This window comes from Amphritea atlantica, from assembly GCA_024397875.1.
Lineage (GTDB): Bacteria > Pseudomonadota > Gammaproteobacteria > Pseudomonadales > Balneatricaceae > Amphritea > Amphritea atlantica_B.
In genome coordinates this window covers 2,616,519-2,847,204 of the sequence record CP073344.1, presented here as the reverse complement: position 1 = coordinate 2,847,204, position 230,686 = coordinate 2,616,519, and the positions used below count along the sequence as shown (strand labels likewise).

The 230,686-nt window shown below is 50.8% G+C and carries 209 protein-coding genes and 1 pseudogene (2 of these 210 only partly in view); 134 read left to right on the top strand and 76 right to left on the bottom strand.

Going from position 1 to position 230,686, the window contains the following annotated elements; translation table 11 throughout:
- From KDX31_13080 to KDX31_13070, 3 genes are all read left to right on the top strand, one after another.
- Nucleotides 1-200 carry the 3' end of an acyl-CoA dehydrogenase gene (locus KDX31_13080; GenBank protein UTW02288.1) on the top strand. The gene continues 1,576 nt to the left of window position 1, outside the view, so 200 of the gene's 1,776 nt are visible here — the last part of the coding sequence; the start codon falls outside the window, past its left edge; it ends in the stop codon at nucleotides 198-200.
- A gap of 53 nt (nucleotides 201-253) precedes the next feature.
- On the top strand, nucleotides 254-2,110 hold the full coding sequence (locus tag KDX31_13075) for a feruloyl-CoA synthase (protein ID UTW02287.1): 1,857 nt from the start codon (nucleotides 254-256) through the stop codon (nucleotides 2,108-2,110).
- A gap of 264 nt (nucleotides 2,111-2,374) precedes the next feature.
- Nucleotides 2,375-3,133 carry a helix-turn-helix transcriptional regulator gene (locus KDX31_13070; GenBank protein ID UTW02286.1) on the top strand — a complete coding sequence of 253 codons (759 nt, stop codon included), beginning with the start codon at nucleotides 2,375-2,377 and terminating at the stop codon, nucleotides 3,131-3,133.
- 200 nt (nucleotides 3,134-3,333) lie between these two features.
- Here the strand turns inward: KDX31_13070 and KDX31_13065 are convergent, their stop codons facing one another.
- Nucleotides 3,334-4,383, bottom strand: coding sequence for a hypothetical protein (locus tag KDX31_13065; protein UTW02285.1), 1,050 nt, complete (start codon nucleotides 4,381-4,383; stop codon nucleotides 3,334-3,336).
- Nucleotides 4,384-5,087: 704 nt separating this feature from the next.
- Between KDX31_13065 and KDX31_13060 the strand changes: the two genes are divergently transcribed.
- The 17 genes from KDX31_13060 (at nucleotide 5,088) to KDX31_12980 (ending at nucleotide 20,828) form a co-directional block, all read left to right on the top strand.
- A complete protein-coding gene (locus tag KDX31_13060; GenBank protein ID UTW02284.1) occupies nucleotides 5,088-5,906 on the top strand; it encodes an alpha/beta fold hydrolase in 819 nt (272 codons plus the stop codon).
- Between the two features lie 46 nt (nucleotides 5,907-5,952).
- On the top strand, nucleotides 5,953-6,237 hold the full coding sequence (locus tag KDX31_13055; GenBank protein ID UTW02283.1) for a hypothetical protein: 285 nt from the start codon (nucleotides 5,953-5,955) through the stop codon (nucleotides 6,235-6,237).
- A 5-nt stretch (nucleotides 6,238-6,242) separates the two neighbouring features.
- Complete coding sequence (locus KDX31_13050; GenBank protein UTW02282.1) at nucleotides 6,243-7,085, top strand: protocatechuate 3,4-dioxygenase; 843 nt, start codon at nucleotides 6,243-6,245, stop codon at nucleotides 7,083-7,085.
- Between the two features lie 5 nt (nucleotides 7,086-7,090).
- A complete protein-coding gene (locus KDX31_13045; GenBank protein ID UTW02281.1) occupies nucleotides 7,091-7,429 on the top strand; it encodes a non-heme iron oxygenase ferredoxin subunit in 339 nt (112 codons plus the stop codon).
- 11 nt (nucleotides 7,430-7,440) lie between these two features.
- Nucleotides 7,441-8,790, top strand: a complete 1,350-nt coding sequence (locus tag KDX31_13040; GenBank protein UTW02280.1) for a Rieske 2Fe-2S domain-containing protein — start codon at nucleotides 7,441-7,443, stop codon at nucleotides 8,788-8,790.
- The gene (locus KDX31_13035) at nucleotides 8,787-9,326 is read left to right on the top strand and encodes a 3-phenylpropionate/cinnamic acid dioxygenase subunit beta (GenBank protein ID UTW02279.1); all 540 of its coding nucleotides are present in this window, start codon (nucleotides 8,787-8,789) and stop codon (nucleotides 9,324-9,326) included. The genes KDX31_13040 and KDX31_13035 overlap by 4 nt, the downstream gene beginning before the upstream one ends.
- A 7-nt stretch (nucleotides 9,327-9,333) precedes the next feature.
- Complete coding sequence (gene hcaB, locus KDX31_13030; protein UTW02278.1) at nucleotides 9,334-10,116, top strand: 3-(cis-5,6-dihydroxycyclohexa-1,3-dien-1-yl)propanoate dehydrogenase; 783 nt, start codon at nucleotides 9,334-9,336, stop codon at nucleotides 10,114-10,116.
- Nucleotides 10,113-11,069, top strand: coding sequence for a nitronate monooxygenase (locus KDX31_13025; GenBank protein UTW02277.1), 957 nt, complete (start codon nucleotides 10,113-10,115; stop codon nucleotides 11,067-11,069). The genes hcaB and KDX31_13025 overlap by 4 nt, the downstream gene beginning before the upstream one ends.
- Entirely contained in the window at nucleotides 11,066-11,848 is a 783-nt protein-coding gene (locus tag KDX31_13020; protein UTW02276.1) for a 2-keto-4-pentenoate hydratase, read from the top strand. The genes KDX31_13025 and KDX31_13020 overlap by 4 nt, the downstream gene beginning before the upstream one ends.
- Nucleotides 11,849-11,903: 55 nt before the next feature.
- Nucleotides 11,904-13,733, top strand: coding sequence for a feruloyl-CoA synthase (locus KDX31_13015; protein UTW02275.1), 1,830 nt, complete (start codon nucleotides 11,904-11,906; stop codon nucleotides 13,731-13,733).
- A 15-nt stretch (nucleotides 13,734-13,748) separates the two neighbouring features.
- Nucleotides 13,749-14,660 carry an acetaldehyde dehydrogenase (acetylating) gene (locus KDX31_13010; protein ID UTW02274.1) on the top strand — a complete coding sequence of 304 codons (912 nt, stop codon included), beginning with the start codon at nucleotides 13,749-13,751 and terminating at the stop codon, nucleotides 14,658-14,660.
- A gap of 15 nt (nucleotides 14,661-14,675) precedes the next feature.
- On the top strand, nucleotides 14,676-15,719 hold the full coding sequence (gene dmpG / locus KDX31_13005) for a 4-hydroxy-2-oxovalerate aldolase (protein ID UTW02273.1): 1,044 nt from the start codon (nucleotides 14,676-14,678) through the stop codon (nucleotides 15,717-15,719).
- A complete protein-coding gene (locus KDX31_13000; protein ID UTW02272.1) occupies nucleotides 15,719-16,714 on the top strand; it encodes a 2Fe-2S iron-sulfur cluster binding domain-containing protein in 996 nt (331 codons plus the stop codon). The genes dmpG (KDX31_13005) and KDX31_13000 overlap by 1 nt, the downstream gene beginning before the upstream one ends.
- 180 nt (nucleotides 16,715-16,894) lie before the next feature.
- Nucleotides 16,895-17,926: a TRAP transporter substrate-binding protein gene (locus KDX31_12995; GenBank protein ID UTW02271.1), complete on the top strand. Its 1,032-nt coding sequence runs from the start codon at nucleotides 16,895-16,897 to the stop codon at nucleotides 17,924-17,926.
- Nucleotides 17,927-18,009: 83 nt separating this feature from the next.
- Complete coding sequence (locus KDX31_12990) at nucleotides 18,010-18,483, top strand: TRAP transporter small permease (protein UTW02270.1); 474 nt, start codon at nucleotides 18,010-18,012, stop codon at nucleotides 18,481-18,483.
- A gap of 18 nt (nucleotides 18,484-18,501) precedes the next feature.
- Nucleotides 18,502-19,773 carry a TRAP transporter large permease gene (locus tag KDX31_12985; protein ID UTW05391.1) on the top strand — a complete coding sequence of 424 codons (1,272 nt, stop codon included), beginning with the start codon at nucleotides 18,502-18,504 and terminating at the stop codon, nucleotides 19,771-19,773.
- Between the two features lie 113 nt (nucleotides 19,774-19,886).
- Nucleotides 19,887-20,828 carry an AraC family transcriptional regulator gene (locus KDX31_12980; protein ID UTW02269.1) on the top strand — a complete coding sequence of 314 codons (942 nt, stop codon included), beginning with the start codon at nucleotides 19,887-19,889 and terminating at the stop codon, nucleotides 20,826-20,828.
- A 34-nt stretch (nucleotides 20,829-20,862) separates the two neighbouring features.
- On the opposite strand, the gene KDX31_12975 is transcribed toward KDX31_12980, so the two are convergent.
- From KDX31_12975 to KDX31_12935, 9 genes are all read right to left on the bottom strand, one after another.
- Complete coding sequence (locus KDX31_12975) at nucleotides 20,863-21,465, bottom strand: TetR/AcrR family transcriptional regulator (protein UTW02268.1); 603 nt, start codon at nucleotides 21,463-21,465, stop codon at nucleotides 20,863-20,865.
- Between the two features lie 220 nt (nucleotides 21,466-21,685).
- Nucleotides 21,686-22,168 carry a universal stress protein gene (locus tag KDX31_12970; GenBank protein UTW02267.1) on the bottom strand — a complete coding sequence of 161 codons (483 nt, stop codon included), beginning with the start codon at nucleotides 22,166-22,168 and terminating at the stop codon, nucleotides 21,686-21,688.
- A 21-nt stretch (nucleotides 22,169-22,189) separates the two neighbouring features.
- Nucleotides 22,190-23,518, bottom strand: coding sequence for a TRAP transporter large permease (locus KDX31_12965; GenBank protein UTW02266.1), 1,329 nt, complete (start codon nucleotides 23,516-23,518; stop codon nucleotides 22,190-22,192).
- A gap of 30 nt (nucleotides 23,519-23,548) precedes the next feature.
- Nucleotides 23,549-24,064 carry a TRAP transporter small permease gene (locus tag KDX31_12960; GenBank protein ID UTW05390.1) on the bottom strand — a complete coding sequence of 172 codons (516 nt, stop codon included), beginning with the start codon at nucleotides 24,062-24,064 and terminating at the stop codon, nucleotides 23,549-23,551.
- Nucleotides 24,065-24,073: 9 nt separating this feature from the next.
- On the bottom strand, nucleotides 24,074-25,099 hold the full coding sequence (locus tag KDX31_12955; protein ID UTW02265.1) for a TRAP transporter substrate-binding protein: 1,026 nt from the start codon (nucleotides 25,097-25,099) through the stop codon (nucleotides 24,074-24,076).
- Nucleotides 25,100-25,216: 117 nt separating this feature from the next.
- Nucleotides 25,217-26,236 carry a 4-hydroxy-2-oxovalerate aldolase gene (gene dmpG / locus KDX31_12950; protein UTW02264.1) on the bottom strand — a complete coding sequence of 340 codons (1,020 nt, stop codon included), beginning with the start codon at nucleotides 26,234-26,236 and terminating at the stop codon, nucleotides 25,217-25,219.
- Nucleotides 26,237-26,251: 15 nt separating this feature from the next.
- Nucleotides 26,252-27,160: an acetaldehyde dehydrogenase (acetylating) gene (locus KDX31_12945; protein UTW02263.1), complete on the bottom strand. Its 909-nt coding sequence runs from the start codon at nucleotides 27,158-27,160 to the stop codon at nucleotides 26,252-26,254.
- Between the two features lie 73 nt (nucleotides 27,161-27,233).
- Nucleotides 27,234-28,019 carry a 2-keto-4-pentenoate hydratase gene (mhpD, locus tag KDX31_12940; GenBank protein UTW02262.1) on the bottom strand — a complete coding sequence of 262 codons (786 nt, stop codon included), beginning with the start codon at nucleotides 28,017-28,019 and terminating at the stop codon, nucleotides 27,234-27,236.
- A 14-nt stretch (nucleotides 28,020-28,033) separates the two neighbouring features.
- A complete protein-coding gene (locus KDX31_12935; protein UTW02261.1) occupies nucleotides 28,034-28,240 on the bottom strand; it encodes a hypothetical protein in 207 nt (68 codons plus the stop codon).
- A 150-nt stretch (nucleotides 28,241-28,390) separates the two neighbouring features.
- Between KDX31_12935 and mhpR the strand changes: the two genes are divergently transcribed.
- Nucleotides 28,391-29,173 carry a DNA-binding transcriptional activator MhpR gene (gene mhpR / locus KDX31_12930; GenBank protein UTW02260.1) on the top strand — a complete coding sequence of 261 codons (783 nt, stop codon included), beginning with the start codon at nucleotides 28,391-28,393 and terminating at the stop codon, nucleotides 29,171-29,173.
- A gap of 60 nt (nucleotides 29,174-29,233) precedes the next feature.
- Here mhpR and KDX31_12925 read toward each other — a convergent pair whose 3' ends face one another.
- The 4 genes from KDX31_12925 to KDX31_12910 all read right to left on the bottom strand — a co-directional run bounded on the left by KDX31_12925 (nucleotide 29,234) and on the right by KDX31_12910 (nucleotide 32,991).
- Entirely contained in the window at nucleotides 29,234-30,097 is an 864-nt protein-coding gene (locus KDX31_12925) for an alpha/beta fold hydrolase (protein ID UTW02259.1), read from the bottom strand.
- A gap of 80 nt (nucleotides 30,098-30,177) precedes the next feature.
- Entirely contained in the window at nucleotides 30,178-30,729 is a 552-nt protein-coding gene (locus KDX31_12920) for a flavin reductase (protein UTW02258.1), read from the bottom strand.
- 70 nt (nucleotides 30,730-30,799) lie between these two features.
- The gene (locus KDX31_12915) at nucleotides 30,800-31,999 is read right to left on the bottom strand and encodes an acyl-CoA dehydrogenase family protein (protein UTW02257.1); all 1,200 of its coding nucleotides are present in this window, start codon (nucleotides 31,997-31,999) and stop codon (nucleotides 30,800-30,802) included.
- A 53-nt stretch (nucleotides 32,000-32,052) separates the two neighbouring features.
- Nucleotides 32,053-32,991, bottom strand: a complete 939-nt coding sequence (locus KDX31_12910) for a 3-carboxyethylcatechol 2,3-dioxygenase (GenBank protein UTW02256.1) — start codon at nucleotides 32,989-32,991, stop codon at nucleotides 32,053-32,055.
- Between the two features lie 468 nt (nucleotides 32,992-33,459).
- On the opposite strand from KDX31_12910, the gene KDX31_12905 reads away from it, so the two are divergent.
- The 3 genes from KDX31_12905 (at nucleotide 33,460) to KDX31_12895 (ending at nucleotide 36,210) form a co-directional block, all read left to right on the top strand.
- Nucleotides 33,460-34,398 carry an AEC family transporter gene (locus tag KDX31_12905; GenBank protein UTW02255.1) on the top strand — a complete coding sequence of 313 codons (939 nt, stop codon included), beginning with the start codon at nucleotides 33,460-33,462 and terminating at the stop codon, nucleotides 34,396-34,398.
- A gap of 119 nt (nucleotides 34,399-34,517) precedes the next feature.
- Complete coding sequence (locus KDX31_12900; protein ID UTW02254.1) at nucleotides 34,518-35,447, top strand: ABC transporter ATP-binding protein; 930 nt, start codon at nucleotides 34,518-34,520, stop codon at nucleotides 35,445-35,447.
- Nucleotide 35,448: 1 nt separating this feature from the next.
- Nucleotides 35,449-36,210 (top strand): ABC transporter permease, encoded by a 762-nt coding sequence (locus KDX31_12895; GenBank protein ID UTW02253.1) that lies wholly within the window; start codon nucleotides 35,449-35,451, stop codon nucleotides 36,208-36,210.
- Nucleotides 36,211-36,397: 187 nt separating this feature from the next.
- Here the strand turns inward: KDX31_12895 and KDX31_12890 are convergent, their stop codons facing one another.
- A complete protein-coding gene (locus KDX31_12890; GenBank protein UTW02252.1) occupies nucleotides 36,398-36,616 on the bottom strand; it encodes a hypothetical protein in 219 nt (72 codons plus the stop codon).
- A gap of 658 nt (nucleotides 36,617-37,274) precedes the next feature.
- Here KDX31_12890 and KDX31_12885 point away from each other — a divergent pair.
- The 4 genes and pseudogenes from KDX31_12885 to KDX31_12870 all read left to right on the top strand — a co-directional run bounded on the left by KDX31_12885 (nucleotide 37,275) and on the right by KDX31_12870 (nucleotide 43,446).
- A pseudogene (locus tag KDX31_12885) lies at nucleotides 37,275-38,612 on the top strand (xanthine/uracil/vitamin C permease).
- 345 nt (nucleotides 38,613-38,957) lie between these two features.
- Nucleotides 38,958-40,322, top strand: a complete 1,365-nt coding sequence (locus KDX31_12880) for a sigma 54-interacting transcriptional regulator (GenBank protein ID UTW02251.1) — start codon at nucleotides 38,958-38,960, stop codon at nucleotides 40,320-40,322.
- A gap of 411 nt (nucleotides 40,323-40,733) precedes the next feature.
- Nucleotides 40,734-42,347, top strand: a complete 1,614-nt coding sequence (locus KDX31_12875; protein ID UTW02250.1) for a BCCT family transporter — start codon at nucleotides 40,734-40,736, stop codon at nucleotides 42,345-42,347.
- Nucleotides 42,331-43,446, top strand: a complete 1,116-nt coding sequence (locus KDX31_12870; GenBank protein ID UTW02249.1) for a hypothetical protein — start codon at nucleotides 42,331-42,333, stop codon at nucleotides 43,444-43,446. The genes KDX31_12875 and KDX31_12870 overlap by 17 nt, the downstream gene beginning before the upstream one ends.
- Nucleotides 43,447-43,525: 79 nt before the next feature.
- On the opposite strand, the gene KDX31_12865 is transcribed toward KDX31_12870, so the two are convergent.
- A complete protein-coding gene (locus tag KDX31_12865; GenBank protein UTW05389.1) occupies nucleotides 43,526-44,218 on the bottom strand; it encodes a response regulator transcription factor in 693 nt (230 codons plus the stop codon).
- A 66-nt stretch (nucleotides 44,219-44,284) separates the two neighbouring features.
- Nucleotides 44,285-47,113 carry a cache domain-containing protein gene (locus KDX31_12860; GenBank protein UTW05388.1) on the bottom strand — a complete coding sequence of 943 codons (2,829 nt, stop codon included), beginning with the start codon at nucleotides 47,111-47,113 and terminating at the stop codon, nucleotides 44,285-44,287.
- A gap of 482 nt (nucleotides 47,114-47,595) precedes the next feature.
- Here KDX31_12860 and KDX31_12855 point away from each other — a divergent pair, with 482 nt between their 5' ends.
- A complete protein-coding gene (locus KDX31_12855; protein ID UTW02248.1) occupies nucleotides 47,596-49,230 on the top strand; it encodes an acyl-CoA synthetase in 1,635 nt (544 codons plus the stop codon).
- A gap of 81 nt (nucleotides 49,231-49,311) precedes the next feature.
- A complete protein-coding gene (locus tag KDX31_12850) occupies nucleotides 49,312-49,851 on the top strand; it encodes a hypothetical protein (protein ID UTW02247.1) in 540 nt (179 codons plus the stop codon).
- A gap of 337 nt (nucleotides 49,852-50,188) precedes the next feature.
- On the opposite strand, the gene KDX31_12845 is transcribed toward KDX31_12850, so the two are convergent.
- Nucleotides 50,189-51,199 carry an AraC family transcriptional regulator gene (locus KDX31_12845; protein UTW02246.1) on the bottom strand — a complete coding sequence of 337 codons (1,011 nt, stop codon included), beginning with the start codon at nucleotides 51,197-51,199 and terminating at the stop codon, nucleotides 50,189-50,191.
- Nucleotides 51,200-51,393: 194 nt separating this feature from the next.
- On the opposite strand from KDX31_12845, the gene KDX31_12840 reads away from it, so the two are divergent.
- The 6 genes from KDX31_12840 to KDX31_12815 all read left to right on the top strand — a co-directional run bounded on the left by KDX31_12840 (nucleotide 51,394) and on the right by KDX31_12815 (nucleotide 59,378).
- Nucleotides 51,394-52,143: an electron transfer flavoprotein subunit beta/FixA family protein gene (locus KDX31_12840; GenBank protein UTW02245.1), complete on the top strand. Its 750-nt coding sequence runs from the start codon at nucleotides 51,394-51,396 to the stop codon at nucleotides 52,141-52,143.
- Nucleotides 52,144-52,154: 11 nt separating this feature from the next.
- On the top strand, nucleotides 52,155-53,084 hold the full coding sequence (locus tag KDX31_12835; protein ID UTW02244.1) for an FAD-binding protein: 930 nt from the start codon (nucleotides 52,155-52,157) through the stop codon (nucleotides 53,082-53,084).
- 23 nt (nucleotides 53,085-53,107) lie between these two features.
- Complete coding sequence (locus KDX31_12830) at nucleotides 53,108-54,853, top strand: acyl-CoA dehydrogenase (protein UTW02243.1); 1,746 nt, start codon at nucleotides 53,108-53,110, stop codon at nucleotides 54,851-54,853.
- A 24-nt stretch (nucleotides 54,854-54,877) separates the two neighbouring features.
- Nucleotides 54,878-56,527 carry an electron transfer flavoprotein-ubiquinone oxidoreductase gene (locus KDX31_12825; GenBank protein ID UTW02242.1) on the top strand — a complete coding sequence of 550 codons (1,650 nt, stop codon included), beginning with the start codon at nucleotides 54,878-54,880 and terminating at the stop codon, nucleotides 56,525-56,527.
- A gap of 621 nt (nucleotides 56,528-57,148) precedes the next feature.
- A complete protein-coding gene (locus KDX31_12820) occupies nucleotides 57,149-58,357 on the top strand; it encodes a transposase (protein UTW02241.1) in 1,209 nt (402 codons plus the stop codon).
- Nucleotides 58,358-58,424: 67 nt separating this feature from the next.
- Complete coding sequence (locus tag KDX31_12815; GenBank protein ID UTW02240.1) at nucleotides 58,425-59,378, top strand: hypothetical protein; 954 nt, start codon at nucleotides 58,425-58,427, stop codon at nucleotides 59,376-59,378.
- A gap of 523 nt (nucleotides 59,379-59,901) precedes the next feature.
- Here the strand turns inward: KDX31_12815 and KDX31_12810 are convergent.
- Entirely contained in the window at nucleotides 59,902-60,669 is a 768-nt protein-coding gene (locus KDX31_12810; GenBank protein ID UTW02239.1) for an EAL domain-containing protein, read from the bottom strand.
- Between the two features lie 491 nt (nucleotides 60,670-61,160).
- Between KDX31_12810 and KDX31_12805 the strand changes: the two genes are divergently transcribed.
- Entirely contained in the window at nucleotides 61,161-61,580 is a 420-nt protein-coding gene (locus KDX31_12805; protein ID UTW02238.1) for a hypothetical protein, read from the top strand.
- 121 nt (nucleotides 61,581-61,701) lie between these two features.
- Entirely contained in the window at nucleotides 61,702-62,286 is a 585-nt protein-coding gene (locus KDX31_12800) for a hypothetical protein (protein UTW02237.1), read from the top strand.
- Between the two features lie 226 nt (nucleotides 62,287-62,512).
- Here the strand turns inward: KDX31_12800 and KDX31_12795 are convergent, their stop codons facing one another.
- The 6 genes from KDX31_12795 to KDX31_12770 all read right to left on the bottom strand — a co-directional run bounded on the left by KDX31_12795 (nucleotide 62,513) and on the right by KDX31_12770 (nucleotide 69,484).
- Entirely contained in the window at nucleotides 62,513-63,520 is a 1,008-nt protein-coding gene (locus KDX31_12795) for an MsnO8 family LLM class oxidoreductase (protein UTW02236.1), read from the bottom strand.
- 91 nt (nucleotides 63,521-63,611) lie between these two features.
- Nucleotides 63,612-65,561 (bottom strand): bifunctional diguanylate cyclase/phosphodiesterase, encoded by a 1,950-nt coding sequence (locus tag KDX31_12790; GenBank protein ID UTW02235.1) that lies wholly within the window; start codon nucleotides 65,559-65,561, stop codon nucleotides 63,612-63,614.
- Complete coding sequence (locus KDX31_12785) at nucleotides 65,561-66,061, bottom strand: hypothetical protein (protein UTW02234.1); 501 nt, start codon at nucleotides 66,059-66,061, stop codon at nucleotides 65,561-65,563. Before KDX31_12785 ends, KDX31_12790 begins: the two co-directional genes overlap by 1 nt.
- A 423-nt stretch (nucleotides 66,062-66,484) precedes the next feature.
- Nucleotides 66,485-67,033, bottom strand: coding sequence for a DUF2937 family protein (locus tag KDX31_12780; protein ID UTW02233.1), 549 nt, complete (start codon nucleotides 67,031-67,033; stop codon nucleotides 66,485-66,487).
- 139 nt (nucleotides 67,034-67,172) lie between these two features.
- Nucleotides 67,173-67,862: a response regulator gene (locus tag KDX31_12775; protein UTW02232.1), complete on the bottom strand. Its 690-nt coding sequence runs from the start codon at nucleotides 67,860-67,862 to the stop codon at nucleotides 67,173-67,175.
- A 17-nt stretch (nucleotides 67,863-67,879) separates the two neighbouring features.
- Complete coding sequence (locus KDX31_12770) at nucleotides 67,880-69,484, bottom strand: sensor histidine kinase (protein UTW05387.1); 1,605 nt, start codon at nucleotides 69,482-69,484, stop codon at nucleotides 67,880-67,882.
- Nucleotides 69,485-69,716: 232 nt separating this feature from the next.
- Here KDX31_12770 and KDX31_12765 point away from each other — a divergent pair, with 232 nt between their 5' ends.
- From KDX31_12765 to KDX31_12750, 4 genes are all read left to right on the top strand, one after another.
- Nucleotides 69,717-70,700, top strand: coding sequence for a tripartite tricarboxylate transporter substrate binding protein (locus tag KDX31_12765; protein UTW02231.1), 984 nt, complete (start codon nucleotides 69,717-69,719; stop codon nucleotides 70,698-70,700).
- 163 nt (nucleotides 70,701-70,863) lie between these two features.
- Nucleotides 70,864-71,337 carry a tripartite tricarboxylate transporter TctB family protein gene (locus KDX31_12760; protein UTW02230.1) on the top strand — a complete coding sequence of 158 codons (474 nt, stop codon included), beginning with the start codon at nucleotides 70,864-70,866 and terminating at the stop codon, nucleotides 71,335-71,337.
- A gap of 4 nt (nucleotides 71,338-71,341) precedes the next feature.
- Nucleotides 71,342-72,883, top strand: a complete 1,542-nt coding sequence (locus tag KDX31_12755) for a tripartite tricarboxylate transporter permease (GenBank protein ID UTW02229.1) — start codon at nucleotides 71,342-71,344, stop codon at nucleotides 72,881-72,883.
- 282 nt (nucleotides 72,884-73,165) lie between these two features.
- Entirely contained in the window at nucleotides 73,166-74,107 is a 942-nt protein-coding gene (locus tag KDX31_12750) for a porin (protein UTW02228.1), read from the top strand.
- A 147-nt stretch (nucleotides 74,108-74,254) separates the two neighbouring features.
- Here the strand turns inward: KDX31_12750 and modF are convergent, their stop codons facing one another.
- Nucleotides 74,255-75,688, bottom strand: a complete 1,434-nt coding sequence (gene modF, locus KDX31_12745; protein UTW02227.1) for a molybdate ABC transporter ATP-binding protein ModF — start codon at nucleotides 75,686-75,688, stop codon at nucleotides 74,255-74,257.
- 106 nt (nucleotides 75,689-75,794) lie between these two features.
- Nucleotides 75,795-77,270, bottom strand: a complete 1,476-nt coding sequence (gene ilvC, locus KDX31_12740; protein ID UTW02226.1) for a ketol-acid reductoisomerase — start codon at nucleotides 77,268-77,270, stop codon at nucleotides 75,795-75,797.
- Nucleotides 77,271-77,755: 485 nt separating this feature from the next.
- On the opposite strand from ilvC, the gene KDX31_12735 reads away from it, so the two are divergent.
- The 8 genes from KDX31_12735 to KDX31_12700 all read left to right on the top strand — a co-directional run bounded on the left by KDX31_12735 (nucleotide 77,756) and on the right by KDX31_12700 (nucleotide 84,191).
- Nucleotides 77,756-78,355: a cytochrome b/b6 domain-containing protein gene (locus KDX31_12735; GenBank protein ID UTW02225.1), complete on the top strand. Its 600-nt coding sequence runs from the start codon at nucleotides 77,756-77,758 to the stop codon at nucleotides 78,353-78,355.
- Nucleotides 78,348-78,731: a DUF1924 domain-containing protein gene (locus tag KDX31_12730; protein ID UTW02224.1), complete on the top strand. Its 384-nt coding sequence runs from the start codon at nucleotides 78,348-78,350 to the stop codon at nucleotides 78,729-78,731. Before KDX31_12735 ends, KDX31_12730 begins: the two co-directional genes overlap by 8 nt.
- Nucleotide 78,732: 1 nt before the next feature.
- Nucleotides 78,733-79,284, top strand: a complete 552-nt coding sequence (locus KDX31_12725) for a diheme cytochrome c (GenBank protein UTW02223.1) — start codon at nucleotides 78,733-78,735, stop codon at nucleotides 79,282-79,284.
- Nucleotides 79,277-79,540 (top strand): PepSY domain-containing protein, encoded by a 264-nt coding sequence (locus tag KDX31_12720; GenBank protein ID UTW02222.1) that lies wholly within the window; start codon nucleotides 79,277-79,279, stop codon nucleotides 79,538-79,540. Before KDX31_12725 ends, KDX31_12720 begins: the two co-directional genes overlap by 8 nt.
- Nucleotides 79,537-80,196, top strand: a complete 660-nt coding sequence (locus tag KDX31_12715) for a response regulator transcription factor (protein UTW02221.1) — start codon at nucleotides 79,537-79,539, stop codon at nucleotides 80,194-80,196. Before KDX31_12720 ends, KDX31_12715 begins: the two co-directional genes overlap by 4 nt.
- Complete coding sequence (locus KDX31_12710) at nucleotides 80,193-81,548, top strand: sensor histidine kinase (protein ID UTW02220.1); 1,356 nt, start codon at nucleotides 80,193-80,195, stop codon at nucleotides 81,546-81,548. Before KDX31_12715 ends, KDX31_12710 begins: the two co-directional genes overlap by 4 nt.
- Before the next feature lie 100 nt (nucleotides 81,549-81,648).
- The gene (locus KDX31_12705) at nucleotides 81,649-82,260 is read left to right on the top strand and encodes a DNA-3-methyladenine glycosylase 2 family protein (GenBank protein ID UTW02219.1); all 612 of its coding nucleotides are present in this window, start codon (nucleotides 81,649-81,651) and stop codon (nucleotides 82,258-82,260) included.
- 326 nt (nucleotides 82,261-82,586) lie between these two features.
- The gene (locus tag KDX31_12700; protein ID UTW02218.1) at nucleotides 82,587-84,191 is read left to right on the top strand and encodes an ABC-F family ATPase; all 1,605 of its coding nucleotides are present in this window, start codon (nucleotides 82,587-82,589) and stop codon (nucleotides 84,189-84,191) included.
- A gap of 407 nt (nucleotides 84,192-84,598) precedes the next feature.
- On the opposite strand, the gene KDX31_12695 is transcribed toward KDX31_12700, so the two are convergent.
- From KDX31_12695 to KDX31_12685, 3 genes are all read right to left on the bottom strand, one after another.
- Complete coding sequence (locus KDX31_12695) at nucleotides 84,599-86,068, bottom strand: biotin carboxylase (protein ID UTW02217.1); 1,470 nt, start codon at nucleotides 86,066-86,068, stop codon at nucleotides 84,599-84,601.
- 176 nt (nucleotides 86,069-86,244) lie between these two features.
- On the bottom strand, nucleotides 86,245-87,216 hold the full coding sequence (locus KDX31_12690) for a hypothetical protein (GenBank protein UTW02216.1): 972 nt from the start codon (nucleotides 87,214-87,216) through the stop codon (nucleotides 86,245-86,247).
- A complete protein-coding gene (locus KDX31_12685; protein UTW02215.1) occupies nucleotides 87,213-88,733 on the bottom strand; it encodes an amidase in 1,521 nt (506 codons plus the stop codon). The genes KDX31_12690 and KDX31_12685 overlap by 4 nt, the downstream gene beginning before the upstream one ends.
- 153 nt (nucleotides 88,734-88,886) lie before the next feature.
- Between KDX31_12685 and KDX31_12680 the strand changes: the two genes are divergently transcribed.
- Nucleotides 88,887-89,351, top strand: a complete 465-nt coding sequence (locus KDX31_12680; GenBank protein UTW02214.1) for a hypothetical protein — start codon at nucleotides 88,887-88,889, stop codon at nucleotides 89,349-89,351.
- A gap of 103 nt (nucleotides 89,352-89,454) precedes the next feature.
- Here KDX31_12680 and KDX31_12675 read toward each other — a convergent pair whose 3' ends face one another.
- The gene (locus tag KDX31_12675; GenBank protein UTW02213.1) at nucleotides 89,455-89,943 is read right to left on the bottom strand and encodes a PACE efflux transporter; all 489 of its coding nucleotides are present in this window, start codon (nucleotides 89,941-89,943) and stop codon (nucleotides 89,455-89,457) included.
- Between the two features lie 123 nt (nucleotides 89,944-90,066).
- Between KDX31_12675 and KDX31_12670 the strand changes: the two genes are divergently transcribed.
- The 4 genes from KDX31_12670 (at nucleotide 90,067) to KDX31_12655 (ending at nucleotide 94,158) form a co-directional block, all read left to right on the top strand.
- A complete protein-coding gene (locus KDX31_12670) occupies nucleotides 90,067-90,954 on the top strand; it encodes a LysR family transcriptional regulator (GenBank protein UTW02212.1) in 888 nt (295 codons plus the stop codon).
- Between the two features lie 479 nt (nucleotides 90,955-91,433).
- Nucleotides 91,434-92,198, top strand: coding sequence for a hypothetical protein (locus KDX31_12665; protein UTW02211.1), 765 nt, complete (start codon nucleotides 91,434-91,436; stop codon nucleotides 92,196-92,198).
- Nucleotides 92,199-92,406: 208 nt separating this feature from the next.
- The gene (locus tag KDX31_12660; GenBank protein UTW02210.1) at nucleotides 92,407-93,447 is read left to right on the top strand and encodes a hypothetical protein; all 1,041 of its coding nucleotides are present in this window, start codon (nucleotides 92,407-92,409) and stop codon (nucleotides 93,445-93,447) included.
- A gap of 93 nt (nucleotides 93,448-93,540) precedes the next feature.
- Nucleotides 93,541-94,158, top strand: a complete 618-nt coding sequence (locus tag KDX31_12655; protein UTW02209.1) for a LysE family translocator — start codon at nucleotides 93,541-93,543, stop codon at nucleotides 94,156-94,158.
- Between the two features lie 514 nt (nucleotides 94,159-94,672).
- Here the strand turns inward: KDX31_12655 and KDX31_12650 are convergent.
- Nucleotides 94,673-95,443, bottom strand: coding sequence for an IclR family transcriptional regulator (locus KDX31_12650; protein UTW02208.1), 771 nt, complete (start codon nucleotides 95,441-95,443; stop codon nucleotides 94,673-94,675).
- A gap of 325 nt (nucleotides 95,444-95,768) precedes the next feature.
- On the opposite strand from KDX31_12650, the gene KDX31_12645 reads away from it, so the two are divergent.
- The 5 genes from KDX31_12645 (at nucleotide 95,769) to KDX31_12625 (ending at nucleotide 101,190) form a co-directional block, all read left to right on the top strand.
- Nucleotides 95,769-96,950, top strand: a complete 1,182-nt coding sequence (locus KDX31_12645; GenBank protein UTW02207.1) for an aminotransferase class V-fold PLP-dependent enzyme — start codon at nucleotides 95,769-95,771, stop codon at nucleotides 96,948-96,950.
- Between the two features lie 21 nt (nucleotides 96,951-96,971).
- Nucleotides 96,972-97,949: a pyridoxal-phosphate dependent enzyme gene (locus KDX31_12640; GenBank protein UTW02206.1), complete on the top strand. Its 978-nt coding sequence runs from the start codon at nucleotides 96,972-96,974 to the stop codon at nucleotides 97,947-97,949.
- Between the two features lie 22 nt (nucleotides 97,950-97,971).
- Nucleotides 97,972-99,129 (top strand): DSD1 family PLP-dependent enzyme, encoded by a 1,158-nt coding sequence (locus tag KDX31_12635; protein UTW02205.1) that lies wholly within the window; start codon nucleotides 97,972-97,974, stop codon nucleotides 99,127-99,129.
- 68 nt (nucleotides 99,130-99,197) lie between these two features.
- The gene (locus KDX31_12630) at nucleotides 99,198-100,220 is read left to right on the top strand and encodes an ornithine cyclodeaminase family protein (protein ID UTW02204.1); all 1,023 of its coding nucleotides are present in this window, start codon (nucleotides 99,198-99,200) and stop codon (nucleotides 100,218-100,220) included.
- 115 nt (nucleotides 100,221-100,335) lie between these two features.
- Nucleotides 100,336-101,190, top strand: coding sequence for an isocitrate lyase/phosphoenolpyruvate mutase family protein (locus KDX31_12625; GenBank protein UTW02203.1), 855 nt, complete (start codon nucleotides 100,336-100,338; stop codon nucleotides 101,188-101,190).
- Nucleotides 101,191-101,198: 8 nt separating this feature from the next.
- Here the strand turns inward: KDX31_12625 and KDX31_12620 are convergent, their stop codons facing one another.
- Entirely contained in the window at nucleotides 101,199-101,843 is a 645-nt protein-coding gene (locus KDX31_12620; GenBank protein ID UTW02202.1) for an HAD hydrolase-like protein, read from the bottom strand.
- A gap of 1,498 nt (nucleotides 101,844-103,341) precedes the next feature.
- On the opposite strand from KDX31_12620, the gene KDX31_12615 reads away from it, so the two are divergent.
- Nucleotides 103,342-103,779, top strand: coding sequence for a heme-binding protein (locus KDX31_12615; protein UTW02201.1), 438 nt, complete (start codon nucleotides 103,342-103,344; stop codon nucleotides 103,777-103,779).
- A 58-nt stretch (nucleotides 103,780-103,837) separates the two neighbouring features.
- On the opposite strand, the gene KDX31_12610 is transcribed toward KDX31_12615, so the two are convergent.
- From KDX31_12610 to puuE, 6 genes are all read right to left on the bottom strand, one after another.
- Nucleotides 103,838-104,464, bottom strand: coding sequence for a TetR/AcrR family transcriptional regulator (locus KDX31_12610; GenBank protein ID UTW02200.1), 627 nt, complete (start codon nucleotides 104,462-104,464; stop codon nucleotides 103,838-103,840).
- A gap of 201 nt (nucleotides 104,465-104,665) precedes the next feature.
- Complete coding sequence (locus KDX31_12605) at nucleotides 104,666-105,841, bottom strand: urate hydroxylase PuuD (protein ID UTW02199.1); 1,176 nt, start codon at nucleotides 105,839-105,841, stop codon at nucleotides 104,666-104,668.
- Between the two features lie 102 nt (nucleotides 105,842-105,943).
- A complete protein-coding gene (locus tag KDX31_12600) occupies nucleotides 105,944-106,462 on the bottom strand; it encodes an ureidoglycolate lyase (protein UTW02198.1) in 519 nt (172 codons plus the stop codon).
- Between the two features lie 38 nt (nucleotides 106,463-106,500).
- Nucleotides 106,501-107,487 carry an allantoicase gene (gene alc, locus KDX31_12595; GenBank protein ID UTW02197.1) on the bottom strand — a complete coding sequence of 329 codons (987 nt, stop codon included), beginning with the start codon at nucleotides 107,485-107,487 and terminating at the stop codon, nucleotides 106,501-106,503.
- Nucleotides 107,488-107,515: 28 nt separating this feature from the next.
- Nucleotides 107,516-108,037, bottom strand: a complete 522-nt coding sequence (uraD, locus tag KDX31_12590) for a 2-oxo-4-hydroxy-4-carboxy-5-ureidoimidazoline decarboxylase (protein ID UTW02196.1) — start codon at nucleotides 108,035-108,037, stop codon at nucleotides 107,516-107,518.
- The gene (gene puuE, locus KDX31_12585; protein UTW02195.1) at nucleotides 108,034-108,957 is read right to left on the bottom strand and encodes an allantoinase PuuE; all 924 of its coding nucleotides are present in this window, start codon (nucleotides 108,955-108,957) and stop codon (nucleotides 108,034-108,036) included. The genes uraD and puuE overlap by 4 nt, the downstream gene beginning before the upstream one ends.
- 360 nt (nucleotides 108,958-109,317) lie before the next feature.
- Between puuE and uraH the strand changes: the two genes are divergently transcribed.
- From uraH to KDX31_12560, 5 genes are all read left to right on the top strand, one after another.
- Nucleotides 109,318-109,671: a hydroxyisourate hydrolase gene (uraH, locus tag KDX31_12580; GenBank protein UTW02194.1), complete on the top strand. Its 354-nt coding sequence runs from the start codon at nucleotides 109,318-109,320 to the stop codon at nucleotides 109,669-109,671.
- Between the two features lie 747 nt (nucleotides 109,672-110,418).
- Entirely contained in the window at nucleotides 110,419-111,138 is a 720-nt protein-coding gene (locus KDX31_12575; protein ID UTW02193.1) for a DUF2971 domain-containing protein, read from the top strand.
- Nucleotides 111,139-111,235: 97 nt separating this feature from the next.
- Entirely contained in the window at nucleotides 111,236-111,637 is a 402-nt protein-coding gene (locus tag KDX31_12570; protein UTW02192.1) for a hypothetical protein, read from the top strand.
- Between the two features lie 343 nt (nucleotides 111,638-111,980).
- A complete protein-coding gene (arsB, locus tag KDX31_12565; GenBank protein ID UTW02191.1) occupies nucleotides 111,981-113,069 on the top strand; it encodes an ACR3 family arsenite efflux transporter in 1,089 nt (362 codons plus the stop codon).
- A gap of 99 nt (nucleotides 113,070-113,168) precedes the next feature.
- Nucleotides 113,169-113,888, top strand: coding sequence for an isoprenylcysteine carboxylmethyltransferase family protein (locus tag KDX31_12560; GenBank protein UTW02190.1), 720 nt, complete (start codon nucleotides 113,169-113,171; stop codon nucleotides 113,886-113,888).
- A gap of 107 nt (nucleotides 113,889-113,995) precedes the next feature.
- On the opposite strand, the gene KDX31_12555 is transcribed toward KDX31_12560, so the two are convergent.
- The 5 genes from KDX31_12555 to KDX31_12535 form a co-directional block, all read right to left on the bottom strand.
- Entirely contained in the window at nucleotides 113,996-114,259 is a 264-nt protein-coding gene (locus KDX31_12555; protein UTW02189.1) for a hypothetical protein, read from the bottom strand.
- Nucleotides 114,260-114,380: 121 nt separating this feature from the next.
- A complete protein-coding gene (locus tag KDX31_12550; GenBank protein ID UTW02188.1) occupies nucleotides 114,381-114,593 on the bottom strand; it encodes a cysteine-rich CWC family protein in 213 nt (70 codons plus the stop codon).
- An 86-nt stretch (nucleotides 114,594-114,679) separates the two neighbouring features.
- Nucleotides 114,680-115,189 carry a MerR family transcriptional regulator gene (locus tag KDX31_12545; GenBank protein UTW02187.1) on the bottom strand — a complete coding sequence of 170 codons (510 nt, stop codon included), beginning with the start codon at nucleotides 115,187-115,189 and terminating at the stop codon, nucleotides 114,680-114,682.
- Between the two features lie 224 nt (nucleotides 115,190-115,413).
- Nucleotides 115,414-115,632 (bottom strand): Nif11-like leader peptide family natural product precursor, encoded by a 219-nt coding sequence (locus KDX31_12540; protein ID UTW02186.1) that lies wholly within the window; start codon nucleotides 115,630-115,632, stop codon nucleotides 115,414-115,416.
- A 281-nt stretch (nucleotides 115,633-115,913) separates the two neighbouring features.
- Nucleotides 115,914-116,132 (bottom strand): Nif11-like leader peptide family natural product precursor, encoded by a 219-nt coding sequence (locus KDX31_12535; protein UTW02185.1) that lies wholly within the window; start codon nucleotides 116,130-116,132, stop codon nucleotides 115,914-115,916.
- A gap of 439 nt (nucleotides 116,133-116,571) precedes the next feature.
- Here KDX31_12535 and alaC point away from each other — a divergent pair, with 439 nt between their 5' ends.
- Together alaC and KDX31_12525 are read left to right on the top strand one after the other, a co-directional pair.
- The gene (gene alaC, locus KDX31_12530) at nucleotides 116,572-117,804 is read left to right on the top strand and encodes an alanine transaminase (GenBank protein UTW02184.1); all 1,233 of its coding nucleotides are present in this window, start codon (nucleotides 116,572-116,574) and stop codon (nucleotides 117,802-117,804) included.
- Nucleotides 117,805-118,154: 350 nt separating this feature from the next.
- Complete coding sequence (locus tag KDX31_12525) at nucleotides 118,155-118,877, top strand: spermidine synthase (protein ID UTW02183.1); 723 nt, start codon at nucleotides 118,155-118,157, stop codon at nucleotides 118,875-118,877.
- A 419-nt stretch (nucleotides 118,878-119,296) separates the two neighbouring features.
- Here KDX31_12525 and KDX31_12520 read toward each other — a convergent pair whose 3' ends face one another.
- The 3 genes from KDX31_12520 to KDX31_12510 all read right to left on the bottom strand — a co-directional run bounded on the left by KDX31_12520 (nucleotide 119,297) and on the right by KDX31_12510 (nucleotide 122,169).
- The gene (locus KDX31_12520; GenBank protein UTW02182.1) at nucleotides 119,297-119,641 is read right to left on the bottom strand and encodes a cupin domain-containing protein; all 345 of its coding nucleotides are present in this window, start codon (nucleotides 119,639-119,641) and stop codon (nucleotides 119,297-119,299) included.
- Between the two features lie 405 nt (nucleotides 119,642-120,046).
- Nucleotides 120,047-120,661, bottom strand: a complete 615-nt coding sequence (locus KDX31_12515; GenBank protein UTW02181.1) for a LysE family translocator — start codon at nucleotides 120,659-120,661, stop codon at nucleotides 120,047-120,049.
- An 89-nt stretch (nucleotides 120,662-120,750) separates the two neighbouring features.
- Nucleotides 120,751-122,169: an NCS2 family permease gene (locus KDX31_12510; GenBank protein ID UTW05386.1), complete on the bottom strand. Its 1,419-nt coding sequence runs from the start codon at nucleotides 122,167-122,169 to the stop codon at nucleotides 120,751-120,753.
- 463 nt (nucleotides 122,170-122,632) lie between these two features.
- On the opposite strand from KDX31_12510, the gene KDX31_12505 reads away from it, so the two are divergent.
- Nucleotides 122,633-123,361: a GntR family transcriptional regulator gene (locus tag KDX31_12505; GenBank protein ID UTW02180.1), complete on the top strand. Its 729-nt coding sequence runs from the start codon at nucleotides 122,633-122,635 to the stop codon at nucleotides 123,359-123,361.
- A gap of 205 nt (nucleotides 123,362-123,566) precedes the next feature.
- On the opposite strand, the gene guaD is transcribed toward KDX31_12505, so the two are convergent.
- The 4 genes from guaD to xdhA are packed head-to-tail and all read right to left on the bottom strand — an operon-like array spanning nucleotide 123,567 to nucleotide 129,636.
- Nucleotides 123,567-124,877 (bottom strand): guanine deaminase, encoded by a 1,311-nt coding sequence (gene guaD, locus KDX31_12500; GenBank protein ID UTW02179.1) that lies wholly within the window; start codon nucleotides 124,875-124,877, stop codon nucleotides 123,567-123,569.
- Nucleotides 124,878-124,919: 42 nt separating this feature from the next.
- Nucleotides 124,920-125,786, bottom strand: coding sequence for a xanthine dehydrogenase accessory protein XdhC (gene xdhC / locus KDX31_12495; protein ID UTW02178.1), 867 nt, complete (start codon nucleotides 125,784-125,786; stop codon nucleotides 124,920-124,922).
- Nucleotides 125,787-125,810: 24 nt separating this feature from the next.
- Entirely contained in the window at nucleotides 125,811-128,204 is a 2,394-nt protein-coding gene (xdhB, locus tag KDX31_12490; GenBank protein UTW02177.1) for a xanthine dehydrogenase molybdopterin binding subunit, read from the bottom strand.
- Nucleotides 128,197-129,636 (bottom strand): xanthine dehydrogenase small subunit, encoded by a 1,440-nt coding sequence (xdhA, locus tag KDX31_12485; protein UTW02176.1) that lies wholly within the window; start codon nucleotides 129,634-129,636, stop codon nucleotides 128,197-128,199. The genes xdhB and xdhA overlap by 8 nt, the downstream gene beginning before the upstream one ends.
- A gap of 603 nt (nucleotides 129,637-130,239) precedes the next feature.
- Between xdhA and KDX31_12480 the strand changes: the two genes are divergently transcribed.
- From KDX31_12480 to KDX31_12445, 8 genes are all read left to right on the top strand, one after another.
- A complete protein-coding gene (locus KDX31_12480; GenBank protein ID UTW02175.1) occupies nucleotides 130,240-131,667 on the top strand; it encodes a purine permease in 1,428 nt (475 codons plus the stop codon).
- A gap of 49 nt (nucleotides 131,668-131,716) precedes the next feature.
- Nucleotides 131,717-133,069 (top strand): 8-oxoguanine deaminase, encoded by a 1,353-nt coding sequence (locus tag KDX31_12475; protein ID UTW02174.1) that lies wholly within the window; start codon nucleotides 131,717-131,719, stop codon nucleotides 133,067-133,069.
- A 157-nt stretch (nucleotides 133,070-133,226) separates the two neighbouring features.
- A complete protein-coding gene (locus tag KDX31_12470) occupies nucleotides 133,227-133,952 on the top strand; it encodes a DUF5020 family protein (protein UTW02173.1) in 726 nt (241 codons plus the stop codon).
- A 196-nt stretch (nucleotides 133,953-134,148) separates the two neighbouring features.
- Nucleotides 134,149-135,114, top strand: a complete 966-nt coding sequence (locus KDX31_12465; protein ID UTW02172.1) for an urea transporter — start codon at nucleotides 134,149-134,151, stop codon at nucleotides 135,112-135,114.
- A 100-nt stretch (nucleotides 135,115-135,214) separates the two neighbouring features.
- Entirely contained in the window at nucleotides 135,215-135,784 is a 570-nt protein-coding gene (locus KDX31_12460; GenBank protein ID UTW05385.1) for a hypoxanthine phosphoribosyltransferase, read from the top strand.
- A 47-nt stretch (nucleotides 135,785-135,831) separates the two neighbouring features.
- A complete protein-coding gene (locus tag KDX31_12455) occupies nucleotides 135,832-136,407 on the top strand; it encodes a hypoxanthine phosphoribosyltransferase (protein ID UTW02171.1) in 576 nt (191 codons plus the stop codon).
- A gap of 107 nt (nucleotides 136,408-136,514) precedes the next feature.
- Entirely contained in the window at nucleotides 136,515-137,780 is a 1,266-nt protein-coding gene (locus KDX31_12450; GenBank protein UTW02170.1) for a DEAD/DEAH box helicase, read from the top strand.
- 757 nt (nucleotides 137,781-138,537) lie between these two features.
- Complete coding sequence (locus tag KDX31_12445) at nucleotides 138,538-138,774, top strand: hypothetical protein (protein ID UTW02169.1); 237 nt, start codon at nucleotides 138,538-138,540, stop codon at nucleotides 138,772-138,774.
- A 63-nt stretch (nucleotides 138,775-138,837) separates the two neighbouring features.
- On the opposite strand, the gene KDX31_12440 is transcribed toward KDX31_12445, so the two are convergent.
- Entirely contained in the window at nucleotides 138,838-139,704 is an 867-nt protein-coding gene (locus tag KDX31_12440) for a LysR family transcriptional regulator (GenBank protein UTW02168.1), read from the bottom strand.
- Between the two features lie 253 nt (nucleotides 139,705-139,957).
- Between KDX31_12440 and KDX31_12435 the strand changes: the two genes are divergently transcribed.
- The 3 genes from KDX31_12435 to KDX31_12425 all read left to right on the top strand — a co-directional run bounded on the left by KDX31_12435 (nucleotide 139,958) and on the right by KDX31_12425 (nucleotide 141,450).
- Complete coding sequence (locus KDX31_12435) at nucleotides 139,958-140,230, top strand: hypothetical protein (protein UTW02167.1); 273 nt, start codon at nucleotides 139,958-139,960, stop codon at nucleotides 140,228-140,230.
- 197 nt (nucleotides 140,231-140,427) lie between these two features.
- Complete coding sequence (locus KDX31_12430; protein UTW02166.1) at nucleotides 140,428-140,640, top strand: cold shock domain-containing protein; 213 nt, start codon at nucleotides 140,428-140,430, stop codon at nucleotides 140,638-140,640.
- Between the two features lie 132 nt (nucleotides 140,641-140,772).
- Nucleotides 140,773-141,450, top strand: coding sequence for a M15 family metallopeptidase (locus KDX31_12425; GenBank protein ID UTW02165.1), 678 nt, complete (start codon nucleotides 140,773-140,775; stop codon nucleotides 141,448-141,450).
- A 29-nt stretch (nucleotides 141,451-141,479) separates the two neighbouring features.
- Here the strand turns inward: KDX31_12425 and KDX31_12420 are convergent, their stop codons facing one another.
- On the bottom strand, nucleotides 141,480-141,956 hold the full coding sequence (locus KDX31_12420; protein ID UTW02164.1) for a cyclic nucleotide-binding domain-containing protein: 477 nt from the start codon (nucleotides 141,954-141,956) through the stop codon (nucleotides 141,480-141,482).
- A gap of 464 nt (nucleotides 141,957-142,420) precedes the next feature.
- On the opposite strand from KDX31_12420, the gene pcaF reads away from it, so the two are divergent.
- The 27 genes from pcaF (at nucleotide 142,421) to KDX31_12285 (ending at nucleotide 167,697) form a co-directional block, all read left to right on the top strand.
- Complete coding sequence (gene pcaF, locus KDX31_12415; protein UTW02163.1) at nucleotides 142,421-143,629, top strand: 3-oxoadipyl-CoA thiolase; 1,209 nt, start codon at nucleotides 142,421-142,423, stop codon at nucleotides 143,627-143,629.
- Nucleotides 143,630-143,735: 106 nt separating this feature from the next.
- The gene (paaF, locus tag KDX31_12410; GenBank protein ID UTW02162.1) at nucleotides 143,736-145,046 is read left to right on the top strand and encodes a phenylacetate--CoA ligase; all 1,311 of its coding nucleotides are present in this window, start codon (nucleotides 143,736-143,738) and stop codon (nucleotides 145,044-145,046) included.
- An 86-nt stretch (nucleotides 145,047-145,132) separates the two neighbouring features.
- Nucleotides 145,133-146,077 carry a 1,2-phenylacetyl-CoA epoxidase subunit A gene (gene paaA / locus KDX31_12405; GenBank protein UTW02161.1) on the top strand — a complete coding sequence of 315 codons (945 nt, stop codon included), beginning with the start codon at nucleotides 145,133-145,135 and terminating at the stop codon, nucleotides 146,075-146,077.
- Between the two features lie 12 nt (nucleotides 146,078-146,089).
- Nucleotides 146,090-146,383, top strand: a complete 294-nt coding sequence (gene paaB, locus KDX31_12400; GenBank protein ID UTW02160.1) for a 1,2-phenylacetyl-CoA epoxidase subunit B — start codon at nucleotides 146,090-146,092, stop codon at nucleotides 146,381-146,383.
- A gap of 16 nt (nucleotides 146,384-146,399) precedes the next feature.
- Nucleotides 146,400-147,164, top strand: coding sequence for a phenylacetate-CoA oxygenase subunit PaaC (gene paaC / locus KDX31_12395; protein UTW02159.1), 765 nt, complete (start codon nucleotides 146,400-146,402; stop codon nucleotides 147,162-147,164).
- Between the two features lie 6 nt (nucleotides 147,165-147,170).
- The gene (gene paaJ / locus KDX31_12390) at nucleotides 147,171-147,710 is read left to right on the top strand and encodes a phenylacetate-CoA oxygenase subunit PaaJ (GenBank protein ID UTW02158.1); all 540 of its coding nucleotides are present in this window, start codon (nucleotides 147,171-147,173) and stop codon (nucleotides 147,708-147,710) included.
- A gap of 45 nt (nucleotides 147,711-147,755) precedes the next feature.
- Nucleotides 147,756-148,853 carry a phenylacetate-CoA oxygenase/reductase subunit PaaK gene (gene paaK / locus KDX31_12385; GenBank protein ID UTW02157.1) on the top strand — a complete coding sequence of 366 codons (1,098 nt, stop codon included), beginning with the start codon at nucleotides 147,756-147,758 and terminating at the stop codon, nucleotides 148,851-148,853.
- 280 nt (nucleotides 148,854-149,133) lie between these two features.
- Nucleotides 149,134-149,613, top strand: a complete 480-nt coding sequence (locus KDX31_12380) for a MarR family transcriptional regulator (protein ID UTW02156.1) — start codon at nucleotides 149,134-149,136, stop codon at nucleotides 149,611-149,613.
- Nucleotides 149,614-149,973: 360 nt separating this feature from the next.
- Complete coding sequence (locus KDX31_12375; GenBank protein ID UTW02155.1) at nucleotides 149,974-151,110, top strand: amidase; 1,137 nt, start codon at nucleotides 149,974-149,976, stop codon at nucleotides 151,108-151,110.
- A gap of 3 nt (nucleotides 151,111-151,113) precedes the next feature.
- Entirely contained in the window at nucleotides 151,114-152,262 is a 1,149-nt protein-coding gene (locus KDX31_12370) for a flavin-dependent monooxygenase (protein ID UTW02154.1), read from the top strand.
- 50 nt (nucleotides 152,263-152,312) lie between these two features.
- Nucleotides 152,313-152,672, top strand: a complete 360-nt coding sequence (locus tag KDX31_12365) for an IacB protein (GenBank protein ID UTW02153.1) — start codon at nucleotides 152,313-152,315, stop codon at nucleotides 152,670-152,672.
- Nucleotides 152,673-152,694: 22 nt separating this feature from the next.
- A complete protein-coding gene (locus tag KDX31_12360; protein UTW02152.1) occupies nucleotides 152,695-153,216 on the top strand; it encodes a nuclear transport factor 2 family protein in 522 nt (173 codons plus the stop codon).
- A 55-nt stretch (nucleotides 153,217-153,271) separates the two neighbouring features.
- Nucleotides 153,272-154,549: an aromatic ring-hydroxylating dioxygenase subunit alpha gene (locus KDX31_12355; GenBank protein UTW02151.1), complete on the top strand. Its 1,278-nt coding sequence runs from the start codon at nucleotides 153,272-153,274 to the stop codon at nucleotides 154,547-154,549.
- Between the two features lie 27 nt (nucleotides 154,550-154,576).
- Nucleotides 154,577-155,056 (top strand): hypothetical protein, encoded by a 480-nt coding sequence (locus KDX31_12350; protein UTW02150.1) that lies wholly within the window; start codon nucleotides 154,577-154,579, stop codon nucleotides 155,054-155,056.
- A 10-nt stretch (nucleotides 155,057-155,066) separates the two neighbouring features.
- On the top strand, nucleotides 155,067-155,828 hold the full coding sequence (locus tag KDX31_12345; GenBank protein ID UTW02149.1) for an SDR family oxidoreductase: 762 nt from the start codon (nucleotides 155,067-155,069) through the stop codon (nucleotides 155,826-155,828).
- A 72-nt stretch (nucleotides 155,829-155,900) separates the two neighbouring features.
- Nucleotides 155,901-156,857: an oxidoreductase gene (locus KDX31_12340; protein UTW02148.1), complete on the top strand. Its 957-nt coding sequence runs from the start codon at nucleotides 155,901-155,903 to the stop codon at nucleotides 156,855-156,857.
- A gap of 248 nt (nucleotides 156,858-157,105) precedes the next feature.
- Nucleotides 157,106-158,092, top strand: a complete 987-nt coding sequence (locus KDX31_12335; protein ID UTW05384.1) for a TRAP transporter substrate-binding protein — start codon at nucleotides 157,106-157,108, stop codon at nucleotides 158,090-158,092.
- Between the two features lie 12 nt (nucleotides 158,093-158,104).
- On the top strand, nucleotides 158,105-158,659 hold the full coding sequence (locus tag KDX31_12330) for a TRAP transporter small permease (GenBank protein ID UTW02147.1): 555 nt from the start codon (nucleotides 158,105-158,107) through the stop codon (nucleotides 158,657-158,659).
- A gap of 4 nt (nucleotides 158,660-158,663) precedes the next feature.
- The gene (locus KDX31_12325) at nucleotides 158,664-159,980 is read left to right on the top strand and encodes a TRAP transporter large permease (protein UTW02146.1); all 1,317 of its coding nucleotides are present in this window, start codon (nucleotides 158,664-158,666) and stop codon (nucleotides 159,978-159,980) included.
- Between the two features lie 79 nt (nucleotides 159,981-160,059).
- Nucleotides 160,060-160,551, top strand: a complete 492-nt coding sequence (locus KDX31_12320; GenBank protein ID UTW02145.1) for a universal stress protein — start codon at nucleotides 160,060-160,062, stop codon at nucleotides 160,549-160,551.
- A gap of 113 nt (nucleotides 160,552-160,664) precedes the next feature.
- Complete coding sequence (locus KDX31_12315; GenBank protein UTW02144.1) at nucleotides 160,665-161,588, top strand: catechol 2,3-dioxygenase; 924 nt, start codon at nucleotides 160,665-160,667, stop codon at nucleotides 161,586-161,588.
- Between the two features lie 167 nt (nucleotides 161,589-161,755).
- Nucleotides 161,756-161,947, top strand: a complete 192-nt coding sequence (locus KDX31_12310; protein ID UTW02143.1) for a 2-hydroxymuconate tautomerase family protein — start codon at nucleotides 161,756-161,758, stop codon at nucleotides 161,945-161,947.
- Nucleotides 161,948-161,990: 43 nt separating this feature from the next.
- Nucleotides 161,991-162,920: a flavin reductase gene (locus KDX31_12305; protein UTW02142.1), complete on the top strand. Its 930-nt coding sequence runs from the start codon at nucleotides 161,991-161,993 to the stop codon at nucleotides 162,918-162,920.
- A gap of 86 nt (nucleotides 162,921-163,006) precedes the next feature.
- The gene (locus KDX31_12300) at nucleotides 163,007-164,236 is read left to right on the top strand and encodes a multidrug effflux MFS transporter (protein UTW02141.1); all 1,230 of its coding nucleotides are present in this window, start codon (nucleotides 163,007-163,009) and stop codon (nucleotides 164,234-164,236) included.
- 9 nt (nucleotides 164,237-164,245) lie between these two features.
- The gene (locus KDX31_12295; protein UTW02140.1) at nucleotides 164,246-164,623 is read left to right on the top strand and encodes a group II truncated hemoglobin; all 378 of its coding nucleotides are present in this window, start codon (nucleotides 164,246-164,248) and stop codon (nucleotides 164,621-164,623) included.
- A gap of 280 nt (nucleotides 164,624-164,903) precedes the next feature.
- Nucleotides 164,904-166,220: a hypothetical protein gene (locus tag KDX31_12290; protein ID UTW02139.1), complete on the top strand. Its 1,317-nt coding sequence runs from the start codon at nucleotides 164,904-164,906 to the stop codon at nucleotides 166,218-166,220.
- A 67-nt stretch (nucleotides 166,221-166,287) separates the two neighbouring features.
- A complete protein-coding gene (locus KDX31_12285; GenBank protein ID UTW02138.1) occupies nucleotides 166,288-167,697 on the top strand; it encodes an aldehyde dehydrogenase family protein in 1,410 nt (469 codons plus the stop codon).
- A 226-nt stretch (nucleotides 167,698-167,923) separates the two neighbouring features.
- On the opposite strand, the gene KDX31_12280 is transcribed toward KDX31_12285, so the two are convergent.
- Both KDX31_12280 and KDX31_12275 read right to left on the bottom strand, forming a co-directional pair.
- Nucleotides 167,924-174,286: an AAA family ATPase gene (locus KDX31_12280; protein ID UTW02137.1), complete on the bottom strand. Its 6,363-nt coding sequence runs from the start codon at nucleotides 174,284-174,286 to the stop codon at nucleotides 167,924-167,926.
- Nucleotides 174,287-174,289: 3 nt separating this feature from the next.
- The gene (locus KDX31_12275) at nucleotides 174,290-175,012 is read right to left on the bottom strand and encodes a response regulator (protein UTW02136.1); all 723 of its coding nucleotides are present in this window, start codon (nucleotides 175,010-175,012) and stop codon (nucleotides 174,290-174,292) included.
- Between the two features lie 344 nt (nucleotides 175,013-175,356).
- On the opposite strand from KDX31_12275, the gene peaA (KDX31_12270) reads away from it, so the two are divergent.
- The 7 genes from peaA (KDX31_12270) (at nucleotide 175,357) to KDX31_12240 (ending at nucleotide 183,841) form a co-directional block, all read left to right on the top strand.
- Nucleotides 175,357-176,952: a quinohemoprotein amine dehydrogenase subunit alpha gene (gene peaA, locus KDX31_12270; protein UTW02135.1), complete on the top strand. Its 1,596-nt coding sequence runs from the start codon at nucleotides 175,357-175,359 to the stop codon at nucleotides 176,950-176,952.
- Between the two features lie 56 nt (nucleotides 176,953-177,008).
- Nucleotides 177,009-178,442, top strand: coding sequence for a quinohemoprotein amine dehydrogenase maturation protein (peaB, locus tag KDX31_12265; protein UTW02134.1), 1,434 nt, complete (start codon nucleotides 177,009-177,011; stop codon nucleotides 178,440-178,442).
- Complete coding sequence (gene qhpC / locus KDX31_12260; GenBank protein ID UTW02133.1) at nucleotides 178,443-178,769, top strand: quinohemoprotein amine dehydrogenase subunit gamma; 327 nt, start codon at nucleotides 178,443-178,445, stop codon at nucleotides 178,767-178,769. It begins immediately after the preceding gene.
- Between the two features lie 11 nt (nucleotides 178,770-178,780).
- Nucleotides 178,781-179,920: a quinohemoprotein amine dehydrogenase subunit beta gene (peaD, locus tag KDX31_12255; GenBank protein UTW02132.1), complete on the top strand. Its 1,140-nt coding sequence runs from the start codon at nucleotides 178,781-178,783 to the stop codon at nucleotides 179,918-179,920.
- 102 nt (nucleotides 179,921-180,022) lie between these two features.
- Nucleotides 180,023-181,753 (top strand): ABC transporter ATP-binding protein, encoded by a 1,731-nt coding sequence (locus KDX31_12250; GenBank protein ID UTW02131.1) that lies wholly within the window; start codon nucleotides 180,023-180,025, stop codon nucleotides 181,751-181,753.
- A gap of 1 nt (nucleotide 181,754) precedes the next feature.
- Nucleotides 181,755-182,489, top strand: a complete 735-nt coding sequence (locus KDX31_12245; GenBank protein UTW02130.1) for a S8 family serine peptidase — start codon at nucleotides 181,755-181,757, stop codon at nucleotides 182,487-182,489.
- Nucleotides 182,486-183,841: a tryptophan 7-halogenase gene (locus KDX31_12240; GenBank protein ID UTW02129.1), complete on the top strand. Its 1,356-nt coding sequence runs from the start codon at nucleotides 182,486-182,488 to the stop codon at nucleotides 183,839-183,841. The genes KDX31_12245 and KDX31_12240 overlap by 4 nt, the downstream gene beginning before the upstream one ends.
- A gap of 24 nt (nucleotides 183,842-183,865) precedes the next feature.
- Here KDX31_12240 and KDX31_12235 read toward each other — a convergent pair whose 3' ends face one another.
- Both KDX31_12235 and KDX31_12230 read right to left on the bottom strand, forming a co-directional pair.
- Entirely contained in the window at nucleotides 183,866-184,342 is a 477-nt protein-coding gene (locus KDX31_12235) for an NADAR family protein (GenBank protein ID UTW02128.1), read from the bottom strand.
- 531 nt (nucleotides 184,343-184,873) lie between these two features.
- The gene (locus KDX31_12230) at nucleotides 184,874-186,373 is read right to left on the bottom strand and encodes an aldehyde dehydrogenase family protein (GenBank protein ID UTW02127.1); all 1,500 of its coding nucleotides are present in this window, start codon (nucleotides 186,371-186,373) and stop codon (nucleotides 184,874-184,876) included.
- A 503-nt stretch (nucleotides 186,374-186,876) separates the two neighbouring features.
- Here KDX31_12230 and peaA (KDX31_12225) point away from each other — a divergent pair.
- The 6 genes from peaA (KDX31_12225) (at nucleotide 186,877) to KDX31_12200 (ending at nucleotide 195,207) form a co-directional block, all read left to right on the top strand.
- Entirely contained in the window at nucleotides 186,877-188,475 is a 1,599-nt protein-coding gene (gene peaA, locus KDX31_12225; protein UTW02126.1) for a quinohemoprotein amine dehydrogenase subunit alpha, read from the top strand.
- Between the two features lie 79 nt (nucleotides 188,476-188,554).
- Complete coding sequence (gene peaB / locus KDX31_12220) at nucleotides 188,555-189,988, top strand: quinohemoprotein amine dehydrogenase maturation protein (protein UTW02125.1); 1,434 nt, start codon at nucleotides 188,555-188,557, stop codon at nucleotides 189,986-189,988.
- A gap of 1 nt (nucleotide 189,989) precedes the next feature.
- Nucleotides 189,990-190,316 carry a quinohemoprotein amine dehydrogenase subunit gamma gene (qhpC, locus tag KDX31_12215; GenBank protein UTW02124.1) on the top strand — a complete coding sequence of 109 codons (327 nt, stop codon included), beginning with the start codon at nucleotides 189,990-189,992 and terminating at the stop codon, nucleotides 190,314-190,316.
- Nucleotides 190,317-190,334: 18 nt separating this feature from the next.
- The gene (gene peaD, locus KDX31_12210) at nucleotides 190,335-191,477 is read left to right on the top strand and encodes a quinohemoprotein amine dehydrogenase subunit beta (protein UTW02123.1); all 1,143 of its coding nucleotides are present in this window, start codon (nucleotides 190,335-190,337) and stop codon (nucleotides 191,475-191,477) included.
- A gap of 141 nt (nucleotides 191,478-191,618) precedes the next feature.
- A complete protein-coding gene (locus KDX31_12205; protein ID UTW02122.1) occupies nucleotides 191,619-192,950 on the top strand; it encodes an alginate export family protein in 1,332 nt (443 codons plus the stop codon).
- A 292-nt stretch (nucleotides 192,951-193,242) separates the two neighbouring features.
- A complete protein-coding gene (locus tag KDX31_12200; protein UTW02121.1) occupies nucleotides 193,243-195,207 on the top strand; it encodes a sigma-54-dependent Fis family transcriptional regulator in 1,965 nt (654 codons plus the stop codon).
- A 12-nt stretch (nucleotides 195,208-195,219) separates the two neighbouring features.
- Here the strand turns inward: KDX31_12200 and KDX31_12195 are convergent, their stop codons facing one another.
- Nucleotides 195,220-195,852 carry an MOSC domain-containing protein gene (locus KDX31_12195; GenBank protein UTW02120.1) on the bottom strand — a complete coding sequence of 211 codons (633 nt, stop codon included), beginning with the start codon at nucleotides 195,850-195,852 and terminating at the stop codon, nucleotides 195,220-195,222.
- Between the two features lie 169 nt (nucleotides 195,853-196,021).
- Between KDX31_12195 and KDX31_12190 the strand changes: the two genes are divergently transcribed.
- Nucleotides 196,022-196,675 (top strand): DUF480 domain-containing protein, encoded by a 654-nt coding sequence (locus tag KDX31_12190; GenBank protein UTW02119.1) that lies wholly within the window; start codon nucleotides 196,022-196,024, stop codon nucleotides 196,673-196,675.
- Between the two features lie 84 nt (nucleotides 196,676-196,759).
- On the opposite strand, the gene KDX31_12185 is transcribed toward KDX31_12190, so the two are convergent.
- Complete coding sequence (locus KDX31_12185) at nucleotides 196,760-197,344, bottom strand: polyisoprenoid-binding protein (protein ID UTW02118.1); 585 nt, start codon at nucleotides 197,342-197,344, stop codon at nucleotides 196,760-196,762.
- A gap of 47 nt (nucleotides 197,345-197,391) precedes the next feature.
- Nucleotides 197,392-198,240, bottom strand: a complete 849-nt coding sequence (locus KDX31_12180; GenBank protein UTW02117.1) for a hypothetical protein — start codon at nucleotides 198,238-198,240, stop codon at nucleotides 197,392-197,394.
- 205 nt (nucleotides 198,241-198,445) lie between these two features.
- Here KDX31_12180 and KDX31_12175 point away from each other — a divergent pair, with 205 nt between their 5' ends.
- Nucleotides 198,446-199,162 carry a response regulator gene (locus tag KDX31_12175; protein ID UTW02116.1) on the top strand — a complete coding sequence of 239 codons (717 nt, stop codon included), beginning with the start codon at nucleotides 198,446-198,448 and terminating at the stop codon, nucleotides 199,160-199,162.
- Nucleotides 199,159-200,532: a HAMP domain-containing histidine kinase gene (locus tag KDX31_12170; protein ID UTW02115.1), complete on the top strand. Its 1,374-nt coding sequence runs from the start codon at nucleotides 199,159-199,161 to the stop codon at nucleotides 200,530-200,532. Before KDX31_12175 ends, KDX31_12170 begins: the two co-directional genes overlap by 4 nt.
- 29 nt (nucleotides 200,533-200,561) lie before the next feature.
- Here the strand turns inward: KDX31_12170 and KDX31_12165 are convergent, their stop codons facing one another.
- A complete protein-coding gene (locus KDX31_12165) occupies nucleotides 200,562-200,750 on the bottom strand; it encodes a hypothetical protein (GenBank protein ID UTW02114.1) in 189 nt (62 codons plus the stop codon).
- 246 nt (nucleotides 200,751-200,996) lie between these two features.
- Here KDX31_12165 and KDX31_12160 point away from each other — a divergent pair, with 246 nt between their 5' ends.
- Both KDX31_12160 and betI read left to right on the top strand, forming a co-directional pair.
- Nucleotides 200,997-201,395: a hypothetical protein gene (locus KDX31_12160; GenBank protein UTW02113.1), complete on the top strand. Its 399-nt coding sequence runs from the start codon at nucleotides 200,997-200,999 to the stop codon at nucleotides 201,393-201,395.
- A gap of 130 nt (nucleotides 201,396-201,525) precedes the next feature.
- A complete protein-coding gene (betI, locus tag KDX31_12155) occupies nucleotides 201,526-202,107 on the top strand; it encodes a transcriptional regulator BetI (GenBank protein UTW02112.1) in 582 nt (193 codons plus the stop codon).
- Nucleotides 202,108-202,260: 153 nt separating this feature from the next.
- Here the strand turns inward: betI and KDX31_12150 are convergent, their stop codons facing one another.
- The 15 genes from KDX31_12150 to KDX31_12080 form a co-directional block, all read right to left on the bottom strand.
- Nucleotides 202,261-202,983, bottom strand: a complete 723-nt coding sequence (locus KDX31_12150; protein ID UTW02111.1) for a TorF family putative porin — start codon at nucleotides 202,981-202,983, stop codon at nucleotides 202,261-202,263.
- A gap of 147 nt (nucleotides 202,984-203,130) precedes the next feature.
- Nucleotides 203,131-204,261, bottom strand: coding sequence for a BCCT family transporter (locus KDX31_12145; protein UTW02110.1), 1,131 nt, complete (start codon nucleotides 204,259-204,261; stop codon nucleotides 203,131-203,133).
- A gap of 82 nt (nucleotides 204,262-204,343) precedes the next feature.
- Complete coding sequence (gene choV, locus KDX31_12140) at nucleotides 204,344-205,552, bottom strand: choline ABC transporter ATP-binding protein (protein UTW02109.1); 1,209 nt, start codon at nucleotides 205,550-205,552, stop codon at nucleotides 204,344-204,346.
- Between the two features lie 2 nt (nucleotides 205,553-205,554).
- On the bottom strand, nucleotides 205,555-206,400 hold the full coding sequence (gene choW / locus KDX31_12135) for a choline ABC transporter permease subunit (protein ID UTW02108.1): 846 nt from the start codon (nucleotides 206,398-206,400) through the stop codon (nucleotides 205,555-205,557).
- A 162-nt stretch (nucleotides 206,401-206,562) separates the two neighbouring features.
- Nucleotides 206,563-207,540 carry a choline ABC transporter substrate-binding protein gene (locus tag KDX31_12130; protein ID UTW02107.1) on the bottom strand — a complete coding sequence of 326 codons (978 nt, stop codon included), beginning with the start codon at nucleotides 207,538-207,540 and terminating at the stop codon, nucleotides 206,563-206,565.
- Nucleotides 207,541-207,672: 132 nt separating this feature from the next.
- Nucleotides 207,673-209,370: a choline dehydrogenase gene (gene betA / locus KDX31_12125; protein ID UTW02106.1), complete on the bottom strand. Its 1,698-nt coding sequence runs from the start codon at nucleotides 209,368-209,370 to the stop codon at nucleotides 207,673-207,675.
- A gap of 82 nt (nucleotides 209,371-209,452) precedes the next feature.
- Nucleotides 209,453-210,910, bottom strand: a complete 1,458-nt coding sequence (gene betB, locus KDX31_12120) for a betaine-aldehyde dehydrogenase (GenBank protein ID UTW02105.1) — start codon at nucleotides 210,908-210,910, stop codon at nucleotides 209,453-209,455.
- 643 nt (nucleotides 210,911-211,553) lie between these two features.
- The gene (locus KDX31_12115) at nucleotides 211,554-212,546 is read right to left on the bottom strand and encodes an isopenicillin N synthase family oxygenase (GenBank protein ID UTW02104.1); all 993 of its coding nucleotides are present in this window, start codon (nucleotides 212,544-212,546) and stop codon (nucleotides 211,554-211,556) included.
- Nucleotides 212,547-212,649: 103 nt separating this feature from the next.
- Nucleotides 212,650-213,612: a GlxA family transcriptional regulator gene (locus tag KDX31_12110; protein UTW02103.1), complete on the bottom strand. Its 963-nt coding sequence runs from the start codon at nucleotides 213,610-213,612 to the stop codon at nucleotides 212,650-212,652.
- Entirely contained in the window at nucleotides 213,612-214,658 is a 1,047-nt protein-coding gene (locus KDX31_12105) for a GlxA family transcriptional regulator (protein ID UTW02102.1), read from the bottom strand. The genes KDX31_12110 and KDX31_12105 overlap by 1 nt, the downstream gene beginning before the upstream one ends.
- Nucleotides 214,659-214,800: 142 nt before the next feature.
- On the bottom strand, nucleotides 214,801-216,135 hold the full coding sequence (locus KDX31_12100; GenBank protein ID UTW02101.1) for an MmgE/PrpD family protein: 1,335 nt from the start codon (nucleotides 216,133-216,135) through the stop codon (nucleotides 214,801-214,803).
- A 65-nt stretch (nucleotides 216,136-216,200) separates the two neighbouring features.
- On the bottom strand, nucleotides 216,201-217,229 hold the full coding sequence (gene proX, locus KDX31_12095) for a glycine betaine/L-proline ABC transporter substrate-binding protein ProX (GenBank protein UTW02100.1): 1,029 nt from the start codon (nucleotides 217,227-217,229) through the stop codon (nucleotides 216,201-216,203).
- A gap of 53 nt (nucleotides 217,230-217,282) precedes the next feature.
- Nucleotides 217,283-218,218 (bottom strand): glycine betaine/L-proline ABC transporter permease ProW, encoded by a 936-nt coding sequence (proW, locus tag KDX31_12090; GenBank protein UTW02099.1) that lies wholly within the window; start codon nucleotides 218,216-218,218, stop codon nucleotides 217,283-217,285.
- Nucleotides 218,219-218,255: 37 nt separating this feature from the next.
- Nucleotides 218,256-219,431 carry a glycine betaine/L-proline ABC transporter ATP-binding protein ProV gene (proV, locus tag KDX31_12085; protein ID UTW02098.1) on the bottom strand — a complete coding sequence of 392 codons (1,176 nt, stop codon included), beginning with the start codon at nucleotides 219,429-219,431 and terminating at the stop codon, nucleotides 218,256-218,258.
- Between the two features lie 627 nt (nucleotides 219,432-220,058).
- Complete coding sequence (locus KDX31_12080) at nucleotides 220,059-221,267, bottom strand: aromatic ring-hydroxylating dioxygenase subunit alpha (protein UTW02097.1); 1,209 nt, start codon at nucleotides 221,265-221,267, stop codon at nucleotides 220,059-220,061.
- A 266-nt stretch (nucleotides 221,268-221,533) separates the two neighbouring features.
- Between KDX31_12080 and KDX31_12075 the strand changes: the two genes are divergently transcribed.
- The 9 genes from KDX31_12075 to KDX31_12035 all read left to right on the top strand — a co-directional run.
- Nucleotides 221,534-222,520, top strand: coding sequence for a LysR family transcriptional regulator (locus KDX31_12075; protein UTW02096.1), 987 nt, complete (start codon nucleotides 221,534-221,536; stop codon nucleotides 222,518-222,520).
- A 264-nt stretch (nucleotides 222,521-222,784) separates the two neighbouring features.
- The gene (locus KDX31_12070; GenBank protein ID UTW02095.1) at nucleotides 222,785-223,690 is read left to right on the top strand and encodes a dihydrodipicolinate synthase family protein; all 906 of its coding nucleotides are present in this window, start codon (nucleotides 222,785-222,787) and stop codon (nucleotides 223,688-223,690) included.
- A 3-nt stretch (nucleotides 223,691-223,693) separates the two neighbouring features.
- Nucleotides 223,694-225,184, top strand: coding sequence for an aldehyde dehydrogenase (locus KDX31_12065; GenBank protein ID UTW02094.1), 1,491 nt, complete (start codon nucleotides 223,694-223,696; stop codon nucleotides 225,182-225,184).
- Between the two features lie 140 nt (nucleotides 225,185-225,324).
- Nucleotides 225,325-226,680 carry an FAD-binding oxidoreductase gene (locus tag KDX31_12060; protein UTW02093.1) on the top strand — a complete coding sequence of 452 codons (1,356 nt, stop codon included), beginning with the start codon at nucleotides 225,325-225,327 and terminating at the stop codon, nucleotides 226,678-226,680.
- A gap of 61 nt (nucleotides 226,681-226,741) precedes the next feature.
- Complete coding sequence (locus tag KDX31_12055; GenBank protein UTW02092.1) at nucleotides 226,742-227,851, top strand: hybrid-cluster NAD(P)-dependent oxidoreductase; 1,110 nt, start codon at nucleotides 226,742-226,744, stop codon at nucleotides 227,849-227,851.
- A 78-nt stretch (nucleotides 227,852-227,929) separates the two neighbouring features.
- On the top strand, nucleotides 227,930-228,637 hold the full coding sequence (locus KDX31_12050) for an AzlC family ABC transporter permease (protein ID UTW02091.1): 708 nt from the start codon (nucleotides 227,930-227,932) through the stop codon (nucleotides 228,635-228,637).
- Nucleotides 228,630-228,962, top strand: coding sequence for an AzlD domain-containing protein (locus tag KDX31_12045; protein ID UTW02090.1), 333 nt, complete (start codon nucleotides 228,630-228,632; stop codon nucleotides 228,960-228,962). Before KDX31_12050 ends, KDX31_12045 begins: the two co-directional genes overlap by 8 nt.
- A 324-nt stretch (nucleotides 228,963-229,286) precedes the next feature.
- Nucleotides 229,287-230,549: a serine hydroxymethyltransferase gene (locus tag KDX31_12040; GenBank protein UTW02089.1), complete on the top strand. Its 1,263-nt coding sequence runs from the start codon at nucleotides 229,287-229,289 to the stop codon at nucleotides 230,547-230,549.
- 120 nt (nucleotides 230,550-230,669) lie between these two features.
- Nucleotides 230,670-230,686, top strand: partial view of a sarcosine oxidase subunit beta family protein gene (locus tag KDX31_12035; GenBank protein ID UTW02088.1) — the beginning only. The gene runs 1,237 nt beyond the window's last position; 17 of the gene's 1,254 nt are visible here — the first part of the coding sequence; it begins with the start codon at nucleotides 230,670-230,672; the stop codon falls past the right edge of the window.

The following is a 230,686-nucleotide window of genomic DNA, read 5'->3' as shown; positions in this document are numbered from 1 at the left end:
CCTGCTGTAGCTGGATGATGATGCGGATAGCCGTGGCGGCTCATGAACAGAAAGCGCAGAGCTCAGATACGGTATATCTGAATAACCTGATCGCGTTAAGCCGGTTCTATTTTGCGCATTTTACGCCAAAAGTGTTGGCGTTACATAAGACCGTGATCACCGCTGACGCTGGCATCCGGGACTACCTGATAGAAGATTGAGTCAGCAGTCTTTACTGACTGAAACAGAATAAAAATTGATAGCGAGAATAATAATGAACGCAGAAATTCTTCCTGTAAATGTAGTTACCTACGACATTAGCGTCGAAAAGCGGGACGATGGTTCTATGCTGGTCCGGTCTGCTGTCCAGTTGCCAGCCTACGCAACCAAAATGACCGATAAGCTGGAGCACTGGGCCGCCACAACTCCTGACAGAGTGATGGTGGCGCAGCGAACAGAAGATAAGCATCACTGGGAAACGGTGACTTACGCCGAGGCTCTGATTAAAGTAAAGCATCTGTCCCAGTATCTTCTGAACCAGAACCTGTCAGCTGAGCGTCCTGTTGTTATCCTGTCGGGTAACAGTATTTCTCACCTGTTGGTGGGTCTGGCGTCTATGTATGTGGGTATCCCGTTTTCGCCGATATCCACGGCATACTCATTGATCTCGACCGATTTTGGTAAGCTGCGTTACATTACCGAAAAGCTGACACCCGGACTGGTCTTTGTTGAAAACCTGGGACCGTTCCGGGACGCTATTGATGCGGTCATGCCATCTGATTGCAGTGTGCTGGCCTGCGAGGCTGATCATGGTGCCGATGATTTTGGTTTTGACCTGAGCCTTTGGGGCGACGCTGTTGCTACACCGGTAACCGATGATGTTGCTCAGGCGAACGCGGCTGTGAATGGCGATACGATCGCCAAGTTTCTGTTCACTTCCGGCTCAACAGGGATGCCGAAAGGGGTTATCAATACCCAGCGGATGATCTGTGCTAATCAGGAGATGATTGCCAGTTACCTTCAGTTTGTTCAAGAGCAGCCGCCGGTATTGTGCGACTGGCTTCCCTGGAACCATACTTTCGGGGGCAATAAAAATACCGGTCTGGTGATCTATAACGGCGGTTCTCTGTATATCGATGGCGGTAAACCGGTACCTAAAGGCATTGCCGAAACAGTGGCTAACCTGCGGGAAGTTGCCCCCACAATCTATTTCAACGTGCCTAAAGGGTATGAACTGCTGGTTAAAGAGTTGAAGCAGAATCAGGATATGGCTGAGGTATTCTTCTCTAATCTGCAGGTGCTGTTTTATGCCGGTGCGGGTCTGGCTCAGCATGTCTGGGATGATCTGGCCGAACTTTCAATCCGATATACCGGTAAGAAAGTGCCGATACTGACGGGGCTGGGTGCTACAGAGACGGCCCCGTCAGCTCTGTTTACCTCCATTGAAGAGGCCGCTTCCGGTGTTGTGGGAGTGCCGATTCCCGGTGTTGAACTGAAACTGATTCCTAATCAGGGCAAACTCGAAGTGCGCGTTAAAGGTGTCACTGTCATGCCTGGGTACTGGCGCGATGAGGAGCAAACCGCGAAAGCCTATGATGAAGAGGGCTACTACTGTCTTGGCGATGCGCTGAAGTTTATTGATGAGCAAAAGCCATCCCGCGGATTTCTTTTCGATGGCCGCGTGTCTGAAGACTTTAAGCTGGATACCGGTACCTGGGTGAGCGTTGGCACACTCAAGGCGCACATGATTCATGAGTTTGCACCCTATATTCAGGATGTGGTTATTGTCGGTCGTGACCGTGGCTTCATCAGTGCGCTGGTGTTCCCCGATGTTGAACACTGCCGTCACCTGATCGATAGTGAGGAGGGTGCCCTGAATCTGGAGCAGATCGTTAATCATGCAGCGGTTCGTAAGGTATTCAGCGATCATCTTGCCAGTATGGCAGAGAAAAGCACCGGAAGTTCTACATGCATCAAGAGTCTGGTGCTGCAAAGCCGACCCGCTGATATGGATGCCCACGAGATGACCGATAAGGGATCGCTCAACTCCAATGCCGTGATCGGTAATCGTGCTGATATTGTTGAAGATATATATAGCGCAGAGCCTTCAGCTCAGGTGATTACGCTTTAAAGCATTTAATAGAAATACTATATAGATATATTTTTTCAGTAAAACAGTTTTGAGTTGCTTTTTTGACTCTCCTCAGTGCCCCTTTTAAAGGGGCTTTTTTTATTCTTTAATCCGGTGTCTTTTTTTTAGATGGATCGATGCGGTTTTCTTATGACTTGATTTGTTAGTTGTCATGTTAGCATTTAAGGCGATCTGTGATGTTTTTTTAAGAATAATTATTGGTCGTATATAAATATAAAAATAAATACCTTGCGTGAGAATATTATGAAAGATAATTTCGATCTAAGGATGAAGGGTGTTGACAGGGATATTGTTTTTAATAAATCGACAGAGATTATTCATTCATTGTCAGGCAAGACTGATGAGATCGTTGTGCATATGTTGCCTGATCATCAGGACAGGGTTATCCGCATCAATGTTCATCAGCGAATCTTTGTAAACTACTTTATATTTGATAGTTGCTATGCAGATCAGCCAGAGCCGACGCTGCGTGTAGAGAAAGCAGCGGACAATATAATCAGTCTTGAATCGCGTCCTCTCAAAGCACTGATTCTTCATCTGCTCGAGCTCAAAGAGCAAGTTACACCAGAGCTGCAGCGCCACTACATCAATATTATTTTTCATTATATTGACCTGGAAGTTGGATCTGATAAACCGGTTGCAGAAGGTGGCAGCAGTAAGCAGCTGACGATGGAAAAACTACGGGACTACATTGACCGGAATATAAAGTGCAATCTGTCAGTGAAGAGTCTGACTGATGTCTGTCATATGAGTGAGCGATCGCTTTATTATCTGTTTCGGGAGAGCGAATCAACGACGCCGCTTTCCTATATTCAGCAGCGTAAAATTGCCTGTGTCCACAGCGAGATCAAAGGGGGGAGCCAGGGACGGAGTATCACCCAGATTGCGATGGATTATGGCTTCACCAATCTTGGACGTTTTTCTCAGCTGTATCGTAAACAGGTGGGTGAATTGCCATCAGTGACCCGTTCCAGGTCGGCTGATCAGGCGTTAAGAGCATAATCTGAGGGTATTTTTAAGCTTTAAATTCTAGATATCCGGTGTGGCTGGATAGCCTGTCTGGGATAGATTTTTCTGGTTTAGATCTGCCTGTATCAGTTGATACGCTAAAGCTTAATATCTGTAATTAAAGAAGGAAAGGGATACCGGTGAAGGGGTCCAGTATCTCTCTCCAGGTGTACCTGTTCTAAGTGTTGATGAGCTTAGAACTTGTACATTGCCATCACTTCAACCTGTTGTCCGGCTGGGCGCAGAGGGTGGTTTGCCTGATCCTGATCACGCCACTCGATACCAAAATCAAGACCTGGCAGGTAAGTATAGATCAGAGTTGCAGTGGTTTCGTAAGCCGAAGTATCCGCTGCATCGTCCACTTCTACCTTACCGTAACGCAACGTGCCGTTGAGGTTTTCGGTCAGGTTCTGAGTAACGCCCAGGTTGAAACCGGTCTGAGAAATCAGGTCGCCTGAAGCATCGATATCACAGGTCGCGGTTTTGGTAGGATTCCACATACCGCCAACACAAACGCCAGAGTATGGGCCGGCGCCTTTACCGGTGAATGCACCTGCAAACAGGGCGCCATTACCTACCGCCAGTTTACCCAGCAGAGAAATCGTTGCACCAATTTCAGAATCGTCGACAGAAGTTGTCTGAACTTCACGGGCAGTTACTGCAACATTGTAAGCACTGCCGGATTTAAAACGATTGGAATAGGAGGCTACCAGGTCAGGCATAGAGGCATTATCGTACAGCGGATCCTGCGCAGTGAAGCGGAAGCCGTTGGTGGTGTAGTGAACCACGGTAGAAGGACGAACAGTACCGCCGTTGCCGCCAATGGTACCAAATCCAGGTCCGAAGAAGTTGATCATCCGCGCATCGAAGGGGGCAGTGGCAAAGAACTGGCCGTTCCATGTCTGACCAATGGTCAGATTATCAATGCTGATGAAAGCATGGCGCAGACGCAGTGCTGCACTGGTGCTGTAGCTGGTTTGGTATTCCCAGAAATCGGACTCAATAAAGCCGGAGACTTTATGGCCTTCGATCTCTTTGCTGGCTTTGAGGTTGAAACGTGACTGACGGGTTGTGGTTTCAAGAGTATTCTCGCCGCTATCTGGCATGCCCCAGATAGCCTCAGCTTTTAAATATCCGCCAACACTGAAAGTAGTGCCTTTAAACTCGCCCAGTTCTACTGCGCTAACAAATGTGGATGCAGTTGCGGCAAGCACTGCAATACTTAGTTTATTAAGTTTATTCATCAAAAGTGAGCCTCTTTATTATTATATAAGTGAGGTTTTATGATCTCATAACGCTAGAAATGTAATATCTTAATACTGCAGATGTGTGTACATATACTGCAAAGATCCGTGTGCAGTTAGAGCAACTCAGATAATTAACTTTAGTTGTGTTTCTAACTCGTTATTACGAATGTTGAAAACGCAATCTGACTAGCCGCTTTCTGTGCTTCAATAACACCATCACTAATTTTTTGCTAGAAGTTACATCACCTGGATCTCTATCTGTAACTGTTTTGTTACTGGACGTTTGCTCACGTTCCTCTTAGTTACCTGGCCGCATCAGTTGAGTTGTAAGTTTGGTCATTAGTCAATCCTGGATTTCACCACTACTTGCATGACGCGCTCGATCTGATTGACGATCAGTTGTTACAAACAATTGTTCATTTTTTAGGCAGTAAGTTCTGATGGGGCAAGATTTGTCTTTAAAATAAAAAAGATACATGCATGTATCTTTTTATTTGTTTTTGTTGGTTTTATTTTATTTTATATCGCTCTGTAAATCATTGTGGATTTGTATATAGCATTTAAAATCAATAGGTTAGGTTTGTTTCTGCTGTGCGCTCTGTAGGGGTTTTTGTAAGATACAGAAGTGTATTTTTTGTTGACAAGTCAGAATATGTCGTTAGTATTCAGCATACAGTTATGTATGTTTGAGGTGCGGCATTGTGAAAGAGAACGATCGTAAGTTTATTCAGGCAGCGGATCATAAGACGGGTTACTACCGGGCAGGATCTGGTAACCCACTGGTTCTGTTGCATGGTTCGGGTCCGGGCGTTTCCGGATGGACTAACTGGGGAGGGCTGATTGATGAGCTGTCGGCTGATTACGATGTCATTGTTCCTGATATTGCCGGTTTTGGTTTTACAGAGTTTAAAGAGGGAACCGAATACGATATTAAGTTCTGGACCAACCACCTGGTTAAGTTCCTCGATGCCATCGGTGTCGACAGGGTATCGCTGGTGGGCAACTCTTTTGGTGGTGCCGTCGGTATCGGTCTGGCGCTGTTTAATCCCGAGCGTCTGGATAAGCTGGTGCTTCTGGGGACTCCTGCGGGAACCTTCGAGCAGACTAAAGGGTTGGCAGGGGCCTGGTTGTATGAGCCATCCCTTGACAATATGCGGGCGCTAATGGAGCTGTTTCCCTATAACAAATCACTTATTACAGACGAGTTAGTCCAGAGCCGCTATGAAGCCAGTGCCCGGCCTGGCGCTCAGGGGGCGTTGCGTACGCTTCTGCCAAAACCCGAAGAGGAGGGCATCACTATGGTGAAAGCGTTCCCGGTTAAGGCGATTCAGCATATTACTGCGCCGACACTGGTTCTGCATGGCAGAGAAGATCATGTGGTCCCTCTGCAGTGTGGTCATACCCTGGTTGAGAACATCCCTAATGCCGATCTGTTTGTCTTTGGGCAATGCGGCCACTGGGTTCAGACCGAGCAGCGCGAAAAATTCCTCGCCTGTGTCCGTAACTTTGTCAGCAACTAGAAATTAAGACGCAACATAAGAAGCAACAGCGAGGCTCAGAATAAAAATGAAAAGAGATGTGCTGGAACGCGTTCTCTGGAGTCTGTCGGTTGACAGGTTCTCAAAAGAGAAATTTAAAGAAAATCCCGAAAAGTACCTCAGCCGTTTTCCGCTGGATGCTGATGATGTCGAGATGATTCTCAGTTTTGATGTGAAGAAACTGCAGGAGGTCGGTGTCAGCTCGCTGCTGACCATGGGTTACTGGATTGAGATGTCGCCCGACAAAAGCATGGTGACTTACAACAAAAAGCTCGGGTCTGCGAGCAGCTATTCGGCATCGATAAAGGGGTAATAAAGATGGCAAAAATTGTAGGCGGTTTTTTAGTACCGCACGACCCTATCATGTTTGTTGCACCAAACGCCCCTGACAAAAGTGTCGCGGAAAAGGCCTGGGGAGCATATGAAACCTGCGCTCAGACACTTGCTGCGATGGATGTCTCAACAGTGATTATTGTGGGCAATGATCACTACATGCTGTTTGGCACGACCTGTCTGCCGAAATACTGTATTGGTACCGGCCATGTTGAAGGTCCGATTGACCGTCTGCCAGGGCTTAACAAAGCACTGGTCAATAACAACGAAGCGCTGGCCAGCTTTATTGCCACTGATGGCGCAGAACAGGGATTTGACTGGGCTGTGGCCCGTTCATTTACGACCGATCATGCGTTCTCCATTCCTTATCAGTTGATTGTTCAGCGCGCTGAAGCGATCAGCGGTCGTGAAATCAAAGCGATTCCAGTCTATCTGGGCAGTGCGGTGGATCCGTTTATCTCAATGAAACGTTCCCGTGAACTGGGCGAGCAGATTGCTGCGTCTGTTAGTCGTTTTGACAGTGATGAGAAAGTCGCGGTAATCGGGAGTGGCGGTATCAGTCACTGGGTGGGTGTTAAAGAGTCGGGCAAGGTAAACCCTGAGTTTGACCAGCAGATCATTAACCTCTGTTGTAACCGGGATCTGGATCAGATGATCGAACTCTCCGATGAGCAGATTCTGGAGCAGGGCGGTAATGGCGCGATGGAGCTGCGTAACTTTGTGTGTGCCATGGCAGCCGTTGGTGCCGGCACGGTATCACTGATTGAGTACCAGCCGGTGCCTGAATGGGTAACGGGTCTTGGATTTATGGAACTGAGAGCGAGTTGAGTCCCATGGAAAAAGTATATCTGTGTAAAGCCACTGACCTGGAAGCAAATCAGGTTAAGAAAATTGAAAATAATAAGTTTGGCGATATCGCTGTGTATAACCTGGGCGGCCAGTTCTATGCGACCGCTGACCTGTGCACCCATGCAACGGCTTCCCTGGCGGAAGGCGACATTGAGGATGACATGATTGTCTGTCCTGTGCACTGGGGAATGTTCCATATTCCGAGCGGTGAAGCGCAGGGCTTTCCCTGTGAAACTGATTTGCAAACATATCCTGTCGAAGTTGTGGGTGATGAGGTTTTTGCAGTCATTGAAGTCAATGAAAACATTATTGCTAAAGCTTAAAGGTACTTGATATGAGCAACTTGATAAAAACGATAGATACGACAGATTGTTTGGAAGGCCTTGAGTCTGTATGTGATATTGAAGGTGGCCGTATTTCCGGTGAAATTTTCTACGATCAGAAGATCTATGAACAGGAACTGGAAAAAGTCTTTGCCCGCTGCTGGCTGTTTGTCGGACACGAGTCTCAAATTAAAAAAACCGGCGACTATATCACCACCACCATGGGTGAAGATGAAGTTATCGTTATTCGTCAGAAAAGTGGCGGTGTTAAGGTACTGTTGAATGCCTGTCCACACCGGGGTAACAAAGTCTGCTTCTCTGAGTCTGGTTCCACCCGTGGCTTTATCTGTAACTACCATGGCTGGTCTTTCAATGTTGAGGGTAATCTGATTGGTCAGCATGAATCAGGTATCTATGAAGACAGTAACTTTGATAAGTCGAAGTGGGGTCTGAAAGAGGTAGCTAAAGTGTCTTCATACAAGGGGCTGATTTTCGCTACATTCGATCCGGAAAGTCCAACCCTTGAAGAGTATCTGGGGCCGATGACCTGGTACCTTGATTCACTGTTTGATAATCAGGAGGGTGGCACTGAGTTTGTGGGCGGTTGCATTCGCTCTACCTATGAGTGTAACTGGAAAATAGCAGCGGAAAACTTTGTCGGCGATATTCTTCACGCAGGCTGGACTCATGATTCTGCTGCACGGGCTATGCTGGGTGGTTCTGTTGCGAAGGTGAGTGATTTTGACGAATCCTACTCCGTTAACTGGAACGGCCACGGTTATGAATTTGCTCTGGATACCGTGGGTAATGTCGCCGTATTAGGGGATACTCAGTTAAATAAGTATCTGCATACCATTAAGCCATCAGTGGCTGAGCGACTGGGTGATTTCCGTTCCAATATGATCGGTTCGGTTTCCTCCTGCACCATCTTCCCTAACTTCTCATTCCTCGCGGGCCAGAACACGGTACGTATATGGCAGCCCCGTGGTCCTAACAAAATCGAGCTCTTTACCTGGGTGGTGGTGAATAAAAGTGCGCCTCAGGACATTAAAGACAGGTGGCGTAAAGGTGCAATGATGACCTTCTCTCCTACCGGTGTGTTTGAGATGGACGATGGTGAAAACTGGGAATACTGCACTAAGACGGCGAAAGGTAAAGTGACCGCCAAACAGGATCTCTTTATTGGTCTGGGGATGGATACCTATCTGGAAGACACCGATCTTCCCGCTAATGTCTATAAAGGTCAGCTGAATGAAGCCAACTCGCGGGCATTCTATCAGCGCTGGCAGGATCTGCTGCAATCAAAGAGTTGGGCTGAAGTACCGAATCGTAATAAAGGTAAAGCGGAGGTGGAGAAATGAACAGCAAAGAACAACAGCTGACTCCGGTTTCAATGGAGATGCATCACAAGGTTAGCGGTTTCCTGAATATGGAATACCGTTTACTGGATGAAGAACGCTTTACCGAATGGTTAGCACTGATGGCCGATGATATTCATTACTGGATGCCGGGTATTGAAAACCGTCGCAGAGAGAATCTGTTGAGCGAAGGTTTTTATGATCCTGACCACATGGCGTTTTTTGATGACAATATGACCGATCTGAGTCGCCGGGTTGCCCGCTTTGCTCAGCCATCAGCCTGGGCTGAAAATCCAGCCACCCGAAATGTTCATACCTTGTCAAATATTGAAGTGTTTGAGGGTGAGTCCGAATCAGAGTTGCTGGTCTATTCAGTATTCCAGAGTGTGCGTAGCCGTGGACATGATGAGGAGTACGTTATCTTTGGGCGTCGCCGTGACCTTTTGGTGAAAAGCGGAGACAGTTTCAAGATTCGTAAGCGTCTGATTCTGATGCCTAATGCGACGCTGAGTTGCAAGAATATCAATACTTTCCTGTGAGGGATTTATGACGATTCTGAAAGACAAAGTCGCGTTTATCTCTGGTGGTGCTGAGGGCATCGGCCGGGCCGTTGTAGAGCGGTTCATCAGGGAGGGCGCTAAAGTAGCGGTACTGGACCTGAATCAGGAAAAGCTTGGTCAGCTGCAGGCGCGCTATCCGGATGAAATCTGTTCAGTTTGCGGTGATGTCACCAACTACAGCGATAACCACAAACTGGTGGAGTTGGCGGTTGAACGTTTTGGTAAACTCGATATCTTTGTTGGTAATGCTGCGTTATTCGACTTTTTTGCGCCGCTTTCCCGTATTGCTCCAGAGAAGCTTGAGGCCAATTTCAACAAGCTATTTCAGGTCAATGTTCTGGGGTATATGAACGGTGTGAAAGCCGCGATGGATCAGCTTAAGCAGAACCATGGCTGCATCGTGTTGACTGTTTCTAATTCTGGTTTTTACCCCGGTGGCGGTGGTGTGTTGTACGTGGCATCCAAGCATGCGGTGGTTGGCCTGATTAAACAGCTTGCCTATGAGCTTGCACCAGAGATCCGTGTAAACGGTGTCTCTCCCGGTGCGACTGATACCGAGATGAAGTCGGTCGAAGGTATCTCAAGTAAGGCCCGGCCGCTGAATCATATCCCTGGTTTTAATGAAAATGCTGCTAATGCAGTACCGTTAAAAAAGATTGCAAGTCCTGAGGATCACGCCTCCCTTTATGTCCTCCTGGCTTCAAATGAACAGTCCCCGATGACCACAGGAACTGTTATTCACAGTGATGGAGGTTGGATAGCCCGATGAGTACACAACAAGAAAAAGAGCTGTTTAGTAGCCTGAAACTGCCGCTTATAGTGGCGCCGATGTTTCTGGTTTCATCACCTGAACTGGCAATAGCAAGCTCGAAGAGTGGCGTGATTGGCAGCTTACCTGCAGCCAATGCCCGGACAGTTGAAACCCTGAATGAATGGATGGCTCAGGTGCATGGTGAGCTGAATAGCCAGTCACTGCCCTGGTTATTCAATATGATTGTTCACTCCTCCTATGATCGTTTTGATGCTGAAATTGAACTGGTGCGAAAATATCAGCCAGCAATCGTGTCAACCGCGCTGGGATCGCCGAAGCGGGTGATGGAGGTGGTCAAATCCTACGGTGGTAAAGTCTATGCCGACGTTATTACACCGAGTATGGCAAAGAAATCAGTCGATGCCGGTGTTGATGGCCTGATTCTCGTTACTCAGGGGGCTGGGGGGCATACGGGGCGTTACAATCCACTCGCCTTTATCGCTGAAGTACGCCAGTTCTGGGATGGGCCGCTGGGGATTGCCGGCTGCATATCCCATGGTTCTGATGTCGCAGCTATGCTGGTGGCGGGTGCAGACTTTGTTGCCAGTGGTACCCGTTACATCGCAGCAACTGAAAGCTTTGCCAGTGATGAGTACAAGCAGATGCTGGTGGATACCGATATTGAAGGTGTTGTGGAAACCAAAGCGGTGAGCGGTGTTCTGGCAAACTGGATGCAGGCAAGCCTGGATAAAGCCGGTATCGATCCTAATGCCAGCAACGATGCCAAAATCGATTTCTCCGGCAATATTTCGACAGCCAATAAAGCCTGGAAGGATGTCTGGTCTGCGGGGCAGGGGGTTGGTAGTACCAGGGCTGTTGTGAGCGCCGCCGGGATTACTGAGACCTTTTACAGTGAGTTTACGGATGCGCTGAAGCGGTCTCAGGCGATTGCAGGCAGGTATCTGGCATGAGTAATGATCAGTGCAGGGCGGTTGCCGAATCCATTATTCAGGGGCGCAAAGCGGCAACAGCAATTGGCCCTATATCCACTGATTTTCCGCAGCTAACCATCGATGACGCCTATCAGATTCAGTCGGTTGTTAATCAGCACCGGCTCGATGAAGGCGGCCGAGTCGTCGGCTACAAGATCGGTCTCACCTCTGAAGCGGTGCAGCAACAGCTGGGCGTCGATCAGCCCGATTACGGTGTGCTGTTCTCTGATATGGAGGTGTTAAGTGGTCAGCCGGTTGATTGCAGTGGCCTGATCGCGCCCAAAGCCGAGGGTGAAATTGGCTTCTGCTTTAAAGAGGATCTGGATAAAGAAAATCTGACCTTTATGGAGTTGTTGTCCGCGATCGACTACTTTTTCCCGGTGATCGAGATTGTTGATTCGGTGGTTGCGGACTGGAAGATCGGTATCGTCGATACCATTGCTGACAATGCCTCTTCAGCTCTGTATATGCCAGGGAAACGTTTCTTTTCACCGAAGGGTGTGGACTTTGAAGCACTGGAGGTGGCGATTCATTCCAATAATGAATGCGTTGCCAGCGGACGGGGATCAGCTTGTCTGGGGAGCCCGCTGCTATCGGCTTATTGGCTGGCAAAAAAGCTGATAGAACTCAGAACACCCATACGCAAAGGTCAGATCGTTCTGTCGGGCGCTCTGGCGCCGATGGTTAATCTGATACCTGGAAAACAATATTCCTTCAGCTTTGAAGGGCTGGATGAGATTAATCTGATCGCGGAATGATAACTGGATAGTTAAGTAACTTAACAATTATAAAAAATATAAAAGAAGGTTTGTTATGGGTGCCGATATTTTTTCTCAGATGCCGAAAACATCTGTTGATATGCAGGTGAGTGAAGACGGCTCATTTATTATTCAGTCGAATACACCATTAGAAAATTATGAACGTTGTGTGGGGGACTGGCTGGAGACCTGGGCAGAAAAACGCCCGGATCAGGTTGTTCTCGCTGAGCGCCAGGGTGATGGTTGGCGAACACTGACTTACCGCCAGTTCCGCTATCAGGTTCATAGTATTGCACAGGGGATGATTAACCTTGGGCTGGTTGGCAAAGGGCCACTGGTTATTCTGTCTGGAAACTCAGTTGATCATGCACTGATGATGATGGCAGCGATGCATATCGGTATCCCTGTGACGTCGGTATCCGTTGCCTACTCGCTGGTGGCGAAAACCTATGAGCAGCTTCACAGCACGATTGAACGACTCAGACCCTGTGCGGTTTATGCCGAAAACGAGGCGGCGTTTGCACCGGCTATCCAGGGGTGTGAACAGATTAAACTGTTTATCTCCTCGCAAAAGTCGGATGCCGGTTCTGATGCGATTACGCTTCAGTCACTGATTGAAACGCCGGCAACGGAAGCGGTGTCAGCGCTGTTTCAGACACTGGATGGTGATACCCACGCCAAGTATATGCTGACATCGGGTTCGACCGGAAAGCCAAAAATTGCGGTCGTCACCCAGCGAATGATGTGTTCCAACCAGCAGATGATTGCGCAGTATTACCCGTTTATTGAACAGGAAGCTCCGCGAATTCTGGATTGGCTCCCCTGGAGTCACACCTTTGGTTCTAACCACAACTTTAATCTGGTGCTGCGCAACGGCGGTTCGCTGTATATCGATAATGGCAAACCGGTGCCAAACCTGATTGGAGAAACGCTGAAAAACATCAAAGAGATAAAGCCGAACCTCTACTTCAATGTGCCTAAAGGCTATGAAGTGTTGGTGGAGCATCTGCAGCAGGATGAAGAGCTTAAAAAGACCTTCTTCTCCAATATCAACATGCTGTTTTACGCGGCGGCAGCGCTGGCGCCTTCGGTTTGGGATGATCTTAAACGGATGGCGGAAGAGGTGGGGCATGATGTGTTCTTCACCACTGAGTGGGGCGCGACTGAAACGGCTCCCGCGATTACTAATGTTCATTGGCGACTGGATAAGCCGGGCAACATCGGTGTGCCTTTTCCCGGCGTACAGATTCGCTTTGTACCCAATGGCTCCAAGCTGGAGATGCGCATTAAAGGTCCGATTGTATTTGAACAGTACCTCAATGACCCTGAAGCCACCCATGCAGCCTTTGATGAGCTGGGCTTCTACTGCATCGGTGATGCCGGCAAGTTGAAAAACAGTGAAAACCCATCGGAAGGCATTCTGTTTGATGGGCGTGTTTCTGAAGACTTCAAACTCAGTACGGGTACCTGGGTGTGTGTGGCTTCAATCCGTTCGCGGATGTACCAGAACTTCGGCGACCTGGTTTCAGATGGTGTGGTGGCAGGGCATAACCAGGATTATCTGAGCCTGATGGTGATTCCCGGGCCGAAAATGCGTCAATTGGCGGGTGATACCGAAGGGCGGATGAGTGGTCATGAGCTGTTTGCCGTTGCCGAAGTTAGAGCGGCTTTACAAGCATCTCTTGAGCGGATGTCATCCTCTTCTAAAGGCTCTTCCCAGAAAGTGTGCAAGTTACTGGTGTTGGATGAGTTGCCTCATCTGGAGCTTGGGGAGATTACCGATAAGGGCAGTCTGAATCAGCGAAAAATGCTGGAAAACCGAAGTGACTCGGTTGATGAAATCTATAAAAGCAGTTCGTCTGAATTAGTTCTTAGCATTATTTAGTGGGTGGTGTGAGCGATGAGTAAGAAACTTAAAGCAGTGATTATCGGGCCGGGCAATATCGGCACCGATTTGCTGATGAAGATGCAACGGTCCGAATGGATCGAGCCGGTGTGGATGGTGGGGATCGATCCCGAATCCGATGGCCTCAAACGCGCCCGGGAGATGGGCATTAAAACCACCTCTGACGGTGTCGATGGTCTGCTGCCGCACGTGATCGAAGACGATATCCGTATCGCCTTCGATGCCACTTCTGCCTATGTGCATGCCGAGAACAGCCGCAAGCTGAATGAGCTGGGGGTGATCATGATCGATCTGACCCCGGCGGCGATCGGTCCCTTCTGTGTGCCCCCGGTGAATCTGCGGGCCCATGCGCAGAACCTGGAGATGAACGTCAATATGGTCACCTGCGGTGGTCAGGCCACCATCCCTATGGTGGCAGCCGTGTCTCAGGTGCAGCCGGTAGAGTACGGCGAGATTATCGCTACGGTGTCCTCAAAATCTGCCGGTCCCGGCACCCGTAAAAATATCGATGAGTTTACCCGCACCACCGCCGGTGCTGTTGAGAAAGTGGGCGGTGCGAAAAAAGGTAAAGCGATCATCATTATCAACCCGGCTGAGCCACCTTTGATGATGCGCGACACCGTGCACTGCCTGACTGAGGGCGAGCCTGATCAGGCGGCGATTACCGCCTCCGTTCACGCCATGGTCAAAGAGGTGCAGAAATATGTGCCCGGCTACCACCTGGTAAACGGCCCGGTATTTGATGGCAACCGGGTCTCCATGTTTATGGAGGTGGAAGGTCTGGGGGATTACCTGCCCAAATATGCCGGAAACCTGGACATTATGACCGCAGCCGGTCTGCGCACCGCCGAGATGTTTGCCGAAGAAGCAACCAACGGCACCATTACCCTGCCAGCACGCGGCTAAGTGGAGGAACGAGCGATGAATTTGAAAGGTAAAAAAGTAGTCCTCCACGACATGAGCCTGCGGGACGGTATGCACGCCAAACGTCACCAGATCTCACTGGAGCAGATGGTCGCTGTGGCGACAGGTCTGGATGAAGCGGGTATGCCGCTGATCGAGGTCACCCACGGTGACGGTCTGGGGGGCACCTCGGTGAACTACGGCTTCCCGGCCCACAGCGATGAAGAGTATCTCGGTGCGGTCATTCCGAAACTGAAAAACGCCAAAGTCTCCGCACTGCTGTTGCCCGGGATCGGCACGGTCGATCACCTGCGCATGGCGAAAGACTTAGGGGTCAACACGATTCGTGTGGCCAGCCACTGCACCGAAGCGGATGTCACCGAGCAGCATATCGGTCTGGCGGCCAAATTAGAGATGGATACCGTGGGCTTTCTGATGATGGCGCATATGGCCAGCCCGGAGAAGATTCTGGAGCAGGCACGGCTGATGGTCTCTTACGGCGCGAACTGCATCTACTGCACCGACTCGGCCGGTTACATGCTGCCGGATGAGGTGACTGAAAAGATCGGTCTGTTGCGGGCCGAGCTGGACCCGTCTATCGAGATCGGTTTTCACGGCCATCACAACATGGGGATGGCCGTGGCCAACTCCCTGGCGGCGATCGATGCCGGCGCCGGCCGTATCGATGGTTCGGTGGCGGGCTTAGGCGCCGGTGCCGGTAACACGCCACTGGAAGTGCTGGTGGCCACGCTGGTGCGGATGGAAGCGGATCACGGTATCGATCTGTACAAGATTATGGATGTCGCGGAAGACCTGGTCGTACCGATGATGGATCAGCCGATCCGGGTCGATCGCGATGCACTGACGCTGGGTTTTGCCGGGGTCTACTCCTCGTTCCTGCTGTTTGCCAAACGGGCGGAAGCGAAGTACGGCATTCAGGCACGTGATCTGTTAGTAGAGCTGGGCCGTCGTGGCACCGTCGGCGGACAGGAAGATATGATTGAAGACCTGGCACTGACTATGTTTAAAGAAAAGCAGGCGAAAGAGAAGGGGTTAATCTGATGGGTATTACAGTGCAGATTGAACCGGTGGATAAGTCATTCACGGCGGAGGCGTCTCAAACCGTACTTGAGGCTGCATTTAAAGCGGGTATAACGCTAAAACATAGCTGCCGGGATGGGCAGTGTGGCGAGTGTCGTACCCCTATACTATCGGGTGCAGTTAGCTATAAAAATCCCGAAGCTATAAAACTGGAACCGAGTGATTTTGAGGGCAGAACCGGGCTGATGTGTGTCGGGCATGCAACTGCAGACCTGGTTATTGAAGCGCCAGAGGTGACCGGGCTGGAAGGTATCAGTGTGCAGAAGTGTGCCGGTCGCACCCTGGTTAAAGAGCCTGTTTCTGATGATGTAGCCGTGCTGAAAATAGCGCCGGCACCCGGCATTAGCTTTGCGTTTAAGCCGGGCCAGTATCTGGATCTGACGATCAAAGGCTGCGATCCCCGAAGTTATTCAATGGCTAACCTGGATTCAGAGGGGGCCGTTGAACTACATGTCCGGAAGATGCCCGGCGGAGCTGTTAGTCGGATTATTGTTGATGAGCTCAAACCTAAAGCGATTGTCACTATCGAAGGCCCTTTCGGAACCTTCTATGTGAGGGATTCTGACAGGCCGATAGTGATGATTGCCAGCGGCACAGGTTTTGCGCCGGTTAAATCTATGATGCAGGGGCTGATTACCAGCGGTAACACCCGTCCGGTGGCTCTCTACTGGGGTGGACGCTGTAAGCAGGATCTTTACATGGATGAGCTTTGTCATCAGTGGGCTGAAGAGAATAGCTGGTTTTCCTACACGCCGGTTTTATCTGAAAGTACGGGTGAAGGCTGGGTCGGGCGAAGCGGTTTTGTCCATCAGGCGGTAGTCGATGATATGCCTGACCTGTCTGCTTATGAAGTTTATGTCTGTGGTGCACCGATTGTGGTTTCTTCTGCAAAACGTGATTGTGTTGAACGCTGTAGATTAAACCCGGATCACTTCTTTAGTGATGCTTTTGCTTGAGGTTAAAATCTTCAGGCATACATTAGTGAATCTTTATTAATATGAATCAATTTAATACAAATATCTGATTTATAGGTAATTTATCGTAAAATTTTATTTTATTACGATATAGACATACAGTTGTGTATTGTGAAATAATTTTTATGTTCCATTTAATCATAATAAAACCGAGGAACGGCTATGCTACTTAAGAAAACCTTTATCGGAGCCGCACTGATCTGTGCATCACTGAGTTCCGCCACGATTGCTCAGGCAGGTGAGACCCTTACTTTACGTTACAATCAGTGGTTTCCACCGACTCACTGGTCACAGGTTGACGGCCTGTTGAAATTCTTTAAGCAGGTTGAAGAGGCAACTGATGGACGGGTGAAAATCCGGCCTTCTGCAAAACCACTGGCACCACCTACCCGAAATTATCAGGCCGTCATCAATGGTGTGGCTGATGTGGCCTGGGGGCCGCATGGTTATACACCGGGTGCATTCCCATTGAGTGAAATGGTTGAATTTCCATTTGATAACCTTGACGCCGAGAAAAGTTCTAAGGCGTACTGGCGTACATTCAATAAATATTTTAAGCCAAGCGGGATGCACGATGATGTCGTTACGCTGGCCGTACATGTTACCTCCGGAGGCAATCTGCATACCAAAGATACAGCGATTAAGAGCGCTGAAGATATGAGCGGGTTGAAGATCCGGGTTCAGACCCCGGTTGTCTCCAGTGCGCTTAAAGAGATGAATGTTATTCCCATCTCCGGTTCTCTGGTTGAACTGCGTGAATTTCTTTCCCGTGGTGTTATCGATGGTACGGCGCTGTCCGATGAGCTGCTAACCGGCTTTAAAGTCGATAAGTACATCAACCATGTGACTCAGATCCCAGGTGGTCTCTATTCAAACTCTGCGTTCATTATTATGAATCAGGAAAAGTGGGACATGATCAGTGCAACGGATCAGGCCGCTATTATGGATCTGGCCGGTGAGAAACTCTCAGCCAGGATGGGTAAGCTCTGGGATGAGAACGATGTTAAAGGCAGGGCTACTTTGAAAGCGCGTCTGGGAGCTGAGTACCGGGTTGCGTCTCCAGAGTTGATTAGCTCTTTGAAGACGGTGTTTGCTCCCGCCCGTGACAGCTGGGTAAAAAGTGCTGCGAGCAAAGGTGTCGATGGACAGCAGGCGATGGCTTATTACAAGGCTGAACTTGAAGCGATGAAATGAAGTTACGTCGCCTCCCTCGCCAGAGCTGAGTCAAACTCATAAATCCGTTCTTGCTGGGAGGCGGCCTACAAGAGTATGCCGTTATGCCTTTATCCATTCTTAAAGTGCTGGAAGTTATCTGTTCAAAGATTGCTATTGTTGCAGCCTTATTGATGGCGTTGGTGATCTTTGTCGATGTCGTCGGTCGAACCCTTTTCGATAGCCCGCTTGGCTTCTCTTATGAAGTGGTCTCGATCTCATTAGCGATTATGTTTTATTCGGGTTTATATCATGTCCACAAAACCAAAGGACACATCACTATCGACTTGCTGGATAAGTTCTATGTCGGGACGGTTGGCAAAGTTGTGTTCTGGTTTGTCTACCTGATTGAGTGTGTTTTTTATACCACGCTGGTTATTACGCTGTTTATGCAGGTGGAGGAGTCCTACAAATTTGGTGATGTTTTCCTGTTTCTGGGTGTTATGAAATGGAAGGTGTTACTGGTGGTAAGTATCTTTGCCCTGATTGCCTGGGTAAGCCTGTTTGTGTCTGCACCTAAACGAAATTCCGATTTCTAGGACTCTGTTATGATTATTATGATCACATTTGTGGTGCTGTTTGCGCTGCTGTTTTTACGTGTGCCCATTGCGGTGGCTACCGGCTCTGTTGGGGTGTTAGGGCTGGCATATTATCAGGGTTGGGGGGCTGCATTGAGTCAGTTGGGCAGCATCGCGTCTGAAACCGTTATTTCTTATGAATTTGCGGTTATCCCGCTGTTTATTCTGATGGGTAATATTGTTGCGAAATCGGGGTTGGCAGAGGAGCTTTATGCCGCGACTTACGCTCTGATAGGCCATATGCGGGGCGGCCTTGCTATCACCACCATCGGTGCCTGTGGCGGTTTCAGTACATTCTGTGGATCAAGCTTTGCGACCGCTGCGACCATGTCAAAAATCGCTTATCCTTCAATGATTCGTTATGGCTACAATCAGGAGGTGGCAACCGGGGTTATCGCGGCAGGTGGAACCCTGGGTATATTAATCCCCCCGTCTATTGCACTGGTTTTCTACGGGATTATTACCGAAACAGATATTGGTCAGTTGTTTGTTGCAGGTGTTATTCCTGGTTTGATTGGCATTGTAATGTACTGTCTTGCGATCATCATTATCTCGTACCTGAAGCCGGGTAGTTGTCCTTCAGGGGAAAAGGCTACTTTTAAAGAGCGATTTGCAGCGATACGTCAATTGTGGGCGTTCACTATGCTGGTTGCGATTGTTTTAGGGGGGATCTATTTTGGTTTTTTCTCGCCGACCGAGTCAGCAGCTGTCGGCGTTGTCGGGGCGATCTTCCTGACATTTCTGCGTGGAAAATTTGATCTGAAGCGTATGCGGGATGCTCTGGAGGATAGTGCTGTTACCTCTGTTTCGCTTATCGCGATTCTGATCGGTTCGCTGATATTCGCTAATCTGGTCAACGTGTCTAATTTCCCTTATGACGTAGTGGACTGGATTGACAGTCTGGGCCTGGGGTTACTGGGAGTCTTGCTTGTCATTATTGCGATATATCTACTGTTAGGCGCGGTGCTTGAATCGATCTCTATGCTGCTGCTGACAGTGCCAGTGTTCTATCCGATAGTTGCGAGTATGGGGATGGATCTGATTTGGTTTGGCATCGTTGTGGTGGTGGCCACTGAGATCAGTCTGATAAGCCCACCGGTTGGCCTGAACTGTTTTGTGCTGAAGTCGGTGCTACCCAATGTAGAGTTGAAGACAATCTTTAAAGGGGTGTTCCCCTTTGTGATCGCGGATCTGTTCCGGCTGCTATTGATTGTACTGGTGCCCTCTATCTCCCTGATGTTAGTCCAGTAGACAGATATCAGAATGCCCTTGTTGTCGTTAGTTCAAGGGCTCTTTATCAACGATGAATTGCATCATTCAGTACCAAAAGACTCCGACTAAAAAAATAAATTGTGGAGGTAAGTATGGCTGTCATGAGCGGCTATTCCAACAATGATTTTTTGCAACAGGATCCGCTGTTCACTTTGGAAACAGTGACTAATATAAAGCGGTTAAAAACTCCCCGGGCCTTGTTACCGCCATCCCGGCGGCTAATGGAAACCTCACTGGGTGATATTCAGGTGTGTGTGGATCTCTATGATCATCATATTGATATCTCACAACCCGATAGTCCGGAATGTTTTCAGCTGATGCTTGTTCTGAAGGGGAGTGTGCGGTTGCGGTTAAAAGAAGCAGTGCTATCACTTGGTTGTGGGGATGTTTGCCTGATCAATACCGCGCAAACTATAAATACGGTTGTATCGGCTGATAGTCAGGTGGCAACCATCAGAATGCCTGTTAAAACGCTCATAGAGGATGCGGTGCACCTCGGGTATCATCTGCTAGTCTCGGGGCTGGTGTTTAAGCCGCAGGTGTTTAAGCTGGCGCAGCTGGCAGCTTTGAAACATCAGATTCTTTCATTGCTGGATGCCGGGTCTGACCGGACCCCTGATGAGTTAAAGATTCAGTATCGGCGTTTTTTTTCATGTCTGCTGCTACAGCGGTTCGAAAATAACGGTAATCAGTTTTATAAAGTGACCACTTGCGAAAACCCGAGGATCGAGAAGATTCGTCGCTGGGTGATCGCTGATCCCCGTAAAGAGTATAAGCCTTTAGATCTGGCGGCTTATATCAATGTTAGTGAACGATCTCTGTATCACCTTTTTAAAAAGGAATATGGGTTAAGTCCCCGAGTCTATATCTGCAATATAAAACTCGAATGTATCTACCGCGAGTTGATGGATCTGGGCAATTCAAAAAATATTACTCAGATAGCGCTCGAGTATGGTTTCAATAATCTTGGCCGATTTTCAAAGGTGTATCGTGACTATTTTGGCGAATCACCCTCGGAAACCAACAGAAAGTAGCGAACAAAATAGCCCTGTTCCTTCCCAGTGCTGATTACTCTGGCTGGTTCTTTCGCTTTGGACACTTCATTAAGGGGCAGTTGTCAGAGAGAAACTCTGCCAGACGACGGGACATCTCACGACGCTCTTCGAACTTGTTATCAAAGTGGATCAGTGACATCGCCACAATATATGAGTACACAAGGTTTGCCAGATCCTCAGCCCGGTCGGATGTGTGGCCAAGGTTTGTAAAAATACTGTTGATGAAAGATAGACGATATTTGTCAACTTCCTCGACCGCAGAGCGTGCCAGTTTGTCGCGGCGAGCCCAGGCCCGGATAGAGATCTCGACAGATGCACCCTCGAAGGATCTTTTGCCTGTGATGGGCAGGTTCATCAGGGTGGTTATCTGTTCAACGGGGTCGTTACTGCCACTTTGAATACGGGCAATAACGGCCTCTGTTGCCCTCAGGCGCCACTTGTCGAGAATCGAAACTAACAGGTCATTTCTACTGGTAAAATGATGATAAAAACTACCGCGGGTTATCTTAAGCTGTTTGGCCAATTTATCGACACGAACCTGATCAATACCACTGGTGGCTAACACCTGTGTTGCGGCATTAATCCATTCTTCGCGGGATAATTTTTGTGTAGTCATTTATTTACGGTAGCTCGCTTGCAGGATCAAAGTCACTGGTAAAGTAGCAACTGCAGTATGTGCGGTCAACATATTCCGGCGTAATTAACAGGGGTTTTCTTGCTCTCTTTTCTGTCGTTTATTTGATGCTGAAATAAAAATAAAATCAAGCAGTTATGCAGAATCGGATACGATAAAAGAACAGTGCTGTTCTGAACATAAAGTTAAGTCATTTAATCTTTTATATAGGCACGGTAAGTACCGGACGTTTTGAATGATGGATCACCTTATTGGCGGTCGATCCCAGAAAAAACTGTCCGACAGAACTGTGAGTTCTGCATCCCATGACGATAACATCGGCGTCAATTTCCTCTGCAACACTGAGAATTGTTTTCCAGGGCTGGCCCTCTTCTACACGGGCGGTGACCTGATCCGCTGAAAGCTGATCATGCTGTTCCAGCTCTGACGCATAAAACTGCTCCAGCCGCTGCTGCATTTTCTGCTTGAGATTGGCAATGCTCTGATCATGCAGTTCGTTAAGATCATGGTCGTTCATGAGTGTTCTGACCATGTTTTGGGCACTGGCGCTGAGCGGTTCAATAACATGCAGATAGGTGATCTCTGAATGGTAATGACCGCACAGGCTGACGGCTGACCGAAACGCCGGACGTGAACCTTTCTCGATATCCGACGCATAAAGAATTTTTTTAACCTGAGGTAACATCGATCTCTCCTTATACTCCGGTTAGCGATAGAGTAGCTGTGGCAGAATCAGTGAAATTGGCGCAATCAGTGTAATCAGGAGCAGCCGGACAATATCTGCACACCAGAAGGGGGTGACCCCTTTAAAGATGGTGCTGGCTTTAACATCCCTGAGTACGGCACTGAGTACGAATACATTCATTCCCACGGGGGGGGTGATCAGACTGATCTCGGTGACAACCACCACCACAATGCCGAACCAGACCAGGTCAAACCCGAGGCTCTGTACCAGCGGAAAGAAGATCGGTACGGTCAGCAGCATCATCGATAAACTTTCAAACACCATACCCAGCACAATATAGATCGCAAGAATCAGAAATATCACCGTCATCGGGGAGACATCGACGCTCTGTACCAATACCAGCAGGTCGCCTGGTAATCCTGCCCGGTTGATAAAGTTTGAAAAGATCAGTGCACCAATCAGGACCCCGAATAGCATCGCTGAAGTACGTGCGGTATCGGTCAGAATATCAAACAGGCTGGCCAGGGTCAGAGAGCGACGGTATAGCGCAATGATAAAAGCGCCGCCAGCTCCGATGCCTGCCGCTTCAGTCGGGGTGAATACACCGAGATAGATGCCGCCCATCACAACAGTGAACAGGATCAGCACGCCCCATACGCCGTGCAGTGCCTGAATACGTTCCGGCCAGCTGAGTCGTTCGCCACAGGGGCCATCTTCTGGATTGCGCCAAACGGCGAAACGTACCGCGCCAAGATAGAGCAGAATGCCGATAAGACCAGGAATAAAGCCTGCGGCAAACAGTTCCCTGATACTGGTTTCAGTGAGCAGACCATAGATAACCAGAATAACGCTGGGAGGGATCAGAATGCCCAGGGTGCCACCTGCAGCAATTGAGGCGGTTGCAAGTGAGTCGGCATAGCCATATTTACGCATCGGTGGCATGGCTACTTTAGCCATCGTGGCTGAGGTGGCCAGACTGGAACCACAGATAGCAGAAAAGCCACCGCACGCTACAACTGTGGCCATCGACAGGCCGCCCTGCATATGGCCGAGAAACGCATTTGAGGCACGGTATAGCTGATGGGACAGACCCGACTTAGTGACCAGGTTTCCCATCAGAATAAACAGGGGGATGACAGATAGACTGTATTCCTGTGAAGTATCTATAACCCGCTTGGAGGCCATTGAAAGGGCTCCGTTCCAGCGGAAGTCTGCAAACGTATCAAAACTCAGCCCCTGCAGATAGGCAAAACCGAAGAATCCAACGATACCCATCGCAAAGGCGATGGGTATCCGGGCGATAACAATCAAAGTCAGAAGAATGGCAAAGCCAGTGAGGGCTACAATCATGTTAAATATACCTGTCTGAGGTCTTGTCGGTTAATCACGGGCGATAAATAACAACCGATAGACCCCGTAAGTAATCATGGTTGCTGCCGTTATCCAGCTCATATAGGCGATGTACTCGACAATTAAGCCTGTGGGTAACCGAAGAAATTCAGTAACTTCATCGCGCCTGAAGGAGCGTTCAGCAAGGAAAAAAATCTGCACGGCTAAAAAATAGAGCGACGATGAGATAAGAAATGCAGACAGGAGTCCCAGCAGCTTAATCACCGTATTGCCCATTAGCCGATCAAGAATATCGACGACGACATGTCCTCCTCGCCAGGTAATCACCGGCATCTCTGCAAAAATCAGGATCGCCAGAGCGATCTCTGTCAGTTCAGTCGTACCATCGATCGAATTTGACAGAAAATAGCGGCCAAACACGTCAGAGCAGGTCAGCAGCATGAGCAAAAGAAGTGTTGTTGCAGCGATCATTTCAAGGGCAAAGGCCAGCCATTTAACCGGCCTCTGTTCCTCATAATGCGCTGTTATCCAGGCGCAAAGAGACATAGTCAACGCTTACTCTTTATAACTACGGGCGATAGAACGAAGTTCTGCCAGAGCCGATTCAGCATCGACACCGCGGTCAGCCACTGACTCCAGCCAGATCTGATCTATACCTTCGACCAGGTTATTGAAATCCTTGGCAAAGGCATCGTTTTCTGACACTTTAATGAGGTTAACACCGGCGTCTTCAGCTGTTTTGAGTCCAACAGAGTCGGCTGAGTCCCAGGCTTTACCGGCCATCGCTGAGAGCTTTTCACCGGATACACCGATGATTGCCTCACGGTCTTTATCACTCAGGCTATCGAGAAAGTCAGGGTTGATAAAGATGGAAAAACTACCCAGATACATACCACCAGGCAGCATGACAACATTACGTGCAACCTCATTCAGGCGCAGTGTTTTCTGTTCTGCTATCGGCAAAAAGACGCCGTCGACAATACCCTGCTGCAGCAGCTCATAGACTTTAGGTGCCGGTGCCCCAACAGGTGTTACGCCAAGCCGGTGGCCAATCTCAGATGGAACACCACCGCCGATACGAATCTTCTTACCCTTGAGGTCTGCCAATGAAGTGATAGGGTCGATGGTCTGGATCTGACCTGGACCATGAACAAATACGCCCGCGACGGTGAGTCCGTCGTGTTCATTGGCAGCAGCAAAGTATTTCTGATGAACACGCCAGTAGGCAACAGATGTTGCTTCGGCGGAAGCGCCCATCAATGGCTCTTCAACACCCAGAGCCAGTTTAAAGCGACCCGGTACATAGCCGTGGTAGCTGAAGCTGGCATCGGCAACACCGTCTTCCACCAGTTCAAACAGGGTTTTAGGGTGGCCTAAACCATACTCAATTTCGAGTTTAACCCGACCTTCAGTGGCTTCCCCGATCCATTTACCCCAGGTTGGCCATACCACTGCATTCTGCACATGGGTGGGTGGTAGCCAGCTGGCAACGCGCATAATGGTTTCTGCCGAAGCGATATGACTGAGACTCAATAGCACAGCGGTCAATGCCAGGTACTTTACTTTTCTTATTATAAACATCGGTTGTTTTCCTCAATTATTGGGTGACTGAGAGTGGTGATACAGTCATTGAAAGGTTTGAAACTGTGTTTCAAACTGGATCAGCTGCAGGTTGTTCTGCCGCTGATCCCCGGGTAGTTATTTCTGTTTGGACATGGTCAGTGCCAGGTCTTCAATCATATCTTCCTGTCCGCCGACGGTGCCGCGACGGCCCAGCTCGACTAACAGATCACGTGCCTGTATGCCGTACTTCGCTTCTGCCCGTTTGGCAAACAGCAGGAACGAGGAGTACACCCCGGCAAAGCCCAGCGTCAGGGCATCGCGATCCACCCGGATCGGCTGATCCATCATCGGCACGACCAGATCCTCGGCGACATCCATAATCTTGTACAGATCGATACCGTGATCCGCTTCCATCCGCACCAGCGTAGCCACCAGCACTTCCAGTGGCGTGTTGCCGGCACCGGCGCCTAAGCCCGCTACCGAACCATCGATGCGGCCGGCACCGGCATCGATCGCCGCCAGGGAGTTGGCGACCGCCATCCCCATGTTGTGATGTCCGTGGAAACCGATGTCGATGGACGGGTCCAGCTCGGCCCGCAACAGACCGATCTTTTCAGTCACCTCATCCGGCAGCATGTAACCGGCCGAATCGGTGCAGTAGATGCAGTTCGCGCCGTAAGAGACCATCAGCCGTGCCTGCTCGAGAATCTTCTCCGGGCTGGCCATATGCGCCATCATCAGGAACCCCACGGTATCCATCTCTAATTTGGCCGCCAGACCGATATGCTGTTCGGTGACATCCGCTTCCGTACAGTGCGACGCAACCCGGATGGTGTTGACCCCTAAGTCTTTCGCCATGCGCAGATGATCCACCGTGCCGATCCCGGGCAACAGCAGCGCGGAGACTTTGGCGTTTTTCAGTTTCGGTATCACTGCGCCGAGATACTCCTCATCGCTGTGGGCCGGAAAACCGTAGTTCACCGAGGTGCCCCCCAGACCATCACCGTGGGTCACCTCGATCAGCGGCATACCCGCTTCATCCAGACCTGTCGCCACAGCGACCATCTGTTCCAGGGAGATCTGGTGACGTTTGGCGTGCATACCGTCCCGCAGACTCATATCGTGGAGGACTACTTTTTTACCTTTCAGATTCATTGCTTTCTCCTCCACTTAGCCGCGTGCCGGCAGGGTAATGGTGCCGTTCGTTGCTTCTTCAGCAAACATTTCGGCGGTGCGCAGCCCGGCTGCGGTCATGATGTCCAGGTTGCCGGCATATTTGGGCAGGTAATCACCCAGACCCTCGACTTCCATAAACATGGAGACCCGGTTGCCATCAAACACCGGACCATTCACCAGGTGATAGCCGGGCACATACTTCTGCACCTCTTTGACCATCGCGTGAACGGAGGCGGTAATCGCCGCCTGATCAGGCTCGCCCTCAGTCAGGCAGTGCACGGTGTCGCGCATCATCAAAGGTGGCTCAGCCGGGTTGATAATGATGATCGCTTTACCTTTTTTCGCACCGCCCACTTTCTCAACAGCACCGGCGGTGGTGCGGGTAAACTCATCGATATTTTTACGGGTGCCGGGACCGGCAGATTTTGAGGACACCGTAGCGATAATCTCGCCGTACTCTACCGGCTGCACCTGAGACACGGCTGCCACCATAGGGATGGTGGCCTGACCACCGCAGGTGACCATATTGACGTTCATCTCCAGGTTCTGCGCATGGGCCCGCAGATTCACCGGCGGCACACAGAAGGGACCGATCGCCGCCGGGGTCAGATCAATCATGATCACCCCCAGTTCGTTCAGCTTGCGGCTGTTCTCGGCATGCACATAGGCGGAGGTGGCATCGAAGGCGATACGGATATCGTCTTCGATCACGTGCGGCAGCAGACCATCGACACCGTCAGCAGTGGTTTTAATGCCCATCTCCCGGGCGCGTTTGAGGCCATCGGATTCGGGATCGATCCCCACCATCCACACCGGCTCGATCCATTCGGACCGTTGCATCTTCATCAGCAAGTCGGTGCCGATATTGCCCGGCCCGATAATGACGGCTTTTAATTTATTCATATGGAAATTCCTTGAAACAAATAATGGTGTCGGTAGCAGCGCTCTGTGGAGCGCATTTCGACGAAGTCATCAATCAGGCCTGGCTGAATTGAGTGCTGACCCGGCCAATGCCGCTGATCTTTACTTCGAACTGATCGTCAGGTTCAACGGCAACCATCGGGCCCAGCGCCCCGGTCAGAACAATATCGCCTGCTTTGAGTGGCTGACCGAGTTTGCTCATGGTGCGGGCCAGCCACACAGCTGCATTAAACGGGTGTCCCAGGCATTCAATCCCGCTGCCCGCGGAGACTTCAGTACCGTTACGGGTCATGGTCATCTGGATCTTTGCCAGGTCGATACTGCCCTGCCAGCGGGTTGCATCGCCCAGCACAAAGGCACCACTGGATGCGTTGTCGGCGACGGTATCAACGAAACGGATATCCCAGTTACAAATACGGCTACCGACGACCTCGATGGCAGGCATCAACCAGCCGATTACATCGATCAGATCAGCAAAGGTGGTGTCTTGTTGTGGAAGATCTTTGACCAGCATCAGTGCCAGTTCGGCTTCGACTTTGGGTTGTAGTACTGCAGTAGCGGGAATCGTTTCATTATCGCCGTAGCACATATCGGCAAACAGAGTGCCAAAGTCGGGTTGATCGACCCTGAGTTGTTGCTGCACTTTGATGTTGGTCAGGCCTATCTTGCGACCAACAATTCGGCGTCCGGCCAGGCAGGCATGTTCAGTGTTTATTTTCTGGATCTGATAGGCCGCTTCGGCATTGTCTTCACCAATTACTTCCCGGATGGGGGGGATCATTTCATTGTGAAGCGCAGCTTCACGTAAGTTTTTTGCGATCAGGTCCAGATCAATCGACATCAGTGTAATCCTGTTTAGATTCGGGTGGTTGTGTGATATTCAGAAGCGGCTTTTTCGCTGCGCCATTCATGCTGTAAAGCCTGATTAATATTTGGAAGAGAACCGGCATGAGCGTGACAGGCGGTAATTAAACCGGAGTGATTATGTCTTTGAATTATTTTCGACGCAGTAAATGAATGTCGAGTAATAAAAAGAAGATGGTCAGCGACAGGAATATTCATTTTTCAGCACCCGTTGAATATCTATTATTATTTTTTAATACTTATAATTATTGTGTCAGTATAAAAAAATGGCTAAGCAGGCTACAATTAAAAACTGGTGATGTGTGCACTTAGTGCACATTCGTAGTGTAATCATATGAGTGCTGAATCATGGAAACCGAAGCGACGGGACAATACAAGAACGTGCGGGGTCTTACCCGGGGGCTTGAGTTACTGTATCTGTTAAACCGTGCGCATGGCGGGGCAAAAATCCGGGATCTGGCCGAGTGGAGTGGCATTCACCGCACAACTATTCGGCGATTACTCGAAACTCTGGTGGGAGAGGGGTACGTCCGGCGCAGTCCATCAGATGATAGCTATCAGCTGACGATTAAGGTGAGACAACTGAGTGACGGTTTTCAGGATGCTCAGTGGATTTCTCAGCTGGCTGCACCGCTATTAGGCAAGTTATTACAAGAGGTTATATGGCCCACCGATATCTGCACACGGGATGGCGATGCGATGGTTATCAGGGAAACAACCCACCGTTTCAGTAAGTTGTCGTTTCACCGGGATATGGTGGGCAGGCGGTTGCCACTGCTGATGACGGCCACCGGAAGAGCTTATATTGCTTACTGTCCTGAAGCGGAACGCAACGAAATACTTGAGCAGTTACGGCAGCATAATGACCGGCAGGCCGACCATGCCAATGATGAAGATTATGTCCGGCGGGTGATACGTCAGACCCGGGAGCAGGGGTATGGTGCTAATAATCAGGACTGGGGGGATGAGGGGAATATTGCCGCAATCGCCAGACCGATTATGCGTGAAAATGAAGTAGTAGGGTGTTTGAATCTGGTATATATCGCTAAAGCGATGCCGACAGAAAAGGCAGCGAAAAAATATCTGAAGAAAATGAATGATGTTATTCTGAAAATAGAAGAACAGTTGTAGCTGCAATAATATTTTTCGAAAAAACGGGCTGTTAAATAAAAAATAACAGCCCGTCAATATTTAATGCTTCAGGAAGTCTAAAACCATTCTGTTAAATGTATCTGCGTGTTCCCACTGTGCCCAGTGACCACAATTATTAAAGATATGCAGCTGTGCATTAGGGATTCCACGAATTAGCTTCAGGCCGATATCCATTGGCACAAAACGGTCATCACGGCCCCAGACAACCAGCGTCTCTGCCTTAATTTCTGCCAGACGCGGACCAAAATCAGGGAACTGCTTAGGATTCGCCTCAATACTTTTAACAAAGTTTTCCAGATGATCCTTACGGGACAGCATATTATCCAGACGCAGCTGGAACATCTCATCGGTCAGATGACTGCTGTCGTAAACAAACACCGACATCATCTTTTTCAGTGCTTCCAGATCGGGGTTGCGATAGAGCGCCTGAATCAGTTTGATTCCTTCGGTTGGCATCGGCACAAACTGGCTTGGCCCACCGGTACCGCCGCCCATAAGAATCAGTTTGTTAACCCGTTCGGGCCAACTGAGGGCAAAGGCCACCACGCTGTGTCCGCCCATGGAGTTGCCGATCAGGTGGGCGGTTTCGATATCCAGACCGTCCATCACGCCTTTGACACAGGCGGCATTGAGATCGGAGCGGGAACCGGTGCAGACAACCGGGTCACTTTTACCCCAGCCGGGGCAGTCCAGCAAAATAATACGATAACCCTGATTAACAAAAGGCTCGATATTGCGGTTAAAGTTAGCCCAACTGGTGGCGCCGGGGCCTGAACCATGGAGCATAATCACCACCTGCTCACCGGTCCCCAGTTCGTTGTAGTGGATCTTATAGGGATTACCTTCGGCAACAATATCGATAAATTTGCTGCTGGACGCCTCGCTGATTTCAATCGTAGTCATAGATTCTGCCTTTTAATTCGTTGTGTCCGAACGTCATAAGCCCTGTATGACAGGGCCTGGTTATCTCACTGTATGCGCCTTTATTGAGGAACGCTGCGGAATGCGCCATTCAGATAGATCAGGGCCTCGCCGTCATCCCGTTCGCAGGTGGCCATCACTTCACAGAGAAACGCGTGATGGGTGCTTTCATCAAAGACTTTGATAACGCGACAGTCGAAGTTAGCCAGTGTGCCATCCAGGCTGGGGGCACCGGTTACCAGTTCACGCCATTGGCCATATTCAAAACGTGCTTCACCGTGAACCTCTTTGTTCATACCGGCAAAGATCTTAGCGATCTCTTCCTGCTCACTGGCAAGAATGTTAACGCACAGAGCACCACTGTTGAGAATGATATCACTGGCGGCAACGTCTTTATTGACGAAGACTACCAGTCGGGGAGGATCAGCCGTAACCGAGCAGACCGCAGTTGCGGTCAGACCGGCTTTGTTCTCACCGTCTGATGCGCTGATGATGGTTACTCCCACTGCAAAGTGGCGCATACCATAACGGTGGTCATCCGAAGTAACCGTTGGCATAGCCGCTAATTTTGCGTTAGGCGTCCAGTCAAGAACCTGATTTATCTCTTTATTCATTTCAGCACCCTTTAAAATTGTTATACCGGGCAAGGGACGCGCCCCTGACCCAGATGTGGCTTTTTATTGTTTATTGGGCTTTGACGCCGAATGGATTGGGTTGTGGCAGAGGGTTACCCAGCATCTGGCCACCCAGGAGTTCGCCGATGTTATCCTGGTTCTGGGTGATGTGGTTCGCACCGACCAGAATGTCGCGCAACTGGCGCTGCATCGGGCTGGACAGCCAGACACCACGGGTTGAGGTCTTCTTGAAGATCATATGTGCCGCATCAAAGCAGTCACCACCGGTAAACTGGTTGGTGGCGAAGGTACGCACGCGGACATCGGTTGGCACCAGCTCACCTTTGGAAGCATATTTCCAGGCTTCCTCGGTATTCATCAGCACCCGTGCTTCAGCTCCGGTGATTTTAGCCTGAGCTTCCCCCAGCTTTCCTTTGATGAACGGATCATTTACTGCAGCGCCAACCGCCTGGTTGAGGTTCTGACGTGGCACCATATGTTCGATATAGAGGTCAGCCATACCTTTAGCCATACCGATGATGACTGAAGATACCGCAGAGTAGAACACACCGAAGAATGGCATCTTATAAAGATCGTTTACATGGCCGTGGGTCTCATCACAATAATCGCCAATCACGTGACTGCGATAAGCTGGGACGAACACTTCGTTAATAAGAAGCTTTTTACTACCGGTACCCGCCAGGCCGACAACATGCCAGTCATCTTCAATCTCAAAGTCAGAACGTTGTACCCAGAAAGAGCGAAACTCCATATTGCCTTCGGCATCGGCGACACGACCGCCGAGAAAGGCACCACCTGCCGCATGGTCGCAACCGCTGGATGTCAGCCACTCGCCGTTGAGTATGTAGCCACCTTCAACTGCTTTTACGGTACCGAAAGGGGCATAAGAGGAAGAGATCAGCGCAGAATCATCTTCGCCCCAGAGTTCATCCCCAACAACCTCATCCAGCAGACCCACTTCAAATGGGTGAACACCCAGGACCATGACATTCCAGGCGCTTGAAGGGCAGCCGCGCGCCAGTTCGATCAGTACTTTGTTAAGCACGTTTGGGTTCATCTCATAGCCGCCCCAGCGCTTTGGCTGCAGGATGCGGAAGAAGCCTGCGTCCTGAAACGCCTGAATGGTATCTTCCGGCACCATGCGGGCTTTTTCTACTGCATCGGCTTTCTCTCTGAGCCACGGAATCATCTTGGTTGCGCGGGCTACGATCTCTTCTTCGGTCGGAATCTGGATAGTCATATTGTTCATCGGTGTTCTCCTGAAATTCTATTTATTATTCGCTGGCATAACTCTGAGTCGGATCAGGCCGACTCGGCACTGACTACGCCATATCCGGCAATCCATTCATTAATTGCGCGGTAATAATCTTGTCTTGCGGTAACGGGGCCGGTTTCACCGATCGCAGCAAAGGCTGCAACCCAGGTGCGTACCTCGTGAGCTGAGCGCCCGGCTTGTTGCGAGATCTCCTCAATGGAGAGTTCATCAATCTCGGCAACCCGGCCATCAATCAGTGTCTGGATAAAGGTCTGATCCCAGTCTGCATTAAGGGGTGTTTGCAGACACTCAGATGTGCCATACACCTTACCTGCTGCGATAGTGCGTGCCTCACGGGCTGCGCGGAATTCCGGGGTTGGATTGCGACCCGCAATCAGGAACTCCGCTACCTCTTCAGGCGCATCTGCCAGCAGTGGAACAGGGGGTTCATGGGAGAGACCGCCAGTGCCCAGAATCAGAACCCGCTTGTCCAGACCTGCGATAAACTGACCGACCAGCTCGCCGAGTTTGCGGATGCGTGCGTAGGGGCAGAAGGGTGGCGCTACAGAGTTGATGATAATCGGTACGACCGGGTAACGGGTCAGACTGCCGGTCATCTCTTCCAGCGTCTGGGTGCAACCGTGATCAACCTGCAAGCGGTGTGACAGTGTCATATCGATGCCGTTGGCAAACAGGAACTTAACCAGCTCCATTGCCGCATCAGAGTCGACACTCAGGTGACCGGGCAGACTGCTGTAATCGCCAACAGACTCGGCGGCGGTGGCAACCACAAACGGCGGCATCAGATCATAAAACAGGCCGTTATAATGGTCCGGTGCAAACAAGACAATCAGTTCTGGGTCGAATGCTTCAACCTCGGTGCGGGCCTTGGCGATAACCTCATCAACCTCTTTGACGATGCTCGCGTCAGGATCGTTATAGTCTCGCAGAGGGGTGTGAGACAGGCACCTCAACATTACACTCATGGGTAAACTCCAAAATCTGGCCGGACAGGGGAGGCAATGCGCTTTGCTTTCCGCTTATGGGCTCATCATTTTTATTGTTGCCTCGCTCCGTCAGGGCTGTTTAAGCCAACGGGAGGGGCTGCTTTTTCTCCGGAATATGAGCTGTCACTTTTATTCAGTCACTGAATGAGGTGTTGAAATTCACCTATTAACAGCGGCCATAAAGTGGCTTCTCAGGATGGGCTCAGTGTAGAGATGAGGCCCGTTGTCGGGCAATGAAAAAGAGGTTGTCGGTGCACCTAGTGCACATTTTCGACCTTGTCTTGATACCGGACGCGGGTCATATTCAGCCTGAAACCGGGTGTTTTAGTGTAATCTGCTGTGGTTGTAGCGCTTGCGTCGGACAGACTTATAGCGGTATGTTAGCTGCCTTAATGTTCTTTGGATTGTCGCTTTTTACTTCCTCTCAATTTCGGTATCAAAATCGCTATGCTAACGATGATCGGTATTACCGCGCCCATTTTTCTGCTGATTCTGGTTGGCTATGTGGCCGCCCGGGGCGGCATTATTCCCCGGGAGTCGCTGCCGGGTATGAGCAGTTTTGTGCTCTATCTGGCACTGCCGGTGCTGATCTTCCATAAGCTGACGCAGATGGATATGGGGCAGATGGTGGATAGCGATTATCTGATTATCTATGCCGCCGGCGGAGTGTTGTCTTTTTTTACGGTTTTCTTTATTAGCCGGGTAATCAGCAAGGACAGTATTAGTTATGCCGGTCTGAAAGGGATGGGCGGGGCGATGCCGAACAGTGTTTTTATCGGCTTTCCTGTGGCGCTGCAATATTTCGACTCTCCGCCAACCGAGGCGCTGGTGATGTGTCTTATTGTTGAGAATATCGTGCTGTTTCCTCTGGCGCTGGCGTTCATGGAAAGCCGGGATGATCAGGGGGCCGATCTGAAGAAACTGATCACGAGCGTCGCGCAGAGGCTGATAAAAAATCCGGTCATCATCGCTGTTATCAGTGGTGTGGCTGTGTCTCTGGCAGGTGTACAGCTGCCGCAGTTTATCGACAGTGCGATGCAGATTCTGTCCGGCTCGGCGGCGCCGATGGCACTGATCATTATTGGTGCCTCTCTGGCAGGTGCTAAGGTGACTGCTGGCATAAAAGAGATCAGCCTGATCTCCTTCTGTAAGCTGCTACTGCAACCCTTTATCGCACTGCTGCTGGTTATCTTTGTCATGCCTGATATGGATGATACGCTGAAAAAAGCGGTGGTAATTTTCTCCGCTTCGCCGATGCTGAGTGTTTATCCGATTTTCGGTAGTAAGTATGGTCATCAGGTGTTTTGCTCCGGGGTGCTGCTGATCACCACGACACTGGCGTTTTTCAGTGTCACACTGATGCTGAGTTTGCTTGCGTGGGTATAGTTTTATTCAGCCCGAAGGGCTAAATATTAGCCCTATTGTTTAACTCTTTATGTAACTGACTACAGTCTGTCGTTGTCTCCGGTTACTATGTGGCTCTTATCTGTAGCAGAGGGATCAGCATGCCATCAATTATCCGTGTTAGCGGCCTGACTAAAACCTATGAATCCGGGTTTACTGCGCTGCAAAATGTCGATCTGGATATCCATCGGGGAGAGATCTTCGCCCTGCTGGGACCCAACGGGGCCGGCAAGACCACGCTGATCAGTATTATCTGTGGTATCAGCAGTCCGTCGGAAGGCTCTGTGCAGGCGGATGGTTTCGATATCGTCAGGGATTATCGTGCGGCGCGCAGTAAGATCGGCCTGGTGCCGCAGGAGCTGTGCAGTGATGCCTTTGAGAACGTCTGGTCAGCCGTCAACTTCAGTCGAGGCTTATTCGGTAAGCCCTCCAATCCGGAATTCATCGAGAAACTGCTGCGTCAGCTCTCCCTGTGGGATAAAAAGGATGCCCAGATGCGCGAGTTGTCAGGGGGGATGAAACGCCGGGTGATGATTGCCAAGGCGCTCTCCCATGAACCTGATATTCTGTTTCTGGATGAACCCACCGCGGGGGTCGATGTTGAACTGCGCAAGGATATGTGGGAGATGGTAAGGCAGTTACGGGAGCAGGGAGTGACCATTATCCTGACCACCCACTATATCGAGGAAGCCGAAGAGATGGCGGATCGTATTGGCGTTATCCGTAAGGGTAAGATTCTGCTGGTGGAGGAGAAACAGGCGCTGATGGATAAGCTTGGCAGTAAACTACTGAGTATCCGTCTGCAACAGCCGGTCAGCCAGATTCCGGCTGAGTTGGAGGAGTTTAATCTGCAGCTGGACGCGGAAGGCGATACCCTGTCGTATCGTTACGATAGCCGTCAGGAGAGTGACAGTATCGCCCGCTTACTGCGCAAGCTTACTGAGCAGGGGCTGGAGATCCGCGATCTGCACTCCAGTGAAAGCTCGCTGGAGCAGATCTTTGTCAGCCTGGTTCATGAGAAGGAGCAATAAGATGAATCTGTATGCAATCCGGGCAATCTATAAGTTTGAGATGGCACGTACCTTCCGTACCCTGATGCAGAGTATCGCATCCCCGGTGCTTTCAACCTCGCTTTACTTTATCGTTTTCGGTACTGCGATCGGTTCGCGCATGGGCAATATTGAAGGGATCAGCTACGGCGCCTTCATTATTCCGGGACTGGTGATGCTGTCACTGCTGAGTGAGAGTATCTCCAACGCCTCCTTCGGTATCTTCTTTCCTAAGTTTTCCGGCACGATATATGAGGTGTTATCGGCCCCGGTCTCCTCAATGGAGATCGTGATCGGTTATGTGGGTGCGGCCGCGACTAAGTCGGTAACCCTGGGGTTGCTGATATTGCTCACGGCTCAGCTCTTTGTGGACTACCATATTCAACATCCGCTGTGGATGCTGGCGTTTCTGATTCTGACCGCGGTGACCTTCAGCCTGTTCGGTTTCATTATCGGGATCTGGGCCGATGACTTTCAGAAACTGCAGGTGATACCACTGATGGTCATTACGCCATTAACCTTTCTTGGTGGTGCTTTCTATTCAATCAGTATGTTGCCGGAGCCCTGGCAGACACTGACTTTGTTTAATCCGGTGGTTTATCTGATCAGTGGTTTCCGCTGGGCGTTCTACGGGGTTGCGGATGTCAATGTTGCCGTGAGTCTGGGGATGACGCTGGTGTTCCTGCTGATCTGTCTGACGGTGGTCGGCTGGATCTTTCGTACAGGCTATCGTATCAGGACTTAAAAGGTTATTTCCGTACGTCGTTCAGGGGCGTGATAGGAGAGGGTAGTTGAAAAATTACGCTATCGATCCGGTTGAGATAAAGCGCTAAGTCCGGCGTTTCTATATCTGAGTTAACCGGGAGGTTGTATCTGCAGCGTAGCCGGATGTCGTAGATATCAGGCTAAGCTGCATAGTAACGGGCATCCGATCAATGTCCGTATTGTGAACCAGGCTTCGCGTATTGCATAGTGTTGAACAGGCTCAGCACTTTAGCGAAAATTTGTTTAACCTTCTTCACGCGGGCTGCACGCTTCGCGATTAAAAGCGCTTGTTCCTGTTCACTGGCCATACGCAGGAAGTATTCATGCTCGGTTTCAGGACGGTTCTGTTTGTTGTAAAGGTCGATGTAATAATAAGTTGTAAACATTATGTTGCTCCAATGTGTTGCTCTAATATGGTGCAATATTGAAATCTACTCTTTCTGATCGCATCAATTTAGGGCTATTTGTGTATGCGCGCAGATTATCTAGAAATAAGCAGTGTGACAAAGTATAGTTTTTCATCTGAATGGTGAGTATTTCTAATCAATTATGTGCGGCTTAGCGTTGTTAAGATTTGATCGATTGCAGCTATGGAGCCATTCTGTATAAAAACTGGTCGATTTTTATGCTGAGTATTCTTTGGTTGAAAAGAATTAATAGTTAGTTATTCGAAGCTATTTTGTTGCACTGTTTTGGTGCTGCGCCTGCTGTCGGTGGGGCTGTATCTGTGTAATCTGACGATTGGCATTATAAAAGTCCATGTTTACAAAGGGTTGTATCGGTTGGTGTAATGAGGGCTGGCGGATTGTATTGAAATCTGAACCTCAGTGTTTGCCAATTAAAGCATCGATTTACCATAGATTTCGGCGCTTCCCGTGCTTGATACATTTCGTTATTTCTGAGAAAGATTGCAGCAAAACTCCTGTTGTTAAATACCTGCTACGCAACTACATCCCGTCCGGCTGAGAGAACCGGTCCGGGGCTGGCTGCCTGGTTTGTCTCCATCAGACAAGCAGAGTGAAAATAATTTCAGGAATAAGAACAATGCCGTTAAAGACTCGAGAGTTCGGTGCTGAGCAGCCTTACTGGCCTGCTGGTCCTTTCAAAATCAGACTGCCTTTCATTCACTATCGCTGGGAAACCCCTGAAATGATTCAGGGCCTGATCATGTTTGTGGTGGGTCTGGCGATGATTCCCCTGTTAGAAAAATATCTGGGTATGCCCTACGAAGCAGCCCTGGCGTTTACCTTTATTGCCGGCGTGGGGTATATCCTGCCGGCATTACTGGGGGTGCCGCTGGTGCCTGGCTGGATAACGCCGGCAATACCGGTGGTGCTGCTCTACCTCAAAGGGTTTGAGCCGGGTCCGGAAGCGATCAAAGCGTTGTTCGCGTTGCAGCTGGAAGTGACCATCATCTTTCTGTTTCTCGGCGTTACCCGGCTGGGTTCAAAGCTGGTGGAGGTTATCCCTAACTCGCTGAAGTCGGGCATTATTATCGGTGCCGGTATTGCGGCCATGATGGGCGAGCTGAAAGTCGGCGGGCGGATCGATGCGACACCGGTATCGCTGATTATCGGTTCGCTGATCTCCGCGTATATACTGTTCTCCCTCTCCTTTAAAAACGTCGTTGATGCCAACCCACTGGCGAAAAGGATTGCTAACTTCGGTATGGTACCGGGAATGATTCTGGCGATGATCGTCGGCTGGAGTGTCGGCGAATATCCGCTCCCGGAGATTGAGTGGGGTATCACCAATCCCGACTTTGCCCTGATGTGGCAGTATCTTATCTTTTCTGTCGGCTTCCCTGGCTGGGATGTTTTCCTGCTGGCGATTCCGACCGCCATTATCGCCTACGTAATCGCCTTTGGTGACATCATCGTTGGCTTTACTCTGGTTAAGCGGGTCGATCACCTGCGCGCCGATGAAAGCATTGAAGACAGTGTCGACCGGGTACATCTGGTGACCGCGATTCGTAATGGTATGCATGCGTTTCTGGCACCCTGGCCGGGTCTGGCCGGTCCTCTCTGGACGGCTGCCCATGCTACCGTTGCCGAACGCTATGCAATGGGCCGTAAGGCGATGGATTCGATCTACAGTGGCGGTGGCACGTTCTGGATCACCGGTCTGGTAGCGCTGTTTGTTCTGCCGCTGGTAACCCTGTTTAAACCGGTACTGCCGATTGCGCTGTCGCTGACGCTGGTGTTGACCGCCTATATCTGCATTATGGTGGGAATGGAGCAGCTGAAAAACTCAGTTGAGCGGGGCGTGGCCGGTATTGTTGCGGTGACCCTGGCGATGCCTGACCCTCAGTCGACGGTGTATGCGGTGGCAATCGGTCTGATTCTCTACTTCCTGATCGAGCGGCCTAAGCTGTTGGGCAAGCACAACCCCGAGGATGAAGTGATCTTTGCCGATGGCGAAGAGGAGGTTCAGGCTGAAGCCGCCAAGGCCGCAGCCCAGTCAGATAAGTCGCGCTCAGAAACCGTTTAAGAACCCTCAGTAAGACCAACCCGGCATTTGCCGGGTTTTTTCGTTGTTATCGCCTGGAAAGTACGGAGCGGTGTTTGAAATCCCTGAAGAAAAAGCATCTGGTATATAGTGCTAGTCGGGCACTTCTATCTATTGGCGGTACTCCTGGCTGAATCGGGTTGCTGGTATTTGGTGAGTTAATCCAGCAGAATTGCAGACGGAATCAAAGCAGGGTCAGGTGTAAGAGAGGTGCATAGCATGGCGAAATCAGAGCAGTCCCGCTTGAGTTTTGATGAGTTCACCCGACTGATTGATCATATGCACGATGAGGTTATGATCTATGATCGCCAATACCGGATTGTCTATGTTAACAACGCCTGCCTCAGACATTATGGATATAGCCAGTCGGAGATGATTGGAAAAAACTTCCAACACTTTTCCCGGGAGCAAAATTGTTGGAATAATTCGGTCTTACCCAGCGTTTTTAAGCTTAAAAAGCCACTATCAACCATTCAGGAAACCTATCTGGGGACCCAAATATTCACGATTGCCACCCCTTTGCTTGACAGTAAGGGGGAGGTTGAATATGTACTGATGAATGTTCGGGATGTCGCTGATGATGGCTCAGTACAGCGGATGACGGACGTAGTTCATGAGTTTGAAGAATCGCCTGATCAGGTTGTTGGTGGAGTGATCTGCCGCAGCCCGGTGATGGAGAAGGTGATTGCACTGGCAAGACAGGTTTCTGATCTGATCTCACCCTGTTTGCTGCTTGGCGAAACCGGTTGTGGTAAGAGCATGCTGGCAAAATATATACACCATAACAGCCCCAGAAAGGACGCCCCTTTTGTTGTGGTTAACTGTGCCGGTATTCCTTCTGACCTTTTTGAATCAGAGTTGTTTGGGCATAAGCGCGGTGCTTTTAGCGGAGCAGTAACGGATAAAGCCGGGCTGTTTGCTGAAGCAGAGGGAGGGACGCTGTTTCTGGATGAGATCTCAGAGCTGCCATTAGCGATGCAGGCAAAGCTGTTGCATGCTCTGCAGGAGCGGGAGTACAGGCCCGTAGGGGAAACCCGGATCCGCAAGGCGGACGTTAAATTCCTGGCTGCAACCAACAGAGATCTCTTCAGCATGGTGCGCAGTGGTGCTTTCCGGGAGGATCTCTACTACCGGCTGAATGTGTTTGAGATCCAGATACCACCGCTACGTCACCGCAAGGAGGATCTGCTGCCTCTGATCTATTATTTTCTCAATCAGTTTAACCTCCAGTATCGCCAGCACCGTCAGTTGAGTGAAGAGGCCCTGGTGATTATGCAACGGTATGACTGGCGGGGGAACGTCCGGGAGTTATCCCATGTGGTGGAGCGGCTGGTGGTGACTGCAGGTGGTGATCAGGTTCAGGTAGGTGATCTTCCTGCCAGCCTCTATGAAACCAATCATTTTGATAACCGACCGGTTGCCGGGCAGGTGGATTTAAAGCAGGCATTGGCTGACCTGGAAGGAAAGATTGTCCGTGAAGTGGTCAGGAGAAATAGCAGCAGTCGCCAGGTGGCGGCTGCGCTCAATATCAGTCAGTCAAAAGCGGTGAGGTTAATGCAGAAGCATCTGGCTGGCTCTGATTAGTGCTAAAACACAGATGTAATGAGTCAATAATGAGTTGAGTCATAAGTGACTCGATGAGTCTTTTTTGACTCGGTACAGTTCAATAACCAAATGAGATACCTGCAGGTGCCATATTCCGGGCGCTCGGTTTTCCTGCCTGCTGTATTGCCTGCTATCGAAAGTCCCTTCTATTACTATTCTGAGTCAGAAAAGACTCAGTCGTATACTCTGTATTATCTGAAGATTATCTATTTAACTAATTGATAAATATAGTAAAAATAATTTTTTATATAATTGGTACGTAGATTGCTTTTGTAGAGGGGCAGGGCTTTTCTTCAGGTGAAACCTGAGTAAAGCACCCTGATCTTACACAGGCCCGGGCTCCGAATGCCCGGTTAAATAACCATCTGTCAGTAATCTGAGGAAATAAGGATGGAAATTAATAAAAATAAACCGAGAGTCGACCGGGGAATCTTTTACAGTTCTCTGATTTTGCTGTTACTTATCATCGTGCCCCTTTCCCTTTATCCGGAATCTGGCTCCGCAGTGTTAAGTAGCATATTGTCATATACAACCAACCAGCTGGGCTGGGTGTATTTGTTGTTTGCCGTCGTTGTGATGGGCTTGTTGGGCTATCTGGCCCTGGGTCCTTACGGTCGGATTCGCTTTGGCGATGAAGCACCAGAGTTCTCAACCTTCTCATGGATCGGGATGATCTTTACCGCGGGGATAGGTTCGAGCATTCTCTACTGGGCGCCTCAGGAGTGGGCTTTCTATTACAAGGCACCTCCATTTGGTGCTGAAGCGCTGTCGCCACAGGCGGCTGAGCTGGCTGTGGGCTATGGCTTCTTTCACTGGGGGCTGAGTGCCTGGGCTATCTTTTGCATCCCGTCACTGCCGATCGCTTATCAGTATTTTGTCAAGAAACGTCCTTTTTTGCGTCTGAGTCAGGCCTGCACCGAGACTCTGGGGGAATCCCATGCCAATGGTCTGGTGGGAAAAATCATCGATATTGCGGTCATCTTCGGTATTCTTGGTGGCCTGGGGACAACGATCGGTCTGGGTACGCCGATGGTTTCAACACTGATAGGTAGCATTTTTGATATCGAAGCTGGATTTAGTCTTAATCTGGTGGTTATGGGGATCTGGGTGCTGATGTTCTCCGCCAGTGTCAGCCTGGGTTTACAGAAGGGGATAAAGCGGCTGAGTGATGCCAATATGGTGCTGGCGCTGGTTTTTCTTGGCGCGATCCTGGTAGTGGGTCCGACGGCATTCATTATTAACAGTATGCTGTCAGGACTGGGCTTCATGTTCGATAACTTTATGCATATGAGCTTATGGACAGATTCGGTTGCCGGGGGTGGTTTCCCTCAGTCCTGGACTATTTTTTACTGGGCATGGTGGGTCTCCTGGGCGCCATTCGTTTCAATCTTTATTGCCCGTATCTCCCGTGGCAGAACTATCCGCGAAACTATCTTCACTGTTGTTGGTTTCGGCAGCCTTGGGTGTTGGATCTACTACGCTGTGCTGGGTAATTATGGACTGTACCAGCAGGTTAATGAGGGTCTTGAAGTGACCCGTATTCTGACAGAGGAGGGAGGGGCTGCCGCCGTGTTGGCGGTACTCAGCAGTCTGCCGTTTTCTACCCTGGCGGTCGTTGTCTATACCATTCTGGCATTTATCTGTCTTTCGACCTCACTTGATTCAGCTGCTTACACATTGTCGGCCATTGCAACCGATAATCTGGAGCAGCATCAGGATCCGGCATTGTGGCACCGTATCTTCTGGGCTTTTGCCCTGGCAGCCTTACCGTTGACGCTGATTTTGATCGGCGGGGGAAAGGAAGGCAGCCTGAAGGCGATTCAAACCTCCTCTATTGTGCTGGCGTTACCGCTGACATGTGTATTGTCGCTGGTGATCTATAATTTTTTCCGGGTGCTTAAACAATCGGAAAAGAGCGATCAGAGCGAAGATATTCTGCGTATCTCCGGGCTGGCGGATGCTGATGAGGAAATGCGGAGGGTTCACAGTGTCGTCAACAGTTAAGCAGATTGAGATCGGGCTCTATAATCCGGCAAAGGATCAGATCAGGCTGGGGCAGCACAGTGGTGAGGTGGTTGAAGGGCTACTGCTGTGCAAGATCACCACCAGTGACGGTATTGTCGGTTGTGGGGGGATAACCACCTACACCGAGCATGAGGTTGACCGTTCGCTGTATGCCAGTGCCTGTGGCGCTGCGCGAAATGTGATGGGGGCTGACATTTGTCAGCGCGAAAATCTCTACCAGACGCTAAACCGTCGCTATGATTTTCTGCGCGCCCAGACAACCTCGCTCTTTGATCTGGCGCTGTGGGATGCAGCAGCCAAAGCTGCAGACTTGCCGCTCTACCGCTACCTGGGTGCTGCCCGGGAGCGGGTGCCGGTTTATGCCAGCATTCCCAGCTTTCAGAGCATAGAGGCCTATTTGGAGCAGATCGCTGCCCTGGCGAATAAACCGTATCATGCGGTTAAGATACATCCTTTCTGTGACGTTGAACGGGATATAGAGCTGATACAGGCTGTCAGCCAGCGCTTCGGTCAGACGCAGCGCTTCTATTTTGATGCGGAAGGACAGTACAACCGGGAAGGGGCGCTGCGGATCGGGCGGGAGTTAAGCCGGCATTCATGTTTTGAGTTTTTTGAAGCGCCACTGTCGGATATGGATCTGGAGGGGTATGCCCGGTTAAGGTCCTCGATAGAGATTCCTGTAGTGATGAGTGGTATCGAGTTGTTTTCCCCGGTAATGCAGGCGCATGCTGTGAATATAGGGGCCTGTGACCGGCTGCGTTTTGATACGACTCTGACGGGTGGTGTCACGGCAGCCAAAAAACTGATCGCTATTGCTGAGGCGGCCGGGATCTCAACCGAGATTCAGAGTTGGGGTTTTTCGATAACTCAGGCTACCAATCTGCATATGATGCTGTCTACCGCTAGTTCAACTGGATTTGAACAGGCGGTTCCCTGTGAGCCCTATCGCTGGGGGTCGGACGACTATATCCATATTGATGAGCAGGGTTATGCCTGTCCCAGCGACAAGCCGGGCATAGGTATTGACTATATCGATGAGGTTATTAAGTCTGCTCAGGTAGCATCTTTTACTCTCTGATTATTCCCCTGTGGGAGTAGCTATGCTCCCTCAGGGGGAACACAGGACTCGGTTATGCCTTTTATTTGTAATGAATGCGTCAGGGGTTCCAGCTGACATCGGTGGTCAGGATATATCCCACCCCGTAGATGGTTTTGATGATCTCGGGGTTTTTCGGATCCTGCTCAATTTTCTTGCGCACCCGGGACATTCTGACATCGATGCTGCGATCGAACGGTCCGGTGCTTTCCCCCATCAACTGATCTCGTGAGAGGATGGTTTTTGGTGCTTTGAGCAACTTGATCAGCAGTACATGTTCTGCCGAACTGAGTTCTGACTGCTTGCCATCCGTGGTGATCAGGGTGAGTGTTTTGGGGTCATAGGTCAGATTAGCAAAGCTGGCGGTGCGGGTCTCTGTTTTGGGATCCGGTCCGCAGTTTTCCAGTCGCCGGACTAAACTGTTAACCCGGGCTACCAGCTCCCGTGGGATAAAGGGCTTAACGATATAGTCGTCGGCCCCCAGTTCCAGTCCCAGCACTTTGTCGGGTACGCTGTTGCGTCCCGAGAGGATCATGACGCCAACATTGTGCTTGTCGCACAGCTGTTTAACCAGTTCCATACCGTCCATATCGGGCAGGCCCAGATCAATAATACAGAGTGCCGGTGGACGGGTGCGAATCGCATGGCTGGCCTGGGTTCCGGTGGTAAAGCTGCGAACGCAGTAGCCGAACTGTTGCAACTCCTGGCTCACCAACTGACAGATATCCTGTTCATCATCAATTACGTAGATCATTTTATTATTATTCAAGGTTTGCCTCCGCAAAGAGAGAAGCGGCAATCGGCACCTGCTGTGCCTGGTTTATCGCTTCTCACTATCATGAAATGCCTTTTTCAATTCTGCTATCCCAAAGGGCTTGCTCAGCAGCAGAAAGGCCGGGTTGATCGGCTTGTCTCCGCTTTGTTGGTAGGAATATCCACTGATCAGGATGATCCTGCAACGGTTATCTCGCAGATGCTGCCAGTCTGCCAGCTCAATCCCGTTGATGCTGCCCGGCAGCATGACGTCGGATACCAGGGCATAGAGTTCCGGTAGCAACGGTATCAATCGCCGGGCTTCTTCGGCGTTATGGGTGTCGATCACATCAAAGCCCAGCTCGATCAGTTGCTGACGCACCACCGAGCGCACATCCGGATCATCCTCTACCAGGCAGACCAGTTTGCCCTCCTGCTTGAAGTCGCGCGCCTGTGCGTCAGGCGAATCTTTTGCAACACCTTGTTCGGCAGCCTTTGCCGGCAGCAGCAGGGTGATCGTCGCTCCCCGGTTCGGGGCGTTCTGAATGCTGATATAACCTTGTGACTGTTTAACGAAACCGTACACCATACTCAGTCCCAGACCTGAGCCAGCGCCATTACTCTTGCTGGTAAAAAAAGGCTCAAAACACTGCAGCAGGGCCTGGTCGCTGAAGCCGGAACCGGTATCACTGATACAGATCTCACAGTAGTCACCCGGCGCTACCGGTTCATCCATCACCAGGCGGTTTTTGACTTCAATGCTCTGGGTGGCGAAGCTGATCTCGCCACCCTCGGGCATCGCATCCCGGGCGTTGAACACGATATTCACCAGCGCATCCTCCAGCCTGCCCGGATCGGCAAAGGGCTGCAGGTCGGATGGAGTGTTGCTTATCCTGACCGTGATATTGTCCGGTAATGAACTCGACAGCAGTTCGACAGTGCCGCTGAGCATCTGGCCGATATTAATCAGGGTGGGGGAGAGCGGCTGTCGGCGGGAAAATGATAGCAGTCGGCTGGTGATATCGGCTCCACGCCGGGTGGCCCTGATCGCGGGTTCAAGATAGCGATGCAACTGATCATCTTCGGCATAGCGATCGCCTGCTGAATGCAGGTTGCCAAGAATAATGGTCAGCAGATTATTAAAATCATGGGCCAGTCCCCCCGCCATCTGACCGACAGCATTCATCCGTTGCGCTTCATTTAACTGCCGTTCGGCATCTTTTTCACTGGTGATATCAAAGGTCAGTATCAGAATGCCATTAACCTCTCTATCGGGGTTAAAGCAGGGGATCAGGGTGCGTTTGCAGATTACCTGCCGTTGCTGCTGGTGCTCTGTATATTCGCCAGTGGTTTGCTGTCCGTTCAGAGCGGATTGGATCTGACACTGGATGCGCCTGAAGCATTCCTCGCCGATAGCCTGCTGCAGGGATTTATTGATCATGCAGGCCTTATTCTGCTGAAAGGTATCGGCAAACACCCGGTTGACGAAGAGAATGTTAAGGCCGGTATCGACATAGGCGATCTGCGCGGGCAGGGCGTCGAGGATTTGCCGTTGGCGCTGCTCAGACAGTGCCAGCGCCTCTTTCGCGCTGGCCATCGATTCTGAGGCGATGATCAGTTGTTGATTTTTCTCCGCTAATGCATGGGTGCGTTGTTCAACCTTGCTGTCCAGGTTTTTGATCGAGTCCCGCAAACGTTCCACCATCGTATCGAAGGTGTGGGCCAGCAGCCCCACCTCATCATCACGACGGATGCCGCTTTTAGCCGATAGCTCTCCCTGGGATACTCTCACGGCGGTATCTGCCAGCCGTTTAATCGGCTGGGTAATCCACTGACTGAACAGCAGCATCAGCAGCAGAGCAACAACCAGTGCGATCACCGCGATGGTGATGATTCTTTCGGTCAGTAATTCGGCGCTGCTGCGCAGCTCATCGACATAGACCGAAGAGCAGATATACCAGTCAAATCCTGGCAGGTAGCGTACCAGCGAGAGCTTTTCATAACGGTAATTTCCAGGGTCGTCCGGCCGGTCCCATTTGTAATACAGCTCTTGACCGGTATCGGCGACCTGTATCAGGTCCTCTGCGATGGAATTGCCGGTGACCGGATTGGTCAGCGAAAGAAAGTTCTTGCCGGCAATATTGGTGTTCGGGTGGATCAGCATATTGGTGCTGGCATCAAACACAAACAGATAGCCGGTGGAGGCGATTTTAATCTCTTTTATCCCCTCCCGCAGTTCAATCAGCGCCTCATTGCGGATACGTTGGATATCAGCATCCAGGTCATCCAGATAGACCCCCGAGCCGATGACAAAACCCTTTTGCGGGAAGTTTTTAACGAAGGATACTTTATCCAGCGGCTTCTCAGAGTCGAGCCGGTTCCATTTGTACTGATAGAAACCCTCTCCCTGGCTGAGTGCCAAATCGATGACAGTCCTAACCTCTGAGTCACTATCGTTAATGCGAAAGGCCGCTGTATCTTTGCCCTGATAGCGCGGGTCGGGGTGGGACAGCAGGGTGCCGTGCTGGTCGGCGATCCAGATATAGTCATTATCGCCGTATTTAAAGCTTCTCAGCTGCTCAAAGGCTACCTGGCGTGCCTGGGCTTCGCTGAGACCGTTGCGGCGCGCTTCAGCGACGGCGCTGTCGAAAAAGGAGTCGGCCAGATCAACCACGGTACGCAGGCGCTTTTTGTGGGATTCAAGCGCCTGGCTGCGGTATTTCTTGGTATCGGCGTACATCTTGTTGGCGAGGGAGAATACGCTGTTGAGGGCGATAGCGCTGGAGTTTCGCTCAATCTCGAAAACCTTCTTCTTGATCACCGGCACCGAATAAAAGTACACCGTGATAAAAATCATCGAGATGATTATCAACAGGGTAACGAAGAAGCGTTGCATGAGTTTCGATCTGAAAAGCATAGTGCTGTCGTCTTGTGGCGTACTGTTTTTATTGTGCTGTCATTCTATAGCAAATGTGGGTTCGCCAAACCGGCTGTTACATTTCGTTAGATTTCAGACAGATTGAGGCAATGATTATGAGCTTTAATCTGTATTAAACACAGAATAAATACTGTGACACAGAACAATAAAAACTGACTATATAAAGTCAGAAGAGAGTAAAGATGCCTTCCCTTTATCCGCATGATTATATCACTGCCGAACTGAACCGTTATGGTTCAGCGACGGTACTCTGCTGCTGGTTACTCTTCCTGAGTTTTCGCACCGTGGACCCCTGCCGTTGTAATGGTAACGAATTAACTGCTGACAGCCAGGTTTAGCCGGAATGCCCCGTGAGGGGCGATTCATTTGAATACTCTTTCAGATTGACAGGCCGGGCTTGACTACTGAGCAACGGTCGAAAACAGGTACAGGAAAACACAATGTCCGAACATCATAATGTCTATAACCAGTCCCTCGATCAGAACCAGGCAAACTTTACTGCGCTCACACCGCTGAGTTTTCTTGAGCGCAGCGCTAAGGTTTACCCAAACCGTATTGCTACCGTACACGGTGCGGTTCGCAGAACCTGGGCTGAAACGTATCTGCGTTGTTGTCAGCTGGCTAGTGCCCTGGTGCAACGGGGGATCGGTAACGGTGATACCGTATCAATCATTGCACCTAACCTGCCTGAGCATTTCGAAGCGCATTTTGGTGTACCGATGAGTGGTGCCGTACTGAACTCCATCAATACCCGGCTGGATGCAGAAGCGATTGCGTTCGTCTTGCAGCATGCGGAAACAAAGGTACTGATTAGCGAGCGTGAATTTTCCTCAGTGGTGCGTAAAGCCCTGAAAATGATCGGTAAAAAGATTCTGGTAATCGATATTGATGATCCCTCTTATGCTGAAGGCGAGCTGATCGGTGATCTGACTTATGATGCTTTTCTGACTGAAGGTGATGATGCGTTTAGCGGTGTGAAGCCCGCAGATGAATGGGATGCGATTACCCTCAACTACACCTCGGGCACCACCGGAGATCCGAAAGGGGTGGTGTATCATCATCGCGGTGCCTACCTGAATGCCGTGAGTAATATTGTTTCCTGGGATATGGGGCAGCACCCGGTTTATCTCTGGACGCTGCCGATGTTCCACTGTAATGGCTGGTGTTTTCCCTGGTCGATTGCGGCGGCTGCGGGTACCAGTGTCAGCCTGCGACATGTCCGTGCCGATATGATCTTTGAACAGATAAAAGAGCAGAAAGTGAATCATTTCTGTGGTGCACCTATCGTACTGAATATGCTCAACTCAGCGCCCCAGGCGATGAAAGAGGGAATTGACCATCAGGTTAAAGTGATGACGGCAGGGGCTGCGCCACCGGCTTCTGTTATCCAGGGAATGGAAGAGCTTGGTTTCAGGGTTACCCATGTCTATGGCCTCACTGAAACCTACGGTCCGTCGGTGGTCTGTGCCTGGCATAGCGAGTGGGATGAATATGATGAAGCGAAAAAGTCCCGTCTGAAATCCCGTCAGGGGGTACGTGCCCCAATGCTCGATGGTCTGATGGTGGCCCATCCGGATACGCTGGAACCGGTGCCTCAGGATGGTGAAACCATTGGCGAGATCTTTATGCAGGGTAATCTGGTGATGAAAGGTTACCTGAAAAATCCATCGACCACCGATGACGCTTTTAAAGGCGGCTGGTTCCATTCCGGCGATCTGGCGGTGTGGCATGCCGATGGTTATATCGAAATTAAGGACCGCTCCAAGGATGTGATTATTTCCGGTGGCGAAAACATCTCCAGTATCGAGGTTGAAGATGTGCTTTACCGTCATCCAAAAATTCAGGATGCAGCGGTGGTCGCCCGGCCGGATGAAAAGTGGGGTGAAACCCCCTGTGCTTTTATCACCACCACCGAGGGTGAAACAGTGACCGAGCAGGAAATTATCGATTTCTGCCGGGCCAATATGGCGCACTTTAAAACCCCTAAACGGGTGGTTGTGGGCGACCTGCCGAAAACCTCAACCGGTAAGATTCAGAAGTTTATCCTGCGTCAGCAGGCTAAAGATCTGCAATGAGTCTGCGCGGGTAGCTCGTGCGGAGGGTCCTGCGGAGGAGCCTCGCTTCTCCGCAACTCAATGTCAGACGGAAAAATAATAATGAAGATCACCGTAATACTGACACCCGAAGCCTCAGAAGGAGATAAAGCTGTTCTGGGGAATCAGGCGCTGGAGAGTATCAGCGAAGCGTTAAAACTGAAACTGAGTGGCCGTGCGCAAGAGATTAAAGTTGTCGCAATCGGACAGCCTTTAAGCGAGACTCTGCGTGTCAGGCTGCTGCGGCAGGGCGTTGATTATACGTTGTTCCGGGCCTGTGATCGCTGTCCCGGTCTGATGGAACTGGCGGAACAGTTTATCGGCATAATTCATATGGAATCCCCCGATCTGATTTTTATCGGTCGGGGCGATAATGACCGTCAGAGTCAGCTGGGGAATATGCTGGCTGAGTTGCTGGAGTTTCGACTGTCGCAGTCGGTCCCGCTTCAGGGACAGCTTTATCGCACCCTGGTGATTCGTGAAATTGGCAATGGTATGCATACCGTCAGGGTGTCGTTGTTAAAGTCCGAGTCTGATGACACAGGATGTTCCGAGCGTGGCAAAGCGTCGGGCTTCGGTAAGTATCAGGTTCTTTCTGGATGAAAGCAGTTTATATACTGCTGCCGGATATCTATTTCAGGCGCTGAATCTGAGCGGCTTGAAAATGTAAGATTATGGAGTAGCACCATCTGATGTGATGCCCTGCTATGCAGATTAGCATCAGACTTTTATGGCTCTGAAAGGGGCCTTTTTTTTCTGAGAATTTTTTAACGGATAAAAAAGCCGGTCTCTGTAAGGCAGGACCGGCAACATCATATGGCTCTAAGGGCGTGAACCAATGAGTAAACAAGTAACTCAGGGACCACCATTGTGCGATTTTAGGGTGTTCTTGACGATAGCCTGAACAGTCAGTGTTTTGATTAAATCGGACAGGTGGGGCTCAGCCTTTTGATTTACGGTAGGTGCTTGGAGAGATGCCGGTCCAGTGTTTGAATGCCCGGGTAAAGGCCGCCGCTTCGGCAAAACCGAGTAGTCTGGCGATCTTGGAGATAGGCAGGTTGGGCTGGCTGAGCAGGTGGATCGCTTCATCCCGGCGAACACCATCTTTGAGCTCCTGAAAGCTGGTGCCCTCTTCATCGAGTTTGCGGCGCAGGGTCCGGGAGGTGGTATGCAGCTGGCTGGCGATATCTTCCATACTGGTATCGACCATCGATTCGGCATTTTCGAGGTAGTCCATCACCTTGCGGGTGTAAACCGGGTAATAGGATTGACGTTTAAACCAGTCCAGCGGTGCGCGCCTGAGATAGCTGCTAAGATTTTGCAGTGTCTGCACTACCGGCGCGTTCATGATGCTCCGGTCAAAAGTCAGGCTGTTATGCGGCTGATTGAAAACAGCCGGGCAGGGAAACATTAACCGGTACTCCTCGAAGTGCGCCGGTTTGGCATGGCGAAAGCCGACCTGTTTCAGCGGGATTCGCTGGCCAATCAGCCAGCTGGGAAAGCGGTGCCACAGCAGCATCAGAAAGTCGATCAGGGCGTGGTCCGGATCTTTTTCCGGATGCGTCAGGTCCAGAGTGAAAATCACCTGGTCGCCCGTTTCGGTGATGGTCATATGGGATGCCGGTACCAGCAGGTTATAAAAATGCACCGCCTGGGTGAAAACCTGCTGCAGGTCGGTGCAATGGATCACCATGCGGCACATCAGCGCGAATATGCCGAAACGGCAGGGGGGACTGGCGAGGCCGAGATAATCATCATCGCTATGGCGCAGGATCGATTGTACCAGCCGGCTCAGTTGCATCGGGGTGATACGGACTTCATGGTTTCTTAGCAGTTCACTGTTAAGCCCGGCCTCCCGCAACAGTTGCTGTTCATTAAGCCCGTTCAGGCGTGCGCCTTTGAGCATCGCATTGGCAAAGTGGATCGAGATGGAGTGATGGTTATAGCTCATAAACTGTGTACCAGAAACATTAACGTGTTGTCCTATAATGGAGCCGTTTGTCCGATACTATCAGAAATATCCGAAATTAAATGGTTAGTTGTGTCCGAAAATATCAAATATAAGGCTTTTTTCGTTATTGTTGTCCTGTCTGGCAACAGGCAAACTAGACGTTAATAAGAAACCGCAATCTAAAAGTGAGTGCTATGAAGATACTTGTTCCGGTAAAACGTGTTATCGACTACAACGTTAAAGTGCGGGTTAAGTCCGATAACAGTGATGTTGATCTGTCTAACGTGAAAATGGCAATGAATCCATTCTGTGAAATCGCTGTAGAAGAGGCGGTTCGTCTGAAGGAGGCGGGTATCGCAAGCGAAATTATCGCGGTATCTATCGGAGACAAAGCCTGCCAGGAACAGATTCGCACCGCACTGGCACTGGGGGCTGATCGCGGCATTCAGATTGAAACCGATTCTGCGCCTGATGCATTGTCTGCGGCTAAGTTGCTCAAAGCTGTGGTTCAGGAAGAGCAGCCTCAGCTGGTCATCATGGGTAAGCAGTCAATCGATTCCGATAACAACCAGACCGGTCAGATGCTGGCGGCGCTGCTGGATTATCCTCAGGCAACCTTCGCCTCTGAAGTTAAGGTTGAAGGGGATAAGGTACAGGTGACCCGTGAAATCGACGGCGGTTTGCAGACTCTGGAGCTGGATCTGCCGGCGGTTATTACTACTGATCTGCGTCTGAACGAGCCTCGTTACGCCTCCCTGCCCAACATCATGAAAGCCAAGCGTAAGCCTCTGGAGGTTAAAGCTCCGGCTGACCTGGGGGTTGAAGTTGGCAACAAAGTGACTCTGGTTGCGGTTAACCCACCGGCGGAGCGCCAGGCGGGTATCAAGGTGGCATCAGTCAGCGAGCTGGTGGATAAGCTGAAAAACGAAGCAAAAGTAGTTTGAGGAGCGGGCAGATGACAATTCTGGTAATAGCTGAACATGATAACCAGGCACTTAAGCCTGCAACCCTGAATACCCTGGCTGCTGCACAGCAGATCGGTGGTGATATTGAACTGCTGGTGGCGGGTCATAACTGTCAGGCGGTTGCCGACGCAGCGGCTGCGATTCCGTCTGTCGCTAAAGTTTTACTGGCCGATAATGCCGCTTATGAGCATCAACTGGCGGAAAACATGGCCAAGCTGATTGTTGCACTGGTCAGCGGTCACAGCCATATTCTGGCGCCTGCGACCACCAATGGTAAGAACTACCTGCCACGGGTTGCCGCACTGCTGGATGTCAATCAGCTGTCTGACGTGATCGCGGTTGAGTCTGCCGATACGTTCCAGCGTCCGATTTATGCGGGTAACGCTATCGCCACAGTGAAAACTGAAGATACCGTTAAACTGCTGACCATTCGTGGGACTGCGTTTGATGCAGTGGCAGCAGAGGGTGGCAGCGCAGCAATTGAGGCGGTTGCCGAAGTATGCGATGCCGGATCTTCCCGTTTTGTTGGCGAAGCGCTGGCGAAATCTGATCGTCCCGAGCTGACTGCTGCATCGGTTATCGTTTCCGGTGGCCGGGGTATGGGTAATGGCGAAAACTTCGACATGCTTTACGGCCTGGCCGATAAGCTGGGTGCGGCGGTTGGCGCTTCCCGGGCTGCGGTAGACGCAGGCTTTGTGCCGAATGATATGCAGGTGGGTCAGACCGGTAAGGTGGTTGCCCCGGATCTTTATATCGCGGTGGGTATCTCCGGTGCGATTCAGCATCTGGCCGGTATGAAAGATTCTAAAGTTATTGTGGCTATCAACAAGGATGAAGAAGCGCCAATCTTCTCCGTTGCTGATTATGGACTGGTTGCCGATCTGTTTGATGCCGTACCGGAACTGTCTGGCCAGATCTAAAAACTACATTACAGGTAAAGACCATGAGTGACTATAAGCACCCCCTTACAGATGCCGAGTTTGTTCTGAATGAACTGGTACAGTTCGACCAGCTGTGTGCTGACGCCGGACTGGAAGATATCAACAGCGAGCTGGCATCGGTTATTCTCACCGAAGCAGGCAAGCTGGGCTCTGGAATGCTGGCACCGCTGAACCGTACCGGTGATCTGAATCATCCGCGATTGGATGAACAGGGTGTACAGCAGACGGAAGGCTTTGCTGAGGCGTATAAGGAGTATGTTGAGGGGGGCTGGGCCACTCTGACCGCTGCCGAGGAGTTTGGCGGACAAAATCTGCCCAACGTCCTGGGCACTGCGGTTAACGAAGTCTGGCAGACTGCCAACCTGTCGTTTGCACTCTGCCCGTTACTGAGCCAAGGGGCGATTGAATCGATCAGTCACCATGGTAGTGATGAGCTGAAAGAGCATTACCTGACCAAACTGGTCAGTGGTGAGTGGACCGGTACCATGAACCTGACCGAGTCCGATGCGGGAACCGATCTGGCCGCGGTAAAGACCAAAGCGGTACCGAACGGCGATCACTATCTGATCACCGGCCAGAAGATTTTTATCACCTGGGGTGATCATCAGATGACCGATAATATCGTTCACCTGGTGCTGGCTCGTCTGCCGGATGCGCCAGCGGGCGTGAAAGGTATCTCACTGTTTATCGTGCCGAAATTCCTGCTGGATGAAAACGGTAACCCGGCTGAACGTAACGACGCCTATGCGGTGTCTCTGGAACATAAGCTGGGTATCCACGGCAGCCCGACCTGCGTCATGAGTTTTGGTGACAACGGCGGAGCTGTGGGCTATCTGGTGGGCGAAGAGAACAAAGGCCTGACGTATATGTTCACCATGATGAATCATGCACGTCAGGGCGTGGGCCTGCAGGGCCTGGCAGTCTCTGAAGCCGCCTATCAGCATGCGCTGCAGTATGCCAAAGACCGGATTCAGGGCAGCAATAAAGATGGCAGTCGCTATCCGATTATCCGTTTCCCCGATGTTCGCCGCATGCTGATGACGATGAAGTCGGGCACCGAAGCGATGCGGGCCCTCTGTCTGGTGGCCGCGGCAGAAGCTGACCGGGGCAACGCTGCCCGGGTTGAGCTGCTGACCCCGATCGTCAAAGGCTGGGTAACCGAGTTTGCCCAGGAACTTACCTATCTGGGGGTGCAGATTCACGGTGGAATGGGCTTTATCGAAGAGACCGGCGCGGCACAGTTCTACCGTGATGCCCGGATTCTGACGATCTATGAAGGCACCACCGGTATTCAGGCACTGGATCTGGTGGGTCGTAAGACACTGGTGAACGGCGGCGAATCCCTGCAGGCGCTGCTGGATGAGATGGCTGCCGATATCAGCCGGTTTGAATCACTCGGCGGGCAGTTCACCCTGGCGGCACAGCAGTGCCGTACATCACTCGATAATGGTATTGCCGCACGCCAGTGGTTGCTGGATAGTGCAGCGGATAAAAATGCACCGGGCAGTGCCAGCGTAAACTTTATGATGTTGTTTGGTTTCCTCTGTGGTGGCTGGCTGATGGCGAAGAGTGCCCTGCAGGCACAAGCCAGGCTTGAGGCTGGTGAAGGTAATCCGGAATTTTTGCAGTCCAAGCTGGCAACTGCCCGGTTCTTCTGTGAACATATGCTGCCACGCACCCAGTCCTGTCTCGCCTCCGTGATGGCGGGCAGTGAAAGCATTATGCAGCTGGACGAAGAGCAGTTTTAACACCGGTAACCGAGGATAAGAATAATGCAAAGAGAGTCGATGGAGTTTGATGTTGTCATAGTCGGTGCCGGACCGGCCGGATTATCAACTGCCTGCCGCCTGATGCAGCAGGCGAATGAAGCCGGGCAGGAACTGATGGTCTGTGTGGTCGAAAAAGGTGCCGAGGTGGGCGGACATATTCTCTCCGGCGCGGTGGTTGAACCCCGCGCCCTGGATGAGCTGTTCCCAGAGTGGCAAGCGCAGGGCGCACCGCTTAAAACCGAAGTCACCGAAGATCAGATCTACCTGCTGAAAAGTGATGAAAAGGCCACGAAGATTCCGAACGGTTTTGTGCCAAAAACCATGCACAACCACGGCAATTATATCGCCAGTGTAGGCAACCTGTGCCGCTGGCTGGCGGAACAGGCGGAACAACTGGGAGTCGAGATCTTCCCCGGCTTCCCTGCCTCGCACATTATCTACGGCGATGATGGCCGGGTCGCCGGTATCGGCACCGGTGATATGGGGCTGGATGAGAACGGCGAACAGAAAGACAGCTATATGCCGGGTATGGATCTGCTGGCTAAATACACCATCTTTACCGAAGGTTGCCGCGGCCACCTGGGTAAAGAGCTGCTTGCCAGGTTTGAACTGGATAAAGAGGCCGATGCCCAGCACTACGGCATCGGTATTAAAGAGCTGTGGGATATCCCCGCCGACAAGCACCAGCCCGGTCTGGTGCTGCACGGTGCTGGCTGGCCGCTGAGTGAAGCGAATGCCAGCGGTGGTTTCTTCCTCTACCACGCCGAAGACAACCAGGTGGTGGTGGGTCTGATCACCGATCTGAACTACGAAAACCCGCATCTGAGCCCGTTTGATGAGTTCCAGCGGATGAAACATCACCCGCTGATCTCCCAGTATCTGCAAGGCGGTAAGCGGGTCTCCTACGGTGCCCGTGCCATCACCAAGGGCGGCTTCAACGCACTGCCGAAGATGACCATGCCCGGCGCACTGCTGCTGGGTTGCGATGCCGGTACCCTGAACTTCGCCAAGATCAAGGGCACCCATACCGCGATGAAGTCCGGTATGGTCGCTGCAGAAACCATCTTTAGCGCACTGATTGGTGGCGATGAGGGCGGCAACGACCTGACTGCCTACGGCGAAAACTTCAAGAACTCCTGGGTCTATGACGAGCTGTACAGCAGCCGTAACTTCGGTCCGGCGCTGCACAAATACGGCACCATGATCGGTGGCGCCCTGAACTTTATCGATCAGAACATCTTCAGCCTGCCGTTTACCATCCGTGATAACCATCAGGACTACGCCCAGCTGAAGCCAGCGTCTGAATGTGCTGTAATCAGCTATCCGAAGCCGGATGGCGTGCTGAGTTTTGATAAACCCTCCTCGGTGTTCATTTCCAACACCAACCATGAGGAAAACCAGCCCTGTCACCTGAAGCTGAAAGACAATACTATCCCGCTGATGCAGAACCTGCCGAAGTTCAATGAACCGGCGCAGCGTTACTGTCCTGCCGGGGTGTATGAAGTGCTGGAAAACGATGCGGGGGATAAAGTCTTCCAGATCAACAGCCAGAACTGTGTGCACTGTAAAACCTGTGATATCAAAGACCCGGCCCAGAATATTACCTGGGTGGCGCCTGAAGGCGGCGGTGGGCCGAATTATCCAAATATGTAACTGAAACTATTGCGCTTGCCTCAGCGGCGTTAGAAATTCCCGAACAATGCTCATGTACAGTCGTACACTCCGCTTATTCGGGAATTTCTGCCTTGCTGAACCTGCGCTCATAACGTTTCAGACAGAAAACGGAGCCTACTGGCTCCGTTTTTTTATGTTTGGATAATCGAGAACGTAAAAAAGCAGAACGCAGCTGCGCCGCTCGCTAGATCGGTGCTGCGCACCTGGCTAGACGTTGCTTCGCAACTTGCGAGTGGCTAGGAAAAACTTAAAAGTAAGTCTGTCCCCTATATTTCTTCAATTCAGGGGACCCCCTTTCCCTTGAACACTGAAAATAGTGAACTAACTCTTTGATTCAACTGAATATGGGTATTATGATTGAGGCAAGTTTATGGCAGGGACGCGGCCTCTGGAAGCACTATAATTCTGTAAGATGCCTCTCTTAGCTAGTGCTAACCTGCTGATATATAATATAAAGATGGCTTTTGGTTTATCGGATTTCCAGAATTATAGTGCCTGGGAGTTATAGTGCCAAAGGGCACTATAACTAGCTGTTGGACATAACCGCTTCGCGGTGGAGTGGAATCACTCTTTAATCATTGAGCAATTGGAGACATGGATGTGTCCAATCGAACGATACAGAATATTTTCCAAGCCTATTCCAATGACTTATCGCGTACTCCACAGCCGCTAAAGAATAGGAAGGCTATCTATGCGATTCAGCATTGTCGCACGCGAGAGATGGGCGTTAGTTACTACAGCTGTAGAGCGCAACATAACCGTGTAGAGCAATACCATTCCTGTCGAAATCGAAGCTGTTTTATCTGCGCCAATAAGAGCCGTAAAGATTGGATTGACTCACAAACTTACCGTCTTTTTAATACCCCGCACTTCCACGTTGTCTTTACATTACCCCATGAGTATCTCGATCTATGGCGCTATAACGACGCTTTAATGATTAAACTGATTTTCAAAGCGAGTCAGGAAACTTTATTTGAGCTGATGTTGAGTGAAAAGCATCAAGGCGTCACGCCAGGGGTTTTAATGGCATTACATACTTGGGGGCGGCAGCTGAGCTTACACCCACATGTCCATTGCTTAGTGACGGCAGGTGGCCTTAAACGCACAGGTGAATGGAAAGAGATTGATGGTTACCTTCTGCCGGGTAAAGTTATGAAATCGCTCTATCGAGGTAAGTTTCAGTCATATTTGAAAGAGGCTTTTGATGAAAACCGCCTGATAATCCCGCCGGATAAAACCAAGTCATGGTTTTGGGACATTTATCGGCAGAGCTATCAAAAAAGCTGGAATGTGAGAGTTGAAGAACGATATGAGCATGGAAAAGGCGTCATGCTGTATTTAGCCAGGTACATAAAAGGAGGCCCGGTAAATCCCAGTCAAATTAATAGCTGCACGAGAGAGGGTATCGGTTTTAAATACTTAGATCATCGCACTAAACGTAAAAAGCAATTAGTCGTCTCGCCCAAGGAATTTCTTACTCGTTTACTAAGTCATGTGCCACCGATTGGTGTGCACACAATAAGGTATTATGGGTTATATGCCTCCAGTGCCAGGCGAAAGCGTGAGCAGTGTCAAAAAGAGCTAGGGAGCTTGAGTGGTGTTAAGGTCCCAGCTAGCATGCAGAAAACGGATATGCTACTTTCATGTCATACGTGTGGAGAACGGTTGCAGCTGACTTATAGGTTATGGAGAGCTGTACAAAAAGGAATTTCCATTAATAAGGGAGACCGTGGGAGCGGTTCAGTCCAACAAGACGATGATACGGACATTTCAAACTCATTACAGACAAAGCCCCCCGATACTTCATGATATTGGCTGCTTTTTTTTGTCTGTGAAATGCCGCATATCTAAGCGTTAGCTGCTACGGAGTCTCAATATGGATTGGAAGCAATTACTAGCATCGGTGATTGAAAATTTGGCTTGGCCTGTGACAGTAGCCATCATGTTTTTTCTCGTTCGAGAACGTGTGGGCCAGCTAATCGACAAACTAGGAAAGCTTAAATACAAAGATCTTGAGCTCGATTTCAGCAAAATTAAACAGCAGACACTAGCGGTCGAATCGATAGAAAATGACCAGAAAATCGAACGAAGCATTGCTATAGCTAATCCCGAATCGAAGCGAGTTTTTAGTGCACTTGAGGAACAAATATTCGAGGCTGTCGACAGCTCACCCGCTGTATCAGTACTGCTGGCGTGGTCGTACGTAGAAACATCGTTGTCCTCGGCTATTTCAAGAGTAAATTCAGAAATGGAGAAAGCTTCTGCTTCTCCTCTTCAAAACATCCAGTTCCTTGAGCGCACCGGGAAGCTGTCGCCGCAGCAACTGGAGTTGCTGCATGAAATGCGTACTCTGAGAAACAAGCTAGCCCACGAGGTATCAGGAGAGCTGAATATTTATCCTGAACAGGCTCTAGATTACGCAAATACAGCCGTTGAGCTGGCGAAGTTTTTGGATGGTCTTGACCGAAAGAGAAAGGTTTTCATGTTACCCCGAGGAGAATGGGTAACTTTACCAGATGGTTTTTCGGAAGTTAAAGAGCGCTCTGCAGGTTTTTGGAAATATAGTTGTATCGATATTCCAGGAACAGGACTTACTGCTGGCGTTGGTCCTTGGGGGGGCGGAGAAGAACAGTTTAAGTATTTTGGAATTGATATTGAGCAGCAGCGCAAAGACGGAAGCTCTATTGTGGCAGAGCTACTTATTGATCTTTGCTATGTGTCGGAAGAAAAACTGATGTTGAGCGCAAGAAAGATCGTGTCGTTTGATGACGTGACCCGAATTGTTCGCTTCGATCTTGGCAATGCTGTATTTGAATATCAATTGCAATGAGCGCAGCTAACAAGCAAATGATGTACGCGCGTTGCACGCGCCGGACGCCCTCCTACGTCGGGCGCCGTATATTTGGGCGTTAGAGCACCGAGTGCCCCACAACTTGTAGACACTTTCTATAGCTATAATTAGTTGAAAGTGGAGGTGCTCACATGGCACGTAAAAAGACCCAATCCTATAAGGAAGAGTTTCGCCGAGAGGCGGTCAAACGTTCTGAAAAACCTGGCGTCACTCCGATCAATGGGGTCAGAGTATTTGATTTTGCCATAACTTCTTAGTGCACAGAAACCATGTTCCATGATCCGTGCCGTTAAGAAGGCTTTCCGAGCGACGAGCAAGCCGGGAACCGGCGTTCGAGCCACGAGTTACGGCCCTTTCCGGGAACCGGCGTTCGAACAACGAGCCACGCCGATGCTTTTCCTAGCAAGCGACGCAGTCGCGTCTAACCACTAGCAAGTCACGCAGTGACGTTCTAGCGACTGGTTTTTAGCAGTGACGTCTGGCAGCTGCTTTTCTTACTGCTTTAAAAGCCACTGAAATCTACCTGCGGCAGACTTTTAAAACCGGGTTTGGCGAACAGGTAGCCCTGCATCAGATCAATGCCGGCATCGCGTAACCAGAGCATCTCCTCTTTTGTCTCAATACCCTCAGCCAGCGGGGTGATATTGAGATCACGAAACAGGTTCAGGCAGTTTCTGATGATATATTGCCGGGTTTTATCCCGGTCGATATTACGAATTAACTCCATATCGAGTTTAATGATGTTTGTCTGAAAATCAGCCAGTAGCCCAAGACCTGCGTAGCCCGATCCAAAGTCATCAATGGCGGTGATGAAGCCTGATTTTTTGTAATACTCGACGATACTCTTGACGAACTCACTGTCCTCAATTTTTTCAACTTCGGTGAATTCAAACATGATATTGGAGATAGGAAAACCAAACTTTTCAGCGGCTGCCAGGGTGGTTCGTATACAGCGCTCAGGTTTATAAATCGCTTTTGGGAGGAAGTTGATACTCAGTATCGAATCAAGTTTTAGTTCCGCAGCCAGAGCGATGGCTTTAACCCGACAGAGCTGGTCGAACAGGTAGCGATTATCATCGTTAACCCGGGATATGATGGAGTAAGCAGATTCGTTGTTTAAACCCCGAACCAATGCTTCATAGCCGAATATTGTCCGTGTATTACAGTTTATGATCGGTTGAAAGGCCATCGTGAAATCGAAATCAAGACTGCTGTTATCAGCGCAGCTGGCACACGAAAACCGATCAAAAACTATAGTCTTATCATCCATTCTTTGTCCTCACTGAATGTCACGATTTATTCATCAGCTCTACACAATCATAAATCTTTCTACTCAGTCTGCAGGCTATGGCATTTGTAGTACAGAGTGAAAAGCAGCAGTGAACTACACTCTTTTCATCCACTAAAAAAAGCAGACTCGCTGGTCGGTTGCGTGGCGTTGCCAGAGGTTTCCGTTACTACCGATACTGGCAAAAAACCAAAGTATGCACAATAGGAGGAAAGTCGTGATTCCCCAGTCTGGGATTGTCTTATCAGGGATAGAAACCAGCGGGCAGCAAAACCCACTTAAGAAGGCTTTTCGAACAACGAGCCACGAGCAAGCCGGGAACCGGTGATCGAGCTACGTTGAGAAAGCAGTAAATCTGGTTCCTGTTATTCCCTTAATCGCTTCTCACATACCCGACTATAATTGAGGATACTGAACCGTCGCCTTCATATCGCAGAGACTCCTCTGTTAAGGCTTTAGTGAGCGGGGTATTGATGATGAGATGGCTGTCCAAACCTTTAATATATGTAGTGCTTTCAGGGTTGTTTTGGGCCGGGATTTCGGTCTCCGGGGAGCTTTCCGGTCCTCTGGATGGGATGAGCTTCAGCGGTTATAACGGTGAGAAAGGTCGTCAGCTCGATCCCGACGAGCAGGAGGAGATTATCTTTCGTAACGGTCTGTTCCACTCGGTCTCCTGTGATCCCTATAATTTTGGCAGCAGTGTCTATTCGTCAACAGTGGAGGGTGGAGCGATTCGCTTTGAGGCGGTCACCGAAAGTCCGACACACGGAAAAATTACCTGGCGGGGCGTTGTCGAAGGGCCGTCCATTAAAGCCACGTTTGTGTGGACTAAAGAGCGTTGGTTTTGGGATATACGCAAGGAATACTGGTTTATGGGGACTCTGAATCCGTGAGCAGCGCAGTGGCAACAACCGCAAGCGTAACCGGCCAGTTGCGGGTGCCGTTATGAGCGATTCAGATGTTCCCTCCCGGTGGCTCCGGTATAGTAGACTCGGATTAATTATCGGCATTATTGTGAGCCTGTATTTTGGCGGTAGCTGGTTGGCTCACCAGCTGAATTTCCAGATTTTTCCGCGCCACGATTCGATGCTAACGGCTGTTGTGCTGGGGGTTGCGGTTGTTTACATCCTGTTAATGGCGACACCCTTCATGCCGGGTATCGAGCTGGGTCTGATGCTGCTGATGATGCTCGGAAGTAAAGGCGCGCTGTTGGTCTATCTCTGCACGCTGACGGCTTTAATGATCAGTTTTCTCGTGGGCAGAACCCTGTCTCCCCGATTGATATATCGGTTGCTTCGCTGGCTGCATCTGTCCCGGGCCAGTGCACTGGTACTCCAGCTGGAATCGCTAAATCCGCAGGAACGGTTGCAGTTGCTACGCCATAACGTGCCTGCTTATCTCGCCCCGGTGCTGGTCAACTATCGCTACCTGACGATCGCCGTGCTGTTAAACCTGCCGGGTAATGCACTGGTGGGCGGGGGGGGCGGAATCGGTCTGGTTGCCGGAATGAGCAGGATGATTAACTTACCGGGTTTTCTTTTGTTAGTGGCGGTGGCTGTGGCGCCAGTGCCTCTGTGGTTTTTCCTGTTTGGCGCTTGAATCGAGCAGTGATGTCTATGACAGCTTGTTACAACCGAGGCCACAGAGCGCACAGAGGAGAGCATACGGATCACTGCGAACGATTTGTCCCCGGTGACACCCACTATTTTAGGACAGGTTTACACAGCAAAAGATTATCGCTGCTGGTACCCAGAGGGCATGCTAAAGCAGCTCTTACAACAGCTTTTACAGCAGGGCCTACAGGGAACATCGACAGCCTTCGGCGTTAAAGCGCTTTTGCCAGTTGTGTGTAGCTGTCCAGCCGGTCGGCCTGGCTGTGGGTTACCGCAACGGTGGCGATCTCGTCACAGTCGAAGGCGGTCGCCAGCTGAGAGATCTCTTCGGCACACTGCTCGGGTGTGCCGACGGTGTAACCGTTAAGGATGCGATCATATTCGGCCTGGTGGGCGGTGGGGAAGGCACGGTAGCGGTCCTGCACTTCTGCCGGTGTGAGGAACGCCTCGCGGATTCCTAATTGTGCTGCGAGCTTGCGGTAGACTGCGGTGCCTGCCCGTAGTCTGGCTTCTTCCTCGGTTTCGGCACAGATGCAGGCGATGGCCAGAATCCGGTTGGGCGTGTTCTGGTGCCCGGCACGTTTCCACTGTTCCAGGTATTCACTGAAGATCGACGGGTGACAGTTATCCGGGTCGATAAACCGCGCCAGAGCGATATTATAGCCAAGATGACCCGCCAGTCCGGCGCTGCCGCCGCTGGAACCCAGCATCCACAGTTGCGGTTGCGGGCTGCTGTCGGGCAGGACCTTTATCTGGCTATAGGGGTTGTCCTGCGGCAGGTTCCCTTCGATAAACCCCTTGAGCAGCTGGGCCTGTTGCGCATAGAGATCGCTATGGTGGGGCTGATGGGGGTATGCCAGTGCCTGGGAGGTGAGGCCGGTTCCGCCGGGTGCACGGCCAATACCCAGATCGATGCGGTCCGGGAAGAGGGTGGCCAGCATTTTGAAGCATTCAGCGACTTTCAGCGGGCTGTAGTGGCTCAACATTACTCCGCCACTGCCGACCCGGATGTTTTTGGTCACACTGGCAATCGCGGTCGCCATGATTTCGGGGCAGGGGTTGGCAAAGTGGATACTGTCATGGTGTTCAGCCACCCAGTAGCGGTAATAACCCAGTTCGTCGCACAACTGTGCCAGCTCTATGCTCAGTTGAGGGGCTGCAATAGCGGGATGGGAACCGTGAACCGGCGACTGATCGACAACAGACAGTTTAATGCGCATTAGAATCTCCTGGAATTATTAATATGTTAATTAATTTTTCCGGTGAGATCAATGCGGTGATGGGGGCTGAGCATGGAAAGTATAGCGACGATCAGAAATCGTTGGCCGCGGCCTCTGCAGGCACCGTCTCTAACTGCCGGCAACAGTCGGGAATCAGGTGCGGGGCAAGCGGCTTACTGAACAGGTATCCCTGACCGTAATCACACTGATATGCGGTGAGCAGGGCCGCGGCGCTGTTGTCTTCTATACCTTCGGCAACCACCTTCATTCCCAGATCATGACCGATACCGATAATATTTTTGACCAGTCGTCTGCTGGTGTGGTCCGCGGAAATCTTGCTGATAAAGCTGCGGTCGATCTTGAGCGTCTGCACAGGCAACTGCTGCAGGTGACTTAGCGAAGACAGTCCGGTGCCGAAATCATCGAGGGCGATACTGATATTGTGTCGCCCAAGGCCCGGCAGCAAATCCTGAGTCTCTTTCAGAATCCGCATACTGGTGTCTTCAGTGACCTCTATCCGGATAAGCCCTTTAGGGAGGTTATTCAGCGCCAGAGACTCATTAATCATGCCCGCCAAATCCAGGTGGTGCATTGAGGGTGATATATTGATGGCCACCGGCAGTGGTTCAAGACCGCCTGAACGCCACTCCTGGAGTTGGCGACATGTTTCCGCGATGACCCATAGGCCCAGCTCGTTTGCCAGTGAGTATTTTTCGGCTATCTCTATGATCTCCAGAGGGGGGATCGGCCCCAGGGTTTCATGGTTCCAGCGCAACAGCGCTTCCAGACAGGCGACTCGCGGGTTCTTAAGATCGACAATGGGCTGATACACCAGTTGCAGTTTCTTGTATTTCAGCGCTTCACGCAGGTCTGCCTGCAGTCTTTGTCTGCGATGAATCTGAACATCCATATCAAAGTTGAAGAGCATCTGTCTTGAATCGACCGCCTGTTCTTTCGCTTTATACATGGCGATATCAGCCCGGGTCAGCAGACTGCCGACATTTAGTCCGTGCTCAGGGTAGATAACACTGCCAATACTGGCGCCGATGAAGCAGGTATGCTGATCGATTTTAAACTGTTTTTTAAACAGCTGGATAATCTTGTCTCCCAGAATGTTCAGACTATTGTTGTTGCGAATGATTGGCTGGATGATCGCGAATTCATCGCCACCCAGGCGACAAGTGAGACAGCCATTTTGTTCATCAATCCCCTGGGTAAGTCGTTCTGAAACCGATTGTAACAGCACATCGCCAATGTGATGGCCCAGCGTATCGTTGACATCCTTAAAGCCATTCAGATCAATCAGGTGCAGAGCAAAAGGCTTTTTCTGCTCGCAGTAGCGGGTAATCTCTCGTTTCAGAAACGCCCGGTTGGGAATTCCGGTGAGGCTGTCATGCTCTGCCTGATGACGATTTAGCCGGCTTTCCCTGATGGCCATAATTAACAGTACGATGCCGATGAAAATTACCCCGCTCATCAGCAAAATAAGTTGTTGTTGCAGTTCGAGTACCCGACTGTCATTACGATTAATAATTGCATTAGTGCTGTAGAAATTTTGTAGGGTCAGTCCGTCAATCGCTTCCATTTGTGGTAGTAGCGTTTGTTGTATCTCAGTGCTGTATTTCGGTTCAGTTGCCAGTCTTTGAGAAATGCCGGTATCCAGTGATTTAACCGTATCAAAGGCTTTCAATATGGTGCTTTCCGCGTTAGCGACGTTGCGGATCCGTATTCCGTCTTCGCCTTTAATTAAGACCGGAAAACGACTCCAGAGGATATCGTAGCGCTTATTTACCTCGTCAAGATGTTGAGGATCCGGGGCCGAGCGGTAGAGCGAAAGTGAATCATAAAAGCGCTGTAACTCCAGCTTTAGCTGGAACATAGAGAAGACACTGGTGCCGTAGTTCTGGTCGAGAATGCTGATTGACTGGCGCAGCTGGTAAAGGCTGACGGCACCGATGATAAAAAAAATCATAATGACAGATATCAGCAAGGCGAGTTTCTGGCGATAGAGTATGGTGATTTTTTTCAGTCCCTGATTCATCACTCAATCTCAATCTGAGATAGTTGCCAGATCATCCGGCCGGTGTGTTGTTCAGCATTGAGTTCAGGGAATTTGTGGTGCGGCAGTATTAACCACAGCGGGCCTTTTTCCCGAATAGAGAGAGGCTTTTCATCTTCACTCAAGGCCAGAATCGGTTCATATGTTTCCATATAGTGTCGTTCAAACTCAATGGAGTATTCATTCAGCGCGGTTAGCCGGAAATGATCTCCCTTTGCACCGACATAGTTGAGTATCGCTGAAAGCAGAGGCCCGTGATAGCTGTGAGTGCTGTCAGACCAGCGGGTCTGGAGGGTAAAGGTATTGCTCTTCAGTGCCTCAAGCTGCGCCAGATCCAACCGTGCGGTCTTACCGTCCTGTGTATTCTGAATGTTGCCGGTGATCGAAAGTATAACCGGGCCTTCGGGTTGCGGCAGGGGCGCAGCAGTCGCGTTGAGCGCAAGCATAAAGGACGTTATTAGCGCACTGGTCCACTTCGTCATGGAGGGTACCTTTTGTTCTGAATACGAGCTGAAAACTGATCATTGTGGTGCAGAAAGACAGACAGTCAGCCAGACGGGTTGGCCAGGGGCAATATATCTGCTTAATCAATGACTCAGTCAATGTCACTCCATGACAGTCATTCTGTGTAATTTACAGCCTATGCGTCGGTAAGTCAGTTGACGCAGGGTGCTGTATTACCCATTTTGTGTATCTGTATCTGTATCTGTATCTGTATCGGGCTGTTATCTGTTTCATGAAGTCAGCATTCTCCATCAGGTTGTTGTCCGGGGCTCTGACGTAAGCAGAAAGCATATTTCCGCTGGCTCCGGTGCGCTCTGCCGGAACGTCGATAACTCTGGCTTTACCTCCGTTAAGGTGTTCAATCGCTCTTCGCCAGAGGGTGTCTGATGATAAAACAGAGGTCAGCATCCGGTGGCCTGATCGTTCTGCCTGCATGCCGGCTCCTTTTTCGTGGCTCCCCTGCGTCTGAATCGCCGGGTCAGCAAAATGCAGGGCTGGGTCATCATAACGTTTAGCAAAAGGCCGAGAATAACGCCGAAGAGGGCCGCCTCGATGGTCAGCGGTATTCCCGGTTTAAAGTTATCCAGTGTCTTTTCGAGATAGTGGTACCGGGAGGGGGTAAACATATAAAGCGTTTTACTGAGCAGATTACCCTGTTCAAACACTACTACGCCCTGGTGTAAATCATCAAACAGGTCCAGAGTGACCAGCTTTTGTCCGGCATCGGCTCTGACGCTGGGTTCACTGTTTTGCTGATGTTGTCTGATCATTGACCGGGTATCGGTATAGCCAAAGGCTTTGGCGGTCGCGGCATATCCCTCAACCTGCCACTTAGTTGATTCGTACATGCCGGCCAGATACTGCTGATAATGGTCAGCCAGCTGCGGTACCTGCAGCGCAAGTAGCAGAGTAATCCCAAAAATCAGCTTATCTAATAGTCGGCCTATCATTACTTCACTCCTGCTAAGTGAACTTTCCTGCAAAATGAATCAAAACTGAGTATATCGGATTCACATTAGGTTTTATGGCTGCTTTTTCTGGTAAGCGCCGCCGTTGCGTCGGGTTACCGGCATGTCGAACCGCAACGTATTAGCGACTCTTTTGATAGCGTCTTTCAGGTCGACCGACAGTGCCATAGCTGACTTCAGCGGTGAGTTCGGAGCAACTCACCAGATATTCCAGATAGCGACGGGCGGTGGTCCGGCTGGCGCCGATGATTTCTCCGACCTCTTCAGCGTTGAGGGTAGTGCTGCGATCGGTAAATACTTTATTGATTTTTTCCAGAGTGATGGCATCAATCCCTTTTGGCAGCCGCACCACTTCACTGGCTGTGGTCTCATGGGATGACGTACTGCGAGGCAGTACTCTGTCCACATCACTCTGAGCGAGGGTTTCCAGGCTGCGAAATTTTTGCAGATGTTGCTGGTAGTTATGCAGTGTTTCCTGCAGCCGTTCGAATACCAGTGGTTTAAGAATGTAGTCGAAGACTCCGCCATGCAGCGCTTCGCGCAAAGTGTCCACCTCTTTAGCTGCGGTAATCATAATCACATCGATAGCGATATTACCCGCGCGGATCTTTCGCAGCAGGTCAAAACCGGTACCGCTGGGAAACTGAATATCCAACAGCAACAGATCGGGCTGCAGGATTTCAATCAGATCCTCCGCTTCTTCCAGCCGGTGGGCGATGCCTGCCAGCTCAAACCCGTCTATGCGTTCGAGAAAACGCCGTTGGATCTCTGCGATCTGTGGATCATCTTCAGCAATTACAACTTTTATCATCTGTGATTGAACCCATGTTATTTTTTATTTTTGGGGATATATACGGTAAAGCGACTGCCGCCTGCACTGCCGCTCTCTATAGTTATAGTGCCACAAAGCTTATCCAGCAGGTTTTTTACCAGATGCAGGCCATAGCCATGACCATCATTCGTTTTACTGCTGAAGCCTTTTTCAAATATCTTGTCCTGCTGTTGCAACGGAATACCGGGTCCCTGATCTTCGATTTCAAAGATCAGATCATTGCCCAGATCGGTCATCGCCAGGAGCACTCTGCCTTCATTACCGTGATGCTTAAGGGTTGCTTCAAGCGCGTTATCGATGAGATTGCCAATAATACTGACCAACTGCTCGCGGGGGAGCTTTTCCGGCAGAGAGGTCATCTCACTTTCCGGGTCGATGACCAGTGTCAGGCCCATTTCACGGGCGCGATTATATTTACCCAGTAAGCATCCGGCCAGCACCGGGTCGGGTACTGCTTTCATCAACAGTTTGATTAGCGCCTGATGGCTTTGGGTTTCCTGTCCGATCAGTTGCAGCGCCTTATCGGAGGCACCGATCTGAATCAGGCCGGCGATGGTATGGAGTTTGTTGGAATATTCGTGAGACTGGCTGCGCAGGGTGTCAGCGTACTGTTGAATCCGGGTGAGCTGCTGACTGACCATATCCAGTTCATCCTTGCGGCGAAAACTGGACACGGCTCCGGTGATGGTATCGCCCTGTTTCAGAGGCAGACGGTTGGCGATAATGCAGTGATCGCCACGCCACACTTCCTGATCAAACTGGGGTTCGCCGGTATTCAGCACGTCCAGCATGCAACTGTCAGGCAAAACTTCATCGATTTTACGGCCGATCAGGCTGCCATTTTTGGGCAGTCCCAGGGTTTCGATTGCCGTCTGGTTAATGGTGGTTATCTCACCGGCACTGTTAATGGCGATAATGCCTTCACGTACCGACTCCAGCGTCGCACGCTGCTCATCAAACAGGCGGGCGATCTGCTCAGGCTCCAGCCCGAAGATCGCTTTTTTAAAGTGGTTGGCAAACCAGACCGCTATCGCTGCACTGACAATAAATGAACCGAGGATGACCAGAATCAGCGTGAGTCGGTAGCGCTGGATTATCTCGCTTACCCGGTTCAGATCGTAACCGACAGAGATTAATCCGACAATATTGCCATCTGCGCTGATGACCGGTGCTTTACCGCGCATCGACCAGCCCAGTGAGCCCACAGCTTTAGCGATATAACCATGCCCTTCAATCAGTGCCGGGTAGCCGGTATCGCCATCATCGTCCGCCATCGAGTGACCGATCTTTTCCGGTCTTGGGTGCGCCAGGCGAATACCATCATTATCGCCAATGACAACAAAACGGGCCCGGGTTGTTTTCGCCAGGGAGATGCTCAGTGGCTGCAGATAGAGACTGTCTTTCTGTTCTACCGCCTGAATAACATCCGGCATCGCAGCGATGGTCTTGGCGACATCCAGCGCGCGCTGACCGATCTGTTCATCAAGCGAACGTTCGAGATAGTGCAAGGCAAACAGACCGATAAACCCTGTTTGTATCAGCGCCATTATCCCCAGAATCAGAATCATTCGCTGTTTAAGTTTTAGCTGACGAAGCTTCATTATTATTGTGGTACTCATTCTTAACGGGCGTTTTCGCCGACCCGGTGCAACATTTTTATTAAGCGTTGCTCAGATATTAATCACTCTGCCTGGCGTTGGCTCGTAAACATTATAAACAAAATGATTTTTACGTTTTAAAAAGTCTTTAAATTCATAAGCTTTATTAAAAAGCATCCGAAATCTATTGTGCATCTAACTATAAGAACGAGCGTTATAAAGCGAGGAGTTTCGAATGTTTTGTAAAACTAAGAATAACAAAACCCTGATGGCAGCGCTGCTGACAACCTGTCTGACTGCGGGTGCATCATTTCATGTAGCGGCCATGGAGAGTGTTCACTTTCTGATTCCTGGTGGCGCCGGTGGTGGCTGGGATGGTACTGCACGGGGTACCGGTGAAGCCCTGAGTAAAGCGGGACTGGTTGACAGTGTCTCTTATGAAAACATGTCCGGTGGCGGTGGCGGCAAAGCGATTGCTCACCTGATCGAAACCGCTGATCAGAAACATGACACCCTGATGGTCAACTCGACGCCGATTGTGATCCGTTCACTGTCTAAGGTGTTCCCACAGTCATTTCGCGATCTGACGCCTATTGCTGCGACTATCGGTGACTTTGGCGCCTTTGTTGTGAAGAAAGATTCCAAATACCAAAGCTTTAAAGAGGTTGTTGCTGAGTTTAAAGAGAACCCGCGTTCAATAAAGATTGGCGGCGGTTCAGCCCGTGGCAGCATGGATCATCTGGTCGCGGCGATGGCCTTCAAAGCGGCTGGCGGTGATGCCCGTCAGGTTCGCTATGTCGCCTATGATGCTGGCGGTAAAGCGATGGCGGGTCTGCTCTCGGGTGAGACATCGATCCTGTCTACCGGCTTCAGTGAAGCACTGGCGCTGGCTGAAGCAGGCGAGGTCCGGATTCTGGTGATGACCGGTGACGAGCGAAATGAGGCTGCACCCGAAGTACCAACGCTCCAAGAGCAGGGCTACGACGCTACCTTTGTTAACTGGCGTGGTTTCTTTGCCGCTCCTGGTATCAATGACAGTGAAAAGGCGGAGTTTGTAGCCACCCTGCAGAAGATGTATGACACCGATGAGTGGGAAGCAGTTCGTGCCCGTAATGGCTGGGTTGAGATCTTCAAACCGGATGACCAGTTCATTACGTTCCTCGAACAGCAGGAAAAAGAGGTGGGCGACCTGATGCGGGAGCTGGGTTTCCTTAAGTAAGGCTGTGCTTTGTCAGGCGGTTAGCACTGTTTCAGTCTGACCGTCTTCCATCTCTGTTTATTTGTTCTTCTCCGGGCCTCTATCAACAGCGCTTAGTATAGGTAAGCCTGCGGTCCGGAGCTTTTTGTTTTATCCGACAGTTTTCGATGTCCGGGGGTGCTTCATGATTATAACTAAAGATCACATTGGCGGACTGGTGTTTCTCTGCCTGTCGCTGCTGTATGGCTATTATGCCGGGGATATACAGATGCTGCCGGGGGATGAATTTGAACCCTTTACTGCGCGCACTGTACCAAAAACTCTGGCTATACTCGGCGGTATTTTGTCTATCGCCTTGCTGCTTACCGCAGAGCGGACTGAGAGTAAGCGTCTGAGTCTTAGCAACTATGACTTTGCGCTGGTGGCAAAGTTATTGGTACTGATCGTAGTGTTTGGTCTGGCACTGGAATGGACCGGTTTTATGTTGGCGACCATGTTGTTCCTGATCGGTGGATTCTGGCTACTCGGAGAGCGCAACATAAAAATACTGTTGATGGTTTCTGTCCCTTTTGCTGTGGGGATCTGGTTCGTGCTGGCTAAGTTGTTGGATATCTATCTGGCACCGGGCCAGCTTTTCATGCACTTTTTCGGGGGCTAAGGCGATGTTAGACGGAATTTTTACCGGGCTATCCACAGCGGTGATGCCCTTCAATCTATTGATGGTCGTGGCGGGCTGCTTTGCCGGGACCTTTATCGGTATGCTGCCAGGTTTGGGGCCGATCTCAGCGGTAGCGCTGATGATCCCGATTACCTATGGCCTTGACCCGTCTTCCGGCATCATTTTGATGGCGGGGGTTTATTATGGTGCTGTGTTTGGCGGCTCGACCTCCTCCATTCTGATCAACGCTCCGGGTTGTGCCAGTACGGTGGTGACTGCATTTGATGGTTATCCGCTGGCACAGAAGAATCAGGCAGGTAAGGCTCTGGCACTGGCTGCTTACTCCTCTTTTACCGGCGGCACTGTGGGGGCGCTGGCGCTGCTGTTTGCCGCACCGGCACTGGCGAAAGTCTCCCTCAGCTTTCAGTCGACTGATTACTTTGCCCTGATGATTCTGGGGCTGACAGCGGTGGCGGCCTTTTCGGGCAAAGGGCAGGTGCTTAAAGCACTGATTATGACCGTATTTGGTCTGATGATTGCCACGGTGGGTACGGATACAACCTCCGGAGCGACCCGCTTTACCTTTGGCAGTATCGATCTGATTGATGGCATCAGCTTCCTGTTGCTGGCGATGGCGACTTTCGCGCTGACTGAAGTGGTGATGACCGTACTCAAGGGTGAACACCGGGAAGAGGAAGAGCAGGTTGATATGAGTAAGCTGGGTAGTATGAAACTCAGCAGGGCGGAGATCATAGAGGTCGCGCCGACGGTAGCCCGTTCCTCTGTATTCGGTTTTCTGGTGGGCGTTCTGCCTGGCGCCGGTGCCACCATTGCGTCTTTCCTGGCCTACGGTCTGGAGCGTAATCTGGCTTCTGCAAAAGAGAAACTTAAGTTTGGTAAGGGGTCCCTGCGTGGACTGGCGGCACCGGAATCGGCGAACAATGCGGCGTCTACCGGTTCATTTGTTCCTTTGCTGACACTGGGTATTCCGGGCTCTGGTACCACGGCTATTATGCTGGGGGCACTGATCGCTTATGGCATTCAGCCGGGGCCGCGTCTGTTCGTGGATCATCCGGATGTGTTCTGGTCGGTGATTATCTCCATGTACTTTGGCAACCTGGTGTTACTGATTCTGAACCTGCCGCTGATCCCATACATTTCAAAGTTGCTGGTGATTCCGCGTCCGATTCTGATTCCGATGATTCTGTTCTTCTCGATCACCGGGGTTTATCTGGTCAGCTTCAATACCTTTGATATCCAGATGATGGTGGTGATTACGGTGATCGCGATCTTCCTTAAGCTGCTGGAGTTTCCGATGGCGCCGATGCTGCTGGGTTACATTCTCGGTGGCCTGATGGAGACCAATCTCAGTCGTGCGCTGGTGATCTCTGATGGCAGTCTGGCCTTCCTGTGGGAGCGTCCGCTGACACTGACGATTATCTCTATCGCCATCATCGTTCTGGTGGTGCCGCCTGTGCTGGATCTGTTCCGCAGTCGTAAGGGGGCGCGCGGACCGGAAGTGGCGGTTAACGAAGGCGAGGGTTGATGCGTTCGTAGAGGTGCTCATGCATAAAAAAACCTGGCTTCGGCCGGGTTTTTTTATGTCTGTCGGGCGCTGTGAACAGAAAGTTTTTAATGGTTTTAATGAATAATAAATCCTTTATTTTCAATAGCTTATAATGTTGGTCTTCACGGTTTAAAGTGTGTTTAAACCGCTTCGTTGCAGTCTTGTACTGAAGTGGATCGCAGGCACCGATGGGTTTCAGGTAACCCGAAAACCTGAGCGAAAAAAATATAAAAGCAATCCATCAATGAAGTGGAGAACACGATGAAGAGAGTAGCTCTGACTACTGCAATTGCAGCAGCGATACTGGCAGGTTCCGTTCAGGCGGCAACTATCTATGAAGGCAATGGCCTGAAGTATGACCTTAAAGGTGATCTGCAGGTTCAGCTGCGTCAGAAGATCGGCGATAACCAGGATCAGGATCTGGAGTTTGACGATCTGGAACTGAAAAACCGGTTGACCTATAGCATCAATGAAGGCATGAGCGCATTTGCACAGCTGGATTACAGTTTTGATAAACGTGCCAATGATCAGAGCGACGATTCTCAGGATGGTGGCAAGCTGGAAGAAGCCTACCTGGGTTTGAGCTTTAACGATATCGATCTGCGGGTGGGTAAGCAGAACTATTCCACCGATGAGTTCAGCGTTGAAAAGGCTTATGAAACGGTAGTTGAGGACGACATTTTCGACCTGAACGATGATGCCGGTGATGATGTTATCCGTGTCGATGCGCAGTTTGCTAATGTGTTTGTGTCGGTTTCCACCGATCTCAAAGCGGAAGGCAATGGGGATAGCGATGGCACTAAATCCACTGACCTGTTTGTCTCTACCGAGTTGGGTAATCTGGGGCTGATGGCTGCGTACCAGAACTATCAGGAAATGGGCTCCGACTCGGTTGATAGCTGGGGTGTGGGTGTGACCTTTGATGCCGGTTTCGCCAAGTTTGGCGCGGACTACGGGTCAATGGAAGATACCGCCGATGTCTATAACCTGGTGGCGTCTTTCCCGGTAGCAGCAACAACGACCGTAGCTGTTGGGGTTCAGAACCGTGATGAAGATGCCGGCGATGATGTCACTGGCTGGTACGCCAACGCTACCTATAAGTTCCCTGAGCAGAAAGCCGTAAGCGTCTTCGGAGAGATCGGCGATACTGATGCGGATGACACCGATCCGGGTTATCTGGTGGGTATGCGTATCGTCTTTTAAGATGCCTGACGCTGCGGAATTATCTGTCTCAGAGGCCACCCCCTTCAGGACTCTGACATACCTTTAAATCACGCGCTTCAGCCATAAAAAAGCCCGGCATTGCTGTCGGGCTTTGTTTTGTCTGTTGGTTAATAAAGTAGCGGATGATCAGCTATTTTCAGGTTCACGTTTTTCCAGCGCCAGATAGTGTTCGATCCCTTTGATCCGGTCTTCCGGGTGGTGGTTTACATAGAGCACCGAGGTTTCGCTGCCGGCGCAGATCTTTTCAATCAGCGCCAGCACCAGTTGCCGGTTCATATCATCCAGTCCCAGGCAGGGTTCGTCGAGAATCAGCAGCGGCGGGTGCTTGACCATTGCCCGGGCGATCAGCAGCAGGCGCTGGTCGCCATAAGAGAGTTTGTTGAACGGGGTATCCGCCCGGTCAGACATGCCCAGCAGCGCCAGCCATTTATCGGCGATTTTCTTCTGCCGGTCGGTGGCTTTGGTGTACAGGCCGATACTGTCGTAGAAGCCGGAGATAATCACATTGCGCAGCCCGGTACCCACTTTATATTCCCACTGCAGGGCGGTGGAAACGTAGCCGATGAACTGCTTAATCTGCCAGATGCTTTCGCCTTTGCCCCGCTGAAATCCAAACACAAAAATATCGTTGACATAACACTGCGGATGATCGCCGGTAATCAGTGACAGCAGACCGGTTTTACCACTGCCGTTGGGTCCGCTCAGCTGCCAGTGCTGATTGCGTTCGATAGTCCAGTCCAGCGAATCGATGATACGGTGACCGTCATAGGTGATGTTGATGCTGTTCAGCTTTACTAATGGCTGGCTCGGATCGAGTGTGGGAATTGCTGTTTCCGGGTCCGCTGCCGGTACCTGGAGGTCGCTGGTTTTAAGGTGCAACAGCTGGTAAAGCTCGTTGTACGCCTTACTGTCATTCCGGTCGATCTGGTGCTGCAGGCGACCATGATCCACATACGCGATATGAGTGACGAAGTCGGGAAACTCATCGAAGCGGTTCAGTACCAATACCATCGGCACCGTTGTTACCAGGCCTGCAAGGTATTGTTGCAGCATCTCCAGAGTGTGGCTATCCAGTCCGTCAAAGGGTTCGTCGAGCACCAGAAGATCCGGTTCGCTGGCTAAAGCCCGGATCAGCATCACCTTGCGGGATTCACCGGTGGAGAGTTTGCGGAAAGACCGGTTAACCAGTGATTCCAGCTTAAACATCTGTACCAGCTGAGCGATCAGTTCCGGATTGCGGCCGCCTTCGCTGAGAATCTCATGCACCGGGGTACCTTCTGAGATCACGTCCATAATATCGGCGTCATCTTTTTTGCGTTCCCGATCGATCAGCTCAGCCTGAGCCTCAAAAGAGACCAGCCCCACCTTCGCAGGCAGTCCTTCGATAGTGCCGCTCAGGTTATCGCCAGCACCCGCCAGAACCGCGGCTAATGCAGATTTACCTGCACCGTTGGTACCGGTAATGACCCAGTGCTGGGAGTCGTCCAGTTGCCAGTTGATCTCATCCAGTTGAAAGCGATCATCAAAGTTAACCGTCAGATTGTCGAGGCGAATATTCATAGGCATCCGGAATCAGCGTAAAAGTTGTTTATAAAATCAAAAAAAAGGCCAGGAGATCAGTCCCGGCCTTCAGTTACCTGTGCATAGCGCTCAGGTGAGATCGTAATTAAACGATCTTCTTCATGTCAGCCATGTGGCCACGCAGTTCAGCACCGATCGCTTCAACCGGGTGAGCGCGCAGTGCAGCGTTCACTTCGATCAGGCGAGCGTTGTCTACGCCGGTGTCGTCCAGTTCCAGACCCTTGCCGATGACGTCGGTCTTGATGTCCTTCATGAAATCAGCCAGCAGCGGCAGACACGCGTGGTTATACAGGTAGCAGCCGTATTCAGCAGTATCAGAGATAGTTGCGTTCATCTCGTACAGCTTCTTACGGGCGATGGTGTTGGCGATCAGCGGCGTCTCATGCAGTGACTCGTAGTAGGCAGAATCGGCGATGATACCGGCTGCAGTCATGGTTTCGAATGCCAGTTCAACACCCGCTTTAACCATAGCAACCATCAGGATACCGTTATCGAAGTATTCCTGCTCAGAGATCTCAACGTCACCAGCAGGCGTTTTTTCGAAGGCTGTTTCAGCCGTTTCGGCACGCCAGCCCAGCAGGTTCTTATCATCGTTCGCCCAGTCTTCCATCATAACGGTGGAGAAAGTGCCATCGATGATGTCGTCCTGGTGCTTGTTGTACAGCGGACGCATGATAACTTTCAGCTCTTCAGACAGATCGAATGCCTTGATCTTCGCCGGGTTAGACAGGCGATCCAGCATGTTGGTTACGCCGCCGTATTTCAGCGCTTCGGTGATCGTTTCCCAACCGTACTGAATCAGCTTAGATGCGTAACCTGCATCGATACCTTCTTCAATCATCTTGTCGAAGCACAGCAGAGAACCGGTCTGCAGCATACCGCACAGGATAGTCTGCTCGCCCATCAGGTCGGACTTAACTTCAGCGATGAAAGAGGACATCAGTACGCCCGCTTTGTGACCACCGGTACCGGCAGCGTATGCTTTAGCCAGTGCCAGACCTTCGCCCTTAGGATCGTTGTCTTCGTGAACAGCGATCAGCGTAGGTACACCGAAGCCACGAACATATTCGTTACGTACTTCAGAACCCGGGCACTTAGGAGCAACCATGATAACGGTCAGGTCGTCACGGATTTTCATGCCTTCCTCGACGATGTTGAAACCGTGAGAGTAGGACAGGCAGGCACCTTCCTTCATCAACGGCATAACCGCGTTAACAACTGGAGTGTGCTGCTTGTCTGGAGTCAGGTTCAGTACGACGTCTGCAGTCGGGATCAGCTCTTCGTATGTACCAACAACGAAACCATTTTCAGTTGCATTCTTCCAGGACTGACGTTTTTCAGCGATAGCCGCTTCACGCAGAGCGTAAGAAACATCACAACCGCTGTCACGCAGGTTCATGCCCTGAGCCAGGCCCTGTGCACCACAACCGATAACAACCATTTTCTTGCCTTTCAGGGCTTCTACGCCATCGCTGAACTCATCGATAGACATGAAGCGGCACTTACCCAGTTGTTCCAGTTGCTCACGCAGAGGCAGCGTGTTGAAGTAGTTGTTAGACATATCAGATAGTTCCGGTTAATTACGTCATAGCCTTGTCGGTATGACTGAAAATTGGATTTAGCGCCTGCAGTGCAGATGACCGGTCAGGCTTTTATTCAGGCAGGGGCGATATTATACAGGCGGCTCTGCTTAAATTTAATAGGGCTACTCTATATAAAAATTCATCTTGCGTATATTGATATATACACATCACAGTATTGTGAAATCTGAAACGTTGAGCTGAAGTATGTTTCATGAAGCATGAAAGAGAGTGCGACTCAGTTATCTCCGGATACTCCGGGCTAATCGGTGATTACTTACCTTTTTTTAACGACCGCTGAAACTCCTTTTAAATGACCGCTGAAATTCCTTTTAAAAGGCTGATGACGCTCCTTTTCAAAAACCACTAAGGCTTTATGGTTTTTTAAGCTTCTTTTAAGCACTGCTCATTAATATGGTCCCTATAGAGATCGGTCATGGATATGAACGGTATTAGGAGGCTAAAGATGTCCACTCATGATTCACAACAGGTAATAAAAGTTTGGGACCCCCTTGTCAGGGTTTTTCACTGGTCACTGGCGCTTTTTTTCACTATCGCTTACCTGACGGAAGACGATTTTGAAACGGTGCATTTTTATATGGGCTATGCCATCAGTGCATTGATCCTGTTCCGCCTGCTCTGGGGGATTGTCGGACCAGAATATGCGCGTTTCACTAATTTTGTCACCGGTAAGGACCGGGTGGTTCGCTACCTGAAATCCCTGTTAACCGGCAAAGCTGAACATTACGTCGGTCATAATCCGGCAGGCGGCATGATGGTGGTCGCACTGCTGCTGATGCTGGCGCTGACCTGCTTCTTCGGTATGACGCTGCTGGCGATGGATGATGCCGGACCGCTGGCGGGCTCATTTGTTATCTACCTGAATGAGGACCTGGTTGAAGGGCTGCACGAACTCTGTGCCAACGGTACGCTGATGTTGGTGTTTATTCATATTGCGGGGGTCATTGTCAGTAGTGTGCTGCACCGGGAAAACCTTATCCGGGCGATGATTACCGGGGTAAAAAAGTTAAATGCCGGGAAGGTTAAGGGGGATACTCATGTCTGACCACCGTTGGTTATTAGTCGGGTTGTTATCCAGTCTTGCCCTGTCGGTACAGGCCGGTGTGATCGATCAGAAACTGGATCAGTACCGCACTCAGGGGGGGGCGTCATTCAGTAACGAAGCGGGACAGGCGCTGTGGATCTCGGATAATAAGGGGCGTAGCTGTACTCAGTGTCACACTGAAAATCCTGCCAGTGCCGGAAAGCATGCGAAAACCGGTAAGGCGATCAGGCCGATGGCACCGTCGGTCAATCCGAAACGCTTTACCGATAGCGACAAGATCGATAAATGGTTTTTACGCAACTGCAAGTGGACCCTCAAAAGAGAGTGTACGGCGCAGGAAAAAGGTGATTTTTTAGTCTGGATCAGGGAGCTGTAAGATGTTGAAAGTCAGTGTGAAAAAGATTGCCGGGTATCTGCGTTGGGGCGTTGCCGGCAGTTTTATCGTGGCAGCATGGGGGCTGGGTCTCACGGGTGTGAGCAATGCGTCTGGCACCTATAGTGCCGGTCAAACGGCAACGGCAGAAGCGGCTGCGTACCGGGAAGAGTGTGGTGCATGTCATGTCGCCTATCCTTCGGGGTTGCTGCCAGCTGCAAGCTGGACCACTATAATGACGACTCTGGATGAACACTTTGGTGAAAATGCCGAAATGACAGCTGAATCAGCTGCAATGATCAGCGCTTATCTGACGGATAATGCGGGTAAAGCCGGCCGTGGAGTGTTAAAAAGAATTAAGGGTGACGCGCACTTGCGGATTACAGAGTTGCCATACTTTGTGCGTAAGCATGATGAAGTTCCCGGGCGTATGGTCAGTGGTAATAAAGAAGTCGGTAGTTTCAGTAACTGTAATGCGTGTCATCAACGCGCTGAACGTGGAGACTTTGATGAGGATTCGGTTCGCATTCCTGGTTATGGCCGTTGGGATGATTAACCAGACTTTTGCTGGTTCTGATATTAGTGATGCACAGGTGCGGGAGTGGGTTGCTGCGGGCAGAATTATGTCCTTCGTCGATATCTATGCCATCAATAAGTCCCGTCTAGAGGGCCGGCTGCTTGATCTTGAGGTCGAGCAGGAGGACGGTGAAATCGTCTATGAAATAGAGGTTCTCAGAGAAGACGGTGAGGTGCGCGAGTTTCATATTGATGCGGCTACCGGCGCCGTATTGAAAGAGGAGCGGGACGATTGAGAATCTTACTGGTTGAAGATGACCTGGAGCAGGCTGAAGGGCTTAAGCGCAGTTTGCAGAAGGCCGGCTATGTTGTCGAGATGGCGCATAACGGTACCGATGGACAGTTTCTCGGTGACGAGGAACAGTTCGATGCGGTCATACTCGATCTTGGCTTGCCCGAGATTCCGGGGCTGGAGGTGCTCAGGCACTGGCGCAAAAAGGGTAATCATGTGCCGGTCATTATTCTCACTGCCCGGGATGCCTGGCATGAACGGGTTGATGGTCTGAATGCCGGTGCTGACGATTATCTGGGGAAACCGTTTCATGCCGATGAGGTCATTGCCCGTCTGCAGGCTGTTGTCAGACGCACCGTGGGCAAAGCGGATAATGTTTTGGAGTGGCATGGGGTACGACTGCTGCTGGCTGAGCAGCAGGCGATTGCCCAGGATGGCCGGGTGATCTCTCTGACATCCACCGATTTTCGTTTGCTGAGGCACTTTATGATGTATCCCGATAAGGTGCATTCGAAAAGTTACCTGAGCGAGCAGGTTTATGAAGAGGACCAGATCAAGGACAGTAATGTGATAGAGGTTTATGTAAACCGGCTGCGCAACTATTTTGGTAAAGACTTCATTAAGACCCAATGGGGCAAAGGGTATCGGATAGGCGAGTGAACCGTGATTTGAAAAGTCAGTTAAAGACCCGTCCTATGGCGAGAATGTCGATCCGAAGAGAGCTGAGCCGCAGCCTGATTGTTGCGCTGTGCCTGACGATGGGGGCTCTGCTGATGGTCGTTAATTGGGGTGTCGGTCAGATCTCCCACGAATATATTCTCTCCCGTCTTAAACACGATGCCGAATCGATTATTGCAGCGTTGCAACTGCAGCCCGACAGTAATACATGGGAAGTGGGAGAGCGGGGTGCAAGCAGTGTTTATCAACGCGCGCTGTCCGGGCATTACTATCTGATATCGGGGCCAGAAATAGAGATCAGAAGTCGTTCTCTGTGGGATTATCCGGCTGATTTTGTCACGCTTTCCAGAGGCGCTGAAAACAGTTTTGAGATGCCGGGTGCGAACGACCAGAACTGGCTGGTCTGGCAGCTGGGTTTCAGTAAAAACGATACCCCTTTTACGCTCACCATCATCGAAGACAGTGCGCCACTGGATGCCCTGAAGTGGCGTTACTCGCTCTGGGCGCTGCTGGTGCTGACATGTGGTGCAATATCGCTGTTTTTTATGCAGCAATGGATTCTGACCCGCAACTTTCGTTACCTGGATTCGGTGCGGGAGAAAATACAGTCGTTCCGTTACGCTGATGAAAAACCGGATCTGAGCAGTGTGCCGCAGGAACTAGCGCCTCTGGCAGATGACATTGATCAGTTGTTGCAACAGTTAAAGCAGCGGGTCAGCCGCTCCCGCAACGCCCTGGGTAACCTGGCCCACGAGATCAAACGTCCTTTGCAACGGTTGCAACAGCTACAGGATGCATCGACAACCCGTTTTGGAGCGGATATCAAAGATCTGCTGAATGAGATCCAGTGGCTGATACAGCGGGAGTTGAAACGTGCCCGGATAGTCGGTGTTTCATCCCCGGGTCGGCAGACTAATCTGGCGGTCGATCTGCCCCCGTTGATCAATATACTCGGCAAGTTATACCCGGCGATCCGCATCGAGACCGATTTCTCAGGGAGGGATACGCTGCCGCAGGACCGTGATGATATGCTTGAACTGATCGGAAATCTGCTCGACAACGCCTGTAAATATGGCTTGAGTGAAGTGCGCTTAACGGTAACAACCTCCGGTGATTGGGCGGTTATCCGTGTCCAGGATGACGGTAAAGGGCTGCCCCAGGAGAGCATCGAATATCTGCTGCAACGGGGACAGCGTCTCGACGAACGGCAGGAGGGGGCAGGGTTAGGGCTATCGATCTGCAACGATATAATCGAAAGCTATCAGGGCAGGCTTACCCTGGAGAACCGCGAACCTCACGGGATCAGGGTTACCATAGAACTGCCGCTGTGCTGAACGCTGGCAGTCCGATGATGACGTCTGTGAGATCTGATTATCCTCAATGTTGCATTACTATTATTAAGGGTCTTGTTAAGGGTCTTGTTAAGGAGTATTGATGGATCAGCGACATATCGATCAGGCATTGATCGACCTGGCCAGCGTGGATACCGATATTGCCCGGGCATTGCCGCAGATCGGTACGCCTGCCCCCCGGCAAAGAGCGTCAGGGTTTGCGGCGTTGCTGGCGATTATTATCGGCCAGCAGGTCTCTACCGAGGCTGCGGCGGCGATTCGGGGGCGGGTCGAAACAGCGTTGGCCGGGGTCACTGCGGAACGGTTACTGGCGGCTGACGATCAGGTATTACGGGATGCAGGGATGTCCTGGCGAAAGATTGAGTATGCCAACGGGTTGGCCCGTGCCGTTTTAACGAACACCCTTGATCTTCATGCGCTGGCGCAAATGCCGGATGGTGATGCGATTAAAACGCTCTCATCCATGCGGGGCTTTGGCCGCTGGAGTGCCGAGATCTATCTGATGTTTTCCCTGCAGCGGCAGGATATTTTTCCCGCCGATGATCTGGCCCTGCTGGTGGCACTGGGGCGGTTGAAACGGTTGGAGCAAAAACCGACGCCCAAAGAGGCCCGGAACCTGGTAGAACACTGGTCGCCCTATCGCAGTGCCGGGTCGCTGTTTCTCTGGCACTATTACCGGGGCGCGCCAGCCTGAGTGCAGCGCTCACGCAGTCGCGGCGGAGTGTGTATAACTGATAGCCCACTGCACACAGTGTCAGGTGTTGGCTTACCGTCGTAAAAAGCTACCAGCGGCTTGCTTTTCGACCACTCAGTTTCACTATCCCGGGTTAATCCAGAGAAAACCCTGTTTTGTTCAATAAATGTACAGCTTCCTCTCGACATTGGGGCGTTAACTCTTTAAAGTTGCCGCTTCTTTAACAGTATCGTTTTGGTGCTGTTTAACCTGTACTTTTCAGGACTCTTTTTCAGAATTCTCTTTCAGTACATTCTTTCCAGAACACTCTTTTCAGGACCTATCCTTTGATCTCCTCTGCAAACATCACCATGCAGTTTGGCGCTGAGCCGCTGTTTGAAAATATCTCTGCGAAATTTGGCAACGGTAATCGTTACGGTCTGATCGGCGCGAATGGCTGTGGTAAATCCACTTTTATGAAGATCCTCAGCGGCGAACTGACGCCGACAGCCGGTAACGTCTCTATGACGCCGGGTGAAAAGCTGGGTATTCTCAGCCAGAACCAGTTTGCCTTTGAAGAGTACAGCGTCATTGACGCAGTGATTATGGGCGATGCCGAACTGTGGAAGGTCAAGCAGGAGCGTGAACGGATCTATTCCCTGCCGGAGATGTCTGAAGAGGACGGCATGAAGGTCGCCCATCTGGAGGTCGAATTTGCCGAGATGGATGGCTACAGTGCCGAGAGCCGTGCCGGGGATATCCTGCTGGAGGCGGGTATTGCAGAGGAGTATCACTTTGGCCTGATGAGCCAGGTGGCACCCGGCTGGAAGCTGAGGGTTTTGCTGGCCCAGGCGCTGTTTGCCAACCCTGATGTCCTGCTGCTGGACGAGCCTACCAACAACCTGGATATCCACACCATCAGCTGGCTTGAGAATGTGCTGAATCAGCGCAAGAGCACCATGATTATCATCTCCCACGACCGCCATTTCCTCAATGCGGTGTGCACCCATATGGCGGATATTGATTACGGTGAGCTGCGCATCTATCCGGGAAATTACGATTATTATCTGGAAGCCTCGGCGCTGATTCGCGAGCAACTACTGACGTCAAACGCTAAGAAAAGTGCTGAGATGGATGATTTGCAGGCGTTTGTTAACCGTTTCTCTGCCAACGCTTCGAAAGCTAAACAGGCTAGTTCCCGGGCTAAGAAACTGGAGAAGATAGAGCTGGATGAGGTGAAAAGCTCCAGCCGTCAGTTCCCCTCAATCACCTATAAACAGGATAAGAAACTGCACCGTCAGGCGCTGATTCTGGAAGAGATGGGGCATGGATTTGAGGATGAAATGCTGTTCTCCGAGGGTAACCTGATTCTGGAAGCGGGGGCTAAACTGGCGGTGATCGGTGAAAATGGTGCCGGTAAAACGACCTTTCTGCGCTGCCTGATGAATGAGCTGCAGGCGAAAGAGGGGACTGTGAAATGGTCTGAAAATGCCTCAATCGGCTACTGTCCTCAGGATAGCTCCGCTGATTTTAACTGCGACCTGACCCTGTTTGAGTGGATGTCACAGTGGCGTACCCCGAAACATGACGACCTCAAGGTTCGTGCGATGCTGGGGCGCCTGCTGTTTACGGCCGATGACTTCAACAAGAAAGCCCGGGTCTGCTCCGGTGGTGAAAAGAACCGTCTGCTGTTCGGTAAGCTGATGATGATGGATATCAACGTGCTGATCATGGATGAGCCCACCAACCATATGGATATGGAAGCGATTGAAGCGCTGAATATCGCCCTTGAAGGCTTCGATGGCACATTGATCTTCGTCAGCCATGACCGTGCCTTTATCTCCTCTCTGGCGAACAACATCATCGAGATCAAAGACCAGCAAGTGATCCACTTTCCGGGTACGTTTGATGAGTATCTGGATAACCAGACGAAGGCCGCACGGGTCGCCTGAATAGCATCGTGATCGGCTAATTTTGCGGAACTAAAAAAGCCCCCTCACTGGTTAACCGGAGAGGGGGCTTTTTTGTTTTGATGGGTTATACCAGACGCGTCACGTCTTCGTAGGAGCGGCATCTTGCCGCGATGGTATTATCGCCCCAGGCACCCAGAGGGCATACTAAAGGGGGCTCCTGCGGTGTGGAAAGTGTTGTAGGAGTGGCGTCTTGCCGCGATGGTTTTATCGCCCCTAGAAGGGGCTCCTACGAGGTAGAATGTATTGTAGGAGCGGCGTCTCGCCGCGATGGTTTTATCGCCCCTGGAAGGGGCTCCTACGGTGTGGAAGGTGTTGTAGGAGCGGCGTCCCGCCGCGATGGTTAATCGCCCTGAAAAGGGGCTCCTACAGAATAGAGGCTGCTCCGATCAGAGCATCTTACGCACGTTATCGGTAGGGATGTAGGGGACTTCCAGCTCTTCCAGTTCTTTGTATTCAAACTGAGCGTTAATCGCATTAACCCACTCCTTCGCACGAGGCAGCAGTTGCCGGTCATCGGATTGCATCCGTCCCCGGGCCACCAGAATTCCCATATCGGCACCCAGATAACTGTAATCGCCCTCACCGTAGACACGCAGATAGAAGGCGTCGTTGTTGTCAGCGACGTTACCCCAGTCGATACTGTGGCGCATGAATTCAATGCTGCCATCGTCCTGCATCCGCCAGATACCGGATTGCGGTGCTTTGGTGATCAGGCGAACTCTGTCTTCAGTGTGCTTGAGCACCAACTGGGTCCAGGTATCGAAATCAGCCCAGCGCTTCTGTATCTCATCAACGTCGATTTCGAAGTCAACATCCATGAACTCCAGCAGGTGAATCAGCATCAGCGGAATACCACCGTATTTTGATGTCACCAGGTTGGTTAACGGGCTGGCACCGCTGATCCGTGGATTGATCTCTCCCAGATAGACCTCGCCATCATCGGTATCTACCAGATAATCAAAGCAGAATGTGCCGCGGTAGCCGTTCTCGTAGAGCTTATCGCCCATCGCTTTTACCATGGCGATGATCTTATCCCGTTGTTCGCCCTGAAGCAGTTCCGGGAAGATATCGTTGCCACACCAGCCGCCTTTGTAAGGGGTCAGCTCTTCATAGCCGGTAATGTCGGTCTGCAGTGGTCCCACCATCGTGCCGCAGCGGGTGGCAACCGCCTCAACGGTACCCGGGATGTGATTGATATACTTCATCACTTTAAGCTTTTCACCAACGATATGCTTGGACCGCTTATCCCAGTCTTCCTGACTGTTGATGAAGAAAGTGGTTTTTCCGGAATCGCCGTAAGGGGTTTGTACCACCAGTTTGTTGCCCAGCTTTTTCTCCGCTGCTAAAGCCAGTAACTCTTCATAGCTGGACGCTTCCACATCGACCAGATTGGGTGCACTGGGTACGCCCGCTTCATTCGCCAGCTGGGTGGTGACAATTTTTGAATCGATGTGAGCACGCAGCTCAGCTGATGGCAGGGCAAGCTTCATGCCCAGGCTTTCAGCGATCTTTTCCGCTTCCTCATCAAACATCACCGTGAGAATCAGGCCGTTACCGCCATCTTGCTCGAACAGCTCGACCGATTGTTTATGGCTCAACAGATAGTTGACCATATCTTCCATCGATTGGAACTCCCGTTCGGTGTTCTTTTCAACATTGGTCACCCGGAAATGCCCGCCATCGAAGGAGTCAAAGTGGGATATATATTTAAATCCCTGAATCCATTGTCCCAGTCCGAGAATGTTGTAGGCAGTCGGCGATACAAAATAGATTGGCGTTGTTGTGTTACGGAAGAAACGGTATATATCGGAGAGGCTGCGAAGCTTGTCGGGTGTTTTCGTGTCTGGCGTACTCATAGTAACGTCCTCTGTATTATTATCTTTGTTTAACGTAGGGGCTGGTGTGGGCGATCCGCTCTTATCAGAAGATGACGGGCCAAAGATCGCTTTATAGATCCGGCATAGCAGCGAGGTGAGTTTATTCGTCTGTGTATTCATCGGTTGGTCGGGCACCTCGTTCTATGGCGGTTGAGTTATAGATAATGGATATCCAGAATCTGTTCGGGGAACTGGTCGAAACTGAGATCCAGAGTGTGATGTGGCCAGATATAACTGACCACTCCCTCAGCGGGCAGATAGACCGCGGTATACAGGGTTCCGGATGTGTAGAGATCATGGGGACGATAGAGTGGCGGTTGCAGGAAATTTGATACCGTCTCTGTTAAGGTCGTCTCTCGTGGCGAGGCCAGTACGTTTAATGCCTCCAGCCGTGTCAGTGAATCATCCAGAAATAGAGGCTTGCCGGGCTCCTGCGGCCCCTGATGATTCGTCGAGGTGGTTGCCTGCGTGACGCAGATATCCCGGTCTGGAGCAATAAACAGTGTCGCGTGATGACCGGCTTTATCCAGCAGAGCGATGTTGTAATCCAGATGCACCGGTACCCGTTTAAAGACTTCGATCGCTTCGTCCACGGTGGTACAGGTTTCCAGCACGTAACGAATCACGATAGTGATGCCGAACCCTTTACCCTCAACCAACCGACCGCCATAGTTGATAGACACGCTCAGGCCGTCATCATTCACTCCGTCCAGCACACCCCAGAGGCAGTCAGCGGTGGCAATGACTTTCTTATCCAGCCACTGGCTTTGTAAAATGGTGCCTTCGCAGAGAAATGCAGGAAAATCATAGTTACGGATCAGGGCCGTACGTTCTTTTTTATAGATCAGTTGTGAACAGGCTGAGTAAAAGGTGGGCGGGCAATAGAGACTCAGGAAGCGGGCCTGAAGATCATCGCAACCAAGCAGGGTGGTCAGTTCTTTATACAGTGGCAGCAGTTCCGGCATGTACTCTTTAAGTGCGTTTAAGCATTCCAGATAGCTGGGCCGTGCAGCTTCGCCTTCATCAAGATACCAGGCGCGATAGGCAGGCCAGGTACGATTAAACAGCTGGCTGAATTTCTCGCCAGGGGTCAGTTCGCTGATGATGTCGAATTGCAGACTTTTCACTTAGTCACCGTCCCGCGTAGCTGTAACAGACGAGCGCGGGCGCGTTTCATTTGGTGAATGATACCTTTCCCCTCTTCCTCATCGAGTTCACTCTCAGCAGTGTCCGCTTGCGGTTCCGCTGCGGAGTCTTTCGGTGAGTGATCCCAGCCGATAATCTTTTCCAGTTGTTCGGCGACATCAAGTACTGCGGCATCGGTTCCCCTTGGCCCCTGCACCTGAATTGAAAGGGGCAGATTCTCATTCCCCAGTCCCATGGGCAGGACGCAGGCCGGTGTACCGATCAGATTAGCATCGTACATAAACGTGGCCCAGTCCAGCCAGGGGTAGGTAATACGGGTGGAGCCGACATATTTGGGGTGGCGCAGGGTGTGCTTGAACGCCTCAACACCCAGTGTGGGGGTGATGAACGTGGCGCACTCATTACGATCAAACATCGCTTTGTAAGCGGCATGTATGGCTTCCCGGTGATCCTCCGCCGCATTGAACTCCTCTTCGGTGATACTGGCACCAAAGGTCATCGAGTCCAGCGTGCCCTGTTCCAGACCGGCCAGTGGTTCCGCTTTCTCTTTCTGGAAGCTCCAGGTGTCGTACATCGCCGCAGTGGCCCAGGCAATAACCGAAGAGGGCAGGTGCGGATGGTCGTAGATGATCTCGGCGCCGGCCTCTTTCAGCTGGTGCACGATGTAGCGGAAAGTCATCCGGACATCATCGTCGATGGGGGCGATACCCAGATCTTCAGAGACAATCACTTTCTGACCGGCTAATGAGAGCGGGTGCAGCGCGTGGGTATGCAGTGAATCCACATAGGCATGCTCATCATTATTCGCGGCGATAACCGAATACATCAGCCGGGCATCGGCGACTGTCCGCGCCATCGGTCCATAGGAGACAATCGTGCTCCAGGACGGATTGCAGGGTTCTCTCGGCACCGCTTTATAAGAGGGTTTAAAACCGACAATACCGCAGAAGGCTGCGGGGATGCGGATCGATCCGCCGCCATCGCCACCCAGTGACAGAGTACCGGCTCCTGCTGCAACAGCTGCGCCCGCACCACCGGATGAGCCGCCACAGGTGCGTTCCCGGTTCCACGGATTGGTGGTGGTGCCATATAGTTCGGATGATGTGGTGCCGGTAAGGCAGAACTCAGGGCAGGTGGTTTTGGCGAAGATAACCGCCCCCGCATCTTCGAGGCGCTGAACCGCAGCACTGGTTTCCTGCGGAATGACATCTGTCTCAGACGTAGAGCCGTTGGTCAGCGGCACGCCGGCAAGCCACTGGGATTCCTTTATGGTAATCGGTAAGCCACACAGCGGACCACCCAGCCCCTGCGCCAGCAGCTCATCGGCTCTGGCCGCCGCTGCGCGGGCACGGTCATAGAGTTTTACGGAAAAAGGGTTATAGGTTTCAGCGACATACTCCGCATGATCGATTGTTTGTTCCAGCAGCTCAGTTGCCGTAATACGCTGAGCGCGAAGATCTTCAAGCAGTTCAATCGCTGTTTTGTTACCTGAATTCATCTGATTCCTTATTGCATAGGGTGTTTAAGGTTCCGCGGAGCGACTGAAAACAGAGTGTTTCAGGTTAACGGGGTCGCCTCTTAATCGTTGTAGAACCTTTCATCATGACTCATAATGTATGACTGTATTTTTAAAAAAGCAACACTATGGTTCATGATGTTTGATAATGAAAGTTTAGAGATCTACCTTGAGATCGCCGGAACGGTCACCCAGGCGGAGCTTACTGCGTGCCGGGAACAGGGGCGTCTGGGGGACTATGCGGTGGCTTATCGCATCTTCAGAAACAAGCAGGGAGGTGGCTTTGGTGATCCTAATAAACACCCCTATGCCTGGGCGGCTATCGTCTATGTGGATGGCCTGCCGTTAAGGATCAACAGCGCCAGAGGCGACTGTCGGGAGTGGTCAACACTGGACCGGATCGGGCAGTGGATGGTTGATAACGGTTTCCGTTATTGGTGGACCCGTAATGATCTTGAGTATGTCGAATCACCTCTGCCAGCCGATACCTTTGACGTGGCTGCCGGAGAAACAGTTGCTGACGTGGTTGTTCCAGAGGCTGAAAACGCTGTAGAGACCGAACTGCCGATCACGGCTGAATCCACTCCCTACGGGGGTTAAGCCTGATTGATCCTGATGAAGTGTTGCGCTTCATCAGGTGTTTCAACAGCGGCTAACACCCCGTTTTATGTTCCGCTTTTATGCTCCTCTTTCATGCTCCCTGTTAGTTTTCTACCGACAGCGCTTTAGCTGGCAACTGAGCTGACGTTTGCGCTGATGTTTGAAGGACAGGAAACAACCGGTCATATCCCCAGTTAAATATCAGGGTGTATAGCATGACCGCAAAGATCATCACCATATCCACCACCAGTGCCTGCATAAAGGTGACATCCAGCCACCAGATAATCAGTGGCAGGGATGTTGCGGTCAGGGTAACTTCCAGTCCCATCGCGTGAATAATGCGGCCCGCCAGTGTTCGCTCGGTCGGAACCTTTCCGCGACTCACATCGAAGCGGTCAAAGAAATAGTTAAAGAGCGGGTTGATCAGCATCGCTTTGATACTGAGAACCACCGACAGCATACCGACATCAAGAATAGCTTTGTTGAGCATCAGTGACATCATTGGCGCCAGCATGGTCAGTAACAACGCCTCAAACATCAGCGTGTGGCGCAGACGGTCCAGAGGTGTACGGGTAATAATCAGCTGATTCATGATGACTCCTTACTAAATCCCTGTCAGTTGACAGTGGTTAATTTCTGGAGGCCATTCTAGGGTTTATTTAGATAGATAAAAGTTAGATACTATCTGAAAACCAGATAGATTAAGGGTGCTCAGATGGCGGGAACAGATCAGTTAGAAGCCTTTGTGATGGCGGCCGAAACCGGCTCGTTTTCTGCCGCAGCCCGGCGTCTGGGTAAGGCGCAGTCCGCGGTGAGTACAGCGATCAGTAATCTGGAGCTGGACAGCAATGTCGAGCTGTTTGACCGCAGCAGCCGCAATCCGGTGCTGACAAAAAGCGGTGAAGCACTGCTGGAATACGCCCGCACCGTGCTCCACAGTCAGCATGAGTTTCGCGTGCATGCCCAGGCGCTGGGGCACAGTGATGAGGTCGAACTCTGTCTGGCGGTGGAGCAGAGTATCTCCAACCGGCCACTCATGGCGATTCTGCACCGCTTCGAGCAGCGGTTTCCCCATATTCAGCTGGAACTGCTGGACCCCGGTGGTAGCGATGTCGCGGAGCTGGTGCGTACTAACCGTGCAGATATCGGCCTGATGCTGGAGCGCGAAAGCTATCCACAGGGGTTTGGTTTTCGCGGCATCGGTTATTCTGAGCGGGTGGCAGTGTGCCGCCATGATCATTCCATTGTCGGTAAACAGCCGGTGTCACATGCAAACCTGCGTGTTTATCGGCAGCTGGTGCTGCGTAGCGTGGACCTTAGTGATCGCAGTCATGAGCGGCTGATGTTCAGCCCCAGTGTATGGTTTTCAGAAAGCCCGCATCTGATTATGGACCTGCTATGCAGCGGTCTGGGATGGGCCTTTCTGCACCGCAATGTGGTACAGGAAAAACTGGATAGCGGCGAACTGATTATCCTGCAACGGGACTATCAGAAGGTCGCCAGCCTGCAAGGTGTCGACGTGGTCTGGGCAGAAAACCGCTCCCTGGGCAGTGCCGGTAGCTGGTTGCTAGAAGAGCTGTCACAGCTGGATCTGACTTTGTAAATCTTAGAACGCGGCTTCGCCGCTTGCTAGAACGGAGCCTTCGGCTCCTGCTCGTGGCTAGACGGAAACTTCGTTTCCTTGCTCGAAAAAGCAAGAAAAGAGCATAAAAAGCCGTGGTTAGAATGCGGCTTCGCGGCTTGCTCGCGGGGATACCACAGGCTTTGATCCCTTTAATTCCAGTGGTATAGGGATGAAAGTATGTCAATTGTCCCTGTTCAGGGGACCCCCTTTCCCTTGAACACTGAAAATAGTGAACTAACGCTTTGATTTAACTAAATGTGAGTATTATGCTTGAGGCAAGTTTATGGCAGGGACGCGGCCTCTGGAAGCACTATAATTCTGTAAGATGCCTCTCTTAATTAGTGCTAACCTGCTGATATATAATATAAAGATGTCTTTTGGTCTATCGGATTTCCAGAATTATAGTGCCTGGGAGTTATAGTGCCAAAGGGCACTATAATTAGCTGTTAGAGATAATTATGTCTAAACTAGAGCTTAACCTTCTTGAGAATGCTGTCGATAGCCTAAATGAGGCTCTACTTAAGTATGAAGATGGCCTTAATGGGAATTTAAAATCTTTTAAGTTTTCAATCCTAAATTTCTCACACTTTTTTGAGCTTGCGCTTAAATATTATGTTTCCCAATCTCATGAGCTATTGATCTACAAAAACCCCTTTTCTAAGAATATCGAAAAGGAGAATACCATTGGAATTTGGGATGCGGTCCAATTCCTGATGAATGAAGGTTATGAAATAAATAGGGACTTTATAGAAGATCTAAAATGGTTCAAAAATATTCGGAATGATATAGAGCATCATAAGTTTACATTGGATATAGAACAGGCTAAGGATGTACTAGGTCGCTTGATGCAAACTTTCAACGAATTCAACTCATTAGTTGTGGACTTCGACCTTAAGGAGCACATTGATCCTAAACTAGTCAATGCTTTTGATCTACTTGCAGATGAATATAAGAAAAATCTTCACAAGGCAATTCTAGAAGCCGAGGAGATCGGCGGAACTGAAAATGGCTATTTTTGCAGTTGTTGTGGACATGCGGGAACCATGTCCCTTAAAGATGGTGTGTATAGGTGTCATTTCTGCAAGGAAGAGTCTGTAGAGGTAGAGTGCAGCATCTGTGGAGAAAGTATTCCTGAAAATGAAGGTACAGTTTGGAATGATGATCATCCTCCACATATTGACTATATATGTGATTCATGTCTTGATCGTATTGAAAACATGTAGAGGAAAAATCTCTAACAAAACACTGAAAATCGATCGCTCCGCTCACTGGGACCTTCGCAGCTACGCTGCTCCGGCCCTTTAGTGCAGCGTTATGTGCAAAAAATTATAGTTTAGAGTTTATTGCCAGGACCTGGGGTAGGAGCTCCCAGTTGATCTGGGACAGTGGGTTCGACACCCACTCCTGGCACCCAAATGAGTATCGTAATTAGTGACAAACGATCTAGAAATAGAGTGGAAAGTTTCAGGTCTATTACCGGTGCCAATCGGTGATGACGGAAAATATTATATTAAACGCCTAGATGAAAATTATTCTAAGCGTACTTTCTGCCGCCAAGAGAACGATGTTTTAACTTATAGTCTAGAACCAACAAAACTTTTCCATCAAGCTCTAGGCGCTGAGCTACGAAAAACATACGAAATTAACTTCTCAACAAACAGGTTCCCCTATTCAATACAGCTAGGCGAGCAAGGCCCTATGAATATTGGGCTACGATTGCGTACCATTGGCGATCGCATTCTCATAATTAGCATTCAACTAAAAAAATTCTCATCTAATCAATCAATTCCTGAACTGATTGAATTTCAAAAGCTATCTACCCACCCAATATTGGAAGCAATAGCCCGGTTTAGTTTCAATGTTCATTACTGCCCCAATCCAAGTAAAATGGTTGTTACCTCTTGGTGCAGCAAACCACTATTAAGAATCACACCGAATAATACTGATATATCAACGTCTTCTTTAGTAGAAATAGTAACTAGGCATACGGACATTGGAGAGAGAGCCATAGCAGAAATGCTAAAGAAAAATGAATCTTTGAACTTTAACGATGATATGTTGCTAATTGATAAACAAGGAATTGTTTTCTTACAGAAAACTCAAGATCACAATAATCAACGAAATAGGTATCAACGCATTTCATCGCTGTTTGAATACGCGTTATATGTAAAGTCATTTGTTGATTCCATTGGCTTGCTTAAGGAGTCATCTGATGTTCAGGAAGAGCTACCTTCTGAGATTGCAGTAATAAATTCGGTTCTGGGTGGTGATGTCTTGAATGAAAGTGTAAGTGCGAGTCGTGGTTGGGACTTAATGAAGAAGGAAATGAGTTTAGGGGAAATATCTTTAGAATCTTCAGAATTGGAATCTATGCCTTTTTATAAAAGAAGATGTTTTTTGGCAATATCGGCCATAGTTGCGCTAGCTTCAGGTATATTTGGTATAGCAGGTTACTTCAAGGGCGGAGAGTAATGCACATAACAAAGACGCTCAAGCGGGACAAAGCACTGCGCGCTTTGCCCCTTAGCTGAGCGTTATACTCTTTAACGGAATAGGAAGCACATCATGATATCGTTAGATTTTATACTCACTTCCTTAGTCGTCGTGCTAATTCCTGGAACTGGGGTGTTATATACTGTCTCTACTGGACTATTCGTCGGGAGAAAAGCGAGCCTCTTTGCGGCACTAGGATGTACGCTCGGAATTATCCCCGCCCTATTAGCTAGTACTCTAGGCCTTGCTGTCATTTTTCATACTAGTGCTATTGCCTTTCAAATTGTTAAATATGCTGGCGCTGCTTACCTTCTCTATCTAGCGTGGAAAATGTGGCGGGCTTCTTCCCCTCTTTCCGTCAATGAAGAAAAATCCAATAAAAAATATTCCGGCATTATCTTAAAAGGATTTCTGCTCAACATATTAAACCCTAAGCTTTCTATCTTCTTCTTGGCATTTTTACCTCAATTTATAACAAGTAATACCGAGAATGCGTTAATTAGCATGTTGGCACTTGGACTCGTTTTTATGCTTATGACTTTCGTTGTTTTTGTTATCTACGGCTTTTTATCTAGCACATTTCGCGCAATGATTGTTCAATCACAAAGGGCCAGCGTGGTAATACAAAAATTGTTTGCAGCAAGTTTTGCTTCGCTTGGGGTTAAGTTAGCTTTTAGTGAACGGGTATAAAAATCACAAGCACTCGGACAAATTTCCGTTACGCATTTTGGCATGGCTGTGCCATTTTATGCCAAAATTTTTCACTGCAATTCGTCTGTGTTGTGGGCGTTATGAAAATCAATCACGGAGATTAAGTTAATGAATAAAGGTCTGTTTATAACGATAAACCCTGCTGCCCAAGCAGATATTTTAATACTAAATTAAATTCTACGTTCGTTGCCTGATTATGCAGAAGGTATTCGTTTTACTACTGCCCAGGATTTAGGTGGTAATAATGTACAGTTTTGGTATGAATGTTCGGATGAGCGAGCTGTTATTGCACAAAAACTTACGTCTGAGGCTAAAGCTATTTTTGATGATAAAATGCGGAACGCATGATGCCAAAAAAGGGAAAGATTTATTTTTTGCAGCAAGTTACGTCTGTCAGGCGCCATCGATTTTCATCCTATTTGCGCAAGCACTTTAATTCGAAGCCCTGACCGCTATTTCCGATGTTTTTTCTAGCCAGCCGCGTAGCGGCGATCTAGCCACTGCTTTTCACATACCCCAGCTGTTCCGATATCGCATTGCCCGCCTGAACCAGTTCCCCGATCCATTCATCCCGGCGACGGTCTATCGGTGCCGACAGGGATAGTCCGGCCACCGGCTGGTTGCTCTGATCGTAGATCAGTACGCCGATACAGCCGACACCGATCTCCGCCTCTTCATTGTCCAGCGCATAGCCCCTTTGAGCTGATGTCAGACACTCCTCAGTCAGTGCTTCAAGGGAGTTAAAGGTATTACGGGTGTAAGCGGGCAGGTTGGTGCGCTGGGCATAGCCGGCAATCTCCTGTTCACCACTCATTCCCAGCATCAGTTTACCGACACCGGTGACATGCAACGGCGCCCGGCTGCCGACGATCTGCTGCACATGCATCATGCGGTTGGGGGTGGCTTTTTCAAAGTAGATCACCACATCCCCTTCGCGGATGGTGAGGTTGATCGTTTCCCCCAGCTTATCCCGCAGCTTTTCCATATAGGGCATCGCCACGGCCCGCAGGTCGATATCGGTGTGTAAGCGGTTGCTCAGTTGCAATAACCGCTGCCCCAGGCGGTATTCACCGGCGCTGCTGCGCTCGACAAAACGGTTATCGATCAGCGAGTGCAGAATCCGGTGGGCGGTAGAGGGATGCAGTCCGGCATCCGCACTCAGTACTTTCAGCTTTACCGGTTTTGAATAGCGGGAGATCACATCCAGTAGCAGGGTCGCACGGTCGATAACCTGAATCCGGGCTTCCGGTTTTGATTCTGACATAGAGATCTCCTGTTAAAGACTGATGTTAATCGGCTGATGCTTTTTATAGTGTGCAATTTTTCATGAAATTACCACATGGCAACAATAAAAAGCTGTATTTCATAATATGAAATTCTTAGTTTTTAACCATTATTACTATTTTATTCTTTTAATTTCAGTTGGTTAGTAAAAGTGGACTGGTAAATTATTAAAATTTCATAATATGGAATATTTGCGTATTGCGGAAGTTATGCGTTGTTCTTATGGTGAATAACACTTAAGTCTTACTGCTTCAGACGATCCTGAGCAGAGTGCTTTTTTCCAACACTTATAAAGAGTATTCACCATGACAGATCAGAATCCTGTTTTTATACCCGGCCCGACCAATATTCCTGATCGGTTACGCAATGCGATGCATCTCCAGACCCGCGATCACCGCGCGCCGGATTTTGTTGAAACATTCGCTCCGGTACTGCGCGACTGCAAACGTGTTTTTGGTACTGAGACTGGTGAAGTGATTACCTTCCCGTCCAGTGGTACCGGCGGTTGGGAAGCCTCTATCTGTAACACCCTGTCAGCGGGTGACAAAGTACTGATCGCCCGCTACGGGATGTTTTCCCACCGCTGGATCGATCTGTGTCAGCGCCACAATCTGGATGTTCAGGTAATTGAGTGTGCATGGGGCAGCGGTGCTCCGGCAGACAAGTTTGCCGAGGTTCTGAGTGCTGACAGTGGTCATGAGATCAAAGCGGTGCTGGTGACCCATAACGAAACCGCCACCGGGGTTAAGAGTGATATCGGGGCAGTACGTCAGGCGATGGACTCAGCCGGTCATCCGGCCATGCTGTTTGTTGACTGCGTAAGCTCACTGGCATCCATGCCGTTTGAGATGGATGCCTGGGGCGTTGATATCGCGGTTTCCGGATCGCAGAAGGGCTTCATGCTGAATACCGGTATGGCCATTCTGGGGGTGAGCCAGAAAGCCCTGGCAGCGATGGAGACCGCCACGCTGACCCGCACCTTCTTCGATTTTCGCGACATGATGGCGGCGAATGCTAACGGTGGTTTCCCTTATACGCCTCCGTTGCAGTTGATCTATGGCATGAAAGAGAGTCTGGCGATGCTGTTTGAAGAAGGGCTGGAGAATGTCTATGCCCGCCATCACCGCCTGGCCGAAGGGGTACGTAAAGCGGTTGCCGCCTGGGGACTGACACTGTGCGCTCAGTCGCCGGAGCTGTACTCCGATACGGTTAGCGCGATCTATGTACCGGAAGGCTTTGATAGTAATCAACTGACCGAGCATGCCTTTAATGCCTACGGGGTTTCCTTTGGTATCGGTCTGGGGGAGATGAACGGTAAAGCGTTCCGCATCGGCCATCTGGGCTCACTGACTGACGTGATGGTGCTGTCGGGTCTGGCCACGATTGAGATGGCGATGGCGGATCTGAACTACCCGATCACCCTGGGGTCCGGCGTTGCCGCCGCACAGGAGTATTTTCGTAAGACTGCCAGTAAGAACTGTGCCTGACGTTAATTTTTGAGGTATCCCATGAGCGCTACAAATGAACAGAAGATGACGATCCCCACCTATGACGATGTGCTGATCGCCCATGAACGGATTAAACCCTATATCCATGAAACGCCGGTGATGACGTCGCGTTTCCTCAATGAGCTGACCGGTGCAGAGTTGTTTTTTAAGTGTGAAAACCTGCAGAAGGCCGGGGCCTTTAAAGTACGCGGCGCATCCAATGCGGTGTTTGGCCTGACCGAAGCCGAGGCGGCGGTGGGGGTGGCAACTCACTCCTCCGGCAACCATGCGCTGTCGCTCTCCTATGCGGCGGGCCAGCGGGGCATTCCGGTGACCGTGGTGATGCCACGCACCGCGCCTCAGGCAAAGAAAGATGCGGTGCGCGGCTATGGCGGCACCATCGTTGAGTGCGAACCCTCAACCAGTTCCCGTGAAGCGGTATTTGCCGAAGTGGTGGCTGAATCCGGGGCCGATTTTGTCCACCCCTATAACGATCCACGGGTTATTGCCGGACAGGCAACCTGCTCCAAAGAGCTGCTCAGTCAGGTGGAGAATCTGGATGCGGTGATCGCGCCGATCGGTGGTGGCGGAATGATCTCCGGCACCTGCCTGACGCTGTCGACGATCGCACCGCAGGTGAAGATCTACGCAGCGGAACCGCTGAATGCCGATGATGCCGCCCGCTCTTTCAAAGCCGGTTACATCATTGCCGATGACGCTCCCGAGACGGTGGCCGATGGTCTGAAAGTGCCGTTGAAAGATCTGACCTGGCACTTTGTCAGCAACCATGTCACCGACATTCTCACTGCCACCGAGGAGGAGATTGTCGAGGCGATGAAGCTGGTGTGGAAACGCATGAAGATTGTGATTGAACCCAGCAGCGCCGTGCCCCTGGCGACCATTCTGAAAAATCCGGAACTCTTCAGAGGCAAGCGGGTAGGGGTAATTATTACCGGCGGTAATGTCGATCTCGACAAACTGCCGTGGCTGAACGACTAACAATTTTGACAGGAGAACACCAATGAATGCACAGAATGAGCTGCACAATCTTGAAGTAGGTTACGACGTTCCGGCTATCCCGGGAATGGATGAAGCGGATATCCAGACGCCGTGTCTGATCGTTGATCTCGATGCGCTGGAGCGGAATATCCGCACCATGGGTGACTACGCTAAGCAGATGGGCGTGCGCCACCGGGTGCACGGCAAGATGCATAAGTCCGTCGATATCGCCCTGTTGCAGGAAAAGCTGGGCGACAGTTGTGGCGTTTGCTGCCAGAAAGTATCTGAAGCGGAGGTGTTTGCTCGCGGCGGAATCAAAGATGTACTGGTGTCGAATCAGGTGCGTGATCCGGCTAAGATCGACCGTATGGCGCGGCTGCCAAAACTGGGTGCCCGCACTATCTGCTGTGTCGATGATATCGAAAACGTTGCCCAGTTATCGGCGGCGGCACAGAAACATGGCACGCAGATTGAGTGTCTGGTTGAGATAGACTGCGGTGCCGGACGTTGCGGTGTGGCTGCGGGGCAGCCGGTAGTCGATATCGCCCAGGCGATCGATGTGGCTCCCGGTCTGAAATTCGCCGGTATTCAGGCGTATCAGGGGGCGATGCAACACCTGCAGAACTATAACGAGCGCAAAGAAAAAGTCGATATCGCCATTGAGATGGTGGCCCGTTCGGTAGAGATGCTTAAAGCCGTAGGGCTGGAGTGCGACATCGTTGGCGGTGGCGGCACCGGTTCTTACTACTTTGAGGGCGCTTCCGGAGTGTATAACGAGTTGCAGTGTGGTTCCTACGCCTTTATGGATGCCGATTACCAGACCATCCATGATGAAAACGGTGAGCGGATCTCCGAGTTTGAAAACTCACTGTTTATTCTCACTTCGGTTATGAGCCATGCCAAAGCCGATAAAGCGATCTGTGATGCGGGTCTTAAAGCCCAGTCCGTTGACAGTGGCTTGCCCTATATTTTTGGTCGCGATGATGTGGAATACATCAAATGCTCCGATGAGCATGGGGTGATCTCCGATCCGAATGGGGCACTGAAGGTTAACCAGAAGATACGCCTGGTGCCGGGACACTGCGATCCGACCTGTAATGTTCACGATTACTATGTTGGCGTGCGCAATGGCAAGGTTGAAACCCTGTGGCCGGTATCGGCCCGTGGTAAGGCTTACTAAGGCATTTAAACCCGATCAACAGATGCCCGTCAGGGCATCTGATTAATACCTGATTAAGGAGAATATCTATGGGTGCTGAAGAGCTTTCAGTTGAAGAACTCGCCACAGTTAATGCAACAGCGGGAATAACCCTTGTATCTGAAGCCGTTTGTGAGCAGGTGGTTGGCAGGCCGGAGGCCTTTACCGCAGTTGAAAACGTATTTGCGGCGATGGCCCGTGGTGATGCGTATAACTTTCCGGTGGTCCGGGAAGCAATTGGTCATGCGGATGCCCTCTATGGTTTCAAGTCCGGCTTCGATCGTGCCGGAATGGTACTGGGCGTAAAATCCGGCGGTTACTGGCCCGGTAACGTCGATAAAAATCTGACCAATCACCAGTCCACTGTGATTCTGTTTGATCCTGACACCGGTCAGCTGCGATCGCTGGTGGGGGGCAATTATCTGACGGCGGTGCGCACTGCAGCGGCGTCGGCGGTATCGATCGCCCATCTGGCGCGTAAAGATGCCCGGGTGTTGGGAATGGTGGGTGCCGGACATCAGTCAACTTTCCAGTTGCGCGCCGCCGTTGAGCAGCGCAACTTTGAAAAAGTGGTTGCCTGGAATCCCCACCCGGAATATCTGTCCCGGCTGGCAGCAGTGTGTGAAGAACTGGCGATCCCCTTTGAAGCGGTTGAGCAGGAACAGCTGGGGGCTGAGGCGGATGTCATTATCACCATTACCTCAGCCTTTGAACCGTTGCTGATGAAGCAGTGGATTAAGCCAGGCACCCATATCGCCTGTATGGGCACCGACACTAAAGGCAAGCAGGAAGTTGATCCTGAACTGCTGGCGAGCGCTTCGGTATTTACCGATGAGGTGGCGCAATCGATCTCCATCGGTGAAGCCCAGCACGCGGTGGCTTCCGGGCTGCTGAGTGAATCCGATATCACGCCTGTCGGTGAGGTGATTAATGGCACCCATCCGGGCCGTCGTGATGACCAGGAGATCACCCTGTTTGATGGCACCGGTGTGGGCCTGCAGGATCTGGCGGTTGCTTCCGCAGCGGTCGGACTGGCGCAGAAGAAGGGACTGGCTCAGGCAGTCATGCTGTAAGTCATAATGAAAGCCATTAGATAAGTTCTCCCTTGTTATCAGCCCGCTTACAACACCCCTGACTGTCAGGCAGGGGTGTTACTTCACTTAATTTTTTATCCTACAGGTACTGATTATGAGTTCTGCTGCGCGATTACGACTGCGTGAACTGCTGGATAGTCAGCAGTGTGTTACATGCGCGTCGGTATTTGACCCCCTGTCCTCACGGATGGCGGATGATATAGGCTTTCAGGTTGGCATACTCGGCGGCTCTGTGGCCTCGCTGATGTCTCTCGGGGTGCCGGATATCTATCTGCTGACCCTGAGCGAACTGGCGCAACAGGCCCGCCGGGTGTGTCTGGCATCCGATCTGCCGGTGATTATCGATGGCGATAACGGTTACGGGAATGCCCTCAATGTGATGCGCACCGTGGCTGAGCTTGAACATGCCGGTGCTGCGGTTATTACCATCGAAGATACGGTTATCCCCAGACCGTATAAACAGCCGGAGCTGAATCTCAGCAGTGTTGAAGAGGGCTGCAGTAAACTGCTGGCGGCACTGAACGCCCGTCAAGATGTTAACCTGGGAATCTTTGCCCGCACCCATGCACAGCAGCCCCATCGGGATCTGCTCGAACGGGTGGACGCCTACAGTCGCACCGGCGTGGATGGCATCTGTATTTTTGGTCAGATCTCCAAGGCGTTGCTGGTACAGCTCAACCGGGTCACCGATCTGCCGCTGATGCTGATCGACTATGCCCCGTCTGTACTCGACTCAGAAGAGTTGATGCAGCTGGGGGTGCGGATCCATTTCAATGGTCATCGTGCCTATGAGGACTCCGTTAAGGCGGCCTATCAGTCGCTGCTGCAACTGCATCAGGGGGAAGTCGCCGGTTGTGAGCAGAGTGCCAAACAACTGATCGGACGTTTTGCCCGGCAGCAGCGATTTACGGCCATCAGTAACGATTACCTCGACCCCGTTGCCAGTTAAGCGGTTAACTATTTAAGCAGAAGCCCGATCAGTGCCGCAGGTTCGTCAATCAGGTAATCACTGTTGGCACCGTTCAGCTCGTCAGCTTCGCCATAACCCCAGCTGACCGCAACCGAGTTCAGTCCATGTGCTCTGGCCGCCTGAATATCACTGCCCCGGTCACCGATCATCCAGTGGTTGCTGTGAGGGCGGGGGTGATGCTGGATTAACTCACCCAGATGCCCGGTTTTATCACTCTTATCTCCGTTCAGTTCACTCCCATGAATACCATCAAACAGGCTAGCCAGCCGGGCATCCTGCAGCAGCCATTCAGCCTGTGGCTGTGGTTTAACCGTGAGTACCCGTAACCGTAGCCCGGCGTTTGCAAGTTGCTCCAGCACCTCCCTGACACCGGGATAGATGCTGTAGTTTCTGATCCCCTGCTGCAGGTAATGCTGCCGGAAGCGGAACACCGCGTCCTCTATCAGAGTGAGTTCGTCAGTCTGCATCAGCCGGGCAAAGCTATCGCGAATCGGCGGGCCAAAGCAGCGTTGTAACTGCTCTGCCGGGGCCTGTGGATAACCGAGACCGGAGAGCGCGCTTTGGATCGATTCGGCAATGCCTCTTTGAGAGTCGAGCAGGGTGCCGTCGAGATCAAAAAACAGAGTGTTCATGGGTTTATCTTCGTGTATATCGGGTTGAAGAGACTGGGGTGATATTGTACACAATTTTAAAGATCGTGGCTCGTTGTCCGAACGCTACGCTTGTCCGGGCTCCGGAAAAACATAGGGTGGTCGTATCTTTTGTGGGAGCCGCTTCCAGCGGCGATTGTGTGTGCCGGTGTGTAGCTAAATCGCTGCAGGATGCAGCTCCTACGATTGAGCCGACAATCAAACCGCTTTTGTGGGAGCCGCTTCCAGCGGCGATTGTGGGTGCCGGTGAGTAGATAAATCGCTGCAGGATGCAGCTCCTACGATTAAACCTACAATCTAACCGCTTTTGTGGGAGCCGCTTCCAGCGGCGATTGTATGTGCCGGTGTGTAGCTAAATCGCTGCAGGATGCAGCTCCTACGATTGAGCCTACAATCAAACCGCTTTTGTGGGAGCCGCTTCCAGCGGCGATTGTGGGTGTCGGTGGATAGTTAAATCGCTGCAGGATGCAGCTCCTACGATTGAGCCGACAATCAAACCGCTTTTGTGGGAGCCGCTTCCAGCGGCGATTGTGGGTGCCGGTGGATAGTTAAATCGCTGCAAGATGCAGCTCCTACGATTAAACCTACAATTTAACCCCGCAATGAAATCGATGATCTAACCGCTGTTGTAGGAGCACCTTCCAGGCGCGATTGTGGGTGCCGGTGTGTGCCGGTGGATAGTTAAATCGCTGCAGGATGCAGCTCCTACGATTGAGCCTACAATCAAACCGCTTTTGTGGGAGCCGCTTCCAGCGGCAATTGTGGGTGCCGGTGGATAGTTAAATCGCTGCAGGATGCAGCTCCTACGATTGAGCCTACGATTAAATCCCGCAATGAAATCGATGATCTAACCGCTTTTTTGGGAGCCGCTTCCAGCGGCGATTGTGGGTGCCGGTGGATAGTTAAATCGCTGCAGGATGCAGCTCCTACGATTAAACCTACAATTTAACCCCGCAATGAAATCGATGATCTAACCGCTTTTGTGGGAGCCGCTTCCAGCGGCGATGGTGGGTGCCGATGTGTAGATAAATGGCTGCAGGATGCAGCTCCTACGATTAAACCTATAACTAAACCCCGCAATGAAACCGGTACCTTAAAAATCACAAAAAAAAGACCATCAGCTCCCTGACGGTCTTAAAACCCTCGAAAGGGGAGTCAACAAGAATCTCACCGGCAATGGATAGGTTGACGGTGAAGACATAACACCGTGAGCGGATAAACCTGAGAGAAGGATCCCAGGATAAAACGTCATTGTGTCACGGCTATTGTGGTTAATCCTGACTTTAAGGTCAACTTGTTGCAGGGTGAACTCGTTTCATATCGTGGCAACAATATGTTGACTATTTTGTATACAATGCTTTGGTATAAATGTATGTTTTATCTATACAGTCGTTTTATCTACCGCTGAGCCAGAATAGCCGTCAGCGCCCAACGATCAGATTTCTCAAATAATAAAATTAATATTTAAGAGGTAACACTGATGGTCAGACTTGATCTGGAAAGTTCAATAGCAATCACCCAGGCTGCATTTGGTAAAAGCCGTGAGCTGAGTGCGTCACCGTTAACGGTGGCGATTCTGGATAGCGCCGGAAAGCTGATTTCGCTGCAGCGTCAGGACGGTTCGAGTATGCTGCGCCCGGACATCGCGATCGGTAAGGCATGGGGTGCGGTCGCGATGGGCAAGTCATCCCGTGAACTGGGTCGGGACGCACTGGAACGTCCGGCGTTTATCGCATCGTTAACCACGCTGGCTCAGGGACATCTGGTGCCGGTTGCGGGCGGAGTGCTGGTGCGAAACAGTGATAATGAGGTGGTCGGCGCTGTGGGGGTCAGTGGTGACCTGTCCGATGTCGATGAACTCTGTGCGATTACCGGGATTCAGGCAGCCGGGCTGGTTGCCGATGCGGGCAGCGTGTAACGCAGCGTTATTTAAGCCAACAAAGAGAGCCTCCGTGAAGACGGGGGCTTTTTTGTGATTAAGCGCCTGACATTTGAATGGCCTGTACACCGCAACCTTTGAGTATCAGCCGGGTCAGCTGATCTGCCGCGATATCGTAGTCCCGCTGAGTCATTTTATCCTTGCCGGTGACCCTGGATATCTGCCAGTCGAAGTCGGCATAGGTCTGTGTTGAAGCCCAGATGGTAAACAGCAGGTGGTGCGGATCAACCGGGTCCATCAGTCCCCGGTCAATCCAGGACTGAATCTTATGACTGCTGACACGGGTCTGTTCCATCATCTGTGCCGCGATATCATCGGGCAGGTGAGGGGCCCCGTGCATGATCTCACTGGCAAACACCTTGGAGGCGGAAGGGTGTTGTTGGGAAACCCGTATTTTGGCACGGATATACTGCTCCAGTACGGTTGCCGGATCATCATCCTGATAAAACGGGGTGGCAGCCTGAAGCAGTGGCTCAATCACGCTTTCAATAACGCTGCGGTAGAGGTTTTTCTTGCTCTTAAAATAATAGTAAACGTTTGCCTTGGGCAGGCCTGCCTGTTCGGCTATATCCACGGTTTTGGTCGCGGCAAAACCCTGAGCGGCAAAAATTTCACTGGCAGCCTGAATAATCAGCTCCCGGTTACGTTCCCTTATTTTAGCCATCGGCTTACCTTATCCTGTTTTATTATTATTGAACCGTGACGGTCAGCTGCCGGGCAATGGTATCACCCGCACTGAACCCGGCTCAAGTGGGGCATGGGGGCACTTGGAATAAGTTCGGCAGTCGGAAGAGTGCTAAAAAACAAAAGCCCCGTTGGGTAAACAGGGCTTTTTAGTGTGTTATATGAAAGACGCGTAGCGATGTTACTCAGTCAGGGCACCCTGAGCAATCCAGGTGCCCAGCAGGTCGCGTTCCTGCTGTGTCATCTGGGTGATATTCCCCAGCGGCATCGCCTGAGTGGTAATCGATTGCGCCTGGATTCTGGGGGCCAGCATCCGGATCTGCTGCGCATCATCCAGCATGACTCCGGCCGGTGCGGCGGTAAAACCGGCAAAGGTTGGGGTGGCTGAATGGCATACCGAGCAGCGCTCATCGATGATCTGCTTGACCTGAGTAAAGCTGACCTGGTTCGTTGATACTTCTGCGGTCTTCGGTGCGGTGACAAAGGCCAGGGCGATCATGCCAAGTGCTGCGGCCGGAATCGTCCAGACATACTTCTGACTTTCGTGACGGGTGTTGAAGTAGTGACGCACCAGCACACTGAGTACCGCCAGCCCGGCGAGAATGGCCCAGTTATATTCAAAGCTGTAAGTGCTGGGGAAATGATTACTGATCATGATGAACAGCACCGGCAGCGTGAAGTAGTTGTTGTGTCGTGAGCGCAGTAAGCCTTTCGCTGGCAGTGCCGGGTCGGGCTCACGCCCTGCGTTTATGGCGCCAACCAAAGCGGTTTGTGCCGGCATAATCACGCGGAAGACGTTACCCACCATGATGGTGCCGATAATGGCGCCAATATGCAGGAACGCGGCACGGCCACTGAATACCTGAGTCAGGCCCCAGGCGGCTGCGATCAGCAGGACAAACAGCACCAGGCCCAGCAGTGCCGGGGTTTTACCCAGTGGAGAGTCACACAGGACAGTGTAGATAAACCAGCCAGCGAGCAGGCTTGCGACACTAATGCCGATGGCCGCCGCAGAGCTGATACCCGAACCGGGTGCCACCAGATAGAGTTGCGCATTGAGGTAATAGACGACCGCCAGCAGGGTAAAGCCTGACAGGAAGGTGGCATAGGCTTCCCATTTAAACCAGTGCAGTTGCTCCGGCATCTTCGGCGGGGCAAGTTTGTACTTCTCCAGGTGGTAGATACCGCCGCCGTGGATCGCCCACAGATCGCCGGATAATCCTTCCCGTGGGTTGCTGCGGTCCAGATGGTTCTCCAGCCAGACGAAATAGAAGGACGCGCCGATCCAGGCGATACCGGTAATCATATGTACCCAGCGTACCGCCAGGTTTAACCATTCAGTGATATGGGGATCCATGGTTTACTCCTCATATAGTGGCGCTTATCGCGTTTGCTAAAGGCCAAAGATGTTAATGTTCTTGTTGTGCTTTGGTCGCTATTTGCTGCTCAGTGATCTGACTCAAGCACTATTCTCAAGGACTATCTCAGTGTCTTCAGCAAAGAAATACTCATCACAGTTATTGCCTTCACCCTCGCGGTCGACCACCAGAAAGTCATCTTCCGGGACACAGCTTAAAACCGGGTGATGCCAGACGCCGGGGTGATAATTGATCCCCTGGCTGCCATCGGTGATAAAGGCGCGGATCTTATCCCGCTGCGGTACCTCGCCGGGGTCAGCAACGATGATCAGAAACGGGTTCTGCTTCAGGGGAATAAACGCCTGGCTGCCAAACGGATGCCGTTCCAGCAGTTTGATCCGCAGCGGCAGCGCCAGTCCCTGAGCGCGGAAAATACTGATTATTCCACGGTCGCCCGGCTTACCCAGCATCACCTCGGCTAAGCGGTGAAAGCGCTGGGTAGAGCCATTGTTGATCATGAAAAAGTCACGATCACGGGTCTCAATGACCGTGCCGTAGGGGGCAAATGCCGCGGCGGTCAGTGGCTCCGGTGTGAGAGTCAGCCTGGTTTGTTCAGTCATTTAAAGCACCTTAGTCCTTAGTTCTCAGTCGGTAGCTCTTAGTCAGAAATATGGCCAAACAGCCTCAGCCGGCTGACGCCACCATCCGGGAAGATGTTCAGGCGGATATGGGTGATCGGTCCCAGCCGGTTGATCTGCTCAGCAAACTCATGTTCCTGATGCATCTCCAGTTTCTGTGAGGGCAGCAGCTCCTTCCAGAACAGGCTCTGGGTTTCGATCTGTTCATCGGTGCCGCCTTTCACGAAGGCTGCCTGAATGGAACAGCTGTCCGGGTAGTTGCCCTTAAAGTGCAGGGTATCGACCACGATACGACTGATCTCTCCCGGATGACCCAGCGCCACGATGACCCAGTCATTTCCCGGGGTGCGTCGGCGGGCGGTTTCCCAGCCGTCGCCCATGTTAACCCCACGTCCGGGATTAAGAATGTTGCTCATCTTGCCGAAGTGTTCGTCACTGCAGGCCAGCGCCCGGCCACCGTTGAGGGAAGACGCCAGATCGATCTCCTGCTCGCTGCCGATCTCAGACCAGTTCAGATAAGGCGTGCCATAGACTCTGAGACGGGCAACCCCGCCATCCGGGAAGATATTAAAGCGGATATGGGTCCAGGGCTGGTCATTATTGATGGCGTGCAGGTGCTGGCTGTCACCATTCAGGCTGACCGCACTCAGGAGTTCGGTCCATTCAGCATCTTCTGCCGGATCTCCGTCCTGACAGAAGCAGGCTTCCAGCGATGCAGAGGGCGGGTAGTTGCCGGTGAAGAATGAGGTATCGATATCGACACCTTTGATCACGCCGGGGACACCGAGGCGGATGATAGTGTAATCATAGCCCTCAAAGCGCTTACGGCGGGATTCCCAGCCATCCATCCACTTGCCGTTGTCATCAAAAACGCCCTCTTTCCACACCGGGGCTTCCGGTTGCAGCATCCGGTCGACGGCGGCAAACCAGTCGTCGGTTACAAAAATCGCCTTGCTGCCCAGACGGGCGTCAGCCAGGTTGATGTGCTTCTCAAATGTTGTTGTCATTATCTGTCTCGTTCTGGCAAAAAATTGGTTACATAGCCTGCAGTCGGAACTGCGCTATTTTGTTGATTTCCTGCAATGCCCGGCTGAACTCCTGCTCGGGATTGTTATGAATGCGCTCCTCAAAGGCCGCCAGAATCTGGTGCCGGTTGCTGCCCTTGACCGCCATAATGAACGGAAAGCCAAACTTTGCTTTATACGCATCATTCAGCTGAGTAAAACGGGCAAACTCTTCGGCGGTGCACTCACTGATACCCGCACCGGCCTGTTCTGAGGTTGAAGATTCAGTCAGCTCACCGGCGATAGCGGCTTTACCGGCCAGGTCCGGGTGAGCATTGATCAGATCCAGCTGAGATTGTTGATCAGACTCAAGCAATATCTTTGCCATGCGCCCATGCAGGGCCTCTATCTGATCGCAGTTGCTGTCAACTCCCAGGTCATAGGCCTGTTCTGCCACCCAGGCTGAATGCTCATAAATGTCGCCGAAAGTACGGATAAAGGTTTCACGGCTCATCTGACTCGGGGTGCAGTGTTGAAACTGAGCATGACTCATGACGCGGTCTCCGGGTTAAAGGGGTGGTGGCTGTGCCAGTGTTCAGCAATATCGATGCGGCGACTGAACCACACCTGCTCATGGCTCTGGGCATAACGGATAAAGCGTTCCAGTGCCGCGATCCGTGCCGGCCGTCCGATGAGGCGGCAGTGCAGACCGATTGAGAGCATTTTTGGTGCGTCGGCCCCTTCGGCGTACAGGGTATCGAAGCTGTCTTTCAGGTATTGATAGAACTGCTCGCCACTGTTAAAACCCTGTTGCGTGGCAAAGCGCATATCATTGGTGTCCAGTGTGTAGGGGATCACCAGGTGTCCCTTGCCCTGATTGTTGACCCAGTAGGGCAGGTCATCATCATAGGCATCGGAGTCATACATAAAGCCGCCTTCCTCCATCACCAGCTTGCGGGTGTTGGGGCTGTTGCGACCGGTGTACCAGCCCTGCGGTCGCTGACCGGTCACCTGAGTGATGACATCAATGGCGCGCATCAGATGATCACGTTCTTCCGACTCATCAAAATACTGATAATCGATCCAGCGATAGCCGTGGCTGCAGATCTCATGACCGGCCTCGACCATCGCTTTCGCCACCTCCGGGTGACGCTCAATCGCCATCGCCACGGCAAAAATAGTCAGCGGAATATCATACTTACTGAACAGTTTCAGCACCCGCCAGACACCGGCACGACTGCCGTATTCATAACAGGACTCCATGCTCATATTGCGTACGCCGGGCAACGGCTGTGCACCGGGCATCTCCGACAGAAACGCTTCGGACTCGCTGTCACCATGCAGAATGCAGCGCTCACCGCCCTCTTCGTAGTTGAGAACAAATGAGATAGCGATACGGGCCTGCCCGGGCCAGCATGGATGAGGCGGGTGGCTACCATATCCGATCAGATCACGAGGATAGTCATTGTTCACGGGGGCACTCCTTAAAAACTGAAAGCGTGTATTGGATTAGATAATGGATCAATCCAAACTGGTATGCAATCATTGTATACAATAATTTTAGATAATGACAAGTTACATACCGTCTTTAATTCCCGGCTATCCGGGCTAAAGTACCCTGGAACATATCGCTATCCCTTTAATATCAGTGGTTTCAGGGTTTGATTTCAGTATGTGATAATGCCTTGTTAATAATGTATACAATAAATCTTACAATTGTCTGTGAAAGTCGTTTCGCCTGTTCTATAGTGTAGTCATCTGCAGATCAGTTTAGGCTGAACTGCCAATGCTTAAGTTAAAAAAATTAAATAAAAGACAGAGGATGAATAACTCATGGGTTATCTGACCACGCATGTGCTGGACTCGGCTCACGGCTGTCCCGGCAGTGAAATACCAGTAGCGCTCTACCGTATCAGCGACAATAGCCGCGAACTGCTACACACAACCCTGACCAACGACGATGGTCGCTGCGATCAGCCGGTGCTGGAGGGTGAGGATTTCACAAAGGGCGTCTACGAACTGGTCTTCAGTGTGGGCAGCTATTACCGTAAACGGGGCGTAGAACTGCCGGAACCTGCCTTTCTCGATGATGTGGTGCTGCGCTTCGGTATTGCCGATGAAGATGAGCATTACCATGTGCCGCTGCTGATCTCGCCGTATAGCTATTCTACGTATCGCGGGTCATAACGGCAGTCGCTAGAACGTCGCTTCGCGACTCGCTAGACGCGGCTTCGCCGCTTGCTAGTTGTTAGAAAAAGCGTTTTAAGAGCCGTAGCTCGTGGCTTGTTGCTCGAAAAAGCGGGAATTGTGGGAGTGACGCTAGCATGCCCTCTGGGTGATAGGGATTACTGCTGACTTTTTCACTGTAGGAGCCCCTTTAGCATGCCCTCTGGGTACCAGGGGCGATCTTTTATATCCTCTGGTCACTCATTTCACTTCTGATCAACCCGTTACTTTTTGCCCCTCACTCAATCCGCACTAAATTCTTACCCAATCAATGATCGGGCCCCCAAACTTCCCCCGGCGCTTCCTTCTCCCTGAGGGGATATTGAACCTCTTTCTCTTGTCTTCGACCGTCACTCATTCGCTGTGGATAATTTCCCTTATGTTTCTGACTATATATACAGTTAATTGGGATAACTCAGAAAGACTGGCACGCTTTGACACTCACCGATCTGAACAATAGCGCGCTTTGTCACTGGCATAACCCTTTAAAGTGTTGCAGAATCAGAAAGATAAGGATATCAACAGGTGAGATTGTGTGCCGGTTGAAAGTGCCAAAACGCGCATGCGCGTTTTCAGGGGATGAAAAACGACGTGCTTCAAAACTCTGCTTTACTCTCAAATAGTTACCTCCCCTTAGCTGCAGAACCTGCGGCAGACAAACGCGCATGCGCACAATTAAAATGTTAATAATCAATAGATTTCATACCTATGAATGAGAAACCGACCTTCTATAAATATAAATCTTTTCAGAACTTTGAGTTTTTGCTGGATATGATATTAAAAGAAAGGCTTTATGCGGCTAAATATAATGAACTAAATGATCCCATGGAAGGGGTAATCAAGGTTGACAATACTGTTCCCAAGAATAGGGAGAAAGAGTGGGAAGAAATTATTAGTGACCTGAGAATTGTTTGTTTTACAAAAGACCCAAAAAATTCTCTAATGTGGTCTCATTATGCAGACGGTGGCAAAGGTTGCTTGGTTGAATTTGATTTGTTGGATGGGCAAGAATATCACAAGATTTCTTATTTGAAGAAGCCAGTTCTTAATGGAAAGGATATAAATATATCTAAAGCGTTCGAGATACTGAAATATAAAGATAAGCCTTGGAAATATGAAGCTGAATATCGCTGCATTCAACTAAAAGATAGATTTCTACCAGTTAATATAAAGTCTATAACATTTGGTCCAAGATCGAATGAAGAGTCGGTAGAAATGCTGATGCATATTCTAACACTTTGCAAACCTAACCTTAAAGTTCGCAAAATGAGTGAAATTGGAGTTTTTAAGAGTGCCGAGTTTACAATCGGTGCAAAAAAGACGATGGTTGTAAGCACTTCTAACCCTAAAGAATGTATCCAATGTGCATCAATAAATATGATGCAAAGGGACTTCGTAGGAATGCATAGAGGGTGGAAAGATTATTAACAATCATAAGCACTTGACCTAAAAAAGCTACGCTTTTTCAGTCAAGTGTTACGGGCGTTAGGCACACACTCATATCCGTTTTATTTTGGGGAGTGACATGTCAACAAAATCGGAAAGTGAGCCCGTAGTAAAAAAAGTATCCCCTCGCCAGTGGCTAAGGTTAGTTTTGGCGTATCTTCTTATCCCGCTGATGTTATTGATATGTGCGTGGGATCTCAGTTGGCGGCAGGCGTGGGTCTATTCGGTGCTGATCTTATCCGCCGGTATTGGGGGACGTATATGGGCGGAACAGCGCCCCCCCGGATTGACGGCTGAACGAAAAAATATTGAAAATATTCAAAAAGCAAAGGCTTGGGATAAAGTGCTTGCTCCGCTGATGGCGGTGAGTATCAGTTACCCTATGGTTATGGTGTCAGGGTTGGACCATCGCTATAACGGGTCACCCGAATTTCCGCTATGGTTAAGTGTCATTGGATTTACATTGATCACGTTCGGTTAGGTATTTTTGGGGTCAGAGTAAAAATATATTTTCTGAATGTCGATAAAGGATAGGTCTTTAGTTTTTCTCAAGAAAAACAATTAAGCAGATGGAATTTAGGGGAATTATACCTATTTACATTTTTCCGCCGCCGATAGCTGTTTGGTGGTACCCCGGCGATGAGGTCCACATTGTTGCTCCCTTTGAGGCTATAGTATTATGGGGTTCTGAAGAAAGGGAAGGTGTCAGAGTGAAATGTTTTAGTTTTGAGGCCCTAACAAAGAAACCCAGATAACGCGCTATTGCGCACCCGATTTAGGCGTTAGGCTCGTGAAAATATAGTTCGGAGGCAGGGTTAACCGATATGAAAGAAAAAAAGCTATCAATTTTTGAGCGCTATTTAACTATTTGGGTTCTTGTTTGTATTACTTTAGGCATTGCGCTCGGAAAAGTCGCACCGGGTGTGGCGACGACATTGAATGACTTTTCAATTTACCAAGTATCAATACCTATTGCTGTATGCCTGTTTTTTATGATGTATCCCATTATGGTCAAAATTGATTTTGCCCATGTGCTTAAATCTGCAAAAACACCCAAGCCTGTGTTTTTAACGCTCTTTATAAACTGGGCAATTAAACCTTTTAGCATGTTTGCTATATCATACTTGTTTTTAGGTTATCTATTTAAAGACTTCTTGCCAGGTACAGAGGTCTTGGCAAATGGTGAGGAGGTCGAACTTTGGCGAAGCTATATCGCAGGTACTATTTTACTGGGTATTGCTCCCTGTACTGCGATGGTGTTGATGTGGGGCCATCTGGCAAAAGGTAATGATGGGCTGACTCTGGTAATGGTGGCAATAAACTCATTAATGATGCTATTTCTCTATGGGCCATTAGGTGGTCTGTTATTAAACGTCAATTCTATGCCTGTTCCCTGGCAAACTATGGTGCTTTCTGTTTCTATTTATGTAGCACTTCCTCTGATTGCAGGATATTTCTCAAGAAAGCTGATTATAAAGCACAAAGGTATTGTTTGGTTTAAGGAAAGGTTTCTACATTGGTTGACGCCCGTGAGTATCTCGGCTTTGTTAATTACCCTGGTTCTCCTGTTTTCATTCAAAGGTGAGGTGATTGTTTCAAACCCATTAACCATTCTATGGATAGCAGTTCCATTATTGATACAGACAGTATTCATCTTTGCTTTGGGGTATTTTGTTTTTTCCAGGTTGTGTAAGCTCTCATACCAGGATGCTGCACCAGTATCGCTAATTGGTGCATCTAATCACTTTGAGGTGGCTATTGCTACAGCCGTCATTCTATTCGGGCTATCCTCTGGGGCAGCGTTGGCAACGGTTGTAGGTGTTTTGATTGAAGTGCCCTTAATGTTAATGCTGGTCTCTTTATGTAAAAAGACATCCTATTTATTTGAAAGTAAATTATCGGAACAAACCTAGCAATTGCATGCTGTTGAACTAGTTTCCGCTGCGCGCCTAATCAACACGCAAATGCGGGCGTTAGGACACACTCATATCCGTTTTATTTTGGGGAGTGACATGTCAACAAAATCGGAAAGTGAGCCCGTCGTTAAAAAAGTATCCTCTCGCCAGTGGCTAAGATTAGTTTTGGCGTATCTCCTTATCCCACTGATTTTATTGATATGTGCGTGGGATCTCAGTTGGTGGCAGGCGTGGGTCTATTCGGTGTTGATCTTATCCGCCGGTATTGGGGGACGTATATGGGCGGAACAGCGACACCCCGGATTGACGGCTGAACGACAAAATATTGAAAATATTCAAAAAGCAAAGGCTTGGGATAAAGTGCTTGCTCCACTGATGGCGGTGAGTATCAGTTACCCTATGGTTATGGTGGCAGGGCTGGACCATCGCTATCACGGGTCACCCGAATTTCCGTTATGGTTAAGTGTCACTGGATTCATATTGATCACGTTCGGCTATGCCTTCGCTGCATGGGCAGTGGTAGAGAACCGTTTTTTCTCTAGCGTGGTACGTATTCAGACGGAACGAGGGCACGTGGTGTGTGATACCGGCCCGTACCGATTTGTTCGGCATCCGGGTTATGCCGGAAATATTCTTCCACTGTTTGGTATTGCGCTTGCGTTGGGCTCGCTATGGACACTGATACCTGCGGTAGTGGCAACCATCATTTCGGTGGTCAGAACAGTCCTGGAAGATCAGACTTTACAGAAAGAGTTACCGGGCTATCGAGACTATGCACAACGTGTGCGCTATCGGTTAATGCCTGGAATTTACTGAGCTATGTGGGGCCAGAGATATTTGCGATGAGTGTAACAACTCAGCTCCAAATTGAAGGGGAGAGCGGAAAAAAAACATCACTTCAAATAAGAGCGTTACAGCCAACGCTATTCTGTCTTTTTCTTAGGCACAGAAAAACGTGCAATGATGACTGTCACAACCCCCACAATAATGGAAAGCATTGCAAAGCCGGACATTCCATTACCGTGAGATTCAAACACCAGAATATAGACACCTAAAGCAACAAAGAACACACCCAGTAAAATCCCTACTTTAGGGTTTGAAGTTTTCAGCACGGATGGACTGGCACTTTTTGCAGCTTTAGATTTAGAGTGAGCAGACGCTTTTCGTTTGTGTATATGTCTAGGCATGATCAACTCCTCAGCCGCTATAACGGTTGGCTGAAATAGTGAGGAACAAACGGCAGCCAACGGTTAGAGGTTCTTTTGATTTCGTTGTTAAGTTGAGTCTAGACCAAACCAGCACAGACATTTAACTATTTGCTAAAGCACAGGATCTGCATATACACGCTTTCCCTCTTGTCGCTTCAGGCACTTGATTTAATAAGGCATCAGAAAAGGTTATTTCAGGCGAACTGCACCAGCAATGTGGATCAGAACCACACGAAGCTATATTCCCACATCGATTGGCTTGCTGACATAGAGGGCATACATTTGGATCAATCGTGTCCGGGGTCGTACTCAAAAGAAACCTCTATCATCTGAAAGACTTGATACTCATGCAAAGCATAGCGCAATTAAAGTAGCCTCATCCTTGAGGCTGATCTCATATTATAAGGCTCTGATCTTAGTGATCTCTTCATCTGAAATTCCAAGAGACTTGAGGAATTTCTGGTGTTCCTCAGGCTCAAGCTCTTCAAATTTTTGGTGCCACTTGATCATATTAGTTTCAGTAAATCCAGCGGCAACCATGATCTCTACCCAACGTTCTTTATTCACAATACTTTCCTCTAACAGGCCAGGTTCTTGAAGCAGTACGACAACAGCTTTCTGCTGTGCGCGTAAGTTTTGGATTTCTCTTTCAAGTTTATTAAAGTGATCCTTCAATATCTGTGTTTGAGACTCTCCCTTTCGATCTAACAAAGAGCGAATGCTTGAAACTGACAAACCATATGAACGATAGGAAGTAATCGCCTCTAAGCGTTTAATTTCCTTGTCGCCATACCAGCGGTATCCGTTCCCGGAACGATAAGCAGGCATAAGCAGTTCTTCTTTTTCGTAGTACAAAATGGTTGTACGTGAAATACCAAACTGTTTAGCGATTTGAGAGACAGTTAGCATATAAGCTTCTTTGTTTGACCGAATGTGCATCTTGAACCCTGGACTTATAGACGGGTCAACAGTTTGATTGTACATTTCTTTGGTGGGGTACGGTATGCATGACAAGTGACTGTAATGTTTAGTCAATGATGTTTGTGATGTTGGGGTCAGTGTAAAAACACAGCTCTAAATTAAAGGGGTCAATGAGTGAATGACCCCTTTAGTGTATCGGGGGGAAGAACCCGTTATACGCGCAGCAAGGCTTTAGCCAGGCGTTCAGACAGTTGCTCTTCTGTGAATTGCGCTTCATTTGGCGGATAAAGGCTATCTTCATCAAAGTTAAAACCGTTTTCACGGGCCAGGGCAAACATCTCTTTCATCTTAGTGCAGTCTTTCAGCTGTTGAGCTAACGCAGGGTTAGCTTTTGCTTGGTTAGAGAACGCAGCAATTTGCTCTACAGACATAGTATTGGGCCTCTTGTCAGGTCATGGTGTGAAATAACTAAGCCCCTGTCGTTGTATCAGGTACATGTTCAGGGTTACCAGATACAGCAATATGTATACCGTTGTAAAACAGAGTTGTTGTCTTTTTTTATATTATTTATCAATAAGATAAGTTGTTTCTTAAAATCCTGGCACTGTTGGATATATGACAAACAAACGGCGTTTGGCTGCTTTGTGACAACGTCAGGCCCTGTTAACGAGGCTATAGCGCGAAGCCGCCAGGTCGGTAAGTTTGCGGGTTATTAACCCCGCAGAATAGCTTTAGCCAGCCGGTTTGACAGCTGGTCATGAGTAAACTGAGGCTGGTTCGGCGAAAAGAGACTGTCTTCATCAAACATGAAACCTAAATCACGTGCCAGGCCGAGCATATCTCTCACCCGCTCACAGTTTTTTAGTTTACGGCCCAGTTCGGGTGTTGCTTTGGCATGATTAGAAAAAGCGGCAATTTGTTGAGTTAACATAGCGGAGTCTCCAGTCTGTTAAATAGTGTCGAAGCCTTACATTAAAAAAATTCAGCGTTGTATCGCTGGCTGCAAAATATGTTCCGCAGCATCAGCTTATTTTTTATAAAACAAATCAGTGGTTTACAGTGTTTCAGAGAAGAGTAGCGTTGTTGTCTGTATGACACAAAAGCTGAATTGAGAGGTTTGATACACAGAAGAATATTATAAATTAAGGGGGGATCACATCCCTTGAGCTTCCGTGCTTTTTCTATTCTCTGTGCCCTCTGTGGTGAATAAGAGCCCATGAAGCTAAGCAGCCACTTGGTTATCTGCAGACGTTAATTATTCATCACATCTGGTCAGATCTGTTTTATCGGGATATTATTTCGTTACGGCCATGAACACATGGCTGGCGTCGCTCGGACGGTTCCGGGCGCTTACGTAAATAGAGGTTATTATGGCCGATAATTCTGGCACATCACCGGTACGTCATTTTTCCCGTATCGATCGCTTACCCCCGTACGTTTTTAATATCACCGCTGAGCTGAAGATGGCGGCGCGTCGTCGTGGCGAAGATATCATCGACTTCAGTATGGGCAATCCCGATGGGCCGACGCCCGCGCATATCGTCGAGAAGCTCTGTACCGTCGCGCAGCGCGATGACACCCATGGTTACTCCACCTCCCGCGGTATTCCGCGGCTTCGGCGGGCGATCTCCCGCTGGTATCAGGACCGCTATCAGGTCGAGATCGATCCCGAGGATGAGGCGATTGTCACCATCGGTTCCAAGGAGGGGCTGGCGCACCTGATGCTGGCCACGGTGGATCATGGTGACACCGTACTGGTGCCTAATCCGAGTTACCCGATTCATATCTACGGCGCGGTGATTGCCGGTGCCCAGGTGCGCTCGATACCGCTGATCCCCGGCGTCGACTTTTTTGTTGAACTGGAACGCGCTATCCGGGAGTCGATTCCGAAACCGAAGATGATTATTCTCGGCTTTCCATCCAATCCGACCGCGCAGTGCGTAGAACTGGATTTCTTCGAACGTGTGGTGGCACTGGCCAAACAGCACGATATCATCGTGGTACACGATCTGGCCTACGCTGATATCGTTTATGACGGCTGGAAGGCACCCTCGATTATGCAGGTGCCGGGTGCCAAGGATGTCGCGGTTGAGTTTTTCACCCTGTCCAAGAGTTACAACATGGCAGGCTGGCGTATCGGCTTCATGGTTGGCAACAAAGAGCTGGTGCATGCGCTGGCCAGAATCAAAAGCTATCACGATTACGGCACTTTCACACCGCTGCAGGTCGCGGCTATTGCTGCGCTGGAAGGCGATCAGCAGTGCGTACTGGATATTGCTGAGCAGTACCGGCAACGTCGTAACGCGTTGGCGAAAGGGCTGCATGAGGCGGGCTGGATGGTGGATGTACCCAAAGCGTCGATGTATATCTGGGCTAAAATTCCCGAACCTTACCAGGCGATGGGCTCGCTGGAGTTCGCCAAGAAGCTGCTCTCCGACGCCAAAGTATGCGTCTCTCCCGGCGTTGGTTTCGGTGATTACGGTGATGGCTTCGTGCGCTTTGCCCTGATCGAGAATCAGGACCGTATCCGTCAGGCGGTGCGCGGTATCAAGGCGATGTTCCGCAAGGATGGCCTGATCGAGATGCCGGAAAAACGCCGTTAAGTCGAAAAGGGAACAGATTTATTTCATGCATTAAAAAATGAATCTGTTCTAACACTTCTCTCTGTGCCCTTCGTGTTCTCTGTGGTTAATCCTTAAAAAATATACCACAGAGGGCTCCGAGCGCACGGAGGAAAGATCAAGAATAGAGGGCGAGACAAGGGGAAATAAAGGGCAGGAATATCTGGTTATAAAAAACAGATCTGTTCCAGTTCTTCTTCCCTCTGTGGTTAAACCGCTCTTGATCCTCAAAGACTCACGACAGCGAACTCTGAGACAGCGGCCATTGTTTTCCAAAAAATCGCTAAGCAAGTATCATGTCTCCCCTCATATCACCTTAGGACAGACCCGCAATGCCCCCATTATTTGAAGAGATCGATAGCCAGAACTCCCCTTTAGGGCAGATCTCCCTGCGCAAACGGCGTATGCCCGCGTTCGGTGACCGGGATATCTACGAAGTGAAACTCGGCGATGAGTTTCTGATGTCGAGTATGTTTGTCGAAGCAGAAGAGGCGTTGTCTACTCTGGGGTTAGCAGCCGTAGAGGGCGAGAACCTCAGTGTTGTGGTGGGTGGGCTGGGGCTGGGTTACACCGCCGTGGCAGCGTTAAAAGATGAGCGGATTGATGAGCTGCTGGTGGTGGATGCGATAGCGACGGTGATCGGCTGGCACCGGGATGAGTTGGTGCCCCTGGGTAAGATACTCAATGCGGATTCTCGCAATCGCTATGTGTTGGGCAGTTTCTTCGATCTGGCTACTGATCCCGCCAGCAGCTTTGATCCGGACAGCGAAGCTAAGCAATTTGATGCCATTCTGCTGGATATCGATCACTCCCCAACAGAGTATCTTAATTCAGCCAATGCCAGTTTTTATACCACCGACAACCTGACGCTGATGGCGCAGCAATTAAAACCCGGTGGCGTGTTTGCCATGTGGTCACAAAACCTGCCGGAAGCCAGTTTTGAAGCGTTGCTGAGCACAGTGTTTGCGCGAGTCGACTCCCATGTGGTTTCTTTTTATAACCCTTTTCAGGGCGGTGAATCGACCAATTCGGTGTATGTGTGTGTGAAGGCATAGACACTGAAGACAAGGCTCACCACAGAGGGCACAGAGTTCACAGAGAAGAGCAAAGCAAAGGCATGTAAGAGAGAGTGCTCAATACGGATGATCAGATTTCGCTTCAGTCGCAGAGATCGGTGATGCTAACAGTAAAAGAGCTTAACCCTAAAACCCTCGGTGCTCTCTGTGTGCTCTGTGGTAAAACCGCTTTTCACATATAAAAGATAACCACAGACGGTTCGGAGCTTACAGAGAAAAGGCTAAAGTCTGACCGGGAGTTGCAGGCAGCTGCAGGTGTAATCCGGTGAAACCGGTTGATGTGTACTTTCAGGAAGGGATTAACGGTTGTGTGGTAAGTGTCGGGCTTCGTCTGGCGAAGCCCAACGGACTAATTTTGCTTAGTCGAGGTGCTTAGTCATAGTGCTTAGGTGAAGTGCTTAAGCAAAAACGAAATACTTGCGAACGGTTTCTACGACTTCCCAGGTGCCTTTCATACCCGGCTCGATCACGAATACATCGCCGCCTTTCAGGTGTACGGGCTCTTCGCCTTCAGGCGTAATGATGCAGTAGCCTTCCAGGAAGTGACAGAATTCCCATTTATCGTAATTGACCTCGAATTTCCCTGGTGTGCAGATCCAGGTGCCCATGATTTTGCTGCCATCTTCAGACAGGTAGGCATTGAGGTTCACGGTGTGCGGGTCACCGCCGATGCGTGTCCACTTGGTCGCGTCAACGACTGGCGTGGGGCAGGTTTCGCGCATTACTGTGATGAAATCGGACATGTCAGCTCCAAACGTTCTGATTAAATGATCTGCCATTCTAGTCAAGTGAGAGATCAGGGATTGTCCGGTTCCGACGTGGTTTATTCTAAAACGCCTTTGTTGAAACAATAACCACAGAGGACACTGAGTTCACAGAGAAAGCAAAGGTCGATAATCCTTTAAACCCTCGGTGCTCTCTGTGTTCTCTGTGCTGAAACCGCTTTTTATAACCACAGAGGACACAGAGTACTCGGAGAAGAGCAAAGATCTATAAAAGCGTTATTTTGAATACAGCGGCGTTGATTTTGGCTTAGCAGCAGTGATCGGTGAAGGGCACAGAGAAATATACTGAAGCTCTTTCAGTTAACTCGTTCCTCAGTGCTCTCTGTGTTCTCTGTGGTAAAAAATGTTTTTTAGTGAAACCCGCTAGCGGATAAACACCAGGCTTCCTGCACTGATAAACAGTCCGCCACAGAAACGGTTGAAGCGGCGGATATTGCGCTGCTTTTTCAGCGCCGGTGCCAGCACTTTAGCGGCCAGGCCATAGCCCAGCTTGCTGAGCAGGTCGAGCACACACCAACTGACAGACATAATCAGCAACTGCATCAGCAGCGGGCTTTCCTGAGTCATAAACTGGGGCAGAAAGGCAACAAAGAAGAGTATGTCTTTGGGGTTGCTGATACCCAGCGTAAAGGCGCGGCGGAACATGATTCCACGGCCACTGCTGGCCGCAGTCTGAGTGTCGCTGCTGGTCTGTCCCGCATCCCGCCAGGCCCGATAACCGAGCCAGATCAGATAGGCTGCGCCGATATAGCGAAGCAGGGTAAACAGCTGCTCTGAGGCCAGCAGCAGCGCACCCAGCCCGGTCGCCGAGGCGATCAGCAGAATCAGGGATGCACTGACACCGCCTAAGAATGCCGGGTAGCTGCGGCGGATACCGAAATTCAGGCTGTTGCTCATCATTAACAGCGATAACGGGCCCGGGATCAGGATCACCAGCAGGGCGGCAGAGCAGTATAGTAACCAGGTTTCTAAAGTCATCGGTGTCTCAAATGCTATTGATTAAATAAAACAGCCCTCCCGGAAAGGGAGGGCTGGTTAAAAATTAGCCATGTATCTTTAGCCGTACTTTATGGCAGGAAGATAAACTTTGCAACGAAGATCGCGGTCAGCGCCCACACGCCGGTGGATATGGTGGATGCCTTACCGGTCGTTACTTTCATAAAGGTGTAGGTGATAAAACCGATGGCGATGCCGTTGGCGATGGAGAAGGTCAGCGGCATCATGATGGTGGTCATCAGGGCGGGCGCAAACTCAGTGAGGTCATCCCAGTCGATTTTGGCCAGAGAACCCATCATCAGCATGGCGACATAGATCAGTGCGCCATCGACCGCAAAGCCGGGCAGCATCTGCGCCAGTGGCAGCAGAAACAAACCCAGCAGGAACATAATACCGATCACGACAGCGGTCAGACCGGTACGGCCACCGGCCGCAACACCCGCCGCGGATTCAACATAGGAAGTGACCGGAGGGCAGCCAAACGCGGTACCGATGACCGACGAGATAGAGTCCGCTTTGAGGGACTTATCCAGCCCTTCGATCTTGCCGTTTTCATCCTGCAGGTTGGCCCGTTGGGCAACCCCCATCAGGGTGCCGGCAGTATCGAAAATATTCACGAACAGGAAGGTGATAATCACCGGAATCAGGGCAACATCGAAAGCGCCGATTATATCCAGCTGCATAAATACCGGTGCCAGGTCGCCGAAATTGGGTACGGCGATCAGGCCGTTTTCAGGCCAGGCCATAAACCCTGAAGCCGGTGCCCAGTCGACACTGGCAGTGAAAAACTCAGGGGGCAGCAGGGCCGACATCAGGAAGGCGACAGCGGTGGTGATAGCGATACCGATGATGACCGAACCAAACACACGGCGATAACTCAGAATACAGATCAGCAGGAAGCTAAGTAGTCCCAGGGCTGGGGCTTCGGGGCCGAATTTACCGAAACCGAAGTGAGTCAGATCTGCCAGCGCCACCACATTATCAGGATTGGGCACGATCAGGCCGGTAAAGCGCAGACCGATAAAGCCGAGGAACAGTCCGACACCGGCGGTCATCGCCAGGCGCAGGCTTAGCGGAATACTCTCAAGCATCCACTCTCTTAAACGGGTGACACTCATCAGTACAAACAGCACCCCGGAGAGAAACACCGCGCCCAGGGCGATCTGCCAGCTGTAGTTCATCTCCATCACCACGGTAAAGGTAAAAAAGGCGTTCAGGCCCATCCCCGGTGCCAGGCCGATTGGCCAGTTAGCATACAGTCCCATGAAGATGGTGGCGATGGCGGCGCCGATACAGGTGGCCAGAAACAGACCGTCAAACGGCATTCCTGTTTTCGACATGATGATGGGATTCAGGAACATAATGTAGGACATGGTGACGAAGGTGGTCAGACCCGCGAGTATCTCTGTCCGGAAATTGGTTTTATGTTCGCCGAGTTTGAAAAACCGGTCCAGAAAACTGCGGTTTTGCGAGGACGATGGTGAATCCATCGTCGCTTGATCTAGTTGTATGTTTTCCACAACTTTAACTCCTGATCTGGGGTGTCGCCCATTTTATTTTTATTGAGGCCGTCAGTGAATTATCTGGCGACCGGGTTGTTGTGTTTCATTCCCTGGAAAAATAATGCGTCCTGAACAATATTGTGTTTGTATTCATACTATAATTGTATACAAAAAAGTCAACTCAAAAGTCAGGTTTTCAGGGTTTGCTGGTTTTAGTATGTGAAACAGCGGGTTCTTTTTTGTGCTGTCACAACGGGTCGATGGATGATTCAGACAGCTGATTAAGCCCGCTGCAAACGGTAGTGTAGCGGCACAGTTGAGGTTTTTCATGGCGCTGGTTATGTGTACAAAATATGCACTTTTGTGTATTATCGATTAACGTTTTCAATCAAAAAGTTATGGCTGTTTTTTCATCTGCTTTTGGCCGGTGACCCGGAGTTAAAGAGGCTTTATGAGTCAGATATCTGAGTTAAAAAAGAGTGATACCAAGCGGGACGGTAAAAAGACCCAGGACGATATTGTCTACGCACATATTTTTGATGCGATCCTGGAGCAGCGCCTCTCGCCCGGCACCAAGCTGAACGAGGAATCATTGGGTGAAATCTTTGGCGTCAGTCGCACCATTATCCGTCGGGCCCTGTCGCGTCTGGGTCATGAACAGGTGGTGGTATTACGCCCCAACCGGGGCGCGGTGGTGGCCTGTCCGACGATTGAAGAGGCCCGCCAGATCGTGTTTGCCCGCCGGGTGGTGGAAAAAGCGGTAACAGAGCTGGTGTGTGATCATGCCCAGAAGAAACAGCTGGAGCAGCTGCGACAGATGGTGCGGGACGAACAGGCGTGTTTTGATCGGGGTGACCGGGGTGCGGGTATTCGTCTCTCCGGTGAGTTTCACCTGATGCTGGCAGAGATCGCCAGTAATCCGCCACTGCTGAGCTTTCAGCGCAGTCTGGTGTCGCTTTGCTCTCTGATTATTGCGCAGTATGAAAGTGGTGCTAAATCGCACTGTTCCTATGATGAGCATTTTGAGCTGATCGATGCGATTGCCCAGAAGGACAAAGCCAGGGCGGTGAGTCTGATGATGCATCACCTCGATCATATTGAGGAGAAGCTGAGCCTGGATGACGAGATCGCCACCGATGATCTGAGGGCTATCTTCTCTAATGTTCGGAATTCGAGATAATGGTTTATATCTAAATCTCTGTGCCCTCTGTGGTAAAAAGAATGAAAGATGACTTAACCACAGAGAGCACAGAGTTAAAAGCTGGGTCTACCATGACTAAGAGCAGGATTTAAACTCCGTTCGGCTAAAAATTCAGATGTAAAAAAGGCTGATCCGTAAAAGATCAGCCTTTTTTGTTTTCTGCCTGGCCTTGTGCTTATTGCGTTTATTGTCGGCTATAGACCTGCTCTCCCATGGAGAAGGTTGCTTTAACCGCCCGGTCATCCCCCAGAGTCATCATCACAAACAGGCGCTCCTCGATTGTTTTGGTCTGTGCCATCCGGTAGTTCAGCAGCGGTGTGGCCTGGTAATCCAGTACCACAAAGTCAGCTTCGCTGCCGGGCTCCAGGTTGCCTACCTGTTGATCCAGGTGTAGTGCCCGGGCGCCGCCCAGCGTGGCCAGATAAAAGGACTTATACGGGTGTAGTTTTACCCCCTGCAACTGCATGACCTTATACGCTTCATTGAGGGTTTGCAGTATCGAGAAGCTGGTGCCGGCGCCGACATCGGTGCCCAGTCCCACTTTGATTTTGTGTTGTTCTGCCTGTGGCAGGTTAAACAGACCACTGCCGAGGAACAGGTTGGAGGTGGGGCAGAACGCGATTGCTGAACCGGTTTCACTCAGCCGGGCACACTCTTCGTCATCGAGGTGTACACCATGGGCGAATACCGATCGTTCCCCCAGTAGCTGATGGTGATCGTAGACATCGAGATAACCCTTTTGCTGCGGGAACAGCTCTTTGACCCATTCGATCTCGTTTTTGTTTTCCGACAGGTGAGTGTGCATATAGAGACCGTCGTACTCTTTGAGTAACTGCCCGGCCATATCCAGCTGTTCCGGAGAACTGGTGGGGGCAAAGCGGGGGGTAACCGCATAGTGCAGCCGGCCTTTACCGTGCCAGCGTTCGATCAGCGCTTTGCTCTCTTCATAGCTGCTGCGGGGGGTATCGGTGAGCGCTTGCGGCGCATTGCGATCCATCATTACCTTACCGGCGATCATGCGCAGATTCTGTTGTTCTGCGCGGGAAAAAAATGCATCCACCGATTGTGGATGAACGGTGCCGAATACCAGAGCGGTGGTGGTGCCGTTACGCAGCAGTTCAGTGAGGAAGATATCCGCGACCTCTGCGGCATGCTGACTATCGGCAAACTTCTGTTCGGCGGGAAAGGTGTAGTTTTCCAGCCAGTCGAGTAACTGTTCGCCGTAAGAGGCGATCATTCCGGTTTGCGGGTAATGGATATGGGTATCGATAAACCCCGGTGTAATGAGGGCATTCGGGTAATGTTTGATTTCACAGCCATGAGGCAGCTGTTCCAGCAGTTGCGCTGCGTCGCCCAGGGCGCTGATCTTACCGTTTTCAACCAGCATTAAACCATCTTCGAAATAGCGGATGCTGTTGGTTAAACCTATCTCAGCGGGGTCGCCCAGGCTGTCCAGCATCGCTGCACGGTAAGCGGTTACAGTGTTTTGTGTCATACGGGTTCTCAGTTGTACTTCATTTATCTGTTGATAGCCGGATCAGATGGCCAGACGATCAACGACCGATGTCGCTGCGGAGTTATTTGCCGATTTTTTGGTCGATTGTTGTGTCGATGAACTCTTGTGCTGAGTGTTAAACCCGGCGTTATAGTGGGCGATCACCTCGCCAGCGACCGATACGGCGATCTCGGCGGGCAGCTTTCCCCTGACGGCCGCAATTCCCATGGGGCAGGTCATCCGCTTGATCTGTTCATCGCTAAAGCCTTTCGCTTGCAGCCGGTGGATAAACTTGTTGCGCTTGGTGCGCGAACCGATCAGACCGAAGTATTTGAAATCGTTACGTTTCAGTATCGCCTCACTCAGCTCCTGATCCAGCTGGTGGTTATGGGTCATGACGATAAAGTAACTGCCTTCGGGTTGCTTTTCCACCTCGTCGACGGGGAACTCGTTGACCACCTTTTCCACCCCTTCAGGGATGGTTTCGGGAAACTCATCCTCACGGGCATCGATCCAGCGAATCTTACAGGGCAGACTGGCGAGTATCGGAATCAGTGCCCGGCCGACGTGACCGGCTCCGAACAGGGTGATTTTGACGATGTCAGTGTTCATCGGTTCAAACAGCAGGGTTGTGGCACCGCCGCAACACTGCCCCAGGCTGGCTCCCAGAGAGAAGCGTTCCAGTCTTGGCTGGGTCTGTTGTTCGGTCAGCAACTGTCGGGCAATTTTGATCGCCTTATACTCCAGATGCCCACCCCCGATGGTGTCAAACTGTTGCTCCTGGCTGACGATCATCTTGGCGCCGGAGTTGCGCGGCGTTGAACCGCGCTCCTCCACCACGGTAATGATGACTGCCGGGGTCGCCTCGGCTTCAATCCGGCTTAACGCTTTGATCCATTCACTGTTCATGACATCTCTCCTGCGATCATCGCTTCAGGGGGTTATCTCAGCAACCGGTGATACAGTCTGTTGCGCTTGTAATTGCTGCATTTCCCGAACCGCCCATAGCACCCGCTCGGGTGTTGCCGGCGCATCAATTGCGGGGCTTTTACGATAGTCCCCGATACTGGCGATGGCGTCTTTTATGGCACAGAACACTGAAATTCCCAGCATGAACGGCGGCTCGCCCACGGCTTTTGAGTGGAACACCGTGTCCTCTTTATTTTTGCGGTTTTCCACCAGACGGACGCGGAAGTCGATCGGCATATCGGTTACCGCCGGGATTTTGTAACCTGCGGGCCCCGAGGTCATCAGGCGTCCCTGATCATTCCACACCAGCTCTTCCGTGGTCAGCCAGCCTGCACCCTGCACGAATGCGCCTTCAACCTGACCAATATCGATCGCCGGGTTCAGTGATGCGCCGACATCATGGAGGATATCAACCCGCAGTATCTTATACTCACCGGTGAGGGTATCGATTACCACTTCGCTGCAGGCAGCGCCATAGGCAAAGTAGTAGAAGGGGCGGCCGCTGGCTTTTTCCCGGTCATAGAATATTTTCGGGGTACGATAAAAGCCGGTGCTGGAGAGTGAGATCTGATTGAAATAGACCAGCTGAATAAAGTCCGCGAAGGACATCAGCTGATCGCGGATCACTACGTGGTTATTGCGAAATTCGACATCCTCTTCAGTGACTTTAAAGTGATGCATGGCAAACTCAACCAGCCGCTGCTTAATGGTACGGGCCGCATTCTGGGCCGCCTTACCGTTCAGGTCGGCGCCGGATGAGGCCGCCGTCGGTGAAGTGTTGGGCACTTTTTCGGTATTGGTGGCGGTGATCTGGATGCTATCGAAATCGACCTGAAACTCTTCGGCTACAATCTGAGCGACCTTGGTGTTCAGGCCCTGTCCCATCTCGGTGCCGCCGTGGTTGAGGTGGATGCTGCCATCGGTGTAGATATGGATCAGGGCACCCGCCTGGTTGAGGAAGGTGGCGGTGAAGGAGATACCGAATTTCACCGGGGTCAGTGCCAGCCCCTTTTTCAGGAACGGACTGCTGGCGTTATACGCCTTAATCTCCCGGCGGCGCTGGTGATATTGACTGCTTTGCTCAAGATCGGCGAGCATCTCTGGCAGGACATTGTCCTCCACCTTCTGGTAGTAATGGGTGGTATCGCGACCTTCATCGCCATAAAGATTCAGTTTGCGAATCTCCAGCGGATCTTTCCCCAGCGAACGGGCGATCTCATCGAGAATGATTTCCGGCATGATCAGACCCTGAGGTCCGCCGAACCCCCGGTACGCGGTGTTAGACGCGGTATTGGTTTTACAGCGATAGCCGGTGATGGTGGCATCGCCGAGGTAGTAACTGTTATCGCTATGGAACATCGCCCGGTCAACTATCGAGTCCGACAGGTCGGGGGAGTTACCACAGTTGCCCGCCAGCTTCATTTCGCAGCCGGTGATCATACCGTTATCGTCAAAGCCGACATCATACTGATTGAAGAATGGATGGCGTTTACCGGTCATCATCATATCTTCCATCCGCGGCAGACGCATCTTAGCCGGGCGCCCGGTCAGTTTAGCCACCACGGCGGCGATACAGGCGGGGCCTGCCGCCTGAGTCTCCTTACCGCCGAATCCGCCACCCATGCGGCGCATATCGATCTGGACCTTGTTAAACGGAATATCCAGTACTTCGGCCACCAGTTTCTGTACTTCGGTGGGGTTCTGGGTCGATGAGTAGACGATCATGCCACCATCTTCGGTCGGTACCACTGAGGCGATCTGGGTTTCCAGATAGAAATGTTCCTGACCACCGATATGGACGCTGCCGGATAGACGGTGCTTTGCTGAGGCCAGTGCTGCAGCGGAATCACCCCGTTTATGGGAGTGCGGGTCGCTGACAAAATGGTTGCTTTGCAGCGCCTGCTCCACCGACAGCACGGGTTCCAGCTCTTCATACTCCACGATGGCCGCCATCGCTGCTTTACGGGCGGTTTCATGGTCACTGGCGGCGACCGCCAGTACCGGCTGACCGTAATACTCCACCCGGTCTTCAACCAGCAGTGGATCGCCGGGTTTCAGGGCGCCGATATCCTTAATGCCGGGGATATCTTCAGACGTTATCGCAATGGCAACACCGGGAAACGCGTAACAGGGAGCGGTATCAATACGGGTAATCCGGGCATGGGCTTTTTCTGACATCCGTGCATAGATATGCAGCTGATTGGGGAATTCAAGCCGGTCGTCGATGTAGACCGCTTCACCACTCACCTGTTTAGCCGCACTTTCGTGTTTTACACTGCGGCCAACGCCGGTTTTCAAATCCTGTTTAGTCAGTTCCAGCATCGTTTCATAGCTGGTTTTTTTCTTATGATCAGACATATGCAGTTACCCGTGTTTCAACTTCTGGGGATTCGATCTCAACAAAATAGCGGGTCAGCATGTTGCTTGCGACCAGTATGCGATACTCCTTCGAGGCGCGGAAATCTGAGATCGGATTGAAGTCCTGTTGCAGCGCCGCTTGGGCCTGTTCAATGGTGGCCATTGTCCAGGGGGCTCCGGTGAGCGCCTGTTCGCAGAGGCTGGCGCGTTTCGGAATCGCCGCCATGCCGCCAAAAGCGATACGGGCAGATTCGACCCTTCCGTTACTGATTTTCAGGTTAAAGCAGCCCAGCACGGCGGATATATCGTCGTCGATCCGTTTGGAAATCTTATAGCTGCGGAACTCTCCATTGCCTCTGGCCCGGGGCACGATTACTTTTTCGATAAACTCGCCCGGTTGCTGGTCAGTGACCTTATAATCGATAAAGTAGTCCTGCAGATCGATGGTGCGGCTCTGATCACCCTTGCGCAGCACCAGTTTTGCGCCCAGTGCGATCAGTACGGGGGGCGAGTCACCGATCGGTGAAGCGTTGCCGATATTGCCACCCAGAGTACCCTGGTTACGGATCTGCAGCGATGCAAAGCGGTGGAGCAGGGCGCCAAAGTCGGGGTAATCATTATTCAGGGTATCGTAACAACTGCTCAGCGAGGCGCTGGCACCCAGCTCTATCTGCTGCTCTGTGACGCTGATCTGTTTCAGTTCGGGGATATCACCGATATAGATCAGTGTCTCTATTTCCCGGTGAAACTGGGTGACTTCGAGGGCCAGGTCGGTGCCGCCAGCCAGCAGCCGGGCTTGCGGATACTGTTGCAACAGTATTGCTAGTTCAGCCATGCTGGTGGGGTTGAACGATCGCTTTGTGCCATCAGACAGTTCTGCTTGCTGACGCGGCTGGATCTCCCGCAACTTAGCCACCGTGGCATCCTGTTCCAGTGCAAAGCTGTCAGGCGTCGCATCAGTATACATCTGTTCGGCGGCTTCAATGATCGGGCGGTAGCCAGTGCAGCGGCAGAGATTGCCCGCAAGGGCTTCATTGATCTGTTCTTTGTCAGGGTGGGTGATGTTCTTGCCCAGCGCAAACATCGACATCACTATGCCGGGGGTGCAGAAACCACACTGGCTGCCATGACAATCGACCATAGCCTGTTGCGCCGGGTGAAGCTCTGATCCCTGTTTGAGGTCTTCCACGGTGATCAGTTGCTTTCCGTTCAGGGCGGAAACAAAGGTCAGGCAGGAGTTGATACTTTTATAGCGGATTCGGTCGCCATCCAGTTCCCCCAGTACCACTGTGCATGCGCCACAGTCGCCGGAGGCGCAGCCCTCTTTGGTGCCTGTCTTGCCAGATTCGGAACGCAGGTAGTTGAGTACCGTCATATTGGGGTCTAGCTGCTGCTCGACCCGCAGTTCCTTATTGAGTAAGAACCTGATCAATGTGGACCTCCTTTTTTATAAGTTTATCTGTATGGAGTTTAGTTCGGATTTTAGTCATTAAAATAAAACCTGACTTTTAAGTCAACTTATTTGAATTCCCCAGAGATCAAATCCGACCCTTGTCACCACTATATTTACCTGTCACTCAGATTAAATGCGAGAAATTGTTCTGTAGCAGCTTAGATAGCTGGGATGAATTTCTGTGAATGTTTGAAATGTTAATTTGTATACCTTTATTTGGTATATATTGTGTACAATATTTTCTAATTTCTTCTGATAATTGTCTGGCCTCACTGTTTTACAGGTTTCATTTCGAGTCGCTCTGAGGGGGAGTGTGCCGCCAGGCCACGGCCACAGAGGCCTCAGTGAGGGTCAGTAATATTCGAGCTGTGTGACTGAGCAGCAAGGAGTATCAGAAAGGTATTAAAGGCGTGTGCTTATTTTCACAATGTGGATACAAAGTATTCTATGTTTTGTGGACAATTATGCCGGGCTCGATTACTTTTATAACTCGTTAGTCAATCAGTCTGGCTGATTGCTTGTGAGAGCCTTGCTATCAATTTACGGCAAGGTCACCAAATAACAATAAATAGGTATGTCACAATGGCAAATCAGAGTTCCAAGATTCATCTGATCTTCGGGTTGGACGATAAGCCGGGGGTTGCCGTATCAACCTTTGCGGCTTTGCAGCATGTCCTGGCAAGTTTTATCGGCATTATCACCCCGACACTGATTGTCGGTGGGGTACTGGGACTTGGCAGTGAGATCCCCTATCTGGTCAGCATGGCGTTGATTGTATCCGGGATAGGGACATTTATTCAGGCGCGCCGTATCGGCCCTGTAGGATCGGGTCTGCTGTGTGTACAAGGCACCAGCTTTGCCTTCCTCAGTTCAATTCTGGCCGCGGGTTTTATTGTCAAAGGCAAGGGCGGCGGTCCGGATGAGATCCTTGCGACAATTTTTGGTGTCTGCTTTTTCGGCGCCTTTGTGGAGATCTTCCTGAGTCGTTTTATCGATAAGCTTAAGCGGATTATTACCCCGGTGGTCACCGGCACCATCATCACCCTGATCGGCCTTTCTCTGATTAAAGTGTCTATGACCGATATTGCCGGTGGTTTCGGCGCTCCGGACCTGGGGGCGCCGGTTAACCTGGCACTGGCGGGTGTTGTGCTGATCACCATCGTAATCTTTAACCGCTTTCAGATTCAGATGTTGCGCCTGAGTGCAGTGATCATCGGTCTGACAATTGGCTTTCTGGTTGCCTGGTCGATGGGCAAAGTGGATTTCAGTGGCTTGAGTGAGGTGTCACTGATCGCTATTCCGGTACCGTTTAAATATGGCTTCAGCTTTGATTTCGCGGCATTCCTGCCGATCGCTATTATCTATCTGATTACTGCACTGGAAACCACCGGTGACCTGACCGCTAACAGCATGGTTTCAAATCAGCCGGTCTCCGGTCCCGTGTATGTCCGGCGTATCAAAGCCGGGGTGCTGGCTGATGGCTGCAACTCAGCGATCGCTTCATCCCTGAACAGCTTGCCGATGACCACTTTCAGTCAGAATAACGGTGTGATTCAGCTGACCGGTGTTGCCAGTCGTCACGTAGCGCTGTTTATTGCCGGCATTCTGGTGCTGTTGGGGCTGTTTCCGGTGATTGGCGGAGTACTGCAGCAGATGCCTAAGCCTGTGCTGGGTGGTGCGACCCTGATTATGTTTGGCACCGTGGCAATGGCAGGGGTTAAAATTATCTCTCAGGCGGGCCTGAATCGCCGTAATATGCTGATCACCGCGATCTCAATAGGTCTGGGGCTGGGCGTGGCATCGGTGCCTGAAGTGTTGTCTTCAATGCCGGCAACGCTAAAAAGTATTTTCGGCTCGCCACTGACTATTGGCGCACTTTCAGCAATTATTCTGAACTTCATTCTGCCAATGAATATGGATGAAGTGGCGAGCGAGCAGGACGAAGATGTAGCAATAGCGGCGGATGAGTCTCTGCAGGAAAAAAGTGTCTGCCCAAATGTTAACGGCTAACTATTGGTCTTATGATTAAGCAGTAAATGATTGTGCAAACGGAGTGAAGATGTTGAACAGTTCCCGACGTGTCTGGATTAAAGCCCCTCTGGCAACACTGGAAAGCGATTGTGCTGGTGGCGTGGTGATAGAGGGCCAGACAATTGTTGAAGTGCTTGCCAGTGGTGCAGCACCCGCTAAGCCGGTTGATGAGGTTTTTGATGCCCGTGAACATGTGCTGTTGCCGGGGCTGATCAACGGTCATCACCACTTTTATCAGACGCTGACCCGGGCTTTTCCTCAGGCGTTGAATAAATCCCTGTTCAGCTGGCTGAAAAGTCTCTACCCGGTATGGGCCCGGCTGGGTGAGGAGATGATCGAGGTGTCGACTCAGGTGGCGCTTGCCGAGCTGCTGCTGTCCGGTTGCACCACCGCCAGTGATCATCACTATCTGTTTCCCCGGGGGCTGGAGAATGCCATCGATATTCAGATGGCGCAGGCTGAAAAACTCGGTGTCAGGGTGCACCTGACCCGGGGCTCGATGAGTCTGGGGGAGGATGATGGCGGTTTACCACCTCAGTCAACGGTGCAGGATGAAGAGACGATTCTGGCTGATAGTGAACGCCTCATCAGTCAATATCATCAGCCGGAAGCGGGTGCTATGAGCCGGGTTGCCCTGGCACCCTGTTCACCGTTTTCGGTCAGCGAAAGTCTGATGCGCGCCAGTGCTGAACTGGCTCGCAAGCATGATGTGCGGTTGCACACCCATCTGGCGGAAACCCATGATGAAACCGCTTTCTGCATCAAAATGTTTGGTCTGCGGCCGCTGGATTATCTGGAAAAAGTCGGCTGGCTGAACGACCGGGTCTGGCTGGCTCACGGTATCCATTTTAATGATGATGAGGTGCGTCGTTTGGGTGAGGCGGGCACTGGTATCTGCCACTGTCCATCTTCAAATATGCTGCTGGCGTCGGGGCTGTGTCCGACACTGGAGCTGGAACGCGCCGGTAGTCCGGTCGGTCTGGGGGTGGATGGCTCGGCCTCTAACGATGGTTCCAATATGATTCAGGAGGTGCGGCAGGCATTCCTGTTGGGACGGCTCAAATATGATGCCGCCGGGATTACCCACCAGAAGGTGCTTTCCTGGGCAACTGAGGGCTCAGCCCGCTGTCTTGGCCGGGATGATCTTGGATCACTCAAAGTAGGGCAGCAGGCTGATATCGCCCTGTTCAAACTGGATGAGTTACGTTTTGCCGGTGCTGGCGACCCGTTGGCAGCGCTGGTGCTCTGCGGTGCTCATCAGGCTGACAGGGTGATGGTCGCCGGCAGATGGCGTGTTATTGATGGCGCAATTGTTGATTACGATATCGCTCAACTGATACAGCGGCAGAAAGCGCTGGCGCGAAAACTGGCTTCCGGCTAACTCACTTCCCTCTGAATCTGTCCGCGGCGCCACTCTGCTGCGGACATAACCCTGTAATAAAAACACTGCAATGCTGGCCCGAATGGCCGGCAGGGCTAAGCACGTCTAAAAAAGCACGTTTTAAAAACAGAAAAATATAACAATAAGGAAACCTAAGATGAAAAAAGTACCAACGTCTGTCTGTGTCGTAGCCGGAGCGATGCTCTCAACTCTCTCCGCTTCGGCTTCTGCGGAGATGCTGTGGAGCTCTTTCAGCCTCAGTTATCTCAATGGTAGCGACTATGAGGTGGGCGATCCTGACCGTCAGGTGGTGACAGTCGAGCATGCCAGCGGTCACAGTTGGGGGGATAACTTCTTCTTCCTGGATCGGCTGGAATCGGATAACGGTGACAGTGAAAACTATATGGAACTTTCGCCGCGGCTGAGCCTGTCCAGTCTGACCGATAGTGACCTGTCTTTTGGTCCGGTCAACGATCTGCTGCTGGCGGGTACTTGGGAGAGCGGGGAAGGGTTTGATAACTTTCTTGCCGGTATCGGGGTGAGCCTCGATGTGCCGGGTTTTAAGTACTTTAATGCCAACCTGTACCGCGTTAACAACGATAAATCATCCGATGATACTCAGCTGACACTCACCTGGGGGCTACCGTTTGCGCTGAGTGAGGCTGAATTTCTTTACGATGGTTTTATCGACTGGACCACATCTGAGTCGGATAAAGCGTCGGAGATGAATTTCACCTCTCAGCTGAAATGGAACGCTGGCAAACTGATCGGCACCAAGGCACCGGTTTATGTCGGTGTGGAGTACGCCTACTGGAACAACAAGTTTGGTATCGATGGGGTTGACGAGCGTAACCCCGCACTCCTGCTGAAGTGGCATTTCTGACCGCTGGAGCTACAAACAGCAGGCTTACTACCGGCGCTTAGCCATCATTCTGGTGAATGAGCTGCTGATACCTCCCCCTTCGGTATCAGGCTGTTCATTGCCGATGGTTTGGCGCCACCTCATCTCTGTTTCGGTTTTTTTGAACTCCCTGCACGTTTTATTTTTTAAGCGTGAGTCTATTTTTAAGAGAGAGTCTATGGCATGCAATGACTTTTTGTTGTGGTCTGGTCTGTTCCTGCGTGGGGGTTTTACCAGCTTCAGCCAGATTATGCTGCAGAGTAACCCGTTGACCGGCGCCGTTTTTATACTAGCAATCGTGATTTATTCCCCGTTGATGGCCGCTGCAACTATTTTAGGATGCTGTGTCAGTCAGACTTGCGGGCTGATGCTGTGTCACATCGGTAATCAGCGGCATTTTAAGCCGGAGGGTCATCAGCAAGCGCTTGAATCGGGCGTGTATGGTTTTAATGGAGCACTCGCGGGACTGGCTGTGAGCAGCTTATGGCCGTGGTCCTGGCTGGTATTGATACTGCTGGTGATAGCCGCAGTGTTAACATCCATCATCCTATGGCTTTGTTGGAACAGGTTTCACAACACCCTCTATACAACACCTTTTATCTTATCCATCTGGGGCTGCTGGCTGTTGTTCAGTCCACAACCCAATGTTTATTCCGCGGCGACGACGGCTGTGCCTCTGGCTTCGGCTGAAATGGGCGATGTCGTTAGCGGACTGTTATCGTCTTCTTTGGCGGGCATCGGGCAGGTGATGTTTCTCAACAGCAGTGTCAGTGGTGGGTTGCTGCTGGCCGGCCTGTTTATCGCCTCAAGGAGGGCCGTTTTATGCAGCGGTGTAGCGGTGCTGCTGAGCATGCTGATTGCGATGATGTCCGGGCTGCCTGAAGCCCGGGTTGAATCGGGAATCTACAGTTATAATGCAGTGCTGGTGGTATTGGCGCTCAGTAGTCGGGGCGATCACAGTCTGGTGAAATTTATCGCTGGCGTGTTTCTTACCGTGTTGCTGACCCGTCTGCTGCAGTTGTCCGGTGTTATCCCCCTGACGGCTCCCTTTGTTATGAGTATCTGGCTGATTACCCTGTTATCTGCAAACCCGATAACACAGAGGTTGCTGAAAGGTATCTTGTCCGACAAAGCGTTGTTATAACTCAGCTTTGCTGCAAAACCGCTCTGAAATGATGAAATTCTGATGCAGAGGCTGTGCATCGGTTGTTATTATGGACTCGTTATCGACAGAGCATGAAATGATGGAAAAAACATATCTTGATGCCCAGACATTGCTGGAAGATTCATTCCGCTTAGGGGCAAAAATTATTAATGATGGCTTCAGGCCTACCTATATTATCGCTATCTGGCGCGGGGGCACCCCTATCGGTGTCGCGGTGCAGGAGTTTCTGGCGTATTACGGCATCCAGAGCGATCATATCGCCATCCGCACCTCATCATACAGCGACGGTATTGATGGCCGGTCTAAATCGGTAAAGATCCATGGAATGGATTATCTGATCAAAAATATTCAGGCGACCGACAGTCTGCTGATTGTGGATGATGTCTATGATACGGGCCTCACCATTCAGGCGGTGATTGAGGAGCTGAAACTGAAGTGCCGCTTAAACACCCCGGAAGATATCCGCATCGCTGTGCCCTATTTTAAGCCGACACGCAATAAAACCGGGGTCGATCCAGAATACTATCTTTATCAAACGGAAGCCTGGCTGAAGTACCCCCATTCGCTTGAAGGGCTGACCGTCGGGGAGATAAAAGCCCACCGTCCAGAGCTGTATAACATTATCGGCCATCTGATTCCTGACGCGTGATAAGCGGCAAGACTGAGTGACAATGCCTGGCAGGCGAGGTGAGTATTGTGGAAAAACATTATATTAATGAGCAGGAACTGATCTGTGATTCGTTCCGTTTAGGCGCACAGATCTTTGAAAGCGGTTACCGCCCCGATTTTATCGTCGGAATCTGGCGAGGCGGCAGCACCGTCGGTATCTATGTGCAGGAGTGTCTGCAGTATCTCGGCGTTAAAACCGATCATATCTCTATCCGGACCTCCTATCGCGGCTTGCCCGGTTATCAGTCGATGATTGAAGGTGAGGGGACTATCAAGGCCCATGGGCTGCGCTATCTGCTGGAAAACCTGAATCGCGATGACAAGCTGCTGATTGTGGATGATGTCTATGGCTCGGGTAAAAGTATTGATGCGGTCCTGACTCAGCTGTCGCAGCGGGCTAAGCGCAATATGCCGGCGGATGTTAAGGTCGCGGTGCCCTGGTTCAAGCCGGCACTTAACCAGACCCGCCGTAGCCCTGATTTTTATACCCATACCACGGATAAGTGGCTGGTATTGCCCTATGAGATGGTGGGGCTGAGTGAAGCAGAGATCTACGCTAATAAACCGGGTTTAGAGGCGATAATGAAAACGGTTGAAGGCTGATGGCAGCATAATCGTTAAGATCTGTAATGAGTTTCACTATCGTGTCCAAATTCCTTTATCATATGCGCCCGTTAATTTGGCTTAGCTAGGCACACAGAGGATTTATCATGAAGTTTTCAGCATTAGATCTGGCACCTGAGATTCAGCAGGCCCTGGACGCCTGTGGTTATAGCCAGATGACTCCGGTTCAGGAGCAGGCGATCATTCCGGCCCGTCGCGGTAAAAATGTGTTAGCCAATGCGCAGACCGGCACCGGTAAAACTGCTGCATTTGCGCTACCCATCTTGCAGCAGATGCATGACCGGCCGCAACCGACCGAGCCGGGTTGTCCCCGGGCGCTGATTCTGACGCCAACCCGGGAGCTGGCAGAACAACTTGCGGATACCATTAAGCGTTATGCTCAGTTCCTGCCGCTGAAGATCACTGCACTTTACGGTGGAGTAAACATGGACAGTCAGCAGAAAAAGCTGAAAGCCGGTGTTGATATTGTGATCTCTACGCCGGGTCGGTTGCTGGAACATGTGGTGCAGTGCAATGTCAGCCTGGCAAAAGCGGAGTTTGTGGTGCTGGACGAAGCGGACCGGATGCTGGATATGGGCTTTATCGCCGATGTCAGTACACTGCTGCAACAGGCGGCTAAAAAGCGTCAGACCCTGATGTTTTCAGCGACGATTTCGCCGACGGTTAACGAAGTGGCGAAGCAGTTGATGACACCCTATGAAACGGTTCGGGTGGCTAAGCTGAATGCCACCGCCGATACGGTTGAGCATGTGGTCTATCCGGTGGAGGAGAAGCGTAAAGCTGACCTGTTTGCAGAACTGATCAACAAGCATCAGTGGTTTCAGGTGCTGGTATTTACCAGCACCAAAGCCCAGGCCGATTCTCTGATGGTCGATCTGAAGATCGATGGTATCTCTGCGGCGATCTGTCATGGGGATAAATCTCAGGGATCACGCCGTCGTGCGATTGCTGATTTTAAAGCCGCTAAGATTCAGGTGCTGGTGGCGACTGAAGTGGCCGCCCGTGGTCTGGATATTCAGGGGCTGGAGCTGGTGGTGAACTACAATCTGCCTTATCTGGCGGAAGATTATGTGCACCGTATCGGTCGCACAGGGCGTGCCGGTGCCAAAGGTAAAGCGATCTCTTTTGTCAGTCGGGAAGAGGAGCGGGCACTGGACGATATTGAGCGTCTTATTGGTACCCGTATCCAGCGGATCTATATGCCGGGCTACGAGGTCGGCAACCGGGATAGCCTGCGAAAACAGCTGGGTAAAAAGATTCACCGTCCGCGCACCAATAAAGCGGGACAGACTAAGATCATTCGCAGCAAGACCGGAACCGCAAAGCCAGCTGCGAAGAAACGTAAAAAATAAGTGTTTTAACGTGTTAGCGGTAATTGAACTATATCGCGCCTGAGGCTGATGCTAGTCGGTATCGTTCCTGGCAGAAGCCTGACACCTCGCTGATCTACTGTGCAGATAAGCGGTTCAGATATCTTTGGGGGAGCCCCTGGCAATCGCCGGGGGCTATCTCAAGCTGACATCAGGGCGGATCGTCAGTGACGGCCGCATGATTAGCATGCAGTTGGCGCGTATGATCGAAGCCAGCTGCGTCCGAGCCTGTATCTGAACGGGTGTTAGAAGTGCAGGAGCTGTAGCTGACCTGCGTCCAGTCATCCTTTTCCCATCCCGGGGCCTGGTATCTCCCCGATACTGCGGGCGTTGAGATTGGTTGGGTCAATCTGACCGACGCCTATGCCAATACGGCCAATAGAGTCGTCAGGCTAAGAATGTCGTCCTGATCATAGAATACCCGTTGATCTGCAATGACCGGGCAGCTGCCAAACGGGGAATGCTCCCGATCAGTCCGAAGCCGGATACTACTCTCCTGTTTATACGATAAGTGTTTCTTTGACTGAAGGCTGCATCAGTTGCGGTTAAATGATGTGCGGGGAAAACTATATTGATTGTCAGGCTGTTCCGATAAAACGGTTGAACAATGGATAATGATGGTATACAACTAAGGTCTAACTATTGGCTGGCCAGGTGCTGGCTTTTGTCTCTCACATGGATACTGCTGAGGGGCTCTATAATAATAAGGCAACCGGAGTTTTTGCAGGAGCAGGTGTATATGATTTCTGTATTGAAGGATCAGGATGATTTTTTTGCTTTTCTCAAGGGGTCAGGTGTTCCACTGAAGCAAACATGGACACCCCAACAATGTAGTCAGGCGGCACTTGCCTGGCTGGTCGATCAGAACGATGTGATCCGCACGCAGTTTGCCGTGACGGTGACTGAACTGCAGGACAATACTCAGGTGATGCAGCCTGAGATTAAAGAAGCGCTTTCTATTCTGCTGGATAACTGATCAGCTGTTTGATTCCGGGTCTGAGGATCAGGTCCGGAGTGTCTGGCTTAACCCTTTCAACCATCAGAGCCGCATTTCCGGTCTGAGCTCATATTCGCACAACTTGTCGATAATCGGTTTCAGCTGCGGATGACGTTCCGAGTCTTTTACATATACCGCAAAGACTGAACGCTTTACCGGCTTGATGTTGTTCACCCGGTGGAGCTGACCTGATTCCAGATATGGTCCGACTAACACCAGCGGCAGAAACGCTGAGCCGCCATGGCTGAGGACAAACTCCAGCGCGATCTGGCTCTGCTCGGTATGCAGAATGGGGGTCAGCGGCTTTTTAAACAGCTTATTGCTTCTCAGATTGAACGCCATTCCCCAGTCAACATAGACAAAATCATTGCTTTGTACCTGGTCGGACTTGAGGTCGGCATAACTGCTGACCAGTGCCAGTTCTATCTGGCCAATCTGCCGGTGTCCGAGTTCGTTAAGGTTGGGTGGGTCGAGTACGATGGCCAGATCCAGCGTGCCTGACAGCAGTGACCGGGTCAGTTCCAGATGGTTACTGATCTCGGTGCGAATAACCATACTGGGAAAACTGTCGGTCAGTTTTGGCAGTGTGGATTGCAGAAAGGTCCCCCACAGGTTTGAGATCCCTCCCAGTACCAGTTGCAGATCCTGTTCCTCAGAGATGGCGACATCCTGTAGTGCCAGTTGCCAGTTTTTAATGATGCTTTCCGCATGGGGTATCAGTCGCTCTCCTGCTGATGTTAGCAGAATGTTGTTGCGCTGCCGGGTGAACAGAGGAACGCCGATCAGGTCTTCCAGATGTTTGACCCGAAAACTCACCGCTGACTGGGTCAGGTAGAGGTTCTGAGCGGCCTTACCAAAATGGCGGGTGCGACTCACTTCCAGGAATGTGCGTAGTAGTCCTATTTCCATAGTGTCAAACGAGAACTCAGCAGATAAGTTTGATTAGTATTTTTGATCGAAATAATAAAAAAGCATCATTTTACAGGGTTTGAATCTCTGATAATAATCCAATTGTACTTTAAACAGTATGTTAAAAACCGATCAGTTATTTTTATGATCAGGCGATCTGAAAATCTTTACCGGTTTCAGGTACCTGATCAGATAAGTCGTACTGACTGTGCGCAGCATTATAAAAGCCCTTGAGGTATTAAAGAGAAGTATTATGAGTAACAGGAATCGTATCAGTAACTATTCAGATGACCAGGAAGACTGGGATGACGAGTATGATAGTTATAAAGGCAGCAAACGACGTGCACGCCCGATCCGAGCAATAGATTATAACGCTGACGATGTTTGGGATGAGGCAGATGATGAACTGCCTGAAGAGCTGGGTCGTAAATCCCATAGTCGTCGCAGAGATATCGAAGATCGCCTTGAAAGACAACGGCTGAAACGAGATATCTACGGTGATATGGACCGGCAGGACCGGGCATAATCCGAAATAAAGCAGGCTTAGCCTGCTTTTTTTTGATCTGAATCCCTGTTTCTATCGATTGTTTATCGATAATAGGATTTTTTCTTATATACCCGTTTGCTCTGATTTCTCAAAATAGCCTGAGAGTAGCGTGGATCGATATAGACGTTGAATACTCTGACGACTAGCAGTTACTGATTAAAATAAAGGAGCGCTCAATGCATACGGGAACAGTTAAGTGGTTTAACAATGCGAAGGGGTTTGGCTTTATTGTCTCTCCTGACTTCGACGAGGATCTGTTTGTCCACTATTCGGCCATTATTACCGAAGGTTATAAAAGTCTGAAGACCGGACAGTCTGTCCGTTTTGAGGCTGCGCCCAAAGATGTGGGCATACATGCTGTCAATATAACACCGCTTGCAGCAGACTGAATGGTATCTGACACTTTAGCCATGTGCAGCCTTTCTGGCTGCACATTTCTCCGTTATAGCCGATATACTCTAGAGATGAGTTTCTGTTAGAAAAGAAGCTTAGTCACATGAGTCGTATAACCGGAGAGACTGATGCATCAGCTGACACCATCCTCTTCACACGTGCTGGCCGTGCCTGTTCATGAATGTGGTGAGCCACTTGTCGATATAAAGTTGCTGGGGGGGCTGCAATATGGTCCTCCACCAGAATGTCCCGAGACTCTGGGAGACTATACCTTTGTCCGGCAGGGAATCTACAAACGCCTGCTTCATGCTCAGTCGCTGCTGCCCCCGGGTATCTTTCTGCGATTGTATGAGGGTTATAGAAGCCTTCATGTACAGAAAATGCTTTTTAATGATGAACTTGAACGGGTGCAAAGCCGTCAGCCTGGTATTTCCGGATCGGAGCTTTTTGATCAAGCAACCCGAATGGTTTCAGCGGTAGCCTATCCGGATGGCACCCTGAATATTCCTCCCCATAATACCGGCGCAGCAGTGGATCTGTTTCTGGTCGATGACAGTGGCACAATGCTGGATTTTGGTATGGATATTTACCGCTGGACTGAAACGGATCCGGATCTGTGTCTGACACAGGCACCGAATATCAGCGATACGGCAATGAAAAATCGTCACCTGCTGGGGGAGGTGATGAGTCGGGCGGGCTTTGTTAACTACCTCCAGGAGTGGTGGCACTTCTCTTATGGCGATCGGTTCTGGGCTTATCTTAGCGGTCATGGTCATGCGGTTTATGGTGGTATCAATCATCAGTGATACGCGTGGTATCTGATCGGCTTCAGGGTTCAGGTTTTTTCGACCAGAATATTGTTTGTGCTTCTGAGTGTGCGGGCCATCTCCCGGGCGAGATTCATCATCAGAATACCGAACTCCAGCGGGTGGCTGATATGAAAGTCGTGATACACCTCGCTATCTATCTCCAGTGTAATGACTTTCTCGCGCGCGTCAGCACGCCCGACACGATCATGCAGCGCAATCATACTGACAAAGCCAATCTGCTCACCGCAGTTGAATGTGCGGATGTAGGCGAAGCGGCCGTCGTGAAATTTATAATAGTCAATTGATCCTGCCAGAATAACGTGAAAGCTGTTACCGGACTCGCCCGGGACGAATAGCGCTTCTCCTTTTTTAAACTCTCTGATAACCCCTTTGTCCAGAAGCCAGTGGATCGCAGGCAGCGGCAGGGCACCAAAGACCGATGCATTGGTAAACGAGCTAAGTTGGTAACGCTCTAATAGCTGCTGACTACTGATTCTGTTCACTGGCTGATATCCCGCTATCGGGCCCTCACACTTATTCTGATCCTGATTTTACAATTAATTCCTTAAGCATCTATTTCCAGTCTAGTACGCATACCGCAGTTTTCAGGCTTTTCGTTTGTCCTGCTGCTGATCTGGAGATCCTGAATATCCTGTGTTGATCATTAAACGTAATTTATCTGACGGTTTGCCTATACTCTAATGAGCGATACAGGATTGATACCACATGGAGTACCTATGTTAAGAATTAGGTTTCATTACTTAATGCTATTGTTCTTCTGATGATCATTGATTTCTCTAATTCTTGTATGTATTTATCTTTAAAGTGATACATAAAAGTTGTCAATCGTACTTAATTGTGTAATATTAACTTCGATCGAGACTATCCGACATTGTCGCTATGACAGGTTTTGTCCTGAACGACACTGATGTGAATAGTTCTGAGAATAAAAGAATGAGGAAATGACATGACCGATGCCTATATCTGCGATGCTATCAGAACGCCTTTTGGTCGTTATGGTGGCGGACTTTCCGCTGTCAGGGCTGACGATCTGGGTGCGGTGCCTATACGGGCATTGATGGATCGTAATCCACAGGTGGACTGGTCTCAGGTAGATGACATTATCTACGGTAATGCTAATCAGGCCGGTGAAGACAATCGTAACGTCGCGCGGATGTCGGCACTGCTGGCTGGTATGCCGACTGATGTTCCGGGAACCACGATCAACCGGTTGTGTGGTTCCGGTATGGACGCGATTGGCATGGCGGCGCGCTCGATTAAAGCGGGCGAGACAGAACTGATGATTGCCGGTGGCTGCGAATCGATGTCCCGTGCGCCCTTTGTTATGGGTAAAGCGGAATCTGCTTTCAGCCGCACACCGAATGGCCTCTACGACACCACTATCGGCTGGCGCTTTATCAATAAAAAGATGCAGGCAGAATACGGCGTCGACAGTATGCCGGAAACGGCAGAAAACGTGGCTGAAGAGTTCAATATCTCCCGCGAAGATCAGGATCTGTTTGCCCTGCGCAGTCAGCAAAAAACCGCTGCTGCGATGGCCGGAGGCCTGTTTAAGCAGGAGATCGTACCGGTTGTGATTCCGCAACGTAAGGGTGATCCGCTGGTTATCGATACGGATGAACATCCTCGCGCGTCAACGACGCTGGAAGATTTGTCTAAACTGAAAACACCGTTCCGTGAAGGTGGCTCAGTGACTGCCGGCAACGCGTCCGGGGTTAATGATGGTGCCTGTGCGTTGCTAATCGCTTCCAAAGCCGCCGCTGATCAGTATGGCCTGACACCGAAAGCCCGCGTGGTTGGCATGGCGACGGCGGGACTGGCCCCCAGAATTATGGGATTTGGTCCGTCACCGGCAACTAAAAAAGTGCTGGCTAAAACCGGACTGACGCTGGATCAGATGGACGTTATCGAACTCAATGAAGCGTTTGCTTCTCAGGGACTTGCGGTGATGCGTGACCTGGGGCTGGCCGATGATGCTGCCCATGTAAATCCTAATGGTGGTGCGATATCACTGGGACATCCGCTGGGGGCCAGCGGTGCTCGTCTGGTGACCACGGCGATGTACCAGCTGCACCGCACCGGCGGCCGCTATGCGCTCTGCACCATGTGTATCGGTGTGGGGCAGGGGATCGCGCTGATTATTGAGCGAGTGTAAAACAGAGAGATACGTTGATCAGCTTCACACCGGGAGCGATTGCCCCGGTGGGCTGATTGTTAATGTTCTGAATACTGCAATATAAAAAGACAGGACGAGCAAAGTTATGAAATATGATAAGCATCCCCGCCGGGCGCTTGATCCCATTGAAACCGCCAGCATTGATGAGCTTCGCGCCCTGCAGCTAGTGCGTATGCAGTGGAGTATTGCTCATGCGTACAACAATGTACCGGCGTATAAAAAATTGTGCGATGAAAACGGAGTGCATCCGTTTGAGCTGAAACAGCTGGATGATCTGCAGCGCTTTCCATTTACCACCAAAGCGTATTTGCGTGATGCCTATCCGTTTAATTCCTTTGCGGTACCGATGACCGATGTGGTGCGGGTACATGCCTCGTCTGGTACGACCGGTAAGCCAACGGTGGTGGGTTACACCCAGAATGATATTAATGTCTGGGCCGATGTAGTAGCCCGCTCGATCCGGGCTGCCGGCGGCCATGCCGGTGACAAGGTTCATATCTCTTACGGGTATGGTCTGTTTACCGGCGGTATGGGGGCGCACTACGGTGCCGAGCGTCTGGGTTGTACGGTCATTCCGATGTCCGGTGGCCAGACGGAGAAGCAGGTTCAGCTGATGAACGACTTCGATCCCGACATCATTATGGTGACCCCGTCTTACATGTTGAACATCATCGATGAGATCGAACGTCAGGGGCTGGATCCTCATAAGATGGCGTTGCGCTGCGGTATCTTTGGTGCGGAGCCCTGGACCGATGAGATGCGTAAAAATATCGAAAACCGTCTGGGTATCGATGCGGTGGATATCTACGGCTTATCCGAAGTGATGGGGCCGGGTGTCGCGATGGAATGTATCGAAACCAAAGATGGTCCGACCATCTGGGAAGATCATTTCTACCCTGAAATTATCGACCCGAATACCGGTGAAGTGCTGCCGGATGGCGAATACGGTGAGTTGGTCTTTACCTCGCTGACCAAAGAAGCGTTACCGATTATCCGTTATCGCACCCGTGATCTGACCCGTCTGCTGCCGGGTACGGCGCGTCCGATGCGCCGCATTGATAAGATCACCGGTCGTTCCGATGACATGATGATTATCCGGGGGGTGAACGTATTCCCGACTCAGATTGAAGAACAGATTCTGAAGATTCCTGCCCTGGCACCTCACTATGAAATCGTAGTCGCTAAGCAGGGCAATCTCGATACGGTGCTGGTTAAGGTAGAGCTGACCGCTGAAGCGGCTGGTGCCCGCCAGGAACAGAGTGCTAAAGAGCTGGCGCACCATATCAAGGCTGTTGTGGGTATATCAACGCAGATCGAGATTCTTCCTCCGGGAACGATTCCCCGTTCCGAAGGCAAGGCTAAGCGGGTGTTTGATAACCGTCCGAAAGTAAAATAACAGGCTGGTCTGCTGCCGGATCGCCAACAAAAAGTCATCGCGTAAGAGTTGTGTTAAGGCTCTTAAAACGAGTGGAGACGATTGAAATGACAACATCACAAGAACAAAACTTCATGCGCAAAATTTCGGCTGAAGAGAAGATTGAGCCGAAAGACTGGATGCCGGATGCGTATCGTAAAAACCTGATTCGGCAGATCTCCCAGCATGCTCATTCTGAAGTGATTGGGATGCAGCCTGAGGGCAACTGGCTGACCCGCGCACCTTCGCTGCGGCGTAAGGCGATCCTGCTATCCAAAATTCAGGATGAAGCGGGCCACGGGCTGTATCTGTACAGCGCCTGTGAAACCCTCGGGATCTCCCGTTCAGAGATGATTGAACAGCTGCAAAGCGGTGCTGCCAAGTACTCCTCTATCTTTAACTATCCAACCCTCACCTGGGCGGATGTTGGCGCGATCGGTTGGCTGGTGGATGGTGCGGCGATTGTTAACCAGGTGTCTCTGCAACGCACCTCTTATGGCCCTTACTCTCGCGGCATGATCCGTATCTGTAAGGAGGAATCCTTCCATCAGCGTCAGGGTTATGAAGCGATGCTGGCACTGGCAAAAGGTTCAGAGGGGCAGAAAGCGATGGCTCAGGATGCCCTGGATCGATTCTACTGGCCGGCGCTGATGATGTTTGGTCCCCATGATTCTGAATCAGCCCACTCGCAGAAGTCGATGGAATGGAAGATCAAACGTGAAACCAACGATGATCTGCGGCAGAAGTTTGTCGACCAGACAGTTAAACAGATCGAGGTTCTTGGTCTTGAACATCCGGATAAGAACATCACATGGAACGATGAGCGCGGCCATTACGATAGCAGCGACCTGAACTGGGATGAATTCTGGAGCGTGATCAACGGCAACGGCCACTGTAACCGTCAGCGTATTGAACACCATGTTGCGGCTCATGATGAGGGTGAGTGGGTGCGTGATGCGATAACAGCCTATAACGAAAAGAAACGTGCGAAAAAAGCACAGCATGCGGCATAAGGGGTAACTGAGATGACAACCATTACTGAAAAACTGGAACTGTTTGAAGTGTTTGTGCGCTCCAAGCGTGGTCTGGATCATAAACACGTGGGCAGCCTGCATGCGGAAGACCATGAACAGGCACTGGAATATGCCCGCGACTGTTACACCCGTCGCAGCGAAGGGGTAAGCATCTGGGTGGTTAAATCCAGCGATATCTGTGCGTCTCAGGAAGACGATGCCGATTGCTTCTACGATCCGAGCGATGATAAACCCTACCGTCATGCGACTTACTACGTTCTGCCTGACCCAGTAAATAACATGTGATCGGGGAGAGTCGAGTATGAGTGATCAGATTAAACAAGCGACACAGGAATATGCAACCCGGCTGGGTGATGATTCTGTAGTACTGGGACACCGCATCTCTGAGTGGGTTAGCTATGGGCCTTTTCTGGAAGAGGATATCGCCTACGGTAACGTCGCACTGGACTATATCGGTCGGGCCCGCATGTTCTACGCCTATGCTGCTGAGCTGGCAGATGATGGCCGTGATGAAGACGATTTTGCTTACATGCGCAACGACCGTGAATATCGCAACCTGCTGCTGATGGAACTGCCCAAGGGTGATTTTGCCTACTCGCAGGTACGTCAGCTGTTTGCCGATGTCTACTACACCCTGATGCTGCCAGAATTGCTGCAGTCAAAAGATGAAACGCTGTCTGCCATTGCCGCCAAGGCGATCAAAGAGACTAAGTATCATCTACGCCGCAGTCGTGACTGGGTTCTGCGTCTGGGTGATGGCACCGAAGAGAGCCATCAGCGTACACAGAAAGCGCTGGATCAGTTGTGGGGCTACACCCATGAACTGTTCGATATGGACGAGACTGAGCAGCTGCTGGCAGATGCCGGTATCGGCGTCGATGTTGCCAAACTGCGTGATAGCTGGCTGAAGATGGTCAGTGACATACTCACTGAAGCGACGCTGACGGTGCCGGAAGACAGCTGGGCGGTACGCGGTGGTCGTATCGGTTATCACACAGAAAACCTGGGGCATATGCTCACTGAGATGCAGATTGTGCACCGTTCACATCCTGGCTGTAAGTGGTAATTAGCGATGACTGAGATCTCACTGATGCCGGAAGACCAATACCAGCGTCTGCAACAGCGTAGCGCTGCGGATGTAAAAGAACTCTGGGATCTGCTTGATGCGATTAAAGACCCGGAGATCCCCGCTCTGAGTATCTGGGATCTGGGGATACTGCGTGATGTGCAGCGCAACGGTGATCAGGTGATAGTCACCATTACGCCGACCTACTCAGGTTGCCCGGCAATGGACAATATCACCACTGATGTCATTCAGTTGCTGAACGACCATGGTTACAGTGATGCGACGGTAAAACTGTCACTCTCTCCGGCCTGGAGTTCTGAGTGGATGTCAGCTGAGGGCCGTAAAAAGTTGCGTGAATATGGTGTTGCGCCTCCTGAGGACGCCGGTCTTGATGACGACGGCCTGACTCCGGAAGCCCATGCAGCCTGTCCCCATTGCCGTTCACGCAATACCCGCAGAATCAGTGAGTTTGGTTCAACCGCCTGTAAAGCACTGTTTCAGTGTGACGACTGCGGTGAACCGTTCGATTATTTCAAAAAGATCTGATGACAAGTCAGTTCTTATAAAAACAATTTATAAAATGGGTGAAGCATGTCAGACACCAATTTCTACACGCTGAAAATCGCCGATGTGCAACCGGAAACGGACACCGCGATCTGCGTAAGCTTTGCGGTACCGGCTGAACTGACCGAGAAGTTCAAATTCATTCAGGGCCAGTTTCTGACTCTGCGAGCGATGATTAATGGCGAAGAGGTTCGCCGTTCCTACTCGATCTGTTCCGGCGTGAATGATGGTCATATGCGGGTGGGGATTAAGCGGGTTAAGAACGGTCAGTTCTCCAACTTTGCTAACGATACCTTTAAGCCGGGTATGTCGATTGAAGTGATGCCACCCCAGGGGAGCTTCTATACCGAGCTTAATCCTGACAACAGCAAAAACTATATGTGTATCGCTGTGGGCTCCGGTATTACGCCGATGATCTCCATTATGAAGTCGGTGCTGGACGCAGAGCCGGACTCTGAGGTGACCCTGATCTACGGTAACCGCCGCAGTAACTCGGTAATGTTCAAAGATGAGCTGAACTTCATCAAAAATCGCTATATGAACCGCTTCCAGTGGATCAATATTATGGACTACGAGGATCAGGGGGCTGATCTGCTGAATGGCCGGATCGATAATGCCAAAGGTTACGCGTTGCAGAAAGCCGGACTGATCAACATTAAAACGGTTGATGATGCTTTTATCTGTGGTCCTGAGTCGATGATGTCAGAGGTCTCCCGGGGCTTCCGTCTGGAAGGGTTGACCGATGCGCAGATCCATTACGAACTGTTTGCCAACTCCTCTGCCGACTCCAAAGAGATGCTGGAAAAGGCGGCTAAACGTAAAGAGCAGTTTGGCGAAGAGAAAATGTCTAAAGTGACCGTGCGTGCGGATGGCCGGGCGGTGATGTTTGATCTGGCCGCAGTGGGTGAGAATATCCTCGATGCCGGCATGCATAATGGCCTGGACCTGCCGTATTCCTGCAAAGCGGGGGTTTGCTCGACCTGTAAATGTAAGCTGGTCGAAGGCGAGGTGGATATGGATATCTCCCACGGTCTGGAACCCCATGAAGTGGAAGCAGGCTACATTCTCAGCTGTCAGGCACACCCGATCTCAGATACCGTCGTGGTGGATTTCGACCAGCGCTGATTTTCCCTTCACTATTTACTTCCTTGTTGGATCTTAGCCCGGCTTTTGCCGGGTTTTTTTATGAAAGGGTGTCAGGTACTGGCAAAAATAGTTGTAAAGGGGGTAAGTAAAAGCCATGACTTCGCTGAAAAAATTGATATTAGTCGGTTTACTGTTCAATTAATTATTCAATTGAACTGCACTATACTCGTCTGGTTGCTATTTATTTGCTATGGTTGCGCGAATTTAGTGACGGTAGCGCAGAATATGCTGTCATCGAGCAAAGTGTATTGAGGTTGTTATGGTTTTTCACTCGTCAAAGCTGGAGAAGTACAGTCCATCCAGCCAGTTCTTTGATATCAATGAGTTTCCTTTTTACTGGATCGCTCGTGTAAACGCTTTGTATTCACACGAAATGGAAAAAACGCTGAAACCCCTGGGGATGGATATCGCCCGCTGGCGGGTTGCGGTGCTGCTCAGTGTGTATGGGGCGTTGAGTATTTCTGATATTGCAGAACATGCGATTGGTAAACTGCCAACCATGACAAAAATTGTCTATCGTATGCGTGATGCAGGGCTGGTTGAGGTCAATGCTTCAGAAACGGACGGCCGTGTTACCGTGGTTTCGTTGACTGAAGAGGGCCATGACAAAGTCAAAATGGTGTTAAAGACAACTGAAAAAAAGGTTTTTGCTAAGGCTTTTAAGGGGTTCACAGAGCCCCAGATCAGGAAATCTACTGAGTTGCTCCGGCGTTATTTTACCAATATGTCAGCCGAATAAGCTTTCCGGACTCAGGGAAAAGCCCCCATTCAGGCAACTGAACGGGGGCTTTTTTGTGCCTGTTTTCTGGCTTTGGATGATCGTGCTGTCTTGAAAGTTTGTATCAAAATAATTATTTTTTGTGAAAATTCTCATCATTCGATTATTTGTTTGATCATTTTAAGGTTCTGATTAATAAGTAATTTATTTGTTTTTATGACTGGTTCTGTAATTTTTTGACTTTAAATATAGATGAATCTTCAACTAAATTTAGTTGACACTTCAAGTGAAATATATAATTCTTGATTCAGATCAATAATCAAAACTCTTCTTGGCGAGAGCGATGATTTATTAAAATAAGAATTATGTGGTAGCTGAATTATGTCTATTTTCTCTCAGCGTATTTCTCAGGGTGGTCAGGGTTACCGGGTAGCCGTGAAAGATACGATTGACGTGCAGGGCTTGCCGACCATTGCCGGGTGTCAGGCGCTTGAAGATACCTTGCCCGCGCAAGAGAATGCGGACGTCGTGAATGCAGTTTTAAATGCCGGTTGCCAGTTAGTGGGTAAAACTAACCTGCATGAACTTGCCTATGGGATGACCGGGGTTAATCATTGGGCAGGAACGCCGGTTAACTATCACTACCCGGATCTGATTCCGGGCGGTTCATCCAGTGGTTCTGCTGTGGCGGTTGCTGCGGGAGAGGCTGACTTCTCTATCGGAACAGATACTGGCGGGTCGGTTCGGGTACCTGCCGCCTGTTGTGGTGTTTACGGCTTCAAGCCAACCTTTGGCCGGGTGAGTCGTCGGGGTGTTTTACCGGCACAAACAACGCTTGATTGTGTCGGCGTTTTTACCGCTTCTGCAAAAATGCTGAAAACCTCAATGCAGGCAATTGATCCATCCTTTGAGCCGTCAGTATTACCGAACACTATTCGCCTCGGTCGGGTGGATGTTGCAGCCGATCCTCTTATCTCAGAAACCATTGACGCATTTTTAAGTCGCTTGGGTTATGAAACAACCCCGGTGGTTTTATCTTCATTTACTGATGCCTTTACTGCCGGGATGGTGGTCATTAATGCGGAAACCTGGCGTGCCTGCGGTGATCTGCTTGAAACCGGCAAAGTTGGTGAGGATGTAGCACTGCGTTTAGCCAATGCCGCTAATACCACGGATGATCAGCTGCGCGAAGCCGAAGTTGTCCGCGAAGAGTTTAACCATCAGGTAGATGAGGCACTGCAGCAGGTCTCGGTTCTTGTCTTACCAACACTTCCCGCATTTCCGATGAGTCTTGCAGATGCGCTGGCGGGTAAAACCGATCTGAGTATCTCTGCGCTGGTGCGCCCTTTCAATCTGTCGGGTCATCCGGCTCTCTCTGTTCCGCTTCAAACCGCTGACAACCGTCCGGTTGGACTGCAACTGGTGGGGCGTAAAGGTGAAGACGAAATGTTATGCGAACTTGCCTGCGTATTGAGTGAGTTCTTACCTCAACAAAATAAAAACAGTGTGGAGTATTGAGTAATGACTTCCAATGTCATCAACAAAGAGAACTGGGGCGGCGCTGCAGAGTTTGATTCCCTGCTGGCAGAGATTCGCTGTCGTCGTCAGGAATTCGAAGATCAGAAATATATATCTCAGGACATTATCGAGCAGTTTAAGTCGATCGGTGTTTACCGGGCGTTGGTGCCTAAACGCTTTGGTGGGGATGAAAAATCGCCTGCTGAGTTTTTACAGATGGTGGAAGCAATTTCCGCCGCCGATGGCTCAGCGGGGTGGGTCGCCAGCTTTGGTATGAATCCGGCCTATCTGGCCTGTTTACCCCTGGAAACCATTGAAAAGGTCTGGGCGGAAACGCCGGATGTTGTGTTTGCCGGTGGTATTTTTCCGCCGCAACCTGCGAAGCGGGTTGAGGGTGGATTTCTGGTCAAGGGGCGCTGGCAATTTGGCAGTGGCTGTATGGGCGCCAGTGTCTGTGGTGTCGGTATTGCGCCGGATGACGGGCAGTCGTTACCCCGGATGGCGGTGATGCCGCAGGAGAAGCTGACAATCGAACCCGCCTGGGATGTGATTGGTATGGTCGGCACCGGTTCCCACGATCTGGTGGTTGATAACGTGGTTGTACCCGAAGAGTGGACCTTTACCCGGGGTGGCAAACCCAACCTGGATGACCCGTTCTTCAAATATCCTTCGCTGGCGTTTGCGACTCAGGTGTTGTCGGTGACAACACTGGGTCTGGCCCGTGAAGCGATCGATGTGGTGCTGGGTATGGCGGCGGGCCGTAAATCGGTTACCGGAGCTCCCAACCTGGGTGAGCGTGAATATGTACAGATGGAGATCGCCAGGGCGGAAGCTAAAGTGCGATCTTCCCGGGCATTTTTCTACGAAGCGACAGATGAAGCATGGCAGGCGATTCAGAAGGGGGGCGTCCCATCACCGGATCAGGTCAGCATGCTGCGCCTGGCATCCACTAATCTGACCCACGAATGTGCTGAAGCGATTCGCATCGCTTATCAGGTTTCCGGTATGACCGGCGCCTATAACGACCATCCTCTGTCGCGCATTATGCGTGATTCCATGATGTGTACGCAGCATGCCTTTATGGGTGCAATTACTTACAAAAATGCCGGGGCGATGCTGTTTGAACATCAGCCGCTGCCTGGTTATCTGTAATCCAAACCGCAGGTTTTTTAACCTCCAGATTCTAAGAGAGAGAGAACGTTATGAGCGAAAACACTATGCACCGGGTTCTTTTTTGTATCGGCGTTAATCAGAACTTTATGGATGCTCCCCAGAGTGAAATGGGCGATGTCTGGCAGGCCTTCAGTGCGATGATGAAGGGGATTGCAGAGCTCCCCGGAGTCAACGTGCTGGGGATTATGGATGATGACCGGATTCAGGTGGGGCCTTCAACCAGTTCACCGTGGACCGCTTACATTATGGCGGATGTGCCCGATCTCGAAACGATTATTGAAGCCTGTAACTTCTTCCGTTCAACCCCGGTGGGTGACGGCACTTACAAGCTTTGGAAATACTGCAAGGTTGAGGCCCGTATCGGTCGCGAACTTGTGGTTCCGTCCTGATCCGGTTGCTGGAGACTGTCTGATGGCTACCCGGGAAACCGTTGCATCATTATCAAAGCGTCTGAAACGGTTTGAGGATGAACACGCGATTCGGCGTTGCATGAACCGGTATATGTACCTGTGCGACCTGCTGGATGTTGGCTTTGAACTAAAGGATCTGATGGCGCTGTTTACCGAAGATGCTGTCTGGGAAGGACATGGCAGACGCTACGGTAAAACCTTTGGCTGTCACCAGGGCGCTGATGCTATTCAGGCGATGTTCGCCAAATACACGCTGCCGCCAGCGCATTTTGCCACCAATGTGCATTTTCTCACCAGTGAGTTGATTGATGTGCAGGGGGCAGAAGCGTCTGGAAGCTGGGTGTTATTGCAGACCTCGACCTTTAGCAGCGGTAAGTCTCAGCTGAGCAGTGCGCGCCTGACAGTCCGGTTTCGCTGTGAGCAGGATGAGTGGCGTATCTGCCATTTTCAAACCGAAAGTTTGTTTAACCGGCCGGTAAAAACGCCCTGGGATCAGCCTGCTGATCTGCCAGTGCCTGAGTGACCGGCCTGTTCACTGAATAATGCAGTTAATAAAAGAACAATAGTTGGGGAATCCCATGAGCAATATGATCAATGTAAAAAATATCGCGGCTGATTACGAGAGTATGGTCAAGCCGGATAAAGTCCACACCTCTCTGTATTCTAATCCAGAGATCTTCGAGGAAGAGCTGGATAAGGTTTTTAACAACACCTGGGTCTGGGTCGGCCACGAGAGTGAAGTCCCGGAGGTGGGCTCCTACAAAACCGCGATGATCGGTCGTCATTCGGTGATTGTCAGCCGTGATCGTAAGCGCAATATTCATGTATTGCTGAATCGCTGTCGTCACCGTGCCGCCACGGTCTGTGAAGGCAAGCGGGGTAAAACCAAAAGCTTTATGTGTCCTTACCATGGCTGGGGATACTCTCTCGATGGTGCACTGCGGGCAATTCCCAAGCCGGAAGAGTATGAAGGCGTATTTGATAAGTCAGAACTGCCGTTGATCAGTCTGCGCTTTGAAACCTACCAGGGACTGATTTTTGCGACCTTCAAAGAGGATATCCAGCCACTGGAAGAGTTTCTCGGTGGGGCTAGAAAGTGGATCGACCTGTTTGTTAAACAGGGTGGCGGTTTCCCCCTGAAAGTTCTGGGTGATCATCGTTTCCGTTTTCCGGGTAACTGGAAAATTCAGCTGGAAAATACCACCGATGCTTACCACTTCCCAATTGTGCATAAATCTTTTGTCTCCTCCGTTGATGAACAAACCGCAGATATTTTCGACTTCCTGGACGGTGAAGGGCATGTAGAGGATCTGGGTAATGGTCACAGTGTGATGGTGATGATTCCTGAACTGGTCGATCTGGATCATGATCTTGAAGCCCCGATTCCCGAACGCTTCCAGGCGCTGGCGGATGAGCTGGCTGCTGAGGGACACTCCGATCTTGAGGTTCGTCGTATGGTGCGTGCGGTCGGCGGTTCCGGCTTCAACCTCAACCTGTTTCCCAACGTTGCCTGTTCGATGGCGTTTTTTCGCGTGCTGGCACCGGTCTCTGTGAATGAGACTGAGATCCATCATGTAGCGCTTGGTGGTGACGGTGCCCCGGAGGCATTTAATCAGATGCGTCTGCGATTGCATGAACATTTTCAGGGGCCGATGGGCTTTGGAACGCCGGATGATGCGGAAGCATGGGAACGGGTTCAGAAAGGTTCTCAGGCGGGTAATGGCGAGTGGATTCTGCTGAATCGCGGCCAGAACCATCTGACCACCAGTCCGGATGGCAATGTCTCCGGTGCGGTGTGTTCTGAGACCGGTATGCGCGCTGCTTACCAGCAGTGGAAAAAGATGATGACTGCCTGATTTGCCCGATTAAGAGGAGATATAAAAATGACAGATTTAAGTTTGCTGAATCAGGTGACCGCGTTTATTAGTATCGAAGCCGATATGCTTGATTTTGAAGAGTATAACGCGTGGCTGGATCTGTGGAGTGATACCGGTGTGTACATCGTACCGATCGATCCTAAAGAGACCGACTTTGCCAATACACTCAATTATGCCTACGACAAAGCCGAGATGCGGCGTTTGCGGGTGAATCGTCTGTTGAGTGGCGAAGCCGTATCAACCCAGACAACCGATAAAACCGTTCGTGGCTTATCCCGCTTCCGTATTCTTGAGGATAGCGACAGCCATGTGAGCGTGCGATGTGCCATGTATCTGAGCGAATGCCGTCATGGCAATCTGAAGAGCTATCCGGCCGATGTCACCTATAAGCTGGTGAAGACCGATAACGATTTCCAGATCGAAGAAAAGGTGATCCGTTTACAGAACTCAGATGCTTATCTGAGCAGCATTGGTTACATCCTTTAAGGGGGCGCAGATGACTGAGAAAACGCATACCGATCAGGTTGCTCTGGTCACCGGAGCCGCTCAGGGGCTGGGTAAAGCAATTGCTAAAAGCCTGTTTAATGCAGGGTTTGCGGTTGTCATTACCGATGCCAATGAGGGTGGTGCACAAGACACGGCCCTTGAGATTGATGTCTCCCAGGAGCGGGTGTTGGCGCTGAAGCTGGATGTGCTGCATAAAAATGATTTTTCTGATGCGCTTGAGGCTGCTGTCGCCCGTTTCGGCAAAGTCGATGCGCTGGTGAATAACGCGGCGATGACACCGACTACACCGGTGATGGAGATATCCCCTGAAGAGTTTGACAAGGTCGTCAGTGTCAACATGCGCGGAACCTTCTTCGGTTGTCAGGTGTTTGGCCAGTATTTTGCCGACAACGGCTATGGGCGGATCGTTAATCTGGCGTCACTGGCGGGACAGAATGGCGGCACTGCTTCCGGGGCTCACTATGCTTCCAGCAAAGGCGCCATCCTGACAATGACGAAAATCTTTGCACGTCAATTAGCAGAATCAGGTGTCACTGTTAACGCTGTGGCGCCGGGACCTATCGATCTGCCATCGGTACGTGCGCTGGTGCCACCCGAGCGTCTGGAGCAGATAATCAACGAGATGATTCCGGTGAAAGCGCTGGGTAATGCTGAGTTTGTCGCGGATATGGTGACGAAGCTGGCAAGTCCAGAAGCGTCTTTTGTCACGGGCGCAGCCTGGGATGTGAATGGCGGAATTTTCATGCGCTAAGGCGTTAAGACCTGCGCATTAAGTCGGGCCTGGAGTGCAGGCCCGGCAGTACGACTTTTTAAGGGTGAAATTATGAGCGAACAGCTGATTGATGTTGTTATTAGTAAGCGTGAAGACCAGGCGGACGCCGTAGCGGTCTTTGAACTGATGGCAAAAGATGGCAATAACCTGCCTGTTTTTGATGCCGGGTCCCACATTGATGTACATGTGACACCTGATATCGTGCGTCAGTATTCCCTCAGTAATGACCCTGGTAACAGTGCTGTCTATCGATTGGGAATCTTGAATGACCCTGCGTCACGGGGCGGTTCTGTTGCAATTCATAAGAACTTTCATGCGGGGGCTGAGATTCAGATCAGCGTCCCCCGCAACCACTTTCCTCTGGACCTGTCTGCAGAACGCACCATTCTGGTGGGAGGCGGTATTGGTATCACACCGATGCTGACCATGGCTTATACACTACGGGCGGCGGGTAAAGCGTTTGAACTGCATTACTGTTGCAGAACCCGCAGCAGTGCAGGTTTTCTCGATGAACTTGCCGCAGAGTTTGGTGATTGCGTAAAGCTGCACTTTGATGATGAGGGCGACGGGCAGCGTTTCGATCCTCAGGGGGCATTCGCTCCGGCGGCAGCTGATACTCATATCTATGTCTGTGGCCCTTCAGGCTTTATGGATTGGGTTATCGCGACCGCTGAAAACGCCGGATTCGGCAAACATAATATCCATTTTGAATATTTCAATGCTGATATCGACACCTCAGGCACTGCCTTCGAGGTGGTTGCTGAGCAGAGTGGTATCTCGGTCATGGTGGGTGAAAATCAGACCATTGTTGAAGCATTGGAAGCTGCGGGTATTAAGGTTGATGTCTCCTGCGAACAGGGTGTCTGCGGCACATGTCTTTGTGATGTGCTGGAGGGTACCCCCGATCATAAAGATAAGTTTCTCAACGAAGAGGAGAGGGAGGATAACGACCAGATTATCCTTTGTTGCTCACGGTCGAAAAGTAGCAAGCTGGTTCTGGATATCTGATTCAGGAAGCGGCAACAGATTCAGCTGCAGGACAGACGTTTAATTTCTGTGTCAGAAATAGAGGATGAACTGTCTGTATATAGTTGAAATGTAAACTATATACGGGAGGTCTTCTCAGGGTGGTTATCAACTTAAAGCGAGTGAAGCGGGCGATTTAATAAGCACTATTACTTTCAATAAAAATATAAAAATGAGAGCGATCAGGAGATTTTAAAATGAAAAAGTTTCTCAAGACAGTTGCTGTAGGAATGGTATTAACGGTCAGTCATGGTATAGCCAGCGCGGATACGACGCTGACGCTGTCCTCGTGGTTGCCGCCGACTCACCCGGTTGTATCACAGATGATTGTGCCCTGGAGCAAACAGGTTGAAGAGGTCACTGAGGGGCGCGTAAAAATCAATATTCTGGCTAAGGGGCTGGGGCATCCAAAGGTCCATTACGATATCGCCCGTGACGGTCTCGCTGATATTACCTATAGCGTTCATGGTTATACACCGGGGCGCTTTATGATGACTAAAGTGGTTGAATTTCCGTTTAGTGGTAACAGTGCCGAAGCGCTGTCAGTAGCATACTGGCGTGTGCATCAGAAATACCTGGCCAAAGCCAATGAGCACAAAGATACGCAGCTTCTCAGTGTCTTTACCCACGGGCCCGGCATGATCCACAACAGCCAGAAAACGGTTTCATCTGTAGCGGACCTGGACGGCATGAAGTTACGCGTCGGCGGTGGCGTTGTGAACGATGTGGCCACCTCACTGGGTGCGGTTCCGCTTCTGAAACCGGCGTCTAAAAGTTATGAACTGCTCTCCCACGGGGTTGCTGATGGCACACTTCTGCCGATGGAATCGGTTAGTGCATTTAAAATTGATGACATTGTAAAAAACACCACAATCGTTCCCGGTGGGCTCTATAACATCAGCTTCTTTCTGGTGATGAACCGTGATCGTTTTCACAGCCTGTCACAACAGGATCAGGATGCCATTATGAGCGTTTCCGGCGAAGCATTTTCTCAGCTTGCAGGGCGTGTCTGGGATGCTGCTGATAAAGCGGCACTGAAAAAGATGAAGGAAAACGGTAATGAGATCACCATTGCGGATGATCAGTTTATCGCCGACATAAAACAGCGTACATCCACCCTCGAGGCTGACTGGATTAAAGAAACCGAGCAGCGTGGTGTCGATGGTGCTGCTGCTCTGGCAGAGCTGCGTCAGATCACAGCAAGCTATAACAAGTAATCGGGGCCGTTTATGAGCTTCTTGAAATCTATCTTCAGGGCTCAGGTATGGATCCAGCCGTTCGAGTTTCTATTCGAACGGGTGCTTGCTTACACCGCAGCGTTGGCCATGTTTACTATGATGCTGGTGACGCTGGTGGATGTAATCGGGCGGGATCTGTTCTCTGCGCCCCTGCCGGGTGGCTTTGAAGTGACCGAGTTGTTACTTGCCTCACTGATCTTTTTAGGTTTGCCGATGGTGACGGCGGAAGGGTCCCATGTCGATGTCGATATTATGGATTCGACAATTCCGGCATTTCTGAAGCCACTGCAGGATATTGCTATCTGCATGGTTAACCTTGTCGCCTTTGCAACCCTGTCCTGGATGATGTGGAAACTGGCGATCCGCACGTATGAATATGAGGATACCACCGCTATTCTGCAGATCCCTTTTGCAGGTCTGGTGTTTCTGATGGCGGTTTGCTGTTCGTTGTCCACCTGGTCATTGATGCTGATGCTGGTGTTTAAGCGAGGCAGAAAGTTGTTCGGCCATGATCACAGCGGTGCTGCCGTTAAAGAGGTGGAGTAATCCTATGGAAATAAGTCTGATTGGCTTCGCCGCACTGCTACTGCTTATCTTTGCCCGTGTGCCGCTGGGTTACGCCATGGGCATTGTCGGGGTTTGTGGTTTTGCCTATGTGCAACAGGTGGAGTTTGGTAATCCCCGGGGCTGGGATGCGGCGTTAAACATGATTTCTCAGGTGTCCTTTGAAACCGGTTTATCCTACAGCTTGTCGGTGGTTCCGCTGTTTATTCTGATGGGGAACTTTATTACTGAGGCGGGATTATCCTCCCAGTTATATCGCGCCTCAAATGCGTTTCTGGGCCATTTTAAAGGTGGCTTAGCGCTGGCAACGGTGGTTTCCTGTGGCGCGTTTTCGGCGGTTTGCGGCAGCTCTATGGCGACTGCAGCCACGATGTCGAAGGTCGCGATGCCCTCGATGCGTAAGTATAAATATTCCGATGGCCTTGCCAGTGGCTCAATCGCTGCCGGGGGAACGCTGGGCATTCTTATCCCACCCAGTGTGATTCTGGTGGTCTATGGCATGATCACAGAAACGGATATCGGCAAGCTGTTTATCGCCGGGTTACTGCCAGGGTTGATCGGCATTATCTTCTATATGGCCGCCGTCAGTGTCACGGTAAACCTGAAGCCGGAAGCGGGGCCTGCGGGTGAGCGTTCCAGCTGGACTGAGCGTTTCGTCGCTTTCAGAAATGTCTGGACCATCTGTCTGCTGTTTCTTGTTGTGATGGGTGGCATTTACAGCGGTATTTTCACGCCTACAGAGGCGGCGGGTATCGGTGCATCCGGTGCTTTTATTATTGCGCTGTTCCGTCGTCGTCTGACCTTTAAGCGTCTGGTTGAAACACTGGTCAGTACGGTGCGTACCACAGCAATGCTGTTTTTTCTGGTGATCGGCGCGGTATTGTTCTCCAACTTCATCAATCTGGCCGGACTACCTGACTCGCTGCGCGATACGGTTCTGGGAATGGACCTGAGCCCAATCTGGGTGATTGTGGCAATTATCGCTATCTATGTGCTGTTGGGGTGTGTTCTGGAAAGTATGTCGATGATCCTGCTGACGGTCCCGGTGTTCTATCCACTGGTTCAGGCGATGGGTTTTGATCTGATCTGGTTTGGCATACTGGTTGTGGTCGTGACAGAGATCAGCCTGATAACGCCGCCGGTGGGGCTGAATGTCTTTGTGCTTAAGTCGGTGCTGCCGGATGTCAGATTAGCGACGATTTTCAAAGGGGTTACCCCTTTCTGGATCGCGGATATCGTGCGCCTGCTATTAATCGCTACGGTTCCGGCAATTTCGCTGATCCTGCCGGGCATGGTGGGGTAGAGCCAGAGCCCCTGGGAGAGGGAGGCGCTCTGGTTGGCGCCTCTGTAAGCGAAAATACAACAATAAACAGGGTTAAACCATGATCCCCGATATCAAAACAATTCTGTATGCATCCGACCTGGGTGATGGCTCGAAGAGAGCGTTTTATATGGCCGCGAAAGAGGCCTTTAAGCATAAGGCTAAGTTGGTCTTTCTGAATGTTGTTGAGCCGGTCAGCCCTTCAACGACAACCTTACTGGAAGGATATCTTAATCCACAGGTGATTGCCGGGATGCGTTCTGAAGGTTTCGCTAATCTGAAAGCGCTGATGGAAAGCCGTATCTCGGAATTCTGTCTTCGGGAGCTTTCCGACCGCGAGCCGTTGCCTGAACATCCGCTTGCCCGGATTGAGGAGGGGCCCGCTGCAGAAACCATTATTCAGGTTGCTGATGAACTGGATGCTGATCTGATTGTGATGGGAACGCGTTCCCGAACTCACTCAGTGCTGGGACGTTTTTTTATCGGTTCAACGGCACAGTCAGTGATGCAGCTGAGTAACCGGCCGGTGATGATTGTACCGATTGAAAATTAACGGTGTCGAGATCGGTGATAACAAATAGCCGGTCAAGACGATGCCAATACAGTGATGTAACTAATACAGCTCATAAAACAGCTCACAAAAATAACAATAAGAGGATTCACAAAATGAAAAAGGGTGTAATGCGTCCCGGTCATCTACAACTCCGGGTGTTGGATATCGAAGAGGCGGTGGCCCATTATCGGGATCTGCTGGGGCTGATTGAAGTTGAACGGGATAGTCAGGGGCGTGCCTACCTGAAAGGCTGGACCGAAGTGGATAAATTCTCCGTGGTGTTGCGTCAGGCGGATGAGCCGGGCATGGACTTTATGGCCTTTAAAGTGCTCAACAGCACAGTGCTGGAGCAGCTGGAGAGCGATCTTAAGGCCTATGGCTGCGATGTTGAGCATATTGCTGCGGGCGAGCTGAGTGGTTGTGGTCGCCGGATCCGCTTTGAAGCGCCGACCGGGCATCGTTTTGAACTCTATGCGGAGAAGGAACAGACCGGTAAGTGGGGCGTGTCTAACGTCAACCCGGAAGCCTGGCCGAGGGATCTGAAAGGGATGAAGGCCACCCGCTTTGATCACTGTCTGCTGTACGGGCCGAATGTGGAAGCCACCTATGCGCTGTTTCGTGATGTGCTGGGTTTCGATCTGGCCGAACAGGTGGTCGATCCGGAAGGTAACCGTGTCGCCGCGTTCCTGACGGCCAGCATGAAAGCTCACGATGTGGCGTTTATCGACTGTCCGGAGCCGGGTAAATTCCACCATGCCTCGTTCTTCCTGGAAACCTGGGAATCGGTACTGCGTGCTGCGGATCTGATCTCCATGACCAATACCTCTATCGATATCGGTCCTACCCGTCACGGCCTGACCCATGGTCAGACGATCTACTTTTTCGATCCGTCGGGTAACCGTAACGAAGTGTTCTGCGGTGGTGATTATCACTACCCCGATCATGAGCCGGTGACCTGGAAAGCTGAGGATCTGGGTAAGGCGATTTTCTATCATGACCGGGTGCTCAACGAGCGCTTTCTCAGTGTTCTTACTTAAGAGCTCTTATCCAAGTGCTCTGACCTGACCGGTTCGGGTTTCAGCGGCGTCCCGGTGTGAGTAGCAAGCGTTATTCACATCGGACAACTGCGGTTTTCTGTTTCATCTTGATATGAAAAACAGACCGTTTACAGATAATTTTATTAACAGCTGAAGGGGTGATTAACATGCCAATCGTAAATATTCAGATGATGGAAGGGCGTACTGATGAGCAAAAAACAGCGCTGATCCGAGAGGTAACTGATGCGGTGATGAGTGCTATCTCCTCACCGGAAGAGAGCATCAGAGTGTTGTTGCAGGAGATTCCTAAAAAACACTTTGGCATATCCGGCGTACCGGCCGATCAGTTGGGCAGGTAAATCATTCGGGGCGATAGTTCTAAAAGAATAAAAGGTGGTAAGTATGAGTATGCAAAATTTTGATGTGCGCGATTTTCGCCGCGCGCTTTCGCAATTTCCGACCGGTGTTACGGTTATCACAACAAATGATCAGCAGGGCCAGCCGATCGGTGTGACCGCCAGCAGCTTCAACTCTGTGTCTGTTGAGCCACCTTTGATTTTGTGGAGTATTGATAAGGGCGCGCACAGTCTGGCGGCCTTTGAAAACTCGGAACACTTTGCCGTGAATGTACTGAGTCGGGATCAGGTTGATCTGTCTAATCGGTTTGCCAGCCGTGGCGAAGATAAGTTTAAAGATGTTCTCTATGGCAAAGGTGTCGGTGACAGTCCGCTGCTGAACGATTATTCAGCCCAGTTTGAATGTAAAACCTGGGCTGTGTATGAAGGGGGCGATCATCTGATTCTGGTGGGTGAGGTGCTGGATTATCGCTATAACGACAGCAACCTGCCACTGGTATTTGCCCGGGGGAGCTATTCCGTCTCCAGCCAGCATCCGTCCACGGTTAAATACGATGCCGGAGACGAGTCCGGAGAGTTTATCTCAGACTATCTGCTGTATATGTTGCGTGAGTCCTATAATCGCTTCAGTTCGGATCTTTATCCGAAGTTGCAGGCACACGGCGGTGTTAACCCGGAAGAGTGGCGCATACTGGCGATGCTCCGTGATCATGGTGCCATGAAAACCGATGATCTGGCTCCGTTAGTGATGCAGCCAGCAGTGGCGCTGATACAGACTGCTGAGTGGATGCAGGACCGGGGACTGGTTCAGTTGGTCGACTGTTCGCTTAGTTTGTTGCCTGCGGGTATCTCGCTGGCCGATAAACTGCTGGATCTGGCCAAGCAACACGAAGCTGAAGTCCTGAGCGCACTGTCTGATGATCAGTCCAGACAGTTGAAAAACGGCTTACGAGCGATTATGGAAAGCCGCCCTTAAATACGGTTTTACCACTTGGCTTTTAACATAAATGGGCCGGGGCCTGAGTTTATTTTGAAACCCTGTCTGCCGTTTGAGTATGCTCAATGAAACAGATAAAACAGCACCATGTGTCTGGAGAGTTTGTTGCCTTAATGGCGCTGCTGATGTGCATGGTGGCGCTTTCGATCGATGCGGTTTTGCCGGGACTGAGTCCGATGGCGTCAGACCTGAATGTCAGCGATAGCAATGATATTCAGCTGGTGATTGCGATTGTCTATGCCGGTATGGCTGTTGGGCAGTTAATCTATGGATTTCTGGCCGATGCGAAAGGGCGCAAAGTCGCTATCTCTCTGGGAATTATGATCTTTGTGCTCGGTAGCCTGGTGGCACTGTTTTCAGATAACCTGGAGATGATGCTGCTTGGCCGTTTTCTGCAGGGGCTCGGTGCTGCGGGACCCAGAACTATCACCCTGGCCATTATCCGCGATCAGTATAAAGGCAATGAAATGGCCCGGGTGCTGTCGCTGGTGATGACAGTCTTTATCATCTCTCCGGTGATAGCCCCGCTGATCGGTCAGGGGATACTGTGGCTGTTCGGTTGGCGACAGATCTTTATTTTCCTGCTGGGTTTAGCCATTGTTGCCTGGCTATGGTTCTGGTTAAGGCAACCGGAGACGCTGGCCGTTGAGGACAGAGTGCCATTTTCAGTAAAAGAGACCCTGAGAAATCTGCGGCGTATGGTGAACGAGCGCGTTGCGGTTTATTACGTCGTTGCTCTGGGGTTTATCTTCGGTGCATTTATCGGTTTTCTCAACTCCGTTCAGCCGGTTTTGCAAGGGATCTATAAGATGGGTGCTGCCTTCCCGCTATTATTCGCGACTCTGACTATTAGCTTTGCGGGTGCCTCATACCTGAATTCACGCTTAGTGATGCGCTTTGGCACGAAACGACTAGCGCTGAGTGCCGCTGTGATGGTGGTGTTGCTCTCGTCTGTTATGTATCTAATTGCATTGATGTTGCAGGGCGTTCCGCCGCTCTGGGGGTTGATGATCTACCTCGGGATAACACTGTTTTTTGTCGGGCTACAATTTGGTAATCTTAATGCCATGGCGATGGAGCCGTTCGGCCATATTGCAGGTACCGCATCGGCAGTGATTGGCAATGTCTCAACCCTGCTGGCGGTGGTGTCAGGCACCCTGGTGGGACAACTGCTTGATGGCACTGTGTTACCTTTAGTGGCGGGGTTTGGTTTATTGGCCAGTGGTTCTGCGCTGTTCATTCACAGAGCAAATGTCATTCACAGCCAGCGTCCTGTTGAATTAGTTAAGTCATAGGAAGGTTTTATGTCTACTCCATACGAACTGCTAGGCGGTGAGAGCGGTGTCAGAGCGCTGGCGAATGAGCTTTACAAGGTGATGTCGCAACGCACTGAAGCCAGCACGATTCGCGCTATGCATGCAAAAGATACGACGGAGGTTGCCGAAAAACTGTTCATGTTTTTATCTGGCTGGCTGGGTGGCCCTGATCTCTATTTTCAAAAGCATGGGACGGTCTGTCTGTCGAGTCAGCACGCCAGGTTTGATATCGGCAGTGACGAACGGGACCAGTGGTTACGTTGCATGGATCAGGCACTGGTAAATCTGAATGCTTCAGATGAACTGATTCATATGTTGAAAGAGCCTGTTTTCAACCTGGCCGAGATGATGCGTAACGCTGAATAGCGGGGCAGTTATCCTTTTTAATCCGGGCTTTCTTACGCTGAGAAAGCCCATATCCTCTTCTTGTTATATTTCGTTACATCTTCATACAACATTATACATTTCCACGAAATCTGGTTTACACCCTGAAGTTACTCTGTTTCCTGTGCTCAGTCTGTCCTGACCTGTATAGAGTTCTCCCCTTCGAACTCTGACAGGTTAATCGGCAGTCACTGCAAGACAGCGGCGAAGATCCGCTGCCTGACGATTATAAAAATATCGCGTGTTCGCGGAGGAAATATCGATGAAGAAATCAAATGGCCATAACCTGTCTGGTTACCTGCTATCTGCTGCGGTTGCTGCAGCAACTGCAGCCATGGCTATGCCGGCACAGGCTTACAACCTTTACTCACAGGATGGGACTGAGGTTAATCTGGATGTGGAAGCTGTTTTTGGTGTGTTCAGCAGTGATGAAACCTATGGTAATAGTGAATCAGAACCAGGCTGGCAGGAAGGCTATATTAAGTACGGTTTTAGTGGGTCACGAGATCTGAGTAATGGGGCATCCCTGTTCGGCGCTGCTAATGCTGTGTCTTCCGGTACCTGGGGGGATGGAGATGCCGCCGGTCTGACCACCGGAGACGAAAATAAAACCAAAATTGAGGACCTCTATATCGGGGTGCGCACCGACATGTTTGAACTCTCTGTCGGTCGTCAGAATCTGACCATCGGTGATGGTTTTATTCTTAATGGTGATTCTCTTAATTTAGGTAAAGGCCTTGAGGGTATTGACCCTGCGTTTGAGCCTGACCGTGGTGGTGCCTACTGGCTGGCGGCCCGTAAAGCATTTGATAAAACCGTGGTTGCCCGTGTTGGCGGTGATGATGGAGTTCGCTCAGACATTTTCTGGATTGAGTCGGATAATGCCGGACAGGCCAGTACGGAGCTGGCGGGTGTCAACCTTGAATATGTGACTGAAAAAGGCACCTTTGGCGCGATGTATATCAAAGGCCTGGGTGTGGATGCTGGTGAAGCTGCATTCATGGGGCTTGAGGGGCGTGACGGCCAGAAAACCATCAGCGTTCGCTATCAGGGTAATGCCGGTGTTGAAAACCTGTTCCTCTCTTCTGAGTACGTATCTCAGGAAGATGGTGTAACCGGTGATGACACGAATGCCTGGTATGCTGAAGCGGGCTGGACCTTTGCTGATGCGCCATGGGCTCCAAGCGTTAACTACCGTTTCACGAGCTATGATGCAGGCTATGATCCACTGTTCTTCGGCTTTAACCGTGGCTACGGCACCTGGTTCCAGGGCGAAGTGGCTGCAAACTACGCCGGACCTTTCGGTACGGGTACCGATATTAACTACCTCGGTGTAACAGCACATCCTACTGAGATGCTTACAGTGGGGGCCGGCTACTTCAACTTTGAAGATAAGAATGACACTGATGCTGTGGACCTGTCTGCGAATGAACTGAATATCTGGGCTGAGTGGGTGGCGATGGATCATCTGATTATCAGTCCGGTTCTGGGCTTCTACACCCCGGATAATGCCAACAGTTCGCAGGGTAACGATAACACCAATACCTATGCACAGATTATCGCAATCGTGCCGTTCTGATTACATAACTATAAAAAAACAGGGCTTCGAAAGGGGCCCTGCATTTCTCCAACAAAGGAATATGAGTATGAAAGAGTATTCACTGATGATTAATGGTCAGAAGACCGCGCCTCAGGGTGGTTTTTTTGACGTTCTGAACCCGGCGACCGAAGCAGTGGTTGCTCTCTGCCCTCAGGCAAGTGTTGAACAGCTGGATGAAGCGGTCAGTGCCGCACAGGCATGTTATGAAAGCTGGCAGCACTCCAGCGATGCCGAGCGGAAAAAGTTGCTTCATGATATCGCTGATCGTATTGAGGCGAATGCTGCTGAGCTGGCACAGATTATCGTTGAGGAACAGGGTAAGCCGCTGTTTCTGGCACAGATGGAAGTCGGCGGCGCTGTTGCCTGGACCCGTGCGACCGCAGAGCTGGAAATGCCTGTGGATATTCTTGAAGACAGTGACACTAAACGGGTTGAGGTACATCGTAAGCCTCTCGGCGTCGTTGGCTCTATCACGCCGTGGAACTGGCCACTGATGATCGCTGTCTGGCATATCATGCCGGCGATTCGTTCCGGTAATACGGTGGTTTCTAAACCCTCCGGCCTGACACCGCTGAATACCATCCGTCTGGTGGAGATTATCAATGAAGTCGCGCCTCCAGGGCTGGTCAATGTCGTTACCGGTGAAAGTGGTATTGGCAGCGGTATGACCCGACATCCGGGCATCCGCAAAATTGTATTTACCGGATCGACCCCAACCGGGCAAACCATTATGCGCGGTGCCGCCGATAACCTTAAACGTCTGACTCTGGAACTGGGCGGAAATGATGCCGGTATCGTGTTGCCAGATGCTGATCCTGCGGTAGTTGCCGAGGGTATTTTCCAGACAGCGTTCCTCAATATGGGGCAAACCTGCGCCGCGTTGAAGCGTCTCTATGTGCACGACTCTATCTATGAAGAACTGTGTGAAAAACTGGCTGATGTCGCCGCTAAACAGGTGATGGGTAACGGTCTGAACGAGGGGGTGACTTTTGGGCCGGTACAGAACCGTGCTCAGCTGAATCTGGTAAACGAGCTGGTGGAAGATGCCCGCGCCAATGGTGCCCGGATTATCTGTGGTGGGTCGCCGATGGACGGTGCCGGATACTTTTATCCCCCGACGCTGGTTGCTGATGTGACTGACGGCTGTCGTCTGGTCGATGAGGAACAGTTCGGCCCGGTTTTGCCAATTATCCGTTACAGTGATGTTGAGGATGCGATCAAACGCGCCAATGCTGCAGACGTGGGGCTGGGTGGATCTGTCTGGTCGTCTGATATTGCTAAAGCGACTCAGATTGCCGGTCGTCTGGAGTGCGGTACCGCCTGGGTTAATGGTCATGCCGAGTTGCTGCCTTATGCGCCTTTCGGTGGCTGTAAGATGTCAGGCTTCGGCGTTGAGTTTGGTCAGGAAGGTCTGATGGAATACACCTCTGCGCAGGTTCTTAATATCAATAAATAATTATTGATGCTGAGTGCGCAGCGCTGAATAGGAAGCAGCCCGATTAAGTGATAAAGGCTGCTCTCTGTTATCTCTGTTTATGCTTATCTCGCCTCTGTTTATCAGAATTTTCTGTTAAATCTTGTCTCTTGATCGCCCTGCCGGGAGCGTATCCCGGTGCTTTCTTCCTGGTTAAAAGCGGAAGCTTTGCCCCTCTGATGAGGGGCTTTTTTTTAGCCTTTAAAAGCTATTCGCTGGTTTCGCTCTGCTGACTAAACTGACGCAGCGCCTCAAGACCGCTAGTCACCAGGCTCTGCAGTTCGTCGCAGGTGGCTGGTGTGATTACTTCTTCATCCATTTCTATCGCTTTACTCCGCACGGCCAGTGCTCTCAGACCAAAATTAGCCGCTGCGCCCGCCAACTGATGGGCGAAACTTTGCATCGCCTTAACATCCTCAGCCTCGTATGCCTGCTGCATCTTCTCAGTCAGTTGGCGGCATTGCTGTTCAAGTTGATCAAGCAGACGGATAAATTTCTCACGGCCTAACATGCTGCAATGCTGACTAACCAGATGTTCATCGAGAATGGTCATAACCGTATCTGAAGGACTATGTACTGAAGGGTTAAGCTCTGTATTTTTAAGCGCTGACGGTTGTTGAGTCAACAACCGTTGCAGCTCGGTATACTGCAATGGTTTGCCAATCACCGCATCAATCCCCGCTGCATGATAGTTGTTGATCTCCGCTTCGGTAATACTGGCGGTCAGCGCGATCACCCGTACATTGGCTTTTTCCGGCATGTGATGCTGGCGGATTCTGCGGGTGGTTTCCATGCCATCCATATCCGGCAGGTGGATATCCATCAGTACCAGATCATAGTCGTGCTGATCATGTTTCTGCAGGGCGGTATAACCGTTTTCGGCGATCTCGACCCGATGGCCATCGCTTTCTAACAGTCCTTTCGCCACCTGTTGATTGATAACCGTATCCTCGACCAGCAAAATATGGAGTGGTTCCGGAGCCTGGATGGCTGGCTGACTGAGTATTTTGGTCTCTTGTTCCGTCGTGGCTAACGCATAGGGGATAGAGAACCAGAACTGACTCCCGTGTCCCGCGATGCTGCTAAAACCGATCTCGCCCTGTTGCAGTTCAACCATTTTCTTACTGATGGCAAGTCCCAGACCGGTGCCACCATACCGGCGAGTGATAGAGGAGTCTGCCTGGGAGAAGTGCTGGAAGATCCGGTGGTGCGACTCTTCAGGAATACCTATACCACTATCTTCAACCGTAAAGCGGATCTCGGCGGTCTGATCACTCTGACGGGCGTTGACCAATATTTTAATGTAACCCTGCTGGGTAAATTTAATGGCATTGGCGCAGAGGTTCATCAATACCTGTACCAGGCTGCGTCGGTCACCGAAAACCCTGTCGGGAAGCGAGTCACTGATAGCCAGTTCAAGTGACAGACGTTCTTCCAGTGTCATTGGCCGCAGCATCAACTCCAGTTCATTGAGCACCTGCCTGACGGAGAAGGGAGCGTTGTGCAGTTCCACCTGACCCGCTTCTGCCTTGGTGAAATCCAGGACATCATTAAGGATTGACAGGAGGTTCTGACCGGATTGGTAGATCGCCTCGACCTGTTCTCGCTGATCAGGGAGAAGGTTGCCTTTATTGAGTAGCTGAGCCATCCCCAGAATGCCGTTCATGGGCGTTCTGATCTCGTGGCTGATGGTTGCCAGGAATTCAGACTTCGCCTGACTGGCGGCTTCTGACTTCTGTAGATTCAGCTGTGCCTGTTCTTTCGCTTTTCGTTCGGTGATATTGGTCAGCGAACCTTCGTAATAGACAACATTGCCTTGCTCATCCAGTTCCCGGCGAGCAGAGATGGATACATTTACCGGGGTGCCATCGCGGCGCAGCCACTCGGTTTCGAAACCGAGCACCCGATTATCTGCAGATAACTGATTGAGGAAACTGTGCAGATCGATGCTATTGGCAAAGCACTGACTGCCAATATCGGTGATGGTGTGAAGAAACTCCTGTGGGTTGGAATAGCCTAACAGTTCAGCCAGCGCCGGGTTAGCGGAGATAAAATGCCCCTGCGCACTGGCCCTGAAAATGGCTTCAACGGTGTTTTCAAACAGTGAGCGAAACTCCTGTTCTGACTGTTCCAGGCTGGAGTATAGCTTGGCGTTTTCGATGGAGATGGCCGCCTGGGCCGAGAGAATTTGCAGGGTTTCCATTCGGGATGGGTCAAATACATTGCGGCTTTCATTATTCTCCAGATAAAGCAGGGCGGTCAGCTCTCCGTGGTAGAGGATCGGCATGCAGAGTAATGACCGGGGCTTATACTGGCGCAGATAACTATCCTGCATAAACATCTCGTGAGTGTGGGCATCACTGAGGACCACGATCTCCTTGGTACGGGCGGCATAATGGACAATACTGGCCGGCAACGTAGTGCAGTCATCCAGGGTGAGGCCCTTGAAGAACCGGGGTGGCTGATCCAGCTCGGTTTCTGCTTCGATATAATATTCGTCCCGCTCTTTGAGAATCAGAATTGCCCGCTGGGCTCCGGCACTCTCCAGCGCCAGCGCCATCAGCCTGCCAAGCAGTTTCTCCAGTACAATTTCATCGGAAATGGCCTGGGAGGAGCGGATTACCGAGATGGTATCCAGCTGTTGATTAGAAAACGTTTCTCCGTCATCAGCGTTGGTCAGTGCCAGGTTTTTTTCGTTGTTGCTGATACTGCGACTGGCAAAGAGTTCCGGATAGCGGTTTTGTAACTGTTGTAGTTTTGGCTTTACCTGCAACCGCTTATATGCGTTCCAGGCATCGTTGAGATAAGTGCTGGCAATATTTTGTTTATCCCACTCCAGATAGCATCTGCCAGCCATCTCTGTGGCCAGGGCGGCCATCAGATAAAAATGGTTACGCTGAGCTGAGCTGATTGCAGCATCATAATAGTCCATTGCTTTATGGTACTGGCCAGTGGCCCGATACAGCTCGGCTTGCAGCAATGAGGCAAAATGCTGATGGTTTTCAGGGCAGTGACCTGCCAGTCGTTTTGCTTTACGCAACGTGTTGCGCGGACGTTTCAGCTTATGGCTTTGCTGGAGAATACTGATATCAGAGAGCAGGGCGAGCCTGGACAGAGCGGTCATATATTCAAAACAGGGAGAGGAATAGGTGCCGACAATATGTGGCAGATAGGGGGCCCCTGTTTCGCAATGCCAGTTAGCCTGTTGATAGTCTTCAAAAATAAAGCAGAGTAGCGAGCAATAGTGGTGATAGGTGGCGATCGCAGTGCGATGATCTTCATGGTGGTGTTCTTTGAGCATCGTCTGGTTGAAAAAACGACCAAATAGCTGGGTCGGGTCTTCATTTTTTCCTAGCAGGTTATCAATCGCCTGCAATGCCTGGAGTGAGTATTGTATAGACGGTTTTTGCCCGTATTGCAGTAGTGAGTTGGTGTAGTTTTCCAGTGTTGGTTGAATCTCTGCGAAATTCTCAGTCTGGGTAAACGCATACTGAATCCAGGCCGCGAGACTGTAACTGCCCCACTCAATATCGCCGCAGTTCAGCGCTTGTTGATGTCCTTCCATCAGCGAACTCAGTGAGTTCTGCAGTGGCTCTTTCCAGTGCCGTATATAAGAGTCGAACAGTGACATGGTGCGATGATGCAGCAGCCGGTCAGGCTGTTGCTGATCGATCTCTATAGCGATGGAACCTAACTGATAGCCCTGCTCAATCGCTGAATATTTGCCACACAGAATGCCCCCATAACCGGCAAAAGCCATGGGCGAATGTGCCGTCATTCCCCGGGTGAGAGTTAGCTCAACCTCCTTGGCCATCACCAGTGGCCGCAGGGCGGAGCTGGAAAACTTGACCGCCCCGAACATGCTGGCCAGAATCGACAGGGCCGCCAGATCACGGGGGTCCTGCATCGGTGATGCGTTGATGATCTGCTCCCGGTTGCGTCGCTGCAGCAGCCACTGCGTTCTCAGAACCCCTTGCCAGATATGTCGTTTGCTGGGTTTTGATGGCAGCTCTACCCCCAGCAGTTTAAGCACCTGCAGGGCGACTTTCATCGCCTGGTCGAACTGGTTTCTGGCGATATGCGACTGAATTCTGATCTCGAAGACTTTGACCCGGTCCAGTTCGTTTTCACTGTTGCGGATTACCTCATCGATCAGCGTGTTCATCTGCTCATACTGGGAGCGGATATAGGCGGCTTCGGCGCCACTTTTATAGAGGGTTAAGGTCAGCTCGTAATGCTGTTGCCAACTGTTCTCGGGAAGTAGCTCTATACCTGTCTGAAAATACTCCTGAGCGGCATCGAAAGCCGCTGAATCCAGCGCCTGGGTTCCGGACTGGCAGTTCAGCGATGCCAGCTCGGTCAGCTCAGCAGTGGACTCAATAAGATTACGGGCACTGTTCAGGTGGTTAGTGATCTCAAAGACCAGCCTGCTGTTTTGATCAGGAAAACGCTGTTGCAAAAGCCGGCCGATCTGCAGGTGCAGGTGTTGCCGCTGACTTTCCGGAATCAGGGAGTAGGCGGCCTGCTGAATCCGGTCATGTACAAAGCGGTAGCGGTGACGTTCGAAGCGCAGTCCTGAGTGGCTTGAGTAGTTGATATCCAGCGGAATGAGCAACCCTTCACGCATGGCGTCCATCAGGTTTTCAGTGGTGCTGTGAGGACTCTGTTCTAAGACAACGGCGAGGGTATTGAGATCAAAAGGACTGCCGATACAGGCCGCCATCTGCAGAGCTTTCTGACTCGCATGAGACAGTTTCTGTATCTTGCTGACCATCAGGTCGATGACGTTATCGCTCATCTCCCGCGACTGGATTTTTTGTTCATCCCATTGCCAGCGGTTGCTTTGAAAGCGGATAAGCCCTTCATCATGCAGAGAGTAAAGCAACTGGATGAGGAAAAACGGGTTGCCCTGGGTCTTCTCCAGACAGATCTGAGCCAGCTCGGTACAGTGCTGCGGTTCGGTTCTCAGAGTATCTGCAATTAGTCTGATAATCTGAGACTTATTTAACGGCTCAAGGAGAATCTCACTGATGTTACAGCTGCCCTGTTTTATCTTACTGATAGCCTGTGTCAGCGGATGAGTAGGGCCGACCTCCTGGTCCCGGTAGCTGCCGACAATCAGAAGGTTTGACATATCACCCTCTTCACACAGTGAGGTGATCAGGTTGAATGACGCCAGATCCCCCCAGTGAAGATCATCGAGAAACAGCAGCAGCGGGTTTTTTGCGGTTGCAAATACACTGAGCAGTGATTTGACCAGTCGGGAAAAGCGGTTCTGTTCTTCCAGGATAGAGAAGCGGGGCTTATTTTCCTGGGGGCCGATAATCAGTTCCAGTTCCGGAACCAGGCGGATCAGCGCATGGGCATTCTGTCCCAGCGCAGTCAGGATTTCATCCCGGTAGACCGTAATCTCCTGTTCGTTCTCGGTTAACAGCTGCCGGATCAGGCCTTGTAGTGCGAGAAAAATACCGGAGTAGGGACGGGTGCGGCGGAACTGATCAAACTTGCCGCTGATAAACCGGCCGTTCTGCTCATGGATATAGTGGCGCAGCTCGTGAACCAGACTCGACTTTCCCACGCCGGCGTACCCGGTAATCAGAATAAGCTCCTGACGCCGCAGATTCGCCTGGTCGAAACTGTTACGCAGTTTCTGAATGGTTGCCGCACGTCCATAGAGACGTTGAGGGATGGAGAAGTGTCCAGAGATATCTTTACGGGCAAGACTGAACAGCGGGATACTCTGTTGCTGAGTCCAAAGCGCCAGACAGCGTTTCAGATCCTGAGAGATACCGAAGCTTGACTGATACCGCTCCGAGGCATCTTTTGCCATCAGTTTCAGGATAATCCGGCTGATCATCTCCGGTATTTCCGGTTTGACTTTATGGGGCGCCTGGGGGTGTTTGGCAATATGGTTGTGGATCAGTTGCAGACGATCTTTGCCCGTAAAGGGAGGACGGCCGCAGAGTAATTCATAGAGGGTGACACCCAGGCTGTAAAAGTCACTGCGAAAATCGATATGCCGGTTGATCCGCCCGGTTTGTTCCGGTGCCATATAGCGCAGGTCATCAACGGAGAGTTGTTGTGAGTTCCAGCTGGCCTGTTCCCGGGTCAGTCGGGTGGCAATGGCAAAATCGATCAGCTGTACCTCTCCGTTCTCCGGTAACCAGAGAATATTATCCGGCGAGAGTTTTTTATGTATCACCCGTTCGCTGTGAAGGCGTCCCAGCAGATCGCAAAGCGCGATCGCCATAGGCAATATCTGTTCCCAGGAATACTGCTTTTTCAGCATCATCTGTCTCAGGGATGTGCCTCCCCGGTCCGGGAATACCAGCGTCGAGAGATTGTTAATGCTGGTCTGAATCAACGGCGGGACAATACCATCAACCTGGAGGCTGCTGAGCAACTCAAACTCATGGTCAAAGCGGCCGATATCTTCGGGAGTTGATGAGCTTTTGTTAAGCTGTTTGATGATGACCGGTTGAAGATCATTATCCCTCAGCGCCCGGCTAACCGTGCAGTGTTTGCCCCGGTGAATAATCGTCTGGATCGTAAAGCCGGGAAGATGATACATAGGTTAGCCTATCTCCCCGGCGAACATATAGCCTGCACCGTGGGCGGTAAGGATAAAGTGTGGATCAAGTGGGTTATCATTAAGTTTGCGTCGCAGACGCCCGATCAGCACATCGACAGAGCGGTCATTGGGGGTCCACTCCCGATCGTGAATGGCATCCATCAACTGGTCCCTGCTGAGTACCTGTCCACGACGACTGATTAGTGCGTTTAATAGCTTGAATTCGCCTTCTGGCAGACGTTCAGCGGCAGCTTCAGGACTTTCCAGTAAGCGTTTGCTGCAATCCAGAATCCAGCCCTCAAACTGTATCAGGTGTGTTACTTCTGTCTCCGGTTTGCCAGACTGATCGGTGACCCGCCAGATCAGGTTCTTAGCCCGCACCAGAAGTTCACGGGGGGCAAAGGGTTTGGTGACATAGTCATCGGCACCCAGTTCAAGCCCGACAATACGGTCGATCTCATCGCCTTTGCTGGTGACGAGGATAATACCGACCTTGGAGTGAGCTCTGAGTTCACGTGTCAGCGTGAGTCCGTCTTTGCCGGGCAGATTGATATCCAGCAGCACCAGATCGATTCTCTCATCGAGCACTTTCTGCACCAGGCTTTCGCCATGATCGGTCTCACTCACCCGGTAGCCTTCGTTTTCAAAGTAACTGACCAGCAGGGAGCGGGAGGCAAAATCGTCTTCTACTATTAGGATATGTGACGGTTCAGTGGGAGGTGTCATGGTCAGCAACTATTATCTTTTATTATGGTTTTATCAAACAGATGATCAGAGTTTAGCAAGCTGCAGAGTTTGATAACAGCATTCCTTAATCAGTCGTTAAACGGTTGATTCAGTATAAAAACTCTTTATCTGACAAATAGTTATAGGAGTATGTGCGTTGCATTGTTACATCCTGTTACATTAGATAACAACTTAGCACAAATTCACGGAAATTCATTTACACCCGACGGTTAGGTTAGTTGGAGTTGGGAGACCGGCGAACTAAAAAAACGATGAGGGCCTGTATCTGTTCCGGGTTGCCGCAACAGATGCTGCACAGAAAATTCTTACAGGAGTGATTGGCCTTGAACAATAATAAATCCAAGCATGCACTACTCAGTGTGAGTGCACTGGCACTGATGGGGACTATGCTGACCCCGGCGGCGTCCTGGGCGATGGATGGTGAGACAGTGATTCAGGAAAAATGTCTGAGCTGTCATACGCGCACCGGAAACCCCGAAACGCCATATTCAAGAATCAGTCAGCAGCGTAAAACGCCTGAAGGCTGGCAGATGACGCTGCAGCGAATGCAGCATCGGAACGGCTTGGTGCTCTCCTCTGAAGAGACTCAGGCAGTGATCAGATACCTGTCTGATACTCAGGGGCTGGCGCCTTCTGAAGCCGCTCCGTTCCGCTATGTGCTGGAACAGCAGCCAAACGTTGTTGAAGACGTTGATCCGGCGTACGCAGAGATGTGTGCCCGTTGTCACTCCAACGCTCGTTTTGGCTTACAGCGTCGCACCGAGGGCGAGTGGAAAGAGCTGGTGAATACCCATATGGCGATACATCCCACTACCGAGCTACACGCTCTGGCACGGGATCGTCGTTGGTACGATATCGCCCTGAATGAAACAGCGCCTAAGCTGGCGATGGATTATGCCTTCAATGATGTAGCCTGGAAGCAGTGGCAGAAAGTCGCTAAACCCAAGCTGGAAGGAAGCTGGTCTGTCGCGGGCTATATGCCTGTGAAGGGTGATTACAGCGCTGTTCTGAAGGTAGTGGAAACCTCAGATAATAAGTATTCCGTTACGCTGGATGGCCATTATGCCGATGGTTCTTTACTGCGTGGCAATGGCGCCGCTCAGGTCTTTTCCGGTTACGAGTGGCGTGCGGGTCTGACGATTGATGGTGTCAGCATGCGTCAGGTTCTGGCTGCCTCTGCAGATGGCACCTCTCTGACCGGCCGTATGTATCAGAGTGCCCACGATGAGATCGGAGGTGAACTGAATGCGGTCAATGGTAGTGCCATCGTTGGTCTGTCACCGTCTGCCCTGAAGCAGGGTGAAACATCTCAAGTCACCATTTTTGGCGGCTATCTGAAAGGCAGCGTCAATCTGGGTGCCGGTGTCAAAGTCGTTAAAGTCCTGTCCCGTGATGCTGACCGGGTTGTGGTGGAGGCAAAAGCGTCTGCTTCAGCATCTGTCGGAATGCGTGATGTAGCAGTGGGCGCAACGAAAGCTAAAGCGCAACTGGCTGTCTATGACAAGGTCGCAGCCGTGCAGGTATCTCCACCTCAGTCGCTGGCGCGAATTGGTGGTAACGGCGGCAAGCTTCCGAAGGTGCAATCAACCTACCGCGCTCTGGCGTTCAGCGCCGGTGCCGATGGTCAGCCTGGCACTGACGACGATATGCGTCTGGGTTATATGCCTGCCGCCTGGTCGCTGAAACCACAGAATGAAGTGGCGGAAGAGGATCGGGATGTTGAGTTTGCCGGAACCATCGACAGCAACGGAATCTTTACACCCGGTGATGCCGGTCTGAACCCACAGCGCAGGATGTCTACCAATAACGTTGGCATGTTGAAAGTTGTGGCGTCAGTCAAAGACGGCGACAACACCGTTGAGGGTGAATCAGACCTGCTGGTGGCTGTACCGAGCTATATCAAACGCGCCATTCAGTAACACGGATAACAACCGCCAACATCTGTTGTAGCGAATAACAAGAAGAGAGACTGAAAATGGGATCTTTAACTCTGGTAAAACCCAACCTGCATCTGGTTGATGTAGAGGAACGCAGGATGTTGTTCCATGTGCCGACCAGCAGCCTGTTTGAGCTGGATGGGCTGGGACGGGAGCTGATCGAACTGTTCTCATCTGAAACGGAAGTGTCTGCACTGCAGATTCGTGACCGCTTTGATGGCCGGTTCAGCGCCGGTGATGTGGTAGATACTCTGGAAGAGTTAAAGACGCTGAAGATCATTGCTGAAGCGGGTACCTGGGCTCAGATCAATAATGAGCCAAAGCCGGTGAAGCAGTTTCCGCTGACCACCATCGTACTGAACACCAATACCGGTTGTAACCTCAGCTGCACGTACTGCTACAAAGAGGATCTGACCACCCCGTCAAAGGGTGACAAGATGAGCTTTGACACAGCGGTGCAGTCGGTTGAGATGATGCTGAAAGAGTCTCCGGACCAGCGTCAGTACAACGTGGTGTTTTTTGGTGGCGAGCCACTCACCAACATGCCGCTGATCCGTAATGTGGTGGCCTACTGTGAAGAGCGTTTCGCGACGCTGGAAGCGGAGGTGAGTTTCACCATGACCACCAACGCCACCATGCTTAACGAAGAACTGGTGGACTGGTTTAACGAGCACCGTTTTGGCCTGACTATCTCGATGGACGGTCCCAAGGCGATGCACGATAAAAACCGAATTACCGTGGGCGGTCAGGGCACTTACGATGTGGTAAAGCAGAAGGCGCAGATGTTGCTTTCCCGCTATACCGCACGGCCGATCGGTTGCCGGGTTACTCTGACCCGGGGTATTACCGATGTGGAAGCGATCTTCGACCATCTTTATCACGATCTTGGTTTTTCTGAAGTCGGATTTGGCCCGGTCACCTCCGGTGATATTACCTCTTTTAACCTCACTGCCGAAGAGATGGTTGAGGTCTTTGCCGGAATGAAGCGTCTGGGGCAAAAGTATCTTGATGCTGCTCTGGAAGGCAAAAATCTGGGTTACGGCAATATGCATATGCTGATGACCGATATCCATGAGGGCAACAAGAAACAGCTGCCCTGTGGTGCCGGTGTTGGCTTGCTGGCGGTGGATACCAAAGGCGGTATCAACCTGTGCCACCGGTTTACCGGGTCTGATCAGCCATTATTCGGCGATGTCAGTGAGGGGCTGGATAAACCGGCGCTGGCTGAGTTTGTCGAAACCCGTCTTGATCGCAGTGATACCGGTTGCGAAACCTGCCGTATCCGCAATATCTGTTCCGGCGGTTGTTATCACGAAAGTTATGCAAAATACGGTGATGCGACCGTACCCTCCTACCATTATTGCGATCTGCTACGTGACTGGGTTGATTTCGGAGTCGAGGCGTACACCCGCATCATGATAGAGAATCCGGGCTTTTTTGAAGCCCATGTCTCTCCTAGAAGGAGTGCTTAAATGAAACATCTGAAGTCGTTTAACAAAAAAGCGAAAATGCTTGATCAGACTACCTCCCCGGATCAGGTGGAAGAAGTCGTCGCGATGCAGTCTGTGGTGGGCTGTACCTCCACCAACGATCCGGGCTGGGAAGTCGATCCCTTCGGTGGTCTGGGCTCCCTGTGTCAGCCGATGGAATCCGACCTCTACGGTTGTGCTGATGCCTGTTGGTGGCCGGCCCAGGTGCCCGACACCATGAGCAACTATCCTGACTGGTCTCAGGATGTGTCTAAGGCCAATGAAGACTGGCGCAAGCTGGATGGCATTTTCCCGGAAGAGCAGAAGTAACGGAGGCGCAGATGAAATTTACCCATAAAATAAAAGCCGCAGCGCTGATTGGCGCTGTGAGTACGGTTGCGCTGATGTCCGGTTGTTCAATGAACCCATCCGCATCGCTCAATGGTATGAAAGGTGGTGGTCATGAGTATTTGCTGACGGTGACCCGTCCGAACCAGCTTCATGTCATCGATACGGAAACTAAACAGGTTATTCGCAGCTGTGATGTCCCCGGTATTTTTGGTCAGGGTACCGTTGAACCCTCGCCGGATGGTCGGATCGCCTACGTCGGCACCAATAAATGGGAAGACGTTGCCGGATTTGATATTACCAACTGTGAGATGGTCTTCTTTGCCAAACAGTCGGATAACAATGTCACGGTAAAAAGCTTTGTTTCTCTGGCGGTCAGCCGGGATGGCAAGGAGCTGTACACCATACAGAACCCAACCCGTAAACTGAATGACCGGTATGAAGTGATGCAGCCTCAACTGGCTGTTTTCGATACCAGTGCCGGACTTGATGCCAAGCCGATCAGAACCTTTCCGGTAGACCGGCAGATTACTAAAATCATGGCGATGGATACCGGTGAAGTTATCCTCGGTGGTAATGATTTGCAGGCGATCAATCCGCAAAACGGTGAGATTCGTATGCTGAGTAAGCTGCAGAACTGGGATAGAGCTGGTGATAAGTGGGTGCAGCCCGATGCGTTTGCTATGCATTCCTTGGGAGAGCATGTTGATGAGTTTATCATGCCGTACTTCACCATTAAGTGGAATGGCGATCCGGGTGATATGGAGAAAGCCGAATTCTGGTGGGGAATGAGCCGGGTTGATCTGAAAACCGGTGAAGTTGAACAGACTGAAACCGTCCCTTTTGAGTTCATTGTCTTCAACTTCATCACAGATCCGGCAGATAGCAATATTCTCTACGGTGCATTTAATACACTGTCTAAACACGATATTAGTGAGAAGAAAACGCTGGCTGTACATAATATGGATCATACCTATTACAACCTGAATATGACTCATGACCGCACTATTTATGTGGGTGGTACGTCCAGTGATATCTCGATCCATGATCCGGAAACCCTGGAAAAAATTGGTTCAATCCAGTTACCGGGCGATATGTCTACTTCTGCTATGCGAATCGCTTATCTGAAGTAGGTTGGGACTAACACTTCGATGTCCAGAATGTTAATCTGGTGAGTAAAGGCTGTCCTGCGACAGCCTTTTTTGTATCTGCCAATAATAAGAGACGACACACGCATGATCAGATGGCTAAGTGCTGCAATTGATGGCCAGGACCGGGGGCGTTTAGAAGAGGCGTTCCGTTGGTTGTATACTTTTGTCAGGCCTCAGTCGAAGGCGATTATCGGCCTGATGCTGCTGTCGGTATTTGCCTCAGCGCTGGTGTTGTTGCAACCCTGGCTGACCAAACTGTTGATTGACGAAGGCCTGCTGGCAAAAGATTATGGCATGCTGGTGACCATGGCCGTGGCGATGATTCTGGTCGGCATTATCAGTACCGGGCTCTCCGGTATCAATCGTTATCTGCATACCCGGCTGTCGGGTAAGATCCTGTTCTCCCTGCGCGAACATCTCTATGAACATCTGCAAATCCTGTCACCGCAGTTTTTTGGTGGACGGCGGATAGGCGATATTCTGTCCCGGCTGGATGGCGATGTATCACAGATTCAGCGCTTTGCGGTGGATAGCATGTTCTCCGCGCTGAGCAGTGTGCTGGGGCTGGTGGGTGCGCTGGCGTTATTGGTGACCCTGTCCTGGAAGCTGTCACTGCTGGTACTGGTGCTGATTCCACTGGAGATTCTCTGGCTGCGCTGGATGCGGCGAAAAGTGGAACGTCAGACACGGATCATTCGCGAGCGTTCGGCCGATCTCAGCTCTTTTTTGGTGGAAACCCTGCCGGCGATGAAGTTTATTCAGGCGGTCTCTCAGGAAAAAAGGGAATCCCGCAAACTGCATAACCTCAGTGACAGCTATCTGACCGATCTTTTGAAGCTGCAGGTGACTGAATTTTTTACCCAGGCAATTCCTGGAACACTCACTTCACTGACCCGCGCTACGGCCTTCCTGATTGGCGGTTACTGGGTGATTCAGGGGCAGTGGCAACTGGGTTCGCTGATCGCATTTTCGACTTACCTGGGGATGGCGACCGGTCCGGTGCAGAGCCTTTTAGGTTTATATGTGGCGATTCAGCGGATGTCGGTCAGCCTCGACCGGGTGATGGATCTGCGTCGGGCTGAACCGGATATTACTACGCCCGAACAACCGGCTTCACTGGCAGAGGATATGCGTGGAGAGATCAGTTTCGATCGGGTTAGTTTTAGTTATGAAGGCCGTAATGAGCCGATTCTGAATCATGCCACTACAGTGTTTCCCGCTGGTGCCAGCATCGCCCTGACCGGGCCCTCAGGCGTGGGTAAATCCACCGTAATTGATCTGTTGATGCGCTATTACGATCCAGAGCATGGGCGCATTTTTATCGATGGAGTCAATCTTAAGCAGCTGCCGCCGATGGCGCTGCGTAAGCGGGTGGCGCTGGTGAGCCAGGATATCACTCTGTTCCGTGGCACCCTGATGGAGAACATCCGTTACGCAGCCCCTGAGGCCAGTGATGCAGACGTGCGGGCGGCGGCTGAACAGGCCCAGTTGACTGAGTTGGTCAGCTCCCTGCCGATGGGGCTGGAGACGCCGCTGGGAGAGCGGGGCAGTCAGTTGTCCGGTGGTCAGAAGCAGCGGCTGGCGATTGCCCGGGCGATTCTGCAACAACCGGCTATTCTGATTCTGGATGAGGCCACCTCGGCCGTGGACGAAGCGACGGAAACGGAAGTGATCGCTAATGTTAACCGTATCTTTGCCGGTAAGACCCGCATCCTGATCAGTCACCGGGCCTCAACCCTCAGTGGGGTGGATCTGCGCATCGAACTGAATAATGGTCAGTTGGTGGCTGAAAACAGTCTGCCGGAGGTGAGCTGATATGGGGCAGAAGGATAAAATATTGATCGGTCTGGTCGATAGCGGTTTTGGTTTTGCCGGATCACCGCCAACAGGGATTGATCGGGTTATAGCCTCACAGGCATTCAGATATGATGAAGGCATTGTACTAGCTCCGGTCATCAATGATCAGCTGGGGCACGGCTCCTCACTGTTAGAGGTGATAGCTGACCAGGCGCCGCAAGCTGAGTTTGCCATCGCACAGATATTCAGCGAACGTTTAGCCACAACCCCGGCACAGGTAGCCGCCGCCATCGACTGGCTGGTGGAGCAGCAGGTAGATCTGATTAATCTCAGTCTGGGGTTGCGCAATGACCGGGACGTGTTACGTAGTGCCTGCGAGAGAGCGCTGGCCGCCGGGGTGATTGTGTGTGCCTCCTCACCGGCTAAAGGTGATCCGGTTTATCCTGCGGCTTATCCCGGGGTGTTGCGGATGACCGGCGATGCCCGCTGTGAAAATCCGCAGCAGCTCTCCTGTCTGAAAACCCAATACGCGGATTTCGGAGGCTATGTTAAAGCCCGCAACGGCGTGATCGGTGCCAGTGCCGGATGCGCTCAGTTAACCGGCCATATCGGCCGCTATCTGAGTGAAGGCGGCGCTGCCGATCTGGCCTCCGTGGATCGATGGCTGGAGAGTCAGGCGGACTATTTTGGTGTTGAAGTCCGTTTTCCATCGGCCACAGAGACTAATCCAAACAGTGGAGGGTCGGTCGGTTGAATAGCTCTACACATAATAAGACAGCCCATATTGTTGTTCTCGGCGGTGGGCCGGCTGGAGGCGCAACGGCGCTGGGGCTAAAAACACTGGGTTATGATGTCACTGTTATAGCGGAGCCCAGACCGTTCAAAGCGGTCGAAGGAGTCTCCGAAAGGGTGGTTGAAGGGTTGAGAAATGCCGGGTTTAAACAGGCTCTGGCTAATCTGCCGCAACCCTCGCCACGGCTGGCCAGCTGGAATGGTGCCACCAACAGTGCCAATACCGAGATGCTGATCAACCGCAATGAGCTGGATCAGGGCATCGGCCGGGATCTGCAGGCGGCGGGCGTTCATCTGGTGCATAGCCGGGTTGGTAAAGTCAGTGAGACGGATGAAGGTTTTTCGGTTGAGCTGAAAGGTTCTGATGTTGCTCAACTGAATGCTGATTTTCTGGTGGAAGCCCGCGGTCGCAGTGCCCCGGCAGCCGGTCTTGAACGGCTGCGGGGCAGTGAAACCGTGTCATTGCTGCAATACTGGCAGGGCGAACCCTGTCAGCCACAGTCTGCCGCCGAAAGCTTTGAGGATGGCTGGGCCTGGATGGCCGCCTGGTCCGATGGCACCCGCTATCTGCAACTGACCTTTGATGTCGCCAGTGCCGATCTGCCGGATAAGGCCCAACTGATAGATCACTGTAACGCTATTCTACGAAACCTGCCCAGTGCACAGTCCTTTATTGCCAACGCTGAACCAACCGGGGTTATCCACGCCCGCACCAGCACACCGATACTCTGTCGTGAGGCAGTCGGCGACAACTGGATCAGGGTAGGGGACGCCGCGATGGCAGTTGACCCGCTATCAGGTAACGGGATTTTTCAGGCGCTTTCCAGCGCTCTGCAGGCACCTGCAGTGATCAATACCCTGCTGCAACACCCCGACAAAAGATCGCTGGCGAAACAGTTTTATCAACAGCGGGTCGATCATCTGTTTCACCGCTTTGCCCGCATCGGTCGGGATTTTTACGCCTCAGAAGAGCGCTGGTGGGATAACCCGTTCTGGGCCACCCGGCGCAACTGGCCCGACAATCAGCCCCTGCATCAGGAAACGGATCCTGACTCACTTCAGGTGGTCTGTATGCCGGTGGTCAGCAACGGACTGATTGAGGAGCATGAGGTGGTCACCACCAATGATCAGCCGCTGGGAATCTGGCATCTGAATGGCATACCGATGGCACCGGTGGTGCGGGCACTACAGAACAGAGATGAGCGTGTGAGTCCGCAGACCTGTCTGCAGACAGGGCTGGGTATGAGTCCTGAAATCGCTGAGGGGATGACCCGCTGGTTGTATCAGAATCACTGGTTGAAGGCTGTAAGTTGAAAACAAGTCGGCCTTTTTTCAGCGTTATACTTGCTGATTAATCTCCTGGCGCAGCTTATCCCGAATCTCCATCAGCATTTTGCCAAAGGCATTGTTGCCGCGCATATCGCGGCCACTGCCCCAGAAGTAGTCGTACTGGGTGACATCGGCAATCTCGACCTCACCGGTATCCAGTAGTTTTTGTGCAATCTCCGGATAGGTGCGGCATTTGATATAGGTGCCGCGGGTCATGACGGTCACCTTAACCCGATCCCAGTCTTTGCGTTTTGCGTGTTTTTTGCTTTTGCCCAGTTTTGTCGCATCGGCCGGGTGGGGGGCCTGGCGGATCTGTTCAGCATAGTCTGTATCGCCAAACTTCATCGCCTGGTAATAGTGTTCGACTGAAGGCCACTCATAACCATCCAGCTCGAAGGCGTGTCTGGAATACGAGGCCAGCGGGTTAGTGGGATCAATCCGCGTCAGCGTTACCAGTTGCTTCGCACTTTTGGGACTAAAAAACATCTTTGTTTCTCCACGTAATCCAGAGGCCGATGAAATAAAGGGGCCAAGGGTAGATGAACCCGGCTACCCGATTATCTGCTTATGCTTGATATTTTTCACCTGCTGCGGCCGTAAATGACATCTCGACTAACAAATTGGGATCAGTTAATTCAACTCAGGCGGGAACTCTATGAATTTTCATTCATTATAAACCTTGATGAGAAGGGGCTGCATAATAGCTAGCGCGACTCTATTTCCAAACGTTAATACTGATACATGACAAGCGCTTACTAAAACGGGAACTTCGTTAAAGAAGTCTGTGTCCATTTTCTCTTAGCGTATTGGATAGATTTGTCGTAGGAGCTGTTTCCAGCAGCGAATCAGGGAGGTGACTTGTGTGCTTAGAGGGAAGACGTTGGAGGCAATTAGCTGTCCTGTATAAGCCAATAATTATCGCGACGAGGTGTCACTTCTATGAGTTACCCTGGCACAGAAAGGTAAAAAGAGCCGCTAATTATCACTGCAGCCCTTTTTGTCTATCGCTTATACAGTTCAGATACTCATCAACACCGATTTAACCTCGGTGTAGTGCTCGATGACATCGCTGCCCATCTCCCGGCCCAGACCGGATTGCTTGTAGCCGCCGAACGGCAGGGCAGGGTCGAGTGCGGTATGGCAGTTGACCCAGACGGAACCGGACTTGATGCGCGGAATCATACGGTGTACCTGTGACAGGTTGTTTGACCAGATGCTGGCACCCAGTCCGTACTGACTGTCGTTGGCGATACGTACCGCTTCGTCGATATCATCGAACGGCATCGCGACCAGTACCGGGCCGAAGATCTCCTCCTGCACCACAGTGGAGTTCTGATTCACATCCACCATCACGGTGGGTTTAACAAAGAAGCCCGGCCCTGGCACCGCAATACCGCCGGTGGTAATGGTGGCGCCGCTGTTGCGACCCTGATCAATGTAGTTGCACACCCGGTGCTGCTGCTTTGCCGAGATAAGTGGCCCCATCTGGGCATTCGGGTCCAGGCCATGTCCCAGGGTCATACCTTCTGCAATGGCGGAGATATCGGCCACGACATTGTCGAAATGTTTCTTATGTACATAGAGACGGGAACCGGCGCAGCAGACTTGCCCCTGATTGAAGAAGATCGCGTTGGCAGCACCGGCTGCGGCGGTCTGCACGTCGGCATCTTCCAACACGATAGTGGGGGACTTACCACCCAATTCCAGGGTGACCCGGGTCATGCTGTCGATGGCTGCTTTACCGATCATTTTTCCTACCTGAGTGGAGCCGGTAAAGGTCAGTTTATCCACATCAGGGTGGTGGGACAGGGCGGCACCTGCTTCGATACCGACGCCGGTAACCACATTCAGTACACCGGAAGGATAACCCGCTTCCAGTGCCAGCTGGCCCAGCATCAGTGCGGTCAGCGGGGTTTCATCGGCGGGTTTAAGAACAACTGTGCAACCGGTTGCCAGTGCCGGGCCCAGTTTCCAGCAAGCCAATAGCAGTGGGAAGTTCCAGGCGACAATGGCGCCAACCACACCGACTGCTTCCCGGCGGGTGTAGCCGTGGAACTGTGCGTCTGGCATAAAGGGCACTGATACATCGACGCTGCGACCCTCGATCTTTGTGGCGAAGCCGGCCATATATCGGAGGAAATCAACCGCCAGACGGATATCAACATGCTCTGCGATCACCACACTCTTGCCATTATCCAGCGATTCAATTTCAGCCAGCAGGCCGGCATTCTTTTCAATCAGGTCGGCAAAGTTCCACAGCAGCTTCTGACGATCGACCGGCTTGATGCGGCTCCAGTCTGAATCTTCAAAAGTTTTACGCGCCATTGCCACCGCTTTATCGATATCAGCCTTATCGCCGCTGGGTACCGTGGTGATCTGTTCGCCATTGGCGGGGTTGATGACCGGCAGCGTCCGGCCATCTTCAGCCTCCAGCCACTGATCACCAATCAGAAATTTATGCTGACGCTGAATAAAGTCCATTGCCGCAGCTGAGGGGGAAAATTGTGATTCGCTCATATTTGTAGACCTGTTTGTAGTTGTAATGTGGTTGTTATCAGAGATACAGAGAGGCCTGAATGCATTACAGGCAACCCGACACTTAGTGATACGGTTATCGCAAGGGCTGTGCCAGAGTGTTTATATTTAATTAAATTGTTGTTTTATATGTATTATTTTTCTATTTGTTATCTCGGGTCGTCATCGAAGGAGTGTTTTACAATGAGACAGGGTGTTAAAAAATAAGTCAGTTGAGTGAGTGATCATTCCCGATGATCAGGGGAGAGAAGCCCTGTTTCTGTTTCGTCTTTCCCGGACTGTTACATTTTTGAACAGCGGTGTTGCGTAATAAAACAGTGGTGGCCGGATTTCTCTGTACAGGATTACCCTGATTTTTTGTAATTCATTGAAAAATAATAGTTTCTTTCTATTGGCACAGGCCGTGCTTTGTATCCCTGCAGGTTAGAACTTTGGGTCGTGTTGAGCTTCCCAACTAAATAAACAACAAAAGGAGTCTGGCCTTGATGAAGGAATTTACACTACCCCGGTTAACGGGTGGACTTCTGCTGGCAGGGTTTATCTTGCCAGCAGGGGCCGTACAGGCGGGTGATGCTGAAGCCATTATTCAGAGTAAGTGTGTGGCATGTCATACCCAGGAGAATGCCAAGCCTCTGCAGATGAGTCGTATGAGCCATCAGCGTAAAACCCCGGAAGGCTGGCTGATGACCATTGCCCGGATGCAGGTGATGCATGGCCTTGATGTCACCGATGATGAACGGCGGACGCTGGTGAAGTACTTTGCTGATAAGCAGGGTCTTGCTCCGGAAGAAACCGAGGATTCACGCTATGCGATGGAGCGTCGCCTGAACACGATGGAAAGCTTTGAGTCCACCAACTTTGAAGAGATGTGCTCCCGTTGCCATTCCGGCGCACGGGTGACGCTGCAGCGTCGTCCGGCATCTGAGTGGAAGCATCTGGTGAACTTCCATCTGGGCCAGTGGCCTACGCTGGAATATCAGGCACTGGCACGGGACAGGGACTGGATGGATCTGGCATTTAAGGAGATGGTTCCAGAGCTGGCTAACGAGTTTCCGCTGCAGTCTGCCAGCTGGGATAAATGGCAGAGTGCTAAGAAGTTACCTGCCAGCGGCAGTTGGAGCTTCAGTGCCCAGATGCCGGGTAAAGGCGATATTCGCGGTGTTATGACCGTGTCTGGGGGTAAAGAGGATCAGTATAAGGTCACGGTTGAGGGTGAATATGCGGATGGTTCTACGCTGCAAGGCAGTGGCACAGCCATCGTTTACACCGGCTATGAGTGGCGCGCTAATCTGACCGTCGATGGGGTGAAAATGCGTCAGGTTTTCGCTCTCTCAGAGGATGGCTCCGAACTGACTGGCCGCATGTTTGAGGCGGTACACGATGAAGCGGGTATGGATTTCACCGCGGTGCGGGCCGGCAGTACGCCAACGCTGCTCTCGGTTCAACCCGGCTATATCCGCGCAGGCAGTACAGATGTACTGACACTGGTGGGTACCGGGCTGGGTCAGCAGGTCTCACTGGGTGATGGTATCAGGGTCGTCAGTGAACTCTACCGCGATGGTAACAAAGTAGTGCTGCAAGCCACAGCTGACAGCAAGGCTCAACCGGGCGCCCGTAATGTAGTGGCAGGTCAGGCAGATGGCGCAGTGCTGAATGTCTACGATCAGATCGGCAGCGTTAAAGTGGTACCTGATTTTGCCGTCGCCCGGGTGGGTGGTAACGGTGGTTCTACGCCGAAATACAATGGCTATTTCCAGGCTGAAGCATGGATGAATGGTGCCGATGGGCAGCCCGGTACCGAGGACGATATGCGTATCGGTTTCGTTCCGGCTAAATGGCATGTCGAGCCCTTTGATGAGCAGGCGGCGGCCGACCGGGATACTCATTTTACCGGGCGTATGGATGAAAAAACCGGTGTGTTTACCACAGCGGCTGCCGGCCCCAACCCAGAACGGCGTATGTCGACAAATAATGCGGGCAATCTCAAAGTGGTTGCCGAAGTGATGGAAGGCAATGCTGTCCTGAATGCTGAAGGTCAGATGATCGTGACCGTGCAGCGCTGGAACAATCCACCACTGCCATAAGCAGTTCCTGACTACCAATAAGTGATGTTGTACAGCGGTATAGCATCCTGAAAACAATAATAGTGAGGAGGGTTGTTCAATGGGCGCCCAATTAAATCTGGTAGAGCAGAATCTACATCTGGTGGCAGTCAGTTCGCGGCAGATGCTGTTCCATATTCCTTCCAGCAGTCTGTTTGAGCTGGATGGTCTGACCGCACAGCTGATCGAACTATTGCGACAGCGGCCACAACAAACCGCAGAGCAACTGGTGGGTGAACTGTCCGGGCAGTATCCGACGGATCAGGTGGCTGAAACCCTGAAAGAGCTGATCGCACTGGAGCTGGTGAGTGATGGCTCGCCGTTAACTCCGGAGATTGCGCTGAAAAAGATCACCGAGTTTCCGCTCAATACGCTGGTATTGAATGTAAACACCGGTTGCAACCTCAGCTGCAGTTACTGTTACAAAGAGGATCTGGATAAGCCCTCTGAGGGCAGGAAGATGCAGTTCGACACAGCTAAGCAATCGATTGAGATGCTGATTGCTGAATCACCTAAAGAGGCGCGTTATAACATCGTCTTCTTTGGCGGTGAGCCGTTGTCGAACTTCGGTCTGATAAAGGATGTTGTCGCCTACTCCGAACAGCGCTTCGCTGAACTGGGGAAGCCGGTAGACTTTACCATGACAACCAATGCAACTCTGCTGACGGAGGATATCGCCGATTGGCTTAATGCTCACCGTTTCGGACTTTCCGTCAGTATGGATGGGCCGAAAGCAATTCATGATAAAAACCGGATCACTGTCGGTGGGCAGGGGACTTATGATGTGGTGAGTCGCAAAGCGAGAATGCTGCTCTCCCGTTTCCGTGCCCGTCCGATCGGAGCCCGTGTGACGCTGACCAAGGGGGTCACCGATGTCCGTCAGATCTGGGATCACCTGTTTAATGAACTGGGATTTTCAGAGGTCGGTTTTGCACCGGTAACCTCCGGTGATATCAGCTATTACAACCTCAGCGATGAGGAACTGGCTGAGGTTTTCCACAACATGAAGGCGCTGGGCAAAGAGTATCTGGAAGCTGCGCTGGAGCACCGCAATATCGGCTTCTCCAACATGCATCAGTTGATTACCGATCTTCATGAGGGCAATAAGAAAGCTCTGCCCTGTGGTGCAGGTGTGGCGATGCTGGCGGTGGATCACGAAGGTGGCCTGAATCTCTGTCATCGGTTTACCGGATCGGATCTGGGGACCTTTGGCGATGTGCAGACGGGTATCGATAAAGAGCGCCTGGGAGGGTTCCTAGAGCAGCGTCTGGATCGTACCGATACCGGATGTTCCAGCTGCCGCATTCGTAATCTCTGTTCCGGTGGCTGCTACCACGAAAGTTACGCCCGTTTTGAAGACCCGACTCAACCCGTTTATCACTACTGCGATCTGATGCGTGACTGGGTGGACTTCGGTATCGAAGTTTACAGCCGCATCATGGCCGAAAATCCGGCTTTTATCGACAGTTACATATCTCCCCGGAGGGCTCATTGATATGAAACATCTCAAGCCTGTTAATAACAAAGCACACACTCTGACTCAGGCCGTTGCCGATGATCAGGTAGAAGAAGTTGTCGCGATGCAGTCCATCGCTGGTTGTACCGCCACCACCGATCCCGGTTGGGAAATTGATGCCTTTGGTGGGGTCACCTCCCTGTGTCAGCCGATGGAATCGGATCTGTATGGCTGTGCCGACCCCTGCTGGTGGCCTGCACAGGTACCGGACATGATGAATACCTACCCGGACTGGAATGAAAAAGCAGCGAATTCCGCTGATAACTGGCGCAATCTGGGAACGGTGTTCCCGGCTGATAAAGACTAACCGAACAGGATGCTAACGATGAGAAAAAGAAATATGCTTCCTCGCGGCATGACTGTCATGCTGACGACTTTAACGCTGGGTTTAACAGCTTTAACCGGTGGCCTGGCTATGGCAGCAAAAGGACCTGCGCTTAAAGCCGGCAACGAATATATGGTGGTGGCTAACTATCCAAATCAGATGCATGTGCTGGATCTGGCAACCGACACCCTCTATAAAACCTGTGATATGCCGGGACGGTTTGGTCCGGGTGCTCTGCAGGTCGCTCCGGATAAGAAAACTGCGTATATCCTCAATAACGGTTATGAAGATATCTACGGTGTGGATATGGATACCTGTGATGTTAAGTTCCACGCGAAGATGGCGCAAAGCAAGCAGGAACGGACCAAAACTATCTATGCGTTTGCCCTGAGTTATGACGGTAAAGAGCTATACACCGTACAGAACCCGACGCTGATGGAGCGGGATCATTACGTCGTGCAGCCAACCCGTTTGGCGGTTTATAGCACCGATGCGGGGATGGATGCCAAACCGGTGCGAATGTTCCCCTCACCGCGTCTGGTGACGGCGATGCAGGTGGGCAAGGATGGCGGCCTGTATATGGCCGGTGCGGATATCTACAAGATGGATGTCCAGACGGGTCAGTATGAGGTGGCCGTTGCCAGCCGTAACTGGCAGCGGGAACGTTATGTCCAGCCGGATGTTCTGAACGTCTGGGCGGTGCAAACGCCCACTAAAGACTTCACCATTCTCTATACCACTGCTCGTTTTCAGGAAGGTTCTGACGATCTGAACACCGCAGACTGGTTGTATGGATACTTCAATATCAATCTGGAAACCGGGGCAACGGAGACCAAAGACTTCGGCCCGATCACTGAACTGTATTTCACCGGCACCCGGTCGCCTAAGGATTCCAACATTATGTATGGTGTCCTCAACCGGCTGGCGAAATACGATATTGAAAAGCAGACGCTGCTGAAAGCTGCGGAACTGGATCACTCCTACTATTGTGTCACCGTTAACCAGACTGGCAGCAAAGTCTATCTGGCGGGTACCCATAACCATGTTGCGGTATTCGATGGTGATACGCTTGAACGGTTGAATACGATTGAGCTGCCGGGGGGCGATATGTCCACCACGACGGCTCAGGTATTTGTTCGCTAAGTAACCCTCCTAGCACTGTGAAAACCCTTCAGACAGCTTCAAATGAGGCTGTCAGGGGGGGACTTTGCCAAAAGTCCGGTGTTAATTGAATTGAGCCTTATTTACGTATTCTATTTTTTAATCATTTTATGGAATCTGAGCATGAAAAAGAATAACAGCACATTCCTGAAATTAAACACTCTGGTGGCTGCGCTTATGACTGCTACAGCCGTGCAGGCTGCCCCTGTTTATGACCAGGATGGAAAAACCGTTGAGTTTAATGTTGAAGGTATGGCCGGAGTCTTCTCCACCGAAGAGAACTATAACGGTGTCGATGATGGCGGAAATTTCTGGCAGGAAGGTTATCTCAAGGGTGATCTGGTTGGCCGGAATGCAACGGGCAGTGGTACCGTCTATGGCGGTCTGGGGGTGATTGCTCTGGGCACCGGTGGTGATGGTGACGCCGGGGGGTATACCTCCGGTGATGAGAGCGAGCTGAAAATAGAGAACGCTTTTATCGGCTGGCAAAGTAGTAATGGTGTTTTTGATCTGTCAGTCGGGCGTCAGCAGTTTACCTTAGGTGATGGTTTTATCATTGCCGGTGATGCAATCAGCCTGGGAGACATGGGAATTCCGGGCATCGATGTCGATCGCGGTGGGGCTTACTATCTGGCAGGGCAGAAAAGCTTCGACAGAACCGCGGTACTGAAAATTGATCCGGAAGGTCCGGTGCGGGGTGACCTGTTCTGGCTGCAGTCAGATAACCCCTACCATCAGGATACCGAGCTTGGCGGGGTTAACCTTGAGTGGGTTGATGATGCCAAGGGAGCGCTGGGACTGAGTTATATGTCGGTGCTCGATGTTGATAAAGGCACTGCATTCGGCATCTGGGATCAGCGGGATGGCATGGATATCATCAGTCTGCGCGGACAGGGCAGTATGGGGGTAGAGAACCTGTTTCTGTCATTTGAATATGTCAATGAGAGCGGTGGTGATACCGCGGTTAAGAATGATGCGAATGCGTGGTATGTGGAAGGCGGCTGGACGTTTGCCGATCTGCCCTGGTCGCCAACACTGAACTATCGTCACGGGAAGTTCTCCGGCGATGACAGCTCGACCGCCAACAACGAAGCGTTTGATCCCCTGTTTTTCGGTTTCACCCGGGGGTTTGGCACCTGGTTCCAGGGTGAGGTGGCGTCCAATTATGCCGGTCCTGCCAACAGCGGCAATGATGTTGATCGTATCGAGGTGACGTTGCAACCCCGGGACGATCTGACCGTTGGTTTACAGTACTGGGATTTTGGTAAAGATGCGGATGCTGCTGATCTGGCGGGAAGTGAAGTGGACCTGTATGTCCTCTGGTCGATCAACGATAACGTCGTCTTCAGTCCGATGCTGGGTTACTACAAGCCTGACGGGGCTGATGTTATAGCCAACCAGTCAAATGATGATGGTAATCTCTACCTGCAGGCCGTACTGATGTATTTCTACTAATCAAAAAGAGTTACTAATAAACACTCTAATTTCATTGCTATGGAGGTCCTGCTCCTTCAGCTGCGATAAAAAGGTAGTTGTTCACGGTTACCTTTTAATCGCTTTCCACGGCCCGTTTTCCGGTGCCGTGGCTTTTTGCTGTTGAAACAGGCGGTTAATAAATGCTGTTAAAAAAGGCCGCAGGCCGGTCAGTGCGAAAACTATTTGATTGCTATAGTCATATGGATACGGTAAAAAAATTGATAACCTGTGTTTGAGTTGTTGAATTAAGCAGTGGCGAGTGATCAGTACTATGAAAAAGTCGATAGATTCCGTGTTACCTACTGACCCCCTTAACTCGGTGAAGGTCGCCCGTAATCGGCTTGTTCAGGAAGGTGAAGTCCCCAGTGGAGTCTTACGTAGCGAGATTGAAGATTCCTGGCAGCGAAGTGTAAACGCCGGACTTAACTGTGAAGCACCGCTCGATCTGGAAAATCTCTCCAGAGACAGGATCGACACTCTGCAAGAGAAAAACCGGGGGCTGATCGAAGCGGCTCATCCTGAGATTAAACAGCTGGTTGACTATTTTAGTTCCGATGGCGGACTGGTGATGCTGACTGATGAATCGGCTACGATTCTGAAGATAAAGGGCGATACCCGGCATCTGGATTCCGCCACCCGCTATGCGCTTGCACCGGGGGCCAACTGGGGCGAAGAGTTGCGCGGCACCAATGGTCCGGGTACCGCCATTGTTAACCGCTCCCCCCTGATGATCAGGGGTAATGAGCACTTTCTCGATTCGATCGGTTATCTTTCCTGTTGTTCTGCACCTATCGCCGATCCCAAAGGGGAGCTGCTGGGGGTGTTGGATCTCACTTCACCGACTGATAATCGTGATCTGCCGCCGAATCTTAGTCTGGTGCAGCAGGCGGTACGTTCCATTGAAAACCGGATGTTCAGCGGCCAGTTCCAGCAGCATATTGTTCTCAGTGTTCACAGCCGTCCGGAATACCTGCGTTCCTCATGGCAGGGATTGTTAGCGCTGGAATTGGATGGTCATATTCAGGCGGCTAATGAGCAGATCTGTCAGTTACTGAACCGCAAGCGGGAACAGTTGGTGGGGCGCAACCTTGAAGAGCTGTTTGGTGTGCGTCCAGAAGTACTGCTGATCGATCTGCACCGCAAAGGCCGTGGGCAGCTCAGAACCCGTGGCGGTGATTTCTACTGTGAACTGCTGCATTTCCCTAATAGCTTTCCAACCTCCTACAAAGCGCCAGCCAAATCCGGCCGCAGTAAGCCCGCACCAGCCCCTCTGAATGCACCGTCTCTGATTGAACTGGCCGGCCAGGATCCACGGTTACAGAAAGGTGTGCGTATGGGCAGTCGGGCACTGTCCCACGAATTACCGGTACTGATTCAGGGGGAGACCGGCACCGGTAAAGAGGTGATGGCCAAATCCTTGCATCTGGATAGCCGTCGAACAGGTGGCCCGTTTGTGGCGGTTAACTGTGCTTCGATTCCAGAAGGGTTGATCGAATCGGAGTTGTTTGGATATCGGGAAGGTGCTTTTACCGGTTCCCGCAAAGGCGGCATGATTGGACGGCTGGAACAGGCGCAGGGAGGAACCCTCTTTCTTGATGAGATCGGTGATATGCCACTGGCGCTGCAGGCCCGCTTGCTTCGGGTGTTGCAGGAACGCACAATCGCCCCACTGGGCGGCGGCGATGAGATCGCGCTGGATATTGCGGTGATTTGTGCTTCCCACCGTGACCTGAAAGCGTTGGTTGCCGAAGGTTTGTTCCGGGAAGATCTTTATTACCGTCTCAACGGCGTTTGCCTGCGCATTCCTGCATTCCGTGATCGCACCGATAAAGAGGATTTTATCCACTACTTCCTTCATCAGTTGACACCGGATGGCCGCCAGATTGAACTTGCACCCGAACTGATGGTGCAGTTATTAGCCTATCACTGGCCCGGTAATATCCGTCAATTGGAAACCACTCTGCGGGTGGCCATCGCCTTTATGGAACCGAATGAAGTGGAGATCGATAGCTGTCATATCAGTGATGATTTTCTTGAAGAACTTAATAGCCAGGGAACATCGACAGGCAGTAGTATTGCCCTGAATCAGACGGGCGGCACGTTAAAAACCAGTGAGCTGTTAACCATTCAGCAGGTACTGGAGCAGAACGAGGGGAATATCTCGGCAACCGCGAATGAGTTAGGCATCAGTCGCGCCACCCTGTATCGCAAGCTTAAACAGCTGGAAGGCGCGTGATGTATTAAAGCGCTAGTCAAAGCGCCATTCATCGGAAAGCCCTGGGACATGTTCCGGTGGTGTATAACCGCTGTTTTTATCAAAGCGGGCCATAAAGATCTGCCAGATCTCAGCAACCGGGATACTGTTTTCCATTCTCTCAAGTAACTCAAGCGTGTCACCGGGACTCAATTCACCGGTTTCCAATACCCGGTAATACCAGCCAGAGATCGCCTCCGACATAATCAGCGAGGCGATATGTGCATTGCCATATTTCTGATTTACCTTCCAGCAGGGGCGGCGGGGCTGGGATACCTGCACAATTGCGCTGCCAAGACGGAAGGTATCACCAATATGGACTTCGGTATCGGTTAATCCGCTGGTGGAGATATTCTCACCGATAGAGCCGGGGATGAAACTGTCACTCAGGTGGGGCAGGGCTTGTTTAAACAGCGCGTAATGTTCCGCAGGGTAGTGGTAGATCGCTTTTTCCGGTCCGCCATGTACGCGCTTATCCACCTGAATATCATCACTAAGCCCCAGCTCGGTGATCTCATGCGTTTTTTCAGACAGGTTTTTAAAAATTCCGGTTGGGGTATTGTCCGGGCCAATAGTATTGAGTTGACCGATATAGATACCCTCTACGGATACTGAGCGTTTCTGCATTTTACAATCCCCTGCTGAGTTCGTGAATCAGTGTAGAGTTGAGTGGTGCAAATCTCCAGTTAAGCGCGGCAGGTTAAAGTTGATTTTGTCTGAAAAATTAAGGTGCCATTTTCCGGAAATAGGGTAACCTTATGAATGTGTTAATTATTTTTTGTAAGCGGGGTATAACATGGATATGGATCTGAGTCTTTTGCAAACCCGGGTTATCGGCTGTCTGATTGAGAAAGAGAAAACCACACCTGATCAGTATCCCCTCACGCTGAACTCCCTGACGACCGCCTGTAACCAGAAAAGTAACCGTGATCCGGTAATGGAGTTGTCGGATACGGATGTACAGGAGGTGCTTGATGAGCTGAACAGTAAGCACCTGATTCGCGAAGAGGGAAGCTTTGGCAGCCGGGTACCGAAGTACAAACACCGTTTCTGTAACACCGAATTTTCTAAGTTACAGTTGAGCGAGCAGGAGCTGGCGCTTGTTTGTACACTGTTTTTGCGCGGGCCACAGACCCCGGGTGAACTGCGCAGTCGTACGAACCGTTTGTGCAGTTTCAGCGATGTACATGAGACTGAGGCGGTATTGCAGAAGATGAGCGAACGGGAAGAATTTCCGCTGGTCGTGAGGATGCCACGGGAGCCGGGTAAGCGGGAATCCCGTTATGCTCACCTGTTCAGCGGTGAAGTGGAAGCCGCTGATCCATCGGAATATAGTACACCGGCAGCGGCCAGTACACGTATCAGCAGTGAAAGAATAGAGAGCCTTGAACAGCGCATTGCCGAGCTTGAAAAAACAGTCGCAATGCTGGAGGAGAAACTGGCTCAGTAACCTTGTACTCTGAGGCCAGAGGATGTGCTTGTGAGTCAGCCGGGAAGCCCTGGGGGGGAGAGCGGGCTTCCCGTAACTGCAGGCTTACTTAAGCCCGGCTTCCATTTCCAGTCGCAGAGCAATGTCATCGCCGATCATTGGTACACCGTACTTCATGCCGAAATCACTGCGTTTGATATTGCCGGTAGCGGTGAAACCTGCAACCTGCTTCTTATTGAACGGGTGCTCACCTACTTTGTTAATGGTCAGATCCAGATCAACCGGCTTGGTAACGCCCAGCAGGGTCAGGTCACCGGTTAGTTTGGCGGTGTTTTCGCCCGTCTTCGTGACTGAGGTGCTGGAGAACGTCATCTCCGGGAACTCCGCGGCATTGAAAAAGTCAGGAGAGCTCAGGTGCTCGTCACGCTTCGCATGGAAGGTATTGATTGATGCGGTGGCGATAGTGATCTCGACCTTAGAGTTTTCAATATTTTCTTTGTCAAACACCAGCGAACCTGTCAGCTCATCGAAGCGGCCCAGCATATTGGACAGGCCCAGGTGGTTCACATTAAACAGAGCATTGGTGTGCGCCATATCGATCTCGTATTCGGCAGGTGCTGCCTGAGAGAGTGATGAAACAGCCATGGTTGCAGCGATAATTGAAGTACCGAGCAGTTTTTTAAAAGTCATTTTCTGAACCTCTGTAGGAATAGTTAGTTGAGAGGGAAGCATAAGGGTTAATAGCCCAGGGTACTGGTTTCAGTCAGCATGATGGCGCAAAGGATGCTGGCTCCCAGTGGAATAACACCAACAGCCGTCAGGCAGATCGCCCTGATAGCCGGAGACGAAACTTTTTTCAGTAGTGGAATTTTTGGCAGCAGGTAGCTGATCATGAGTACCGGTATCAGCACGGCTATCGCAACTCCGCTGGCCTTGGTAAAAAACAGGCTTTGAGCGGTCAGGGCCGCCAGCGCGGTTGTCATAGGAAATACCATTGCAGCGCCCATCGGGAATCTGAACTTAGGCCAGTTCAGGAGCAGAAAACCACCCACGGCGGCCATCAGCCCAAAAGTACTCTGCGAAAGCATCGCCGAAGAACCGATCATCAAAATCGCACCTAGCCCGGCACAGTAAAGCAGAATCTGTATGCCGCTATCGAGCCGGTGGCGGCTTTTTTCGAATTGCCAGTAGGCGAAGAGTGAAACCAGCAGTGCTGCAGCCAGATAGATGAAACCATCAATCTGGGTGCTGCCAAGGCGGCTGCCGAATAGCCAGCCAAGCGTGGCTAGCGGGAGTATAATACCGGCCAGTCGCCAGAGATTGCCTTGCAGTTTTAGCAGATCAAAGACCAGACCGATCATGCCTGCGGCAGCGATCAGGTAGGGTAACTTCTGTGAGGTCGATTTGGGCGGAAAGCTGAAACCCTGGATAACGATAACCGTAATCAGTGCGCTGATTGCTACCCCAAGAGTTGCAATCCGGGCGCCTTTTGCCGATGTGAAGCCCAGAGCTCCGGCGATAAGCAGACTTAAAAATAAAGGCAGAATTGAGCTCTGCACGATCGGATTGCTGAGTGACAGCTCCATCAATGATCCTCGTAAATGTCCTGATGTGATTGAGTATGGATATTACAACGGTAAAGTGTCTCAAAAGTTTTTCCAATTACAGTGATATTGTCGCAAAGCGTATCCAAGCCGCTGTTTGACACATTTTGATACACTTTAGGTTAGGACGGCGCTGAAAAAAACGATATTCTGAATACTGAGCAAACTATTTGATTACACAGGTAACATGAACAGCACTCCCCATATCTTAGTTGTTGATGATCATCAGGAGATCCGGGACCTGATCAGTCGCTATCTTTCAGAGCATGGCTACCGGGTTTCATCAGCCAACGGTGGGGATGAGATGAAAGCGGTGATGCAGACCAGTGCCATTGATCTGGTCGTCCTGGATATCATGATGCCGGGTGATGATGGCTTAACCCTGTGTCGCTACCTGCGTGAACAGGGGCAGATTCCTATCATAATGCTGACGGCGATGGCCGATCAGACCGACCGGGTTGTCGGGTTGGAGATGGGTGCCGATGATTACCTTTCCAAACCTTTCTTTCCCCGTGAACTGCTGGCCCGTATTAAGGCCGTGCTAAGACGTACTGAGTCGATGCCGCCACGAAAAGAGGCGCTTGATGATGAGATTATCTGTTTTGATATCTGGAAACTGGATGTTGCCCGGCGGGAACTTATCGGACCGGATAGCGTGGCTGTTCCCCTGAGCACTTCAGAATTCAAACTGCTATCGACCTTTCTGGCCCACCCCAAACGGGTTTTAAGTCGTGATCAACTGCTGGACCTTACCCGTGGTCGTCAGGCGGATGTATTTGATCGTAGTATTGATAATCAGGTTAGTCGTCTGCGCCGTAAGATCGAAACAGATCCTTCCCACCCTGAACTGATTAAAACTGTCTGGGGTGGTGGATATCTGTTGTCAGTGGATATTTCGCGATGATGATCAGGCAGCTACAAAAAAGCCTCTCCGGGCGCGTTATCGGTTTGTTGATTCTGGTATTCGGTCTGGTTAATGCTGTCACGGTATATATCTACTATGAAGAGCGTGGCAGAGCGGTTCGCTGGACTCACATGGAAGATCTGGTGACCCGCAGCGCGTCAGTCCAGCGTTTACTTAATGATACTCCCGCTGAGTTACACGCCCAGATTCTGGAATCCGTATCGACCGATCTGTTCCGCTTTGCTATCCAGCCGTTACCCGCCGTGACAGAAGAAAATCTGACCGAACAGGATCACCCTCTGTATCAGAACCTGATTAACAAAACCGATGGTATGGGACCGATAAGTCTATCGATCAGTCCGCGGTATTACTGGTGTTACAGTTGGATACAAAACCTGCTAAACCCGCAACTATTCCTGAATCAGTCCGATAACCGCAGGCCATTGGCCATTGTCTCCATTCGTCGCGACCAAGAGGGTTGGCTCAATGGCACGTTAATGTCATCGAGTGTCTTTCCCGGCTGGTTAGCTGCGGTGCTGGTGGCACTGGGATTATTTGTCTTCACTGTGGTCGCGATTGTACTGATTGTTCGCTATGCGACCCGGTCTCTGGATGTGCTGATCGAAGCCAGTGACCAGTTGGGCCGGGGTGAAACCGTAGGGCCAGTACCTGACGAGGGACCGGAAGATGTGCGCAGAACAATCTACGCTTTTAACCGGATGCGCGAGCGGATTGAGCGCTTTGTGAAAAACCGGACCCTGATGCTGGCCGCCATTTCGCACGATCTGAGAACGCCGCTGACCTCGCTGCGTTTGCAGGCAGAGTTTATTGATGATCTGCCAACCCGGCAGCGGATGCTGCGTACTCTGGATGATATGCAGGAGATGACCGAGGCCACGCTGGCATTTACCCGTGAGGATATCGCCTGTGAAGATAAGCGTTGTATTGATATTGCGGCGCTGATTGAGAGTCAGTGTGATGATCTTAGCGAGATGGGGTTGAATGTCAGTTGTGATGAGCTGCAGCGTACGCCTTATAATTGCAGCCCCGGGGCAATGAAACGGGCGCTGGCTAACCTGATTGAAAATGCTTGTCACTATGGTGAAAGCGCACGGGTCAGTTTAACTCAGCTTGGAGATGAGCTGCATATCACCGTTAAGGATCAGGGGCCGGGTATTCCTGAAGCGGACTGGAACCGGGTGTTCGATCCCTTTGTTCGTTTAGAAAACTCACGTAATCGTCATACCGGGGGTATCGGTTTGGGGATGGCGATCGCCCGCACCATCGCCCATGCTCATGGTGGCGATATAGCGTTACGCAACCTCGAGCCTAAAGGGCTGGAAGTTAAACTATCTCTGCCATTAAACTGACTGGATTATCTGCTTTCCTGCTACCTGTTTCAGAGTAGCAGTTTTTTGCCGGTTCTTTGCTGCGGTCCCTGCATCCGGGGGATACCGCTGAATCCCGAAGGCACGACTGTAATTCTTCCACCCTGTTGCAGAAACTGGCTGGTCTGATTACGAATCGATTCGTGTGTTTCATGAGCGGGCGGTGGTTTGGGAACGTTTCGCAGACGCAGGGCTTTCATTTCTAATCTCTCTATTTATTGTTCAGGTGACAAGGAAGTATAGAAAAGATTTTTTGGATTGCTCAATAAATGATCAGTATTTTTTCTATCGAGTCTGTTTACGCTTAAAAATGAAGGATCGATCAGCCTGTAGATATAGACAGACTCATCAGTGAACAAATAATCTGCATCAATAGCTGTTTCTGGGTTAAAAGGCGTATTATCTGTACGGGTATGGCTTTGTCTGAGTTGAAGGAGGGGACTGGAATGAAGCATCTGACTTGGCTGTTATTGATCTGCCTGTTGCCCGGCTACTCGTTTTGCGATGAACTGAAACCGTTTACCAGTGATGGTTGCAGCGCGTTTCCTGATGGGACACTGGAAGAGAATACTCTCTGGTTAGCCTGCTGTGAGGAGCATGACCGGGCGTACTGGCAAGGGGGCACTTACCAGCAGCGTCTTGATGCAGATAAGCAGCTTAAACAGTGTGTTGCTGCACTGGGTAAGCCAAAAACAGCGATGTTGATGCTGGCCGGTGTCAGAGTCGGGGGAAGTCCCGCTTTTCCGACAACGTTTCGCTGGGGCTATGGCTGGTCTTATCCACGAGGTTACGCTGAATTGACTGAGGATGAACTGCAACAGGTTAACAAACTGACACAGCCATAGGTGGTCATTTTGACAGTTATCTGAATTTCTGAATGCTTTCAGGCCGATAGATACCTATGTGGGGTTGACAGTTCAGAGTCAGGAAGGCACTTTAAATTAAACGTCTATTTAAGTTTACGGATCCCATTGAATGCCTAAAGTAGGAATGCCAGAAATCAGGAAGCCGCAGTTGATTAACGCCACGATGGAGGCGATTAATGCTGTAGGTTTACAGAAAGCCAGTGTGGTGATGATCAGTAGCTATGCGGGGGTTTCACCTGCCATTATTAACCATTACTTTGGTGGTAAAAGCGGTCTGCTTGAAGCCACTATGCGCTCTGTTCTGAAGCAGCTGTCCGAAGGCGTGAAGAGCCGTTTGCAGGACGTGGGGCCGGACGATGTTGTGGCACGGATTCAGGCGATAGTGGGGGGGAATTTCTCAACCGATCAGATGGACAGTAAGGTGGTAAAAACCTGGTTGGCGTTCTGGTCTCAGTCGATGCATGACGAAGCGCTGTTTCGTCTCCAGCGTGTTAATGAAAAGCGCCTGCTTTCTCATCTGTCTCTGGAACTGAAAAAGATCCTGCCTGCGGATAAAGCAGTTTTTGTCGCCCAGGGTATCGCCGCACTGATCGATGGTATCTGGCTGAGGGGGGCGTTATCACCGCAGGGTATCAATGCCGAACTGGCCCAGCGGATGATTACTGATTATCTGGCGCTGCAGCTGGCTTAATCAGTTCTACAGCATCTGAGTGTGTATGAAAGACCCCGGTTCAGGAAAATCGGGGTCTTTAGTGTAACTATCAACAGCCCTGAAGGGGAAGCACTGTTGATAGTTACCAAGATAGTTACGAAACTCACGCATGTACGGCTGTCTTAAAGAGCCTTATTCAAAGGTACGGCTGATGCTAAAGACTGCCCGTGCATCAGTAGTATCACCCCAGTAGTTATCTTCGATATCTGTGTCGGTATAGCCCAGAGAAAGATCAAACCCGGCAACGCTTTTCGCAACAGACACACCCCAGTTGCTGTAGGAGTCGTCATTCACTTTCGAGCCGAAATAATAGTCACCGCCATCTTCCAGCAACTTGGTGTGAGCGGCTTCCAGTGTCAGACTGAAATCTTCCGGCAGGTTGATGGTATGACTCAGAGAGACAATGACTGAGTTACCCGCGTCACCAAAATAGTTATCTGAATACAGCACTTTAGCGGTGGTGTTCTCTTTGTAGGTAACAGAGCCGTACAGTTCGCCATAATCAGATTCAGCGCCTGCATCGTCCGCTCCCGGGTAGGTGTAAAACGCATATCCAAGATCATAGCCGAAGTCGTCATTGATACTGCCAGCATAACCTGCATAGTAGTCGATTTCGACTTCAGCGCTGCTGTAGCTATCCTTATCCAGGCCCGAAGCCCAGACTCCTGCGTAGAATCCTGCGTCGTTATACCAGTCAACACTGCCTTGCAGTGTCGGATCCCCATCGGTAGAACTGACCCCGTTATAGACGTAATCAGACACCAGAGTGACCGTGGCGGAAACGTCAGCATGCGCCTGCAGTGCAAAGGTCGCAGAGGAGGCAATGATTGCGGTTGATACTGCTTTTTTAAACATAGTTTATCCCCAGTGTTAGGAGGGTTAGTTGTTCCCTTATTCGTATCCAGACCGAATTTCGGGCATAGCGGGGCCGCTACCTGAAGCATCAGGCAGTGGCCAGAAAGTGATTTATCTAATGTTCTGGGTGACTTGATTACCTGCGGCTCAGGCCGTTTGTAATACCAGCCGACTTCGTTGTGCCAGCAGCAGATAGACTGCAGCGTAGATAGCGATAACCAGCAAACCCACCCATTCAATATTGAAGGGGGTGAACTGGTAGGCCAGGATCAGTCCATACATGAGTACAAAGTTGCCCAGTATGTAGCGGGTCTTACCGAAACGTTCGACAGTGATATCCAAATTTGAGGTATAGAGACGTATCAGTGAATCGAGAGAATTGATGACAAACACAATGCCAACAAAGACCATAGCCAGGTTCAGCATATAGGTGATTTCGATAGCGTTAATGTAGTGGTAATAAAGTACTGAGAACCAGATGGCCAGGGGGATCGACGGAATAACTAACAGTGCTGCACACAACTGCCAGGTTTTCAGTCCCCCAACGAAGCGGGCGACGAACTGGCCAATCATAATACTCCAGCTAAACCACCAGAACAGGTAGAACTGATGATAGTCAGAGATAGGCCGGGTGAACTGGTCGATATGGGTAAAGTACCCGCCAATATTGGTCATTGTTTGTAGTAGTTCGCCAAAACCTAAACCGGGTGCGTTTAGCATCACCGCTGCGATGAGGGCAAAAAACAACCAGGTGGATGCGACACTCAGTACTTTGATGTAGCTGATATCGGTGCTGGAAAAAACTGCCAGCGCAACAACCAGTGCTGTCAGCCCAAAACGAACCGGATCAGATATATCCGGAACATAACTCGGTAGATAGTCGAGGAACAGGAAACCGGTAAACGCACAGGTTCCCATGATAACGATATTGTTAACAAACTTAATCAGCGGTTTTTCAAACAACTGTACCTTAGGTTCAATGACGCAGAAGTAGAACGTGGTGAGAAAGTAGAATCCCCATACCAGAAAGCCCCAGAAACCAAATTCGATAGCCAGTGGGTTGGTGAACTGATACACCTCTTCGGTCGCATAGGTTGGGAACTCAGTCAGTGGAAACATTATGAGCCCGACATCCAGTCCGGAGGTAAACAGGATTGCAATAAAGGCAAACAAAGAGCTGGGTATTGTTCCTTTACAGGTAACATTACCTGCTTTTATGACGATAAATCCCGACGTCAGAAGTGCAGCTAAAATAGCTACGGTTAATATAGTGGTCATTCAGACTAGCCCCTTATTATTTTTTTTTATGTTCAGACCGGAGAACGGCCTGTAATCGCATAGAACGTGACGTTATTAACGGTTATAACGTTGTCGCACCGGTCTCCGATGCAGTGAAGTGTTTGCCCAGCAGGGCGTGATAGAAATCCTTATCGGAGAGAATGCCAACCAGACTGTTCTGCTCATTTAGCAGTACCGGATGTCCGGTGCGATAACGTATCTCGATTGCCTGACGCATAGAGATATCGGGTGTCGCCATAACCAGAGCCTGTTCCGGCAGCAGATCAATGTTTTGGCCCTCTTGCCAGTGGTGCAGCTCCAGCGGCATGCCCTGACGGCTGGCGGAGACTACCTCACCCGAGGTGTTGGTGCTGATGCAGGTGTTGTCGTTGCGGTTGAGTACCAGCATATCTTCAAGACGCTCAAGCTCGCATACATTGGTCATCAGAGAACGGCCCTTGAGTACGTTGAGCGGATTGGTATGGGCAACAAATTCTTCGACGTAAGCGTTAACCGGGTTGAGTACAATATCTTCGGGTTTACCGTGCTGAATGATCTGTGCCGATTCCATAATGGCGATATTGGTGCCAATTTTCAGGGCTTCATCGAGGTCATGGCTGACAAACAGAATGGTTTTGTTTAACTGTTGTTGCAGTTCAATCAGCTCATCCTGCAACTGACTACGGATCAGTGGATCCAGAGCCGAAAAAGGCTCGTCCATGAGCAATATATCGCTGTCCATAGCGAAGGCTCTGGCTAAACCAACCCGTTGCTGCATTCCGCCGGACAGCTCATGAGCGTACTTATTACTCCACTCATGCAGTCCGACCATCTCCAGTTTCTCCATCGCTTTGGCGCGACGTTCCTGCTTGCCGATACCTTGCATCTCAAGACCAAACGCGACGTTATCCAGTACGGTTAGCCAGGGCATGAGAGCAAAACTTTGAAATACCATAGATATTCGTCGGGTGCGCATATGACGCAGCGTTGCTTCATCGCAGGCACCGATATCGACCATCTGGTCGCCGTCCCGGACCAGCAGTTCACCACGGCTGATTGGATTTAATCCATTAACGGCCCGTAGCAGGCTTGATTTGCCCGAACCTGACAGCCCCATCAGGACACAGATCTCTCCTTCGGCCACTTCGATGCTGGCGTTATGGACGCCCACAACATTGCCACCGAGGTCGATGATCTCCTGTCGGGTTTTGCCCTGATCAAGCAGCTTGAGGCTGGTTTCAACATTGTCGCCGAAAACTACGTCCAGATTGCGAATACTGATAGCAGACATGATTAGCTTTCCTCTTTTGAACCGGGGGCTTTAAAGATACGGTCAAGGATGATCGCGACAAGAACAATCGCCAGTCCCGCTTCGAAACCCTGAGAGATATTGACAGTATTGAGTGCCCGTATAACCGGCTTACCCAGACCATCAGCGCCGACCAGAGCGGCAATAACCACCATCGACAGTGACAGCATGATGCACTGGGTGATTCCCGCCATAATGCTGGGCATTGCAGCAGGCAGCTCCACCTTAAACAGCAGCTTCGATGGTGTCGCACCAAATGCTTTACCCGCCTCGATCAGGCTTTCCGGCACTTTGCTGATACCCAGATAGGTCAGGCGGATAGGAGCTGCAATGGCAAAAATAATGGTGGAGATCAGGCCAGGGACAACCCCCAGACCAAACAGTACCAGCGTTGGAATCAGGTACACAAAGGTTGGAATGGTCTGCATCATATCCAGTATCGGCCGCAGAAATGTGTACAGACGGGGGTTATGTGCAGCCAGAATCCCGATAGGAATACCCATAATAACGGACAGCGTGGTGGCGGTCAGAACCAGAACGAAGGTCTCCAGCATCTCCTGCCAGTAGCCCAGATTAAGAATGAGTAGCAGGGCAACCACAACAAAGATTACCAGTGGAATGCTGCGATGCAGAGCCCAGGCGAGTGCTGCAGTCATGATCATAGGGACAAAGGGCGGGAACCACTGGAATATTTCAACAACTGAGAGTATCAGCCATTCCAGCGATATTGAGATAGCATCAAAGAAGCCAGCAGCATTATACGTAAGCCAGTCAACGAAAGCTTCCATCCAGTTACCCAGAGGGATTTTGTGTTCTGTAATCCAGTTCATACGACTGCCTTTTTACAGTTAGACTGCCAGCATTCAACTCGGATTAGCGAATACTGGCGGTGGGAAACAATCTCGCAGTCAGATTAAGCGTCAGTCATTTAATCTGTCTGCGGTTGATCGGTACTGATATCTGAGCTCTCCGAGAGGGCTCTTGTCAGCGCTTTAAAGTTCGAGATGCGCGCGAACCGCGGCCAGTGCATCGTTGCCGTCTAATGTGGTAACGCCTTCCAGCCAGTCGTTAAGAACCTCTGGGTGAGTCTTCAACCAGGCACGGGCAGCTGCATCGGGTTTCATGTCATCGTCCAGAATGGAGCCCATGATCATGTTTTCCATCTCCAGAGAGAAAGAGAGGTTTTGCAGCAGGTGCCCCACATTCGGACACTCTTCAGTGTAGTTCTTACGAACATTGGTATACACATTTGCGCCGCCGTAGTTAGGGCCGAAGAAATCATCGCCGCCTGACAGGTATTCCATCTCAATGTTCGAGTTCATCGGATGAGGTGCCCAGCCGAGGAATACGACCCACTGGTCACGTTTAGCCGCACGGGATACCTGAGAGATCATACCGGCTTCACTTGATTCAACCAGTTTAAAACCCTTCAGACCAAAGGCATCATCGTCGATCATTCCCTGAATCAGGCGGTTGCCGTCGTTGCCGGGCTCTATACCGTATACCCGGCCTTTGAGTTTATCTTTGAACTTTGCGATGTCAGCAAAGCTTTTCAGTCCAGCGTCATAGGCGTATTTCGGTACTGCCAGGGTATATTTCGCCCCCTCAAGGTTGGCTCGAATAGTTTCAACGGTGCCGGCATCGCGATATTTAGCGATATCGCCTTCCATGGTTGGCATCCAGTTACCCAGGAACACATCGATGTCGGCATTCGCCAGAGAGGTATAGGTGACCGGCACTGACAGCAGTTGAGTGGATGGCTTATAACCAAGACCGGCAACCAGTTCACTGGTCACGGCGGTGGTTGCTGTAATATCCGTCCAGCCAACATCTGAAAAACGCACATTTTCACACTGTCCTGCGAATGCGCCTGAAGCTGTGAAACTGGTTGCCACAGCCAGTCCCAGTGCTGTTGAGACACCCTTGAGCAGGGAAGCTTTCTGGCTGAAATTTTTCCGTCGTGTAGTCATTGATGTATACCCTTCGTTAGTAATTTTATTTGTGCTATCTGTTCTCTTATATCCAATTATTGATTTCGAGTTACACCGGACTGTGGTGCAACCTGAGGCAGAATGTCAGCCTGCCTGTAAGTTTTAACTGCATTAAGTCAGTTGTCTTTTTGCTATACCCTGCCGCTGCCGTGTCTGCCAGTTTTCATCAATCCAGACATCTGCATCAGTTGATGTAAGTGCAGGCTTACTCAGAATCATATCTGCTGCTTTTTCCGCCACCATAATGGTTGGGGCGTTGAGGTTGCCATTCGGAATAGTCGGGAAGATTGAGGAATCCACAACACGCAGCGCTTCAAGACCACGTACCCGACACTGGTTGTCGAGAACCGCCATCGGGTCATTATCCGCACCCATCTTGCAGCTACAAGAAGGGTGGTAGGCGCTTTCGACGTTTTCCCGCACCCACTGGTCAATCGTTTCATCGGAGGATATATGCAGACCCGGTTGAATCTCATCGCCCCGGAACGGGTCCATTGCAGGCTGATTCAGCAGTTCGCGGGTCAGGCGGATGGTATCGCGCCAGTCCTGCTTATCCTGCTCGGTACCGATGTAATTAAACAGAATACCGGGTTTGGCTTTGGGGTCGGAGGACTTGATCCAGATCCTGCCACGGCTTTCCGGTTTGTTGGGACCGACATGCACCTGGAAACCGTGCCCTTCAATCGCTTTGCCGCCGTCGTAGCGCATCGCTGCCGGGAGAAAGTGATATTGGATATTGGGCCACTTGAGACCGGCTCTTGAACGGATAAAGCCACAGGACTCAAAGTGGTTGGTTGCCCCCAGACCATCTTTAAACAGCATCCAGCGGGTACCGATCAGACCTTTACTGATCAGATCGAGTTTACTGTTCAGCGTGATCGGTTGCTTACAGTGATACTGGAAGTACACTTCCAGATGATCCTGCAGGTTTTCACCAACGCCGGGCAGGTTGTGGATAACCTCTACACCAGCTTCCTGAAGTACTTTTTCAGGACCAATACCGGACAGTTGTAACAGATGCGGCGAACCCACAGAGCCCGCTGCTAAAATCACCTCTTTAGTGGCGGCCACTTCAGTGATCTGACCATTTTTTTCATACTCGATACCGACAGCGCGTTTGCCTTCCAGAACTACTTTGCGGGTCAGCACACCGCTGATCAGTGTCAGGTTGCTGCGCTTCAGCGCATCGCGCAGATAGGCATTCGAAGTGGAAGCACGCACACCGTTTTTAACGGTCATATGCATCGGCCCAAAGCCTTCCTGACGGTAACCGTTGTAATCTTTTGTGGTTGGATATCCCGCTTCTTTACCGGCATCAATAAAAGCCTGATAGAGCGGGTTGAGCAGCATATCGTTGCCTCCGCAGGTGGTCAGTGGCCCGCTATCACCACGGTACTGATCGCCGCCTTTATCCCAGCTTTCTGCTTTCTTGAAATAGGGCAGACACTGCTGATAACCCCAGCCTTTGGCCCCCTGTTTTTCCCATTCTTCGAAATCGCAGGCATGGCCGCGAACATAAACCATTCCGTTGATAGAGGAACCACCCCCCAGGACTTTACCCCGGGGACAGTGCATGGAACGGCCATCAAGAAACGGTTCTTTTTCAGTGTGGAACTGCCAGGCGTATTTCGGCGTATTCATCGGATAGGAGAGGGCGGTGGGCATCTGGATAAAAATACTCTTATCGGTGCCTCCGGCTTCAAGGACCAGCACGCTGTTGTTGCTGTCCTCGGTTAGTCTGTTGGCCAGGACGCAACCAGCGGAGCCTGCGCCAACAATGATGTAATCGTATTGTTTTGTGTTCGTCATACTTCTACCGCATTTAAATAAGCTTGAATTGCTGGCCCTGTAGCAATTGCCTGGGCTAATTAGCTATCGTCTTAGTCCGTCGTTATTCGTAAGGGCACTCAACATCGCCCAGCTCGACAAAGACGCTCTTTGTCTGGGTATAGTGATTCAGTGTATCGATGCCATTTTCTCTGCCGATACCCGATTGCTTATATCCGCCAACAGGCATCTCGGCAGGGGACGCACCCCAGGTGTTGATCCAGCAGATACCGGCCTGAAGGCGGGCGATGACGCGGTGAGCGCGGGAAAAATCGGTGGAGAAAACACCGGCAGCCAAACCAAACTCTGTGGCATTCGCGCGCCGGATCACTTCCTCTTCGTCACTAAATCTAAGAATCGACATTACCGGTCCAAAGATCTCTTCCTGCACGTTTGGCATCTCATCGGTGCAATCGGCAAATACGGTCGGCATAACAAAGTTGCCTTTATCCAGACCATTTTCAAGTGCCCGTTCGCCGCCACAGATCAGTCGGGCGCCAGCTTCTTTAGCCTCTGAGATAAACCCCAGCACTTTTTCCATATGCTCTGCTGAGATCAGCGCGCCTACTTGCGTATTCAGGTCAGTCGGGTCTCCAATGATCATTCGCTTGGTCCGTTCGGCTACCTTACAGACAAACTCATCGTAGATGCTGTCGTGAACAAATACCCGGGTACCGTTGGTGCAGACTTCACCCTGGGTGTAGAAGTTGGCCAGCATGGCACCTGCGACTGCATTGTCGATGTTGGCATCACCGAATACGATCAGCGGTGATTTGCCTCCAAGCTCCATCGTTACCTCTTTCAGGGAGCCCGCCGCATCGGCCATTACTTTTTTTCCGGTACCGCATTCGCCGGTGAATGATACTTTGGCGATCTCGGGATGACGGGACAGCGCCTGGCCTACCCGGTAGTCACCCTGGACAACATTGAACACGCCATCGGGCAGACCCGCTTCGGTAAAAATCTCCGCCAGTTTAAGCACGCTCAGCGGCGTTTCTTCTGAGGGTTTAAATATCATGCAGTTACCTGCCGCAAGAGCAGGACCCGACTTCCACATGGCGATCTGGATAGGGTAGTTCCAGGCACCGATTCCGGCACAGATACCCAGTGGTTCACGACGGCTATAGAAGAAGTTGCTGCCGCCCAGATCCTGTTGCTGACCATGAATCGTAGCGGCGAGACCCGCGTAGTACTCAATGACATCCGCGCCAGTGACAATATCAACACAGTTGGCTTCCTGCAGTGGTTTACCGGTGTCCAGCACTTCCAGCAGCGCCAGTTCATCGTTACGTTCGCGCAGGATAGCGACCGCCCGCATCAGAATTCGCCCCCGTTCGATGCCGCTCATAGCCGACCAGACTTTAAAACCCTCTTTGGCTGCTGCAACGGCCAGATCCACATCCGCCATAGATGCCTGCTGAACGTCTGCCAGCGGCTCTCCGGTAGCAGGATTGAATGTGGTAAATGTTTCGCCGGAGGTTGCGTCCTGATACTGGCCATTGATATATAGAGCTTTTTGCATGGGTATTCGTCTCACGTATTCGCTGCCTGAGGTTGCAGCCAGGCATCGGTATTTGTATTTAACTGACACTCACAAAGGCAAAGTAACTGAGTTGGGTATGCGCGCTTTGCTGCCGTTTTTTATTGATTGATCGTTTAATTAAAAATAATACTGGCTATATTTCAGGTAAATGTCAAAAAGAATCGGTGTCGTTTTCAGAACAGGAAAGGTGACAGTGATCGTTTGGCAGAGAGAGGTTTTTAGTTTTTGTTTTGTGTTTTTTGTTTAAGTTGTTGATTAATTTAGATTAAAATAAAATATTGTTTCTGGTTGTTTTTTGTCCGCCTGTTTTGTTTGTGTCGTAATTTGTTATTTACATGGCGTGAACGGGCAGAATAGAAGGCTGGCTTTTAAGTCCGCGGGTGAACTGATTGCTTTAATGGAATCTGTTTGGCGGTTTAGCAGGTTACCCTGTCTGACGTTCTGTCAGTGCCCATGGCATACACTGGTTTGCTAAAGCGATAGGTATATACAACAAAAGAGCCAATGGGAGGTCGTCGTTTATATGCCGGGTGAATAATAAAAAAAAGCCCGCATAATACGGGCATAAAGAGGGTATAACGAGAATGTTCGTTACCGTTTTTTGACGACTGGTTTTTAACGGTTAATTTGTCAGATGCACATAGCTATCGACAAAACGTTTGTACTTGTGCTGGCCACAGGTGTAGGGCTGATACTTTGGTGGATTGTCTTCACCGTGGCAGGTGTCAACGACACTAACCGGGGCATCAAAATCGAGATCCATAAAGAATGGAATTGAGTAACGCTGGCGACCGCTGCTGTTGACAACCCGATGCACAGTCGAGATGTAGCGATCATTGGTGAACGTCTGTACCAGATCACCGATGTTGACGATAAAAGTATCCTCAATCGGCGGTGCGCTGACCCAGTCTCCATTGGCGTTACGGACCTGCAGGCCACCCACTTCATCCTGAGACAAGATCGTCAGGAAACCATAATCGGTATGGGCGCCGATGCCGATCTCTTTCTGGGTAATATCTCCCTCTTGTGGCGGATAGTGTAGCAGGCGCTGAATGTTAATCGGTTTCTGTTGCAGCTGTTCAAAGTAGTCTGCGGGTAAATTCAGGCTCAGCGCGATACCACTTACCAGTTTACGTCCAAGTTCCATCATCGCAGTATGATAACGTTCGGCGGTTTCTCGGAACCCAGCAGGAGCATTTTCCGGCATCAGGTTCGGACCAAAAAACGGAGAGACCTCTTCTTCATGCTGACCGTAATCGAACACTTCCTTAAAATCGCGGGTGTTTTCCGGGTCGACGTTTTCGCCGTACATCGGGATGTAGCCCCGCAGGGTTTGTCCTGAGTTTATAATGTTGAGCTTCTGCTTTTCTTCTAATGGCAGATCGAAAAAAGCTTTGGTCTGGGCGTACATATCGGCAACCAGTTGCTTATCGACGCCATGGTTCCTGATATAGAGAAAACCGATGTTCTCACAGACAAATGCCAGTTCTTTGGCAACTTTTTGCGGATCACTGCCATCGATCAGGGGCGCCACATCAATAACGGGAATTTCGCTGAAGGCGGAGGCTTTACTTTCAAGGTAGGAATCAATTCGGGTTACGGCTGCATCAGACACTGTGTTACCTATAAACTGTTGTTTTCTTTAGTAAACAGTATCTGTGATATGGCCTTTTGCGGACTATCACAAAAGCGAAGATCAGTGTTGCAGATCCGATAAATTAACTTTTTCTGAGTGTCGAAGGCGGCGTGTTGAACTGTTCCCGAAAGCATTTGCCGAAATGGCTCTGACTGCTGAATCCGGTTGCCTGGGCGATGGAGGCCAGACTGAGATGGGTTTCCTCCAGCATACGCCGGGCCTGTTGCAGCCGCAGGCGAAGATAGTAGCGTCCCGGAGTGATGTGTTCATGTTTTTGGAACACCCGTTCAAGATTCCTCGGTGTTGTACCAATATTGTCTGCCAGCTGGGCGATGGGGTAGGGATGTTCGATATGTTTCTGCATCAGCTCCACAGCAGCACCGAGACAGGGGGACTTAATACGCAGACTGACCTGCTGACAGGTTGCCTGCATCGCTTCAGGGCTGCGGATCTTATCCTGCATAAACTGTTGTGATACTCGCCAGACCAGATCACGGCCATGATCCAGTCCGATCAGGTGGAGCAGCATATCAAGGGTTGCAGTGCCGCCGGCACTGGTGAATATGTTATCTGTGACAGTATAGAGGTTTTCTTGTAACAGGATATCAGGGTAGAGTTCAGTAAAAATACTCTGATGTTCAGGCACCAGAGTACAGCTCCTGCCCTTCAGTAAACCAATACGTGCCAGAATAAAAGCTCCGCTACTCAGGGCGGCTATGCGACCCTGTCGTTGGTTGATCTGTCTGAGCAGCGTTGTTAGCAATGGCGAACTATAGCTGGCACTCTCCCGATAGCCGGCAATAAACACCAGCTCACTCCGGTGACAGCTATTCAGCGTGGCAGTCATTTCAATTGGCACACCGTTGGAACTCACGACCCGTTCGCCGATATTCGCCTGTGGTGAACAAAGACGATAGCGATAGAGTTCTGAGTCACTTAACTGATTAGCGACACTCAGGGCTTCAATGGCAAGTGAAAACGAAGTCAGGGCGAATCCGGGCAACAGAATAAAACTTATCCTGACCGGCTCTGTTACTGTGGTCATCAGGTGTTGATTTTCTGGCGTGCCGCGCTGGGAGACAGACCGAAATAGTCTTTAAAACAGTTGCTGAAATGGCTGGTACTGACGAAGCCGCAGGCGAGTGACACGTTGGTAATACTCTCATTGCTTTGCAGTAATAACCGTCGGGCATGGGTAATACGCAGTTCCAGATAATAGCGTGAGGGACTGGTATCCAGATGAGTCTGGAACAGACGCTCCATCTGACGCCGGGAAATGGTCATGCATTCAGACAGTTCTTCGAGATTCAATGGCTCCTCTATATTATTGCGCATTAATTCAATGATGTTTCTCAGCGGTTCAGGAAAGGTCGGATTATCCCCAACCTGCAGGGGAACTGAGTCCTGATTTTCTGCAACCTGATCACAACTGAGGATCTCTCTGACTGCCCGGACAACCGCGTCGCCCTGCAGCTGGCCAATGAGTTTAAGCATCATTTCCAGAGCACTGACGGGACCTGCGCAACTGGCTCGTTTGTTACCGACAACCAGTGTATTTCCGGACACTTTAAGGTTTGGGAAGCGCTCGCGCATATAGGCGTGATTGTCCGGATGTGCTGCGCATTCCATATTGTCCAGCAAGCCGGCATGAGCCAGAGCAACGGCGCCGTTCCATAGCCCTCCCAAGGTTATTCCGAGTTTATCCGCGGCTTTCAGGCAGGTTGTGAGTTTGGCATTCGGTTCAAGGGAACAGCGAAAACCGCCACAAATAATCAGGATATCGAGTTCATTGCGATGCTGAATGGGTAATGTTTCAACGGTACCGCCAGTGGCAATGTCGATGCCAAGATCACTGGTAACCATCCGGGAGTTGATACCCAGTGTCATATAATCAAATGCTTTTCCCGGCAGAACCAGGTTAGCCGTAACCAATACATCGACAGCGCCGGTAAATGCGACCATCGAAAAGTTTTCTAGCAGAACAAAACCGACCTTGACCAGTTTTTGCTGGTCGTCATTGTCTTTCAGAAATACTTTGTTGGTATTACTGATCGTTTTACTGAAGTCGCGTTTGATAATTGAATCTGCCATTTATAAGACCTTGTTATAAAAAGAGTATCGACCGTTTTTGTTGGCAATGGTGCTGTGATTTCAGTATCAGGTATTCTGATTCAGGGTGGATAATCTATCAGCCGGGCCGGTTACTGTCTGCATTACCGGCCCGGGTCTCATATTAACGTTGCATCAGTAGATTTAATAGCGCTTTACAGCTGTCAGCAGTGCGTAAGCCTTTAATGCTAGCTATTATCTCCTGTATACGTTTTTCGTCAAAGCTGACGGAAGCCAGCAGCCTGAATTTTTCAATGAACTCTGCCTCACTCATGGCCGTTGCCGGATCACCTTTCGCCTGCGCTACCGGACTGATCAATTGAGTTCCATCACTTAATGTTATGGTAACACGCGAGAGAATCTCTTCAGGAAATCTTACTGACAGGTCGTCCGCTTCTTTTATCTCAATTCTACGGCTGACATTGAGGATATCTTCAGCGTATATGGCATCGCCAGTAACCTCTGCAGGACCGACCTGACCGCGGGTAATCAGTGCTGCAACCGGAAAAGCCAGACCATATTGAGCTTCATCGGCGTTGCTGGGGAAGTGGCCCTGCAGGCGCATCGATTCATGGAAGGTCTCTATTACTACATGCTCAATGTTAGTCCCTCTGATCTGAGGGTTCTCCTGTAAAAGCCGGGTAACGGCCGTCAGTGAAGGCTGGGCCCAGCGACAGACCGGCCAGGGTTTAAAGTACTGAGCATCAATCTCCCAGCGTTTACCCAGATCATCCCAGCAGTGCGCAATTTTACTCTCAGTGACGGTTTCCGCAGGCGCCCCTGTGATACCCGATTGCGCCATCAGTATCGCATTTACCCCGGCATAGGCACCGGCGCCATGGGCGTCCCGCAGATTGGATGGAAAATCGACCAGGCGCATCATTGGACAACGGGGACCGAAATATTCGGCGATTCCCAGTGCGTGGAGAAACTGCTCTTCGTCCATTCGCAACAGCCTGGCTGCACCACAAACAACTCCCAGACCTGAGAATGCACCGGAGGCATGATATTCGGCAGCGGTATCCATCAGTGCAACCCCAGCCCGAAGGCCGGTTTCATAGGCAACAGCCAGTGCTGAGAGGAACTCTTCTCCGCTTATCTCCTCGCCCTGATTACGGTATGCATCGGCTATCGCGAGCAGGGCGGGGACTACTGTCGCGCCAGCATGGCCTTTTGAGGTGAAGTGACCTTCATGAGCGTCCAGGCTGTCAGCACTAAAGCCGCCAGCCCATGCGGAACCGAGAGGGTGCACTTTACGACCGTCAAACAACAGCCGGGTCTGAATGATACCGCCGGAGTAATGCAGGGCCGCATAGTCACGTATATTACGGCTGGTTTCATTGTCTCTGGCACCAGCCATAACGCCGATTATGTCCAGCAGTGAGGTGTTGATAAGCCAGCGGCTATGCTCTGGCATCTCTGAGAATTGCAGTGTCTGAACAAAGTTATACAACGACATTTATATTTCCTTCACAGCCTAAAAAGGCACCCAATAAGGTGCCTTTTCTGATGTTACCTAAAGAGTTACTTGGCAGCCGCGCGGGCTTCTGCCAGCCAGTTGTCATATTCAGACTGATGGGCTTTTATCCAATCCTGAGCGTGACGCTTAATATCTTCCATAGATTTTTCGCCATTCTGCATTTTCAGGTTCTGTGCACTTTCGTCTGCAGCGGTAATCTGAACCAGGGACAGGAGTTTGGTTGCCGCCGGGTTTTCTTCAGCGAATTCGCGATTCAGAACTGATTTAACCTGATCGACTGCAAAACCGAGGTTCTTACCATTAAAGCTGGTATTCACGTCGTTTTTACCATCGGGCAGTGAGGTGTATGGTACTTCCAGCCATACCACATCCTTGTCTTCTACCAGTACACCGGCAATCCACTGAGGTACCCAGGTAAAGTACAGTACTGGCTGACCCTCTTTATAGCGGGTAATGGTATCGGCCATCAGGGCAAAGTAAGAGCCCTGGTTGTGGGTAACCGTATCTTCAAGACCATAGGCCTTCATATGGTGATTGATTACCAGTTCACAGCCCCAGCCCGGGTTACAACCGGTGAGATCAGCTTTGCCATCATCATTGGCATCGAACAACTTGGCGATCTCGGGCTTCTTGAGGTCGGTCAGTTTGGTGATGTTGTACTTATCGGCGGTCTTTTTATCAATCAGGTATCCCTGAAGTACTCCCGGAATAGTGTTGCCTGCTTTCAGCATGGTCTCATCGCCGCCGGCTTTCTGATAAAAACTGTCGTGGAGGATATCCCACATGTGCACACTAAAGTCGGCATCGCCATAAGAGAGCGCCAGCATCATGGTGGCGTACTCTGTTTCTTTTGGCTCTTCTACTTCATAACCCAGCGCCTCGAGCCCTGCGATTGCAATCTCGCCGCGAAAGCGTTCTTCGGCAATGCTGGGGAAGATGGGAGTCACTTCTACGCCTTTACCGGGCATCGACTCTGCATGGGCAGTAGCGGTGAGCGTCAGTGCAGTCAGAGTCGCTGCGGTAGTCAGTTTGGTGATTGAATTATTCAATTCCTTCAGGCATGACTTAATCATTATTGAATCCTCATTTATATTTTTTCTGGTTGAGCTTGTGCGTAGTTAAAGTGTTAACGGGCTTGCAGACTGCGGTAGCTTCGTACAAAAAGACCGACAGGACCTGTTTCGTACCAGTGCAGGGTATTGCTGGCATCGGAACGTTCACCCATTGCCTGTGTCAGACGGTCAAGGAATATGGCTAATAAGACCAGACCAACCCCACCAACGGTCGCCAGCCCCATATCCAGACGTCCAATACCGCGCAGTACCATCTGCCCCAGACCACCGACAGAGATCATTGAAGCGATAACCACCATTGAGAGAGACAGCATCAGTGTCTGGTTAACGCCGGCCATAATGGTCGGGGTTGCCAGAGGTAACTGAACCTTAAGGAGCATCTGTCTGGGGGTGCAGCCGAATGCACGGGCCGCTTCTATTTTGTCGTCGGGGACCTGACGGATACCCAGATTTGTCAGGCGCACCAGTGGTGGCAGAGCAAAGACGATGGTGACCAGTACGCCGGGAACGTTACCGATACCGAACAGCATGACGACGGGCACCAGATAAACGAAAGCGGGCAATGTCTGCATGGCATCCAGAACCGGGCGAACGATCCTTTCAGTACGGTCGCTTCGTGCAGAGAGGATACCCAGTGGAACACCCAGAACAAGGCAGAAAAACAGCGAAGTCAGTACCAGCGAGAGGGTGGTCATTGATTCAGACCAGACGCCAACCAGTCCCAGGAAAAACAGGGTGATAGCACAAAAAACGCCCATTTTTCTGCCGGCTACCTGCCAGCCCAGCAGAGAAGACAGGATGATACCGATCAGCGGCGGAATCGATTGTAAGATAGTTTCTGAAATCTCCAGTACCTGATCTATTGGCCAGCGAATAGCCCGAAAGAAATCGCGAAAATTCTGAACCAGATAGGTGAGGATGCTTTCGACCCACTCTCCCAAAGGGATATGGAGAAACTGAAAGGGATCTAACAGGTTAAATTCTGACATAGTGTTTACCCTGGCTTTTATATTTTTTAGTTATGGTTTAACTGTGGCTGAGAGTCTGCAGCAGCAGGTCTTTTGAAATGACGCCACAGAAGGTGCCGTTTCGCGCTATGACCGGAACCGGATAATCAGAATGAGCGACTTTTTTGACAACATCCTTGATCATGTCATCACTGAAAATGGACTGATGCTGCGTCGCCTGCAGAGATAGCAACGAATCAACCGTGGCTGAGTTTTCGATGTTACTCAGGGGAACGACGCCTTTCAGTTTATCGGCTTCATCGAGAATATAACCAAACTCACTATTGCCCGGTTCAAACGGTTGAATGGTGCCATTGATGCGTATAGTGCAGCCGCTTGTCTGACAGGCAATATCGCCTGCTTTAAGAAACTTGCTGACATCGACTCCTTTGAAGAAAGTTTCCACATAGTCATCAGCAGGGTTGCTCATAATCTCTTTAGGCGTACCGATCTGTACAACCCGGCCGCCTTCCATAATGGCAATTCGGTCGCCGATACGGATCGCTTCATCCAGATCATGAGAGATGAAAATGATGGTCCGTTCCTGCTCTTTCTGAAGCCGGATCAGTTCGCCCTGCATTTCGTAACGGATCAGAGGATCCAGTGCAGAGAACGCTTCATCCATCAGGAGAATAGTCGGGTCGTTGGTCAGGGCCCGCGCCAGTCCTACACGCTGCTGCATGCCACCGGACAGTTGATGGGGAAAGCTGGCACCGTGTTCACCTAAACCGACCTGTTGAAGCGCATCCAGTGCTCTGTGTTCACGCTCTTTACGTTCGACTCCGGATATTTCAAGGCCGAAGGCTGCATTCTCCAGAACAGACATATGGGGCATTAGCGCAAAGGACTGAAAAACCATGCTCATCTCTTTACGACGCACATCCAGCAGGTCAGCATCGCCTAATCCGGTAATGTCTTTACCGTTCAACTCGATGGTGCCGGCGGTTGGTTCGATAAGGCGGTTAAGCAGCCGGACCATGGTTGATTTTCCAGACCCGGAGAGGCCCATAATTACGAAAATCTCACCCTTTTTTACGGAGAAGGAAGCATCGAAAACACCGACTGTCTGCCCCGTTTTTTCAAAGATTTCATCTTTACTTACGCCTTCCCGGAGCATCTGCATTGCCGTATCCGGTTGTTCACCAAATACTTTGTAGACGTTTCTGATAGACAGAATATTGTTAGAGTCTGTCATGCTGCCCTCTATTTACATTTATTATGTTTTTGTCTGTGCGCACGGTTGGTCAGATTATCCATCTGGGCTCCATCCGCTGTTGCTGATCGTTGATATTTAACGGGTTCAGCGGTTCGCTTAAGGTCATTTCTTCTTGTGTTTCACCTTGTTTAAGTTAAGGGGTTTAAGAGAAACCGTCCAACGACTAATTGTTCATAAAAACCATAACTTTTAGTTATTGATGGGCGCGATAATATGGAATTTGGCAGTATTGATAACTTTAATTGTGGGTAATTGGAGCAACTGTGTAAGTTCGTGTCGTTTGCTCTAAGGGCTGCTGTTAATCGCGACAGTCGCTGTTGTGCTTCGGAAGGAGAGGGTTAGTGAGTCTCGCTGGGCAATGTTGATGCTGAAATCCTATGAGAGATTTCGCTAAAGTGTGGCTGTTCTTCCCACTTGGTTTGTTCTGGTTGCACCGGTGACGGGTATGACTCAGTTGCTTTCTAACACCAGGCTGATGATCTTGGGTAGGGGGGACGTAGAGGGGATTATGCACATCGCCGAGTTGACGATTTTAAAAGCCGGGTGCCCTCCAATATGAAAATCCCGGCATATCGGTATATGCCGGGATTGAGTTCAGCTACTTTATTAACCCAGTTTTGATTTCAGAGTGTCGCAATACCAGTCAACAAACTGGCAGACGCCGTTTTCAGCCACTTCGGAAAACGGGCCGGGTACATAGGATGGTGAGCTGACGCCTTTGAAGGTTTCCTCAACCAGTTGACGATCCTGATCGTTGGTCGCCATCCATACTTTGGTCAGGTTATCCAGGTCATAATCCACGCCCTCAACGGCATCTTTAGGCACAATCCATTTAGTGGTTACCAGGGTTTCGCCGGAAGAGAGCGGCAGCACTCTGAAGCTGAGTGCATGGTCGCCCAGAAAGTGGTTCCAGGTTGACGGGTAGTTGAAGTACAGCAGGGCGCCGATATCTTCTACATCAGTATCGTCCAGACGGCCGTTTACAGCTGGCTGACCATCCATCGTATAACTGATGGCTTTGGCAGAGAGTGGGATGCGGGTGATACGGTACTGACCGTTTTCATCCATTACCAGACGGCTTGGAAGTCCTGCGGCTTCACACTTGTCCCAGTGAGCAGTCAGTTCTGGATCGTCTTCGCCACCGACACCAGCAACAGACAGGTTTTCTACGAATGAATTAAGCAGTTCCGGGTGGTTTCCATCACAGTGATAGCATTCACGGTTGTTTTCAAAGACCAGCTTCCAGTTGCCTTTTTCCAGCAGATGAGCTTCATGGGCAACTTTACAGTTTTCCAGATTGTGCGGTGCCAGGAATGGAGTCACTGCTTTACGGAACTGCTCGAAATCAGGAGCGGTTTCGGCAACGCAGATATAGATATAGGTGTTTACGATTTCACAGTTTACCGGAATCAGACCGTGATCATCATTGTTGAATTTTTCACCCATATTCCCCGCAAACAGTAGCTTGCCATCCAGACCGAATGTCCACTTGTGGTAAGGGCAAACCAGTTTGGCGGTTTTGCCTTTAGATTCTGCGCAAACACGGGAGCCTCTGTGGCGGCAGGCATTATGGAAAGCCCGGACATTGCCATTATCATCCCGCACGATGACAACAGGATAGTCACCTACCTGAATGGTCATATATTCACCGGCTTTTTCAATCTCAAATGTATGACCGGCAAAAATCCATTCCTTATGCCAGATCTGTTCCAAATCCTGCTGATAGACGTCTTCATTACGATAGAGTTCACGGCTCAATGCATGTCGAGGCTTACGCTGATTGATCAGATCCAGAGTTTTAATTTTGCTTGTCATTGTTGTAGCTCCCATGACGCTATACTGCTGTAAGTTGTTATAGTTATGGCTTTATTAGCCTTTGCAGGTAGACTGATAGCAGAACAATCTATCAATATAACTGCGGTGGTTATTGTTCATGTGGCTTCAATCTCTTACCGAGATGATTGCATCAGAACAGTTTGAATCGGTTTAAGAACAGGTTTACTCAAACTGAGATTCAGTTTACGGGTGGGCCCAAAACCGGCAAAACGACTTTTTATTTAGAGAATTGAATACCTGAAGTTATGGTTAAACACGTCGAGCCTGATCAGATCCTGGTGAAAATGCCCTCGTTAAGGGCGGTTAAATCATTTGTAGCTGCGGCTAAATATCAAAATTTCACCCGGGCTGCTGAAGCGTTGTGTGTGACTCAGGCTGCTATCAGTCGTCAGATCAGGGAGTTGGAAGCCTCCCTGGGTGTAAGCCTGTTTAAAAGGTCTGGGCGGGCTGTTCAGTTGACGGAGGCCGGTACTATTTTTTATGACGCGGCTTATCTTTCATTCGTCAATATTGCTCAGGCGGCCCAGCGGATTAAGAACAGCGATAAGAGTAAACAGGAGCTGATAATCTGTTGTTCGCCGGCTTTTTCTGCCTTCTGGTTATCCAGCCGCTTACCGGGCTTTTTTGCCGATCATCCGGAGATCGATGTTAATGTGGTGACCACCAATAACTTTTTGCAGATGGAGCCTGGCGTTCATCCGGATATTTTCATTAACAAGATCAGTGATCCACGGGAGGGCTATCACTCTATTCCATTGTTTTACGATCTTATCTATCCGGTGTGTTCGCCCTTGTTTTTGAAGCAGAACCCGGAAATCGTTACGCTAGAGGGTTTGCAAAAGACTACGCTGCTGAATTTAAGTCCTTATGGGCGTTCACAGATAGCTGAGCATGTTGACTGGGATGTGTGGTTTAACAGTCAGGGAATTGAGATTGATGCCGGTCCTGCAGGGGAGAGGCATCTGTTTAATGCGAATGATTACAACATGCTGATTCAGATGGTGCTTAATCATCAGGGGGTCAGTCTGGGATGGAATCAGCTGGTAACGCCTATGATAGAACAGGGGTGGCTGGTCAAGGTCGGTGATCTGGAAATTGATTATAAGGAAAAACGTCATTATCTGACCTATTCAGACAGTAAAAAAGACAATCAGGCCTTCCGCACGTTTAAAAGCTGGTTCCTGAGTAAAATTGCTGAAGAGAAGACCTGGGTCGGAGAACAAACTGATTGACGATGCTTGTTGTTATTCTATAAACCGCCGATGGCGGTTTTTTTTTATCTGAAATACGTGATGGACCACACCTCATGGGTGTCATGCATTCGGCTTAATCACGCTTTGGACGTTTTTATTTAATAACCTGAAGTTATGTTTTGCGCTGAAAAAAGGTTGATTGTGGAGTTAACGCTCCTGTCGTTACTATTTTATCAAGTTCGGATAGCCCTTTTACTAAGACAATTCCGTTTATAAATAACAACGATAACGAAGGTGAATTAAATGCATTTCGAAGGAATTTATACTCCTGTCATCACGCCATTCAAGGCTGATTACTCCATCGACTACGATGCCTATGCGATTCATGTTACTTACCTTCTTGAGTCAGGTGTGCATGGCCTGATGATTGGTGGAACTACGGGTGAATACTATGTTGAGAGCCATGAAGAGCGTGTTCAGCTGCTCAAGATAGCGCGTCAGATTTGTGGCGATAAGCTGCAGATTATTTTCGGTACCGGATCTGTAGATCCGACAAACTCCGTCAGGCTGGCTGAAGATGCTGCAAAGTATGGGGCTGATGTCGTTCTGCTGGCGACCCCCCCTTATTCGCTGCCAACTCAGCGGGAGCTGGCCGAACATGCGCTGACCGTCGATCGTGCCGCTAACCTGCCGGCAATGCTATATAACTACCCTGATCGCATGGGTGTGAATATGGAAGCGGAGTTCTTCGACCGTGTTGCCAGCAGTGACAATATCTGCAGTATCAAAGAGAGTTCTGGCGATATCAATCGTCTGCATATGCTGGCTAATGACTATCCAAGCATCCAGGTTGCCTGTGGTATGGATGACCAGGCACTGGAATTCTTTGCCTGGGGCGCTAAAAGCTGGGTGTGCGCCGGATCCAACTTCCTGCCGACAGAGCATATTGCGTTGTATCAGGCCTGTGTCGTTGAAAATGATTTTAACAAAGGCCGCCGCATCATGGCTGAAATGATGCCATTGATGCATGTACTGGAGCAGGGCGGCAAGTTTATCCAGAGTGTTAAGCATGGCGTGACTCTGGACGGTCGTTTCGCTGGCGAAGTCCGTAAACCACTGCTGGGACTCGAAGAGGCAGAGAAAGACGCAATGGCTCAGGTTGTCGGTGAGCTGAAAGAAAACATCGCTAAAATCGTTGCGGAGGGTTGAATCATGGCTGATCTGCGGACACATGAAGAATATAAGAAAATTGCAGCGGAGCTTACGCCTCCTTCAATGAGCTTTATCAATGGTAGTTTACGTCCTGCCAGTGATGGTGCGACTATCCCTGTCATTAATCCGGCAACCGGTGAGCAGATTACCAGTATCCCAGCGTGTACCGCAGAGGATGTGGATTATGCGGTTGAAAGCGCCCGGGCTGCCTTTGAAAGTGGTTGCTGGAGCAAGATGCACCCGGCAGAACGCAAGGCGGTGCTGATTAAACTGACGCAACTGATCGAACAGCATGGTGATGAGCTGGCTGTGTTGGAATGTATCGACTCTGGTAAGCCTATTTCCGACTGTGTAACGATCGATATTCCAGAAGTCATGCATACCATTTCCTGGCATGCCGAGCTGATCGATAAAATTTACGATCAGACTGCGCCGGTCGGTTCAGGTGCTGTAGCAATGGTTGTGCGTGAGCCTGTTGGTGTTGTTGGGGCGGTTCTGCCATGGAACTTCCCGATTCTGATGCTGGCGTGGAAAATTGCACCTTCATTAGCCGCGGGATGCTCGGTAGTGCTTAAGCCTGCCGCACAGACTTCATTAACGGCTATTCGAGTTGCTGAGTTGGCTGCTGAAGCCGGAGTACCTGCAGGTGTGCTGAACGTGATTACTGGATCCGGCAGCGTAGTGGGTGAGGGAATTGGCCGTCATATGGATGTTGATATGGTGACTTTCACCGGATCAACCGTAACCGGACGCCGTTTCCTGAATTATTCAGCCGATTCAAACATTAAAGAAGTCGTACTTGAGCTGGGCGGTAAGAATCCTTGCGTGGTTCTGGATGATGCTGAAGATCTGGATACTGTGGCAGAACAGGTTGTTGCTGCGGCGTTCTGGAATATGGGTGAAAATTGTTCAGCAGGTTCGCGTCTGATTGTTCAGGAAGGTATTAAAGATGCGTTGCTGGAAAAAGTTGTACAGCATGCTGCAGAGTGGAAAACCGGAGACCCGCTGGATCCATCGAATCAGTTAGGCGCCCTGGTCGATCAGGGCCACTTTAACAAAGTGACCGAGTACTTTGATATTGCCAGACAAGAGGGCCACAAGTTGGTGATCGGCGGTGAATCAGTGGATGGTTGCTATGTTTTGCCAACGATCTATACCGATGTAAAAAGCAGTGATCGTCTGGCGAAAGAGGAAATCTTTGGTCCGATTCTGTCTGTTATAACTGTCAGCAGTTATGAAGAAGCGATTGCGGTGGCTAATGATACTGAATACGGTCTGGCAGCATCTGTTTTCACTGGCAATGCTAAGAAGTCTTTGCGTGCAGCTCAGGAATTACGCGCGGGAACCGTAACCGTTAACTGCTTTGGTGAAGGTGATATAACGACACCATTCGGTGGTTATAAACAGTCAGGCTTTGGTGGACGTGATAACTCAATTCATGCCCATGATCAGTTTACTCAGTTGAAAACTATCTGGGTTGATTTGAGTTAAGCTCAGTACTGGTATAACCACAGTACGTGTTGCTCCTTTTTGGATTAAATGCGCATGCTTTTTGCTCAACGGGCCCCCTGTGCTTATAGCACCGGGGTCGCCCGTCTGGCGAAGGCTGTTAGCGCTTTATGGAGCCGTTAATGGCTAAAAAATACAACATAAAGGTAAAACGCTTACCTAAAGATCCGGGCCCTGCTGCCTGGAACAGCATTTTACCCAAGCCCCAGCAATACCCGGCACTGACTGATGATATACAGGCTGACTGGGTGATTGTGGGTGGCGGTTTTGCTGGTTTTGCCGCTGCCCGGCGTCTGTCTCAGCTGGTGGGACGTTCTGAAAGTATCGTGCTGCTGGAGGCGGGAAGTCTGGCTGACGGACCATCAGGTCGTAATAGTGGCTTCATGATTGATCTGCCTCACGAGCTGAACTCCGAAACGTATGCGGGTGCTCATGAGCATGATCTGCAGCAGATCAGGCTGAATCGTGAAGCGATCAGGTTTGCCGCTAATATGGCGGAAGAGTTCGGCATGGATAGGAAAGTGTTTGATCCATGTGGCAAAGTGACCGCTGCCGGATCCGACAAAGGTGTGGAACATATCGAAAGCTACCGTAAGCATCTTGAGACTCTGGGAGAGGCTTACCAGTTAAGGTCTGCTGCAGAGATGAAAGACTGGACCGGCAGTGATTTTTATTCTCAGGGCTTGTTCACGCCGGGTGCGGTGATGATTCAGCCTGCTGCATTTGTCCGTCAGGTGGCTGCGGGGCTGAGTGAGCGGGTTGCCATCTATGAACACTCGCCAGTGACCGCTTTCGAGCTTGGGGATGTGCACAAGTTGATAACCCCGAAAGGGAGTGTGAAGGCTAAGGGGGTGATTCTGGCGGTCAATGGTCATGTGCAATCTTTTGGCTTCTTTCCCCGGCAGTTATTGCATGTATTTACATTTGCTTCAATGACGCGGGCCTTAAGTAAAGATGAGGTCAGACGCCTGGGTGGAGCGAAAGACTGGGGTATTCTTCCTGCTGATCCGATGGGAACGACGGTTCGTCGTAGTTCTGATTATGCGGGCAGTGGCGATCGGATTGTGATTCGTAACCATGCGACACTCAATCAGACCCTCGAAGCGAGCGGCAGCAATATGAAGCGCGCCGCGATGTTACAGGATCGCTCTTTTGCCAATCGCTTTCCGATGTTGCAAGGGGTGGACATGGAATACCGTTGGGGAGGACGACTGTGCCTTTCCTGGAATTCGATGCCTGCGTTTGGCGAGCTTGAAAATCGGGTCTGGTCGGCCTGTTGCCAGAATGGACTGGGGACAGTGAAAGGCACTCTTTCCGGGATGATGGCTGCAGAGCAGGCTGTATTAGGTAGTTCTGATATGTTGCAAGCGTTTCTTGAGCATCAGCAGCCGAAGATGTTACCGCCAGAACCGTTCCTGTCACTGGGGGCTAACATGACAATGCGCTGGAAAGAATGGCAGGCAGGGATCGAACTGTAGACAGCCTATATTCTCTTACAAAAATGATTACAGCGGCAGAGCTGGCTGCCCGGAGAAACCCATGAGCGAATTTAATACCTCTGATTTTATGAACCCTATGGTGGCCCAGACCTGGTCTAACGGTCGTCATCTGGTGCGGTGTGTAAAGGTGATTCAGGAGACACACGATGTCACCACCTTTACGTTTGGAATGAACCAGCCGGTATTGTTTTTTTTCAAACCGGGTCAGTTTGTTACCCTGGAGCTGGAGATCGATGGCGAGCGGGTGATGCGTTCGTATACTATATCCAGTTCACCCTCTATTCCCTATAGCTTTTCTATTACGGTTAAGCGTGTACCGGGAGGATTGGTGTCCAACTGGTTGCATGATAATCTGCAATCCGGTGAGCAGATAGCGGTGCATGGTCCGGTTGGCCAGTTTAACTGTCTGGATTTTCCTTCCGAGAAAGTGCTGCTGCTTTCCGGTGGCGTAGGCATCACTCCGGTGATGTCGATGGCGCGTTGGTGGTTCGATACTGACTCTGAAGTGGATATGGTCTTTGCCCATAGCGCGCGAACCCCGAATGACATTATTTTTGCTCGGGAGCTTGAGTTTATGTCCACCCGGATCGATAACTTTCAGCTGCATACTGTCTGCGAACGCAATGTGATTGGCCAGGCCTGGGATGGTTACCGGGGCTATATGAACCAGCATATGCTCAGTCTGATGGCGCCGGACTTTATGGAACGGGAAGTATTCTGTTGCGGCCCAGAGACCTATATGAAAGCCATCAGGGCGATGCTACAGGACGCTGGCTATGACATGTCCAGATACCATGAGGAGTCCTTTGGTGAGACGCCGGTCAAGGATGTGAAGCAGGCTGAAAAGCATGCCGATCAGGCCGAACATGAAGAGACGTTGCCGAAAGATCTGGTGCAGGTCTGCTTCACCGACAGCGACCGTAAGGTTTCCGTTGAGCTGGGCTGCACCCTCAATGAAGCTGCAGCCGAAGCCGGGGTTAATATCGCCAAGGCCTGTGGTGTCGGTATCTGCGGGGCTTGTCGAATTAAGGTTGTATCCGGTGAACATAATATGATGCATAACGGCGGTATTAGCGAAGAGGAGATCGCTCAGGGATACGTTCTGTCCTGCTGTACCACGGTACAGGGCGAGATGGAGATAGAATACTGAAATTAACCGCCACTGGTTGGTTTAACGACTACTTATGCAGGGCTTCGGCCCTGCTTTTCAGGTTATAGGGATGATAAGTTGAAGTGTTATAGTAAACAGTTCTGGCTGGGTGTACGGGATCTCATGCCGCTGGTTTCGGGGGTGTTGCCATTCGGGCTTATCGCCGGGGCGACAGGAATTTCGCTGGGGATGTCTCCCGAGATGGTGATGGGTATGTCGGCGCTGTTTTTTGCCGGGTCTGCGCAGTTGGCTGCCTACTCTCTGATACAGGATAATGCGCCTTTCCTCATTATTCTGGCTACCGCCGTGGTCATTAACCTGCGCTTTGCCATTTACAGTGCGACCTTTGCTCCGTTACTTGGGCCGTTGCCTAAGCACTATCGTTTTACGCTGGCTTATATGTTGTCCGATCAGGTCTATGGGCTCTGTTCAATGCCGGCGCAGATGGAAAAACCTATATCTGAACGCATCGGATATCTGGCCGGAGTGGCCCTGGCCTTGTATGTCGTGTGGATGATCTCGGTGGGTTTGGGGGTTGCTCTGGGTGCGGGAATTCCGCCTCACTGGTCGTTGGAATTTACGATTCCGCTGGCCTTTCTGGCGATGCTGGTGACTACTATCACCAGTCGTCTGCTGTTTATGGTGGCGGTTATATCAGGTAGCTGTGCAGTACTGTTTCAGCTGTTGCCGTTTAATACCGGGTTCCTCGTTGCAGTGGTGGCCGGCGTCTGCGGTGGTCTGTGGTTACCCGGACTGATAAAGATGCGGGGTGCTCCCCGTGACTGAAAATCAGCAGCTCTGGCTGCTTTTCTTCGCTGTTGGACTGGGAACCTTTCTCATACGGCTGTCGTTTATTCAGTTGCATGGCAGCGCGGAAGCCCTGATCAGGCGGAGTAAACATATCCTGATGTTGCTGCCCCCGGCGATTCTGGCGGCGTTGTGTATACCTGCCATCATCTTTACCCGGCCACTCACGGATTATCATGTGGACTATTCACAACTGGCGGCCGCGCTGGTGGCTATTCTGATTGCCCGCTTCAGTCGTAGTGTATTCTGGCCTGTCGCGGGTGGGATGTTGTGTCTATGGATGCTGCATTTTATCCATAATTAAATGCTGTTTCAGCTCTGCATTTCGTCAGATGCTGCACTGCCGCTGGCACGGCAAACCTGGTTTTGCTTGCCGGAAAATGCGTAAAGCCTTCTTCAGCCGGCCACCAGATCGCTTTACGTTCACCCTTTCAGAAGCACTTTTATTTCCTCTGTCGTATTTGGACATACACCCGGCGTGTTCGAGCATAGGGCTGTTTATCAGACCCGCTACTATCAATACTAAGAAACCTCACCGGGTGCATGTATGTTGTCCGGCGCAGGTAACCAACAAAGATAACGATAACTGAGATGACTCGCCGGACCTGGTTCTGGCGCGGAGGTACAGATGTTTAAGAAAGAAGACCTGATCCAAGGATATGATGATGTTTTGTGGAATGCGATCTGCAACGAAGAGGTGCGTCAGGAAGAGCATATCGAACTGATCGCTTCAGAGAACTACACCAGTCCACGGGTTATGCAGGCGCAGGGCTCTGTACTGACCAATAAATACGCCGAAGGTTATCCGGAAAAGCGTTATTACGGTGGTTGTGAATATGTTGATGTGGTTGAGCAGCTGGCACTGGATCGTGCTAAAGAGTTGTTTGGTGCTGTTTACGCCAACGTGCAGCCGCACTCCGGTTCTCAGGCAAACGCGGCCGTTTACATGGCGCTGTGTGAGCCGGGTGATACCGTTCTGGGTATGAGTCTGGCCCATGGTGGTCACCTGACTCACGGATCTCACGTTAACTTTTCCGGCAAGATCTATAACGCGGTTCAGTACGGTCTGAACGAAGCGACTGGCGAGATCGATTACGATCAGGTTGAAGCGCTGGCCGTTGAGCACAAGCCTAAAATGATTGTTGCAGGTTTCTCTGCTTACTCTCAGATTGTTGACTGGGCACGTTTCCGCGAAATCGCTGATAAAGTTGGCGCTTACCTGTTTGTTGATATGGCTCACGTTGCCGGTCTGGTAGCTGCAGGTCTTTATCCGAACCCGGTGCCTTTCGCTGATGTCGTCACTACGACAACCCATAAAACCCTGCGTGGTCCACGTGGTGGCCTGATTATCTCCCGTGATAACGAGCTGGAGAAGAAGCTTAACTCTGCTGTGTTCCCAGGTGGTCAGGGTGGTCCGCTGATGCATGTGATCGCAGCTAAGGCTGTGGCCTTTAAAGAAGCGCTGGAGCCTGAGTTCAAAGCATATCAGACACAGGTCGTGAAGAATGCCAATGCGATGGCAGAAGTGCTGGTTGAGCGTGGCTTCGAGATCGTTTCCGGCGGTACTAAAAACCACCTGTTCCTGCTGAGTCTGATTAAACAGGGTCTGACCGGTAAAGATGCTGACGCTGCTCTGGGTCGCGCTAACATTACGGTTAACAAGAATGCGGTACCGGGTGATCCCCAGTCGCCGTTTGTAACTTCAGGTCTGCGTATCGGTTCTCCGGTTGTGACTACCCGTGGCTTTAAAGAGGAACAGTGTCGCACTCTGGCGGGCTGGATCGCGGATCTGCTGGATGTGCTGAATCAGCCTGAAGCGCTGGAAGCGAAAATAGTTGAAGTTAAACAGCAGGTTAAAGCGCTGTGTGCTGACTTCCCTGTTTATAGCTAAACTGAATTGACAAAAAAAATCTAATCACCGGTTTGTTAACGACGACCGGTGAGTTAAGAACTCATTTAAACACCCGGCAGCCAGCGATATATGGTTGCCCCTATTTTGGGAGCTGATGATATGCAGCAATATTCTGG

Excerpts from the sequence above, each read along its gene's own strand:
- KDX31_12365 (UTW02153.1), top strand. The coding sequence starts at position 152,313 with ATGAGCGAAAACACTATGCACCGGGTTCTTTTTTGTATCGGCGTTAAT.
- KDX31_12965 (UTW02266.1), bottom strand. The coding sequence starts at position 23,518 with ATGATTGTAGCCCTCACTGGCTTTGCCATTCTTCTGACTTTGATTGTT.
- KDX31_12920 (UTW02258.1), bottom strand. The coding sequence starts at position 30,729 with ATGAATAAAGAGATAAATCAGGTTCTTGACTGGACGCCTAACGCAAAA.
- KDX31_12285 (UTW02138.1), top strand. The coding sequence starts at position 166,288 with ATGAAAGAGTATTCACTGATGATTAATGGTCAGAAGACCGCGCCTCAG.
- KDX31_12775 (UTW02232.1), bottom strand. The coding sequence starts at position 67,862 with ATGATAAAAGTTGTAATTGCTGAAGATGATCCACAGATCGCAGAGATC.
- KDX31_12960 (UTW05390.1), bottom strand. The coding sequence starts at position 24,064 with ATGTCTCTTTGCGCCTGGATAACAGCGCATTATGAGGAACAGAGGCCG.
- KDX31_12625 (UTW02203.1), top strand. The coding sequence starts at position 100,336 with ATGAGTTCTGCTGCGCGATTACGACTGCGTGAACTGCTGGATAGTCAG.
- KDX31_12785 (UTW02234.1), bottom strand. The coding sequence starts at position 66,061 with ATGACGAAGTGGACCAGTGCGCTAATAACGTCCTTTATGCTTGCGCTC.
- uraD (UTW02196.1), bottom strand. The coding sequence starts at position 108,037 with ATGAGTCATGCTCAGTTTCAACACTGCACCCCGAGTCAGATGAGCCGT.
- KDX31_12650 (UTW02208.1), bottom strand. The coding sequence starts at position 95,443 with ATGTCAGAATCAAAACCGGAAGCCCGGATTCAGGTTATCGACCGTGCG.
- KDX31_12310 (UTW02143.1), top strand. The coding sequence starts at position 161,756 with ATGCCAATCGTAAATATTCAGATGATGGAAGGGCGTACTGATGAGCAA.
- KDX31_12080 (UTW02097.1), bottom strand. The coding sequence starts at position 221,267 with ATGACAAGCAAAATTAAAACTCTGGATCTGATCAATCAGCGTAAGCCT.
- proV (UTW02098.1), bottom strand. The coding sequence starts at position 219,431 with ATGACAGACTCTAACAATATTCTGTCTATCAGAAACGTCTACAAAGTA.
- KDX31_12895 (UTW02253.1), top strand. The coding sequence starts at position 35,449 with ATGAATCTGTATGCAATCCGGGCAATCTATAAGTTTGAGATGGCACGT.
- KDX31_12145 (UTW02110.1), bottom strand. The coding sequence starts at position 204,261 with ATGACCACTATATTAACCGTAGCTATTTTAGCTGCACTTCTGACGTCG.
- KDX31_13040 (UTW02280.1), top strand. The coding sequence starts at position 7,441 with ATGAGCAACTTGATAAAAACGATAGATACGACAGATTGTTTGGAAGGC.
- KDX31_12865 (UTW05389.1), bottom strand. The coding sequence starts at position 44,218 with ATGATCTACGTAATTGATGATGAACAGGATATCTGTCAGTTGGTGAGC.
- KDX31_12040 (UTW02089.1), top strand. The coding sequence starts at position 229,287 with ATGTTTAAGAAAGAAGACCTGATCCAAGGATATGATGATGTTTTGTGG.
- KDX31_13045 (UTW02281.1), top strand. The coding sequence starts at position 7,091 with ATGGAAAAAGTATATCTGTGTAAAGCCACTGACCTGGAAGCAAATCAG.
- KDX31_12635 (UTW02205.1), top strand. The coding sequence starts at position 97,972 with ATGAATGCACAGAATGAGCTGCACAATCTTGAAGTAGGTTACGACGTT.
- KDX31_12465 (UTW02172.1), top strand. The coding sequence starts at position 134,149 with ATGGCATGCAATGACTTTTTGTTGTGGTCTGGTCTGTTCCTGCGTGGG.
- alc (UTW02197.1), bottom strand. The coding sequence starts at position 107,487 with ATGACAACAACATTTGAGAAGCACATCAACCTGGCTGACGCCCGTCTG.
- KDX31_12060 (UTW02093.1), top strand. The coding sequence starts at position 225,325 with ATGGCTAAAAAATACAACATAAAGGTAAAACGCTTACCTAAAGATCCG.
- KDX31_12600 (UTW02198.1), bottom strand. The coding sequence starts at position 106,462 with ATGACTGAACAAACCAGGCTGACTCTCACACCGGAGCCACTGACCGCC.
- KDX31_12355 (UTW02151.1), top strand. The coding sequence starts at position 153,272 with ATGAGCAATATGATCAATGTAAAAAATATCGCGGCTGATTACGAGAGT.
- modF (UTW02227.1), bottom strand. The coding sequence starts at position 75,688 with ATGAATATTCGCCTCGACAATCTGACGGTTAACTTTGATGATCGCTTT.
- arsB (UTW02191.1), top strand. The coding sequence starts at position 111,981 with ATGAAAGAAAAAAAGCTATCAATTTTTGAGCGCTATTTAACTATTTGG.
- KDX31_12755 (UTW02229.1), top strand. The coding sequence starts at position 71,342 with ATGTTAGACGGAATTTTTACCGGGCTATCCACAGCGGTGATGCCCTTC.
- KDX31_12525 (UTW02183.1), top strand. The coding sequence starts at position 118,155 with ATGCCCCCATTATTTGAAGAGATCGATAGCCAGAACTCCCCTTTAGGG.
- KDX31_12980 (UTW02269.1), top strand. The coding sequence starts at position 19,887 with ATGGCTGTCATGAGCGGCTATTCCAACAATGATTTTTTGCAACAGGAT.
- choV (UTW02109.1), bottom strand. The coding sequence starts at position 205,552 with ATGTCTGCTATCAGTATTCGCAATCTGGACGTAGTTTTCGGCGACAAT.
- KDX31_12070 (UTW02095.1), top strand. The coding sequence starts at position 222,785 with ATGCATTTCGAAGGAATTTATACTCCTGTCATCACGCCATTCAAGGCT.
- KDX31_12735 (UTW02225.1), top strand. The coding sequence starts at position 77,756 with ATGTCCACTCATGATTCACAACAGGTAATAAAAGTTTGGGACCCCCTT.
- KDX31_12760 (UTW02230.1), top strand. The coding sequence starts at position 70,864 with ATGATTATAACTAAAGATCACATTGGCGGACTGGTGTTTCTCTGCCTG.
- KDX31_12360 (UTW02152.1), top strand. The coding sequence starts at position 152,695 with ATGGCTACCCGGGAAACCGTTGCATCATTATCAAAGCGTCTGAAACGG.
- KDX31_13000 (UTW02272.1), top strand. The coding sequence starts at position 15,719 with ATGGGTATTACAGTGCAGATTGAACCGGTGGATAAGTCATTCACGGCG.
- KDX31_12810 (UTW02239.1), bottom strand. The coding sequence starts at position 60,669 with ATGGATGATAAGACTATAGTTTTTGATCGGTTTTCGTGTGCCAGCTGC.
- KDX31_12510 (UTW05386.1), bottom strand. The coding sequence starts at position 122,169 with ATGGATTCACCATCGTCCTCGCAAAACCGCAGTTTTCTGGACCGGTTT.
- KDX31_12280 (UTW02137.1), bottom strand. The coding sequence starts at position 174,286 with ATGTATCATCTTCCCGGCTTTACGATCCAGACGATTATTCACCGGGGC.
- KDX31_12345 (UTW02149.1), top strand. The coding sequence starts at position 155,067 with ATGACTGAGAAAACGCATACCGATCAGGTTGCTCTGGTCACCGGAGCC.
- betI (UTW02112.1), top strand. The coding sequence starts at position 201,526 with ATGCCTAAAGTAGGAATGCCAGAAATCAGGAAGCCGCAGTTGATTAAC.
- paaB (UTW02160.1), top strand. The coding sequence starts at position 146,090 with ATGACAACCATTACTGAAAAACTGGAACTGTTTGAAGTGTTTGTGCGC.
- paaJ (UTW02158.1), top strand. The coding sequence starts at position 147,171 with ATGACTGAGATCTCACTGATGCCGGAAGACCAATACCAGCGTCTGCAA.
- KDX31_13020 (UTW02276.1), top strand. The coding sequence starts at position 11,066 with ATGAGTAATGATCAGTGCAGGGCGGTTGCCGAATCCATTATTCAGGGG.
- peaD (UTW02123.1), top strand. The coding sequence starts at position 190,335 with ATGAGAAAAAGAAATATGCTTCCTCGCGGCATGACTGTCATGCTGACG.
- KDX31_12730 (UTW02224.1), top strand. The coding sequence starts at position 78,348 with ATGTCTGACCACCGTTGGTTATTAGTCGGGTTGTTATCCAGTCTTGCC.
- KDX31_13070 (UTW02286.1), top strand. The coding sequence starts at position 2,375 with ATGAAAGATAATTTCGATCTAAGGATGAAGGGTGTTGACAGGGATATT.
- KDX31_12850 (UTW02247.1), top strand. The coding sequence starts at position 49,312 with ATGAAGATCACCGTAATACTGACACCCGAAGCCTCAGAAGGAGATAAA.
- KDX31_12570 (UTW02192.1), top strand. The coding sequence starts at position 111,236 with ATGTCAACAAAATCGGAAAGTGAGCCCGTAGTAAAAAAAGTATCCCCT.
- KDX31_12130 (UTW02107.1), bottom strand. The coding sequence starts at position 207,540 with ATGACTACACGACGGAAAAATTTCAGCCAGAAAGCTTCCCTGCTCAAG.
- KDX31_13050 (UTW02282.1), top strand. The coding sequence starts at position 6,243 with ATGGCAAAAATTGTAGGCGGTTTTTTAGTACCGCACGACCCTATCATG.
- KDX31_12175 (UTW02116.1), top strand. The coding sequence starts at position 198,446 with ATGAACAGCACTCCCCATATCTTAGTTGTTGATGATCATCAGGAGATC.
- KDX31_12830 (UTW02243.1), top strand. The coding sequence starts at position 53,108 with ATGAGTGACTATAAGCACCCCCTTACAGATGCCGAGTTTGTTCTGAAT.
- KDX31_12425 (UTW02165.1), top strand. The coding sequence starts at position 140,773 with ATGCATCAGCTGACACCATCCTCTTCACACGTGCTGGCCGTGCCTGTT.
- KDX31_12350 (UTW02150.1), top strand. The coding sequence starts at position 154,577 with ATGACAGATTTAAGTTTGCTGAATCAGGTGACCGCGTTTATTAGTATC.
- KDX31_12245 (UTW02130.1), top strand. The coding sequence starts at position 181,755 with ATGGGGCAGAAGGATAAAATATTGATCGGTCTGGTCGATAGCGGTTTT.
- KDX31_12665 (UTW02211.1), top strand. The coding sequence starts at position 91,434 with ATGTCTAAACTAGAGCTTAACCTTCTTGAGAATGCTGTCGATAGCCTA.
- KDX31_12845 (UTW02246.1), bottom strand. The coding sequence starts at position 51,199 with ATGAGCTATAACCATCACTCCATCTCGATCCACTTTGCCAATGCGATG.
- KDX31_12185 (UTW02118.1), bottom strand. The coding sequence starts at position 197,344 with ATGACTTTTAAAAAACTGCTCGGTACTTCAATTATCGCTGCAACCATG.
- xdhC (UTW02178.1), bottom strand. The coding sequence starts at position 125,786 with ATGAACAGTGAATGGATCAAAGCGTTAAGCCGGATTGAAGCCGAGGCG.
- KDX31_12890 (UTW02252.1), bottom strand. The coding sequence starts at position 36,616 with ATGTTTACAACTTATTATTACATCGACCTTTACAACAAACAGAACCGT.
- KDX31_12055 (UTW02092.1), top strand. The coding sequence starts at position 226,742 with ATGAGCGAATTTAATACCTCTGATTTTATGAACCCTATGGTGGCCCAG.
- KDX31_12975 (UTW02268.1), bottom strand. The coding sequence starts at position 21,465 with ATGACTACACAAAAATTATCCCGCGAAGAATGGATTAATGCCGCAACA.
- choW (UTW02108.1), bottom strand. The coding sequence starts at position 206,400 with ATGAACTGGATTACAGAACACAAAATCCCTCTGGGTAACTGGATGGAA.
- qhpC (UTW02124.1), top strand. The coding sequence starts at position 189,990 with ATGAAACATCTCAAGCCTGTTAATAACAAAGCACACACTCTGACTCAG.
- KDX31_12250 (UTW02131.1), top strand. The coding sequence starts at position 180,023 with ATGATCAGATGGCTAAGTGCTGCAATTGATGGCCAGGACCGGGGGCGT.
- KDX31_12375 (UTW02155.1), top strand. The coding sequence starts at position 149,974 with ATGTCTATTTTCTCTCAGCGTATTTCTCAGGGTGGTCAGGGTTACCGG.
- KDX31_12790 (UTW02235.1), bottom strand. The coding sequence starts at position 65,561 with ATGAATCAGGGACTGAAAAAAATCACCATACTCTATCGCCAGAAACTC.
- KDX31_12615 (UTW02201.1), top strand. The coding sequence starts at position 103,342 with ATGGTCAGACTTGATCTGGAAAGTTCAATAGCAATCACCCAGGCTGCA.
- KDX31_12545 (UTW02187.1), bottom strand. The coding sequence starts at position 115,189 with ATGCTAACTGTCTCTCAAATCGCTAAACAGTTTGGTATTTCACGTACA.
- KDX31_12840 (UTW02245.1), top strand. The coding sequence starts at position 51,394 with ATGAAGATACTTGTTCCGGTAAAACGTGTTATCGACTACAACGTTAAA.
- KDX31_12235 (UTW02128.1), bottom strand. The coding sequence starts at position 184,342 with ATGTTTTTTAGTCCCAAAAGTGCGAAGCAACTGGTAACGCTGACGCGG.
- betB (UTW02105.1), bottom strand. The coding sequence starts at position 210,910 with ATGCAAAAAGCTCTATATATCAATGGCCAGTATCAGGACGCAACCTCC.
- KDX31_12440 (UTW02168.1), bottom strand. The coding sequence starts at position 139,704 with ATGGAAATAGGACTACTACGCACATTCCTGGAAGTGAGTCGCACCCGC.
- KDX31_12450 (UTW02170.1), top strand. The coding sequence starts at position 136,515 with ATGAAGTTTTCAGCATTAGATCTGGCACCTGAGATTCAGCAGGCCCTG.
- KDX31_12380 (UTW02156.1), top strand. The coding sequence starts at position 149,134 with ATGGTTTTTCACTCGTCAAAGCTGGAGAAGTACAGTCCATCCAGCCAG.
- KDX31_12855 (UTW02248.1), top strand. The coding sequence starts at position 47,596 with ATGTCCGAACATCATAATGTCTATAACCAGTCCCTCGATCAGAACCAG.
- KDX31_12555 (UTW02189.1), bottom strand. The coding sequence starts at position 114,259 with ATGCCTAGACATATACACAAACGAAAAGCGTCTGCTCACTCTAAATCT.
- KDX31_12320 (UTW02145.1), top strand. The coding sequence starts at position 160,060 with ATGATCCCCGATATCAAAACAATTCTGTATGCATCCGACCTGGGTGAT.
- KDX31_12695 (UTW02217.1), bottom strand. The coding sequence starts at position 86,068 with ATGAGTACGCCAGACACGAAAACACCCGACAAGCTTCGCAGCCTCTCC.
- hcaB (UTW02278.1), top strand. The coding sequence starts at position 9,334 with ATGACGATTCTGAAAGACAAAGTCGCGTTTATCTCTGGTGGTGCTGAG.
- KDX31_12105 (UTW02102.1), bottom strand. The coding sequence starts at position 214,658 with ATGGCAGATTCAATTATCAAACGCGACTTCAGTAAAACGATCAGTAAT.
- KDX31_12330 (UTW02147.1), top strand. The coding sequence starts at position 158,105 with ATGAGCTTCTTGAAATCTATCTTCAGGGCTCAGGTATGGATCCAGCCG.
- mhpD (UTW02262.1), bottom strand. The coding sequence starts at position 28,019 with ATGTCGATTGATCTGGACCTGATCGCAAAAAACTTACGTGAAGCTGCG.
- KDX31_12910 (UTW02256.1), bottom strand. The coding sequence starts at position 32,991 with ATGAGTGTAATGTTGAGGTGCCTGTCTCACACCCCTCTGCGAGACTAT.
- peaD (UTW02132.1), top strand. The coding sequence starts at position 178,781 with ATGAAATTTACCCATAAAATAAAAGCCGCAGCGCTGATTGGCGCTGTG.
- KDX31_12160 (UTW02113.1), top strand. The coding sequence starts at position 200,997 with ATGAAGCATCTGACTTGGCTGTTATTGATCTGCCTGTTGCCCGGCTAC.
- KDX31_12670 (UTW02212.1), top strand. The coding sequence starts at position 90,067 with ATGGCGGGAACAGATCAGTTAGAAGCCTTTGTGATGGCGGCCGAAACC.
- peaA (UTW02126.1), top strand. The coding sequence starts at position 186,877 with ATGAAGGAATTTACACTACCCCGGTTAACGGGTGGACTTCTGCTGGCA.
- KDX31_13010 (UTW02274.1), top strand. The coding sequence starts at position 13,749 with ATGAGTAAGAAACTTAAAGCAGTGATTATCGGGCCGGGCAATATCGGC.
- KDX31_12705 (UTW02219.1), top strand. The coding sequence starts at position 81,649 with ATGGATCAGCGACATATCGATCAGGCATTGATCGACCTGGCCAGCGTG.
- KDX31_12825 (UTW02242.1), top strand. The coding sequence starts at position 54,878 with ATGCAAAGAGAGTCGATGGAGTTTGATGTTGTCATAGTCGGTGCCGGA.
- KDX31_12535 (UTW02185.1), bottom strand. The coding sequence starts at position 116,132 with ATGTTAACTCAACAAATTGCCGCTTTTTCTAATCATGCCAAAGCAACA.
- KDX31_12195 (UTW02120.1), bottom strand. The coding sequence starts at position 195,852 with ATGCAGAAACGCTCAGTATCCGTAGAGGGTATCTATATCGGTCAACTC.
- KDX31_12860 (UTW05388.1), bottom strand. The coding sequence starts at position 47,113 with ATGCAACGCTTCTTCGTTACCCTGTTGATAATCATCTCGATGATTTTT.
- KDX31_12990 (UTW02270.1), top strand. The coding sequence starts at position 18,010 with ATGCCTTTATCCATTCTTAAAGTGCTGGAAGTTATCTGTTCAAAGATT.
- KDX31_12065 (UTW02094.1), top strand. The coding sequence starts at position 223,694 with ATGGCTGATCTGCGGACACATGAAGAATATAAGAAAATTGCAGCGGAG.
- KDX31_12630 (UTW02204.1), top strand. The coding sequence starts at position 99,198 with ATGGGTGCTGAAGAGCTTTCAGTTGAAGAACTCGCCACAGTTAATGCA.
- KDX31_12370 (UTW02154.1), top strand. The coding sequence starts at position 151,114 with ATGACTTCCAATGTCATCAACAAAGAGAACTGGGGCGGCGCTGCAGAG.
- KDX31_12945 (UTW02263.1), bottom strand. The coding sequence starts at position 27,160 with ATGAATAAATTAAAAGCCGTCATTATCGGGCCGGGCAATATCGGCACC.
- KDX31_12315 (UTW02144.1), top strand. The coding sequence starts at position 160,665 with ATGAAAAAGGGTGTAATGCGTCCCGGTCATCTACAACTCCGGGTGTTG.
- KDX31_13075 (UTW02287.1), top strand. The coding sequence starts at position 254 with ATGAACGCAGAAATTCTTCCTGTAAATGTAGTTACCTACGACATTAGC.
- KDX31_12900 (UTW02254.1), top strand. The coding sequence starts at position 34,518 with ATGCCATCAATTATCCGTGTTAGCGGCCTGACTAAAACCTATGAATCC.
- peaB (UTW02134.1), top strand. The coding sequence starts at position 177,009 with ATGGGATCTTTAACTCTGGTAAAACCCAACCTGCATCTGGTTGATGTA.
- KDX31_13025 (UTW02277.1), top strand. The coding sequence starts at position 10,113 with ATGAGTACACAACAAGAAAAAGAGCTGTTTAGTAGCCTGAAACTGCCG.
- KDX31_12995 (UTW02271.1), top strand. The coding sequence starts at position 16,895 with ATGCTACTTAAGAAAACCTTTATCGGAGCCGCACTGATCTGTGCATCA.
- KDX31_12720 (UTW02222.1), top strand. The coding sequence starts at position 79,277 with ATGATTAACCAGACTTTTGCTGGTTCTGATATTAGTGATGCACAGGTG.
- KDX31_12460 (UTW05385.1), top strand. The coding sequence starts at position 135,215 with ATGGAAAAAACATATCTTGATGCCCAGACATTGCTGGAAGATTCATTC.
- KDX31_12970 (UTW02267.1), bottom strand. The coding sequence starts at position 22,168 with ATGTTACCTCAGGTTAAAAAAATTCTTTATGCGTCGGATATCGAGAAA.
- KDX31_12610 (UTW02200.1), bottom strand. The coding sequence starts at position 104,464 with ATGGCTAAAATAAGGGAACGTAACCGGGAGCTGATTATTCAGGCTGCC.
- peaB (UTW02125.1), top strand. The coding sequence starts at position 188,555 with ATGGGCGCCCAATTAAATCTGGTAGAGCAGAATCTACATCTGGTGGCA.
- KDX31_12680 (UTW02214.1), top strand. The coding sequence starts at position 88,887 with ATGATGTTTGATAATGAAAGTTTAGAGATCTACCTTGAGATCGCCGGA.
- KDX31_12305 (UTW02142.1), top strand. The coding sequence starts at position 161,991 with ATGAGTATGCAAAATTTTGATGTGCGCGATTTTCGCCGCGCGCTTTCG.
- KDX31_12190 (UTW02119.1), top strand. The coding sequence starts at position 196,022 with ATGGATATGGATCTGAGTCTTTTGCAAACCCGGGTTATCGGCTGTCTG.
- KDX31_12750 (UTW02228.1), top strand. The coding sequence starts at position 73,166 with ATGAAGAGAGTAGCTCTGACTACTGCAATTGCAGCAGCGATACTGGCA.
- KDX31_12430 (UTW02166.1), top strand. The coding sequence starts at position 140,428 with ATGCATACGGGAACAGTTAAGTGGTTTAACAATGCGAAGGGGTTTGGC.
- KDX31_12575 (UTW02193.1), top strand. The coding sequence starts at position 110,419 with ATGAATGAGAAACCGACCTTCTATAAATATAAATCTTTTCAGAACTTT.
- mhpR (UTW02260.1), top strand. The coding sequence starts at position 28,391 with ATGGAAACCGAAGCGACGGGACAATACAAGAACGTGCGGGGTCTTACC.
- paaF (UTW02162.1), top strand. The coding sequence starts at position 143,736 with ATGAAATATGATAAGCATCCCCGCCGGGCGCTTGATCCCATTGAAACC.
- KDX31_12935 (UTW02261.1), bottom strand. The coding sequence starts at position 28,240 with ATGAATATTCCTGTCGCTGACCATCTTCTTTTTATTACTCGACATTCA.
- KDX31_12770 (UTW05387.1), bottom strand. The coding sequence starts at position 69,484 with ATGAAGCTTCGTCAGCTAAAACTTAAACAGCGAATGATTCTGATTCTG.
- KDX31_12520 (UTW02182.1), bottom strand. The coding sequence starts at position 119,641 with ATGTCCGATTTCATCACAGTAATGCGCGAAACCTGCCCCACGCCAGTC.
- KDX31_12915 (UTW02257.1), bottom strand. The coding sequence starts at position 31,999 with ATGAACAATATGACTATCCAGATTCCGACCGAAGAAGAGATCGTAGCC.
- KDX31_12985 (UTW05391.1), top strand. The coding sequence starts at position 18,502 with ATGATCACATTTGTGGTGCTGTTTGCGCTGCTGTTTTTACGTGTGCCC.
- KDX31_12925 (UTW02259.1), bottom strand. The coding sequence starts at position 30,097 with ATGACTACGATTGAAATCAGCGAGGCGTCCAGCAGCAAATTTATCGAT.
- KDX31_12470 (UTW02173.1), top strand. The coding sequence starts at position 133,227 with ATGAAAAAAGTACCAACGTCTGTCTGTGTCGTAGCCGGAGCGATGCTC.
- KDX31_12540 (UTW02186.1), bottom strand. The coding sequence starts at position 115,632 with ATGTCTGTAGAGCAAATTGCTGCGTTCTCTAACCAAGCAAAAGCTAAC.
- KDX31_12675 (UTW02213.1), bottom strand. The coding sequence starts at position 89,943 with ATGAATCAGCTGATTATTACCCGTACACCTCTGGACCGTCTGCGCCAC.
- KDX31_12725 (UTW02223.1), top strand. The coding sequence starts at position 78,733 with ATGTTGAAAGTCAGTGTGAAAAAGATTGCCGGGTATCTGCGTTGGGGC.
- KDX31_12275 (UTW02136.1), bottom strand. The coding sequence starts at position 175,012 with ATGACACCTCCCACTGAACCGTCACATATCCTAATAGTAGAAGACGAT.
- KDX31_12075 (UTW02096.1), top strand. The coding sequence starts at position 221,534 with ATGGTTAAACACGTCGAGCCTGATCAGATCCTGGTGAAAATGCCCTCG.
- KDX31_12835 (UTW02244.1), top strand. The coding sequence starts at position 52,155 with ATGACAATTCTGGTAATAGCTGAACATGATAACCAGGCACTTAAGCCT.
- KDX31_12685 (UTW02215.1), bottom strand. The coding sequence starts at position 88,733 with ATGAATTCAGGTAACAAAACAGCGATTGAACTGCTTGAAGATCTTCGC.
- KDX31_13015 (UTW02275.1), top strand. The coding sequence starts at position 11,904 with ATGGGTGCCGATATTTTTTCTCAGATGCCGAAAACATCTGTTGATATG.
- KDX31_12300 (UTW02141.1), top strand. The coding sequence starts at position 163,007 with ATGAAACAGATAAAACAGCACCATGTGTCTGGAGAGTTTGTTGCCTTA.
- guaD (UTW02179.1), bottom strand. The coding sequence starts at position 124,877 with ATGACACAAAACACTGTAACCGCTTACCGTGCAGCGATGCTGGACAGC.
- KDX31_12170 (UTW02115.1), top strand. The coding sequence starts at position 199,159 with ATGATGATCAGGCAGCTACAAAAAAGCCTCTCCGGGCGCGTTATCGGT.
- KDX31_12765 (UTW02231.1), top strand. The coding sequence starts at position 69,717 with ATGTTTTGTAAAACTAAGAATAACAAAACCCTGATGGCAGCGCTGCTG.
- KDX31_13035 (UTW02279.1), top strand. The coding sequence starts at position 8,787 with ATGAACAGCAAAGAACAACAGCTGACTCCGGTTTCAATGGAGATGCAT.
- ilvC (UTW02226.1), bottom strand. The coding sequence starts at position 77,270 with ATGTCTAACAACTACTTCAACACGCTGCCTCTGCGTGAGCAACTGGAA.
- KDX31_12905 (UTW02255.1), top strand. The coding sequence starts at position 33,460 with ATGCTAACGATGATCGGTATTACCGCGCCCATTTTTCTGCTGATTCTG.
- paaK (UTW02157.1), top strand. The coding sequence starts at position 147,756 with ATGTCAGACACCAATTTCTACACGCTGAAAATCGCCGATGTGCAACCG.
- KDX31_13065 (UTW02285.1), bottom strand. The coding sequence starts at position 4,383 with ATGAATAAACTTAATAAACTAAGTATTGCAGTGCTTGCCGCAACTGCA.
- KDX31_12955 (UTW02265.1), bottom strand. The coding sequence starts at position 25,099 with ATGTTTATAATAAGAAAAGTAAAGTACCTGGCATTGACCGCTGTGCTA.
- qhpC (UTW02133.1), top strand. The coding sequence starts at position 178,443 with ATGAAACATCTGAAGTCGTTTAACAAAAAAGCGAAAATGCTTGATCAG.
- KDX31_12805 (UTW02238.1), top strand. The coding sequence starts at position 61,161 with ATGATGAGATGGCTGTCCAAACCTTTAATATATGTAGTGCTTTCAGGG.
- betA (UTW02106.1), bottom strand. The coding sequence starts at position 209,370 with ATGACGAACACAAAACAATACGATTACATCATTGTTGGCGCAGGCTCC.
- uraH (UTW02194.1), top strand. The coding sequence starts at position 109,318 with ATGGGTTATCTGACCACGCATGTGCTGGACTCGGCTCACGGCTGTCCC.
- KDX31_12875 (UTW02250.1), top strand. The coding sequence starts at position 40,734 with ATGGAAATTAATAAAAATAAACCGAGAGTCGACCGGGGAATCTTTTAC.
- KDX31_12645 (UTW02207.1), top strand. The coding sequence starts at position 95,769 with ATGACAGATCAGAATCCTGTTTTTATACCCGGCCCGACCAATATTCCT.
- KDX31_12780 (UTW02233.1), bottom strand. The coding sequence starts at position 67,033 with ATGATAGGCCGACTATTAGATAAGCTGATTTTTGGGATTACTCTGCTA.
- KDX31_12205 (UTW02122.1), top strand. The coding sequence starts at position 191,619 with ATGAAAAAGAATAACAGCACATTCCTGAAATTAAACACTCTGGTGGCT.
- KDX31_12795 (UTW02236.1), bottom strand. The coding sequence starts at position 63,520 with ATGCGCATTAAACTGTCTGTTGTCGATCAGTCGCCGGTTCACGGTTCC.
- KDX31_12445 (UTW02169.1), top strand. The coding sequence starts at position 138,538 with ATGATTTCTGTATTGAAGGATCAGGATGATTTTTTTGCTTTTCTCAAG.
- dmpG (UTW02264.1), bottom strand. The coding sequence starts at position 26,236 with ATGAATCTGAAAGGTAAAAAAGTAGTCCTCCACGATATGAGTCTGCGG.
- KDX31_12150 (UTW02111.1), bottom strand. The coding sequence starts at position 202,983 with ATGTTTAAAAAAGCAGTATCAACCGCAATCATTGCCTCCTCTGCGACC.
- KDX31_12475 (UTW02174.1), top strand. The coding sequence starts at position 131,717 with ATGTTGAACAGTTCCCGACGTGTCTGGATTAAAGCCCCTCTGGCAACA.
- KDX31_12200 (UTW02121.1), top strand. The coding sequence starts at position 193,243 with ATGAAAAAGTCGATAGATTCCGTGTTACCTACTGACCCCCTTAACTCG.
- pcaF (UTW02163.1), top strand. The coding sequence starts at position 142,421 with ATGACCGATGCCTATATCTGCGATGCTATCAGAACGCCTTTTGGTCGT.
- KDX31_12435 (UTW02167.1), top strand. The coding sequence starts at position 139,958 with ATGAGTAACAGGAATCGTATCAGTAACTATTCAGATGACCAGGAAGAC.
- KDX31_12880 (UTW02251.1), top strand. The coding sequence starts at position 38,958 with ATGGCGAAATCAGAGCAGTCCCGCTTGAGTTTTGATGAGTTCACCCGA.
- alaC (UTW02184.1), top strand. The coding sequence starts at position 116,572 with ATGGCCGATAATTCTGGCACATCACCGGTACGTCATTTTTCCCGTATC.
- KDX31_12605 (UTW02199.1), bottom strand. The coding sequence starts at position 105,841 with ATGGATCCCCATATCACTGAATGGTTAAACCTGGCGGTACGCTGGGTA.
- KDX31_12290 (UTW02139.1), top strand. The coding sequence starts at position 164,904 with ATGAAGAAATCAAATGGCCATAACCTGTCTGGTTACCTGCTATCTGCT.
- KDX31_12180 (UTW02117.1), bottom strand. The coding sequence starts at position 198,240 with ATGGAGCTGTCACTCAGCAATCCGATCGTGCAGAGCTCAATTCTGCCT.
- KDX31_12335 (UTW05384.1), top strand. The coding sequence starts at position 157,106 with ATGGTATTAACGGTCAGTCATGGTATAGCCAGCGCGGATACGACGCTG.
- KDX31_12340 (UTW02148.1), top strand. The coding sequence starts at position 155,901 with ATGAGCGAACAGCTGATTGATGTTGTTATTAGTAAGCGTGAAGACCAG.
- KDX31_12295 (UTW02140.1), top strand. The coding sequence starts at position 164,246 with ATGTCTACTCCATACGAACTGCTAGGCGGTGAGAGCGGTGTCAGAGCG.
- dmpG (UTW02273.1), top strand. The coding sequence starts at position 14,676 with ATGAATTTGAAAGGTAAAAAAGTAGTCCTCCACGACATGAGCCTGCGG.
- KDX31_12515 (UTW02181.1), bottom strand. The coding sequence starts at position 120,661 with ATGACTTTAGAAACCTGGTTACTATACTGCTCTGCCGCCCTGCTGGTG.
- KDX31_12325 (UTW02146.1), top strand. The coding sequence starts at position 158,664 with ATGGAAATAAGTCTGATTGGCTTCGCCGCACTGCTACTGCTTATCTTT.
- KDX31_12620 (UTW02202.1), bottom strand. The coding sequence starts at position 101,843 with ATGAACACTCTGTTTTTTGATCTCGACGGCACCCTGCTCGACTCTCAA.
- KDX31_12505 (UTW02180.1), top strand. The coding sequence starts at position 122,633 with ATGAGTCAGATATCTGAGTTAAAAAAGAGTGATACCAAGCGGGACGGT.
- xdhB (UTW02177.1), bottom strand. The coding sequence starts at position 128,204 with ATGTCTGATCATAAGAAAAAAACCAGCTATGAAACGATGCTGGAACTG.
- KDX31_12640 (UTW02206.1), top strand. The coding sequence starts at position 96,972 with ATGAGCGCTACAAATGAACAGAAGATGACGATCCCCACCTATGACGAT.
- KDX31_12110 (UTW02103.1), bottom strand. The coding sequence starts at position 213,612 with ATGACCACAGTAACAGAGCCGGTCAGGATAAGTTTTATTCTGTTGCCC.
- KDX31_12100 (UTW02101.1), bottom strand. The coding sequence starts at position 216,135 with ATGTCGTTGTATAACTTTGTTCAGACACTGCAATTCTCAGAGATGCCA.
- KDX31_12655 (UTW02209.1), top strand. The coding sequence starts at position 93,541 with ATGATATCGTTAGATTTTATACTCACTTCCTTAGTCGTCGTGCTAATT.
- proW (UTW02099.1), bottom strand. The coding sequence starts at position 218,218 with ATGTCAGAATTTAACCTGTTAGATCCCTTTCAGTTTCTCCATATCCCT.
- KDX31_12815 (UTW02240.1), top strand. The coding sequence starts at position 58,425 with ATGGATTGGAAGCAATTACTAGCATCGGTGATTGAAAATTTGGCTTGG.
- KDX31_13055 (UTW02283.1), top strand. The coding sequence starts at position 5,953 with ATGAAAAGAGATGTGCTGGAACGCGTTCTCTGGAGTCTGTCGGTTGAC.
- KDX31_12230 (UTW02127.1), bottom strand. The coding sequence starts at position 186,373 with ATGAGCGAATCACAATTTTCCCCCTCAGCTGCGGCAATGGACTTTATT.
- paaC (UTW02159.1), top strand. The coding sequence starts at position 146,400 with ATGAGTGATCAGATTAAACAAGCGACACAGGAATATGCAACCCGGCTG.
- KDX31_12480 (UTW02175.1), top strand. The coding sequence starts at position 130,240 with ATGGCAAATCAGAGTTCCAAGATTCATCTGATCTTCGGGTTGGACGAT.
- KDX31_12560 (UTW02190.1), top strand. The coding sequence starts at position 113,169 with ATGTCAACAAAATCGGAAAGTGAGCCCGTCGTTAAAAAAGTATCCTCT.
- proX (UTW02100.1), bottom strand. The coding sequence starts at position 217,229 with ATGATTAAGTCATGCCTGAAGGAATTGAATAATTCAATCACCAAACTG.
- KDX31_12165 (UTW02114.1), bottom strand. The coding sequence starts at position 200,750 with ATGAAAGCCCTGCGTCTGCGAAACGTTCCCAAACCACCGCCCGCTCAT.
- paaA (UTW02161.1), top strand. The coding sequence starts at position 145,133 with ATGACAACATCACAAGAACAAAACTTCATGCGCAAAATTTCGGCTGAA.